The organism is Bradyrhizobium sp. U87765 SZCCT0048 (assembly GCF_018131225.1).
Taxonomy (GTDB): Bacteria; Pseudomonadota; Alphaproteobacteria; order Rhizobiales; family Xanthobacteraceae; genus Bradyrhizobium_A.
This window is the reverse complement of the sequence record NZ_JAFCMM010000001.1, coordinates 2,744,615-2,932,500: the sequence shown is the minus strand read 5'-3', so window position 1 is coordinate 2,932,500 and position 187,886 is coordinate 2,744,615. Positions and strand designations below refer to the sequence as shown.

Below are 187,886 nucleotides of genomic sequence, written 5' to 3'. Positions count from 1 at the left end.
CGATGTCACCGTGAAGGAGAGGGACGGTATGGTGCTCGCGCCGGGCATCGGTGACGATGCGCGGGGCCTTGCCGCGCTGCTGTCCCTGATCCGGGCGCTCGACGCCAACGGCATCACCACTGTCGGCGACATCCTGTTCGTCGCGACCGTCGGCGAGGAGGAGCTCGGCAATTTGCGTGGGGTCAAGGCGCTGTTCCGAGACCACAAGGATATCGATGGTTTCATCTCGATCGACGGTCTTGGTATCTCGCGGGTGGTCAATCAGGGCACCGGCAGCCACCGTTACGAGATGATCTTCAGCGGGCCCGGCGGCCATTCGTTCCAGGAGTTCGGCCTGCCGAGCGCGACCCATGCGCTCGGCCGGGCGGTCGCAAGGATTGCCGAGCTGCGGACGCCGGCGGATCCGAAGACCACCTTCACGGTCGGTACCGTCGCCGGCGGGACCTCGGTCAATGCCATCGCCGCGGAGGCGCGCATGACCGTGGACATGCGTTCGAACGCCACCGAGGAATTGCTCAAGCTGGAAGCGACGCTGCTTGGTCTCGTGAAGGAAGCCGTGGCGGAGGAGAACGCGCGCTGGAATTCGGACAAGCTGGTCGTCGAGATCAAGCTGATCGGCGATCGGCCCGCGGGCGCCGTGGCCGAGGATTCGCCGATCGTGCAGGCGAGCCAGCGTGCGGTGATGACGCTGACGCGCGCGCCGCGTGTCACCTTCGCCGGTTCGAGCACCGATTCCAATCTCGCCATGTCACTGGGGATTCCCGCCGTCACCATCGGAGGCGGCGGCGAGGGCGGCAACTGGCATTCGCGCAATGAATGGTACAGGCCGGTGGATGCCTGGCTCGGTCCGCAACATGCGCTGCTGACCGCGCTGGTGCTGACGGGACTCGATGGCGTGACGCAGCCACTGCTACGGACGCGGCCGTGAGGCGTCTGGCCGCAAGCGCTCCGCGCCGCACGATGGCGCAGAGCAGACAGCCGCGGCAACTCAGGCGTCGAACATCACGATGCTGCGCAGCGTCTTGCCGGCCTTGAGATTGGCGAAGCCCTCGTTGATGTCCGCAAGGCGGATCCTCGCCGAGATCCAGTCATCGAGATGCAGCTTGCCGCGCAGGTAGAAATCAATAAGGCGGGGCATGTCGACACGGAAATGGTTCGATCCCATCGACGAGCCCTGGATGCGGCGCTCGCGCAGGAAATCGAAGCCATGCAGCTCGACCTTCTGGCCGAATGGCACCATCCCGACGATGGTCGCCGTGCCGCCGGGCGCCAGCATGGCGAAGGACTGCTCGACGGTTTCCTTCAGGCCCAGCACCTCGAAGGCGTGCTGTACGCCGCCGCGAGTCAGCTCCCTGACCTGCGCGACGGGATCGCCGTCCCGGGGATTGACGAGGTCGGTGGCGCCGAGCTTCGTCGCGAGCTGCAGCTTGGCGGGATTGGTGTCGATGGCGATGATCCGCCCGGCGCCGGCGATGGCGGCGCCGTTGACGGCGGCGATGCCGACGCCGCCGCAGCCGATGATCGCCACGGTCTCGCCGGCGGTGACCTTCGCGGTGTTGACCACCGCGCCGTAACCGGTGATCACGCCGCAGCCGATCAGGGCGGCGAGCTCGAGCGGCATGTCCTTGCGAATCCTGACGATTGCGTTTTCGTGCACCAGCATCTGCTCGGCGAACGATGATAGGTTCAGGAACTGGTGCATGGGCTCGCCGCCCTTCCAGCTCAGCCGCTTCGACTGGCCGGGCGCCATCTTCACGTCGGTGTTGGTGCACAGCACGGTGCGGCCGGTCGTGCAGTTGTCGCACGTGCCGCAGAACACCGACAGGCAGGTCACCACATGGTCGCCGGGCGCCACATAGGTGACATCTGCTCCGACCTGCTCGACGATGCCGGCCGACTCGTGGCCCAGCACCGCCGGCAGTGGATGCGGATACAGCCCCTCCATGAAATGCAGATCGGAGTGACACAGCCCGGCCACGCGCGTGCGGATCAGCACCTCGCGCGGGCCCGGCTTTTGCAGGTCGACGTTCTCGATGGTGAGCGGGGTGTTGGGCGCATGCAGAACGGCAGCCTTCATGACGGCGTTTCCCTTGGCGGTTGTTGTTGCCGGCCGGTTGCCCGCTGCAAGCGGGCCGCCCGAGCTTGGCGGCCCACAGGCCGGCGACGCTTGCGTCGAGTGGCTGCCGGTCGTCCCGGCCGGCCTCAGCTCTTGCCCAGCTCGGTCAGCAGGCGGGTCATCAGGTAGAGCCGCGGCACGATCGAGTCGGTGACGATGAATTCGTCCCGGGCATGGTAGCCGAAGCCTGCGAGGCCAAGGCTTTCCAGGACCGCAGCCTTGCCGCCGCGGCTGGCGAAGCCGGCATCGGTGCCGCCGCCGGTCATGGGCACGACGGTGAGCGGCCGGTCGAGCTCGGCGTAGATGTCCTGGGCGCGCTTGGCCAGCGCATGGCTGGCGTCGCCGCCGACGAATGGCGGCCGGCCCTTGGCGATGCGGATGGTGGTCTCCGTATCCGGAACCAGCTGGCCGGACTTGATCTTGTCCTCCAGTGCGGCGCGCAGCCTGGCCGCGCCGTCCTCGACCGTCAGGCGCACGTCGCCGCTTGCGGTCGCCTTGTCCGGGATCTGGTTGCGCACGGTACCCGCCTGGGCCACCGTCCAGTTCAGCTGCACTCCGGGAATCGCCTTGGCCACATCCCGGGTCTGCAGCAGTTGATAGGACAATTCGATGAGGGCGTTGCGGCCGAGGTCCGGCGCGACGCCGGCATGCGACGCGCGTCCCTTGACCTCCATGGTCACCGTGGTGGTGCCGCTGGCGCCGAGCAGCACGGAATCCGGACTGTCGGCGCGCCCGGCCAGGGTCGGTTCGCATGACAGCACGACGTCGTGCTGGTCGGCGGTCTCGGCGATGATGTCGCCGGATCCGATCGAGCCGACCTCCTCGTCCGGATTGAACATCACCGTGAGCCGGGCGTAGTCGCGCCAGCCGCTGTCCTTGAGGATCTTGAGCGCGTGCAGCACCACGGCAAGGCCGCCCTTGTCGTCGGCGATGCCGGGACCGTAGATCCGGTTACCGTCGATCCGATAGGGCTGGGTCGAGAGGATGCCGCTCTGGTAGACCGTATCCATATGGCCGATGAGCATCAGCTTGCGCGTGCCGGTGCCATCGAGCGTACCGACCACGATATCGGCGCCCGCGCCGGCGACGGTCTTGCGCCGTTCGGTGCGGAAGCCGAGCGCCTTCAGGCGGCTTTCCGTCAGGTCGGCCATCCGGGCGAGCCCCGCGACATCGCCACTGCCGGATTCGATCATCACCATGTCGTGGAGTGTCTCGATCAGCGGCTGCTGTTCCTGCTCAGCCGCGGCCTTCAGCCTGGCATCCGGGGCGGCAAGAGCGGGCGCCGCGCACATCAGGCCGAGTGCGAGGGTCGATACAACGCGCGGAAGGATTTGAAGAAAATTTGCCATGGCAACATTCCGGTCTGCTTGCGGGCGAACAGGCTAGCAGGCATGTGGCGTTTTGCCAGCGACGCGGCGACCGCTTTCCGGGGGGGCGGAGGCGGCGCAGTCCGGTGATGATCGCAAGATTCTCCAAGTGCGTTGCGCCGCACCGTGATAGGTTGAGCCGACATGCCCCAGGGTTTCACCATGTTCGATACGGCCATCGGCCGATGCGGCATCGCATGGGGCGAACATGGCGTGACCGGCGTGCAATTGCCGCTGCCGACCGAACGCCAGACGCGCGCGCGCCTGCGCCTGCGCTATGGCGATCTGCCCGAAGGCAACGCGCCGTCGACCGTGCGCGACGCGATCATCGGCATGGTGGCGCTGATGAACGGTGAGGCCAGGGATCTGTCGTATGTCGTTCTCGACAGCGCTGGCGTGCCGGACTTCAACCGCAAGGTCTATGACATCGCCCGCGGCATTCCGACGGGCAAGACGTTGACCTATGGCGACATCGCCAAGCGGCTCGGTGGCGTCGAGCTGTCGCGCGAGGTCGGCCAGGCGCTCGGCCAGAATCCGTATCCGATCATCGTTCCCTGTCATCGCGTGCTCGCGGCCGGCGGCAAGCCGGGAGGCTTCTCCGCCAATGGCGGCGTGGTGACCAAGCTGAAGATGCTGGAGATCGAGGGCGCATATGTGAACCATACGCCGTCGCTGTTCGATTTCGATCCGGGCGAGCCGCGCGGACCGCGAACAGGACGCCCGTCATGACCGCAACAACGCTGCGGCAGGGGCCGGTGACGGTCAACGATTATCGCTGCAGCCTCGGTCCGGATGACCTGCCGTTCACCGAGGTGCATGATGGCTTTTCCATCGCCTATGTCCGCAAGGGCAGCTTTGCCTGCGAGGCGCTGGGACATTCCTACGATCTTGTTGCGGGCGCACTGCTGATCGGCCGCCCCGGCGACGAATACGTCTGCAGCCATGAGCACCATGCCTGCGGCGACGAGTGCCTGCATTTCCGTTTCGCGCCGGATCTCGCTGATACGCTGGCGTCCGATCGCGAGGTGTGGCGCGCAGGCGCCATGCCGCCGCTGCCGGAACTGATGGTGGCGGGCGAGCTGGCGCAGGCCGCTGCGGATGGCCGCAGCGATCTCGGGCTCGACGAGGCAGGGCTGCTGCTGGCGTCGCGATTCGCCGAGGCGGTGACCGGTACGAAGCGGACGCGTGGCCGGATCCGCACAGCCGATCGCCGCCGCGTGGTGGAAACCGCGCTGTGGATCGATGCCTATTCTCACCGCGCCATCGACCTCGACAGCGCCGCCGCAAAGGCGGAGCTCACCGCCTTTCATTTCCTGCGTCTGTTCTCCCGGGTGCTCGGGGTCAGCCCGCATCAATACCTGGTGCGGTCGCGGCTGCGCCGCGCCGCGCGGCTGCTTGCCGAGGAGGAGCGCGCGATCACCGACGTGGCGTTCGATGTCGGCTTCGGCGATCTCTCGAACTTCGTGCGCACCTTCCATCGCGCCGCCGGCGTCTCGCCGCGCGGCTTCCGCCGCATGGCCAAGGGCGATCGCCAACTGGTGCAGGCACGGTTGATCTAAATTCGTCCGCGCCCCAGGATCACGTGAGTGTTTCTGGCGGGGAACGTGCAGGCTTCGCTGTGATCAGAGCGCGTTCAGTCTGAGAGATCCCAGTCACTAAAGACCGCTCTTGGCACAGAACCTGATAGGTCAAATACCATTTGACCTTTTATTCCATTGTTGCATCCATTTGCGGATACATGAACTTGCAGGCGACCTGAAATCGTAAAGGCCGACACCAGTTTGTCGCATATAGAATACTCGCGTCGGAAAGGCCTGGTGAGTTCGGTGACGTTCCTGCCGACGATGAACAACATCGGTTCGGCTGAACCCTGGGGGGCCTTTTCATAGTGGTCGCCGCTATAGACCATGCGGTCATAGAGGATGTCGGCCTGAACAGCGACATAGTTCGATGACAGGGCCAATACCTTGGCGTCCGCTATCCGATAGTTCTTGGCATACGAGCCGGGGTGCAACCTGGCTTCTGGTGAGGGCAACTCATCCTGCTCGCGAACTACGAGGTGTTCGGAGACGCGGTTAATTGCTGATGGGCTCGTGGTTTCTTTGACCTGGATAGGATCGACATTCTGTGGTGCAGCGAGCACCGCAATGCTTTCCTTCGAGCATGATATCCCCGAAGGCAGTTCTAGCCGCGTGCCGTCGAAAATACCTGCGCTGAAAGCTTCTTTGGGCAAAAGCTCTTTAACCGACGCCTCGCTTTTGCCGCCGGCCCAGACGATCGTTATGCTCTTTACCCCCGTAATCGTGCCAAGCGCGCTCGCCAACGCTGGGGAGACGTTGTCACAATTGTAGATCTGGCGAAACTGCGAGGGCGGCTTTGAACTCGGGATGTTGCTTGGCCATTGCGGATTCGAGATTTCTTCCGGCGAGTGCGCTGGTTGTGCGTAGGCGAACGAAAACGTCGAAACCAGACAGGCCGCAACCAGGGAAGGAGAAAATCTCATGACGTTCTGAGACTCCAGAGGTTCAATTCGGTGACGATAACCTTGTAGTTCGTTCGTTTCGAGCAGGATTGGAAGCCTGTGACAGAAAATTCTTGTGAAGCCGCGATCAATGAAAAAGTTTGCAGTCCTGTTTGCAGGGCGCTGCGGCTACGGGACGGTTCACGAGGCAAGAATGTCCAAGTATGCCGTGCGGCCTTTACCCTATCGTGACGCTCTCTCGACAACAGGATATCGTCATGTACGACCATATTGGACTACGGGTGAAGGACCTCGACGCCAGTGAGCGCTTCTATGAAGCAGCGCTCGCGGGTCTCGGCCATGTGCTGTGCTCGCGCGATACGAGCGGTGCCGGCCTCGGGCCAAAGGATGCACCGGCGCTGTGGCTGCATGTTGCCAAGGCATCGCCGGCCGCTGGCGCCCACGTAGCCTTCCAGGCGCCGAACCGCAGGGCCGTCGATCAGTTCCATGCGGAGGGGCTCAAGGCCGGCGGCAAGGACAATGGCGCGCCGGGGCTGCGTGCCGACTACAGCCCGACCTACTACGCCGCGTTCTTGATCGATCCCGATGGCAACAACGTCGAAGCGGTGTGCCTGAAGTAGGAGGCTGCGATGGGATCGGTTCACAAGGAATTCAGCGTCGCCGCGCCGGCCGATCGGGTGTGGGCGGCGCTTGCCGATTTCGGTGCGCTGGCGACGCGCCTGGTGCCGGGCTTCGTCACCGCCTGCCGCCTCGAGGATGAACACACGCGCATCGTGACCTTCAGCAACGGTACGGAAGCGCGCGAGATCCTGGTCGACTGTGACGCCGCGCGGCGGCGGCTGGTCTATGTCGTGGTCGGCGGCCAGTTGACGCAGCACAGCGCGTCCGCCCAGGTGCTTGCCGAGGGCGATGGCGCCTGCCGTTTCGTGTGGGTCGCGGATTTCCTGCCGAACGCGCTCGCGGACTATGTCGCGGCGCAGATGGAGCTTGGTGCCATGGCGATGAAGGCGGCGCTGGAGAAGGAGGCGGCTGCGGTAATGTGATCAGCAGTGCCGTGGCCAGGAGCGTCGAGATTTCCCCTCATGGTGAGGAGCGCGGCAACGCCGCGCGTCTCGAACCACGAGGCCCGGCGGCTGTGGCCTCATCCTTCGAGACGCCCGCTGGCGCGGGCTCCTCAGGATGAGGGGGGAGGCCTTGCCGCAGTCATAGAGAGCTCAAGTCTCTGCAGTCCGGGCCACCTTCTGCGTCATCACCGGGCCGGCGCCAACGGGTCCTCGCAAAGCGCGGCCCGATGACGGGCTCCGCGCCGAGACCCGGTGATCCAGCTTAACGACTTCGCGTCGTGTGGTGAGGAAGCTGGATTGCCGGATCAAGTGTTCAGTCCGGGGACATCACCGACGGGTGTTCGGGGACATAGCCGACACATCACAATGCATGGACAGGCTGTCAGGGAGGCGGTCCATGCCATGGCTCGAGGTGTCGGTGATGGAGCAACGACGGGAGTTTGTCCGGCTGGCGATGCAGGAAGGGGCGAACCGGCGAGAGCTATGCCGCCGGTTCGGGATCCACCCGGATACCGGTTACAAATGGCTGCGTCGCTGGCAGGCCAATCAGGAGCTTGCGGACTTTTCGCGCCGCCCGCATGCGAGCCCGCACAGGATGGATCAGGAGGTCGAGGAGCGGGTTCTTGCGATCCGTGATGCGCATCCGGCCTGGGGTGCTCGCAAGATCGCCCGCCGTCTGGCGTGGGCAGGCAGCAAAGTTCCGGCGTTCTCGACAGTGCACCAGATCCTGCATCGGCATGGGCGCGTCCAGCCGCCTGCAGGCGGTCCTGCGGCCAGCCAACGGTTCGAGAAGCCCGCGCCCAACCTGCTGTGGCAAATGGACTTCAAGGGCTGGGTGCGGCTCGGCAACAATGCGCTTTGTCATCCGCTTACAGTGGTCGACGACCACTCACGCTATGATCTGTGCCTGCAGGCATGCGCCGACCAACGCGGCGAGACGGTGCGAGACCGGCTGGAGCTGATCTTTCGCACATATGGCCTGCCGGACGCCTTCTTCGTCGACAATGGCACGCCCTGGGGCGATCCGTCCGGGGAGCGTTGGACGCGGTTTGCAGTCTGGCTGCTCAAGCTCGGCATCAACGTCATTCACAGCCGCCCGTACCATCCGCAAAGCCGCGGCAAGAACGAGCGCTTCCACCGCACCCTCAAAGCCGAAGTATTTGCGCTGCGCCGCTTCCACGATCTCGCCGAGACCCAGCGCGCCTTCGATGCCTGGCGCGAGATCTACAATTTCGAGCGACCGCACGAGGCCCTCGGGCAGCAGGTGCCGGCCAGCCGCTATCGGCCAAGCCAGCGCCGGATGCCCGAGCGCCTCCCCACGCCGGAGTACAGCAGTGACGAGATCGTGCGGAGCGTGTCCTCCACGAAGGCCTATGTCAGCTTCAAGGGCCGCCTCTGGAAGGTGCCGCAAGCCTTCCGGGGCGAACGCCTCGCCATCAGGCCTATCGCTGCTGACGGACAATACGGCGTGTTCTTCGCTGCCCATCAGGTCGCCACTATCGACTTGACGGGCTCAAAAAGTGTCGGTGATGTCTCCGAACGGGTGTCGGCCATGTCCCCGGACTGAACATCAAGTCCGGCAATGACGCTGAGAGTGTGAGACGCTCCCAGAATCACTCGGACGTCGCAAAACAATCTCTACAATGCGCATTCACTTGAACCACTTGTCGTAGGTCGCCTGGTAGCTGCCGTTCTCGCGGATGATGTGCAGCCACTGGTCGACGAAGGCCTTGAGCGCCACATCGCGCTGCAGCCAGTAGGCTTTCTCGGCGAAGTCGAACGGTTTGTCCGGATGCACCGCGCACAGCACGCCGGGGTGCAGCTTCTGCTGATAGCGCGTCTCCGAGGCATCCGTCATCATCAGGTCGGCATGGCCGCTGGCGATCTGATCGAAAATGGTGACGTTGTCGGGATAGACCTCGATCTGCGCCGCCTTGATGTGGGCGCGCGCAAAGCGTTCGTTGGTGCCGCCGGGATTGACGATGACCTTGGTACCGGGCTTGTCGATGTCGGCGAGGCTGTCGAACCTGGCCGCATCGGCGCAACGGGCGATCGGCGTCTTGCCTTCGCGCATGAGGGCGGTGGAGAACAGCCCCTTTTTCTGGCGGTCGAGGGTAATGGAGACGCCGCCGGCGGCCATGTCGAAGGCGCCGGCCTCGAAATCTCGGGTCATGGTCGGCCAGCTCGTCGGCACGAACTCGACCTTGACGCCGAGCGCCTGTCCCAGCGCCTGCGCCATGTCGACGTCGAAGCCCTCGAAGCTCGACGTGGTCTTGTTGAGGGAGGTGAAGGGCCGGTAGTCGCCGGTCATGCCGACGCGCAGCGTGCCGCGGCTGATAATGTCGTCGAGGCGTGACGGGGAGGGAGACTGGGCCAGCGCGCCGCTGGCAAGCATGGCGAGCGCGGTTGCCGCCGCTGGGATCGTCCACCGCATCGCGTGTTCTCCCGGTCATCGTGAGAGACCGCCGGCGATCGCAGCAAGGTGCGCCGCCGGCGGTGAGCAGGATCAGGCCGCGATGATCTCCTGGCGCTGTGCGCCGAGACCATCGATGCCGAGGGTGACGATGTCGCCAATATTGAGGAACTTGGGCGGCTTCATGCCGCCGCCGACGCCCGGCGGTGTGCCGGTGGTGACGATGTCACCGGGCAGCAGGGTCATGAACTGCGAGACGTAGGCGATGCACTTGGCGACCGTGAAGATCATGGTCGAGGTGTTGCCGGTCTGGCGGCGCTCGCCGTTGACGTCGAGCCACATGCCGAGCTTCTGCGGGTCGGCGATTTCATCCTTGGTCACGAGCCACGGGCCGACCGGGCCGAAGGTGTCGTGCGACTTGCCCTTGGTCCAGGTGCCGCCGCGCTCGAGCTGGAAGTTGCGCTCGGAGACGTCGTTGCACACCGCATAGCCTGCGACGTGATTGAGGGCGTCGGCTTCGCTGACATAACGGGCGCGGGTGCCGATCACGGCGGCGAGCTCGACTTCCCAGTCGAGCTTGGTGGAACCGCGCGGCTTCTCGGTTGCGTCGTTCGGGCCGCACAGGCTGGTGTTGGCCTTGAGGAAGAAGATCGGCTCCGGCGGGATCGGCATGCCGGATTCGGCGGCGTGGTCGGCATAGTTCAGGCCGATGGCGACGAACTTGGAGATGGCGGTGACAGGCGCACCGAACCGCGGGTTGCCGTCCACCAGCGGCAGCGATGCCGGATCGATCTTGGCGAGCTTGGCAAGGCCTTCCGGCGATACGGTCTCTCCGGTGATGTCCTTGATGTGTGCCGACAGATCGCGGATACGGCCGGCGCTGTCGAGCAGGCCGGGCTTTTCCTGGCCGGCGGCGCCATAGCGTACGAGTTTCATGGTGGTTCTCCCGTTGGGCGTGTGCTGGCCGTTTTTTGAAGCAGTCAGCGTCAAAATTCAACCGCGCTCCGGCATGGTGGCTGCGCCCCATCATATGGGACGAAGGTGCGTGCCCTCAGGCAATCAGGCGGAACGCGTCGCCGTCGCGCACGAGATGGCCGATGTCGAAATGGCCGCCGATCACCCGCGTCGGCGTGTCGGCGAAGCGCGCGAACAACGCGTGTCGGGTGCGGATCGCCTGCGCCGGATCGTGATCGACGGTGGACGACCAGTCGAGATGCGCCATCTGCACCGGATGGTGTGCCGCGTCGCCCATCAGCAGCAGACTTTCACCTTCGGATTCGATCAGCACGCTGAGATGGCCGGGGCTGTGGCCGGGTGTCGGCAGCAGCGTCAGCTCCTCGCACACCCTGGTCTCAGGGCCGATCAGCTCGGCCCGTCCAGCATCGACGATCGGCTGCACGGAATCGAGGAACGACACCGATGGATGCGCTGCGTCGTCCTGATGCGCGGCCCAGTGTTCGTACTCGGTCTTCCCGAACAGGTAGCGCGCGTTGACAAAGGTCGGCACCCAGCGGTCGCCCTCGATGCGTGTGTTCCAGCCGACATGGTCGACATGGAGATGGGTGCAGAGCACGAGATCGATGCTCTCCGGCGGGTAGCCCGCGCTGGTGAGCTGTTGCAGGAACGGCGTGTTCAGCCCGTTCCACACCGGCACATGGCGGCCCTGCTTGTCGTTGCCGAGACCGGTGTCGACGATGATGCGCCGTGTCGGCGTCTCGACGATCAGCGAATGGATCGTCATCCGCAGGCGCCCCTGGTCGTTGGCGAAGCGCGGCACCAGCCAGGGCAGCTTGCGCGCTTCCTCGGTGGACGCCTGGGGCAGGATGAATCGGGTGCCGCCGGTGGTGTCGATCTCGATGATTTTGGTGACCTTGACCTTGCCGACGGTCCACTGCATCCGGCGCCTCTCCTTGTGGTCCCGCAGATCGCTGCCGCGACGATTGGCGCGCGGACCTGTGATCCGCGCGCGATGATGCTGTGACTACAGTGTGCCGGGAAATGCGCCGCCGTCGAGCAGGATGTTCTGCCCGGTGATGTAGCCGGACTTGGCGCCGCACAGGAAGGCGCAGGCGAGGCCGAACTCCTCGGGATCGCCGAAGCGGCCTGCCGGGTTCTCGCTGGCGCGCTGGCGCATGATCTCGTCGGGCGTGACGCCCGCGACCTTGGCCTGGTTGGTGCTCACCGTGCGCAGGCGATCGGTGTCGAACGGTCCCGGCAGCAGCGCATTGATGGTGACGTTGTGTCTCACGGTCTTGCGCGACAGGCCGGCGACGAAGCCGGTGAGGCCGGTGCGCGCGCCGTTGGAGAGGCCGAGGACGTCGATCGGCGCCTTCACCGCCGCCGAGGTGATGTTGACGATGCGCCCGAACTTCCGCGCGATCATGTGGTCGACCGTCGCCTTGATCAGCTCGATCGGGGTCAGCATGTTGGCGTCGAGCGCCTTGATCCAGTCGTCGCGGGTCCAGTTGCGGAAGTCGCCCGGCGGCGGCCCGCCGGCGTTGTTGACGAGGATGTCCGGCTGCGGACAGGCGGCGAGCGCCGCCGCGCGGCCCTCCGGCGTGGTGATGTCGGCGGCCACCGTCTTGACCTCGAGGCCGGCATGGGCCCGGCGGATCTCGTCCGCGGTCTTCTCCAGTGCTTCGGCGCCGCGCGCCACCAGCGTCACGTGGACGCCTTCGTCGGCCAGCGCGATCGCGCAGGCGCGTCCGAGACCCTTGCTCGCGGCGCAGACAAGCGCTCGCCGTCCTGAAATACCCAGATCCACTGTCGTGCTCCCGTTTCTTGTTCCCTGGCGCCAGGCTTTCCGCGCCCTGCCGGCGCGGCGCGGGCCGCCTCAGTCATGCTTCATGTTTTCACTGCGGCTGCAAGGCGGACATAACGCGAACGATATCAAGGCTTTGCGAGAGGCAGGGGAAACGTCACAAATTCATGAAAAAGATCGCTCCGGCCCCTTTCCAAATCCCGGTTCGATTGGTACATACCCCTCGCAACCGCGGGCCATGCCCCGGACGCCTTCTCTGGACCCTCCGGACAAGTGAATCGGCGCCTTGGTCACAAGGTCGCTGCCTTCGCTCTTCTTCGGAAACGGCCCGTAGCGAGAGGCACGCACGGTTTAACGCGGGGTGGAGCAGCCCGGTAGCTCGTCAGGCTCATAACCTGAAGGTCATAGGTTCAAATCCTATCCCCGCAACCAAATTCGGATTTTACCGGATCCGATACGAAAATGGCCCGCTTCATGCGGGCCATTTTTGTTTTGGGAGCCATCGCGTGTTTGGGCCTTCCACGGGGCTGCTGTTGCGCCCGGCCAGATCAGGCGACGAACCGCGCGATCAAGAGCGGTTGGAGTCTGGGGCGCTGACAAACGGCGGTTAGTGGCAGCGGCGCCGCGTCGTCCTCTTGATCGAGACGCGCGCCGCATTTTGCTGATCGCACTCTTCGGACCTGCTGTGCGCTTCCGTTTCGCTTCCGCAGAAAGTCCCTTCTCCCGTCGTCGGCGTAACGGATCTCGAATCGGCGATCACTGGCGGCCCGCCGAACGGCTCCGGATCCGTTGCGGAGACTTCGCGGATGACCGGGGTGGCCGGAAAATTCCGGGCGCTATCGTGAGTTGGGACACATCGGCCGGCGCTCACCGTTGTCGGGCTCGCTGCACACGCGGCCGTCGGGCAGGTCAATCGAATACTATTTTAGGTTTGAAATAGCTCTCTTGCTGTCCCCGGTCCGAGCGGCGTCTCCGATCGGATTGGCCTTGGAAGCGGGCGCACAAAATCGAAGGAAGAGCGGCTTGTCGCCGGGGGCCGATCTGCCGTAAATTTGACCAGGCGCAAGTCCGCGAGGTCGAAAGCCGAAACAGGGAAGAGCTGTTGGGCACACAGAACCAGGAAGCGTGTCATACCACAGCCATTGCAGAGGATCTCCGTGAGGATGTCTTTGCAAGGCAGCGGGAGCTTCGCACCCGGCTTCTTGATCGTACCGCGATCCGCCACGCCCATGCGCGTGATCTGGCCGCCCACATGCTTCTTCGTCTCGATGACCTGCCGGGGTGCTGGTCGATTGCGACCAACTGGCTGCGGGCCGAACTTCGATGCCAGCGCGTCGATACCGGTTTCGGGATGCGCGAGGCAAGGGACTATTTCCCGGGTTTCGCGGAAGCGAAAGACGCCGACTACGATGTCCCCTCGTTCGGCGGCAAAGCTGTCGACAACCGGGATGTCGCGATGCAGGCGATGTGGCTGGATCCTCGCCCGGTGATCTTTGCCGATATCAAGCAGGACAGCCGCATCACGATGCGCCTGCGGCAAAGGCTGGCGGGGGCACGGACGAAGTCGAAGTTCGCCTGGGCGCTTCGGACCGGACGCGGCACCTACGGCCTGATCTGCGCCGACTGGACCGAGCATTTCGCCCCCTGGGAATCCGGCCTGTACGATTGTTTCGAACAGACGGTGGTCGATGTCCTCAACCCGATCGTTGCCGCTGCCAAAGAGATAGCCGATCGCGACGCGACGGTTCGGACTGGAGAGGCGCAGGATAGCTATCCATTGACCTTGTCCACGGGCCTTTCAGCGAACACGGGCCTTTCAGCGAACGCTTGGCTGGCAAACCTCACGGCTTCGGAAATCGAGGTCGCCAGGCTGGTTGCGAAGGGGATGAGCTACAAGGACATAGCCAGAGTTCGTCGCAGGTCCTTTTCCACGATCGATCATCAGCTCAGAAGCATCCGGCAGAAGACCGGCGTTTCAAGCACCTCCGCTCTGGTCAGCCTGCTGGCGCGGACTGACTTGTCGATGGTCTGAGGATCCGCGAGAGCCGGGCCGACGAAGGTCGACTTCGCAATGTCGGGAGTGAAGGTCTGCTTCTGACGAAAATCAGCCGCCTCTCCAAAATAGCCTGATGAAACCGTGCATCACCGAAGCTGATCGGCATCGCGAACCTTCGCGATAGATGGCGCCGCACGTCCCTTGGTAGATTCCCCCTCGCACGGAGATCATCGTGCCGCGCTGAACCAGCTTTGAGCGGTTTGCGAAGGAAAGGGAGAGGAGACGAGATGACGCAATTTGCGGCAACGGCGATGGCGTCGGCGAGATTGGCATCAGCAGCGGCAGCGGGCATCGGGACAGAAGGTGCGCGCAGGCGCGCCCCGGTTCAGTTTCAGGCAGCCTGAGCTGAGCGTCGCCATGATCGAGAACCCGTTTTACGGTCGCGAAACGCAGGGCGAGTTCAGGCTCTACGAACTCGGCAATCTCGTCCTGGAAAGCGGTGAAACGCTGCGGGGTGCAAAGCTCGCGTATCGCACTTTCGGCAAGCTGAACGCGGAAAAGTCCAACGCCATTCTGGTGACGACCTGGTTCTCGGGAACCGGCAAGGTGATGGAAGATGTCTACGTCGGCCAGAGCCACGCGCTTGATCCGGACCGGCATTTCATCGTCATCGTCGATCAGCTTGGCGGCGGCGTGTCGTCGTCGCCGCAGAACACGCCCGCGCCACAGGCGATGGCGAAATTTCCGAAGCTTACAATCGGCGACGATGTCCGCGCTCAGCGCCGGATGTTGAAAGACCTGTTCGGCATCGAACGGCTGGCGCTTGTGGTCGGTGGGTCGATGGGCGGGCAGCAGGTTTATGAATGGATCGTCGCTTATCCAGCGATGGTCGAGCGGGCGGCGCCGATTGCCGCGACAGCCCGCATTTCGCTGCACCAGCAGATCTTTGTCGAAACCCTGAAGGAGGCGATCACGTCCGACCCCTGCTGGAACGGCGGTTGGTACGCCTCGGGCGCTGCTGTGCGCCAGGGCATGGACCGGATGGCGCGGATCGTGGCGACACTCGGCTGGTCGACGCAGTTCTACCAGGAGGAGCGCTGGCGCAGCATCATTGGCATGTCGTCGCTCGACGACTTCATCAACGGTGTGATGAAGGCCTATTTCGAGCCGATGGATCCCAATGTCCTGCTGTGCGAGATGCACAAGTGGCAACGGGCTGACGTATCGCGACACGCCGCAGGCGACCTCGCCCGGGCGCTGGCGCGGGTGAAGGCAAGGACCATGGTCATGCCCATCAGCCACGACAGCTTCTTCCCCCCGGGGGAATGCGAGGCCGATTATCGACTTCTTCCTGAGGCCGAGTTTCGCGTCATCGAATCGCCTGAAGGCCACATGGGCCTGAACGGGTTCGAGCCGGGATATATGGAGCAGGTCGATCGTCATCTGAACGAATTGCTGGCGACCTGACGATTTCCAAACTCAGTTTTGAACCGCCCCGGGCGCCGCCGCTTCGGGGAACGACGGGGCATGCCCCGATGACCGCGCCTGAGGACGCTTGAAAGATGCAACAGAGCAGAAGCAAGGCGCTCAATGTGCGAGGCGCCACCAAAACCTACAGGACGCAGTCGGGCGAAGTTCATGCCCTGAAGGACGTCGATCTGACCGTTCGGCAGGGCGAGTTCATTGCGGTGGTCGGACCTTCGGGGTGCGGCAAGACCACGCTGCTGTGGTCGATCGCGGGATTGCACAGGCTGACCTCGGGCGCCATCGCCCTGGGCGAGGAGTGGATTACGCGTCCGCATCCCAGTATCGGCATGATGTTTCAGGAAGCGAATCTGCTGCCCTGGCGGACGATCCGCAAGAACATCGAGCTTCCGTTCGAAATTCGGGGAATGCGCCCGGACGCCGCGCGGGTCGACACGTTCCTGGAACGGGTCGGGCTGGGTGGTTTTGGCGACAGGATGCCTCGCGAACTCTCGGGCGGGATGCAGCAGCGTGCGTCCATCGTGCGCGCGTTGGCCAGTGATCCCGCGGTCCTGCTGATGGACGAACCCTTCGGAGCGCTCGACGCCTTCACCCGCGACGAGATGAACAAGCTGGTCGAGGAGATCTGGCTGGAATCCCGCAAGACGGTGGTGCTGATCACGCACTCCATCGCGGAGGCGGTGTTTCTGGCCGACAAGGTCTACATCATGAGCGCGCGGCCAGGTCAGATTGCGCGAATGGTGGACATTCCGTTTCCGCGGCCCCGGTCTCTGGACCTGATGGAGACGCGTGAGTTCTTCGACCTCGTCAACATGATCAAGCACGACATACAGCACCAGCGGCCGGCGATGCCAGCTGCCGTCATGGCAAGATAGGGGGGCGCCACCATGAGCCAGACAACGCAGACCGGAGGCATCGCGGGCGCAACGGGAATTGCCAGTGGGCCCGGCGAGCAGGGAGGCAAGGAAGTCGCGGGGATCATCGCGGTGGCGCTGCTGGTCATCGGCGGAGGAGAACTGCTTCTGCGGCTCTTCGAAGTGCCACGATACATCCTGCCGACCCCATCGGCCATTGCCGGCGTGTTCTTCTCGCAGGAGATCGCGACCATCTGCGAGCACTATTCCTACACGCTGGTCGAGCTTTTTGCGGGCTACGCCATCGGAGCGTCGATCGGGTTGCTCCTCGCCGCAGTCATCACGCAATTTCCGTTCGTGGAAAAGGTGATCACGCCCTACATCCTGCTGCTGGTGACCACGCCGATGCTCGCACTCGTGCCGCTTCTGATCCTGAACTTCGGTTTCGGATTCACGCCGCGGATCATCGCCGTTGCTCTCGCGTCCGGTCCAATGGTGATGATTAACGCAGCCACCGGATTTCGGCGGGTCGACGCGATGAAGATTGCACTGGCGCGATCCTGCGGAGCGTCTGCCCTGCAGATCTTCACCAAGATCCGCATTCCGATGGCCATGCCGATGGTGATCGTGGGCCTGATGATCGGTGCGATCTTCGGCATGATCACCGCGGTTGGTGCCGAGATGTCCGGCGGCGGGTTCGGGCTTGGCAGCCGCCTGACGACCTATTCCTCAACGCTGCGGATGCCGGAGTTCTTTGCCTGCATCGTGGTCCTCGCCGTTACCGGCATCACGATCTACGCCTTCTTTTTCTGGCTCGGAAAGCGACTGGCCGGCTGGGAGAGCTGACAAGACACGGGCGGAGGCGCCGCGCTCGACCCGGGAAATACGAACACCGCGGCCCAACCAACGAGGGAGAAGACCCATGGCTCACCACATGATGACACGTCGGCGGCTGCTGCAGGTCGGCGCCAGCGGCCTTGTGACCACTACCGTTCTCGGCGGCGGGCTGCTGACGCCGGGCACGGCTGAGGCCAGACCTTACAAATCTCCCTTCACCTGGATTTCGCCGCGCGGCACGATCGAGGTGATGGACGACTACCCCTACTGGGTGGCGAGGAAGATGGGCTACTTCGGCGACCTCGGGGTCGACACCAATATGGAGCCGGGGCCCTCGGACGGGACCGCGGTCGTGAAATTCCTGGCAGTGCAGCAGGCCGATATCGGTTTTCCCTCGCCAGGCGTCCTGTCGTTCGCTGTCAATGCGGGGATGGATCTCGTCTCGGTCTTCGGCAGCGGCTGTCTCGATCTCTTCAATGTCGCCTTCCGCAAGGGCGAGGGCGTCAAGGATCTGAAGCAGCTCGAAGGCAAGACCGTGCTTCTCGGATCGGCCGCCTGGCAGTCGATCTGCGACCCGATGTTTGCCGCCGTCGGCGTCAATCCCGGGAAGATCACCTATGTCGAGGCCGGTTGGCCGACATGGACCACTGCGCTTGCCAGCGGACAGGGGCATGCCTGTCTCGCCTGGGAGGGCCTGAGGGCTGATCTCGGTGCAAAGGGCCTCAAATTCGACTCCTGGCTGGGTATGCGCGGTTCACCGCTGCCGTCGAATTCGCTGGTCGTACGGAGGTCGGACCTGGGGGATTCCGACCGGCTGGTCTTGCTGAAGAAGTACCTGAAGGGATGGGCCATGGGCAGCGAATTCGCCGACCGCAATCCGCGCGCCGCGGCAGACGTCGTCTTCAACGCGTTGCCGACGACCAGGGCGAACTACGGTCCGCGCGCAGGCACGGAAAGCCTCATGCAGATTCACCGCACGTTCAAGGGCAATATGGCGGCGCGCGCAGGGTGGGGCGAGCACAACATCCCGGCCTGGGACAGCTTCTTCAAGACGCTCAAGGCCATCGGCCAGTCGCGTATCGATATCGAGACCACCCGCTATGTCACCAACGAATTCATCGCTGGCGCGAACGACTTCGACAAGGCGAAGGTTCATGCCGACGCCGATGCGTATCCTTTGCCGAAGGATCTCGCGGCGATCGACATGGCTGATGTCGAAGCGAATTTCTACAACAACGTGATCAACTAACGAAACCAGCGGTACTGGCGGCGTGTGGACTGGAGCATGGCACGCTCCCGGTCACATGAGGGGCCAGACACAGTATCGGCCGCGCAGGCCTCGCCGGGCACTGATCTCTACCGCCTGGCGAGGGCTCGCATTCGGCCTGATGCCCCAAGCAGAGAGGCAATCAGACATGGCGCAGTTCATCAACGCCAGGGAAGACATCGTCCAGGAGGCCCTTGACGGCCTGGTTGCCGCTTCTGGTGGCCAGCTTGTCCGGCTGGACGGCTATCCATTCATACGCGTGATCGCCCGGTCGGACTGGAATCACTCCCGCGTCGCCGTGATCTCCGGCGGCGGATCGGGGCATGAACCGGCACATGCCGGCTTCGTCGGCCCGGGCATGCTGACGGCGGCTGTCTGTGGCGATGTTTTCGCGTCTCCGTCCGTCGATGCGGTGTTGTCGGGAATCCTGGCCGTGACGGGGGCCGCTGGCTGTGTCCTGATTGTCAAGAACTACACCGGCGATCGCCTGAACTTCGGCCTCGCCGCCGAACGGGCCCGCGCGCTGGGCAGGAAAGTGACAATGGTGATTGTCCAGGATGATATTGCCATCCCGGATATCGGCCGTCCTCGCGGCATCGCCGGAACGCTCTTCGTGCACAAGCTGGCGGGAGCGGTGTCCGAGAGTGGAGGTGACCTGGATGCGGTGACCGCAGCGGCGCGTCGCGCGGCCTCCCGTGTCATGAGCATCGGGATGTCACTGGACACCTGCACGGTGCCCGGTTCGCCCAGGGAAGATCGAATCCAGTCGGGAGAGATCGAGCTGGGGCTTGGTATTCACGGGGAAGCTGGCGCCGCGAAATTTCCCTATCTTGGTGCGCGTCAGGCCATGGCTGATGCCGTTGCAAGATTTCTCCCGAGAATGAGCGGCAACAGCTATGCGGCGCTTCTGAACAATCTCGGCTCCACAACCGCTCTCGAAATGTCGATCCTGGCCGAAGAATTGCGACGGTCCGCCGTCGGCCCCGCGGTGTCCCATATCGTTGGTCCTGCCGCGATGATGACGGCCCTCGATATGCACGGCTTTTCGCTGACGCTCTATTCGCTGAACACCGAGGACGAAAAGCTGCTGACCGCGGAAACGCCACTGCGGACCTGGCCGGGGCTCAGGACCTTCGTGGCGCCTCGCATCGTACCGCTGCCCGATGGCCTGGCTCGTCTGCGGCCAACGCCTTCCGCTGAGCCGGCCACCGAGGAATTTCTCATCCGCTGCTGCAAGGCGCTGATCGCCGCCGAGGCCGATCTCAACGCGCTCGATGCCAGAGCAGGCGATGGCGATACCGGCACAACTCTTGCCGGCGCAGCGAGCGCCCTGATCCAGAATATCGGCCAGCTTCCCCTGTCGGATCACACACAGCTCTATCGTGCGCTGGGGCAGGAACTCAGTCAGACCATGGGAGGTTCTTCGGGGGTCCTGCTCGCGATCTTCTTTGCTGCTGCGGGGGATGCGGTGTCAAACGGTCACAGCCTGATGAGCGCACTCAAGGTTGGACTCGCGAGAATGCAGGAGGTGGGGGGCGCGCAACCCGGCGACAGAACCATGATCGATGCGCTGCTGCCCGCCCTTGATGCGTTGCCGCAGGGGGCGACTTACGCAGCCCGTGCGGCAAGAAAGGGGGCGAACCTGACGGCCACCATGTCCAGGGCGGGTGCTGGACGGTCAGCCTATATCGGCGCCGAACAGCTGCAGGGGCACGCGGACCCCGGGGCAGAAGCCGTTGCAAGATTGTTCGAGAGCTTGTGTTGAGGCGGCGCTGAACAAATTGCTGTTCGTATCGGCGGCAAGACTTCCTTCGACCTGAATTGTTGTACGTCGGCCGTCGAGAAACTCGTCGGAAGTTCAGAGGACAGTCCGCGGTTGACCTTGTGATCCACGACGGCGCTCCGAAAGGGGCGCCGTTTGTCATTGCAGCAGTGTGGTTGCGATCGCGTGCTGCGCACGCGGGATCCCACGGCGAGATGTGATCATCAGTCGCGCTGGCGGCGCTACGCTACCAACTCGGTGGGAGCCCGATCTCTCTGGTTCCATTTTGCGGTTCCTTAATATTCTGTGACTGGAACACGCGCGCTGTTAACTGCTCGTTAACCGACATTGCTCAATTTCGGTTAACCAATGACAAACTTTTCGAAGCAGAGAGCGCTCACTCATGGATTCCAAGGTGCAGCCGCAACGTCAGGTCATGCGCCTCCGTGGCCGGTCCTACGTCGCGTTCGTATTCTCGCCGTTCATGCCGATCATGGACTGGCTCGAGGAAATCGATGCAACGCTGGCGCACTCACCCGGCTTTTTCGCAGGTCGCCCGATCGTGCTCGATCTCTCCGGCGTCGAACTGAGCTCGCATGGCATCGCGCATCTTGTCTCAAGTCTCGAGAACCGGGGTGTGCGCGTCCTTGGTCTCGAAGGTATTGATTCGAACGGGCTGGCGCCTGGCTTGCCGCCGGTGCTGAGCGGCGGGCGCGGTTGCGTGGTCGAACAGGCGCAGCCGAAGCAGGCCGAGGTCCAACCGCCACCGCCGGCCCCGTCGCTTCTGCTTCAGAATCCGGTCCGTTCGGGGCAGCGGATCGTCTTCACCGAAGGCGATGTCACGGTGCTCGGTTCGGTTGGCTCGGGCGCGGAGATCGTCGCGGGGGGCTCCATCCACGTCTACGGGACGCTGAGAGGCCGGGCGATGGCCGGCATCAACGGCAACTCGGCTGCGCGAATCTATTGCCAGAAGATCGAGGCCGAACTTTTGGCCATCGACGGCTACTACCAGACCGCAGAAGAAATCGGTGAAACGCTGCGCCGGCAGCCCGCGCAGGCGTGGCTCGACGGCGAGGTCATGCGGATCACGCCGCTCAACTAACAGATACAGGAGACTAGAGATGGCCAAAGTCTTGGTCGTGACATCGGGCAAGGGCGGCGTCGGCAAGACCACGTCCACAGCGGCGCTGGGCGCGGCGCTCGCCCAGCGGGGTGAGAAAGTCGTTGTGGTCGATTTCGACGTCGGCTTGCGCAATCTCGACCTGATCATGGGAGCGGAACGGCGCGTCGTCTTCGATCTCATCAATGTCGCGCAGGGCGTGGCGAAACTCTCGCAGGCCCTCATCCGGGACAAACGGCTCGAAAGCCTCTGGCTGCTTCCGGCGTCACAGACGCGGGACAAGGATGCGCTGACGGACGAAGGTGTTCGCGACATCATCGCGGACCTGCGCACCAAGTTCGACTGGGTGATCTGCGACAGCCCGGCCGGTATCGAGCGTGGTGCGACGCTGGCCATGCGCTACGCGGATGAAGCCGTCATCGTCACCAACCCTGAAGTCTCGTCCGTTCGCGATGCCGATCGCATTATCGGAATGCTGGATTCCAAGACGGTGAAGGCTGAAAAGGGCGAGCAACTCAAGAAGCACGTGCTGATCACCCGCTACGACACCGCCCGTGCGGCCCGCGGTGAAATGCTCAACATCGACGACATTCTCGAAATTCTCGCGACGCCGCTGCTCGGGATCATTCCCGAGAGCCAGGACGTTCTGAAGGCCTCCAATGTCGGCTCTCCGGTGACATTGAACAACGCGGCGAGCGCGCCCGCCAAGGCCTATATCGACGCGGCGCGGCGCCTTGGCGGCGAGACGGTTTCCATGGTGGTGCCGTCCGAACAGCGCAAGGGACTCATGGAGCGTCTGCTTGGACGGAGAGCGGCATGAGCATGAACCTTCTGAACCTGCTGCGCCGCCGCACCGGTTCGGCGCCAGTGGCGCGGGAAAGGTTGCAAATTCTCCTGGCGCACGAGCGGGGTCTGCGCAACCAGCCCGACCTGCTCGATGTTCTGCGCGCGGAGATTCTCGCCGTGGTCTCACGACATGTCGTACTGGATCCGGAGAAGGTGATCGTCCGGATGGACAGGGGCGAGGTCGTCTCGACCCTTGAAGTGGATATTGAAGTCCCGAACGGCTTTGACAAGCGGATGGCGGTTGCCAGCTGACTGGGCCATCCAACGCTCCGCGCTTGCCACGGCGCGTGACTGACATGGCATCAAGGTCATCCTGGCGGCTGGCTGTTGCTCGCCGCCATTTGTAGTTCGCCCGCCAGATCGGACGCCTACGGCGTCGTCCGGCGATACCTTTGGTATCCTCATGTGTGGAGATCAAAACATGGAACTTCTGATTCCGCCCCGCCACAAGGGCCTGTTCCCATCGCTCAGAGACCAGCTCAGGAGTGAGCACACCAAATGCGGACCGGTCACCTGGCATGGCTATCTTCGCGTCGTCACCGACGACCAGGATGTCATCGATCAGCTCAAGCAGAAGCTCGACGCCCAGCCGGTCTAGCGTCCTGCCTCCCCGCAGGGGCACAACCAAGTTCGGATTTTAGCGGATCCGATGTGAAAATGGCCCGCTTGATGCGGGCCATTTTGTTTTGGAAGCCATGGTGTGTTTTTGGCCGTCTGCAGGGGCGGCGGTATTCGGCCCCTGACAATCCGGCCGGTCTCTGTATGCCCGAAGCCCCGCGCAATGGCGCCATTCGGTCATCCGGTGTCGTGAACGCGGAGCCCGGCTGGCCGGGCTCCGGTCGTGGTTTGCGCGGAGCTACTGCTTCTTCCGCGTCGCATCGACATTGAGGCCGAGCAGCTTCCAGGCGTGGTTGTTCTGGACGAAGCGCAGGCGGTACTTCACCTCCATGTCGTCGGTCTTGAACACACCGGCGAGGACGAGCGCTCCCTCGTTGTCGAATACGGCCTTTTCGGAAGACGCGTACTCGGCCGTGACCACGTCCTCGAAGAACAGTTCGTTCTTGCGGAACGGCTCGAACGCCGCCTGCAACTTATCGGCACTGAGCTGCGACTGGAATTCCTTCGACGCCTTGCCGAACAGGACGGAATAGTTGTTGGTCATGTTGGCGTCGTTGAAGGTCATCAGGGCGGTGCGAATGAGGACGTCCTGTTCGTCGTCCCCGGGAATCTCGGTCGCGGCGTGCAGCGGCGCAACGGAGATCAATGTCCAGGCGAGCAATGCGATGACGGCCGCCAGTCCGCGGCCCGAGCGCCATAGCTTTGTGAGGTAGTTCGAAGTCGGTGTCATGGAAGCCCCTGTCGATGAAAGTCTGTCGTCCTCAGCCGTGCCATTCCTGTGGTTCGATATTGCCGGAGCGAGCGAAATGACGAACCCACGTCCGGCTCGATCAGATCTGCGCAGCGGTTGCCTCGCGCAGGCGGAGATATGGCCTGTCGTCATGCGATGCTTTGCAGTGATCGAATATGGTTTCGGCGCCGCCGCGGCCATGCACAGTCATGACCGGCGCACATGTTCGCGTCAGTACATGCGTGGAAAGGCTCGTAGCTTCGGCAACAAATGGAAATAAACCGATCGTGTCGAAAAACTGGCTCATCCCCAATCCCAAAAGTCCCTCCGAAACAGTCAGGTCCTCACCTAGCATCAATCGGTGCGTTGCGACATAGCGCCGCGGCCCTTGCCGGGATTGTCGGCCGGAAAATTTTGGAATGACCGCCTGCCGCCAGCGCCAGGGACGGGCTGTCGTCGGTCGCTGACACGGGCCCTGGTGTCTGCCGCAGGCTGGGGTCGTGCTGGAAAATTCGCCTTCGAAGGTCGTAGCTGCGATGAGCCGTTTTGCCATCTCAGCTCTGGCGGTCCCGCTGCTGCCGCCGGGCGCATTCGGGTTGCCACTGCCGCCGCTGTTGCCATTGCCGATGCCGCTCCCTGCGCCGCCCGTGCCGGCGGTCGTGCCGTTACCGGTTGGCGCCCTTGCCTGTCATGCGAGGTCTATCTTGCGAGGCGTCGCTTCAGGATGGGGATGCGGGTAAAGCCGGAAGTCTGCTGCCGCGTGATCGTCCGGGGGGCTGGCCATGTCGCCATGCGGGAATGCCCCGGCTTGCTGGCCAGGAAGCGAGTTTCTAAGCTCTGCGCCGACGCATTCAATTTCAACTGGAGCGGCCATGGATCGCATCGACGCGATGAAAGTCTTCGTGTCCGCCGTCGATGAGGGCAGCCTTGCCGGCGCGGGACGGCGGCTGCGTCGGTCGCCGGCGGCGGTCAGCCGGGCGATTGCATTCCTGGAGGCGCATGTCGGCTCGGAGCTGCTGCATCGCACGACACGGTCGCTGAAGCTCAGCGAGGCGGGCGAACGCTATGCCGCGGCCTGCCGCCGTGTCCTGACCGAGCTCGAGGAGGCGGACCTGCTCGCCGGCGGTGAGAAGGCCGCGCCGCGCGGCACGCTGACGCTGACGGCGCCGGTGATCACCGGCGAGGATGTGTTGCGGCCGGTGCTCGACGCCTTCATGGACGAATACCCGACGGTGTCCGTCCGCCTGCTGCTGCTCGACCGGCCGGTGAACCTGATCGACGAGGGCATCGACGTCGCCCTGCGCATCGCCCACCTGCCAGATTCCAGCTTTGTCGCCACGAAGCTCGGGGAGGTTCGCCGCGTCGTCGCTGCGGCGCCAGGCTATCTCGCGCAGCACCCCGTGATCGGCGAGCCGGCCGACCTTGCCAAGCAGCGCATCATCGCCATGACCCATTTCGGCATCGATTCCTGGAGTTTTCCGCCGCGCAAGGGCTCGTCGGTCCCGCGCACGGTGCAGTTCGCGCCGCGGCTCGTCGTCAACACGGTGCGGGCGGCGGTGGCGTCCGCAGCGGAGGGCCATGGTGTCACGCGGCTGTTCTCCTATCATATCGCCGAGGAGATCCGGGACGGGCGGCTGCAGATCCTGCTCGCCGCCGACGAGCACCCGCCGCTGCCCGTCCATCTGCTGGCGCCGCAGGGGCGCTTCGGGGTGCCCAAAGTGCGGGCTTTCGTCGATTTCGCCGTGCCGCGCCTGAAACGCTATTTTGAGCGGCTGTCGCGCGAGGCCAGCCACAACGCCGGCGCCATGCGTGCGCGGCGTACACGTCGCAGCGCCCGATAGGGGGCGATCGCCGTCACGCTCTGGCTTCCGGCCATCGGATCGACCGATCGCACCATCGGTTTTGTCCGTTTCCGAATGTCGCGCAAGTCTGGGAAACCTGCCCGCAGCGTTGGACATCAAGGAAAGATGGTGGATATGACGGTCGCAGATGCCAGAGTTCTCATCGCGGGTGGCAGTTCGGGTATGGGGCTTGCCCTGGCGCAGCGCTGTCTCGCCGATGGCGCGCATGTCTTCATCGTCGGGCGAAATCAGGAGAGGCTGAACCGCGCCGGCAAGCACCTCGGCGGTGGCTCTCGTCTGGAAGCCATCGTAGCGGACGTTACCCGCGAGAGTGACGTCGCTGGCCTGTTCGCGCGGGTCGGGGAGCTCGATCACATCGTGTGCACTGCCGCCGATATCCGCGGTGCCTACGAACTGCTGCCCGCGCTGGATCTCGACGCTGCGCGGCGAGCCGTGGAAAGCAAGGTCTTCGGTCCGCTGCTGCTCGCCAAACATGGGGCAGGGCGGCTCGCGCCGTCCGGCTCGATCACGCTGACGTCCGGCATTGCCGCCTATCGCCCCCTGCCGCGCGGAACGGTCGTCGCGGCCGTCAATGCCGCCCTCGAGGGGCTCGTTCGAGCTCTTGCGGTCGAGTTGGCGCCGCAGCGGGTCAACGCGGTGTCGCCGGGATGGGTCGACACGCCGATCTGGGCCTTCGTGGCGGGTGACAGGAAGGACGAGATGCTCGACACCATGGCGAGGCGCCTGCCGGTCGGCCGGGTCGGGCGTGCCGCCGATATCGCCGAGGCCATCACCTTTCTCATGAACAGCACGTTCACGACGGGGACGGTGCTGCATGTCGAGGGTGGTCACCGTCTGATCTGACGATCGTCACCCATTGGTCCGCAGCCGCCAGAAACAGCTTCAACGCAGGCGGTTGAACACGGCGGCGGCGCCAGATCAGGATGAGCTGCGCCGCAGTCGCGATGCTCGGCCAAGCGCGTTCGACCACCTCGCCGCGATCGAGCAGGCCGCTGACGGCGAGGCGGGGGACAAGCGCACTGCCGGCGCCGGCAGCGACGAGCCGGCCGATCGCGGCGATGCTGCCGACCTCAGAGGCAATGACCGGCGCAACGCCGGCCTCGGACAATGCCTTGTCGAACAGGTGGCGGTAGACGCATCCACGTTCCGTGGCAATGAAACGAGATGGTGCACTTGCGGCGATGTCCGCCGCAGCCGCCTTTTCAGTCCCGTTGGCAGGTCCGATCAGAACGAGCGGTTCGGAAGAGATGACGCGCTTGGCCAGCCGTTCGTCGATCGGGCCCTTGTCGAAGCAGAACGCGGCATCGATGGCGCCGTCAGCAACGCCTTGTTGCAGCTCGCCACTCCCCGCGATTTTCAGGTGTACGGCGATCTCCGGCTGTTGCTGCTGGAAGGAGCTGAGCCATTGCGGCAGCCTCGTGGCGCCAATCGTTTCCAGCGCACCGAGCGTCAGGGTCCCGCCGTCCAGGGCCGATGCGGAGGCTACCGCAGCCCGGGCCTCGTCTGCGAGAGCGAGGATGTCTTCGGCATAGACCTTGAGCGCGTCGCCCGCTGGCGTGAGGTCGAGGCCTTGCCGAGTCCGCACGAAAAGCTGCGCGCCGAGGTCTGCCTCCAGGGCCTGGATCTGGTCGCTGACGCTGGACTGGGCGAGGTGAATCTCGTCAGCGGCTCGCGTGACATTGCGGGTGCGGACCACGGCGAGGAAAGTCTTGAGAAATCTGGGGTGCATCGATGTCTTTGTGAGTGGCGGTTGCCGCATGTTACTTCGGTGCGGGCCACCTGGGTATGACTGATCGCCCGCCGGCCTCCTTCTATTCCGACGTGGGCGCGCGGTCGCCGTTCGCGCGAGGCCAGCGGCAATGCCGGCGCCATTCGTTCGCCGCGCGGAAGAGTGACTGCCGCATGACGGGCATTCGCGCGCCCCGCGGAAGACCCTAGCCTCTCTTCATCGTCAACGCGAGGCGGCAAGGCCGCTTCGGCAACCGATGGAGAGCTATCATGGGTGCAGAGCAGAAGGTCGTCGTCATCACCGGCGCATCGCAGGGCATCGGCGCGGGGCTGGTCGAGGGCTTCCGTAACCGCAACTACCGCGTCGTCGCCAACTCCCGCGCGATCAAGCCGTCGTCGGACGCGGGCGTGCTGGCCGTCGCTGGCGACGCCGGCGATCCGGCCACCGCCGAACGCATCGTGTCGCAGGCGCTGGATCGGTTCGGCCGCATCGATACGCTCATCAACAACGCCGGCGTCTTCATCGCCAAGCCGTTCACTGACTACACGGACGAGGACTATGGGGCGGTTCTCGCGGTCAATCTCAACGGCTTCTTCCATCTCACCCAGCGCGTGGTCCGGGAGATGGTGAAGCAGGGCTCCGGCCATATCGTGCAGATCACCACGAGCCTCGTCGATCACGCCAGCAGCAGCGTTCCGTCGGTGCTGGCCTCGCTGACCAAGGGCGGGCTGAACGCGGCGACGAAGTCGCTGGCGATCGAGTATGCGGGCAAGGGCATCCGAGTGAACGCGGTGGCGCCGGGCGTGATCAAGACGCCGATGCACGCGCCGGCAACGCACGATTTCCTGGCCAAGCTGCACCCGGTCGGTCGCATGGGCGATATCAAGGACATCGTCGACGCCGTGCTGTTCCTGGAGAGCTCGGGCTTCGTCACCGGCGAGATCCTGCATGTCGACGGCGGCCAGAGCGCCGGCCACTGATCCGCACAGCTTGCACAGGAGATCATCACCATGCCGATCGTCACCATTCAGGTCACGCGCGAGGGCACTGCCCCGGGGACGACATCCGTGACCGCGGCCGAAAAGGCAGCACTCATCAAGGGCACGAGCGAACTGCTGCGCGACGTGCTCGGCAAGCCGCTCGAAGCGACCTTCGTCGTCATCGAGGAGGTCGATGTCGAGAACTGGGGTTGGGGCGGATTGCCCGTCCTCGATTATCGCAAGGCGCGCTCGTCCTGAGCGAGGTGACGGATGGCGGCGCATCTCCGCCGCCATCCGTCATCGCTGGCAGCGATGGCTGCTATCGCAACTCTTCGTTTTTCAGCCCGTCATCTCAGGCTTAAGGCTATGTCCATGTCGCGCACCAATGCCGGTCATCATCACAACGCCATGGCGGCTCGCCAGCACGATGCTGGTGGTCCGGTCTGGCTGTCCGCCACCGCGGGCCTGTGCGCCTCGCTGGTCGGCCTCGGTCTGGCGCGCTTCGCCTACACGCCGCTGATTCCGGCGCTGATTGCAGCGAAGTGGTTCACGCCGTCGCAGGCGGTGTATCTCGGCGCGGTCAATCTCGCCGGCTATCTCGCCGGGGCGCTGGTCGCGCGCAGCCTTGGCCGGCGGCTGGGGGCGGTGGGCACCCTGCGCGGGGTCATGGTTCTGGCATCGCTCTGCTGCTTCGCCTGCACCGTGCCGTTGTCATTCCTGTGGTTCTTTGCCTTCCGCTTCCTGGCCGGCCTGACCGGGGGTGTGATCATGGTGCTCGCCGCCTCGACGATCCTGCCGCACACCGCGGCGAACAAGCGTGGTCTCGTCGGCGGCGTGATCTTCGCCGGCGTCGGCCTCGGCGTCGCCGCATCCGGCACGCTCGTGCCGCTGCTGCTCCAGCAGGGACTGATGCAGGCCTGGATCGGCCTCGGTGCGTTGTCGGCGATGTTGACGCTGGCGAGCTGGAAGGCATGGCCGAGCGATGTGGCGGTGAAGGCCGAGGCGCCGGCCGCGCGCACCGCGCGCTCGCCCCTCGTCGTGCTGTTGTGCGCGCAATACGGCCTCAACGCGCTCGCGCTGGTGCCGCATATGGTGTTTCTCGTCGATTTCGTGGCGCGTGGACTGGGGCAGGGCATTGCGGCCGGCGCGCGCTACTGGGTGCTCTATGGTCTCGGCGCCGTCATCGGGCCGCTCCTCGCCGGGCATCTCGCCGACCGTTCGGGCTTCGCACCGGCGTTGCGCGTGGCGCTGCTGATGCAGGCGATCGCGGTTGTGCTCCCCGTGATCAGCACGGCACCAGCGGCGATGATCGTATCGAGCCTCATCGTCGGCGGCTTCACGCCGGGCATCGTGCCCCTGGTGATCGGGCGCATTCACGAACTCGTGCCGCACAGCGTGGCCGTCCAGCGTGCGGCATGGGCCCAGGCGACCACGACCTTCGCGGTGTTTCAGGCCGCAGGCGCCTATGGTCTGTCGTTCGTCTTCGAGCGCACCGGCGGCGACTATGCGCTGCTGTTCATGATCGGCGCAGCAGCGGTCGCCATCGCACTGGTCATCGATCTGCTCGGCGCGGTGGTTGTTGGGCGGAACTGAGCGAGGCGCCCCTTGCGTTCGATCGGAGCACTCGCCTGTCGCGAGTCCCGGCGCCGGCTCAGCGGGTGACGAACGTCCACAGTCTATCGCGAATCGCATTGGCGTCGATCAGCCGGGCCGCCGCATCGTCGCGTCCTTCGATCCAGCTGAAACTGGCGCGGGGGCGGTAAACCAGCTCGACGATCTCGCCGCGGTGATTGTACAGCTCGATGAAGCCATCCTGGACGCCGGCGAGGTTCGCGATCTCGCGCAGCGCCTGGTCGAACGTGGCGAAGACGGTGCGCTCGCCGGTGCCGCCGCCGGTTCTCGGGTTGTCGAAGCGCAGCGATATTCTCGGGCAAGGTGGCCGGTTCCAGCGCGAGGTCGGCACCAGCCGTCCGCGCAAGGCGTGAAAGTCTTCAGGCGTTTCGTCGCCGGAAAATTCACAGCCAAAGATCGGGATGCAGAGCGTTGTCCGCATCCGCTCGGCGTCGAGCCGCCCTTTGAGCTCCGCATGATAGTGCGGCGGGACTTCGAGCAGATGGGTGAAGCCGTAGTGGTTCGGCTGCAGGTCGCGCTTGCTCGGGCGCACGACGCCTGTACATCCCGCCTGATGCAGCACCTGTGCGGCAAAGGCGTCGTCGACCAGATCCTCCGAGACGAGCAGCGGGGTGCAGCCATCCGCGCCGCACAGTCTGACATAGGTGTGGATCGTGCGCCCCGGCAGCTCGTCGCCGCAGCGAACGAGATCCGTGCCGATCGTTTCGACGGGGTAGAACTGGTTCCGCAGTTTTTCGAGCGTGAGCATGATCCGTCCCAGCGTTGCGATCAGGCCGTACGGTGACGATGGGCGGAAAGCACGGCGCCGTCACCCGTCGTCAGTCGCGTGACGGCGAGGCCGGCAGCGTCGCGATCAGCTTGCCCAGCAGGTTGGCCAGCGTTTCCTGTTCCTTGCGCGACAGCCCGGCGAGCAGGCGGCGCTCGTTCTCGACATGGCGGGTGATGATGTCGTCGATCAGCGTGAAGCCTTTCCTGGTCAGAGCGACGATCGTCCCGCGCCGGTCGGCGGGGTCGTCCTTGCGCTGCACCAGCCCGGCCTTTTCCAGGCGGTCGATCCGTCCGGTCATGGCGCCGGACGTCACCATCGTCGCATCGTAGAGCGCGGTCGGAGTCAGCGCGTGGGGCGGTTCGGCACGGCGCAGCGTGGCCAGCACGTCGAATTCGCCGGCTGGCAGGCCGCTCGCTTGCAGGAATGGACGCAGATGGTCATGGGCCACGGCGTGAGCGGCCTCGGCGAGCCTGCCGAAGACCATCATCGGCAGGCCATCGAGGTCGGGACGTTGCGTCTTCCACTCATCGATCGCGCGGGCGGCTCGGTCCATCGGAATCTCACATTCGGTTGATCGTGGTATCTGTCTCATTGAAAAGAATCTTAGATATAAGATATGTCGCCGACATGAGCGGAGCGGATGAGCGCTCCCGCCCACATTCGGAGAAACCATGATGTTGTCCAGCCTTCGTCGGCGGGCTCGCGCAGCCGTGTTCGGATTTGCGCTGATCTGCGGCCTTGCCGGCGCCGCCCAGGCGCAGTCGGTCAAGCCCGTCTACGACCAGCTCACCCCCGACAACAGCGTCCTGCTGCTCGTCGATTTTCAACCGCAGTACGTCTTCTCCACCCGTTCCCAGCCCATCGACGCCATAGTGAACAATGCGCAGGCGCTTGCAAAGGCGGCGCGTGTCTTCAAGGTCCCGACGATCCTCAGCACCATCGTCGCCAAGGGCTTCGCCGGACCGCTGCTTGCCGATCTTCAGGCGGTCAATCCCGACCAGCAGCCGATCGACCGCACGGTCATCAACGCGTGGGCGGATGCGCGGGTGCGCGACGCGGTGCGCGCGACCGGGCGCAAGAAGCTGATTATCGCGGGGCTGTGGACCGACAACTGCGTCATGCTGCCGGCGCTTGCCGCCCTCAAGGACGGCTATGACGTCTATGTGGTCGCTGATGCCAGCGGCGACTATGACGAACTGTCGCATCAGCAGGCCATGGCTCGTCTCGTCCAGGCTGGGGCCGTGCCCATAACCTGGCTGCCAGTCATGCTGGAATGGCAGGCCGACTGGGCGAACAGCGCGACCGCCGGCCCGGTCAACCAGATCATGCGTGAGCATGCCAAGGCGATTGCGGCAGGATCCCAGTATCTGCGAGCGATGAAATAGACGGGGCGTGGCAAGATCGAACATGCGCGGTATGCCGGCGTGTTCGATCCCGCGATCACCGCGGCGCCGGCGTGCGGCCGAACTACCGCCGCACGGTCAGGCCGAGGCCCGCCAGCAGATGGCTCGAGTGGCTGTTGAGGCCGGCGCCGGCGCGCGCGTCGAGTGCGATGTCGCGCGTGACAAAGTAGACCACGCCCCCGACCGCGTAGTGCTGGGGGCTGGTGGACGCGAGGCCGCCGCGCGGATAGTAGGCGTCCCACTCCGCGAACACTTCCAGCGATTTCGACAGCTGGAAGACGCCGGTCAGGCCTGTCGCGATCAGATGCTGGTAGCCGCCGAGCTCGTCACGCACCTGGTTGTTGGCGACCAGCAGCTCGATGCCGAACCTGTCCTTGAGCACTTCCCAGCCGAAGTCGGCATTGAGGCCGGGGAGCACACGCCCGGCGGTGGTGGTGCTGGCGCCGGTCGGGACCGTCATCTGCGGAATCAGCGCGGTCGCGGGCAACAGGCCGTCCTGGGCGGTCAGGGCGACCTTGGCGCCGAGGTAAAGGTCCTGCGCGCCGATCGCGGTGCGCGTTACGCCGTTGACCGTCCGTCGCTCGCTCAGCACATTTTGTCCGACACGCATCTCGAACCAGTCGGCGAACATGCCGACGCGCAGCAGGGACTCAGGCATGGAGTGCGACTGGAGCTGGCTGCCGTTCCGCGTGAAGGTGTAGCCGCCCTCCAGCACCGCGCGGCCCAGGCCGGCGGTTGTGCTGGCCTCAGGGAAATGCGGCCGGTCCGGATCGACATGATCGTTCCTGGAGTCGTCCACGGCCGATGCGTCGGCAGGGAAAGGGCCCAGCGGTGTCTTGCGCGCCTCAGGACTTTGCGGTGCCTGCATCGGCTGCTGCGCTCGGGCGCCGCCCGGCACGACAAGCGTCAGAACGCAGACGAGCGCAACGATCCCTTGCACGATTGTTCCCCCGGGTGCCCAAGGTCGGCTATCGGGACCAGCGCGTCAAGCGCGAGCGTCGGTCAATAGACGCTCGCGCCGTCGAATTTGGCCTTATACGCGATCGGGCACAGTACCTTGAACGTGCTGATCATCTCCGGTGTCCTGCACGCGGAGCAGTTGCCGGCGAGCTTTTCATCGCGGTGGTTCTTCCAGTCGGTTTGAATCAGGGGTGGACCATCCTTCTGCTCTATCGCATGGGTCGCCACCAGCGTGTAGTTGCCGAACTCGGTATAGATGGTGTTGATGCCGCAGCGTGCCCTTCGTCTGGTCAGTTGCTCGGTGTTGTTTTGCAGCTTTTGACGAACACACGTCACGACCTCCCGGGCGTCGGCGAGGTCGTTATCGCGCGGGGTCGCATTGCGGTTGCAGTCCTCGACGAGATCGGCGAGCTCGCGACGGAACATGACAGTGGCGTTCTCGGTGTTGGTATGCTCCAGCGTGACCACCGTGGCATCGCCGATGTGTGCGCCAAGCAGGATCTTGAAGGTGGGATCGACGAGCGGGGCATCGAGCTCGAGCATGCGCTTGAGATAGAGAATCTCCATGCACTGCGTGTCGCTGCCGCAGCTTTCGCGGTCCTTCAGCCATGCGGTCTGATCGGTCGTCAGCTTGGTCTTGTCCGCCGGCGCGGCCTTGCGCGCCTTCGCCTTGAAGGCCGATGCGGCAACCACGTCGAGATTGGCGAGGCCCGCGTTTTGGCAGATGGTCTTTTCATCGACCTTGTTCGCAGCGTCACAGGCGAAACTCTGGGCATGACCATCGGTCCCCTGCGCCATGCTCAGCCACAGCGTTGCGGCGATCAGCAGGCTCCAGCGGCGGAGCGACGGCCGGCCGCCTTGTCGAATTGAAGCGTTCATTCCCTGCCGATCTCCTTTTTCCAGCCTCGCGGCGGATGCCACCCTAAGGCGAAGATGAGGGAACTCAATCCTTCCCGTTGAGGGCCGGCAAGACGGCAGCGTGGACAAGGCCAGCAGGCCAAGCGGTCGACGGAAGTCAAAATCCACCCTTGTCATTTATCAAAATACATTATATTTAATCGTATAATGAAATTCCAGACGGAGACCAGGTTCATGCGGACGGTGCGCATCACGGAGAAGCTTTCGGTCGCGGCCCAGCCGCCATTGACCACGTTCGCGGCGTTCCCGCAGGCCGGATTTGCGGCCGTCATCAACAACCGTCCCGACGGCGAGGACGCCGAGCAGCCGGGAACAGCGGCGGAAGCGGCAGCTGCGCAGGCTGCGGGTCTTGGCTACACGCACATTCCCGTCGCCGGCCCGACGATCACCGAGGCCGATGTGCGCCGCTTCCAGGAGACGGTTGCCGCCTGTAACGGCGCCGTGCTGGCGCACTGCAAGGGCGGCACGCGCGCCCTGACGCTGCATGTGATCGGCGAGGTGCTGGACGGCCGCATGGCGATCGACGAGGTGCGCGGTTTCGGCGAAGCACATGGGTTCGATCTGGCCGGCGCGGAAGCGTGGCTGCGCCGCCGGCAACAATCGGGGGCGTCATCATGACCATGACCGCATCCACGGCCCGGCCCGTCACGACCGCGCAACGCCCCGACGTGCAGGGCTTCTTCGACCCGCGCACCTGGAGCATCCAGTATGTGGTGTCGGATCCGGCGACGGGCGCCTGCGCCATCATCGATCCGGTGCTCGACTTCGACGAGAAGTCCGGCGCTGTTGCGACCACCAGTGCGGACGCGCTGCTGGCTCATGTCGCCGCGCGCGGCCTGAAGGTCGAGTGGATTCTCGACACCCATCCGCATGCCGACCACTTTTCCGCCGCTCAGTACCTGAAGGGCAAGACCGGCGCGCCGACGGCGATCGGCGAACATGTGATCGCGGTGCAGAAGCTGTGGAAGGACATCTACAACCTGCCGCAGCTCGCGACCGACGGCTCGCAGTGGGACCGGCTGTTCGCCCATGGCGACCGCTTCACGGTGGGGACCATCGACGGCCGGGTGCTGTTCTCGCCCGGACATACGCTCGCCTCGATCTCCTATCTGATCGGGGATGCGGTGTTCGTGCACGACACGCTGTTCATGCCCGACAGCGGCACCGCCCGCGCCGATTTCCCCGGCGGCAGCGCGGAGGCGTTGTGGGCCTCGATCCAGGACATTCTGGCGTTGCCGGATGCGACGCGCGTGTTCACCGGGCACGACTACCAGCCCGGCGGCCGGCCGCCGCGCTGGGAAAGCACGGTCGGCGAGCAGAAGCGCGCGAATCCGCATGTCGTGGGCCAGGACGCGGCGAGCTTTGTGGCGTTGCGCCGTCTGCGCGACGCCACGCTGCCGATGCCAAAGCTCATTCTGCACGCCCTGCAGGTCAATATCCGTGGCGGCCGCCTGCCCGAGCCGGAAGGCAATGGCCGCCGCTACCTCAAGTTTCCGCTGGACGCGCTTGCGGGCGCGGCATGGGGATGAGCATGACGATAATGGACAAGATCGACAGAGCCGGCGCCGGAATGACGGCTGCCGGCGCGGAGATGGCAAGCCGTGCGGACGAGGTCGCCGATCTCCTGCGCACGCTCGCCAACCGCAACCGCCTGATGATCGTGTGCACGCTGGTCGGTGGGGAATATGCGGTGGGCCAGCTCGAGGACGAACTCGACATCCATCAGCCGACGCTGTCGCAGCAGCTCACCGTGCTGCGCGCCGCCGGCATCGTCGAGACGCGTCGCGAGGCGAAGCAGATCTTTTATCGGCTCACCGACGAGAAGGCCGCGCGGCTGATCGAGGCGCTGCATGACATCTTCTGCGCCGATGCCGGGCAGCCGGCGAAACGGTCGCGCTCCACGGGGGTGAAATCATGACGGCCTATGGCGCTTCGCTCGCCGGCGGGCTGCTGATCGGCCTGTCCGCCGCGCTGCTGCTGGTGCTCAACGGCCGTGTCGCGGGGATCAGCGGCATCGTCGGCCGCCTCGCGCAGGGCATCCAGCTTCCTGTCAATCTCGCTTTCGTGCTCGGCCTGATCTGCGGGCCCCTGATCTATCGCGCGGCCTTCGGCCATTGGCCGGAGGCGACGATCACGTCCTCGCCGGCGCTCCTGATGGCGGGCGGATTGCTCGTGGGCTTCGGCTCCCGCATGGGCTCGGGCTGCACCAGCGGCCATGGCGTGGTTGGTCTCGCGCGGCTGTCACCCCGCTCGATGGTCGCGGTGGCGACGTTCCTTGGCGCCGCCATCGTCATCGTCGGCATCATGAGGGCGATCGGATCATGACACGTTATCTCTCGCAGACAGTGGCCGCGCTGGCGTCGGGCGTGGTGTTCGGCTTCGGCCTGGCGTTGTCCGGCATGCTGGATCCCGCGCGCGTGCGCGGCTTTCTCGACATCGCGGGCGCATGGAATCCGGCGCTCGCCTTCGTGCTCGGCGGCGCCGTGATCATCGCGATGCTCGGCGTGGCGCTGGCGCGGCGGATGCGCCGGCCGCTGCTCGATACCGCCTTTCATCTCCCGCCGACAACGGCGAAGCCCGACCGCAAACTCGTCGTCGGCTCGGCGCTGTTCGGGGTCGGCTGGGGGCTCGTCGGACTTTGCCCCGGACCCGCGGTCGCCTCCCTCGTGACCGGCCGCACCTCCGTGCTGATCTTCGTCGCGGCGATGCTCGCCGGCATGGTGCTGCACGACCGCCTGACGGCCGCCATCGAAACGGCCTCGCTGGCCCGGGAGGATGCATGATTGCCCAAGCCATGACGGCCGTCGGCTCCGGCGGCCTGGTCGGCTTCACGCTCGGCCTGATCGGCGGCGGAGGTTCGATCCTGGCGACGCCGCTGCTGCTCTATGCGGTGGGCGTCGCGCAGCCGCACATCGCGATTGGCACCGGGGCCCTCGCGGTGTCGGTCAATGCCTATGCAGGGCTCGTCGGCCATGCCCGCAAGGGCCATGTATGGTGGCGCTGTGCGCTCGTGTTCGCGATGATCGGCGCACTCGGGGCGCTCGCGGGTGCGGCGCTCGGCAAGGCGATGGACGGCCAGCGCCTGTTGTTTCTGTTCGGGCTCGTGATGCTCGCCGTCGGCGGGGTGATGCTGCGGCCGCGCGCCGTCGCGGGGGCCGCGCCGGCACAGGCCGATCGCCGGATGTGCCTGCTGACCGCGCTGATCGCGGCGGGCGCCGGCGCAGCATCCGGCTTTTTCGGCATTGGCGGCGGCTTCCTGATCGTGCCCGGCCTCATCCTCGCCACCGGCATGCCCACCATCAACGCGGTGGGATCATCGCTGTTGGCGGTCGGCACGTTCGGACTGGCGACCAGCCTCAGCTATGCCTCGTCGGGGCTGATCGATTGGCCGGTCGCAGCCGAGTTCATCGGCGGCGGCATCGGAGGCGGTGTCCTCGGCACGGTCATGGCGTCCCGCCTGGCGGCGCACCACGGCGGTCTCAACCGCCTTTTCGCGGCGCTGATCTTCGTGGTGGCGGCATTCATCCTGATACGCAGCGGCCTTGCGATCGCACATGAGGGATGAGCGGTCGGGGCCGTGGCGGGTCTACAGCAGCAACAGGCCGCGCCTGATGCCGATGGCCACCGCGTCGGTGCGGTTGCGCGCGCCGAGCTTGGCGAGCAGAGCCCCGACATGGAATTTGGTGGTGGCGAGCGAGATCTCGAGATCGCGCGCGATCATCTTGTTGGATGCACCGGCGGCGAGGCGCTCCAGCACCTGCCGCTCCCGGGCCGTCAGCGGCTCGCCGGCGGTCGCATCCGCATCATGGTGGTCCGTGGCGGCTGTGCGCCCAGCGACGGGGCTGGTGATCCGGTAGCCACGGGCCGCAAGGCCGATCGCCGCCTGCAGCGTGGTCGCATCGGCATCACGCGAAAGATGACTGGCCGTCACCGCGGTCGCCGCGTCGTCACCCAGCACAATGACGGAGCCGGGCTGCTCCTCGAACATATCGGTCAGCACGACGTCGGCGTCGTCGGGATCGCTGATCTCGATCTCGGGCAGGTGCCGCAACTGCGATCGCACCCGGCGCTCCAGCAGGCGATCGACAAAGGTGAGGCCGACCAGCACCACGGTGTCCTCCGCTGCCGATGCCGCTGCCGATGCCATGCCGCCGGGATCGCCTGCGCTTCGCATGCGGCCTATTTAAGCGGCCGCTCAGCGATCACAATGTCCACGGTGGCGGACTGCTGGGCCCGCAGCAAGCCGAGTTTGACGGTCGTGCCGACGCTGTCCGGCCCAAGCCGTTGGAAAATGTCCCGCACCCCCCTGATCGCCTCGCCGTTCCAGCTGACGATGCTGTCGCCGACGAGGAGCCCGGCCGCGGCTGCGGGGCCGCCGTCGTCGAGCCGGACGACGATTGCGCCGACGCCGCGATGGCCGTCGCTCAAGGGATGCAGTTGAACGCCGATGTAGCCTCGCGCGATGGAGCCTGCGGAGGCGAGCCGGTCGACGATCCGGCTGATCGTCTCGGCGGGAATGACGATCGCGGTGCGCCGTGGTCCGAAGGCTGCAAGGCCGATCAGGTGCCCGGCCGCATCCACGATCGCGCCGCCGTGCGCGCGCTGCGGAAGCCGCAGATCGAGGCGGATCCTGCGGTCGATCGTTCCGCCAAGTGTGCTGCGCCAGGCTCCGCCTGTTTCCGCGACGATGCCCGCCGCGACGCATTCGGAAGTCGCGCTGCGCCCGATCGCCAGGGCGAAATCCCCGGGGAGGACCTCAGCCGCCGGCGCCAGGAGCGGGGGATCAATATCGGCTTTGTACAACGCGAGGTCGGTGGAGGGATCGCGACCGACCAACTCGGCGTCGATCTGTCGACCGTCCCTGGCGTGGAGCTTGATCTGATCGCCGGCCGCCTCGTCGGCGCTGACCACGAGGCCCTTGCGCCAGGCGATGGCGCTGGCGCAGGAGCCGTCCTCGTTCTGGAGGGCAAGCACGCGGTCTGCCCATGATATCACCAGGTGCCGGACGCTGCCCGGTCCGTCGCTTGCCATCGCCATCTCCCATCGTCGTTCGATGGCAGATGGTGCGCCTTGCGCGGACGCCGCGCCACTGGTCCGATGGCCAGGTGAACGGCCGATGATCCGGTGATGGCGGTGCTATGCACCGCCGATCAGGATGCCGACGGCAAGGACGATGGCGCCGCCGAGCACGATCTGGAACACAGCCCGCAGGAACGGTGTGTCCATATAGCGGGCGCGGATATAGGCGATCACCCACAACTCGACGAAGACAACAAGGCCGGCGATGGCGGTGGCGATCCAGAACGCGTTCGGCCAGCTGTCGGGCACGAGGTAGGGCACGGTATGGCCGAGGCCGCCTAGCGTCGTCATCAGGCCGCAGATGCCGCCGCGCAGCCACGGCGAGCCGCGGCCGGTCATCGAGCCGTCGTCGGACAGCGCTTCCGCAAAGCCCATGCTGATGCCGGCGCCGATCGATGCGGCGAGGCCGACCAGGAATGTCTGCCAGTTGTGGTGGGTGGCGAAGGCCGCAGCGAACAGCGGCGCCAGCGTCGAGACCGAGCCGTCCATCAGGCCGGCGAGGCCCGGCTGGACATACTGCAGCACGAACATGCGATGGCTGGTGCGATCCTCCTCGGCCCGCACATCGGGACTGAGGATGGTGTCGGTGAGCTTGATCGCGCGGGTCTCGTGGCCACGCTCCATTTCGGCGAGGTCGCCGAGCAGCTTGCGTACGTGCACGTCCTTGGCCTGCGCGGCCGCCTTGTCATAGAAGCGCGCGGCCTCGAACTCCATCGTCTCGGCTTCCTTGCGGACGGTGTCGAGCGGCAGGTTCTTGGTCAACCAGATCGGACGGCGACGCAGGAAGCCCCTGACGTCCTCGCGCCGGATCGGCGGCAGGTTGGTGCCGAAGCGCTGTTCGTACATTTCCAGCAGCATGTGCCGGTGGCCCTTCTCCTCGTCCGCCATCTCCTCGAAGATCTTGGCGGACTCCGGATAGCGCCCCGCGAGGTCCTCGGCGAAGGCCATGTAGATGCGGCTATCCTCCTCCTCGGAGGCGATGGCCACGGCGAGGATCTCACGCTCGGTCAAATCGGCGAAATTCTTCATGGGATTGAACTTTTGATCACTTTAGAATTATTCTAAATAGATATCGGAGAAGGGCGGCGGGGTCAACCGGGCGGCGGTGCAATTGGCGCTTTGCGGAGCCTGATCTTCGTAATATGGCTGGGGTCACATCCATATCGCTGGAATATGTCGGTGGAGCTTCGCCATCTTCGCTATTTCGTCGCCGTCGCCGAGGAGGGGCACATCACCCGCGCGGCCGAACGGCTTGGCATGCAGCAGCCGCCGCTCAGCCAGCAGATTCGCGCGCTGGAACGCGAACTCGACGTGCAACTGCTCCGCCGCAAGCCGCGCGGTGTCGAGCTGACCGATGCGGGCCGGGCGCTGCTCGCGGATGCCCAGGCGATCCTCGCCCATGTCGATCACGCTTTCGCGACCACACGGCGCACTGCGCGCGGCGAGGAAGGGCGAATTTCGGTGGGGTTCACCAGTTCGGCCCCGTTCCATCCGTTCGTGCCGCGGGTCATCCGCGCATTCCGCGAAAGCTATCCGCTGGTGGCGCTGACGCTGGAAGAGAGCGGCACCAACGAGCTGATCGACAATCTGCGCAACGAGCGCGTCGATGCCGTGTTCATCCGCACGCCGGTGTCGGATCCGCAGGGCCTCGTCATCACGGCCCTGCTCGAGGAAGCGATGCTGGTGGCGCTCCCGGATGGCCATCGGCTTGCGCAAAAGCATGATGCGCTCGCGCTGAGCGCACTGGCCAGCGAGACCTTCGTGGTGTATCGCCGGCCCAACGGCGCCGGTTTTTACGACGCGATCATGGCGGCGTGTCTCGCCGCCGGATTCAGCCCGCTCGTCGGCCAGGAAGCTCCCCGTATCGTGGCGACGCTGAACCTCGTGGCCGCCGGTCTCGGCATTTCGGTGGTGCCGGCGTCGCTGCAGCGCATGCACCTCGATGGCGTGGTGTATCGTCGTCTGGAGGGGCCGTCGCAACCGACCGCACCGCTGCGTCTCGCCACGCGCCGCGGCGACACCTCCGCCGCCGTGCGCCGTTTCGTGGAGCTGGTGGGCCGGACGGCGACAAGTTTCGATGCCGGCCATGATGAGGCCGGTTCCTGATGCGGCTGCGGCGTGTGATGCCGGCAACGCATTGCCGCCTGCAACAAGCGAGAGTGCCGCATGGATCGCAATGCCCGGACCGAGATCATGAACTGGCTGACGACGGCCGGGCTGACCGGTCTTGCCGAAATCGAGCTGCTGCGCGGCTTCTGCGAGCGCTGCCGCACAGCTGGTTTCGAACTGTCGCGCGGCCTCGTCTTCATCGACACCCTGCATCCGATTTTCGAAGGGCGCGGCTTCCGCTGGACCGACGAGGAAGTCAGCGAGAGCGACATGTTCGAGTATGGCTCCTCCAGTTCCGGCGAAGGTGCGGCGAACTGGCAGCGCTCCCCGTTCTACGCCATGCTGGAGCAGGGCCATGCGGAGATGCGGGTCGATCTCGAGCGTTCGCACGCCTATGATTTTTCGATGGTCGGGGACCTCGCCGCGAAAGGCCACAAGGACTGTGTGCTCTTCATCCACCGGTTCGGCGAGACCGAGATCATCGGCGAGATGGACTGCGTCTATTCCTACTGGTTGATGCGTGATGCCTGCGGTTTCGATGCGGTCGAACGCCTGGAGGCGTTGCGCGAGCTCGTGCCGCTGCTCGGACTTGCCGTGAAGGCCTGTGCCCTGACGCGCGTCGCCCGCACCCTCGGCCATGTCTATCTCGGTCGCGACGCCGCCGAGCGCGTGCTGCATGGCCGTATCTCCCGCGGCGTTGCCGACAGGATCAACGCCGTGCTGTGGTATTCCGACCTGCGCGGTTTCACCGCCATCAGCGAGGCGATGCCGCCGGCCGAACTCATTCCATTCCTCAACGACTATGCCGACGCGGCGATCGGCGCGATCCACGATGCCGGCGGCGATGTGCTCAAGCTGATCGGCGACGGCGTGCTGGCGATCTTCAATCCCGACGACATGGTGCTGGCGCGCCAGGAAGCGCTGCGTGCGGAGAACCAGCTGCGCAAGGCGATCCGCGACATCAACCAGCGCCGCTCCGGCGAGAACAAGCTGATCACCACGGCCTATGTCAGCCTGCATGTCGGCGAGGTGTTCTACGGCAACATCGGCAGCGACGAGCGGCTGGACTTCACGGTCGTGGGGCCCGCGGTCAACGAGGTCAGCCGGATCGGCGCGATGTGCAATTCCGTCGACCGCGAACTCCTGGTGTCGTCGACGTTCCTTGCCGGCCTCGATCCGGCGGGACGCGACCAGTTCGTCTCGACCGGGCGTTTCGCGCTGCGCGGCATCGGTCGCGCTCAGGAATTGTTCACGCTCGATCCTGAGATCAGGACGCTGGCGCCACGCGCCGACCGCTACGAGCGCTACCTCGGCGGTGCTTTCGACGGCGACACCGGCGTCTAGCGCGCGCCATCATTCGACGGTCACCGATATTGCATTGCCGCAGGAAGCTGCGGCGGCGCATCATATTTTAAGCTGCGACGAACGAGCGAGGGCAAATCAAAGAAATTTGGCTTTCCTCGTCCGCCGAGATCATATTGAATAGCTCTAATTATCCGACTGGATAACAAAGAAGAGCGCCGCATGAGCGTTCGCAGGAAACGGTAAAGGCCGCGTGGTCTTTCACCCGCGCGGACGGGGAAGAATGAAAGCAACCGATATTGCCGCGCCCGACTACTTTCACAAAGTGGTCGATTGCCAATGGGCTTGTCCCGCTCACACGCCAGTTCCCGAATACATCCGGTTGATCGCGGCAGGCCGCTATAGCGATGCCTACATGATCAATTGGCGATCCAACGTGTTCCCGGGCATTCTCGGGCGCACCTGCGATCGTCCTTGCGAGCCTGCCTGCCGCCGCGGCCGCGTCGAGGATGAGCCGGTCGCGATCTGCCGTCTGAAGCGCGTGGCCGCCGATTTCAAGGACGATATCACGGCGCGCCTGCCCAAGCCGGCCGCGACAGGCAACGGCAAGCGCATCGCGCTTGTCGGCGCGGGGCCGGCGTCGCTGGCCGCGGCACGCGATCTCGCGCCGCTCGGCTATGATTGCACGGTGTTCGATGGCGATCCGCGTGCCGGTGGCATGATGCGGTCGCAGATTCCGAAATTCCGCCTTCCTGACAGCGTGATCGATGAGGAAACCGGCTTCGTGCTTGGCCTCGGCGTCACGTTCAGGGGAGGCACGCGGGTCGATAGTCTCGCGGGGCTGCTGGCCGAGGGCTATGATGCGGTGGTCGTCGGCTCCGGCGCACCGCGCGGGCGAGACCTCGACATTCCCGGCCGCAAGGAGGCTGCGGCGAATATCCATATCGGCATCGACTGGCTATCCAGCGTGTCGTTCGATCACATTCATTCCATCGGCAGGCGCGTCGTCGTGCTGGGCGGCGGCAATACCGCGATGGACTGCTGCCGCTCCGCACGACGCCTCGGCGGCGAGGACGTCAAGGTCGTGGTGCGTTCGGGCTTCGACGAGATGAAGGCCTCGCCCTGGGAGAAGGAGGATGCGGCGCGGGAGGGAATTCCGATCCATAACTTCCTCGTGCCCAAGGAATTCCGGCACGATGGCGGCCGACTGACCGGCGTGGTGTTCGAGAAGGTCGAGGCGGAATACGACCCCAGGGGACGGCGCAAGCTGGTGCCGGCCGGCGAGCCGGATGTCCTGTTCGAATGCGACGACGTGCTTGTCGCGGTCGGGCAGGAGAACGCGTTCCCGTGGATCGAGCGCGACGTCGGCATCGCGTTCGATGATCACGGCATGCCAGTCGTTGATCCCGTCACCTTCCGCTCCACCCATCCGAAGGTGTTCTTCGCCGGCGACGCCGCGTTCGGTCCCAAGAACATCATCTGGGCGGTCGCCCACGGCCATGAAGTCGCGGTGTCGATCGACAAGATGCTGCACGGCGAGGACCCGGCGCATCGTCCGGCGCCCGCGGTCACCGTGATCAACCAGAAGATGGGCATCCACGAGTGGAGCTACAAGAACGAGATCATGCCGGACGAGCGCTATGCGGTGCCGCATCGCGATAACGCCAGCGCGCTCGCCAACATCAAGGTCGAGGTCGAGCTCGGCTATGACGTCAAGCTGGCACTGTCGGAAGCGGGGCGCTGCCTCAACTGCGATGTCCAGACCGTGTTCAGCGCGCCGCTGTGCATCGAGTGCGATGCCTGCGTCGATGTCTGTCCGATGGACTGCATCACCTTCACCGAGGATGGCGAAGAGAGCGAGCTGCGACATCGCCTGCGGGCGCCCGCGCTCAACCAGACGCAGGACATCTATCTCGCCGACGGGCTGAAGACCGGCCGCATCATGGCGAAGGACGAAGACGTCTGCCTGCATTGCGGGCTGTGCGCCGAGCGCTGTCCCACGGGCGCGTGGGACATGAACAAGTATCTCATTGACGTCACTCACGCAGGTCCAGCATGCCGTTAACTGCCGTCAACGATTTCGTCATCCGTTTCGCCAACGTCAACGGCTCCGGATCGGCCAGCGCCAACGAGATGTTCGCCCGCGCCATCATGCGCATGGGCATTCCGATCTCGCCGCGCAACGTGTTTCCGTCCAACATCCAGGGCTTGCCGACCTGGTTCGAAATCCGCGTTACCGAGGCCGGGCATCTCGGCGCCCGTGGCGGCACCGACGTCATGGTCGCGATGAATCCGCAGACCTTCAACGCGGATGTCATCTCGATCGAGCCCGACGGCTATCTCGTCTACGATTCGACGCGGCCGTTGCCGCCGGGCCAGCTGCGCTCCGACATCACGGTGATCGGATTGCCGCTGACGCAGATCTGCAATGCTGAGTACAGCGATCCGCGGCAGCGCCAGCTGTTCAAGAACATCATCTGCATTGGTGCGCTGTCGGCGCTGTTCGACATGGATTTCTCCGAGCTGGAGAAGCTTGTCGGCGAACAGTACAAGGGCAAGGACAAGCTGATCGCGCCCAACATCCATGCCCTGCATCTCGGTCGCACCTATGCCAAGGCGCATTTCAACTGCCCTCTCGGGCTGCGGCTGAAGCGCACCGACAGGGTCGGCAACCGCATCCTGATCGAGGGCAACACCGCGGCCGCTCTCGGTGCGGTCTATGGCGGCGCAACGGTGTGCGCGTGGTACCCGATCACACCGTCATCGTCCCTTGCGGAGGGCTTCAGCCACTACTGCTCCAGATTCCGGCGCGATCCCGAAACCGGTCAGGCACGCTATGCCATCGTGCAGGCGGAAGACGAGATCGCCTCGATCGGCATGGTGATCGGTGCGGCCTGGAACGGCGCACGTTCATTCACCGCGACCTCGGGACCCGGCATTTCGCTGATGCAGGAGTTTCTCGGCATGGCGTACTTCGCCGAGATTCCGGTGGTGGTGTTCGACGTCCAGCGCGCCGGTCCGTCGACCGGCATGCCGACACGCACCCAGCAGTGCGACCTGATCAACTGCGCCTATGCTTCTCACGGCGACACCAAGCATGTGCTGCTGCTGCCGGAGGATGCCACCGAAGCGTTCGAGTTCGGCGCCAGTGCCTTCGACTTCGCCGACCGGCTGCAGACGCCGGTGTTCGTCATGCTCGATCTCGACATCGGCATGAACCATCGGCTGTGCCGGCCGCTGGCCTGGGACGACAGCCGCAAGTACGACCGCGGCAAGGTGCTGTCGGCGGAGGAACTCGACAGGGCGAAGGATTTCGGCCGCTACATGGACGTCGATGGCGACGGCATCGGCTATCGCACCTATCCCGGCACCCATCCGACCAAGGGTACTTTCTTCACCCGCGGCACGTCCCACGACGCCCGCGCGCGCTATTCCGAGAACGGGGCGACCTATGTCGAGGGCATGCAGCGTCTGCTGCGCAAGCTCGAGACCGCCAAGAGCATCCTGCCGCGACCGCTGCGCATCAATGCCGAGAAGGGTACGCGCTTCGGCGTGATCTATTACGGCTCGACGGCACCGGCGATGAGCGAGGCCGCCGAGATCCTCGCCCGCCGTGGCCATACGCTCGACCTGATGCGCGTGCGTGCCTTTCCGTTCCACCAGGATGTCGCGAGCTTCATCGCTGATCATGATTTCGTGTTCGTGGTCGAGCAGAACCGCGATGCGCAGCTGCGCTCGCTGATCGTCAACGAGTTCGGCATCGATCCGGTGCGCCTCGTGCCGATCCTGCACTATGACGGCACCTCGATCACCGCCCGCTTCATCGCCGGCGCCATCGGCGACCGGCTCGATACCCTGAACGTCACGCCGCTGCGAAAGGCGCTGTCATGACCTATCTGGCGAAGCCCAAGTTCCATCACCCGTCGCTGCCGAGGAATGACATCGGCTTCACCCGGCGCGACTATGAGGCCTCGACCTCGACGCTATGCGCCGGCTGCGGCCACGATTCGATTTCGGCGGCGATCATCGAGGCCTGCTTCGAGCTGTCGATCGAGCCGCATCGCGTGGCCAAGATCTCCGGCATCGGCTGCTCGTCCAAGACGCCGGATTATTTCCTTGGCGCTTCGCACGGCTTCAACTCCGCGCACGGTCGCATGCCGTCGGTGCTGACCGGCGCCAATCTCGCCAACCGCGACCTGATCTATCTCGGCGTGTCCGGCGACGGCGATTCCGCGTCGATCGGTTTCGGCCAGTTTGCCCACGCCATGCGCCGTGGGGTGAACATGGTCTATATTGTCGAGAACAACGGCGTGTACGGCCTGACCAAGGGGCAGTTCTCGGCGACTGCCGACCGCGGCTCGAAATCCAAGAAGGGGGCGGTCAACAGCGACAGCTCGATCGATCTCGCCGCGATGGCGCTGCAGCTCGGCGCGACGTTCGTGGCTCGCAGCTTCTCCGGCGACAAGAGCCAGCTGGTGCCGCTGATCAAGGCGGCGATCCGGCACAAGGGCGCGGCGTTCATCGACGTCATCTCGCCGTGTATCGCCTTCAACAACCATCCGGGCTCAACCAAGAGCCTCGACTACGTTCGCGAGCACAACGAGGCGGTCAATGCGCTCGACATCATGATCGGGCGCGATCCGATCACCGTGGACTATGCGCCTGGCCGTGTCGCGGTGGTGACCCAGCATGACGGCACGGTGCTGTCGCTGCGCAAGCTGAACGACGACTACGATCCGCATGATCGGCTGGCGGCGATGAATTTCCTGCAGCGCCATGCGGCAGACGGGATGATCGTCACGGGGCTGTTGTACTCCGATGCGGATGCCGACGACCTGCACGCCAACCTCGACACGGTGGCGACCCCGCTGAATCAGCTCGACGAGCAGGCGTTGTGTCCAGGCTCCGTCGCGCTGGAGCAGATCAACGCAAGCATGCGTTGAGTCATGAAAAAGGCCGGCGTGGGCGCCGGCCTTTGTAACCATGAGGTTGCATGACAACGTGATGAACGGCGACGCGTCGAGCGGCGCCGTTCCGCACGACCGCTCAGCGGCCGCTGGTGCGAGTCCACATTTCGGTGCCGCAGAGCGCGCCCACGCAGCCACGGACCTCGAGGCGACCCGCGTCGACCTGGGTCACGGTGCTGGCATAGCTCTGGCCGTCATCTGCGTTGTAGATTCGGCCGCTCCAGCTGTTGGGCCCGGACTGCTGCATGTCGAGAAACAGCTGAACGCCGATGATCGGCCGATTGCGCAGCGAGGGATCGGGATTCTTGTTGTCCGCCTGCGGCTTGCCGGTGGTATTGTCGATCGGGTCGCGCAGCCACACCACCTTGCCGCAGATGCCGCCGCCGCAGCGGCTCACCTGCACCTTGGCGTCGCCAGCCTGGGTCAGCCAGAAACCGTTCGGACCGCTGTCGGGCGCGGCATGAGCCGGGGCAAACGCTGCGAACAGCAGCGTGACGAGAGCAAGCAGGGAAAGTGCGGGGCGGAGGGCGAGGCGGACGTCGATTCTCATCAGGGGAGCCGTTCGATGGGGGTAAGGGGCCGACAGGGGCACGTGGTTCGCTCAGGGGCCGGGGCGGGGTCCTGGACTAACTCCAGATTTCAGGGCGGAGACATAAGGACGAGGACCAGACGATCGGGCCGCGACCGAACCTCGATCAAATAGCTTGCGGGAGCATGACGTGGAAGGCCCTGGTGGGGACAATTGAGGTCGTGACAATGCAAAGTTGTGCCCGGCTTCATGGGGCATGACGGCAATCCCGAGGATCAGGCTGCAGACACCCCAAGAAACATATCGCGCGTGGTCTTTTCAAGGCGATAAAACCGGCATGAGACGCGCCGTTAATCGATTGCAGCGTTGTGGCCACAGTGGCTTTTGCCGGCGACATATTCGAAAATCGTGATTGCGAACAACGGGTTTTGAGGAGACAGGCGCATGGAGGAAATGGCCTTCTATCAGCAGGTGCCGGTCTTCCACCATTTTCGCAGTCTCATGGATCCCGCGCTGTATGTCGCGCTGCCCGATGACTGGGTCATCGGTTCGGCCGATATCGTCGATTCGACCAGGGCGATCGCTGCCGCGCGCTACAAGGCGGTCAACATGGCGGGGGCCGCTGTCATTGCCGCGGTGACCAACGCCTTGCCGGACCTCGAATTTCCGTTCGTGTTCGGCGGCGATGGCGCCTGCTTTGCGGTCGCGCCGGAGCACGCCGGGCGGGCTGGCGCAGCGCTGGCCGCGACCGCCTCCTGGGTCAAGGCCGACCTCGATCTCGTCATGCGGACGGCGATGGTGCCGGTCAGCGAAATCCGGGCGAACGGCCGGGACGTGCGGGTGGCGCGCTACGCAGCCTCGCCGGATGTGTCCTATGCGATGTTTTCCGGTGGCGGGCTCGGCTGGGTCGATACGGCGATGAAGCGCGGCGAGTACGCTTTGCCGCCCGCGTCGGCAGGCGTCCTGCCGGATCTGACCGGCCTGTCGTGCCGATTCGCCGAGATTCCGGCGGCGCGCGGCCTGATTCTCTCGGTACTGGTGGTGCCGGGGCGGGAGGCCGAGCCAGCGGCCTTCCGCAGAGTCATCGAGGATGTTGTCGCATTGGTCGATGGCAGTCCCGATGCCGGCCGTCCGGTGCCTCCCGGAGGGCCGCCGCTGAACTGGCCGCCCGAAGGCCTCGACTACGAAGCCCGTGCGGCGCACGGCGGGCCGCTGGCGCTGCGGCGATTGTCGCTGTTGGGCTATACGTTGTTCGCCTTTCTGATCCTGCGCTTCGGCATCAAGGTCGGCGGCTTTGCGCCCAAGACCTATGTCGAGCAGGTGGTCGCCAATTCGGACTTTCGCAAATACGACGATGCGCTGCGCATGGTCCTGGACTGCACGCCGGAGCTCGAACAGGAGTTGGCGCGCCGTCTGGCAGCTGCCGCGGCCACAGGCGTCATTCGCTATGGATTGCATCGCCAGGATGCCGCGATGATGACCTGCTTTACGCAATCGCCGACCCGCGGCAACCACGTGCATTTCATCGACGGTGCGCGCGGCGGCTATGCATCCGCGGCGAGCGCGCTGAAGGCGGCGGGCTAGGCTCGCATATCTTCGAGCGAAGTGGGCACCGGCTCGCGTGCAAAAAAAAAGCGCGTTAAGGCAAAATCCGGAGCCTGTTCGCGCTTCCATCAAGAGCGAGTGCTCTCCGCATCGGCAGGCGGCTCGTTGCCCCAGGAGGTCAATTTGACCGAGGCGGCGCAGGACAGGCCGAGCAGGGCCATCGAGCAGGCCGCGAGAACGAAGAAGGCCGTCACCGTTGCATCGGTCGATACGAGCCACAGGCTTCCGGCCGTGATGAACGCAAGACGGGCCGTCTGCGCCAGCACCGGGCCGAGAATGCGCGCGGCGCCCTGGGACGAGAAATACAGCGAGATGTTGAGGCCGATGAAGGCATAGAGCGGCGCGGCGATCTCCAGATAGTGATAGCTCGCTGCCCGCACGCCAGGGTCCTCGGTGAACAGGCTCACCCACAGCCACGGAAACGCGGCAATGGTCATGCCAGCGACGGCCACGGCGATGAACGAGATCGTTCCGCCTGTCCAGGCCACCCGTCGCGCCCGCGCGATCCGCCCGGCGCCGATTGCCATGCCGACCATCGGCACCGAAGCGACGCCGACCGCGAATGCGATCGAGGTCAGCATGAATTCCAGCCGCGCTCCGATGCCATAGCCGGCCAGCACCTCGGTGCCGAAGCGGGCCAGCATGTGCGTGAAGATGGTGATCGCAAGCACCGATTGCAGCGGCGAGAAGCATGCGACCGCGCCGACCTTCAGGATGTCGAAGAACATTTCGGCGCGAAATCGCAGTGGCGCGCTGCGCAGGTCGAGCCTGCCGCGGCCGCTCAGGAGATACCAGAAGCTGATCGAGAGGCCGGTGGCGAAGGCGATGAGCGTGCCGCAGGCGACCCCGCGCATACCGAGCTGCGGAATCGGTCCGTATCCAAGGCCCAGCGCACCGCCCAGCGTGATCTGGATCGTGGCCGACAGCAGGATCAGCGCCGACGGCAGGCGCATGTTACCCGTGCCGCGAAGGATCGACGTCAGGGTGTTCATCAGCCAGGGAATGACAGCGCCGCCGAAAAAGATTTCGATGTAGCCGACGGCCTCGGTCAACACGCGCCCGTGGCCGCCAAGCAACTGGAGCAGGTATGGCCCGAATGCCAGCATCCCTGCGGTGAAGATCAGCCCAAGGCACACCCCGATCAGGATGGCGTGGAGCGCGAGCAGCGTCGCGCGTTCCGTGTCGCCGGCGCCGAGCGCGCGCGCGATTGCCGAGGCGACGCCGCCGCCCATCGCGCCGCCCGACATGGTCATGGTCAGGATGACGAAGGGAAACACCAGCGCCATCGCGGCAAGCGGTTCGATGCCGAGACGGCCGACATAGGACGTCTCGGCAATGGCGACGCAGACGCCGACGGTGAGTGCGACGACATTCGGCGCGGCCAGCCGCAGCAACGTCGGCAGGATCGGGCCGTCGAGCAGCGGATCGGATATGCGGTGTGCCGCGAGCACAGGCGTCTCGATCGCCTGGAGCTCGGCGACTCCCAGATCCGTCATGGCGTTTCCCCGAAGCGTCGCTCGTATTCCGCTTCGCGGACGTCGCGCGCTCCGGCCGAACGCGTGACGGGAAGGGCTCGAGCAGAGCCGTTGATTTCCCTGCATTTGAACAGGTTGGCGGCCGCGTGTGCAAGGCATGCAGCACTGCCCTTCGCGTCCACGGGCATGCGGCAGAAGATATGAGCTATGCGATGATACGCGTGGCCATGCGTGTCGCGCGCGCCATGCGGATCACCACGGCAGACCGCGGAGATCGATCACGCCCTTGCGCGGCTTCTGCACGAGATCGAACACCATCGGCACCAGCACATCGAAGCGGCCATGGCCGGCCGGCTGCTCGGCGAGGATCTCACCTTCGAAGAGGTGCCAGCCGCGCGCCTGATAGAAGGGGACTGTCGCGGCTTCGCAAAACAGCAGGGCAAAGCCCAATGATCCTTCGTGTCTGAATGTCTGGATCGCCGCATTGAGCGCGATGGTCGCAAGGCCCCGACGGCGGTGATCGGCACGGGTGGCGACGCCGCCAATGCCGCCGACATGGGCCGCGCGTCCGTTGAACGTAGCATGACGCCGGTAGAGACCGACGTGGCAGACCAATCCGGCGTCGTCCGCCTCCACCAGCACGCGAAAATCAGCGTGTGCGAACGTGACCTCTCCCCAGGGACGTGTTGCCTTGATCTCGGACGGCCAGACTGCGTTCAGGAGTGGTTCGGCCGCCGGCCACGCGGCGTTGCCGTTCAAAATCTCGATGTCGATGCTCATGGAGCCACTCTTGCGCAGACCGCAGCTTTTCGCTGCGAATGGTGTGGAGATTCCCGACGACAATGAACCTCTGGTGCGCAAAGGTCGAGAGGCGATCGTGCGCGGTGTTGTTGCAGGCGTGTTGTCGAAGGGCAGCCCGATCACCATGCGAGACGAGGCGGTTTCACCAATCGCCGCCGGACATGGCGGCGGCTTCGATATGACGCCAGAGTGCCTCGGCAACCGGCCCGTGGGGGCGGTCGCGCCGGCGCACCGCAGCTGCGGTCTCCTCCCGGCCAGGCAGATGGGGGTTGATGATCGAGATCAGCCGTCCGTCCCGGAGTTCATCCCTGATGAGCCAGGCCGGCAGATGGCCCCAGGCCAGTCCGTGCGAAATCAGTTCTTTCTTCATCTGATGGTCCGGCGCCGAACACAGATGCGCACCGTCGACGAGGAAATAGCCCTCTGACGACGGGCGCCGCGCGGTGTCGCGGATCACGGCCTGGGTAAAGGGACGCATCTCTTCCGGCGTGATGTCAGGCCCATGCTCGAACGTCAGAAATCCGGGAGCCACCACCGGCACAAAGGCCACCTGGCAAAGATCGATTCGCTCGAGGCGAGGATTGGATGGATCTGCGTGGTGGAAGATGATGTCCGCTTCGCTTTCCATCAACCGCTCGAGCGGACCACCAACCGCTTCGTACTCCAGGTGCAGCCGTGTCCGGCGCTGTTCGGCAAAGAAGCGGCTGAGGAGGCCGAGGAGACGCGGGCGCGGGCACAGATCGCCGATGACGACGCGCAGCACCGTCTCCTCGCCGCTGGCCAACTGGTCCGCATAGGTCCGCAGATGGTCGAACTCCCGCAGCGCCAGTTGTGCACGGGTGAGGAACATGCGGCCTGCGTCCGTCAGACTGACACGATAGGCGCTGCGGTCGAGCAGGGTCAGGTCCAGGAGTTGTTCGAGGCGTGCGACCGCAGCGAAGACGGAAGGGTGCGATCGGTTCAGGGCCGCGGCTGCCGCCTGGAAGCTGCCCTGGGTCGCCACGGCGGCGAAGCACCGGAGATCGTGCAGTTTGAGGCTCTGCATTGTCGAAAAATCCTACAAAGATATCTCGAACATAGTAATTTTATTCGACCGTGACGAGGTCTAGTTGTGCTGCCCATGCGGCACGGAGGACGGGCTTCTGCTGCGCGGCTGCAACAGCCTCAACTCCCTCCCCGCAAGAGATCCTCATGGCCCATTTCGTGTCGCGTCGCGATGCGCTGACGCTCGGCGCAGCCGCCTTGGTTCTGGTGCCTGGGGCCGCAGCCCGGGCCGATAGTCGGCCATCGGCCGCAACCGCGCCGCCGAGGCGTGCAACTTCCACCCCCATCAAAAGTGAGAATCTGATGACCGATCTGAGCCATTTCACGACCGGCGATGGTTGCCGGATCGCCTACAGGCTGGACGGCGCGGAGGGCCGGCCCGTTCTGGCGCTGGCGAACTCCATCGCCACGTCGCTGCACATGTGGGACGGGCAGGTTGCGCGGCTGTCGGAGACGTTCCGCGTGCTGCGCTATGACTATCGCGGTCATGGTGGATCGGCCGTTCCGGTGGGGGCCTATTCGGTCGACCGATTGGGGCGCGACGTCGTCGAACTGCTCGATTATCTTCAGATCGCGCGTGTCCATTTCTGCGGCCTGTCACTGGGGGGCTGGGTCGGGCAATGGCTGGGAATCCATGCGCCAGATCGGATCGAGCGCCTCGTCCTCTCCAATACGGCGTCTCATCTTGGACCCGCGTCGTATTTCGACGAGCAGATTCGCACGGTTCTCGCGGCCACCGACATGTCGGACGCTGCTGACATGTTCATGCGCAACTGGTTTCCAGCCGCGATGCTGGCCGGACCGAACGAGATCGTCGACAGGTTTCGCGCCATGGTCCTGGCCACTTCACCACATGGCCTTGCGGGGTGCTATGCGGCCGTGCGCGACAGCGATCTGCGCCGCACCATTGCGCTCATTTCGGCGCCGACGCTGGTGATCGGCGGGAAAGACGACAAGGTGACCCTGGCAAGCCACAGTGAAGCGATCGCCGCCACCATCCCCGGCGCCACGCTGACGCTGCTTCCTGGCGTGCACATGCTGAATGTCGAACGGCCGGCAGAATTCATGAACGCGGTGACGCGGTTTCTCGGTGTGGCCTGAGGTCGGGCACAAGGGGCGAGGGAGGCGACCAAGGCGACATCCGACGGTTCGCCTTCGGAGGTGTGATATCGTGCGGCTGCGAGGGGCGTAAATTCTCCAATCCGGCGTCGAGAGAGGATGGGCCGCGGGCATGGGCCGTCCTGCCAGCACTAATCCCGTCGATTTGCCGCGCCGGGGGCTGAGCTAGGCGGGGCCGGTGGCGACCCGTCGTCGCGCCCCATATTCACTTTCGGCGGAAACTTCTATATCGGTTCCGTGTTGAAAGACTGTCTCCCCTGATCAGCGGACATTCCCATGACCTTCAAACTCCCCGAACTGCCTTACGCTTACGATGCGCTCCAGCCCTATATGTCCAAGGAAACGCTGGAATATCATCACGACAAGCATCACCAGGCCTACGTTACCAACGGCAACAACCTGCTGAAGGGCACCGAATTCGAGAACAAGTCGCTCGAAGAGATCGTGAAGGGATCGTTCGGCAAGAACGCGCCGCTCTTCAACAACGCCGGCCAGCACTACAACCACCTGCACTTCTGGCATTGGCTGAAGCCGAATGGCGGCGGCGATAAGCTGCCGGGCAAGCTGCAGAAGCAGATCGATTCCGATCTCGGCGGCTATGCCAAGTTCAAGGACGACTTCATTGCGGCGGGCGTCGGTCAGTTCGGCTCCGGCTGGGCCTGGCTCTCGGTCAAGAACGGCAAGCTCGAGATCTCCAAGACCGCCAACGGCGAGAGCCCGCTGGTGCACGGTGCGACCCCGATCCTGGGCGTCGACGTGTGGGAGCACTCCTACTACATCGACTATCGCAACCGTCGTCCGGACTATCTGAAGGCGTTCGTCGAAAACCTCATCAACTGGGAATACGTCGAGGAGCAGTTCAGCAAGGCGAGCTGAACCTCCTGGATGCTTCAGACGCGAAAGGCGGCCCGGTGGGCCGCCTTTTTGCTTGAGCGCGGCTCGTCTTGCCGGCGAGACTGCGACGGGGCGCGCCGGCGATCCCCGCGCAACGGGCGGAGAGATCATGAGTTATCTTCTGGTGTTCGTCGGCGGCGGGCTCGGCGCCACGCTGCGCCATGCGATCAACATGCTCTGCGCGCGCTGGTTCGGCACCGGCTTCCCCTACGGCACCTTCCTCATCAACATCTCCGGCTCGATCGTCATGGGTCTGATCGCCGGCTACCTCGCGTTTCGCGGTCAGGCCGCGCAGCCCTGGCGCCTGTTCCTGATGACGGGCGTCCTCGGCGGCTACACCACCTTTTCCGCGTTCTCGCTTGACAGCATGCTGCTCTACGAGCGGGGTGAGATCGGCCTTGCCGCGTTCTATGTAGCCGGATCGGTGGTGCTCGCCATCGCCGGTCTGGTGGCCGGTATGGCGCTGGTGCGCCACCTCGGCTGAACGCGGCTGGAGGGCGCTCGCTCCGACGTGCGGGCTCGCGTCAGCCCGGGACTCAGGCGGTGGCTTGGGACGGTGGCGCTTGGGCGGTGGCGGGCGGTGGATTGGGTGGCGGGGCAGCCCTGCGCCGCATGGGGTTGCCCGCACCGTGAATGTTATAATATAACATTTATAGTTCCGTTCGTTTACCTTCGAGTTGCCCGTGGCTTTGTCTCAGACGCAGCTTCATTCCCATGACCATGGTCGCCCCCCGGGGGCGGGGCACGATCATGCCCATCACCACGCCGAGCACGCCCATCCGCCCCAGGAGGCGCCCTGGTCGCTGTTGCGGATCGGGGTGCTGGTGCGGCTCGGCATCGCCGTCATCGCCAGCGCGGTGCTATGGACGGCCGTATGGCTGGCAATGAGATGACCATGGCGCCCCAGCTCGAATTCCGCGATCTCACCCTCGGCTATGATCGCCATCCCGCCGTCCATCACCTCAGCGGGGCCGTGGCGCCGGGCGCCCTGGTCGCGGTGGTCGGTCCCAATGGCGCCGGCAAGTCGACGCTGTTCCGCGGCATCGTCGGGCTGCTGAAGCCGCTGTCTGGCACGATCGCCCGCGGCGGGCTGCGGCCGCGCGAGATCGCCTATCTGCCCCAGATCGCGGAAATCGACCGCAGCTTTCCGATTTCGGTGTTCGACCTCGTCGGCATGGGCCTGTGGCGGGCCCGCGGGCCGTTCGGCGGCTTCGGCCGGAGCGATCGCGCCCGCATCGGTGCCGCCATCACCGCGGTCGGGCTCAACGGTTTCGAAAGCCGCCCCATCGGCACGCTGTCCGGTGGGCAGACCCAGCGCATGCTGTTCGCCCGCGTGCTGCTTCAGGACGCGCGCCTGATCGTGCTCGACGAGCCATTCAACGCGGTCGATGCGCGCACCGCCATCGACCTGCTCGAACTGGTGCGGCAATGGCACCGCGAACAGCGCACGGTGCTCGCGGCGCTGCACGACCTCGATCTGGTGAAGGCCAGCTTCCCCGAGACGCTGCTGCTGGCGCGCTCCGGCGTCGCCTGGGGGCCGACCGAGCAGGTGCTCACCGACGAGAACATGCGCCAGGCGCGGCGGATGTGCGAGGCGTTCGACGAGCGCGCCGGCGCCTGCATGGAGACGCCGCCGCGGGCGGCTTGATGTCGATGATTGATCTGTTGATCGCCCCGTTCACGGAATTCGAATTCATGCGCCGTGCCCTCGCCGGCGTCGTCGCACTGTCGCTCGGCGGCGCGCCGATCGGCGTGTTCCTGATGCTACGGCGGATGAGCCTCGTCGGTGACGCCATGGCGCATGCCATTCTGCCGGGCGCCGCCGTCGGTTTCCTGCTGTCGGGCCTCAACCTGTTCGCCATGACCTTCGGCGGCCTGATCGCGGGCTTCACCGTCGCCATCCTTGCCGGCGTGGTGGCGCGTGTCACGGAGTTGAAGGAAGATGCCTCGCTCGCCGCGTTCTACCTCGTGTCGCTCGCGCTCGGCGTCACCATCGTCTCGATCCGCGGCACCAATATCGATCTGCTGCACGTGCTGTTCGGCAACGTGCTGGCGATGGACGACCAGACGCTGATGGTGATCGCGTTCAACGCCACGCTGACGCTGCTGGTGCTGGCGGTGATCTGGCGGCCGCTGGTGATCGAGTGTGTCGATCCGTTGTTCCTGCGCACCGTCAGCCGCGCCGGCGCACCGGCGCATCTCGCCTTCATGGCGCTTGTCGTCGTCAATCTCGTCAACGGCTTCCAGGCGCTCGGGACGCTGCTCGCGGTCGGCCTGATGGTGCTGCCGGCGGGCATCGCGCGGTTCTGGTCGCGCGACATCACCGCAATGATGGCGATCGCGGTCGGGGCTGCGATGCTGTCGGGGTATGCCGGCCTCGTGCTCTCGTTCCACAGCAAGGTGCCGTCCGGCCCCGCCATCATCCTGGTCGCCGCCGTGCTCTATCTGGTGTCGCTGCTGCTTGGCCGCGCCGGCGGCGTGGTGCGGCAGCTGTTCCCCGCTCCCCATCTTGAGGCCTGATCATGCGCCGCCGCTCCGTTATTTTCGCTCTCGCGTTCGCCGCGCTTGCCGTGACGCACGCCGATGCGGAGGAGGCACCGCGCCTCAATGTCGTCGCGACTTTCTCGATTCTGGCGGACTTCGCCCGCAACGTCGGTGGCGATCGCGTCAATGTCACCGCACTGGTCGGTCCCGACAGCGATACCCACGTCTATACGCCGACGCCCGAGGACGCCAAGCGCGTCTCCGAGGCCAAGCTCGTCATCGTCAATGGCCTCGGCCTCGAGGGCTGGCTGCCGCGGCTGGTGAAATCATCGGGCGACCGCGCCATCATCGTCACCGCCACCAAGGGCATCGTCACGCGCAAGCCGCCGGCCGGAGACGACCATGGCCACGCCTTCGATCCCCATGCCTGGCAATCGGTGTCGAATGCGAAGATCTACGTCGCCAATATCCGCGATGCCCTGATCGCGGCCGATCCGCCATCGGCGGAGATCTATCGCGGCAATGCGCAGGCCTATCTCGCCGAACTCGACAAGCTCGACCGCGACGTACGCGCCGCAGTGGACAGCATTCCGGCTGATCGCCGCCGGGTGATTTCGACCCATGATGCCTTCGGCTATTTCGCTGCGGCCTACGGCATCACCTTCATCGCGCCGCAAGGCGTCTCGACCGAATCCGAAGTCAGCGCCCGCGACCTCGCGGCCATTGTCCGGCAGATCAAGGCCGACGCCATTCCCGCCGTCTTCCTGGAGAACATCACCGATCCGCGGCTGATGCGCCAGATCGCCACCGAGACCGGGGCGCGGATCGGCGGCACGCTGTACTCGGATTCCCTGACCGGTGAAAAGGGCGAAGCCCCCACTTACATTGCCATGGTCAGGCACAATATAAAGGCCCTGACCAGCGCGCTGTCGGGCCAGGGGTCGCCCCGCAATCGGTGAAGAAATTCTTTTCCGAACAATGAGATAGCGGTCGCGGGTTGGGGCGGCCCCGGGCCTGTCCCGCAGCACCATTCCATCCGGAGTCCGCATGTCCACCGCCTCGCCTTCCGCTTCCGACAAAATCCCCGTCACGGTGCTCACCGGCTACCTCGGCGCCGGCAAGACCACGTTGCTCAATCGCATCCTGTCGGAGAACCATGGCAAGAAGTACGCCGTGATCGTCAACGAGTTCGGCGAGATCGGCATCGACAACGACCTCGTCATCGGCGCCGACGAGGAAGTGTTCGAGATGAACAACGGGTGCGTCTGCTGCACCGTGCGCGGCGACCTCGTGCGCATCCTGGAAGGCCTGATGAGGCGCAAGGGCAAGTTCGACGCCATCATCCTGGAGACGACCGGGCTCGCCGACCCTGCGCCGGTGGCTCAGACCTTCTTCGTCGACGAGGACGTGCAGACCAAGGCGCGGCTCGACGCGGTGGTCACCGTCGCCGATGCCAGGTGGCTGAGCGACCGTCTCAAGGACGCGCCGGAAGCCAAGAACCAGATCGCCTTCGCCGACGTCATCGTGCTCAACAAGACCGACCTCGTGTCGAAGCCCGAGCTTGCCGAGGTCGAGGCGCGCATCCGCGGCATCAACCCCTACGCCAAGCTGCATCGCACCGAGCGCTGCCAGGTGCCGCTCGCCGCGGTGCTGGAGCGCAACGCGTTCGACCTGGATCGCATCCTCGAAATCGAACCGGATTTCCTCGAGGCTGACGACGGCCACGATCATCATCACCATGATCACGACCACGACCATGGTCACGATCACCATCACGACCATGGCCATCATCACGGCCATGGCCTGAAGCACTATCACGACGAGGACATGCAGTCGCTGTCGCTGCGCTCCGCCCGGCCTCTCGATGCCAACAAGTTCATGCCCTGGCTGCAGGGCCTCGTCGCTCGCGACGGCGCCCGCATCCTGCGCTCCAAGGGTATCCTCGCGTTCAAGGACGACGACGACCGTTACGTCTTCCAGGGCGTGCACATGATGCTGGAAGGCGATCACCAGCGCGCCTGGAAGGACGGCGAGCCGCGCGAGAGCCGCGTCGTGTTCATTGGCCGCGACCTACCGGAGCAGGAGATCCGCGACGGCTTCGAGAAGTGCATCGCAGCGTGATGACCGGTCTCAATCCTCCGGAGACGCAGGAGTCCATCGTCTCCATCACCGATCGCGTGCGCAAGGTCACGCTGGCCCAGCCGGCGACCTCCGTGCATTTCCTCGGCGACACCGCGGTGTTCGTCGGCGCCGAAGAGACGGTGTCGCTGGTCGATGCGGCCGGTGAGGCGGCGGCGGTCGGCCTTCATGGCGGCGGCATTCTGTGCGCGGTCTCTGACGGCAAGCGGCTGGTCACTGGTGGCGACGACGGCAAGGTCATGGCGGTTGACAAGGCCGGCGCGACCGAGTTGATCGCGACAGAGGCGAAGCGCCGCTGGATCGACAATGTCGCGCTGCATCCGGAAGGCGCGGTGGCCTGGTCGGCCGGCAAGACCGCGTTTGTCCGTGCCCCACGACAGGACGACAAGTTGTTCGATGTTCCGACGACGGTCGGGGGCCTCGCCTTCGCGCCAAAGGGGCTGCGTCTCGCCATCGCCCACTACAATGGCGTGACGCTGTGGTTTCCCAATATGACGGCCAAGCCGGACGTCCTGGAGTGGAAGGGCTCGCATCTCGGCGTCACCTTCAGCGCCGACAACCGTTTCCTGGTCACGACGATGCACGAGCCGGCGCTGCACGGCTGGCGGCTCGCCGACAACAAGCATATGCGCATGACCGGCTATCCCAGTCGGGTGCGTTCGATGGCCTGGACTACGGGCGGCAAATTTCTTGCCACCTCCGGCGCCGACACCGTGATCCTGTGGCCGTTCGCCAGCAAGGACGGACCGATGGGCAAGGAGCCGGCGATGCTCGCACCGCTCAAGTCCAAGGTCGCCGTCGTCGCCTGCCATCCCCGCCAGGACGTGCTCGCGGCCGGCTATGGCGATGGCACCATCCTGATGGTGCGTCTCGCCGACGGCGCCGAAATCCTGATCCGCCGTAACGATGGTGCCGCGGTGTCGGCCCTGGCCTGGGACGGCAAGGGTGGCCGCCTTGCCTTCGCCACCGAGAACGGCGACGCCGGATTGCTCGATCTCTGAGCCGGAGGCCTGCCGGGCCGACATAAGCCTGTATTGGTCCCGGTAGTCATGTCGCATGGAACCGCTATAACGTGAGCCCATGCGATTCCTGGCGACCTTCCAGACCGGTGATTTTCTCGACACCCTCGTCAGCCTGACGGTGGCGTTCGTGCTCGGCACCCTGATCGGCGCCGAGCGCCAGTACCGTCTGCGCACCGCGGGGCTACGCACCAATGTGCTGGTCGCGGTCGCCGCCGCCGCTTTCGTCGACCTGGCGATGCAGCTCGACGGCGCCGAAGGCGCGGTGCGCGTGATCGCGTATGTGGTGTCCGGCATCGGTTTTCTCGGTGCCGGTGTGATCATGAAGGAAGGTACCAACGTTCGGGGCCTCAACACGGCGGCGACACTGTGGAGCTGTGCCGCGGTCGGCAGCTGCGCCGGTGCTGATCTTGCGGCCCAGGCCGTGGCGCTGACGGCCTTCGTGCTCGCCGGTAACACCTTGCTGCGGCCGCTGGTCAACTTCATCAACCGCATCCCGCTCGACGAGCGATCGTCCGAAGTCGATTATGACTTCAAGGTGACGGTCGATACCCCGGCGCTGGGCGATCTGCGCGATGTCGTGGTCGAGAAGCTCGAAGTGGCAAATTATCCCGTCGGGGATGTCGTTGTGCTGGATCGCTCCAGCGGTGCGTCGGAGATCGTCGCGCGGCTGATCGGGACCACGGTGGATCCGAAGGAACTCGACGCCGTCGCCGATGCACTGGAGCGCCAGGCGGGTGTGCGCCACGCCACCTGGGAAGCCAGCACCCGCGACTGAACGGAACCATCCCGCAATCACGGGGTTGTCGCCGGGGTAAAGTCCCGGAGACGGCGATGAACGTGCGCGGCCTGCATCAACACGAACCTCAGGAATTGCGGTTGCAGATGGCGCTGGCCGTCATGCTGTTCGTCGCAGGGGCGGCCATGTCCGGTGCTGCGCTGTTCAGGATCGCCGCGGACAATCAGCACCTGGCGCAGGCGTCGGCGCCCCAGACTTCGCCAGCAGGCGTATCCGCCGATGGCCAGATGCCCCGCTCGGCTGTTCCCGCCGAACGCAGCCCCGAGACGCGGCCGACGACGCCCGCGCCGGAACCGGCGCGTCCTGATGGTGGCGCGCAGAGAAGCGGAGCGCCCGCCGCGCTGCTGCCGGCGCCCGCAGAAAAGACCGCGCCGCCGATCCCCGCGAAATAACCTCCCACGGGTGCGGCACCCCCCCCCGGCATGCCATGCATGGCCCTCACATGTGCCCCGCATGGTGACCAACTTTTGACGATCGCTGCCGGCTTTCGCGGCTCGCGAAGCCCGCTGCCCTGCGTCATAGTCCGTGGTGCTCGCGTGATCGCCGCGAGGCAGCCAACGGAGTGGCCATGAAGATCGAGGACGTGAGGCGAACTGCCTATTCGATGCCGCTGACCAACCCCTCCTTTCCCCCGGGACCGTATCGTTTCTTCAATCGCGAGTATTTCATCATCACCTACCGCACCGATCCGGAGGCGCTCGCGGCGGTGGTGCCGGAGCCGCTGGAGGTGACCGATCCGGTGGTGAAGTACGAGTTCATCCGCATGCCGGATTCCACCGGCTTCGGCGACTATACCGAGACCGGCCAGGCCATTCCGGTCCGTTTCGAAGGCCAGGAAGGCGTTTACATCCATTCGATGTATCTCGACGACGACGCACCGATCGCCGGCGGGCGGGAGTTGTGGGGCTTTCCGAAGAAGCTCGCGGCGCCCAAGATCGTGACCGAGAGCGATGTGCTGGTCGGCACGCTGCACTATGGCTCGGTGCTCTGTGCCAGCGGCACCATGGGCTACAAGCATCGACCGGCGGATCCCGCCGCGGTGATGCACGCGCTGCAGGTACCGAATTTCATCCTCAAGATCATCCCGCATGTCGATGGCTCGCCGCGCATCTGCGAGCTCGTGCGCTATCACCTGCAGGATATCGTGCTGAAGGAGGCCTGGACCGGGCCGGCGGCGCTCGGGCTGTTTCCGCACGCGCTTGCCGACGTGGCGCGGCTGCCGGTGCGCGAGGTGGTGTCCGCGCTGCACTTCAAGGTCGACCTGACGCTCGGCCTCGGTGACGTCGCGTTCGACTATCTCGCAAAGCGCTGACCTCTCCGGCGCGGTCCGTCCCTCAAAGGAAACGGGCCTCGCAGATCGGGGCGGCGGCATTGCTGCCGGTCCCGGACCGCGAGGCCCGCGTCATCGCGATGGACGGTGCGCGCTCAGCGCACCAGGATATTACGGAACTGCCAGGGATCGCTGGTGTCGATGTCTTCGGCGAACAGGCCGGGACGATCGTTGAGCGGCGTCCAGTCGGTGTAGTAGCCCTTCACCGGGCCGAGGTACGGCGTCTGGATCTCGAGGCAGCGGTGGAAATCCATCTCGTCGGCCTCGACGATGCCGGCTTCCGGATTCTCCAGGGCCCACACCATGCCGGCGAGAACGGCCGACGACACCTGCATGCCGGTGGCGTTCTGGTAGGGCGCGATCTTGCGGGTCTCTTCGATCGAGAGCTGCGAGCCGTACCAGTAGGCATTCTTGCCATGGCCATACAGCAGCACGCCGAGCTCGTCGATGCCATCCTCGATCTCGTTTTCGTCGAGGATGTGCCACGACGGCTGCATCTTGCCGGCAGCGCCGAACATCTCGTGTAGCGACAGCACGGCATCGTTCGCCGGATGATAGGCGTAGTGGCAGGTCGGCCGGTACACCACCTTGTCGCCGTCGCGCACGGTGTAATAGTCCGAGATCGAGATCGCCTCGTTGTGGGTGACGAGGAAGCCGTATTGCGCTCCCGGCGTCGGGCACCAACTGCGCACGCGCGTGTTGGCGCCCGGCTGCAGCAGATAGATCGCCGCCTGGCAGCCGAAATCGTGGGTGCGGCCGTTGTCGGGCATCCACTTCTCATGGGTGCCCCAGCCGAGCTCCGCAGGCTGCAGGCCCTCGGAAACGAAGCCCTCGACCGACCAGGTGTTGACGAACACGTTGCGCGGTTTCGGCTTCTTCGAACGCTGGGTGTCGCGCTCGGCGATGTGGATGCCCTTGACGCCGAGCTTCTGGGCGAGCTCCGCCCAGCCCTCGCGGCTCTTCGGTTCGTTGAACGACTGGCCGGTGTCCTTGGCGAGGTTGAGCAGCGCCTGCTTGACGAACCACGACACCATGCCGGGGTTGGCGCCGCAGGTCGAAACCGCGGTCGTGCCACCCGGATTCTTGCGCTTGGCGGCGAGCAGCGTCTCGCGCAGCGCGTAGTTCGAACGCGCGGCGGGTCCGGCGCTCTTGTCGAAGTAGAAGCCGAGCCACGGCTCGACCACGGTGTCGATGTACAGCGCGCCGATCTCGCGGCACATGGTCATGATATCAACCGAGCCGGTGTCGACCGAGAGGTTGACGCAGAAGCCCTGGCCGCCGCCGGCGGTGAGCAGCGGGATCAGCAGTTCGCGATAGTTGTCCTTGGTGACTGCGGCTTCGATGAAGCGTACGCCGTGCTCGTCGGCGATGTGATGATCGGTGTGCGGGTCGATGATGACGAAGCGCGACTTGTCATAGTCGAAATGCTTCTCGATCAGCGGCAGGGTGCCCTTGCCGATCGAGCCGAAGCCGATCATGACGATGGGGCCCGTGATACGCGCGTGCACGGATGAGGTCGACATCCAAAATCTCCAGCTGGCAGCAGTGATGGCTTGAAACGCGGGTCGCCGTGGCGGCGGATTCAAAGGCGTTCAAACGCAAATGACGGATGAAATCAAGGCTTCTGAGAGCCTGAAAGCCGAATCCGGCTGTTGCCGCGCCCGGGGACGCGGCCGTTTCAGCGGCTGTCACGCCGCCGTCACACCACGTGGTCCGGCTCGAGCGCGCAGCGGGTGGTGGTCGCCAGCTCGATCTGCAGCGTGGCATGGCCGATACCGAACCGCTCGTTGAGCTGGCCGCAGGCCTCGATCAGGAAGGCGTCGCCGGGGTGGCCGGCGGGCGTCACGAGATGTGCCGTGAGCGCTGTTTCGGTCGTGCTCATCGGCCAGATGTGCAGGTCGTGGAGCGAGGTTACGCCCGGCAGACCGGCGAGATAGTCGCGCACTGCTGCTGGATCGATACGCGCGGGAACCGCGGCGAGCGACATGGCCGTGCTCTCCCGGAGCAGGCCCCAGGTTCCCCACACGATCACGACCACGATCGCGAGGCTGGTCAGAGGATCGATCCACAGCCAGCCGGTGCCCATGATGATGAAGCCGGCGATCACCACGCCGGCCGACACCGCTGCATCCGCCGCCATGTGCAGGTAGGCCCCGCGAATGTTGAGGTCGCCCTTGCGGCCGGACGCGAACAGCAGCGCGGTGCCGCCGTTGATGGCGATACCGATCGCCGCGACGATAATCACGGTCATGCTCGCCACGGGTTCCGGATTCAGCAGGCGCTGCACGGCTTCCAGGATGATGGCACCGCACGCGATCAGCAGCAGCACGGCGTTGGTCAGCGCGGCGAGGATCGAGGAGTTGCGCAGGCCGTAGGTCATGCGCGGCGTTGGCGGCCGCTTCGACAGCACCGCGGCGATCCACGCGACGATCAGGCCGAGCACGTCCGAGAGGTTGTGCCCGGCGTCCGCCAGCAGCGCGGTCGAGTTCGCGAGGTAGCCATAGCCAGCTTCCACCACGATGAAGATCGTGTTGAGCGCGATGCCGATCGCGAAGGCGCGGCCGAAATCGGCAGGCGCATGCGAGTGACCATGCCCGTGATCGTGACCCGAATGGTCGTGACTTCCGTGGCTGTGTCCCGCGTGATCGTGTTCGGCGTGGCTGTGGCTCATGATGCGACCGTAGCACCGATCGCAGGAGCGAGCGACAGCGTAAGTTGCATCGAATAGTATTCGCTACTTTATAACGTAGCGCGCGCCGACGCCGGCCGCCTGCATGCAGCCGGCTGCGTGGCGATCGTGCGATCGCGCGCAGCATGCGTTCGGCGAATGTCACGTGCATCATGACGGTGGCGCGACGCTGATCACCGTCAGCGAGCGCCAGCCGCCGGTCGGCGTCTGGAAAGCGATCGTCTGTCCCGGCGACAGGCCGATCAATGCGGCGCCGATCGGTGTCAGGATTGAGATGCGTCCTGCATCCACGTCGGCCTCGTCCGGATAAACCAGCGTCACGCTGCGCGTCTGCGCGGTGACGTCGTCGCGGAACGTGACGCCCGACTGCATCGTCACGACATCGCTGGCCGGATGATCGGGCGGAAGCACTGCGGCGCGGTCGATCTCGCGTGCCAGGAACTCGGCGGTCGCCGGATAGGTCCCGGCTGCCGCGTCGGCGAGCTGGCGCAGCCGATCGAGATCGCGGGCGTGAATGGAAATGGCGGGCAGTCGGGTCTGCGATTGTTCGATCATGGTTGTCACCGTCAGGCGGCAGGCGCGCCCGCGTTTGCTTCGGATTGAAATGAAGGAGGAGCGACGCGCTGTGAGCTGCACAGCCGGATCGCTGCGATCCGGGTGGCGGGCATGGCGAAAGCCATGCCGGCGGGCTCACGACTGGAAAAGGCGTCTGAACATCATGTCCCGGGACGGCGCGCGAACGCGTCCGCCCGGGTCATCTTCCTGCGATGAGATGACCGGCGCGAAGCATCAGGCGATGGATGCGCGTCTGCAACATGATGCGTCCAAGTTAGGAGCAGAGGGGGGAATGTCAACGCACAGGCCGCCGCCCGGGCGGCCTGTGCGTCGCTCGGCCGCAGCGATCAGGCGGCGCGCCGGGACTTTGGCATCGTGCTGCTGCGGGCGCGGCCGGCGCTCGCGCCGCACGCGACGATCAGCCCGGCCGCGCCGTCGAGCGCGCCAGGGCAGAGTTCCCGGGCGAGCAGGCGGTCGCGCTCGAACGGGCCCGGCAGCGACAGCGCCGCGGTCTTGTCCGGCGAGAAGCCGAAGCGGGCATAGTACGGCGCGTCGCCGAGCAGGATCACCGCGCCATGGCCACGGACGGTGGCGGCGAGCAGCGCGTGGCGCATCAGCGCGGCGCCGAGGCCGAGATCGCGGCAGGACGGATCGACCGCCAGCGGCCCGAGCATCAGCGCCGGGCAGCCCCCGGCACTGACGTGCCACAACCGCACGGTGCCGACGAGTTGACCACCGCGCACCGCCGAGAAGGCGAGACCTTCCGCGGGCAGGCGTCCGTCGCGAAGGCGCTGGCAGGTGCGCGCGGACCGACCAGGGCCGAAGCACGCATCCAGCAACGCCTCGCGCGCAGCGACGTCGGAGGTCCGTTCCGCACGGATCGCGAACGGAGCGGCCTCGGAAATCGGGGCAGGGCTGGTCAGGGCAGTCGTTTTCAGAGCGGTCATGGCACGTCAGTCCCCACGCACCCGCGCGATGGCGGCCGCGTGTTGTCATCCAGACGGAAGGTGACGGGAGGAGGCCGGCCAGCCGGCCTCCGCGGTTTCGGAGCTTTTGAAAAGCTCAGATGTGGTAGGTCCGCAGCGGCGGAATGCCGTTGAAGGCCACCGACGAGTAGGTCGAGGTGTACGCCCCGGTGCCTTCGATCAGCAGCTTGTCGCCGATCTCGAGCGTGACCGGCAGCGGATACGGCTGCTTCTCGTAGAGCACGTCGGCGGAGTCGCACGTCGGGCCCGCGAGCACGCACGGTGTCATGTCCGCCCCGTCGTGCGGGGTACGGATGGCGTAGCGGATCGACTCGTCCATTGTCTCGGCGAGACCGCCGAACTTGCCGATGTCGAGGTAGACCCAGCGAACCTCGTCCTCGTCGCTCTTCTTCGAGATCAGCACCACCTCGGTCTCGATGATGCCGGCGTTGCCGACCATGCCGCGGCCCGGCTCGATGATCGTTTCCGGGATCTGGTTGCCGAAGTGCTTGCGCAGCGCCCGGAAGATCGAGCGGCCGTACTGCAGCACGGGCGGCACGTCCTTGAGGTACTTGGTCGGGAAACCGCCGCCCATGTTGACCATGGTCAGGGTGATGCCGCGCTCGGCGCAGTCACGGAACACGGTCGAGGCCATCGCCAGGGCCCGGTCCCACGCCTTCACCTTGCGCTGCTGCGAGCCGACATGGAACGAGATGCCGCACGGCTCGAGGCCGAGCCGCTTGGCGAGGTCGAGCACCTCGACCGCCATCTCGGGATCGCAGCCGAACTTGCGCGACAGCGGCCACTCGGCGCCGGCGCAATCATAGAGGATGCGGCAGAACACCCGCGCGCCCGGGGCGGCGCGAGCGACCTTCTCGACCTCGGCGGAGCAGTCGACCGCGAACAGGCGGATGCCGAGCGCGTAGGCGCGCGCGATGTCGCGCTCCTTCTTGATGGTGTTGCCGAACGAGATGCGGTCCGCGGTCGCGCCGGCGGCCAGCGCCATTTCGATCTCCGCGACGGTCGCGGTGTCGAAGCACGAGCCGAGCGAGGCCAGCAGGGAGAGCACTTCCGGCGCAGGATTGGCCTTCACCGCGTAGAACACGCGGCTGTCCGGCAGCGCCTTGGCAAAGGTCTGATAGTTGTCGCGCACGACCTCGAGGTCGACGACGAGGCAAGGCTCGATGTCGAGACCGTCACGACGGCGGTTGCGCAGGAATTCCTGAATGCGCTCGGTCATAGCACCCTCCAAACGGCCCAACGCGGACCGTCCAAACGTGAATTCCGGCTGCGAGCTTTGGGCCCAGTCACGCGATGGAGGCGCGACAAAGCCTGACACTCGAACCGAATTGTGCTGCCGTGGATTGGAGGGGAAATCCCATCCGCACACCTGGCAATGAAGGACAAGCCTCTTCGGTATTCGCGCCAGCTGGTGGAAAGCTGGCAGAGACCAAAAAAGCCCGCTCCGTCGTTGCTTTAAGTCGCGTCCCCCGTTGAGCGCGGGGTGCGCCGGTTCGCCTCCGGCTGCCGATCACGGTTGCAAGAAAGGAGGACCCTTGAGTGTCGCGCCTCTGGAGAGAGGTGCTGGGCTTGCTCGCTTCCTTGGCGGCTGTCCGGCCTCTTGTCCGGATACCTACCGACCGACACACGACCACAGGCACGTGCGAAATTGGGCAAAACGGGAAATAGGTCTTTTGACTCAGCTCCGCAACATTTTTTTCAGCAGCGCAGAGATTTTCTGCACAGCGCGCGAGCGTGTGTTGCCGGGAGGGCGCGTTTGTTGTGTCAGCGGTGCGCGCGAGATGAACAGCCGTTCAAGGTCTTTAACGAAAGATGAGTGCGGCGGTATCGCTGTCGTGGCGCGCCGTGCGCGCAAGGTGTGACGCGAGGTCGCGGCGTCTCAGCCGCGCCGCGTGAACGGCTCGATGCGCTGAGCGTTGCGGACGAACGACGCCATGATGGCGACGCCGAGCAGAAACAGCACCGCCTGCAGGATGTGGGCGCCGACATCTTCGAGGCCGAACAGCAGCGACAGAGCCCAGCCGCCGGCGAACGCCGCGCCGAACACCTCGGCGCCGATCAGGATGGCGGCCGAGATCACGGTGATGACGCTGGGCCAGGCGATCTGGCGGGGCGCGGAAGCGGTGGTCGGCGAGCTCATGTGGCAAAGGTCCTGTTGGCGGGGCGCAATGTCCTCGAAAACGTCCTCCCGATCAAGCGCGGAGGGCCCAAAAAAGCCGCCACGGTGCTATTATCTGCCCGATCGAATTTGGCCGTAAGCAGGTTTTTTCATGTCCGATTCCCCCGATTCCGCCGTCAATCCGCTGCTGCAGGCTTGGCGGACCCCGCTCGAGACGCCGCCATTCGCCGCCATCCGGCCCGAGCATTTCATGCCGGCCTTCGAGCAGGCCTTCGCTGACCACGCCATGGAGGTGGCGGCGATCGTCAACGATCCGACTGACCCGGACTTCGACAACACGGTGACGGCCTGGGAGCGCTCCGGGCGTTTGCTCAACCGCATTTCTGCGGTGTTCTACGACCTGGTCTCGGCAAACTCCAACCCGGAGTTGCTGGCGATCGAGAGCGAGGTGGCGCTGCGCATGGCACGGCACTGGAATCCGATCATGATGAACGCGGTGCTGTTCGGCCGCGTCGCCAGGCTTCACCACGATCGTCACTCCATGGGGCTCACCGAAGAGCAGCAGCGGCTGCTGGAGCGGCTCTACACCCGGATGCACCGGGCCGGCGCCGGTCTCGATGAGGCGGCCAAGGCGCGGATGAGCGAGATCAACGAGCGCCTGGCGGCGCTGAGCACGACCTTCAGCCACCACCTGCTCGGCGACGAGCAGGACTGGACGCTGGAGCTCGGCGCCGATGATCTCGGCGGTCTTAGCCCGGCCTTCGTGGCGGCGGCGCGGGCGTCGGCGGCCGAGCGCGGTCTCGACGGCAAGGCGGTGGTGACGCTGTCGCGGTCCTCGGTCGAGCCGTTCCTGCAGAGTTCGACCCGCCGCGATCTCCGTGAGAAGGTCTACAAGGCCTTCACCGCGCGCGGCGACAATGGCAACGCCAACGACAACAGCGCGACCATCCGCGAAATCCTGGCGCTGCGCGAGGAGACCGCGCGGATCCTCGGCTATGCCAACTTTGCGGCCTACCGCCTCGAGGACTCCATGGCCAAGACCCCTGAGGCCGTCCGCAGCCTGCTCGAGCGGGTGTGGGAGCCGGCGAGGGCCAAGGCGCTCGCCGACCGCGACGCCCTGCAGGAGTTGATCCGCGAGGATGGCGGCAACTTCGCGCTCGCGCCGTGGGACTGGCGGTTCTACGCCGAGAAGCTGCGCCAGCGCCGCGCCAATTTCGACGACGCGGCGATCAAGCCCTACCTCGTGCTCGACCACATGATCGAGGCGGCCTTCGACGTCGCCCACCGGCTGTTCGGGCTGTCCTTCAGTGAGCGCCACGACATTCCGGTCTGGCACCCCGATGTGCGGGTGTGGGAGGTGACCGACGCCGCCGGCGCCCACAAGGCGCTGTTTTACGGCGATTACTTCGCCCGCGCCTCCAAGCGCTCCGGCGCCTGGATGACCTCGCTGCGCGACCAGCAGAAGCTCGACGGCGGGGTGTCGCCGCTGATCATCAACGTCATGAACTTCGCCAAGGGAGCGGACGGTCACCCGGCGCTGCTGTCGCCGGACGACGCGCGGACGCTGTTCCACGAGTTCGGCCATGGCCTGCACGGCATGCTGTCCGATGTCGTCTATCCCTCGCTGTCGGGCACCAGCGTGTTCACCGATTTCGTCGAACTGCCGTCCCAGCTCTACGAGCACTGGCAGCAGCAGCCGGCGGTGCTGCGCCGGTTCGCCCGGCACTATCAGACCGGCGAGCCGCTGCCCGACGACCTGCTGCAGCGCTTCCTGGCCGCCCGCAAGTTCAACCAGGGCTTCGCGACCGTCGAATTCCTGGCGTCGGCGCTGATGGACATGGAATTCCATTCCCATCCGGTGAGCGAAATCGCCGACGTCCGGGCGTTCGAGCGCCAGGAGCTCGACAAGATCGGCATGCCCTCGGAAATCGCCATGCGCCACCGGCCGCAGCAGTTCGGCCATATCTTCTCGGGCGACCATTATGCGGCGGGCTATTACAGCTACATGTGGTCCGAGGTGATGGACGCCGATGCCTTCGGCGCCTTCGAGGAAGCCGGCGACATCTTCGATCCGGCGGTCGCGAAACGCCTGCACGACAATATCTATTCCTCGGGCGGCTCGCGCGATCCGGAGGAGGCCTATGTTGCCTTCCGGGGCCGGGAGCCGGAGGTTGACGCGCTGCTGCGCGGGCGGGGGTTGCTGGATGCGCCCGAGCCGGCCTAATGAGAGATAGCATCAGACATTCCCCGGGACCGGAGTGTCTGTCGCGCACGACTCATCTGATGGACAGGTCATGACACGACATTCTTCCGGTCACCGCCGCGGCGTCGTCGCGGCGCCTCATTCCGCAACCGTCGAGGCGGGCCGCCACGTGCTCGCCGAGGGCGGCAACGCCCTCGAGGCCATGGTCGCCATGGCCGCCTCGATCGCGGCGGTCTACCCCCACATGAACCACATCGGCGGCGATGGCTTCTGGCTGGTGCGCGAGCCGTCGGGGCGCGTTCGCGCGCTGATGGGCGCGGGCGCGGCCGGCAGCGGGGCGACGCCGGCCTTCTACCGCGAGCACGGCCACGACATGATCCCGCCGCGCGGGCCGCTGGCGGCCCTGACAGTGCCGGCGGCGGTCGGTGGCTGGCAGCTGGCGCTGGAGGCGGCGAAAGCCCTTGGCGGCCGGCTGCCGCTCGATGTTCTGCTTGCACCGGCGATTCGCAGCGCCAAGGACGGCTATGTGGCGACCCGCAGCCAGGTCGAACTGACGCGCGGCAAGCTTGAAGAGCTCAAGGATGTGCCCGGCTTCGCCCAGACCTTCCTGGTCGACGGCAAGGTGCCCGAGCTCGGCGCAACCTTGAAGCAAACGGCGATGGCCGCGACGCTGGAGCATCTCGTCCAGGCCGGCCTCGATGACTTCTACCGCGGCGACGTCGGGCGCGAGATCGGAGCCGACCTCGCGCGTATCGGCAGCCCGGTGACCCGCGCCGACCTCGCGGCGGCGAAGCCCTGGGTAGCCGAGGCGCTGTCCACGGTGATCGGAGCCGGTACGCTGTACAACGCGCCGCCACCGACCCAGGGGCTCGCGTCGCTGATCATTCTCGGACTGTTCGATCGCCTGCGCATCCAGGAGGCCGAGGGCTTCGACTATATCCACGGTCTCGTCGAGGCGACCAAGCGCGCGTTCCGCGTGCGCGACCGCTTCGTCACCGATCCGCGCCAGCTCACCGCCGAGCTCGACCGTTTCCTGGCGCCGGCGTTTCTCGACGCCGAGGTCGCCCGCATTGACCGCCAGAAGGCGGCGCCGTGGCCATCGACCTGGAGCGAGGGCGACACCATCTGGATGGGCGCCGCCGACGCCTCGGGCCTTGTCGTGTCCTACATCCAGTCGATCTTCTGGGAGTTCGGCTCGGGCTGCGTGCTGCCGGCGACCGGCGTGCTGATGCAGAACCGCGGCGCGAGCTTCTCGCTCGACCCCAAGGCGGCCAATCCGCTGAGCCCGGGCCGGCTGCCGTTCCACACGCTGAACCCGGCCCTCGCCGTCCTCAAGGACGGCCGGATCATGGCCTACGGCACCATGGGCGGCGACGGCCAGCCCCAGACCCAGGCGATGATATTCTCCCGCCACATCCTCTACCGCCAGCCGCTGGAGCTGGCGCTCGACCAGCCGCGCTGGCTCTTGGGGCGCACCTGGGGTTCGAGCCACACCAATTTGCGGCTGGAAGCGCGCTTCGACGGCAACTTGATCGATCGCCTGCTGTCGGCGCGCCACGACGTCGACGTGCTGCCGGACGCCTATTCCGACACCATGGGCCATGCCGGCGCGGTGGTGTTGCACCCCGGTGGCCTCCTCGAGGGCGGCCACGATCCGCGCGCGGACGGCGGCGCGGCCGGGGTGTAGTGGAGCCGGTTTGTCCATCGTCTCGTTTCAGCCTCACTTCCCGGTAGCATGGCGTGCTGCCGGGCATCGCCGCGAAGGTTTCATGACGCGCCGTTCTCTCACGGTTTTTCTTGCTGCGGTTTTCGCACTCTGTCTGACGGTCCCCTCCGCCTGGGCGCATCCCCATGTCTGGGTCACCGCGACGAGCGAACTGGTCTATGCGCCCGATGGCTCGCTCACCGGCGTGCGCCATGCATGGACCTTCGACGACATGTTCTCGACCTATGCCCTGCAGGGCATCGAGACCAGGACCAAGGGGGTCTACACCCGCGAGGAACTCGCGCCGCTGGCGCAGACCAATGTGGAGTCGCTGAGAGAATTCGGCTTCTTCACGTTCGCGCGCGCCGGCGAGCCGGGCTCGCGCAACCGCAAGCAGAAGTTCGAGGATCCGGTCGATTACTATCTCGACTACAAGGACGGCGCGCTGACGCTGCACTTCACCTTGCCGCTGAAGACGCCGGTGAAGAGCCCCCAGCTCGTGGTCGATATCTATGATCCGACCTATTTCGTCGACTTCTCGCTGGCAAAGACTGATCCGATCAAGCTGGTCGGCGCGCCGGCGAACTGCAAGATGACCATCGAGCGGCCGAACGATGGATCGGCGCAGGCTCAGGCGCAATCGATCGGGGAGCAGAATTTCCTCGACGGCAGCAACGCCAATTTCGGCGCGATGTTCGCCAACAAGATCACGGTGGACTGTCCGTGATCGCGGCGGGGCGACGCGGGCCGCTCACCGAAACCCGTCTCGCTGTGGTGTTGCTGGCGGTCGCGGCCGCGGCGCTGTGGGGCGATGGGCTGCTGCATGCCGCGTTGGCGCAGTCGCCGTTCGGCGTCGGCCGGCCCGGCAGTTCGGATCCGCAGGTCGGCGGCGTGATCGGCTGGCTGCTCGATCAGCAGTCGAAGTTCTACCGCGAGATGTCGAAAACCATCCGCGCGGCGAAGATTGATGGCAGCGCGGTCTGGACGCTGCTCGGCATCTCCTTCGCCTATGGCGTGTTCCATGCCGCCGGTCCCGGCCATGGCAAGGCGGTGATTTCATCCTATCTCGTGGCCAACGAGGAGACCGCGCGGCGCGGCATCGTGCTGGCGTTCGCCTCGGCGCTGCTGCAGGCGCTGGTCGCCATCATCGTGGTCGGGATCTGCGCCTGGCTGCTCAACGCCACCGCCCGGACCATGTGCGGCGCCGAGCGTGCTATCGAGATCGCGAGCTATGCCCTGATCGCTGTGTTCGGAGCGCGCCTGGCGTGGACCAAGGGCGGGAGCTTCCTGCGCGCCTTGCGTGGTGCTCAATTACCGCTCCGCGCAGGCCCCGCGCCGCTGGTGCCGGCGCTCGCCGGAGCGTCCGATACGGCGACAGCGTCTTCGCCGGCCCATGGCCATGCCCGCGTGCTGGACGGCGGCCCCGGCCATGATCACGACCACCACGGTCATGCTCATGCCCATGCCGCTCCCGCGCATGGCGAGCCCGGCCATGTCCACGACGAGCACTGCGGCCATCACCACGGGCCGACGCCCGACCAGTTGGCCGGCCCCGGCGGTTGGCGGCGTGGCCTCAGTGCGATCTTCGCCGTCGGCCTGCGGCCTTGTTCCGGCGCGATCCTGGTGCTGGTGTTCGCGCTCGCGCAGGGGATGATGTGGGCCGGGATTGCCGCGACACTGCTGATGGGGCTGGGCACCGCGATCACGGTGGCCGCCATAGCCATCCTGGCGGTCTCCGCCAAGGGACTGGCGCGGCGCCTCAGCGCCGGTCGCGACGGCGGTGGCGCGCTGATCCTGCGCGGCGTGGAATTCGGCGCGGCGGCGCTGGTGCTGCTGCTCGGTGTCGGCCTGCTGCTGGGCTATGTCGCGGCCGAGCGGGTGACATGCTTCTGACGCAGCCACAGCGCGACGATCGGCCGCCTGGACGCGGGACCCCGTTGACAATGCCGGGCCTCCGGGCGAAGCCAACGGCGCCATGACGACGCCCATATCTCCGCCATCGCTCTCCCCCTCTGCCGCGACGCGCGAGCGCGTCGGCGTGCTGCTGATCAACCTCGGCACGCCGGACACCGCGGACGCGGCCGGCGTCCGCGTCTATCTCAAGGAATTCCTGTCCGATCCACGGGTGATCGAGGATCAGGGGCTGCTGTGGAAGCTGATCCTGAACGGCATCATCCTGCGGGTGCGGCCGGGCCGGAAGGCCCGCGACTACCAGAAGATCTGGAACACGGCGCGGAACGAGTCCCCGCTCAAGACCATCACGCGGTCGCAGTCGGACAAGCTCGCGGCGGCGATCGCCGATCATGATCATGTCGTGGTCGACTGGGCGATGCGCTACGGCAATCCCTCGATCCGCGCGCGCATCGAGGCGCTGCTGGCGCAGGGCTGCGACCGGCTGCTGGTGGTGCCGCTGTATCCGCAGTATTCCGCGGCGACCACGGCGACGGTCTGCGACGAGGTGTTCAGGGTGCTCGCGGACCTGCGGGCGCAGCCGACGCTGCGGGTGACGCCGCCCTATTTTGTCGACAGCGACTACATCGAGGCGCTCGGCGTCTCGATCGAACGTCATCTCGCGGCGCTGCCGTTCGTGCCGGAGGTGATTGTCGCTTCCTTTCATGGCATGCCGAAGGAATATGTCGACAAGGGCGACCCCTACCAGGCGCAATGCGTCGCCACCACGGACGCGCTGCGCAAGCGGCTGGGGCTCGACGCCAGCAGGCTGCTGCTGACTTTCCAGTCCCGCTTCGGCAATGCCGAGTGGCTGCAACCCTACACCGACAAGACCATGGAGCGTCTCGCCGGTGAGGGTGTGCGGCGCATCGCGGTGGTGACGCCCGGTTTCTCCGCTGATTGTCTGGAGACGCTGGAGGAGATCGCCCAGGAGAACGCCGAAATCTTCCAGCACGCTGGCGGCGAGCAGTTCACCGCCATCCCCTGCCTCAACGACAGTGACGAGGGCATGGACGTCATCCGCCAGCTCGTCCTGCGCGAGCTGCAAGGCTGGATCTGACAGCCAAAGAGCGCACCTGAGCGCCGGAAGCCGAACCGCCGGCGCGCAGTGCGGCCGGCGCGTTCGGCCGCCCGCGCGCTTTTACCCCCTCGACGGACGGCGTCGAACCATCCATTCTTGCTTCGCGACCAAGTCTTCTCTGGCGACCGGTCTTCCTTCGCGACCAAGTCGTCACAGTTTTCGCGTAAGGACGCGACCATTGATCTGGCGCCCGTCACCCGCCGCATGGCGCGGGCCGCACGTGAGCGCCTCAGGAGTTGTTCATGTCGGGATTTGATATTTTCGCCATCGTTGTCGCTCTGCTCGTGATCGTGACGCTTTTTGCCGGCGTCAAGACGGTGCCGCAGGGCTACGACTGGACCATCGAGCGATTTGGCAAGTACACGCGGACGCTGCGGCCGGGCCTCAACCTGATCATTCCGTATTTCGATCGTGTCGGCCGCAAGATCAACATGATGGAGCAGGTGATCGACATTCCCGAGCAGGAGGTCATCACCAAGGACAACGCCACGGTCACAGTGGACGGCGTCGCCTTCTTCCAGGTGTTCGACGCCGCCAAGGCAAGCTACGAGGTCGCCAATCTCACCCAGGCGATCGTCACCCTGACCATGACCAACATCCGCTCGGTGATGGGGTCGATGGACCTCGATCAGGTGCTGTCGCATCGCGACGAGATCAACGAGCGGCTGCTGCGCGTGGTCGATGCCGCGGTGTCGCCATGGGGCCTCAAGGTCAACCGCATCGAGATCAAGGACATCGTGCCGCCGGCCGACCTTGTCGAGGCGATGGGCCGGCAGATGAAGGCCGAGCGCGTCAAGCGCGCCGACATCCTTCAGGCCGAGGGCCAGAGGCAGTCGGAAATCCTGCGGGCCGAGGGCGCCAAGCAGGCGCAGATCCTCCAGGCGGAAGGTCGTCGCGAGGCCGCGTTCCGTGATGCCGAGGCGCGCGAGCGTTCGGCGGAAGCCGAAGCCAAGGCGACGCAGATGGTGTCGCAGGCGATCGCCAGCGGCGACGTCGCTTCGCTGAACTACTTCATCGCCGACAAGTACATCAAGGCGTTCGGCGAGATCGCACAGTCGCCGAACCAGAAGATCGTGATGCTGCCGATCGAGGCTACGGGCATTCTCGCGTCGCTCGGCGGCATCGGCGAAATCGCCAAGGCGGCATTCGGCGAGAGCGCCGCGTCAGCGACGTCCGCCGCGCGCCGGCCGACGGTGCCCAACACCGGTTCGGGCGGCGGGCAGGGTTGAGCCGCGGAGGGCCGCCATGGTCGAGACCTTGAATGCGCTGGGCACCTGGAACTGGCTGATCGTCGGCCTTGTCCTGGTCGGCCTCGAACTGCTCGCGCCCGGAGTCTTCATGCTGTGGCTCGGGCTCGCCGCGCTGCTGGTCGGTTTGCTGTCATTCGTCGTGCCGTGGTCGTGGCAGGCGCAACTGATCGCGTTCTCGATCTTTGCGATCGCCGCCGTGCCGCTGTGGCGGCGCGTCGGCAATGCCCGTGGCGGCGCAACGGACCAGCCGTTTCTCAACCGCCGGGCGGACGCACTGGTCGGGCGCGTGTTCACGCTGGAGCGGCCGATCGTCGACGGCAGCGGCACGGTGCGGATCGACGATACTGTGTGGCGGGTGGCCGGGCGTGACGCGCCCGCCGGCAGTCAGGTTCGCGTCGTCGCGGCCGACGGCGCCAGCCTGCGCGTCGAGCCGGCCTGAGCCGACAGGGCCGCCGGCGGTTATTTCCGGCGGCTCCAGCGCTCCGCAAAATCGTTCAGAGGCATAAACGTCGTGATCAGCTCGCGACCGCGCGCGGTCAGGCGATAGCCTTCGCTCGGCACGTTCTCGACCAGACCGGCATCCTTGAGATCCTTCAGCCGCGCCTGCAGCACCGTCGGCGAGGCGTCGTCGCAGGCCTGGCGCAGCGCGCGCGAGGTCAACGCGCGATCGCGCAGTTCCCAGGCGATCCGCAGCGTCCAGCGCCGCCCGAGCAGGTCGAGCAGCGCCATGATCGGGCGTCCGGAGCGTGATCCGCGCACGGCAGTCGTCGTCGTCTTGCGGGCCGCCTTCATCGTCGTCCTTCTTGCGTATCGCTACGGAAAGTGTAGCGTTGCTACAGTTTCAATAGCAGAGGAGTGCCGGCATGTCGCGAATCGTCCCGCTGGAGCCGCCTTACACGCCGGAGTTGCAGGCTCATTTCGATCGCATCATGCCGCCAGGCATGCCGCCGCTGGTGCTCTTCCGCACGCTGGCCACCAGCGACCGCGCCTGGGCCAGGTTCAGGGCAGGCAGCCTGCTCGACCGCGGGCCGTTGCCGCTGCGCGCGCGGGAAATCGTCATCGACCGCACCTGTGCGCTGACAGGATGCGAGTACGAGTGGGGCGTGCATGTGGCGAATTTCGCCGGACGGGCGGAATTGACGTCGGAGCAGGTGCGGGCGACCGTGCTGGAGCCGCCGACCGCGGCCTGCTGGCCCGAGCCCGAACAGGTCCTGATCGCAGCCGTTGATGCGCTGCATCATCGTGCGACCTGGGATGACGTGGAATTCGCCGCCCTGAAACGGCATTACGACGAGCCGCAGATTCTGGAGATCATCCTGCTCTGCGGCTTCTATCGAACGGTGTCGTATCTTGCGAACGGTCTCGCCCTGCCGCTGGAAGCGGGCGCGGCCCGCTTTCCCGATGCGGCGTGAGGATTGCTGACCGTCAGTTGCGCGCGATGATTTCGCGTTCATCGCGGTGAACGAGCATGTCCGCCAGATGATTGCTGCAGCGTCGCCGCAGTACCATCTTCGAGCGGCGGGTCTTGATGACATTGTGCCGGCGACGCCTTGCCGCCGGCGGGCGCGCCAGCCGTGCATCCTCGTCGATCAGCGGCAGCGCAAAAATTTCGCTCCACAGCGTCGCGGTTTGCGCAATCTCCGGTTCGTCCACGGACTGCAGCAGCGGAATAGACAGCGATGGATCGCGGTGAGCGAGCACGACCATCTGGCCGTCGTCGGTCACGCGGGTTGCGATGCCGAGAAATTCCTGAACGTCGACATTGATCGCCATTCGCATGCCGCGAACGGCACGCCGCAATGTCACGCGATCGCGGTTGATCTCGACCTGCCGGACGCCGCCGTCGGCGCGTGCATCACGCGCGTCGAACCGCACGGGCAGGGAAAGAGGGTCGAGCCGCAGCACGCGGCTCGACCCGGCGGATGGTCCGCCAGCTCCGAATTGACGCCTCACGACTTTGATCTCCCCGCCGGGATTATTCTCCCGGTCGATGGGGCCACTGTGCCACGCGCTTTTCCGAAAGCACTTAAGAAGGCTGGTTAATCGATCCTGACCCCGCGACATGCTTGACGAGACCTTGCCGAGGGGCGGAAATTTGTTGGTTTTCCAACCGGCGATGTGCTTGAAATCGGGCTGGAATCGGCACATTTGAGACGTGCACGCGCCCCTTCCGGGGGCCCGGTTTTCTGTCTTTTCACCTCGGATCTGGGATTGGCCCGTGACCTCTTCAGCAAGCGCATCATCGTCGTCTGCCGCGACCCGGGCTGGATCTGATCTGCTCGATCAATCGGCTCTCAGTGCCCTCGCCGAGCGCCTCGTCGAGGCGGCAAAGCGTGCTGGCGCTGATGCGGCCGATGCCGTTGCCGTGCGTGGCATGTCGCAAGGCGTCGAGGTGCGCGATGGCCGTGTTGAGGAGTCCGAGCGTTCCGAAGGCGACGACGTCGGGCTGCGGGTGATCGTCGGCAAGCGGCAGGCGGTGGTGTCGACCAACGACGTCACGGGCGATGCCGTCGCCAAGCTGGCGGAACGCGCCGTGGCGATGGCGCGTGTCGCGCCTGACGATGCCTATGTCGGTCTCGCCGATCCGGCGCTGCTCGCCCGCAGCTTTCCAGATCTCGATCTGCTCGATCCGGATATGCCGACGACAGTCGAACTCGAGCGCCGCGCGCTGGCGGCGGAGGAGGCCGGGCGGGCGGTCGCCGGCGTCACCAAGTCCGGCGGTGCATCGGCGTCGTGCGGCATCGGCGGCATGGTGCTTGTCACCAGCACGGGCTTTCACGGCGCTTATCTCCGCTCCAGCCAGGGGATCTCCATGACCGCGATCGCCGGCGAGGGTACCGGCATGGAGCGCGATTACGATTACTCCTCCGCGATCCATGGCGCGGATCTGTCGGCACCCGCCGCGATCGGCGCCAGTGCCGGCGCGCGCGCGGTGGCGCGCGTCAATCCGCGCAAGGTCGCAACCTGCAAGGCGCCGGTGGTGTTCGATCCGCGGGTATCGAATTCTCTGGTCGGCCATGTCGTCGGCGCCGCCAACGGCGCGTCGATCGCGCGCAAGACCAGCTTTCTCAAGGACAGCCTCGGCAAACAGCTGTTCGATGAGAACATCCGCATCGTCGACGATCCGTTGCGGGTGCGGGGCCTGCGCTCGCAGACATTCGATGCCGAAGGCGTCGCCGTGAAGCGGCTGGCGATCATCGATGGCGGTGTGCTGACGTCGTGGCTGCTGGATTCCGCGACCGCGCGTGAACTCGGTCTCGTCACCACCGGCCATGCGCATCGCGGCGTGTCGTCGTCGCCGTCGCCCGGCGCCTACAACCTGCATATGGAGCCGGGACGGCTGACACCCAGGGAACTGATGGCGGACATCAAGCAGGGCTTCTACGTCACCGATCTGATCGGCTCGGGCGTCAACGGCGTGACCGGCGACTACAGCCGCGGCGCGGCCGGCTTCTGGATTGAGAACGGCGAGCCGACCTATGCGGTCAGCGAGGTCACCATCGCCGGCCATCTGCTCGAGATGTTCAAATCACTGACACCTGCCAACGATCTCGCGTTCCGCTACGGCGTCAACGCGCCGACCATCCGCATCGAGGGGCTGACGATTGCGGGACGTTGACGCGGTGCAGGGCGAGGTTCTGGCGCGCGACACCGCGCTGCTGACCGAGAGTGTACGCGAGGCCGGTGCGCTGGCGCTCAGCCTGTTCCGCACCGACCTGCGCAACTGGATCAAAGGCAAGTCCTCGCCCGTCACCGAGGCGGATATCGCCGCCAACGACCTGCTGGAGCGGCGGCTGCGGGCTGCCACCCCGGACTATGGCTGGCTGTCGGAGGAGAGCGCCGACGATCCTGCGCGCCTCGGCCGGCGCCTGGTGTGGATCGTGGATCCGATCGACGGCACGCGGTCCTATCTCGCTGGCCAGGACGACTGGTGTGTCAGCGTGGCACTGGTGGCCGATGGCGAGCCGCTGCTGGGGGCGGTGTTCGTTCCGGTGGCCGATGAAATGTTCATTGCCGTGCGTGGCCATGGCGCGACCATGAATGGCCGGCCGATACGGGTCAGCCCTGGCGATCGACTCGATCCGGCCCGAATTGTCGGTCCGCGGCCGCTGGTCGAGCGGCTGGGCGATGCCCTGGAACCAGGCAACATTCATCCCCGGATTGGCTCTCTGGCGCTCAAGATCTGCCGCGCGGCCGAGGGGCGGCTGGATGCCGCGTTCGCGGGTGGGCAAAGCCGGGACTGGGACCTTGCGGCGGCCGACTTAATCGTGCACGAAGCGGCCGGGACGATGACCACGTTGACGGGCGAAGCCATCCGCTATAACCGCCCGGAAGTGAGGCACGACACCCTGGTGGCGGCGGGTCCGGCCCGTCACGCCCGCATCGTTGAGCACTTCAGACACCATCCGCTGTTCTAGAATTGTTCCCGTCGACATCCGCCTGGCCGGAAGCTTTGTGTTTCAGGAAAAAGATCCATGTCCGATACGCCGCAGCAGTTGCTTCATCTCGTCATCGGAGGCGAGCTGGTCGACCTTGAGCATGTGACGTTCAAGGATCTCGACAAGGTCGAGGTGGTCGGCCTGTACCCGAACTACGCCTCGGCCTACACCGCCTGGAAGGCGAAGGCGCAGCAGACCGTCGACAACGCCCACATGCGTTACTTCATCGTGCACCTGCACAGGCTGCTCGATCCCGCGACCGACAAGACGCACTGAGCCGGCGCGCCGCTTCACTTGATGTCTTTTCGCACACTATTTCGGTCTCGCTGGTTTCAGCAGGTGGCGGGATTCCTCGCCGCTGAATTCCTGCGTTTCGTCTGGCTGACAAACCGCTTCAGCTATGATCCGCCCGACCTGCATGAACAGATCAGGTCGCGGCTGCCGGTCATCGGGGTGTTCTGGCACGGCCAGCATTTCATGATGCCGTTCGTTGTGCGCAAGCGGTATCGCTTCAAGGTCCTGATTTCGCGCCATCGTGATGGCGAAATCAACGCGATCGCGTGCCAGCGGCTCGGCATCGGCGTGTTGCGTGGCTCTGGCGACCATGGATCGTCGTTTCATCGCAAAGGGGGGGTTGCAGCGTTCAAGAATATGCTGCGCACCCTGCAGGACGGCTGCAATATTGCTGTGACGGCTGACGTTCCCAAAGTCTCCCGGGTGGCTGGTCTTGGCGTGATTATGCTTGCACGGGACTCCGGGCGGCCCATTATACCGACCGCGATCGCGACCAGCCGGTTCAAGCGGCTGAACAACTGGGATCGTTCGGTGGTTCACCTGCCGTTCGGCCGTGGCGTGATCGCGATCGGCGAGGCCCTGTCGGTCCCTGCCGATGCCGACGCCGACACCATGGAGGCGCTTCGCGTGCAGCTCGAGGCCAACCTGAACGAGGTCAACCGCCGGGCCTATGCGATCGTCGGTCGTCCCGATGGGGCGCTGCATGGCGCATGACGTGCCATTGACGCTGCGGACCTATCGCCGGCTGTCGTCGATGGCGGTGCCGGTCTCCGGCCTGCTGCTTGGCCATCGCCTGCGTCAGGGCAAGGAGGAGGCGGCGCGGGTCGGCGAGCGGCGCGGCTTTGCCAGCATTGCACGGCCGGACGGGCCGCTGATCTGGATTCATGGTGCGAGCGTCGGCGAGGTGCTGGCGGCGGCCGAATTGATCGAGCGGCTGCGCGCGCTCAACATCCGCATCCTGCTGACGTCGGGAACCGTGACATCGGCGTCGATCGTGGCGAAGCGTTTTCCGGCCGAGGTCATCCATCAGTACATTCCGCTCGATACGCCGCGCTATGTGGCGCGCTTCATCGAGCACTGGCAGCCGTCCCTGGCACTGTTCGTCGAATCCGACCTGTGGCCGAACCTGATCCTCGCCAACGCGGCGCGCCGGGTACCGATGGTGCTGATCAATGGCCGCATGTCCCACCGCTCGTTCCCGCGCTGGCGGCGTGCCCATGCCACGATTTCCGCGCTGCTCGGCCGCTTTGACCTGTGCCTCGCACAGTCACAGACCGATGCCGAGCGTTTCGCAGCGCTGGGCGCGCGCGACGTCATTGCCACCGGCAATCTCAAGCTCGACGTCCAGGCGCCGCCGGCCGACGCCGGCAAGCTCGACCGTCTTGCCGAGGCCGTCCGCGGTCGCCCGGTGATCGTCGCGGCCTCGACCCACGCGGGCGAGGAAGAGATGGTCACCGAGGTGCACAAGCGCCTTTCGCGCGATTTCCCGACATTGCTGACCGTGATCGTGCCGCGCCATCCGGCGCGTGGCGAGGCGATCGCGCGCATGGCGTCGGCCGCTGGGCGGCAGGTCGCGTTGCGGTCGCAGGAAGACCTGCCGCAAGCGCAGACCGAAATCTATGTCGCCGATACGCTCGGCGAACTCGGCCTGTTCTACCGGCTGTCGCCGATCGTATTCATGGGCGGCTCGCTGGTCGAGCATGGCGGGCAGAACCCGATCGAGGCGATCAAGCTCGGCGCTGCCGTGCTGCACGGGCCGCACGTCTTCAACTTCACCGATGTTTACGGGGCGCTCGATGGCGCGCGCGGCGCGCGGCAGGTCGACACGGTCGAAACGCTCGCGGCCCAGGTCGCGACCTGGCTCGCCGACGAATTGACGCGCCAGCGCGTCATCGATGCGGGGCGCCAGGTGGTCGATCAGCTCGGCGGTGCGCTGGACCGTACGCTGGCCGCGCTCGAACCGTATCTGATGCAACTGCGCATCGAGCGCGGAGCCCAGCGTGCGTGAGCCGGCCTTCTGGCACCGCGGCTCGTCCTGGCAATCTCTCCTGCTGTCGCCGCTCGGCGCCGTCTACGGCTCACTGACAGCGCGACGCATGGCGCGTCCCGGCGCGCGCGCAGGCATCCCCGTCGTCTGTGTCGGCAATTATCATCTCGGCGGCGCCGGCAAGACGCCGACGGTGCTGATGCTTGCAGGACTGCTGCGGGCGATGGGGGCGAAGCCCTGGGTGGTCAGTCGCGGCTATGGCGGGCGGCTCACCGGCCCTGTTGTGGTCGATCCGCGTGTGCATGGCGCGGCCGATGTCGGCGATGAACCATTGATGATGGCGGATCGTCTGCCGGTCGTCGTCGCCCGTCGCCGCGACGACGGCGCAGCGCTCGCGCGTGCGCAGGGCGCGAACGTGATTTTACTCGACGACGGTTTTCAGAACCCGGCGTTGATCAAGGATGTCGCGCTGATCGTGATCGACAGCCACCGCGGGCTCGGCAATGGCTGCGTCTTCCCGGCGGGGCCGTTGCGCGCGCCGCTGCCGCCGCAACTCGCGCGCACCGATGCACTGGTCGTCGTCGGCGACGGCACGGCGGCGCAAGCAGTCGAGGACCTCGTGGCTGCGCGGGGTAAGCCGGTATTGCGGGCGCGCCTCGTTCCCAATGCCTCGTCCCTGGCGGAGATCGCCGGCCGGCGCGTGCTCGCCTTCGCCGGCATTGGTGATCCCGGGCGCTTCTTCAGCACGCTGCGTGGCAGCGGCGTCGACGTCGCGGCAACGCAGGCGTTTGCCGACCATCACCCGTTCACGGTCGCCGAAATCGATGCGCTGGTGGCGCGGGCCGCGGGCGAGAACCTCGTGCTGGTGACGACGGAGAAGGACCTCGCGCGCATCCGAAGCGATGCCCGCCTTGCCGTCCAGGCGCCGGCGATGGTGCCGTTCGGGGTGTCGCTGAGCATCGCCGAACGCGCGCCGCTCGACGCGCTGCTGACCGGGCTCGTCGCCGGAGGGTAGGCCCTTCTCAGCCCGACTTGTGCGCGGCCGGGTAGTGGCGGCTCAGTACCGCATCGGGCGTCGCATAGGCTTCCTGGCGGTCGACGCTCCAGTACTTCAGCTCTTCGAGCGGGATCTGCACGCTGCTGACGGCGCAGACCACATAGCTTCCCGGCGCAATGACGCGAAAATCGCCGTCGAGATACTGCACCTTGGCTTCGCCATGGCCGGAAGAACTGAACTTGTTGAGCACGCCGGGTTCCCTTAGCTGGTCGTGAATGATGGACAGCCACTGTAGCACAGATGGGCCGGAGCGAGCCCCTTTTCCAGGGCGTTGCGCGGGCCCGGCTGCGCCGCCGCGCCCGATTGGGGCAGAATCAGAACAGGTCGCCCTGGGTGTCCGCCTTCGCCGGTCGCCGCGGCGCCGCGGCCTTTGCGGTGGGGCGGCCTGCCGGAAGCGCTGAAGGCGCATGAGGCGCGTCCTGCGGTGCTGTGCCGTCGGCGGTGACGGCCACGCGACCATCGATAAACTCGAGCGTGAGGCGAGCGCCTGCTGCGACGCCGCTGGCCGCGTGCAACGGTGCGCCGCCGTCGTCGCGAACCAGCGCGAAACCGCGGGCGAGCACGCTGCGGTAGGACAGGGCGGTGAGCAACTGTCCGGCGTAGGCGACCTGGGCGCGATGGCGCTGGATCAGCGTGGCCAGCGCCCGCTGCGCCCGCTCGGCGAGCCGCACGCTGCGCTCGCGGTCGCGGGCGATGGCGCTGCGCAACGCCTGCGCGTTGGCGAGGCGCGAGGTCTTGAGGCGGATCTCGAGGCCGGCGAAGCGTTCGCGCCGTCCTCGCACCAGCGTGCGTGCGCTGTGGGACAGGCGGTCGCCGGTCACGGTCAGCCGTTGCGTCGCATGGTCGACCTGGGTGCGCAGAACGCGCAGTGTCAGGCGTGCGCTCGCCTGTGCGAAACGCCGGAAGTGTGCGTGGGTGTTGCCCTTGAGCGCGCGCGGCAGCGCGGCGCCCGCACCGTCGAGGCGCTGGCGTGGAATGGCCAGCAGTTCGCCCGCGGCCGGCAGCGCCCGTGCGGCGCTGCGCAGTTCGCTGCGGCGATGCTCCTGGGCGCGCTGCCAGCTGGCGAAGCTGCGGCGCGCCAGCGTGGCGACCTCGACGGCGAGTTCGGCCCGCACCGGTACGGCCATCTCGGCCGCAGCTGTCGGTGTGGGGGCACGGCGATCGGCGGCGAAATCGATCAGCGTAACGTCGGTCTCGTGGCCGACGGCCGAGATCAGCGGAATGAGGCTGTCGGCGGCGGCCCGCACGACGATCTCCTCGTTGAACGACCACAGGTCCTCCAGCGAGCCGCCGCCGCGCGCAACGATCAGCAGGTCGGGACGCGGGATGCGGCCGTGCTCGGGCAGAGCGTTGAAACCGCGAATGGCGGAGGCGATCTGTTCGGCTGAGCCTTCGCCCTGCACGCGCACCGGCCAGACCAGGACGCGGCGTGGGAAACGATCCTCGAGGCGGTGCAGGATGTCGCGGATCACCGCGCCGGTCGGTGAGGTGACGACGCCGATCACCTCCGGCAGCCATGGCAGCAGCTGCTTGCGGGCCTCGTCGAACAGGCCTTCGGCGGCGAGCTTGCGCTTGCGTTCTTCCATCAGCGCCATCAGGGCGCCGACGCCGGCCGGCTCCAGTGCCTCGATGACGATCTGGTACTTCGACGAGCCGGGATAGGTGGTCAGCTTGCCGGTGGCGATGACCTCGAGGCCCTCCTGGGGCTTGAACCGCATCCGGCCGTGGACGCCCTTCCAGATCACGGCCTCGATCTTCGAGCTGGCGTCCTTGAGCGCGAAATAGCAGTGGCCCGACGAATGCGGGCCGCGAAAGCCGGAAATCTCGCCGCGGACCCGGACATGGCTGTAGGCGTCCTCCACCGTCCGCTTCAGCGCAGACGATAGCTCGGAAACAGTGAATTCCGGGGCGTTCAGCAATGGCGCATGGGACGCGTCAGACATTCGAATCGGGCCTTCCAGCAGTTGGGCCGGAAGGTAAGCCCTCCGCAGGGGTCAGCCAATGCGACATTGAAAAATAGAGAACTCTGTAGTATAGAGTTATCTGTTGAGCGCGATGTGCGTTCTCGATCGGTCGAGGTCTCCCATGTCCATCTCGTTGATCTTCAGGGTGTTTGTTGGTGCTCTGGCGCTGTTCGGTCTGTCGGCCGGGGTGATCGTCCTGATGCTGGCGAGCCCGCTGCGGCGCCCGCCCGAGCTGGCGTCGATCTCCGAGGCACGCAAGACGCTCGATCTCAGCCAGTTACCGCCGCTCGACCGCATCCAGGCCCGTGACGGCACCGAGCTCGCCTACCGCCATTACGCGGCCATCGGGCCGGCTGCGGCGAGCGTGGCGGTGGTCGTGCATGGCTCATCGGGATCGAGCCGCGGCGCGGTCCACGTGCTGTCGCAGGCGCTGGCGGCGCGCGGCGTCGAGAGCTATGCGCTGGACATCCGTGGCCATGGCGCCTCGGGTACGCGCGGCGACATCGGCCATGCCGGGCAGTTGCAGGACGATCTCGCGGATGTGGTCGCCGAAATCCGCAAGGCTCATCCGGACGCGCCGCTGACCTTGATCGGCCACTCCTCGGGCGGCGGCTTCGCGCTGCGCATGGCCGGCTCGCCCATCCAGGGTGCCTTCGCCCGCACGGTCCTGCTGGCGCCCTATCTCGGCTACGACGCGCCGACCAGCCGGCCGAACGCGGGCGGCTGGGCGCAGGCCGACATTCCGCGGGTGATCGCCGCTCTGCTGCTGAACAGGCTCGGCGTCACCTGGGCGGACGCGCTGCCGGTGCTCGCCTTCGCGGTGCCGCCCAATGCTGAGCGGCGGCTGACGACCGTGTATTCGTTTCGCCTGATGCGCGACTTCGCCGCCTCCAGCGATTTCCGCCGCGATGTGGCGGCGGCGCGAGGGCCGCTCACGCTATTCGCGGGCGTCGCCGACGAACTGATGCTGGCCGATAAATACCAGGAGGCGCTCGGCGCGCGCATCAAGGTTCACCTCGTCGATGGCATCGATCACATGGGCATCGTCGGCCATCCCGCGGCGGCGGCCATGATCGCCGACGATGTTGCGCGGTCGGATCTGCGGTCGTGAGGCCGGCGATGCGTGGCCGCGCCGATTCTCTCCCCGTTGAGGAACGGCAGGGGTTGCGCCACAACAGCGATCATCAGGATTTCGAGGCCAGCGAGTCGTGACGAATATCGATCGAAAACAGGCGGCGGAAGCGCTGAGCGACATCGAGGCGATCGCGCATCGTGTACGCCAGTCGCAGTTCTACCGGACCTCCAGCCTGCTGCTGGTGATGTGGGGCGTGCTGGTCGCCATCGGCTATGTCGTGGCCTACGTCCGGCCGCACGGCGCCGGATATGGCTGGCTGGCGGTCTATGTCCTGGGCATCGCCGGCAGCTTCGTTGTCAGCGCGTTCGAGTACACGCGCTCGCGCGTGCGGGCATTCGACGGCCGGATGTTCGCGGCTTTCCTGCTGTTCGTCGGCTTCGGCCTGCTGTGGACGCTCGGTCTTGCGCATTTCACGCCGCGGCAACTCAGCGCGTTCTGGCCGACCTACTTCATGCTGGCCTACGGCATCGCAGGCTTGTGGATCGGACCGGCCTTCGTCGGCATCGCGCTGTCGATCATCTCGCTGACCCTCGTCGGCTACGTCTGGAGCGGCCCGTGGTTCGACCTGTGGATGGCGTTCGTCAACGGCGGCGGACTGATCCTCGGTGGCCTGTGGATGCGGCGGGACTGACGCCATGGCGGAACTCGACGACATCATCCACCAGCCGCTGCGGCTGCGCATCATGGCAGCGCTGAACGCCCTGCCGGTGGGCGAGGGGCTGGAATTCGTGCGGCTGAAAAAGCTGACCGGGGCGACCGACGGCAATCTCGGCGCCCATATCGAGACCCTGGCGAAGGCCGCCTATGTCGATGTCGACAAGTCGTTCGTCGGCAAGAAACCCCAGACCCGGGTGTCCGCCACGGCGGCCGGCCGGGGCGCCTTCGCCCGCCATGTCGCCCTGCTGCGGCAGATCATCGACGGCGGCGAGAGCTGAAACCGCCTCTTGTGTCGCCCGTCCCGACCCGCTAACCGGGCGTGGCAGGAGATCGCCATGAATATTCTTCTTCTCGGGTCGGGCGGGCGCGAACACGCGCTGGCCTGGAAAATCGCCGGCTCGCCGCTGGTCAGCAAGCTGTGGTGCGCGCCGGGCAACGCCGGCATCGCGCGCGAGGCCGAATGCGTCGCCCTCGATGTCGCCGACCATGCCGCGGTGATCGCCTTCTGCAAGGCCAACAAGGTCGACCTGGTGGTCGTGGGGCCCGAGGCGCCGCTCGCCGCAGGAATCGCCGACGATCTCGCTGCAGCCGGCATCAAGGCGTTCGGTCCGAGCAAGGCCGCCTCGCAGCTCGAGAGCTCGAAGGGCTTCACCAAGGATCTGTGCAAGGCCAACAACATCCCGACCGCGGCCTATGAGCGCTTCCGCGACGTCGATGCCGCCAAGGCCTATATCCGTGCCAAGGGCGCGCCGATCGTGATCAAGGCCGATGGCCTCGCTGCAGGCAAGGGCGTCGTCGTCGCCATGACCCTCGCCGAGGCGGAAGCGGCGATCGACATGATGCTCGGTGGCGGCTTCGGCGCCGCCGGTGCGGAGGCGGTGGTCGAGGAGTTCATGACCGGCGAGGAAGCCTCGTTCTTCGTGCTGTGCGACGGCGACAATGCGCTGGCGCTCGCCACCGCGCAGGACCACAAGCGCGTCTTCGATGGCGACAAGGGACCGAACACCGGCGGCATGGGCGCCTATTCGCCGGCGCCGGTGATGACCGACGCGATGTGCCAGCGCACCATGGACGAGATCATCCTGCCGACGTTGCGGGCGATGAAGGCCAGGGGCATGCCGTACAAGGGCGTGCTGTTCGCCGGCCTGATGATCACGGCGGATGGCCCCAGGCTGATCGAATACAATGTCCGCTTCGGCGATCCGGAATGCCAGGTGCTGATGCTGCGGATGATGTCGGATCTCGTGCCGGCGCTGCTCGCGGCCTGCGATGGCCAGCTCAAGCATTTCGACCTGCGCTGGTATCCCGACGCGGCGCTGACCGTGGTGATGGCCGCGAAGGGCTATCCCGGCGATTACGCCAAGGGCACCGTGATCGAGGGCCTCGACGCTGCGGCCGCGGTCGACGGTGTCGAGATCTTCCATGCCGGCACCAGGGCTGACGGCGACCGCATCCTCGCCAATGGCGGACGCGTGCTCAATGTCACCGCGCGCGGCGCGAGCGTGCGCGCGGCGCAGGCGAGCGCCTACCAGGCGGTCGATCGTATCCGCTGGCCCGACGGCTTCTGCCGCCGCGACATCGGCTGGCAGGCGGTGGCGCGGGAGTCCTGAGCCCGGCGGCGGCGCGGGAACAGCTCCGCGCCGCGGAGCGTTGCCAGCTGGCCGCGGGGATGGCACTCATGCCGTCCCGTTCGTGTGCCGTGAGGTGCCGTCATGTCCGATCTCGCCGACCTGTTTCCGGGATTTGCATCCGAGTGGATCGCGACCAGCCGCGGTCGCATCTTCGCGCGCATCGGCGGCAACGGGCCGCCGTTGATGCTGCTGCACGGGTATCCGCAGACCCACGTGATGTGGCACAAGGTGGCGCCGCAGCTCGCCGGCCGCTTCACGCTCGTCATTCCCGATCTGCCCGGTTACGGCTGGTCGGATGTGCCGAAGACCGACGCCGACCACACGCCATTCACCAAACGCGCGATGGCGCAGGCGATGATCGAGGTGATGGACAAGTTCGGCCATGCGCAGTTCATGCTCGCCGGCCATGATCGCGGCGGCCGGGTGACCTATCGCCTCGCGCTCGATCATCCCGGCCGGCTGTCACGGCTCGCCACGCTCGATATCCTGCCGACCTATGATTACTGGGCGAAGATGGACCGCGCGTTCGGTCTGCGCGCCTATCACTGGCTGTTCCTGGCGCAGCCGTCGCCGCTGCCGGAAAAGCTGATCCAGTCCGATCCGGATGGCTATTTCGGGCCCATCTTCCAGGGCTGGGCGAAGAAGGACGTGCCGAACCCGTTCGATCCGCGGGCGGTGGCGCACTATCTCACGGCGCTGCGCGATCCCCTGCGCATCCATGCCGCGTGCGAGGATTATCGCGCCGGCGCTTACGCCGATCTCGAGCACGACACGGCGGACCGCAACGCCGGCAAGACGATCACCGCACCGCTCCTCGCGCTGTGGGGCGCGGCGGGCTTTGCCAGCGTCGCCGACGCGCCGCTCGATGCCTGGCGGGCGTGGGCCACCAACGTGTCCGGCGCTGCGGTCGACGCCGGGCATTTCCTGTGCGAGGAGAACCCCGATGCCACTGCATCGGCGTTGCTGAATTTCTTTTCGGAGTGAGTGATGGCGCTGCGCCCGGCGACGCGAGATGACATTCCCCGTATCATGCAGTTGCTGGCCGAGGACCAGATCAGCGAGCAGCGGGATGACCCGAACGGCGATATGACGCCGTATCTCGCGGCGTTCGACGCCATCGCGGCGGATCCGAACAACGGGCTTTACGCGTGGGAGGAAGACGGCGAGATCGTCGGCTGCTTCCAGCTCACCTTCCTGCCGGGTCTGCTGCTCAAGGGAGGATGGCACGCGCAGATCGAGGGCGTGCGGGTCGACGGCCGCTTCCGCGGCCGCAAGATCGGCGAGCAGATGCTGAGTGAAGCGGTGCGAATGTCGCAAGCGCGGCCCGACTGCCGCGTGCTGCAGCTCACCACCAACAAGGATCGCCGCGACGCTCAGCGCTTCTACCGCCGGCTTGGCTTCGTCGCCTCGCACGAGGGCATGAAGCTCAAGCTGTGATCGCGCCTGCCCAGCCCGCTAGCGGCGGGCCTTGAAGAAGTCGCGCAGCAGCGCGGCGGCCTCGGTCTCGCCGACCGCGGAATAGACCTCCGGCGCATGGTGGCAGGTCGGCGAGGCGAAGAAGCGCACCCCGGATTCCACCGCGCCGCCCTTGGGATCGGCCGCGCCGTAGTACAGGCGGCGGATTCGGGCAAAGGAGATGGCGCCGGCGCACATGGTGCAGGGTTCCAGCGTGACGTAGAGGTCGCAGTCGACCAGCCGCTCGCTACCCAGCGCGGCGGCCGCTTCACGGATCGCCAGGATTTCGGCGTGCGCCGAGGGATCGCGGTCAGTCAGGGTGCGGTTTCCGGCCCGGGCGATGACCTGACCGTCCCGGACAACGACGCAGCCGATCGGCACTTCGCCGCTGTTTCCGGCGATTTTGGCCTGATTCAGGGCCAAATCCATGAAAGATTGTGCGCTCATACCTCGTCTCGGGCCGATAACTCTGATAGAGCATGCCCGGACAGCGGTTGTCCGAACCGATCATGCTCAAAAAGCCAGTCGCCATGGTCTGGTCCGACAAGGTCGGATCGGGACTTGGCGGTCGTTACCATTTACCGTGAGAGACGTCATGCCCCGCGACCGGGATACCAGCAAACCAGCTCCGCGCGGCGCCCGCGCCCGCCCCGGCGGCAAGGGGCGCGACGGCGGCGAGCGGCCGGCCCGCAGCGGGGGCAAGGACTTCGGCGAGCGTAAATCCTTCGGCGAAAAGAAGCCGTATGGGGCCAAGAAGACGTTTGGCGATAAGAAGGCGTTCGGCGACAAGAAGCCCTATGGGGACAAGGCGTCGGGCGGCAAGCGGCCGTTCGCGGCCAAGGGGCCGCGCTCGCGCGACGACCGCGATCGTCCGCGTCCGCGCTTCGATCGCGACGACCGGCCCGATCATGGCTCGCGCAAGCCGTTCCGGCCGCGCGAGGAGCGGAGTGGCGACGACCGTCCACGTTTCAAGCCGCGTGAGGAACGGGGCGGAGAGGAACGTCCGCGTTTCCGGCGCGATGATCGTGGCGGTGAGGATCGTCCGCGTTTCAAGCCGCGCGAGGATCGTGGCGACCGCCCGTTCAAGCCGCGCGACCGCGACGATCGCGCACCGCGCGGCGAGGGGCGCCCGGCAGGACGGTTCTCCGAAGCCAAGTTCGGCGACAAGCGCCCGTTCAAGGGCAAGGGCGAGGGCTTCCGCAAGGACGGCGACCGTCCGCGCAGCGGCGGTTTCCGCCGCGACGACGGTGACAAGCCGTTCAGCCGTGGCCCGCGCAAGCCGCGCGAGGATTTCGCCGGGCCCGACCGCAGTGGCGAGAAGCCGTGGCAGCGGCGCGAGCGACCGCAGGGCGAGCGTCAAGAGGGGCCGCGTGATGATGTTCGTCGCCGTGACGGCGACGAGCGTCCGCGCTTTTCGCGCCCCCGCGACGATCGCGACGGTGGCGACCGCCCGAGGTTTGATCGGTCTGATCGTCCCAAGTTCGATCGTGCGCGTTCGGATCGTCCCCAGTCCGAGCGCTTCAAATCCGATCGCCCGCGCGGCGAGCGCCGCGACTGGCAGGAGCATCCCCGCAGCGAGGGCCGCGACGAGCGTCCGCGCGGCGAGGCGGACGAGTCCCGCATTTTCGTCAAGCGGCCGGCCTTCGGCGGACGCGGCGCCTATCGCGAGCGCAAGCCGGAGACTGATCGGCGCAGCAAGCGTCCGGCCGTCCCGGAGGCCAAGAAGTCCGGCGAGCGCATCGCCAAGCGGCTGGCGCGCGCCGGGCTGTGCTCGCGCCGCGACGCCGAGGAATGGATCACGCAGGGGCGCGTCACGGTCAACGGCCGCGTCCTGACCTCGCCGGCGCTCGACGTCACCGAACGCGACGTCATCCTGGTCGACGGCAAGCCGTTGCCGGAGCGCGAGCGCACGCGGCTGTTTCTGTACCACAAGCCGCGCGGCCTCATGACCACCCATGCCGATCCGGAAGGACGGCCGACGGTGTTCGACAATCTGCCGGAACATCTACCGCGCCTGATCAGCATCGGACGGCTCGATTTCAACACCGAAGGCCTGCTGCTGCTGACCAATGACGGCGGCCTCGCCCGTGCGCTCGAACTGCCGGAGACCGGGTGGCTGCGGCGCTATCGCGTCCGTGCGCACGGCACCGTGACCCAGGCCCAGCTCGACGAACTGCGCAACGGCGTCGAGGTCGATGGCGTCAAGTACGGTTCGATCGATGCCCAGCTCGAGCACGACCAGGGCGCCAACGTCTGGATCGTGTTCGCGATCCGCGAAGGCAAGAACCGCGAAGTGCGCAACGTTCTGGCGCATCTCGGCCTCGAGGTGAACCGCCTGATCCGTGTGTCCTACGGTCCGTTCCAGCTCGCCGAGCTTGGCGAGGGCGAGGTCGACGAGGTCAAGACCCGCGTGCTGCGCGAGCAGCTCGGCGACAAGGTCATCGAACTCGCCGGTGCCGAATTCAATGCATCGTCGCGTCCGAGCAAGATCAGCGAAGGTGCAGAGCGCGTGCACGAGGACACGCCGGTGAAACGCAAGCGCAGCGTGGTCGCCGACCGCAAGGGGCGTCGCGTGCTCGTCGAACGTTCGGGCGAACAGGATGAGGATGCCGAAGCGCGTCCCTATCGCCGCCCCAAGCGCACCTATCACGGCAAGCGCGAACTCGAGCCGAAGGACTGACCGGTGCGGGTTGTCGGCGGACGGCTGCGCGGCCGCACCATCGCGTCGCCCACTTCGCGTGACATCCGCCCGACGGCGGACCGGCTGCGCGAGTCGCTGTTCAATATCCTCGCCCACGCTTACGGCGATCCCGTCGAGGGCGCGCGCGTGCTCGACCTGTTTGCGGGCACCGGTGCGCTCGGCATCGAGGCGCTGTCGCGCGGCGCCGCGTTCGTGCTGTTCGTCGACAACGGCGCCGAGGCGCGCGCACTGCTGCGGCAGAACGTCGAGGCGCTCGGGCTTGGCGGTGTCTCCAAGGTCTATCGCCGGGATGCGACGGAGCCGGGGCCAGCGCATCCGATGGAGCCGTTCTCGCTCGCCTTTCTCGATCCGCCCTACGGCAAGGGGCTTGCCGACAAGGCTGTTGTGGCGCTGCGCGACGGTGGCTGGCTGGGGCCGGGCGCGCTCGTCGTCGTCGAAGAAGCGAAGGCTGCGGGGTTTGCCGCGCCCGAGGGGTTCGAAGAGCTCGAGCGCCGCGCCTACGACGACACCGAGTTCTTCATCATGCGGGCGCGGTCCGTATAAAGAAACTATTTTAGGCGCATCCACATACCGCGATGTGCGGTCTTGTCGAGCTTGCCATCTCTCACCAAACTATCGCCTGCCCACCGCATATCGTACTGCCAAGTATAGAAGAATTCGCCAGACCCTTTCAGTTGAGGCTCGTAATTCTCCCATATGTATCTTGCGATCTTCGGAATTGAGAGGCTATCGCCCGGCTTTCCAATCGCGTCGAGAATTATTGATTTAAGATCCTGGCGGTTCATTCGTGCTCCCCAAAGCTGCATTTTCTTTGCGAACGATAGCCGCGGTAAACGGCTGCAATTTTTCCGCCTGCTGGGCTCGTGGCGTCGTGTAAGACTAAAGCAGAATGTTGGATCAGGAACCGAAAAACTGGAAATCGGCTTTTGTGGAATGCGAGGTAAATCTTAGTGCTTCGTAGCGTTCGTCGGCGCATGGGCCCATAGTGTGGACGAAGTGCGGGCGTGAGCTGAGATCGATTGCCTGTGATGTGGGCTCTCTTTTGACGTTGCGTGGCTAGTTTTCAAGTAAGTTTTCTCTTCGTCCTGTTGGCTCGGCTGACTCCGGAGGAGATAGATGAAGGCAACCGTTTTTCGCCTCCCATGCCCTACGTGTGGAGAGCTATTTTCTCTTGCCGGTCGAGACATAAGGCGCAACTCAAATTTAGTGCTTACCTGCGAACGCTGCGGTCAAAAACACCTTGCGCTTAATGATATGCAGATGGCTGTCTACAGGAAGATGAAAGAGTTGGGTTATGAGGTGGGAGATCCCCCCACAACTGAGCCGCTTGAACCTATTCGAACGTTTCCGACTAATGATGGTCGTGAACTCGTACTTAGACGAAACAAAACGACTGGACCGACAATTTACTATAGGCGATTAAAGCGCCAAAAGCCTACGGGTAAGTAAGCTAGGGTGAGCTTCTCAAAATTGCAGATCTGTACAAGGCGATGTCGCGCTGCCGTTTAGCGCCGCCCGAACAGCCGCTCGATATCGCCGAGCTTGAGTTCGACGTAGGTCGGCCGGCCGTGATTGCACTGGCCGGAATTCGGCGTCACTTCCATCTCGCGCAGCAGCGCGTTCATTTCCTCGGGCTTGAGCACCCGCCCGGCGCGCACCGAGCCGTGGCAGGCCATGGTGGCGGCGACATGCATCAGTCGACGTTCCAGCGGCAGCGCCTCGTCCCACTCCGCCATGTGATCGGCGAGGTCACGCAACAGCGCACGGGCGTCGGTCTTGCCGAGCAGCGACGGCGTTTCGCGCACCGCGACGGCGCCCGGGCCGAAGGATTCGATGACCAGGCCGAACTGCTCGAGCTCGCTCGCGCGCCCGGCCAGCTTCTCGACCGTCGCCTCGTCGAGCTCGACGATCTCGGGGATCAGCAGGATCTGGCGCTGCACGCCATCGCGGGCCAGCGATGCCTTGAGCTTTTCGTAGACGATGCGCTCGTGGGCGGCGTGCTGGTCGATGACGACGAGGCCGTCGCGGGTCTGCGACACGATGTAGGTTTCGTGGATCTGGGTTCGCGCGGCGCCGAGCGGACGGTCGAGCAGGTCGGCGGGGGCTGGCGCGGCTGCAGCGCGAATGTCGGCGGACGGCGCGCCGACGTCGAACACCGGCTGGGGCGGCGCGGCGAAGCCGGCTTCCACGAAAGGCCGTTCGGCGGCGCCATCGTAGGCGGCGGCCGGCATCGGCGGCGCCGCCGGTGAGCGCTGCCAATCCCAGTTCATCGGCCGGCTGGCGCCGGGGCGGAACGCCATCACGGCCGCCTCGCCGCCATTGGCGGCGGTGCGGCGGCCTTCGCGCGCGAGGCCGTCCTTCAGCGCATGGACGATCAGCGCGCGCACGAGGCCGGCATTGCGGAAGCGCACTTCGGTCTTGGCCGGATGGACGTTGGCGTCGACTTCCTGCGGATCGAGAGTGACGAACAGCGCGACCACCGGGTGGCGGTCACGCGGCAGGTAGTCGGAATAGGCGGCGCGGACCGCGCCGAGGATCAGCTTGTCGCGCACCGGTCGGCCGTTGACGAACAGATATTGTCCCAGCGCATTGGCGCGAGTCAGCGCCGGGGCCGCGGCATAGCCTTCGACCAGCGTACCCTCGCGCTCGGCACGGACCTCGATGGCGCAGGCGCGGAAGTCGCTGCCCAGAATGTCGCCGAGGCGCGTCAGTCGTCCGGCGGCGCCGGGCAGCGCGGCGGCCCAGGTCACGGGCGCGCGCTCCTCGCCGGCCAGGCCGAAGGCGATGTCGGGCCGCGCCATGGCGAGCCGCCGCACGGTCTCGCGGATCGCTTCGGCCTCGGTGCGGTCGGTTTTGAGGAACTTCAGACGGGCGGGGGTGGCGAAGAACAGGTCGCTGACTTCGACGCGGGTCCCTTGAGCCAGGGCGGCCGGTGCGATCTCCGACTTGACCCCGCCTTCGACGCCGAGCGCCCAAGCGTGGGGCTCGCTGGCGTGCCGCGTGGTGATCGACAGCCGTGCCACGGCGCCGATCGAAGGCAGCGCCTCGCCGCGAAAGCCAAGGGTGCGGATGCGCAGCAGGTCTTCATCGTCGAGCTTGGAGGTGGCGTGGCGGTCGACGGCGAGGGCAAGGTCGGCGTGGGTCATGCCGTGCCCGTCGTCGGTGATCGCGATGCGGCGCCGCCCGCCGCCTTCGGTGAAGATGTCGACCCGGCTGGCGCCGGCATCGATGGCGTTCTCGACCAGTTCCTTGACCGCGCTCGCCGGCCGTTCGACCACCTCGCCGGCGGCGATGCGGTTGACGATGGCTTCAGGCAACTGACGGACAGGCATGGAAAACCCGGCGACTCGCAAGGAAACAGACCGCCTAATCTAGGGGCTTTGCCACGCTGGCGGGAGGCCGCCGCCGCGCTTATCCCGCGCGTCGAAGCGCCTCCGTGGCTTGCGGCAGGCGGGCCAGTTCCTGGTCGAGATCCTGCGCCAGCGCGGCCGAAATCGGGGTCAGTGGCAGGCGGCATTCCGGGGATGCGATCAGGCCCTGGCGCCACAGCGCATACTTGAGCGGAACCGGATTGGGTTCCCCGAACAGCTTGCCGACCAGCCGCGAAAGCGGCGTCCAGCGGGCCAGCGCGTCGTGCTGGTCGTTGGCGGCCATCCGCTCGGCGACCGCCACGAAGGCGTCGGTCGCCAGGTGACAGGACGCGAGGATGCCGCCGTCGGCGCCGTTGGCGAGCATGGTGAGGAACAGGGCGTCCTCGCCCGTCAGGACCGAGAAGCCCCATGGACGCAGCGCCAGCAGCTCCAGCGACTGGGTGAGGCTGCCCGAGCTGTCCTTGATGCCGACGATGTTGGGTTGCTCGGCGAGCCGCAGCACGGTGTCGTTGGCGAGGTTGATCGAGGTCCGGTAGGGGATGTTGTAGATCAGGATCTTGCGATCGGTCTCGCCGGCAATCGCCGTGAAGTGCGCGCGCAGGCCGTCCTGGGTCGGGCGGTTGTAGTACGGGCATACCGACAGGATGCCGTCGAACGGATGGGCGGACAGCCGCCGCACGGCCCGGATGACCTTGTGCGTGGCATTGCCGCCGATGCCGACGAACACCGGGACGCGGCCGGCGACGGCGGCGACGGTCTCGGCCACCATGGTCTCGATCTCGTCGTCGTCGAGGGTGGGCGATTCCCCGGTGGTGCCGAGCGGGATGAAGCCGGCGACGCCCTGTGCGAGCAGGTGCTCGATCAGCCGCCGCGTGCTGGCGATGTCCAGCCGGCCGTCCCGGAAGGGCGTCACCAGCGGCGCCCAAACCCCTGACAATGTGGTCATGGTCGTGATCCCGTGTTGAGAGGCGCGGACCCTAGGCCGGGTTTTGGAATTATGATATCTAATGTATTTAATCGTTATATTTAGGATTCGTAATAGAATGGCCCGTGACATCGACGTCACCATCGTCCGTGCGTTCCTCGCGGTGGTCGATACTGGCAGCGTCACCCGCGCGGCCGAGCTGCTCAACCTGTCGCAGGGGGCGATCAGCCAGCAGATCAGGCGGCTCGAGGAGATCGCGGGCCATCCGCTGTTCGTGCGCGCCGGGCGTCGCCTCGTGCCGGCACCCGAGGGGCGCAGCCTCGTCGCTCCGGCGACCCAGATGATCACCGCCAACGACAACCTCTGGGGGGCGCTGCGCGAGCCGCCGTTCGAGGGCGAGGTGCGCTTCGGCGCGCCCTACGACATCATCGGCAGTTACACGCCGCCGATCCTCCGCCGCTTCAGCAAGGCGTTCCCGTCGATCCGGGTGACGCTGGTCTGCCAGGACACCGTCGAACTGATGTCGGAGTTGCGCGACGGCAATCTCGACCTCGCGCTGACGACCGAACCCGGCTGCGGCAAGGGCGGCGAGACGCTGCGGATGGACCGTCTGGTGTGGGTCGGTGCGCGCGGTGGCGAGGCGCACCGCCGCGTGCCGCTGCCGGTGTCGTTCGGGGCCGAGGCCTGCATCTTCCGGCCGATCGCGATCGCGGCGCTGCGCAAGGTGCGGCGCGAATGGGTGGCGGTGTGCGAGGTCAGCAACATGGAGCCGGTGCGGGCGACGCTCGAGGCCGATCTCGCGGTGGCGCCGCTGCTCAGCCATTCGTTGCCCGACAGTCTCGAGATCCTCACCGACCGGCAATTGCCGAAGCTGCCGGAATTCAGGATCAATCTCTATCAGGCCGCCAACGCCAAGCCGGCGGTGAAGGCGTTCGCCGATCACGCGCGGCGCAGCATCTCCGCCAGCCTGTCAGGATAACGCGTCTTCGAGCGAAGCAGGCCCCGGGGGTTGACCCGGTGCGGGCAGCGGCTTCCGTGAAGAATGCGCGTCACGGCCAAAAAGCCGGAGCCTCAGTCGTCGACGCGGCCGCGCATCGCCTTGATCGAGCCGCGATGCTTCTTGCCTTCCAGCCGCCGCTTCTTGGAGCCGAGCGTCGGCCGCGTGGCGCGGCGCGGCGTCGGCCGCACCGATGCTTCGCGGATCATGTCCACCAGACGTTCGATCGCGTCCTCGCGGTTGCGTTCCTGGGTACGGTAGCGCTGGGCGTGGATGACGATGACGCCGTCCTTGGTCATGCGCTGGCCGGCGATGCGCTGCAGCCGCGCATCGACGTCCGGCGCCAGCGTCGCGCGACGCGTGTCGTAACGCAGTTGCGCCGCGGTCGACAGCTTGTTGACGTTCTGACCGCCGGGCCCCGAGGCGCGGACGAAGCTGATCTCGATATCGTTCTCGTCGATCGCGATCGAATGGGTGATCCGCAGCATGGCACAACCGGTTGTCCTGCGATCCCCGCGCGGGAATCGCCGTCCGTCACCATAGCGTGTCAGGCTGGCTGCCGTGGGCTCAATTTTTGCCGGTCGGCACCGTACTGGACGGCTCGGGCTTCGCCGACGCCTCGCTGCTGCGTCCGGCGACCGCCATCAGCAGGCCGTGGCCCCACAGTCGCCTGGCGGCGCGGCGGGCGTCGTCGAGGGTCACCGCGTCGATCAGCGCGCCGCGGCGGTCGAGATAGTCGATGCCGAGGTTGTCGAGCTGGTACTGCACCATGACGCTGGCGATCTTCGCCGAGGTGTCGAGCGCCAGCATTTGCGAACCCTTGAGGTAGGATTTGGCCTCGTCGAGCTCCTGCTGGCTCGGACCTTCCTCCGCCATGCCGCGGATCTCGGCGTCGACGGTCGCCGCTGTCTCTGCGGCACGGTCAGCGCGGGTGGCGGTCGAGCCGACGAACACGCCGGACTGGTTCATCCACACCAGCGACTCGTAGACCGAATACACGAGGCCGCGCTTCTCGCGCACCTCCTTATAGAGTCGTGAGGACAGCGCGCCGCCGCCGAGGATGTGGTTGACCACGTAAGCCGGCATGAAATCGGGATCGCTCCGCAGCAAGCCCGGGCCGCCGAACACGATGACGGTCTGCGGCACGTCGAGCGGAACCTGCACGCGCTTGGGCGGCGTCGCGGCGGCGATCGTCGGCACCGCGGTCAGGTCGGCCTTTGCGGCCAGGCCGCCGAAGGTGCGATCGAGCAGCTTGCCGAGCGCTGCAGCGTCGATGTCGCCGACCACGGCGATCTTGAGCTTGTCGCGGGCGATCACCTTGCGCTGGTAGGTGCGGAGATCATCGACCTGGATGGTCGGCAGGCTCTCGAGCGTGCCGTTGCTCGGCCGGCCGTAGGGATGGTCGCCGTAGGCGAGTTGCCAGAACGCGTTGCCTGCCAGCGTCGTCGGGGTCGTGCTGTCGCGGCGCAACTCCGAGCCGATCTGGGAGCGGATGCGTTCCACCGGCTCGCTGTCGAAGCGCGGCGCGCCGAGCGCCAGCTGCAGCAGGTCGAAGGCTTGGTCGCGGTCTTCCCTCAGCATCCGCAGCGAGCCGCGCAGGTAGTCGCGCGACGTGCTGAAGGTCATCTGGATGGCGCGGCGTTCGAGGCGATCGTGGAAGGTGCTGCTGTCGAGATCGCCAGCACCTTCGTCGAGCAGGTTGGCCAACATGTTGCTGACGCCGGGCTTGGCGGCGGGATCCTGCGCTGCGCCACCGACGAAGGCATATTCCATCGACACCAGCGGCACGGTGGCATCCTGCACGAACCACGCCTCGATGCCGCCGGGCGACACCACGCGCTGGATACGGGTCGCCGCCTGTGCCGGCGTCAAGCCGAACGGCCGCAACGCGGCCACCGCGGCGCCGGCAAGCGTGCCGCGCAGGAACTGCTGGCGAGTGATGGTCACGAGCGCTTCTCCTCGCGCCGTGGCGCGGTGTCCTTGATCAGATAGCCGGTCACCGAACGCTTCCTGTCGAGCCAGGTACGGGCGGCGTCGCGCACCTGATCTGTGGTGACGGCGCGGATGCGCTGGGGCCAGTCGATGACCTGGTCGATGTTGAGGCCGACGGTCAGCGCCGCGCCATACCAGCGCGCGAGCGTGCTCTGGCTGTCCTGGGCGTAAACCGCTTCGGCGATGAGCTGGGTCTTGGCGCGCTCCAGCGTCTCGGCCGAGACGCCATTCTGCGCGACCTCGGCAAGGACGCCGTCGACGGTCTGCTCGATCTGCGGGAAGGTGATGCCGGGCTTGGGCGACACCGAGATGGCGAACTGCGTGGCGTCGACCGCCGTGCCCTGGTACCAGGCCGCCGCGGCGACCGCGAGCGGCTTGTCCACCACCAGCGCACGGTACAGCAGGGAATTGCTGCCGCTGCCGAGCACCTGCGCCAGCACGTCGAGAGCCGGGCTGTCGGAGCCGGCTGCGGTCGCTGACGGCACGAGATAGTAGCGGCGCACGCTGGTCTGCTCGACGCGTGGATCGGCGAGCGTGACGGTGCGCGGCCCTGCCGGGGTCGGCTCCTGCGGGCGGATGCGCTTCGGCGGGATCTCCGGCTGTGCCGCGATCGGGCCGAAGGTGCGCTCGACCAGCGGGCGGATTTCGTCGGCAGTGACATCGCCGGCGAGCACCAGCGTCGCGTTGTTGGGCGCGTAGAAGCGCTTGTAGAACGCGAGCGCGTCCTCGCGGTTGAGCTTCTCGATTTCCTGGTGCCAGCCGATTACCGGCCGCCCGTAGGGGTGGTTGAGATAGAGCGCCACCATGATCTGCTCGGTGAGCCGAGCGTCCGGGCTGTTGCCGACGCGCATGTTGTACTCTTCGAGCACGACGTCGCGTTCGGGCAGCACTTCCTCGTTCTTCAGCGTCAGGCCGGTCATGCGGTCGGCCTCGAAGCCCATCATGGTGGCGAGCTGGTCGCGCGGCACGCGCTGGAAGTAGCCGGTGTAGTCGGCGGCGGTGAAGGCGTTCTCGGTGCCGCCGACCCGGACCACGGTCTTGGAGAATTCGCCGGCGGGGTGATGCGCCGTGCCCTTGAACATCAGATGTTCGAGGAAGTGCGCCAGGCCCGACTTGCCTGGTGTCTCGTCGGCGGAGCCGACCTTGTACCAGATCATCTGGGTGACCACCGGCGTGCGGTGGTCCGGGATGACCACGACCTGCAGGCCGTTGGCGAGGGTGAAGCTCGCCGGCCGCTGCGCGGTTGCGCCGTCCTGCTGCACGGCTGTGGTGTCGGGGCGTGCCGGGACTTGAGCTCCTGCAGCAACGGGAAGAAGTGACAGGCCGGCGATGGCCAGCAGCATTGCGGGGCGGATCGAAGGGAGGAGGGTCATGCTCTCGTCAGCGGCTCGCTTTCGGGTGAAATCAAGAAAGCCCGATCCCGGCCGATCGGAGATCACGGTGTCGCGAACCAACGACGTTGTGATCGGGCAGCCGCGTTGCGGCAGCCCGATGCGCGTCTGGCTCAGTTGTTCTTCTTCACGCCGCTGTTCGGGTCGAACGGGTTGGCGGCCTGCTGGTCGATCGGCTTGCGCGGCGCGCCGGTGCCGTAGGCATAGTCCGGCGACGGCGTCTGATAGCCGACCGGCGGCTGGGTCAGGTTGTCGCGGGTCGGTTCGCCCTTGAACTGGCCGATCTCGGTCGAGTTGCCCTTGAACACGCTCGAGAACATGCTGTTGCTGAAGCCGAGCTGGCCGGGGCTCAGCATCGGTCCGGTGCCGGTGCCGCCATAGGCGTCCGGCGTGCTGCCCGGCTGCTGGACGGTCGCGGTCGAGCGCGCGCCCTTGGCGCGCTTCGGCGCAAGTTCAGCCGGCGTCAGGGTCCGGCTCATTTCGAACATGTCCGGCTTGGACCGCTTGGAGGCTTCGGCAGAAGCCTTCTCGGCGGCGATCGTTGGATCCTTCGGCCAGTTCGGCGGATTGACTTCGGCCTTGGTGTCCGCGGGCGGCGGCAGGTCGGTGGTTCGCGGCACCACCAGCGGTGACCGCTCGCGGTAGTTGATGCCGCGGTTGTCCATATTGGTGCCGCCGAGGCCGGTGACAATGTTCTTGATGATGCGGTCCTCGATCGGGCCGCTGTCTTCCTCGTCGTCGTCGCCGGCACGGGCGGCGTTCGCAGCGACGCAGAGGCCGATGCCGAGCACGCACGCCGCGATGCGAAGGCCGCGTCCCCAGGACGCGGGCGACGTGGCGTCAGGCGACAAGGGCGAGAGCCGAACGGCTTCGGTTTTGCGCATCGTGCTGTATCCCGATCAAGAACTGTATGCCGCGGCCGCAGAAATAACGCTCTGCTTCAGTCGGTTAGCAGGCTTTCCGGACGACCGCCCCTGACAGGCCGTATCGGCCGGGATCAGGGCGCTTTTACGGCGGGTTTTCCGAAGAAGGAGTCATACAGGAGCCCCACCACACCGGCAACAATAGCCGCGTCGGCAAGGTTAAACACATACCAGTTGTAGGTTTTTCCGGTGATTTCGATGTGAAACAGGGCGAAATCGACCACCGCGCCGTAGGCGAAGCGGTCGATGGCGTTGCCGATGGCGCCGCCGATGATCAGCCCCAGGCCGATTGTCGCAATCAGGGTGTGGGCCCGTGTCATCCACACCGCCATCACCACGACGGCGACGGCCTTGACCAGCAGCAGCACGATCTGGCCGACGGTGCCCTGGTTCTGGAACATGCCGTAGCTGATGCCCGTGTTCCAGGCCAGCACGAGGTCGAAGAACGGCGTCACGGCAACGATGCCGCGGTGCGCGAGATCGTAGCCGAACAGCAGCCACAGCTTGACCGCCTGGTCGACCGCGAGCGTCACCACGGCGGCGGCGATGCCGGCCCGGAGGGGCGCGGCAGCGGTCGTCGGCGTGGTGCGGGCCTCGGTCATGACGGCGCGCTAGACCGCATGCCCCAGCGCCTTCAGCTCACGCAACGCCTTGGCGTCGCGCGGAGAGACGTCGGGATAGTCCGGATCGCTGCCGACCGTCGGCAGGATCTTCCAGGAGCGGGCGCACTTGGTGCCGACCGCGCGCTCGATCACCACTGCGACGCCGGGGACGTCGGCCAGGCGGAACGCGTCGGCCGGGGCGTCCGCGTCGGTCAGCATCGCGTTCGATGTGATGCTGATTTCCGCGAGGTCGACGCCGGCGAGGATCGCGAACACCGCCTTGTCGGCGACATAGACCAGTGGCGAGGCCTCCAGTGACGCGCCGATCCGCTTGTCCCTGCGTTCAATCTCCAGCGCGCCGGTGATGACGCGGCGCACCGCGCGGATGGTGTCCCACTTCTGGGCCAGAGCGTCGTCGCGGAAGCGCGCGAGATCATCCGGGAACGTGGTGAGATGCACCGACGCTTCGCCATTCGGCCGATACATCAGCCACGCTTCGTCGCAGGTGAACGACAGGATCGGTGCGAGCCATTTGAGGATCGCGTCGCACAGCCTGTCGATCGTGGTGAGGGCGGCCTTGCGCGCCACCGACGACGGCGGGTCGCAGTACAGCGTGTCCTTGCGGATATCGAAATAGAACGCCGACAGCTCGGTGTTCATGAACGCCGCGAGGCTGGCGATCACGGTCTTGTAGTCGAAGTCGGCATAGGCCTGACGGATCACGCCATCGAGCTCGGCGAGGCGATGCAGCATCAGTCGCTCGAGTTCGGGCATGGCGTCGGGCGAGACGGTCTCTTCGGCCTTGAAATGACGCAGCGTGCCGAGCATCCAGCGGATCGAGTTGCGCAGCTTGCGATAGGTCTCGATGGTGTTCTTGAGGATCTCCGGGCCGATGCGCTGGTCGTCGGCGGTGTCGGAGCTCGCCACCCACAGCCGCAGGATGTCGGCGCCGGACTGTTCCATCACCTGCTGCGGCTCCACCGTGTTGCCGACCGACTTCGACATCTTGCGGCCCTGCTCGTCGAGCGTGAAGCCGTGGGTCAGCACGACGTCATAGGGCGCGCGGCCGCGCGTGCCGCTGCTTTCCAGCAGCGACGAGTGGAACCAGCCGCGGTGCTGGTCCGAGCCCTCGAGATACATCACGGTGTCCGTGCCGCCATCGATCTTGCGATGGATGCCGGCGAGGCTCGGGAAGTTCTGGGCGTCCTCCAGCACGAAGGCGTGGGTCGAGCCGGAATCGAACCAGACGTCGAGGATGTCGTCGACCTTCTGCCACGGCTCGGCGGCGAGCGCTCCGAGGAAACGTTCGCGTGCGCCCTCGGCGTACCAGGCGTCGGCGCCTTCCTGCATGAAGGCCTCGGCGATGCGCAGGTTGACTGCCTCGTCCTGCAGGATGTCGACGGAGCCGTCCCCCTTGTCGCGGATGAATACCGCGATCGGCACGCCCCAGGCGCGCTGGCGCGACACCACCCAGTCCGGGCGGCCGGAGATCATGCCGTTGATGCGGTTCTGGCCCTGTTGCGGCACCCAGCGGGTTACCGAGATCGCGTGCAGCGCGCGGGCGCGCAAGGTGTCGCCGGGCTTCGCCGTGCCGTTGTCGACAATCGGCTTGTCCATGGCGATGAACCACTGTGGCGTGTTGCGGAAGATCACCGGCTTCTTCGAGCGCCACGAATGCGGGTACTGGTGCTTCAGCCGCGACCGCGCCAGCAGCAGGCCGCGCTCGCTCAGCGCCTTGATCACGGCCTCGTTGGCGTCGCCCTTCTCGCCCTCGTCGGTGATGACGCGGCAGCCGGTGAAGCCCGGCGCCTGGGTGGTGAGGGCGCCGTTTTCGTCGACGGTATAGGGGATGGCCGAGCTGATGCCGCGCGCCTCGAGCGCGCGGGCGTTGGACATCCAGATCTCGAAGTCCTCGCGGCCGTGGCCGGGAGCGGTATGCACGAAGCCGGTGCCGGTGTCGTCGGAGACATGGTCGCCATCGAGCAGCGGCACGCGGAACTTGTAGCCGTCTTCGAGGCCGGCGAACGGATGGGTGCACTCCATGTGTGCCAGCACTGGTGCCGGGACGTCGCCGACCTTTTCATAGGCCGTGACGCGGGCCTGCTTGAACACCGCTTCCGCAAGGGCGTCGGCAAGGATCAGAAGATCGCCGGTCCTCGTCCAGTTGTCGGCCGGCGCGTCGGTAACACGGTAGAGACCATAGGCGATCTTCGAGGAGAAGCTGATGGCGCGGTTGCCGGGCAGCGTCCACGGCGTGGTGGTCCAGATCACCACCGACGCGTCGGCCACCGCCTGCACGATCGCCGCAGATGCATCCTTGCCCGATGCGAGCTCGACCTGAGCGACCGGGAATTTCACCCACACCGCGTCGGAAGTGTAGTCCTCGTACTCGACCTCGGCTTCGGCGAGCGCGGTCTTCTCCACCACCGACCACATCACGGGCTTGGAGCCGCGATACAGCGTGCCGTTGGCGGCGAATTTCATGATCTCGCGCGCGATCTGGGCTTCCGCCGGATAGCTCATGGTGGTGTAGGGATGATCCCAGTCACCGACGACGCCGAGCCGCTTGAACTCCTCGCGCTGCACGCCGAGCCAGTGCGAGGCGTAGGCGCGGCATTCGCGCCGGAACGCGATCATCGCGGCGGGATCCTTGAGGTCGGGCTTGCTCTTGCCCTGGGAGCGGTAGTTCTCTTCTTCGATCTTCCATTCGATCGGCAGGCCGTGGCAGTCCCAGCCCGGGACGTAGTTGGAATCGAAGCCGAGCATCTGCTGGCTGCGCGTCACCAGGTCCTTCAGGATCTTGTTGAGCGCATGGCCGATGTGGATGTGGCCGTTGGCATAGGGCGGGCCGTCGTGGAGCACGAATTTGGGCCGCCCGCGCGCGGTATCGCGCAGCTTGCGGTAGAGCTCGATCTCATTCCAGCGGGCAAGGATCTCCGGCTCGCGCTGCGGCAGGCCCGCGCGCATCGGAAACTCGGTCTCCGGCAGGTAGAGCGTCTTGGCGTAGTCGTGGCCCTCGGAGGCGGGGGCGGCGGCTTTGGTCGGCTTGTCGGTCATGGGATGGGGCTCGGCGGTACGGCGCGCGAAAAGTCATTCAGCGCAAGGTTTTAGGGCCAAGGTTCAAGGCAATGGCAGGCAGATCCCGGTCTTGCACCGAGCGGAACGCTCAAGCGGAAGCCGGGCCGCTAATGAGGCTGATGGTGCGCCGCGCGGTCATGGCTGCTCATTAGCAAAGAGCGGCGGTATCGGAAAGGCCCGAACCGGCCTCAACCGATGACATTTCCGAGGCTTGGGAACGCGCCGGGGGCGGCCGCCAGGGCGACGCGGGCCCGGCGGCTGTCCTCGTCCATCTGGCGGACCAGCGGTTCGATCCCGTCGAATTTCAGCTCGTCGCGCAGATGGGCGATAAAGGCGATATCGAGCCGCTGGCCATAGAGGTCACCCTTGAAATCGAACAGGAAGATCTCGAGCAGCGGAGCGCCGTTGTCGAAGGTCGGCCGGCGGCCGAAGCTCGCGACGCCGTCGAAGCGCTCGGCGCCGCGTCCGACCCGTACCGCATAGATGCCGTGCTTCAGCCCGCAGGCCGGGTCGAGGCGGATATTGGCGGTGGGATAGCCGAGGTCGCGGCCGCGCTTCTCGCCATGGATCACCTCGCCGGAGATAAACCAGGGATAGCCCAGCAGCGCGCTGGCCTCGTCGATCTGGCCCTGTCCCAGCGCATTGCGGATCGCGGTGGAGGAGACCGCGCGGCCTTCGACGTCGATGTGCGACTGGATGTGCACCTCGATGCCGAGCTTGGGTGCCTCGGCGGCGAGCAGCGCCGGCGAGCCGGAGCGGCCCTTGCCGAAATGAAAATCGAAGCCCACCGAGATGCCGCTGACGCCGAGGCGGCCGATCAGATCATGGTTAATGAAATCCATCGCCGGGGTGCGGGCGCGGGCGGCGTCGAAGGTCATCACCACGGCGCCGGCAAGGCCGGTCGTCGCCAGCAGCCGCAGCTTGTCGTTGAGCTCGGTGAGTTTGAACTGTGGCGTGTTCGGGCTGAAGAAGCTGCGCGGATGCGGTTCGAAAGTCACCGCCAGCGCCGGGTGGCCGTGCGCGCGCGCCATGTCGAGCGCCGCCGAGATCACGGCGCGATGGCCGAGATGCACCCCGTCGAAATTGCCCAGGGCCACCACTGCGCCGCGCGGGATGTCGGCGGACGGGGTGGTATCGCGGATAACGGTAAAGCCGGACGTCATGGCACCTTGCGACAGATCGTTGACGGATGTTGAGGGGACGGTGATGCCTCCGCGTTCCGGAAGTCAAGCGGGCCGTTCGCAACAGCCCGCCACCGCCGATTAACGTGCTGTTTAAGGGCTGGTGTTAGTTCTTGAGGCGCGACTGCGGCGGTCACGATCAGGGACTGTTTCGTCGCGGTGCCATGCCGGCGGGGCCATCTCGCCACGGCATCAAGGGGGATGCGCCGGAGGGCGCAAGGGAGCACAGTGCGATGGCGATGGATTTGTCGATGCCGGTCCTGGTGGTGGACGACTACAGCACCATGATCCGCATCATTCGCAATTTGTTGAAGCAGCTCGGCTTCGAGAATATCGACGATGCCAGCGATGGCTCGGCGGCGCTCGATAAGATGCGCGGCAAGAAGTATGGCCTCGTGATCTCTGACTGGAACATGGAACCGATGACCGGTTACGACCTGCTGAAGGAGGTCCGCGCCGATCCGAACCTCGCCATGACGCCGTTCATCATGATCACGGCGGAATCCAAGACCGAGAACGTGATCGCTGCCAAGAAGGCGGGCGTCAACAACTACATCGTGAAGCCGTTCAACGCCGCAACTCTCAAGACCAAGATCGAGGCGGTGTTCCCGGATCACGCAGCCTGATTGCTGACGTCGGATATCTCACGACCTGGATTGATCCTGCAATGGCCGGGCCTCGCCCCGGCCATTTGCTTTTCGGCGCGGTGTTACCAGCGCAATTCGTGCATCAGCGCCACCGGCGGGCTCGTCTCGCCAAAAAACGCGCGCACGGCGCTGTCGTCCATCCGGTCCATGCCCTTGAAGGCGTCGGCGTGGATGCCGCGTGTCAGGAACACGCAGTCGAGACCCATGGCGTTGGCGCCGGTCAGGTCGGTGCGCACGGAATCGCCGATCGCCAGCACGCGACCCTCGGTCGTCCCCCGCACGGTGTGGGCGATGCCGAGGGCGCGGTCGTAGATCGGGCGATGCGGCTTGCCGTAGAAGATCACTTCGCCGCCGAGCGAGCGGTACAACTCCGCGATTGCGCCGGCGCAGTAGATCAGCCGGTCGCCGCGCTCCACCACGATGTCGGGGTTGGCGCAGATCAGCGTCTGCCGTCGCGCCAGCGCCTGCTGCAGCAGCGGCAGATAGTCTTCGGGCGTCTCGGTCTCGTCGTCGAACGGGCCGGTGCAGACGATGTAGTCGGCCTCGTTGAGCGGTGCGAAGCGCACGTCGAGGTCGCGGAAGACGGAGTTGTCGCGTTCAGGGCCGATCTTGTGCACGGCCTGGCCGGGATGGTCGGTGATGAACTGGCGCGTCAGATCGCCTGACGAGACGATGGCGTCATAGGTGGTGTCGGCGACCCCGAGCTTGCGGAGCTGTCGCTGCACCGAGTCCGCCGGTCGCGGCGCATTGGTGATCATCACCACCGTGCCGCCGCCGGCGCGAAAGGTCTGCAGCGCCTGGCAGGCGTCGGGAAATGCGACCAAGCCGTCGTGGATCACGCCCCAGATGTCGCTGAGGATGATATCCACGCCGTGGGCGAGGTCGCTCAGGTGATCTGCAAATCGGATCGATGTCATGGGACGTGGCGCTCGGTTCCAGCCGGCGTACGGCAGGCTTCAGGGGGAGGAGGGCCCCTCTGTCGTCCATCAAGCGGGCTTGTTCAAGGATTTTCTGGCGCTTGCACATCCGCACGGGCTCAGCGCATGCGCGAACGGCTCACCAGTGCGGCGTTGCCGGTGATGCGGGCAGGCTCGCTCCGTGCAGCCTCCGGCCGGATGTCGGCGCTGGCCGCCCGGGCCGGCTGCGGCGCGGTCTCGCCGGCGCCGTTTGCCTGTGCGCCCTCCGGGCGCAGTGGCCGCGGCGGGGCGAACAGGTAGCCCTGGCCGAAGCGGATGTCGTAGTCGAGCAGGTCGACCACGGCGCGCTCGCCCTCGATGCGTTCGGCTACGAGTTCGATCCCGAAACGTCCCAGCAGATCGGACAGGTCAGCCGGATGAATGTCGGATGCGGACATCTGCTTCTGGTCGAGCAGCAGGCTGGCCGGCACCTTGATGAAGCGCACGCCGCGGTCGGCGAGTTCGCGCGGTTCGATGCGCAGGTCGCTGACATGGTCGACCGAGAAACGGTAGCCGCGCTGCGCCAGCGCCGCGAGATTCTCGCCGTCCGCAGGGCTGAGGGCGCGCAGCGTCGCCTGCTTGAATTCAAGGACGAACGACGGCGCCAGCGCACGGTTGGCGTCCAGGAAATCGAGGCACTGGGCGAACGCCTCGGGATCGCCGAGTGTCGTGGCCGACATGTTGCAGAACACGCCGACATCCTTGTTGCGCACCATCAGACGGCGCAGCACCTGGACGCAGCGCAGCAGCACCATGCGGTCGATCTGGCCCATCAGGCCAGCGGATTCGGCCGCGGCGATGAAGTCGGTCGCGGGGATGAGCTGGTCGTTGTCGTCGCGGATGCGCGAGACCGCCTCGTAGAAGCGCACCTTGCGCTGCGGTAGCGTCACCAGCGGCTGCAGGTAGAGTTCGATCTGGTTGCTGTCGATCGCACGGCGCACCGCCGCCAGCACTTGCGGATGGGACGGCGCGACGGCGACTGGGCGCGGCGCGACGGCCGGGATGGGCGGAGGCCCAGCGGGCCGGGCAGGGGCGGCATCGACCCATTCGAGGTCGCCGGCCTGCCGCGCCGCCTGCAGGGCTTCGGGCCGCTGTGCGGGCCGCCCGCCGCCGGCGAGCTGCTCGTCATGGGCGGCGACCGAAACCGCGAGCTGCTTCATCAGCGCACCGAGCTCGTTGATCTCGTCCATCGCGGACTGCGCCCGCTCCTGCGCGGCGGTGTCGATCGCAGCGGCGCGCTGCTCGACGGCGGCGAGGCGGCGGCCGAATTCCACGACCTGGCGGGCAAGATCGGTGGTGCCGCGCGACAGATCGGCGACCTGGGTCGCCGCAGTGGCGCGGTCGCGCATGCGCATCGAAATGGCATTGTAGAGGATCAGGAAGGTCAGCGTCGCCAGCGCAATGATCGCCGATTCCGGCAGGCTGAAGCCGGCGAGCGCATACAGCACGAACCCGAGCGACGCCGCGATCAGCACCATGCAGATGGCGATGAAGATCGTCGAAATGCGGATCATGCCTGACCTGAAACCCCGTCGTCCGCCGCCTGCGAGCGCCCCCTGGCGGAAATATTCAGCGGTCACAATAGCATGATTGCTGATTCGAGGCCGGATCCGGGGCATGAAAAAGCGCCTCCCTCCGGGGTTGTCCCCGGGGGAGGCGCGTGATGCACGGAATTGTCGCAGCCGTTCAGGCGACGGCGCGGATCACCTTGCCGAGCTTGTCGACGATCTCGCCGATCTGGCTCTCGCTGATGATCAGCGGCGGGGTCAGCGCCAGGGTATCGCCGACCGCCCGCACCATCAGGTCGTGATCGTGGAACGAGCTGTTCAGCGCGTCGACGCCGCGCAGGCCCGGCGTGCCCTTCGGCGACAGGTCGATCGCGGCGGTGAGGCCGACGGTACGGATATCGACGACGTTCGGAGCGTCCTTCAGCGACATCACCGCGTCCGCCAGCACCGGCTCGAGCTTGCGGGCGCGCTCGAACAGGCCTTCCTCGCGGTAGATCTCGAGGGTGGCGAGGCCGGCGGCGCAGGCGAGCGGATGGGCGGAGTAGGTGTAGCCGTGGAACAGCTCGACCGCGTGGGCGGGGCCGGTCATGAAGGTGTCGTGCACGGCATTGCGCACCAGCACGCCGCCCATCGGCACCGCGCCATTGGTGACGCCCTTCGCGAAGGTAATCATGTCGGGGGTAACGCCGTAGCGTTCTGCGGCGAAGCTGAAGCCGAGACGGCCGAAGCCGGTGATGACCTCGTCGAAGATCAGCAGGATGCCGTGCGCGTCGCAGATCGCACGCAGCCGCTGGAGGTAGCCCTTGGGCGCCGGCAGCACGCCCGTCGAGCCGGCCATCGGTTCGACGATCACGGCTGCGATCGTGTTGGCGCCGTGCAGGCCGACCAGCTTCTCCAGTTCGTCGGCGAGATGCGCACCCCATTCCGGCTCGCCGCGGCTGAACGCCTGCTGCTCGCGGTTGTAAGTCGCGGGCAGGTGATCGACGCCGGTCAGCAGGTTGCCGAACATCTTGCGGTTGTTGACGATGCCGCCGACGGCGGTGCCACCGAAGCCGACGCCATGATAGCCGCGCTCGCGGCCGATCAGGCGGCTGCGCGCACCCTCGCCGCGGATGTTGTGGTAGGCGAGCGCGATCTTCAGCGCGGTGTCGGCGGCTTCCGAGCCGGAGTTGCAGAAGAACACATGGTCGAGGTCCTTGGGCGCCAGCGCCGCGATGCGGCTCGCAAGCTCGAAGGCCTGCGGATGGCCGAACTGGAACGGCGGCGCATAGTCCAGCGTCTGTGCCTGCTTGGTGATCGCCGCGGTGATCGCGTCACGGTTGTGGCCGGCGTTGCTGCACCACATGCCGGCGGCGCCATCGAGCAGCTTGCGGCCATCGGACGTGAAGTAGTGCATGTCCTTGGCGCCGACGACCATGCGCGGCGCCCGCTTGAAGGCGCGGTTGGCCGTGAACGGCATCCAGAAGGCGGCGAGGTCGTTCGGCGCGGTGGCGGGCGCGAGGGTGGCACTGCTATTCGAGGACATGGTGACCTGCTGATTTCTCTGCGGATTTCGTTGAGTTTTCTTCGAGGTGCGTTGGCTGCTTGCGCGGCGCGTTCGCCCTGGCGCGCTCACCCTAGCAGGTTGCCGGCAGCGCGGAAGGGTTGGCGGAGCAGCCCCTGGCGTACGTGAATCGCCTGATACCGGCGGCAGCAAAATACTACCTAAGATTTAGTTGATCATTCATTCGCACTTAAAGGTTGTGTGGTGTCATCAGCGATGATGACAGGGAGAGCCACCATGCATCGGTTTCGACGGTTTCGGGCCTGCACGCAGGGCGTCTCGGCCGTCGAGTTCGCCCTGATTGCGCCGATCTTCCTGATGCTGGTGTTCGGCATCATCACCTATGGCGGCTATCTCGCCGTCATGTATGGCGTCCAGCAACTGACTGCGGCTGCGGCGCGCTCGTCGATCGCCGGACTCAGCGATACCGAGCGCAGCAATCTCGCGACGACCTACGTCAACTCGAACGTCAACTCCTATCCGCTGCTCGCGGCGAGCAACGTCACCGTGAACGCCGCGGCATCACCCTCCAACGCCAACGTGTTCGTGGTGACCGTCAATTACAACGCGTCGGGTCTCTTCATTTATTCGCTGCCCAAATTCGTGCCGACACCGCCGACGACCGTCGTCAGCTCGGCGGCGATTCCGCGCGGCGGGTTCTGAGGAGGACGTCATGCGGCAGATCATCGGACGGTTCCGGCGCGATCGTCGCGGCAACATCGCGATCAGCGGTGCGGTGATGATGCTGGCGATGTGCGGGTTCGCTGCGTTCGGCGTCGACGTCGGCTCGATCTTCCTCGACCAGCGCCGCACCCAGAGTGCGGCCGATCTGGCCGCGATCGTCGCGGCCGCCAACCTCAGCAATGCAGTCAATGCCGCTACGGCGGCGGTGGTGGACAACAACTATCCTGCCAACTCTCTCGTGGCTGTGGAGTATGGTACGTATGTTGCAGACTCGACGCTGTCGCCGCAGCAGCGCTTCACCACCGCCGCCGGGCCCGGCCCCGGCATCAATGCCGTCCGGGTCACTCTTCAAACCCAGACACCGCTCTATTTCGGCAAGATGCTCGTCGGCAGCAACAGCATTAATGTCCGCGCCCAGGCGACGGCCGCCACCAGCGCGATGGCGTCGTTCGCGATCGGCACGCAGTTGCTGTCGTTGAATGCGGGTTTGCTGAACCAGTTGCTGGGCAGTCTGCTCGGCACGACGTTGTCGTTATCGCTGATGGATTATCAGGCGCTGCTCGCCGCGCAGGTGGACGCCTTCCAGTTCATGTCGGCGCTGGCGACCCAGGTCAATGTCACCGGCGTCACCTACAACCAGTTGCTCGCCGGGCAGGTCAAGCTTCCCGATCTCGTCTCGGCGCTGTTGACGGCGCAGCGCAACGCCAACGGCAACAACTCGGCGACGATCGCGCTGTCGAACATCAGCCAGGCGCTGACGGGGATCACCAGCAAATTCACCGCGCAGGCCCTGCTGAATCCGGGCCCCTACGGCAGCATGGTGACGGGCTCGACACCCCAGGTCGCCGTGCCGGTCTCGCTGCTCGACATGCTGACGGCGATGGCGGTGATCGCCAACGGCACCAACCAGATCGCGACCGGGCTCAACCTCAGCCTGCCGGGCATCGCCAGCGTGCAGTTGCTCGCGACGGTCGGCGAGCAGCCGGTTGGCTCGAGCTGGTTTACCGTCGGCTCCGTCGGCGCCAGCGTTCACACCGCCCAGACCCGGGTGTTCCTGCAGATCCAGCTGCTTGGCAGCGGCAGCGTTTCGGCGGTCAACCTGCCGATCTATGTCGAGGTGGCGCCGGGCACCGCGACGCTCAATGCCCTGCAGTGCGGCTATCCCGATATCAGCACCTCGACGGTGACGCTCGGCGTGTCGCCCGGCATTATCGATGCGTGGATCGGCGGCGTGACGCCTGCCGACATGAGCAATTTCACCACCAAGCCCAATCCGCCGCCGGCGACCCTGGTCAACCTCGGTCTCATCCAGGTCTCGGGCCTCGCGCACGCCACCATGTCCAACAGTTCGCCGACCAGCGTGAACTTCAGTTATTCCGATATCCAGGCGATGACCCGCAAGACGGTGAACACCACGTCGTTCCTGTCGTCGCTGACGTCCAGCCTGCTCGGCAACCTGAACCTCAACGTGCAGATCCTCGGCCTCGGCCTGCCAATCCCGGGCCTTACGTCGCTGGTCGCGGGCATCATCGGCGCAGTGACCGCGCCGGTCGACCAGTTGCTTGCCTCCGTGCTGCAGACCCTCGGGGTCAGCCTTGGGCAAGCATCGGTCTGGGTCACGGGCATCCGTTGCGATGGCGCTGTTCTGGTGAACTGAGGCCCTGGCTTCCCGGCAGCGATCTCGCCCGTAGGCTCGGCCGCGGCAATCGCGCATCCATCACGCTGTCCGGCATTCGTCTTTCCACACTCCTCCCGCACGTCCTGCACGGCTTCCGCAGCCGACATGTCGGCGCGCGAGGTCGTGTCCGCGTCATTTTGACATACGGAAACAAACAGAAATGGGGAGGCATTTTCTTGCTACCCTAAGTATATAATCGAGTTATTTATCGCTTAAAGGTTGTGTGATGTGGTCAGCCTCGGCGCACACGCCGGGTGAGACAGATTGCCCTTTCGGATCCTCTTCCGTCCGTGCCGCCCAAGACGATCGCCCGGTCGCGATCGGCAAAAAAGAGGAGGCTGAGATGCGGCGATTGATCCGGCGATTCCTGCACGACCAGCGCGGCAACATCGCGATGATGGGCGTGGCCAGCATGCTGGTGGTGTGCGGGTTCACCGCCTTCGGTGTCGACATCGGTTTGATCTTCCTCGACCAGCGCCGAACCCAGAGCACTGCCGATCTGGCGGCGATCGTCGCGGCGAGCAATCTCGGCAATGCAACGAACGCCGCAACAGCGACGGTGGTGAAGAACAACTACCCTGCCGACTCTCTCGTGGCTGTGGAGTACGGCACCTACGTTGCGGATGCGACGCTGCCGCCGCAACGCAGGTTCACCGCCGTCGCCGGACCCGGACCGACGACCAACGCGGTCCGGGTCACCCTCCAGACCAGGACGCCGCTGTACTTCGGCAAGCTGCTGATCGGCAGCGACAGCTTCAACGTGCGCGCCTCCGCGGTCGCGGCCACGACGACGATGGCCTCCTTCGCCATCGGCTCGCGGCTCGCGGCGCTGAACGACGGCGTGCTCAACCAGTTGCTCGGCGGCTTGCTCGGCACCAAGCTGTCACTGTCGCTGATGGACTATCAGTCGCTGCTCAGCGCCAAGGTCGATGCCTTCAGCTTCCTGTCGGCGCTGGCGACCCAGGTCAACCTGACCGCCGGCACCTACGACCAGCTGTTGCAGGGGCAGGTCAAGCTGCCCGACCTCGTCGCCGCGCTGCTCGCCGCGCAGCGTGAGACCAATGGCAACAACGCCGCGACCATCGCGCTCGCCAACGTCAGCCAGGCGCTGACGGGCCTGCTCACCACGGTCGTGCCGCAGACCCTGATCGATCCCGGGCCGTATGCGGTGCTGCAGGCAGGACAGAAGCCGCTGTTCGGCCTGCCGGTCTCGGTGCTCGACCTGCTCTCGGCGATTGCCGTGCTCGGCAACGGCAAGCATCAGATCGCCGCCGGACTCAACCTGAACCTGCCGGGCATCGCCAGCATCTCGCTGCAGGCCGCGGTTGGCGAGCGGCCGGTCGGCACCAGCTGGATCACGGTGGGCACGAAGGGCGCGAGCGTCCACACCGCGCAGACGCGGGTGCTGCTGCAGGTGCAGTTGCTCGGCAGCGGCGCGGCCTCCCTCGTCAACCTTCCGCTTTATGTGGAGGTGGCGCCGGGTACGGCGACGCTCGATGCCATGCAGTGCGGCTCTCCCGACATCAACACCTCGACGGTCACGCTCGGCGTCAAGCCCGGCGTGGTCGATGCCTGGATCGGCAGCGTCTCCACCGCCGACCTCACCAACTTCACCACCCAGCCCAATCCGCCGCCGGCAACGCTCGTCAACGCGCTCGGCCTCGTGACGGTGACTGGCCTTGCCCATGCGTCGATCGGCAACACCCGCCCGACCAGTGTCGATTTCAGCTATGCCGACATCCAGGCGCAGACCCGCAAGACCGTGAACAGCACCTCGTTCGTCTCCTCGCTGCTCGGCAGCCTGCTCGGCCAGATCAACCTCAACGTGTCGCTGCTCGGGCTCAACCTGCAACTCGGTCCGCTGCTGCAGCTGGTTGGCGGCATTCTCGCCGCGGCCACCACGCCGCTCGACCAGGTGCTGTCTTCGGTGCTGCAGACGCTCGGCGTCAGCCTCGGGCAGGCCGACGTCTGGGTGACGGGTATCCGCTGCGACGGCGCCGTGCTGGTCAACTGACGGCGGCCTGCCAGCCGTCCTGCTTGCCCCCCCGGGCATCGGCTGCTAACCCGTGGCCAATGGTAAGTCATTTCTGACTTACGCCCGTGGCGACGAGCGACATGTCCGAGAAAGCCAAAAAGCCCCAGAAACTCAAGGCCCGCCTGCCGCGCGGGCTGGCCGACCGCGGTCCCGTGGAGATCGCGGCGACGCGGCGCATGATCGCCACCATTCAGCGCGTCTATGAACTCTACGGCTTCGAGCCGGTGGAGACGCCGGCGATGGAATACACCGATGCGCTCGGCAAGTTCCTGCCGGATCAGGATCGTCCCAACGAGGGCGTGTTCTCGTTCCAGGACGACGACGAGCAGTGGATCAGCCTGCGCTATGATCTCACCGCGCCGCTGGCGCGTTACGTCGCCGAGAATTTCGACGCGCTGCCCAAACCCTACCGCAGCTACCGCGCCGGCTATGTCTATCGCAACGAGAAGCCGGGCCCTGGCCGCTTCCGCCAGTTCATGCAGTTCGACGCCGACACCGTCGGCAGCGGCTCGCCGGCGGCGGACGCCGAGATCTGCATGATGGCGGCGGACACCATGGAGGCGCTCGGCATTCCCCGCGGCGCCTATGTGGTCAAGGTCAACAACCGCAAGGTGCTCGACGGCGTGCTCGAGGCGATCGGCCTTGGCGGCGACGCCAACGCCGGCCGCCGCCTCACCGTGCTGCGCGCGATCGACAAGCTCGACAAGTTCGGGCCCGATGGCGTTCGGCTGCTGCTCGGCGAGGGTCGCAAGGACGAGAGTGGCGATTTCACCAAGGGCGCGCAATTGTCTGTCGACGCCATCGAGAAGGTGATCGCCTTCACCGAGGGCAAGCCGGCCGGGGACTCGCCGCTCGCGGCAGAGGGCCAGGCCGAGCTCGACCAGATCCGCCAGCTCGTCAATGCCGGCGGTTATGGCGAGGACCGCATTCGCATCGATCCGTCGGTGGTGCGCGGCCTCGAGTATTACACGGGTCCTGTCTACGAGGTCGAACTGCTGCTCGACACCAAGGACGAGAAGGGCCGTCCGGTGCGCTTCGGCTCGGTCGGCGGCGGTGGCCGCTATGACGGACTGGTGTCGCGCTTCCGCGGCGAGCCGGTGCCGGCGACGGGCTTCTCGATCGGCGTGTCGCGCCTGCAGGCGGCGCTGTCGCTGATCGGCAAGCTCGACAGCGCCCCCGAGTTCGGCCCCGTGGTGGTCACGGTGTTCGATCGCGATCGCGTCGCCGACTACCAGGCGATGGTGACGACGCTGCGCAGGGCGGGCATCCGCGCCGAGCTCTATCTCGGCAATCCCAAGAACATGGGCAACCAGCTCAGATACGCCGACCGCCGCAACGCGCCCTGCGTCATCATCCAGGGCTCGGACGAGAAGGCGCGCGGCGAGGTGCAGATCAAGGACCTGATCGAAGGCGCCAAGGCGGCTGCCGCCATCGCCTCCAACCAGGAATGGCGGGAGAGCCGCCCGGCCCAGTTCGCGGCACGCGAGGACGGGCTCGTCGAGGCTGTCCGCGACGTGCTGGCCCGCCACGACGTGGTGTGGTCGAGCTGATCATGGGCACGGCCGGCGCAGCCATGCGCCGGCGGCGGAGAGCGGTTGAGCAATTGACCGGTGAAGGATCGCGCGAGACCTGACACATTTGCGGCTCGCGCAGCAGCAGGAGCAGAATGATGCCCGAAGTTCACGTCTTCATGGCCGAAGGCCGCACCGACGAGCAGAAGAAGGGCATGATGCTCGACATCACCCAGGCGCTGGTGAAGAATCTCGGCGTGACCTCGGACCTCGTCACAGTGCAGATTGTCGAGGCGAAGCTCGCCGACAAGATGAAGGGCGGCGAGACCTTCGTCGAGCGCACGGCCCGGCTGGCGAAGAAATAGCGGCCGCTCTCCGGCACGGGAGGCGGAAATGGGCATGACCGAAATGCGGGCGGTCGCCATCGGCATGAACGCGGAGCGCAGCGTGACGGTGACCGATGACCTGACGGTCGCGCACTTCGCGGCGCACATGCCGCGGGTCTATGCCACGCCGATGATGATCCTGCTGATGGAGATGGCGTCCACGGTCGCCATCGCGCCGCATCTGCCTGATGGTTTCGTCAGCGTCGGCACGGAGGTCAATGTTCGGCATCTCGCGGCGACGCCGGTCGGGCGTGTGGTGCGGGCGACGGCGCGGGTGATTGCAGTGGACGGGCGCAGCGTGCTGTTCGAGGTTGCCGCCTTTGACGGCGACCGCAGGATCGGCGATGGGACGCACCGGCGCGGCGTCATCAATGTCGCAAAGTTCGAGAAGCGGTTCGCTGTGACCTGATTGCCATCAGTTCTTCTTCATCATCATGCCCTTCATGGCCTGAAGGTCCCTGATGTTCACCTTCATGCCGCCGGGCATGATCATGTCGCCGGGTTTCTGGTCGCCGGTGCAGGCGCCGACCCATTTGGCCTGTAGCGTCATGTTGTTATCGCGTGGCGCGGCGGCCGGTCCGCCGGTGTGGTGCGACGTCACCTTCACGGTATAGGCGGAATTGAAGTCGCCGGAGATCTCGGCGTGAGAGGACAGCGCGATGCCGCCGACCGCGCACTCCGAATCCACAGTGTAGCCGTTTGCCGTCTTCTGAATGTCGTTGCGCGTGCAGCTGTCCTTCTGCATCGGGCCGAACGACGTCGTCATGGCCTTGTCGGTGGTTTCGTCTGTGCACTGCTGCATGGTCATGGCTGGCAGCGTCGCGCCGGCCATTTCCATTTTCAGCTCCCACAAGCCCGCCTTGCGGGTCGGCAGCTCCTCGCTGCGGGCGAGGGTCGGCAGCGCAACGACGGCTATCGCGAAGCCCAGAGCGCGTTTCGACAGGACGATGCGCATCCGATCAGGCTCCATCCGGCGCGGGAAAGGCCGGCGGCGCGGCATGCGCCGCCGCGAGGCTCTCAGTAGCGGACGCGCAGCGGTCGTCCGGCGTGACCCGGCGGCACCCAGACGCAGGCGAACGAGAGATAGCCGCCATACGTCGGCTGTACGCCGGTCAGCTTCACCACCTTGCCGTACTGCGCGCAGTGATCGACCGCGAGCGCACGGACGTCGCTCTGGCCGACCAGGGCGTACGAAATGATGCCGCCGGTATCATTGCCCCTGAACGGCGGTACATAGTCGGCCTTCGCAGTGTCGGCCATCACGCCGCCAGCCAGCAAAGCCGCGACGGCGAGCGCGCTGGTCATCATCCTACGCATGTCGATCTCCTTCGATTCCGGTCCCTAACTTACCGGCGGTGCGGACTGCTGAGAAGCTGCCATGCGCCGGTGCCACGGGAGTAGTTGGCCGGTGTTGCCGCGGTGCACTTGACCTCATGGCGGCTTCGCGGCACCGTCCGCCGCAATCAACTTCGGCAGGCGGCCATGCGCAAGCTCTTTCGGACTTCAAGCACATCCTCTCTCGGCGCAGCCTTCGGACTGCTTGCCGGTCTCCTGGCGTTCCAGCCGGCGGCCCAGGCGGCCAATCCCCTCGAGATGAATTTCTGGCTGTCGGGCCCGCGCTATGACGGCGACGTGCCGGCCTGCGAATGGGCGCTCGACACCATCTCGTCGCGCTTCTCGTCGAAGGAAAGCAAGTTCTGGAACTCCGGCCTGCAGATCACCGGGTTCTCCGACGTGCGCGAAATCGCGTTTCGTCCGAGGCCGTCGGACGTGATCCCGCGGCGCTTCTGCACCGCCCATGCGATGCTGAGCGATGGCCATGCCCGTCAGGTGCACTATTCCATCATCGAGGATGGCGGTCTGGCGGCCTATGGTCCGGATGTGGAGTGGTGCGTGACCGGCCTCGACCGCAACTGGGCCTATAATCCGGCCTGCAAGGCCGCGCGACCTTAAGCTGCCGTTTCACGAGCGTCGCTCGTTCAGAACCCCGCGAATCGATTCGCGGGGTTCTTGCTTTTTGTTCTTGAAATGTTCTTTTGCGGTGACTAGGCTCGCCGCATTGTGATGTTGTGTAGAGGGGTGGCCATGTTCGATCCGTCGGCTCTGCGATTCTCGACCCGGTGCGCTGCGAAGCTCCTCTTTTTTCCCCTCCTGATCAGTCTGCTGGCCGTGGTGCTGCCGTCCGGGCAGGCCTCGGCGCAGGACCGGCGCCAGAATGCGCCCGGTGAATTCGATTTCTATGTGCTGTCGCTGTCGTGGTCGCCGTCGTTCTGCGAAGCCGCCACCGAGCGCGGCAATACCGGGCGCAACCAGCAGATCCAGTGCGGTGGACGGCCCTATTCGTTCGTCGTGCATGGCCTCTGGCCGCAGTACGACCGCGGCTTTCCCAACTATTGCCAGCGCCCCTCTCCGCGGCTGGACCGCAACATCGTATCCTCGATGCTGGACCTGATGCCTGCGCCGGGACTGATCTTCAACGAATGGGACAAGCACGGCACCTGCTCGGGCATGCAGGCGCGTGCCTATTTCGAAACCGTGCGCAAGGCGCGTGCAGCGGTCAAGATTCCGGCGGAATATCTCGAGCTGTCGGAAACGAAGATGGTCGCGCCCGCCGAGGTCGAGGACGCCTTCGTGAAGGCCAATCCGGGCCTGAGCAATGCGGCGATCGCCGTCACCTGTGACAGCCGCCGTCTCAGCGAGGTGAGGATCTGCCTCAGCAAGGATCTTCAGTTCCGCGCCTGTGAGGAGATCGATCGCCGCGCCTGCCGGCGCGACAAGGTCGAGATGCCGCCGATGCGCGGCGGTCCCAGCGGCTGAGCGGGCGTCGCCGGTTGCCTGTCCGCGGCAGCGGGCGGGCCGGTGCGATCGCCGAGCGCGTTGGCCTTTGCCGGAAAATGCTCTACCCATGCCGGCATGAACTACCGCCACGCCTTTCACGCCGGCAATTTTGCCGATGTCGTCAAACATATCGTGCTGGTGCGGGTCCTGCTGTACCTGCAGGACAAGCCGGCCGCCTTTCGTGTCATCGACACCCACGCCGGTGCTGGTCTGTATGATCTGACCGGGGCCGAGGCCGCGCGCGGGGGCGAATGGCTGACTGGCATCGCGCGCGTGATGCAGGCGCGGTTTTCGGATGCGGCGCAGGCGCTGATCGCTCCCTATCTCGATATCATCCGCGCTTTCAATCCGCCGGGGCAGCTTACGACCTATCCGGGCTCGCCGCTCATTGCCCGCGCGCTGCTGCGGCCGCAGGATCGTCTGGTGGCCTGTGAGCTCGAGCCCGTTGCGCGCAAGCGTCTGATCGATGCACTGCGACGCGACGAGCAGGGACGGGTGGTCGAGCTCGACGGCTGGACGGCGCTGCCGGCGTTCGTGCCGCCGAACGAGCGGCGCGGCGTCGTTCTGGTCGATCCGCCGTTCGAGGCCGCCGATGAATTCACCCGGCTCGCCGACGGGTTCGCAGCGGCTTTCGCAAAATGGCCGACCGGCAGCTACATGCTCTGGTACCCGGCCAAGCAGCGTCGGGCGACGGACACCCTGGCGGCCTCCGTGGCGCAAACGGCGGCTGCCCGGCTGACGCCTGACAAGGTGCTGCGAATCGAATTCAGCGTGGCGCCTCAGGAGCCGCAGGGACCTCTGGTATCCGCTGGATTGCTGGTGGTGAATCCGCCATGGACGCTGGCGAACGACCTGCGCACGCTCCTTTCCGAGCTGGAAAAGCCGCTTGGGATCGGTGGCGCGGCGCGCTTTCGGGTTGAATTTGCCAAGACCTGACAACCTTTTGGCGGTTAGATCCAACTAAACGATCTGAAATTGCAACTGAGCCATAGTCAATTTGCATAGAAGCGTATTATGCTCGTCATGTGAGGGCGGGCTTTACGTTCCGCTTCCGCGAATGGAGGCGACGGAGTGACGAGGCCTCTGGGGGTTCAGGGCTGGGTCGGTCAGAACAGATCGGCTCCGCCTGCCGGGATGAAGCCCCAGCGCGCCGATGCTTTCCGGAAGTGAATGTCCGGTCGCGCTGCTGCGTCGAACACGCAGCGGTGAAGCATTGCGGGGAGAGGAGTTTTCCCGATGGCTATGACGGGTACCGTCAAGTTCTTCAATGGTGAGCGTGGTTACGGCTTCATCAAGCCGGACGATGGTGGTCGCGATGTGTTCGTCCACATTACGGCCGTCGAACGGGCCGGGCTGAAGGACCTGAAGGAAGGACAGCGCATTACGTTCGAAGTTGAGCCGGACAAGAAGGGCAAGGGTCCGAAGGCGGTGGACCTGGTCGTTTCATCCTGAGCCGCAGGCTCGGGCGGACTTGAACTGAACGCGTCGAACGAAGTTCTGCGTGCGTGGCGACGGCCCGGTGTCTCGCGTGCAGACGGTCGGCTGTTTTTAAAAAAGGGCTGTAATAAATAGAAAAAAATCCCGGCTCGCGCCGGGATTTTTTCGTCCTGGGCCTCGCTGGCCCGGCGCTTAGAAATGATAGTTTACGCCGAGGCGGATTGTGCTGAAGGAGTAGGCGTTGTTCGTGCCGGTCAGCACGAAGTTGTGGTTCGACAGATCGACATAGAGATATTCGACCTTGGCCGACCAGTTCGGCGCGAAGCTCATTTCAGCGCCGCCGCCCAGCGTCCAGCCGGCGGTGGCGTAGGATTCGCTGGCACCGAATGCTTCGGCCTTCACCTCGCCGAAGGCGAGACCGCCGGTGCCGTAGATCAGGATGTTGTTCATGGCGTAGCCGAAGCGGCCGCGCAGAGTGCCGAACCACGGGTTGGAGAATTTCCATGCCGCGAAGCGGTCGTCGGCGCCGCTCACCTGGATGTCGCCTTCGAGGCCGAACACGAACTGACCGGACTGCCAATTGTAGCCGGCCTGCGCGCCGCCCATGAAACCGGACGGCCGCGCCAGGCTGTTGTCGATGGAGCCCCAGCTGTAACCGAGGTTGGCGCCGAGATAAGGGCCGGCCCAGCTGAACGCATTGAGCGGCTGGTTGACCGTGTAGGGGCGATAAGACATGTCGGCCGCCTGAGCCGACATGGCCGTCAAGCAGATGGCCGCGCCGATGGCGGCTCCGAGGGGTGCCTTGGTCATCTCGATACTCCGAACGCGACTGCTGACTTTCCGTCGTCCTGCGCGATGTCCCGATGGAACCGTAGGGTTACGGAAGTCCAAACCTGATACGCAGGATTTATCGAGATCTTTAAGTTAAACGGGGGTTAAACCCGGCCCGCGGCGCCATATCGTTGTTAAAAGAGTCTTACTTGTGGTCGGCCGGCGGGAACCGATCTGATAGGGGGCCGGTATCGGGCATCGCCCCGCGCAACGGGGGCTTGCGCACAGGATCGGGGCGCCAGGCGCTGGTCCCGCGGGTTCCGGACGATTACGTAGAGACCATGGACAGCGACCCGATCAATCCGACCAAGCCCGATGCGCAGCGGCGTCCCCCGGCGGCCGCGACCAGTGACCTGCCGTTGCAGGACGTCGATCTGGCCGATGCGGTTGTCGACGAGGACGACGACGAGCGGTTGCCGGATATCATCGACGAATCCGGCGACGTCGCCGCCGAGGGGCCGCTGGCGATCGGGCGTGCGGCGATCGCCCAGGCGGTGCGCGTTGCCCCGACGCTGCCGGGGGTCTACCGGATGCTGAACGCCGCGCACGACGTTCTCTACGTCGGCAAGGCCAAGAACGTCCGCAAGCGGCTGTCGTCCTATGTGCGGCCGACCGGCCATCCGCTGCGCATCGCGCGGATGATCGCGGCGACCGTCAGCGTCGAGATCGTATCGACGGCGACGGAAACCGAGGCGCTGCTGCTGGAGGCCAATCTCATCAAGCAGCTGCGGCCGCGCTTCAACGTGCTGTTGCGTGACGACAAGTCGTTTCCGTATATCCTGATCACCGGCGATCACTGGGCGCCACAGATCCTCAAGCACCGCGGCGCGCAGACACGGCCCGGACGCTATTTCGGTCCGTTCGCGTCGGTCGGGGCGGTCAACCGCACCATCACCGCGCTGCAGCGCGCCTTCCTGGTGCGCTCCTGTACCGACTCGTTCTTCGAAAGCCGCAGCCGGCCGTGTCTGCTCTATCAGATCAAGCGCTGTGCCGGGCCCTGCACCCGTGAGGTCGATTTCTCCGGCTACACCGAGCTGGTGCGCGAGGCGACCGACTTTCTGTCCGGCCGCAGCCGCGCGGTGAAGGAGCAATTGGCCGCGGAGATGGAGAAGGCGTCCGCCGACCTCGCGTTCGAGACGGCGGCGATCTACCGCGACCGTCTGGCCGCACTGTCGGCGATCCAGTCGCAGCAGGGCATCAACCCGCGCACGGTCGACGAGGCCGATGTGTTCGCCATCCATCAGGAAGGCGGCTACTCCTGCGTGGAGGTGTTCTTCTTCCGCACCGGCCAGAACTGGGGCAACCGCGCCTACTTCCCGCGCGCCGACAAGTCGTTCGCCTCGGGCGAGGTGCTCGGCGCGTTTCTTGCCCAGTTCTATGACGACAAGCCGCCGCCGAAGCTGATCCTGCTGTCCCACGACATCGAAGAGCGCGGTCTGCTGGCGGAAGCGCTGACCGCCAAAGCCGGCGTCAAGATCGAGGTCAACGTGCCGCAGCGCGGCGAGAAGAAGGATCTCGTCGTCCATGCGCTGAACAACGCGCGTGAGGCACTCGGCCGCAAGCTCGCCGACACCGCGACCCAGGCGCGCCTGCTGGATGCCATGGCGACCACGCTTGGCTTGCCCAGGGCGCCGCGCCGGATCGAGGTCTACGACAACAGCCACATCCAGGGCACCAACGCCGTCGGCGCCATGATCGTGGCGGGCCCGGACGGCTTCATCAAGAACCAGTACCGCAAGTTCAACATTCGCTCCGAGGCGCTGACCCCCGGTGACGACTACGGTATGATGCGCGAGGTGCTGGAGCGGCGGTTCAAGCGCCTGATGGCGCAGGCGGGGGAGGCGGCTCCCGCGGACGGCGCCGAGGCCGCGCCTGACGAAGCGGCGGTCGCCGATGACGCGGTGCCGCAGTGGCCGGACCTTGTCATCATCGACGGCGGCCTCGGTCAGCTCAATGCGGTGCGGGAGATCTTCGCCTCGCTGGGGGTCACCAATGTGGCGCTGATGTCGGTGGCCAAGGGGCCGGACCGTGACGCCGGCCGCGAAACGCTGTTCCTGCCGGATCGGCCATCCATCAAGCTCGAGCCGCGCGATCCGGTGCTGTACTTCATCCAGCGGCTGCGCGACGAGGCCCACCGCTTCGTCATCGGCTCACATCGCAAGCTGCGAAAAAAGGACATCCGCGAAGCCGGACTGCAGGAAATCCCGGGAATCGGGCCGTCACGCAAACGTGCGCTGCTGCACCATTTCGGCACGTTGAAGGAGATCGAGCGGGCGTCCGTGGCCGATCTGCGCAAGGTTCCGGGCATCAGCGACGAAGGCGCCCGCAAGATCTTCGACTTCTTCCATGCCCAGTCGAAGTAAGGGCCTGCAAACATAGAGCTCTTTATACCGGGACAAAATTCGCTCCGCCACCGCCGCTGCGGCTTTGCGGACGGCCGGAATGACGCTATCTGTCCTTGCGCCCACGAGGGCGATTTGGTTTGCAGGGGTGGGGGCGCAAGGGATGCGCTCCCGGCGGTTGACGCCGATACGTGGGCGGTATTGGTAATGCAGATGGACACCGTGACGGCCAGAGGATCGGCGAGACACTCGTTCTCACTCCCGAACGTGCTCACCTATTCGCGGATCGCCGCGGTGCCGGTCGTGGTCGGTTGCATCTATGCCCAATCGATCATGGACGGCCCGCTGTGGCTGCGCTGGGTTGCGCTGGCCTTCTTCATCGCCGCGGCTGTGACCGATTTCCTCGACGGCTACTATGCCCGTATCTGGGACCAGCAGTCAGCGTTCGGCCGCATGCTCGATCCCATCGCCGACAAGCTGCTCGTCGCCTCGTGCCTGCTGATGCTGGCCGCCGACGGCATCATCCATGGCTGGACGTTGTGGGCGGCGATCGTCATCCTGTGCCGCGAGATCCTGGTGTCGGGGCTGCGCGAGTATCTCGCTGGCCTGCGGGTCAGCGTCCCGGTGACGCGCCTCGCCAAATGGAAGACCACGGTCCAGCTGATCGCCATCGGCTTTCTGCTGGCCGGCGATGCCGGCGACCAGGTCATTCCGGTGGTGACGCCGGTCGGTCTGGCGCTGCTATGGATCTCGGCGATCTTCACGCTCTATACCGGTTGGGATTATTTCCGCGCCGGTATCCGTCATCTGATCGCGGAGGAGTCATGAAGGTTCGTTATTTCGCCTGGGTGCGCGAGCGCGTCGGCAAGGCGGAAGAGACCATCGACCCGCCGGCGTCGGTCCGCACGGTCGCCGACCTGATGCAGTGGCTTGCCGGCCAGGGCGAGCGCTATGCCCACGCGTTCGAGCAGCCGGTCGTCCGCGCTGCCCTCGACCATACCCACGTCAAGCCCGAGGCGGCGATCGCCGGGGCGCGCGAGGTCGCCTTCTTTCCGCCGATGACCGGCGGCTAGACCGGGCATGTCTGTTCCCGTCACCATCCGTCTGCAGCCGGACGATTTCGACATCTCCAGCGAGATCGCGGCGCTGACGCAAGGGCGCACCGACATTGGCGCTGTCGTCAGCTTCAGCGGCATCTGCCGCGGCGGCGAAGGCGCAGATGCGATTGCTGCGCTGACGCTCGAGCACTATCCCGGCATGGCCGAGGAGGAAATCCGCCGCCATGTCGACGAGGCGCTGGCGCGCTGGCCGCTGACCGCGGTCACGGTGATCCACCGCTATGGCCGCGTCGTGCCCGGAGACAACATCGTGCTGGTGCTGACGGCTTCCGCGCACCGCGAGGCGGCGTTTCAGGGCGCCGAATTCCTGATGGACTATCTGAAGACCAACGCACCGTTCTGGAAATTCGAGGAGCGGGCCGAGGGCGCCTCCACCTGGGTCGAAGCGCATGCGCGCGACGATGCGGCGGCCGCCCGCTGGGGCAAATCCTGATGGCAAGAACCACAAAGACGTCCAGCCGCCCCAGCGCCCCCAAGCGCGCCGTGGCCAAGCCTGCCACATCGCGGCCGGCCAGGGTCGGCCCGGCCGAACTCATGACGCTGCTCGACTATGTCCGCTTCGCCGTCAGCCGCTTCAACGCCGCCGGGCTGGTGTTCGCCCATGGCACGACCGATCCGGTCGCGGAGGCGATCTTCCTGGTCGGCGAGGCGCTGGCGCTGCATCCCGAGCAGTTCGAGACTTTCGCCATGGCGCGGGTGACGCGGGCCGAGGGGCAGAAGCTGCTGGCGCTGATCGACGCGCGCGTCCGTACCCGCAAGCCGTCGGCTTATCTGCTCAACAAGATCTACATGCGCGGCCTGCCGTTCTACGTCGACGAACGCGTCATCGTGCCGCGTTCGTTCATCGGTGAGCTGCTGGAGTCCCACTTCGGCGGCGACGACGGCTCGCTCATCGAGGATCCGGCCGCCGTCGGGCGGGTGCTCGATCTCTGCACCGGCTCGGGCTGCCTTGCGATCCTCGCGGCACGGCATTTTCCCAACGCCGAGGTCGATGCGGTCGACCTGTCGAAAGACGCGCTCGCGGTCGCGGCCCGCAATGTTGCGGACCATGGTCTCGATGGCACGGTGACACTGTACCGTGGAGATCTTTTCGCGGCGCTGCCGAAGGATGCGCGCTACGACCTGATCATCACCAATCCACCCTATGTCGATGCCGAGGGCATGGCAGGCCTGCCCCGCGAGTGCCGGCATGAACCGAAGATGGCGTTCGATGGGGGGCCGGACGGGCTCGATATCGTGCGCCGCATCATCGCCGATGCGCCGCGCTACCTCAGCGAGGATGGCGGGCTGCTGTGCGAGGTCGGCCGCTGTCGCCCGGCGATGGAGGAGGCCTTCCCGCAACTGCCGCTGTTGTGGCTGGATACGGAAGAATCCGAAGGCGAAGTGTTCTGGCTGCCGGCGTCGGCCCTCTGAGCCGGCGCGGCGTCTGGTCGCAGAGGTATCCTGTCATGACTGTTCTGCGGCGCTCGCGCGGCTGAAGTCATCTTGCTGCCGCGATGCTGCTGTCATTCGGCGGCGCCGGGACTTGCCTTCATCCCCCATCTCGCCGTTCATGCGCGCCGACATCCCTGCGATGACGGCGCTGCATGTTGTTTGAAATGACATTGCCGATCGATCACCATGCTGCAGGTCCCTCATCAAAGCGCGTTCTCGCGTGACGCCTGGCTCCGGGAGCTGCGGGCGACGTTGACGCTCGGCTGGCCGCTGGTGCTCACCAATCTCGCCCAGATCGCGCTGACCACCACCGACGTGATCGTGCTCGGCCGTCTCGGCGCGGCCCAGCTCGCGGCCGCAACGCTCGGGGTCAATCTCTATTTCGGCCTGCTGATCTTCGCGATCGGTGTCGTCACCGCGACGTCGCCGATGATGGCGAGCGCGATCGGGCGCGGCCGGCATGTCGTCCGCGACGTGCGCCGCACCTTCCGTCAGGGGCTGTGGACAGCCGCGATCCTCGCGCTGCCGAGCTGGCTCGTGCTGTGGCACACCGAGCCGATCCTGTTGCTGTTCGGCCAGGAGCCGCAACTCGCGGCCGACGCGCAGTCGTTCGTGCGCATGCTGCAGTGGGGTTTTCTGCCGGCGCTCGGCTATATCGCGCTACGTTCCTTCGTTGCCGCGCTCGCGCGTCCGACATGGGCGCTGGTCGTGACCGGCACCGCGATCCTGTTCAACATCGCGGCGAACTGGGTGCTGGTGTTCGGCCATCTCGGCATGCCGGCGCTCGGCCTGCGTGGGTCAGGCCTGGCGACGTCGCTGTCCAACCTGTTCGTGTTCGGCAGCCTCGCCTGCGTGGTGGCGTTCAGCCACAGGTTTCGCCGCTACCGCCTGTTCGGCAACTGGTGGCGGCCGGACTTGCCGCGTCTCGGCGCGCTGTGGCGGCTCGGCGTGCCGATCGGCGCGACGCTGGCGTTCGAGGTCACGGTCTTCAACGCCGCAGTCTTCCTGATGGGCCAGTTCGGCACGGTGGCGATCGCAGCGCATTCCATCGCCATCCAGATCGCCTCGGCCTCGTTCATGGTGCCGATGGGCCTCGGCCAGGCCGCCACCGTGCGTGTCGGTCTGGCCCGCGGCGCCGGCGACCGCGATGGCATCGCCCGCGCGGGCTGGACCGCATTCGTGCTCGCCGTCGCATTCATGAGCTGCATGAGCCTGGTGATGCTGGCCATGCCGTATGTGCTGATCGGCGCGTTCGTCGATATCCACGATCCGGCCAATGCCGCTGTCGTGGCGACCGCGGTGTCGTTCCTGCTGTGGGCGGCGATCTTCCAGGTCGTCGACGGAGCCCAGTCGGTCGGCGCAGGCATGCTGCGAGGCCTGCAGGACACCCGTGTCCCGATGCTTTACGCGGGCACCGGCTACTGGGGCGTCGGCCTGTCGCTCAGTGCGATCCTGGCCTTCCACACCCATCTCGGCGCCGTCGGCATCTGGGTCGGGCTTGCCGCGGGCCTTGCGGTGGTTGCCTGCGTGATGATCCGGCGCTGGAGCCGTCGCGAGCGTCTCGGCCTGCTGCCGTCGCTCTGAGGCAGCCGCCTCAGGGTCCCCGAGCGGACGACCCCGGGCTCGCGCCCGGCGTCATCGTCTTGTCGGATCGCACGAACGGCTCAGGCAGCGGCCTTCTTCGGCTGCACTTCGGCGCTGTAGTCGTCCATCAGTTGCCTGGTGATGGCGCCGGGGGTGAACCTCCAGTCGGCGATCTCCGCCACCGGCGTCACCTCGGCAGCCGTGCCGGTGACGAAGCACTCGGTGAAGCCGTCGAGCTCCTCCGGCATGATGCGGCGCTCGGCCACCTCGATGCCACGCCGCTTCGCGAGATCGATCACGGTGAGGCGGGTGATGCCATCGAGGAAGCAGTCGGCGATCGGGGTGTGGATCTTGCCGTCCTTGACGAAGAAGATGTTGGCGCCGGTGCAATCGGCGACACGGCCCTCCCAGTCCAGCATCATGGCGTCGGCATAGCCGGCGCGTTCCGCCCTGTGCTTGGCAATGGTGCAGATGGTGTAGAGGCCCGCGGCCTTGGCCAGCGCAGGAATGGTCCGTGGATCCGGCCGGCGGTAGTCGGCCAGCGCCATGCGAATGCCCTTGAGCCGCTCCGCCGGGTTGAAGTAGCTCGGCCAGTTCCAGCAGGCGATCGCCAGATGGATGGTGTTGTTCTCAGCTGACACGCCCATCGTCTCCGAGCCGCGCCAGGCGATCGGGCGGACATAGGCGTCGGGCAGGCCGTTCTTGTCTACCACGAGCTGCTTGGCGGCCTCGATCTCGGCCACCGAGTAGGGGATCTCGAAATCGAGGATGTTGGCGGAGCGCTTGAGGCGCTCGGCGTGCGCGCGACTTCTGAAAATCTGTCCGCCATAGGCCCGCTCGCCCTCGAACACCGCGCTGGCGTAATGCAGGCCATGGGTCAGGACATGGACGTTGGCGTCGGCCCACGGCACCAGCTTACCATCGTACCAGATGACACCATCGATTTTGTCGAACGACACACCCATTGCTCTCTCCCGGTGTAGTGCGGTCTTGCGTGATTGGCGCATGGCCGTCGGCTGATTGGGGACCCGGGGACCGGCTTTTGCGGGAACACCCGAAGTCCAGTATGTTTCGCCAGGTCCTTTGCGCTGGACTGGCCGACAATCGGGCCCTCGAAAAATCAGGGATTTTCCGGCGACCGGCTGTCTGTCATCCCGCCCGTGAGGCTGTGAAATATTCTAATATTTCGTGGCGATGGGTGTTTTTGTAACAATGAACCCAAAATATGTCAACATGCCTGACGTAAATTTCACGCCTGACATGCCCCAGCCGCGTGGCGGACCCGGGGATGGGCACCCCACCACCGCGGGGCTGGACCCGCGCTGGGACATCATCGAGCTGTTGTTCTTTGCCTACCGGGATTTCGTCGGCGACGCCGACGACGTGCTGCGTGCGTTCGGTTTTGGGCGGGCGCACCACCGTGTCGTGCATTTCGTGACGCGCTATCCCGGGCTGAAAGTCGCCGATCTGCTCGACGTGCTGCGCATCACCAAGCAGTCGCTCGGGCGGGTGCTGAAGCAACTGTTGGACGAGGACTATATCGTGCAGAAATCGGGCGACAGCGATCGTCGCCAGCGGCTGCTCTATGCCACCGCCAAGGGCGAAGCGCTGGTCGCCAAGCTCGCGGGCCTGCAGACCGACCGCATCAATCGCGCGCTGCAGGGGCTGGGGACCGCCGAAGCCGAGACCATTCGCCATTTCCTGCGCGCCATGATCGATCGTCATGATCCGGACAAGGTGCTCGAAATCATTCTGGGCGCCGGGCCGACCGCGTCGGGAGCAGGGAGCGCCGCCAGGGCGCCGCTGAAGCCCGGGCCGAAGTGAGAACAAGCATGACCACACCGACCGCGGCCCTGTCCCGCGCAAGACCCCAGCCGACCGACGATGCTCCGCATATCCTGCTGGTGGACGACGATCGCCGCATTCGTGACCTGCTGTCGCGGTTTCTCGCCAATGAAGGCTATCGCGTCACCACCGCGATGAGCGCCGCCGACGCGCGCTCCAAGCTGGTCGGCCTGCATTTCGATCTGCTGATCCTCGATGTCATGATGCCCGGCGAAAATGGCTTCGATCTCGCACGCTCGCTGCGTGCGGCGTCGCCGGTGCCGATCATCATGTTGACCGCGCGGCATGAGCCCGAGGCGCGCATCGAGGGGCTGCAGATCGGCGCGGACGACTATGTCGCCAAGCCGTTCGAGCCGCGCGAGCTGGTGCTGCGTATCGCCAACATCCTCAAGCGCTCGATGCCGGCGCCGGCGCCGGCGATCGAAGAGGTGGCATTCGGGCCTTATGTCTATCACCTCGAGCGCGGCGAGCTGCGCCAGGGCGATGAGATCCTCAAGCTGACCGATCGCGAGCGCGAGATGCTGCGCATCCTCGCGGCGCAGCCCGGCGAGACCGTGCCGCGCGGCGCGCTCACGGGGGGCGGCTCGGTCAACGAGCGCGCGGTCGACGTGCAGATCAACCGCCTTCGCCGCAAGATCGAGCGCGATCCCGCGAACCCGCTGTTTCTGCAGGCGGTGCGTGGCATCGGCTACCGCCTCGTCGCCTCGCCGTAACGCAGGCTGGCGACAGCCCAACCTGACAAGATCGACGCGATGAGCACCCTCGATACTGGCCTCACCCTGATCCGCACCGCCTCGCAGCGGGTGTCCGATGCCAGCGGCTGGATGGGCACGACTTTTAAGAACTGGATGCCGAAGGGCCTCTACGCCCGCGCGCTGCTGATCATCATCGTGCCGATGGTGATCCTGCAGTCGGTGGTCGCCTTCGTGTTCATGGAGCGCCACTGGAACACGGTGACGCGCCATCTGTCTGCTGCCGTGGTCCAGGACATCGCCGCGCTGATCGACGTCTACAAGGCCTATCCCCAGGACAAGGATCGCACCCAGCTGCGCCGTATCGCCCAGGAGCGCCTCGGCCTGGTGGTCGACTTCCTCCCCGTCGGCGACATGCCGCCGCCCGGGCCGAAGCCGTTCTTCTCGCTGCTCGACCAGACGCTGTCGGTGCAGCTCAGCCAGCAGATCGGAAAGCCGTTCTGGATCGACACCGTCGGAAAATCATCGCTGGTCGAAATCCGTATCCGGCTCGACGACACCATCATGCGGGTGTTCGCGCGGCGCAGCGCCGCCTACGCCTCGAACTCCGAGATCTTCATTTTCTGGATGCTCGGAACCTCGTCGATCCTGCTGATCGTGGCGGTGCTTTTCCTGCGCAACCAGATCAAGCCGATCCTGCGGCTGGCAGATGCCGCGGAGAGCTTCGGCAAGGGGCGCGAGCAGCCGGATTTCCGCCCGCGCGGCGCCCGCGAGGTGCGTCGTGCCGCCCAGGCGTTCTTCGAGATGAAGGCACGCATCGAGCGCAGCCTCGAACAGCGTACCGCCATGCTCGCCGGTGTCTCCCACGACCTGCGCACCATCCTGACCCGCTTCAAGCTCGAGCTGGCGCTGATCGGAGACAGCCCCGAGGTCGAGGCGATGCGCAAGGATGTCGACGAGATGAACGGCATGCTCGAGGCGTATCTGGCGTTCGCTCGCGGCGACAGCGGCGAGCAGGCGCAGCCGACCGACATGGAGGCCGCGCTCGAGGAATTGCGCAGCGATGCCGAGCGTCATGGCCATGCCGCCACGGTGGTATTCCATGGCGATCCGATGGTGACGGTGAAGCCTGCCGCGTTCAAGCGCTGCCTCGCCAATCTGGTGTCGAACGCGGCACGCTACGCCGACACCATCTCGATCACCGGCCACCGCGATCACCGCTATCTCAGCGTCACCGTGGACGATGACGGCCCCGGCATTCCGCCGACCAAGCGCGAGGAGGTGTTCAAGCCGTTCCTGCGGCTCGACGACGCGCGCAACCAGGACGAGGGCGGCACGGGCCTTGGCCTCGCCATCGCCCGCGATATCGCCCGCTCCCATGGCGGAGACATCATGCTCGGCGACAGCCCGCTCGGCGGCCTGCGCGCGACGGTGCGAATTCCGGTGTAGTTTCCCGGCCCGTCATCGAGAGCGCATGACGACGGTCCGCATCACATTCCCCGTCGATCCGGCAGAGACGCCCGAGCGTTACCGGCTGATTCATATCATCCGGAACTTCGGTGAGGAGCTGTCGCTCACCCTGTCCAGAAACGACCTCGCCGAGCTTTCGATGAACGACGTTGATGTCGCAATCGATCGTCTCGTTGTCCGCATCAAGGCCAAGCGCAAGGTGAAGCGTGTGCTGAAGAGGATTGGCGAGATGCTGGAGAAACACCTGCTGCAGAACAGCGCCACCGTGATTCTGGTCTCCGATCCGGCGTGAAGACTAGGTCTTGTCGCCTTCGAGGCGCGAGTTCCAGCTCTCGACGGTACGCGATTTGACGCGGCGCCCTGCGAGGTTGCGCCAGCTTTCCGCCAGCTCCGGCAGCTCGGCCAGCGCCGCAAGTTCGTCGAACGCTGTGGTGCGGTGGTACAGCAGCGCGCAGATCCGCGACAGCGACCATTCGGGTTGCGGCCGTTCCACCAGCGTCATCGCGTCGCCCGGCATGATGCGGCCGCCTTCGAGCACGCGGTAGTACCAGCCGGTGCGTCCGGTCATCTGGACGCGATAGGCCATGTCGTCGGCGGCGAAGCGCGCGTTGAGCTTCCAGCATGGCTGGCGGCCCTGGCTGACCTGCACCAGCACGGCGCCAACGCGGTAGATGTCGCCGACGCACACCGTGGCTTCGGTCATGCCGAAGGTCGAGATGTTCTCGCCGAATGCGGGAGTGGTCGCCAGCGTCGGCGCGAGGGCTGGGGTCTCGTCCAGCCAGGTGGCGTAATGTTCGCGCGCGTAGTGATGCAGTGCCTTCTCTGGGCCGCCGTGATGGCGCATGTCGGCCTGGGTATCGCCGACGAGGCCGACCAGGGTGATGTCCCAGGGGCCGGGCACGGCGGACTTGACGATCGCACTCGTGATCCTGCGCGGGCCGAGCGGGCTCGGCGTGCCGGCATACATCGTCTCGATCGGGATGGGGCCAGTCATCGCACCCGGCTACCCTGCCAGCTCTTTCGATCGCTGGGTCGCGGCGGCGACAGCCCGGGTGAGCAGGGGCTGCAGGCCATCCGTCGCCATCAGTACGCCGAGCGCGGCGGCGGTGGTGCCGCCGGGAGAGGTGACATTCTGGCGCAGCACCGCGGCGTCGAGATCCGAGCGATGCAGCAGTTCGCCTGACCCCGACACGGTCTCGCGGGCGAGCTTGGCCGCGAGCGCCGGCGACAGGCCGGCGGCGACGCCGGCGCGGGCGAGCTCTTCAGCGAGCAGGAACACATAGGCCGGGCCCGAGCCGGACACGGCGGTCACGGCGTCCATCAGCGCTTCGTCCGCGACCCATTCGACGGCGCCGGTGGCGCGCAGCAGCGTGTCGGTCAGGGTGCGCTGCTCGGCCGTCACCTTCGCGGCCGGCACGGCCACGGTCATGCCGCGACCGATCGCCGCCGGCGTGTTGGGCATGGCGCGGACGACCGCGCCACCGCAGATGTCGGTAATTGCGGCGATGGTAGCGCCGGCCATGATCGAGACCACCAGTGTGGTGTCGCCGACGAGCTGGCGCAACGTCGGGCCGGCGTCGCGGAACATCTGTGGCTTCACCGCAAGCACCAGCGTGGTGACCTCGCCGACATCGGCTGGAGCGGGATTGAGGCGCACGCCGTGCGCGGCCTGGGCACGGATCTCGTCCGACGGATGAGGATCGATAACGACGACGCGCCGGGCATCGAGACCCTGCGCGAGCCAGCCGGTCAGCATGGCGCCGCCCATCTTGCCCGCGCCCGCAAGCGCGAGGGTGCCGTTGAAGGTTGCGAGTGCGCCGGAAGCGGAAGTCATCGTCGGTGTCCTGGTCCCTTGATCAGGGCGCCATATCACCGGAACGGGTCCGCGATGTCCATGGCAAATGGCGCGGGGCCCGGCTGCACTGCCAACGCAGTGTCGTCGCCAGCTAGAAGCGCTTCTGGAAGAAGTGGCGCTGTTGTCCGCGTGGATGATCGTCGATCGTACCGAAGGCGGTGTAGCCCTGCTTGCGGTAGAAATCCGGCGCCTGGAAGGCGTAGGTATCGAGCCAGGCGCCGATGCAGCCGCGGTCGCGCGCAATCGCTTCCGCCTGTGCGAGAATGCGTGAGCCGAGGTCGCTGCGGCGGTGTTGCTCGGGAACCACCAGCAGTTCGACGAACAGCCAGTCATAGATGGTGCGGCCCCACAGGCCGCCGATCGTCGCACCGGTGGTGGGATCCTTGATGAGAATGGCGAGTGGCTGAAAGCGGGCCGGGCCGCCGGCCTTCTCGTTGAAGGCCATCAGAACATCGACGATGGCCTTGCGGTCGGCTTCGGCGGGGGTGGCCGTCACGACGATGGTCGGCTCGCTCATCGTCGTGGTCTCTCGTGCGTGATCAGGCCTCGCCGACGGTATCGAACATCGCGGCGCTCATCGCGTCGCTTGCCGTCTTGCCGGCCCACACGACAAACTGGAAGGCCGGGAAATAACGCTCACAGGCCTGCAGCGCGCCGACGAACATGGTTTCGCACTGCGCTTCGGAGGCGATGATGCCGTTCGGCAGCACCAGGGCCTGTCGGTACATGATCAGCCCCGACGACGTCCACAGATCGAAGTGACCGACCCAGAGCTGCTCGTTGATCGCCGCGATCAGCCGCTGCGTTTCGGGGCGGCGCGCTTCGGGAATTTTCATGTCGAAGGCGCATGCGAGATGCAGCGCCTCGATCTCGCTCATCCACGTGAACGACAGTTCGTAGTCGGTCCACGTGCCCTTGGTGAGGATCGTCACCTCGTCGATGCCGGAGCGTTCGAATGTCCAGTCGTGAAATGATGCGATCTCCTCCACCACGCGGATGGGGTTGTTCGCTGAATCGAAATGGATGTCCAAATGGGACATGCTGCTTGCGCCCTGCCTTGTGCCGATGATGCGCACGCCGAATACAAGACGCCGGATATCGCGCGATGTGCCGCAGTCGCGGTGCCCTTGCCCATCGCCCGATTCCAAACTGAATCAGGATGTTGCCCGGCGAGACCGACTGCGTTGATGGATTGATCAGTGATTTGCGGCAGGCGTGCAACGGGCCCCGAATCCCGTCCACAGGCAAAGGCCCTGTCGTCCACAACCGATCATGTCAATAATGAGAACAAAACGGAATCGGAGCGTGGTTCGGTCGCGGGCCGTGCCGACCGCGGTTGGGGTGCGGCGCGGCAGCCGCATGCCGGGCATGCCGCCGGACGCCCCGCGGGCGCTTGCGCCGCCGCCACCGCTTCTGCATAGTTCGGTCAAGCCGCCCAGCCGGGCGGTGATGTTCTCAGGGCGGGGTGAAAGTCCCCACCGGCGGTAAAGGCGAAAGCCCAAGCCCGCGAGCGCCTACCGAAGGTTTTCGAACCGACGATGGGGTCAGCAGATTCGGTGCGATTCCGAAGCCGACGGTTAAAGTCCGGATGAAAGAGAACGGGAAGTGGCAGCCGCTCGCCTTTTGGCGCGCGGCTGAAGGCCCGTGTGCCCTGATTCTGGTCCTAACAAGGAAGAGCCATGAATCAGATCCTGAACGACATTCCATCTCAAAGCGTTCCAACTCAAGGCGTCGCGTCCCATCAGGCCGTGCCCCCGACGGAGCCGCTGCGCTTCGCAAGGCCGCACCGTGTCGCCTTCATCCAGTCGTCCTGGCATCGCGAGATCGTCGAGTGCAGCCGCCTCGCGTTCCTGAAGGAGGCCGCTGCGCTCGGCATTCCCGAAACCCAGGTCGGCCTGTTCGAGGTGCCCGGAGCGTATGAGATCCCGCTGCACGCCCAGTTGCTGGCCAAGACCGGGCGCTACACCGCGATCGTCGCGGCGGCGCTGGTGGTCGATGGCGGCATCTACCGGCACGAATTCGTCGCCAGCACGGTGATCAATGCGCTCATGCAGGTCCAGCTGCAGACCGAGGTTCCGATTTTCTCGGCCGTGCTGACGCCGCAGCAATTCCACGAGCATGCGACGCACGTCGATTTCTTCCGCCAGCATTTCGCCATCAAGGGGCAGGAGGTCGCGCAGGCCTGCGCGCGGACGCTTTCCAGCCTCGACCATCTCGGCAGCCAGGTCGCCGCCAGCATCGATTGATGAGCGTGGGCGCGCGGCTTTGCCGCGCGTACCCTTCGCTGCGCGGGCAGTGCGCCAGTACGCCCGTGACCTGCGAATAGCGAACGACGTGTCAATGCCGGCGCAGCGCGCCGGCGTTGATCAATCGAAATCGTGATCGGCTGAAGCCGCGATTAGTCGAACAGGCTGGAAACCGATTCTTCGGCGGCGGTGCGGCCGATGGCCTCGCCGATCAGGCTGGCGATCGACATCACGCGGATGTTGTGCGCGACACGCACCGCTTCCGTCGGCTGAATCGAGTCGGTGATCACCAGCTCCTTGAGCTTGGACGAGGCGATGCGGGCGGTAGCGCCGCCCGACAGCACGCCATGGGTGATGTAGGCGTAGACTTCCTTGGCGCCGTTGGCGAGCAGCGCGTCGGCGGCGTTCACCAGGGTGCCGCCGGAGTCGACGATGTCGTCGATCAGGATACAGGTGTAGCCCTCGACGTCGCCGATGACGTTCATCACCTCGGATTCGCCGGCGCGTTCGCGGCGCTTGTCGATGATGGCGAGCGGCGCGTTGATGCGCTTGGCGAGGCCGCGGGCGCGCACCACGCCGCCGACGTCAGGCGACACCACCATCAGGTTGGTCAGGTCGAACCGGTCCTTGATGTCCCGCACCATCACGGGAGATGCATAAAGGTTGTCGGTCGGAATATCGAAGAAGCCCTGGATCTGGCCGGCATGCAGGTCGAGCGTCATGACGCGGTCGACGCCGGCATGGGTGATCAGGTTGGAGACGAGCTTGGCCGAAATCGGGGTGCGGCCGCCGGCTTTGCGGTCCTGGCGGGCGTAGCCGAAATACGGGATCACCGCGGTGATGCGGCGCGCGGAGGCGCGGCGCAGGGCATCGGTGATGATCAGGAGCTCCATCAGGTGGTCGTTGGCCGGATACGACGTCGACTGGATGATGAAGACATCCGAGCCGCGCACGTTTTCCTGAATCTCGACGAACACTTCCATGTCGGCGAAGCGCCGGACGATGGCCTTGGTCAGCGGCTGGCCGAGGAAGGCCGCGATCGCTTCCGCCAGGGCGGGGTTGGAGTTTCCGGCGACGAGTTTGATGGCCCCGTTCTTCGCCGACATCGACGCTTCTCCCCGTGTCATTGTGGCGATGGTGTTCAACATACGCAGCCGTATCCGAAGTGGCTCAAACCGCGCCGGGCTACCGCCGGGGCGAGCGAGGGCATAGCAAGGAGCATGCCGGACTGGCAATACGTCGCAGGGCGTTTTCCGGCGCAAAATCAGGTGGCCGCAATGCCCGCGGTTAATGGGCGCTGAAGCTGAGGGCCAGGCCACCACCAGCGGTGGTAGCGCCATCGTTTATCCCCTCGGCGGATGCGATGGCCGGGCCGGCTTGGGCGGGCAGGGCGGGCTCGGGCACCTCGGTCGGCGCGGTTCCATTGACGAAGCCCGACAGGCTGATCAGCCCGGTCTGGGCGATCCGGCGCAGCAGCGCCTCGTCGGCCACGGCCCAGGCATCCTGGCCGGCTTTGCCGCCGGCTTCCTCGCCGGTCAGGCGCAGCGCGCGGTTCTGGTTGCGGTCGTAGACGTCCCAGACCCACGCGATCGTGGTGCGGCCGCCGCGCACCTGGGCGGCCAGATAGCTGCGCACGCGGTAGCCTGCGGCGCCATCGCGGGAAACGACGGTCACGCCGCGGGACTGGGCCTCGCTGTCGAGCACCCGCACGAAGCGATCGAACACCTGGGGCGGCGGACCATCGATGGAATCGAAGCTGACGGTGTTGGCGCCACCGGTTGAAACCGGCATTGCGGCCATCGCCGCCATCGGGCCCTGGGCGTTACCGGCGGGGCCACCGGCGCAACCGGCCACCATGCCGGCGACAAGGAGCAACAGCGCCAGCCGAATCCAGTTGCGGATCCCGCACATGGCTGCCAGCCGCCCTGATTCGCCTTGCCCTGTCATGCCGCGATGTCCCGACCGTCCACCGGACCGGCGGGACACCCCCTTGGGCATCGTCACCGGTATGCCCGAGCGATATCGTTAAAATCCATTAACGTCTAGGGCAGGCGGCGGACAAGGTTACCGGGGCAACCAGATCAAAGCTCGAACAAGTCTCGAACACGGCTCGAATTTGATCCGGATTCGAACGGCTGTTGTGGATGAGGTTCGCGCTGGCGGCGTCAGGCAAGGTCCGCGTCGGCGACCAGGCGGGCTCCTGCGGCGGCGAGGCCCCGCAGCCCCCCGATCGCGGCCGGAAAGTCCCGCCCGCCGATGGCGCGCCAGACGGCGTCGACCGTGTCCTGCAGGCCGGCGATGGTCGCGGGGAAGGTCGCGGCCTCGGCGAGCGCGCCCTTCTCGTTGATGAGGTAGCGGCCGTTCAGCGCGAACAGCACCTGGGCAAGACAGCTCAGCGCGCGATAGGCGCAGCCCGCGATGTGGGTCTGGTCGCCGCGGGCGAGGGCCGTGGCGGCGTTGTCGATGCTGAACGCCACTTCCCAGGCGAACCGCCGGAGCATGGCGGCGCGCAGCGTGTCGGGATAGGGCAGGACTTCCGCCTTGAGTGCGCCGATGACGTGCGCCGGGTCGTGCAACGGACGACACAGCGCGACCTCGCCGATCCAGATCGCCGAGCAGAAGCCGTGCGGATGTCCGGGCTGATAATCCATCGACACGGTGCCGGCGTTGCCGTCGGCGATGATCGCGCGGACCCGGGCAAGGTCGCGGTAGAGCAGGTCGATCTTGTGGCCGTCGATCGACAGCCAGGCGCCGCCATTGATCCAGGGGCCCCACGCACCGGGCGGTGTGATGGTGGGCGCGGCATTGTGGTCGATCAGCGGTGCGAGCGCGGCGCCGAGCTGGTCGGTCGCGAGCGGTTCCGCGGCGTCGTAGTACAGCGCGAGATCGTAGTCGGACGCGGCAGTCGCCGTGCCGCGTGCGCGCGAGCCGCCGAGCGCCAGTCCGACCAGCCCCGCGACGGGACGGAGCGCATCGGTCAGTCGGGTGAGGATGGGATCGGTCACGGCGGTGGTCATGTGTCGCAGGGCGGGTGGTTAGGGCGGCAGGTCGAAGCCGAGGGCGGCTTCCGTCTCCAGCGTCTGCTTCACCGCGGGGCGCGCGAGCATGCGTTCGAGATGGGCATCGAGGTGCGGGAAGGTGCCCGGCGCCGGTTTGAGCGAATTGAACAGTCGCCAGTACAGGCGGAAGAGATGGATGTCGACGATCGAGTAACGGCCGAGTACCCAGTCGCGGTTGCCGAGGCGCTGGTCGGCGATGCCATAGACTTGCGTCGCGTAGTCGAGGCCGAGCTTGCGCGCCGGATGCAGCGTGGCCGCGATGAACGACATCCACGAGACTGCGCGCGCTTCCGTCTCGATGTCGTCGGCTGGCAGCAGGGCCGCTTCGGGAAAACGCTTGGCGAGATAGAACAGGATGCCGGCGACCTCGGTCAGCGGCCGGCCATCGACCACCACTGTCGGGACCTTGCCTTCGGGATTGATGGCGAGAAACGCCGGCGCGCGCTGCTCCTGCCGTGCGAACGCCAGCGGCCGTGCCTCGAACGGCACGCCGATTTCATGCAGGGCAATGTGCACCGCCATCGAGCTCGATCCCGGCGACAAGTACAGCGTCAGCATGGGATGGCCTTTCGTCTGGCCTTCGGTTGTAGGATGGTACGGGCGGTCAGTCTTCCAGCACAATGCCGTGGATGTGGCGTCCGTAGTCGGGTTCGGACTGGTGCACCGAGCGCCGATAGCTGAAGAAGCGCTCGTCCTCGTAGGTGCAGATATCGGGATCGTCGATCAGCAGTACGCCGGCGCGCTCGAGCCGCAGGCGGATATAGCCGGCGAGGTCGAACATGGCGTGGCCGGTGCGTTCCGCGGGCGCGAAGAATGCGGCGTTGGCGGGGTCGGCGCGGCCAAAGCGGCCGACGAACTCCTCACCGACCTCGTAGCTTCGCTGGCGGATCAGCGGGCCGATCGCCGCGACCACGCGGCCGCGGTCGGCGCCGAGCTTGTCCATTTCCGCAAGCGTCGCTTCCAGCACGCCGGTGAACGCACCGCGCCAGCCGGCATGTGCAGCGCCGATGATCCGGGCCTGCGGGTCGGCGAACAGGATCGGGCCGCAGTCGGCGGAGCTGACGCCGATCGCGATACCCGCCGTCGCGGTCACGATCGCATCGACCTTCGGCCGCGCCTCAAGCGTCCACGGCTCGGTCACGACGGCGACGTCCGGTGAATGCACCTGATGTGCCGTGAGAAAATGCGATGGCGCGACGCCCAGCGCCTCGGCCATGCGTCGGCGATTTTCGGTCACGCGGGCGGGGTCATCGTTAGAGCCGAGGCCGCCGTTGAGGCTGGCGTAGATACCTTCGGAAACGCCGCCTTCACGGGTGAAGAAAGCGTGGCGGACGCCCGGGGCGGCGGACAGCAGCGGGGAGGTCAGGATCATTCCGGCTCTTCTCTTCTGACGGCGTCGGTCGGATATCGCGTGCGCTATGACAGGCAATTCCGCGGCAAATGAGGCGTTCAGTCCGCGTCGGACGCGGAGCCTTGCGCCGGCGGAGCCGACGCGGCAGGCGCCGGTGGCGCGGGATGATCGCTGAGGCCGGCGATTTCGGTCAGTGCAGGATGTGAAATGCCGATCGCCTTGAACAGCGATCCCATGCCGCCATGGCCGGCGTCGGTCAGGCGTTGCAGGCCGTTGGCGATATCCTCGGACACCTGAGGCGAGGCCTTGGCCATCAATGTCAGCGCGCGCGTCTCGATGCCGAGCCGGCGCAGGAACGTGCCTTGCTCGACCGGACCGTGCACCCGTGCGCCGAGATCCTCGGCGGCGTGGGCAAGAGCCTGGAAGTCGACATGGGCGGTGACATCGACCTGGCCGGCATTCTTCAGCGGATCGGCGAAGCTGTGGCGGGCGATGGCCTGGAATGTATCGCCGGCGTCACTGCGCAGGTGACCGTAATCGATGATCAGTGCGGCGCCCCCCGAGGTCTTCACACGGTTCGCGAGCTTCATGGCTTCGGTCGGCGGGCGCCATTCGAACACCGCGCCGACCGGGGCGGCACGCACCAGCGGCGGCAGCAGCACCTCGAATTGCGGCGTCGGTTCCGCCGCCGTGCCGAAAGCGAGGCGGTCGGTGCGGTCGATCTCGACCACGCGCTCGTACCAGCCGGTCTCCTTGCGCACCATCTGATGCACAGGCAGCACGTCGAAATACTCGTTGGCGAAAATGATCGATGGGCCTTCCGGCACCTCGTCGATGCTGTTGTGCCAGTGCAGGTTCTTCACGCCCTCGAGGGCGCTGCCCTGGCGCTCGCGCAGCGCGGCGTTGATCTCGACGAGATGGACGTGACAGGCCGCGTAGAACGGCGGCACGATGCGGATGGCGCGCAGCGCGTCCATCATCAGGGTGCCGCGGCCGGGCCCCAGCTCGATCAGGCGTACCGTGCCCGGTGCGCCCATGGCTTTCCAGACCGAGGCGGCCCACAGCCCCAGCAGTTCGCCGAACATCTGGCTGACTTCCGGCGCGGTGATGAAGTCACCTTCGCGGCCGAGGGGATCGCGGGCGATGTAATAGCCGTATTCCCGGTGGCTGAGGCACAGCTCCATATAGCGCCACACCGGCATCGGGCCGGTGGACTTGATCAGTCTGCGGATCTCGGCCTCGAGGGGCGAGCTGGGGAGCACGGGGGATCCTTGAATATTAAGCCTGCGGAGCGGTCGTCGGCTTGCGGCGCCATGCCACCACAAGGAAGGCGATCCCTGCAAGAATCATCGGCACCGACAGCAGCATACCCATGGTCAGGCCGCCCCACAAAAAGCCGAGCTGGGGATCGGGCTCGCGGAAGAATTCGCCGGTAATGCGGAAGATACCGTACAGCGTCGCGAAGGCGCCGATGATCGTGCCCGGGCGCTTCAGCGCCCCGCCGCGCACCAGCAGCGCCAGTACCGCGAACAGGACGATGCCCTCGAGCGAGGCCTCATAGAGCTGGCTGGGGTGCCGCGGGCTCGGGCCGCCGGTCGGGAAAATCATCGCCCAGGGCACGTCGGCCGGGCGGCCCCACAGTTCGCCGTTGATGAAGTTGGCGATACGGCCGAGGAACAGGCCGATCGGTCCGACGGCGCAGGTGATGTCACCGAGCGACAGCACCGAAACGCCCCTGCGGTAGCCGAACAGCAGCACCGCGACGACGCAGCCGAGGAAGCCGCCGTGGAACGACATGCCGCCCTTCCACAGCTCGATGATCTCGGCCGGGTGCTGCGCGAAGTAGTCGAGGTTGTAGAACAGCACGTAACCGGTGCGGCCGCCGAGAATGATGCCGAACGTCACCCAGAGGATGAAGTCGTCCATGTCCAGCAGGGTGATCGGCGAGGTGCCGCCCCACAGCCGGCCGTTGCGGATGATGGCGCGGGCATAGACCCAGCCGAGCACGATGCCGCCGATATAGGCGAGCGCGTACCAGCGGACGGCGAACGGTCCGAAACTGACCGCGATCGGATCGAAGACCGGAAAGGCAATGGCAAACATCGGTATCGGTTTATGGCGTCAGACGGCGGCGGTAAAGCGCGAACAGCCGCTCCCAATGCCGTTCCGCCGCTTCCTTGTTGAAAGCCGCCCGTTGCGGGAAGGCGAAGCCGTGCTCGACGGCGGGATAGAGTTCGACCTCGGCGGCGACGCCGGCCTCCTGCAGGGAGGCGCGCAGCGGTGCCACGGTCTCCAGCGGGACGTAATGATCGATCTCCGCACAGGCGATATAGAATTCGGCCCGGGCTCGCCGCGCAGCGAGGTGCGGGCTATCAGGCTGGTCGGTCATCAACTGGGTGCCGTAGATCGACGCCGCCGCCGCGACCCGGTCCGGGTAGCGAGCCGCCGCGCTGATGGCGTAGCGGCCGCTCATGCAGTAGCCGACCGTCCCGAGCGGGCCCTTCGACGCGGCCGGATCCGCATCGACGAACGCCAGCAGGGCGTCGGTGTCGGCCATCACCTTGGCAATGTCGATGGAGGCCATCAGGGCGAAGACCCGCTCGAACAGCTGCTTGCGCTCGTCCGAGGCGGGATCCTGCGGGATCGGGCCGAGCTCCAGCACGTTCGAGCGGTGGTACAGGTTCGGCAGCACCACATAATAGCCGACGGCGGCGAGCCGCCGCGCCATGTCGCGCAGCTCTTCGCGGATGCCCGGCGCATCCATGTAGAACAGCAGTACCGGATGGGGGCCGCCACGTTCGGGATGGGTGATGAAGGTGGTGATCCGGCCGTCCTGCGACGGAATTTCGATCTGGCGCTCGATCATGATGGGAACGTTTCGGCTGAATAATCACATCGGGATTCGCAGGATAGCAGAGATGGCGATGCGAAAGTGTGACCGGGGCGGTCACACGACGCCGGGAGGGCGCCGTTCCGGAAAATCCGACTTGAAGTGAGCGGCCTTCATCGCCATTTTGCCGCCTGGATGCGGCGGCTTGCTGTGTCGGACGCCAGCATGAGGAGACTTCGCGATGACCCAGACCTCCAACCGGTTCTTTGACGAAATGGCCCGGCTGATGAACGACGCCGCCGGCGCCGCGCAGGGCGTCAAGCGCGAGGTCGAGGGTGCCTTCCGGCATCAGGCAGAGCGCATCCTGCGTGATCTCGATCTCGTCAAGCGCGAGGAATTCGAGGCGGTCAAGGAGATGGCGCGGCTCGCCCGTGAGGAGAACGAGGCCCTCAAGGCCCGTCTCGACAAGCTTGAAAAGAAGGCCGGCCCGCTGGCCGAAACCTGATCGCGCTATGCCCCGGCCGGATGTGCCGCGGGGCCGTGGTTCCGTCGCCAAGGCGTCGGCCAGCAAGACATCCGCCAGCAGGATCGCCGCCGGCAAGAGAGGGCCGTGATCGGGGGCCAAAGCCGCCGCGAAGGGCGCGCCGCTGAAGGCGGCTGGGGCGGAGATCATCGCGGTCTTTCCGTGCTGTCCTTCGTCGATCTTCGGGCTTGGGAGGCGTGGCTGAAAGCGCAGCCTGCTGCGGCACCTGCCGTCTGGCTGAAACTGGCGAAAAAATCGGGCGGAGGTCCCAGCGTGAACCGCCAGGAAGCGATCGACCGGCGCTGTGCCATGGCTGGATCGATGGCCAGCTCGGCGCCTATGATGCCGACTGGTGGCTCGTTCGCTTTACCCCGCGCAAGCCCGGCAGCAAGTGGTCGCAGAAGAACCGTGACCGGGCACTCGCGCTGATCGCCGGGAAGCGCATGGCGCCAGCAGGCTTACGGGAGATCGCACAGGCGAAGGCGGATGGTCGCTGGGAGAGCGCCTACGTGCCGCAGAGCACCGCAGCCGTTCCCGACGATCTCGCCGCGGCGCTGGCGCGGAACAGCAAGGCCAGCTCGCTGTTCGACGCGCTCGACAGCGCAAACCGCTACAGCGTGCTCTATCGCGTGCAGACAGCGAAGAAGCCGGAGCTTCGTGTACAGCGGATCGCCACCTTCGTCGCCATGCTCGCCCGCGGCGAAACCATCCATCTGCGCAAGGCGCGGAAGACCTGAGCGGTCTCCCGGCACAGCCGCGTTTGCCGATCAATCCATGCGGATGCCGGCGGTCCTGATGACCTTCTCCCATTTTGCCGTTTCCTCGGCGATGTACTGCGCCATCTCCTGCGGCGTGCTCTGCAGCGGATCGATGCCGGCGGCAATGATCTTCTGACGGTTGTCCGGATCGTTGACCGCCTTGAGATAGGCCTCGCGGAATTTGGCGATGATGTCCGGGGCGGTCTTCACCGGCGCGGAAAAGCCCTGCCAGGCCCAGGCTTCGTAACCGGGGATATCGGCGGCGACCGGCGGCACGCCGGGCAGGCCGTAGAATTCCTTCGGCGAGCACACCGCGATCGCTTTCAGCCCCTTGAGATTGAGCTGCCCGCGGGCGGTAGCGAAGTCGACGAACATCATGCCGATCTGGCCGCTGGCGAGATCCTGCAGCGCGGGGCCGGCGCCCTTGTAGGGCACATGGTTGATCTTGAGGCCGGCGTCTTGCGCGAACAGCTCGGCGGCGAGGTGGAACGGCGAGCCGACGCCGGCGCTGGCATAGTCGATGGCACCCGGGGTCTTCCGGGCGGTCTCGATGAGCTCCTTGACCGAGCCGACATTGAGCTTGTCGGTGTTGACCATCAGCACCAGCGCGAAGCGCCCGGTCAGCGTCACCGGCGCGAGGTCCTTGTGCGCGTCGTAGGCGAGCTTCTGGTACAGCGCGCGGTTGGAGGCGTAGGTCGAGGTGTCGCCGAGCAGGAAGGTGTAGCCGTCGGCCTCCGCCTTGGCGGCCGCCTCGGCGCCGATGTTGGTGCCGGCGCCGGGCCGGTTCTCGACCACGATCTGCTGGCCGAGCGTGGCACTCATGGCGGTGCCGGCAAGACGCGCGAAGAAGTCGGTGCCGCCGCCGGCGGCATAGGGCACGATCAGCCGCACGGGCCGTGTCGGCCAGGCGGTATCGGCATGTCCGTGTCCTGGGAAGGTGGCGGCAAGACCCGCCGTGGCGGCGGTGGTCAGGAAGTGGCGTCGGCTGAACATCTTGAAGTCCTCCCGGGGTGGTTTATGCGGGTGGCTGGTTGCGTGGTGAGCCACCTTCTTGGAATAGTTGCACATGCATCTAATAACCTCCCTCACCGGATGGCAATGGGGCGCACGGGCGGCGGAGAAAATCCCCGTCATTCCTTGTGTTTTTGGACCTTTGCGGCTATGACGGCCGCGGTCTGCCACCCCCGCACCCCTGGAGGCTTGTGGCAGACGTTTCACGGGGCCGCGGTGCGGCCTTTAACTTTATGAAAATGAACGTGTTTTTGGCGTTGCGGGCCGCTTCCGCGCGTCCGGGGCATGTTCGCAACAAGGACTGACAACAATGGCGACCGTCAAGGAATTGAAGGCGACCGCGCGTCCGAAGGCCGGCAAGGGGGCCGCCCGCGCAGAACGCCGTGCTGGCCGTGTGCCGGCAGTGATCTATGGTGACAACCAGGCCCCGCTGACCATCTCGCTCGACGACAAGGCGCTGCGTCAGAACATCTTCGCCGGCCACTTCCTCACCACGATTTTCAACATCGATCTCGATGGCAAGAAGCACCGTGTGATTCCGCGCGACTACGCGCTCGATCCGGTGAAGGACTTCCCGATCCATGTCGACTTCCTGCGCCTCGGCGAAGGCGCGACCATTCGCGTCAGCGTTCCGCTGCACGTGGTGGGCGCGGAAGGCTCGCCCGGCGTCAAGCGCGGCGGTACCGTCAACATCGTCAACCACACGGTCGAGCTGGAAGCGGAAGTCGATCACATTCCGCAGTTCATCGAGGTCGACGTCAGCAAGCTCGAAATCAACAACTCGGTGCACCTCAGCGAAGTCGCGCTGCCGAAGGGCGTGAAGGTGGTGTCGCGCGATGACCAGACCCTGGTCACCGTCGTGCCGCCGTCGGGCTACAACGAGGAGAGCAAGCCGGCCGGTGACGCGGCTGCGCCTGCTGCCGGTGCTGCGGCGCCTGCGGCTGCTGCCGCTGCCAAGGCTCCTGCTGCCAAGGCTCCCGCCGCCGCCAAGGCCCCGGCGGCCGGCGGCGACAAGAAGAAGTAACCAGCAACCCGCGCCATGCGCCTGTTCGTCGGACTGGGCAACCCCGGCTCGAAGTACGAGCGCAACCGGCACAATATCGGGTTCATGGCTGTCGATGCGATTGCGCGGCGTCACGGTTTCTCACCGTGGCGCCGCCGCTTTCAGGGGGAGACCTCGGAGGGCACGCTCGACGGAGAGCGCGTCGTGCTGCTGAAGCCGACGACGTATATGAACGAATCCGGCCGCGCCGTCGGCGAGGCCGCGCATTTCTTCAAGATCGGCCTCGGCGACATCTCCGTCTTTCACGACGAACTCGAGCTGCCGCCGGGTAAGGTCCGCCTCAAGGTCGGGGGCGGGATCGCCGGCCACAACGGGCTGCGCTCGATCTCGGCCCATGTCGGCAACGACTACCGCCGCATTCGCCTTGGCATCGGTCATCCCGGCGTGAAGGAACGGGTGCATGGTCATGTGCTCGGCGATTTCGCCAAGTCGGACCAGCCGTGGGTCGAGGCGCTGTGCGAGGCGGTCGCGGATCATGCGGGGCTGATCGCCGGAGGGCGCGACTCCTCGTTCCAGAACAAGGTGCATCTGGCGATGGAAGCGAAGGGCTTCGGCGCCAACGGTGACAACGGCAACGGCGGCGCCACGCCGTAACAGCATTCAGGACACGCTATGGGATTCAAATGCGGAATCGTCGGTCTGCCCAACGTCGGCAAGTCGACGCTGTTCAACGCGCTGACCGAGACGGCGTCGGCGCAGGCCGCCAACTATCCGTTCTGCACCATCGAGCCCAATGTCGGCGCCGTGGCTGTGCCGGATCAGCGGCTCGACAAGCTGTCGGTGATCGCCAAGTCTGCCCAGATCATTCCGACCCAGCTGACCTTCGTCGATATCGCCGGCCTCGTGCGTGGTGCCTCGAAGGGTGAGGGCCTCGGCAACCAGTTCCTCGCCAACATCCGTGAAGTCGACGCCGTGGCGCATGTGGTGCGCTGCTTCGAGGACGACGACATCACCCACGTCGAGGGCAAGATCGCGCCGCTCGCCGACATCGAGACCATCGAGACCGAGCTGATGCTCGCCGATCTCGACAGCCTCGAGAAGCGCGTCGACAACCTCAGCAAGAAGGCCAAGGGTGGCGACAAGGACTCCAAGGAGATGCTGGATCTCGTGCAGCGGGCGCTCGTCCTGCTGCGCGACGGCAAGCCGGCGCGTCTCCTGGAGCGCAAACCCGAAGAAGAGCGCGTGTTCCGCATGCTCGGCCTGCTGTCGTCCAAGCCCGTGCTCTATGTCTGCAATGTCGAGGAGAGCTCGGCCCACAGCGGCAATTCGTTCTCGGCGGCCGTCGCCGAGTTCGCGAAGAAGGAAGGCGCGGTCGCTGTGGTGATCTCGGCCAAGATTGAATCCGAGATCGCGACGCTGTCGCGCGAGGAGCGCGAGGAGTTTCTCGCCACGCTGGAGCTGGAGGAGCCGGGCCTCGACCGCCTGATCCGCGCCGGCTACCAGCTGCTCGATCTCATCACCTACTTCACGGTTGGCCCGAAGGAAGCACGCGCCTGGACGATCACGCGTGGCACCAAGGCGCCGGCCGCAGCGGGCGTGATCCATACCGATTTCGAAAAGGGTTTCATCCGCGCCGAGACCATCGCCTATGACGACTACATCGCGTTCAGCGGTGAGGCCGGTGCGCGCGATGCCGGCAAGCTGCGGCTGGAAGGCAAGGAATACGTCGTCGCCGACGGCGACGTCATGCACTTCCGCTTCAACACCTGATCCGACTGGTCCGGCGACCGCCCGGCGTCGTGCCGGGCCAATCGTCCGGGAGGAGCCCGGTCAGCGGGCTCAGTGGTGCTGGCCCTGGTCGCGGATCGCGCCCAGGTGCTCGTTGATGCGGAAGACGATCAGGATGAACTCGGCGCCGACGCGCGCCGAGATGAGGCCGACCACGATCCCGACCAGGCTGACAAGGATCGCCATGAGCCCGCCGAACGGGCTGACCGCCATGTAGGCGAGACCGGAGAGAATACCCGACAGGCCGCTCAGTCCGATCAGGATGATGACAAGCCAGTAGAACAGCTTGATGATCGTCGGCGTGATGAACCGGTCCCACTGGAACAAGTCGCGAAATTCGAACATCGGCATTCTCCCCAAAATCACGCCACGAACCGGCACCGACGCGCGAAACGCCGGCCCCCGACATGACAATGCACCATGTTCCGACCCGCTGCGGCAGGCTCGCGCCGGCGGCGTGGTCGGTCGTCTGAAGCTGCGGCGCAACGGCGCACGGCTTAGCCTCCGCGCGCCTGCGCGGCAAGATCGCAACCCGGCCGTGCGGATCGGACGGCTTGAGATTGCCGCCAATAACGGCCACAATCAGGCTGTGCAAGATGCCATCCCCATCCATGATGCTGTCATTTGAAGATTTCCAGCCCGGGCATTTCGGGACGTTCGGCCCGCGTCATGTGACGCGGGAAGAGATCATTGCGTTCGCGGCGGAGTTCGACCCCCAGCCGATGCACCTCGACGAGGAGGCGGCGAAGCATTCGATGCTCCGCGGCTTGTCAGGCTCGGGCTGGCATTTGTGCTCGCTGATGATGCGGATGATCTGCGACGGCTTTCTGTTGCGCTCGACCTCGCTTGGCGGTCCGGGCATAGACGAGCTGAAGTGGCTCTCGCCGCTGCGTCCAGGCGACGATCTCACGCTCGATGTGCACGTTCTGGAAACGCGGGTGTCGCGCAACCGCCCCGAGCTCGGTATCGTGACGCTCAAGGTCGACATCCACAACGCTTCCGGACAAAAGCTTCTGGAAGCGCGCTGGCCGGCGATGTTCCGGCGGCGCGATGCCGCGCCGGCGGCGTGAGGAACGGCCATGCCTTATCTTGATGATCTGCAGGTCGGTGCGCGCAGCGAGCTGGGCTCCTTCACGTTCACTGCCGAGCTGATCAAGGCGTTCGCAAGTCAGTTCGATCCGCAGCCCTTCCATCTCGATGAAGAAGCAGGGCGGCAGTCGCTGTTCGGAGGCCTCGCGGCTTCCGGCTGGCATGTGGCGTCGGTCGGCATGAAGCTGCTGGTGACCAAGCGCCGCCGGGAAATGGAAGAAGCCACCGCGCGCGGCGTGGTCGAGCCGCCCGCGGGGCCGTCACCCGGTTTCCGTGATCTCAAGTGGCACAAGCCGGTGCTCGCCGGCGATACGCTGACCTACAGTTCGGAAATCACCTCGCTGCGCGGCTCGGCCTCGAAGCCCGAGTGGGGGATCCTGGAGGCCCGTAACAGCGCCATTAACCAGCGCGGCGAACTGGCGTTTTCGTTCACGGCCATCGGGTTTCTGCCACGCCGGACCGGCTGAGCACGTGCTTGTGGAAAAGCTCTTGAACAAGCACGGCATTTTTTGCCTATCTGCCGCCGGGTAAACGCCTCATTAAGACTTTCGTCAGAATGTGGCCGCAACTTTTTGAACGTATCGCGGTTATTTCGCGACACACCAGCACTGACTTCAATGGGGACTGCCATGGCCGACCGGGCCGGACTTAAGATCGTTGGCTTCATTTTCGCGACGGTAACGCTGGCGGTCATGTTCACCACTGTGCAGGTGGTCAAGGGCCAGGCCGACGGTCACTATCAGCTCGAGGATGACGCAGCGTCACACTAAGCTCACGCTTCGCTGCTATCGTCTCGCTCTCCGGATATTCCCGGCGTTCGTGTTGCCTTGGTGCCGGAAGGCGACGCCGGCGGGTCCTTGGCTTGTTTCGCCGGTTTCGGCAGCGGGTCGAGGTCTGATGATGAGCGGGATGCCGATCCGGCCTGAGCGGCCCCGCCTTGGCCTCGTTCTGGCGGGCCTCTGCCTGTTGCTGATGATGCCAGCCGCCATGGCCTGCGACGTACCGCCGCCCATCGCTGTGATCGACGTCCCCGGCTTCTACGACGACCCGGCTGGATATGGCCGGGCGATCGCGCCGCTTCATGCATTCATCGCACGGGTGAACAAGGCGTCCGACGCGGGCGATGTGTCGTGCGTGTCGGATCTGCTGGGCCAATGGGCAAGGGCCGATGCGCTGATGGCGCCGATCGGCGGCTATCAGGGCTATTTCGAGCGATCCTGGGCAGGAACGGACTTTGCTCTGGTCTTGCTGCGTATCCTCCGATCCGGGCGGCCGATGCCTGCCGCGATGCCGGCGATCACGCCATGGCTGGTGCGGATCGCAGCCGCGACCCGCGACGCCGATGCCATCAACCACCTGCACAACAACCTCGTCTATTGGGCAGGCCTCAACCTTGCGTCCATCGGCACGCTGGCGGGGCGACCCGATCTGGTGGATGCGGGCATCGCACGTGCGCGCGAGGGCATTCGCGACATCCAGCCCGACGGCACGCTGGTCCGCGAGCTGAAACGAGGCGAGCGCGCGCTGCACTACCACAACTTCTCGCTGATGCCGCTGGTGTTCACCGCGGAACTGGCGCGTCCTCGCGGCGTCGATCTCTATGCCGAGAATGACGGCGCACTGCGGCGGCTCGCCGATCTCGTCATCCGCGCGGTGATCGACGAAAGCAGTTTCTCCGCCTATCTGCCAACCCCGCAAAGGCTGTTTCCCTGGACCTTCACCAGCGATCTCGCCTGGCTGGAGCCCTACAGTCTCCACGTCCATGATCCGCGGCTGCCTGCGCTGATGGCGTCGCGGCGACCGTTCGTCAATCTGCGGCTCGGCGGGAATGTGACGGCCGCCTGGACGCAGCCCGCGGGGGCGGCTGCCTCGGTGCGGCGCTAGCGACTCCAGGCCAGCGCCAGAACCACAACCGCCACCGCGAGCAGCGCCACGAAGCGCAGGATGATGCTGCCCATGCGGTGCCGCGAAGCTGGAACGGGAATCGGGTCTGAATTGTTGGGACGAATGATTTTCACGTAAGAAGCCCCCGCGCTTCCGGATGCGCGGCCGCTCCGGTCGATGGCCGGGAGCGTGCGGCTTGCGGACGACAGCCTGTGCATCGGTAAAATCCGCCATGGAACCTGTGGCAATGGCGGTTGGTCGCGAGCTCTCCGGCGAAGGTTCAAGCCGGCGTCCGGGTTGCTGAGAAAGTGCTGCAGATGGGCAACACTGGCGTCTCCCTCCGGAGAGACGCTGGAGACGGAAACCGCCGCACTTCCGGTCAAGGAAGGCGGCGGATCCGGAATCGTGGCCTCGCGGAGAGGCCCGGCAGATTACAGCTGGCGGACATTTTCCGCCGCGCGCTTCCACTGCGCGACGTTGTCCGCGATCATGCGTGTCGACTTCATCGCCGCCTGGCTGAGCTGGGCGTAGCCGGCGATCTCCCGCTGCACGCGCTGACCTTCGTTGTGCAGCAGGTCACGCAGCGCCTCGAGCTCGGTGATCAGGTTTTCGATCTCGCTCAGCGACGTTCCGGCGACGCGCTGGATCAGCGAGTTGACGCTACTGACGGTGGCTTCGGCGGAGGCGTCCAGAGGGGGAACGTCGCCGGCGGCGCCAGCGGCAGGACGGCGCAGGTAGGCGATGTCGTTGCGTACGAAGTCCCGGATTCCGGCCTCGACTTCCGTTACGGCCGCCAGGTTGGCGTCGTCCTCGGGAGTCTCGGGCTTCTCTGGTCGAATGGCATTCATCGGCTTTTCCTTGTTTCGCGTTGAGCGAGCGCGGACTGTCCCCCGCACGACGAAATTGACCTTGCCATGTGTCCAGCCGATTTTGACCATAGCGCGGCCAATCTGCGGCGTGTCCCCGGCAATCCTTCGGTATCAATCCGTTAGGGTTGTAGCAGCGGGATTATTACCAGTTGCTTTTGAAGCCGGCCGTCAGGCTTTTATTCAGGCTACCGGTCGCGGTTTCGCTGACCTGGCCCGACAGGCTGACCCCGCCGAACAGCTTTTGCTCGGCGCCCACCCGCCCGAGCCACTTGTCATCGTTGGCCGAGTAGGACTGGCCGGCAATGAAGCTGGTGCCGGTATCGGCGATGTTGAGTTTGGCGGCGTGATCGACCTCGTAGTTGCGTGCCGCACGGCGCGCCGCGGGCGTGATCGACTGTTCGATGACGTGATAGCCGCCTTCCAGGGTTAGCGAGTAGGCGTTGCCATCGAGCGGCAGCGACTTGCTGATCGACGTCCCCAGCCGGCTGGTGTCCTGCGCCGGATCGAGCCGGGCCTCGATCGCGGTCTTGTCCCATACCGGTCCGAGGCCGGGCGCGGTCATCGACGCCCAGGCGGTGCCGGACGATTGCGACAGCCGCGCGTCGGTAGAGAGCTTTTCCGGGAGCGGAGCAAGCGTGTAAGGCCCGCTGGCGACATTCATGTCGGCGCCGACCCTGGTATCCCAGAACGGCGTCACGGCCTGCTTCACCGTCAGCGAGGAAAAACCTTCCGGCGTGTTGTTGCGCGACCACGCCGAGGGAGCGGCGTCGATGTTGCGGATGTTGCCCCGCGATGCCGATCGGCGTCCTGCATCGGACAGCGGCGGTTGGCCGGAGTTCAGCGCGCTCCAGTCGACGCTGGCGGAGTCGGGAAGTGCGGTGGCTTCGATGTCCGCCGACGCGCTGGCACCGTCAGGCCTTGCGGCGGGGGTATCGGAGGCTGCCGGAGCAGTCTTCTCGATAAAGGCCCAGGGATTCTCGGCAGCGGGTGCCGATCCGGCCATCGCCAGCACGCCGACGGCGAGCGAGGCAAGCTGCCACCCGATACGGGCCGGGTGATGGCTGGAAGGAAAATGTGTCACGGGCATCGAACGTCATTCACCACGGGTGCACGCGACATCCCCGATGACCGGACGAAATTCCGATCGACGGAGGGAATGGTCAGCAGCAGTGCCCCTCACCACACGTATCTTGTTTCAACGGTCTGTGGTGCAATTGTGGCGTGTCCTTGCGGACGGCTTCATGACAGCGGGACAACGATCCACGGCTGATCACAAGACGGCGACGCAGTCCCGCGATCGATGATTCGCTGTCGGTCAGACGGCGCGGGCGGCCTTCGGCGTGAAGGCGACTTCGACCAGCGTGCCGGCCTGCGGCGTCGCCTTGATATGGAATTGGCCCTGGTTGGCTTCGACCAGCGCCTTGGTCAGCGACAGGTTGATGCCGATATTGTCCTGCGCGACCTGTTCGGCGGCGGCCCGCGACGGTTCGGTCGTCGCCTCGCCGTCGCCATGCGCGAAGCCGCGGCCGCTGTCGCGAATGCGCAGCACCACGTCGCCGAGATCGGTGAGGGCGGTCGAAACGATGATCTGGCCGCCCGCGCGCGCGACATGGATCGAGTTGCCGACGAGATTCAGCACGATCTGGCGCAGCGCACCGGCGTCCGCGGTGACCGGCGGCAGTGCATGGGCAAGCGAGGTGCGGATGATGATGCGTTCGCGATTGGCTTGCGGCTGCATGATCGTGACGCACTTCTCGACCAGGTCGTTGAGGTCATGCCGGGCGAAGGTCAGGTCGAGCTTGCCGGTCTCGGCGCGCGACAGGTCGAGCATGTCGGTGATGATGGCGAGCACCCGTTCGCCGGCGGCGCGGATGTCCTTGAGGTAGGCCGCATAGCGCTCGTTGCCGAGTGCGCCGAAGCGCTCTTCGATCATGACGTCGGCAAAGCCGATGACGGCATTCAGCGGCGTGCGTACCTCGTGGCTGATGCGCGCGAGGATGTCGGCGCGGGCATGCGCGGCGCGATCGGGCTGCTGGGGCGCATCGGCCGCCTTTGGGGCTTCGGGCACAACAGCCTCACGGCGCCCGATCGCGAACAGCCGCTCGCCATTCGCCGTGCTGCGGCCGAGCGTCAACCGCAACGGCACGATCTCGCCGCTGCGCGTGCGGCCGCGGGCGGACGCGCTGATCTGGCCGGTCGTGCCGCGGGCGGTGTCGATGGCTTTGCGGACGAGGTCGCGATCATCGGGCGCGAACAGATCGGTGAGATGGCAGCGAACGATATCGCGATCGCCATAGCCGAACATCACTTCGGCGCCGCGGTTGCAGGTGACGACGTTGCCATCCTGGTCGAAGATCAGGATGCCGTCGTCGGTGGCGTCGAGAATGGTGCCGAGCTCCGCTTCGAGCGATGTCGCGGGCGTGGGATCGACCTGCGCTGCAGGCGCGACCGGTGGCGCGAGCGGCTGCGGGGCCGGCGGCATTGCGGCCGCAGTGAAGATCAGCGCATGGGCGTCGTCGCCGTTCCAGGTGATGGGATGCAGCCGCGCTTCGGCCGGCAGCTCGTTGCATCCGGTCGCAGCGATCGTCACTGGGGCGCCCTGTTCAGGTGAACTGACGCCATCGCCGGCACCTGGCTCGACATGCAGGGCGTCGAGGCCGCCGGCGCCCATCAGGGCCGGCAAGTCGGCGTAGCCGACGCGGGCGAGAAACGCCTTGTTGGCATAGAGCGGACGGTTGTGACGGTAGATCAGGACGCCGACCGGCATGAGATCGTACAGCAGCGTGTCGCGCCGGGCCTCGCCGTGCGGCAACCCGGAAGCATGGGCCTCGGCGGTTGCCGGGCCCGGTTCGTCCGGCACAGATGACAGTTCGTCGGGGGCGATCGAAGGCGCTTCGTGGGCGTCGTCGCGGGCATCGAGATCGCGCCGCTCGCTTTCGAGCCGTGCGGCGAGTTGTCGTGCCAGCTCGTTGAAAGCATTGTTTTCCACGGGCGTCAGCGTCGGCGTCTTCAGGTCGGTGGCGGGCCGGAAGGGCACGACGTTCGGGGGAGTATCCACGGGCTTGTTCGCTTCCGTTGAGGGCACCGGCGAGCCGGCGTCGTGAGGCGGGGGAGGTGTGTCACCGCTGGGCATGTGCGTGTCCACGGGTTGAGGCGCTTCGCCGGCTGATGGCGCCTGCGGCGGCGCGTGCAGCGGTTGTGCCGGCAACAGGGTGTCCTGGCGGCGCAGCTCCGCGAGCCGCGCGAGCGCGTCGAGGTCGCGGCAGACGCCAAAGCCGCGATAGCCCTCAAACTGACGATTGCGGTCGAAGACCGGCAGGCCCGAGAGTTCGACCGGCAGCGGGGTGCCGCCGCCGTCGGCGGGCCAGGCGACCACGATCCCGCTCCAGGTGTCGTGGGTGGCGATCGCGGCCGCGACACGGCCATAGGGATCGAGGTGGAATGTCTCGGCAATTTCGGACCATGGGCGGCCGAATGCGGTGGCGGTGCGCGGGCCGATCAGGCGTGAGAATTCGTCCGAAGCGAGGGCGAAGCGGTTCTCCGCATCCATCTGCCACATGAAGCGCAGCGGATGCCGGCGTGGAACGAGCGGCGGCTCGGGAGGTAGTGGTTCGTACGACGGCTGGATGGCTGGCGGCGGCGTCGACGACAGCTCGGGCGCCGAGGACTCTGGCAGGGGTGCGATAATGGCAGGAGGCGGCGGCGATTGTTCGTTGTGTGCGACTGCATCCGAATCGGGGGGCGACGGCTCTGTGAACCGCGGCGCTTCTGGCGGCAATGGATGCTGCGCCTCTTCGACGGCGCCCCGCACTGCTTTAGAAGACGCGGTGTCCGCAGGCTCCGGTGTTGGCACCACGTTCGTCGCGGCCGCAGAGCTATGGTCGGGCTCCGGGCCGATGTCGGTGAGCGGCGCCTGATGTAAGGCCGAACTGTCGCAGGCTGGCAACGCGGCAGCGGCGTCGGCCGCGGGCGCAATGGGGGCAGGCGACGCAGCCAGCGGTGTCGGAAGAGATTCGAGCGGGCGGATGATCGAGGCGGGGGCGGGGGCAGTCGTCGGCTCCGCAACGGTGTGGCCGGCTGTCGGTTCGTCGGCGGGCGGGGCGCTCGCTGCCGCGGCGGCCGGAGGCGGGGCCACTGGCATCGGTTCGGCCGCCCTCTCCTGCGTCTGGAATGGGGGCTCCGCTTGTTCCGTCGCGCCTTCTGCAGGCTCAGCTTCCGGTTCGGTGTTCTCGGCGGGCAGAGGCGCAATGATGGCAATCAGCGCAAGCTCGCTGGCAAGGCCGACGCGATCCAGGGTCACGTGCCCGAGGCTGGTTTCGGCCGTGGCGTGGCCGCCGCGCAGGGCATCCTGTCCAGCCTGGTCGAGGCCCAGTGGCGCGAGGCCGGCGGCCGCCAGCGGAGCCGACGACAGCAGCGCCATTGCCGCCGCATTGGCTGCTGTCGGCAGCCCCGTGGGCGTGAAGGCGATGGCGGCGGCGTCGAAGTCGTCGACGAGGTGCTGCAGGCGGAGTTCGAAAGGCTGCGTTTTGCCGACGGCCTCCAGCGCGACCACCAGCACCCCGATGCCGCCGCCGGTAAACACCAGCCGCGTGCAGGCGCAGGTGAGGAGCTGTCCCAGCGACATCCCGAAGCCGCGCAGGCGCTCGAGGCGAGGCGCGCCGCTCAGCGAGAGGCGCCCGGCCAGGCGGGCGATCTGGCGACGATGCTGGTCGGCCGGCCCGAATGTGCGGTTGGCGAGCGCGGAGCTGTTGTCAGCGCCAAAAATGGCCGCGCCGGCCGGATTGGCCCACAGAATGCGCGTGCCGTCGTTTGCCCAGAGCCAGGCCGGCCGGCCGCTCGTCGCGTGAACCGCAAGATGCGGATCGCGGATGCCGCGGACCTGAAATTCGGCTTCATTGATCGGCATGATCGATCGAATGGTCTCCGGTGGCTCCCCTCGCCCCGCACGCCGGCCACGGACGCGGTGGCCGCAGGGTAAACAGTCTTAATAAAACCTTTACTAAAGCCCCGCCGCCCCCGGGTCCATGTCGGGGCTCCCTGCCTATACCGGCAAACCTCAGATATCCTTAATTCTTATGGGCCGGCGGACCCGCGGGACGGGTTTTGCGTTGGGATTTGCGAACGGTTGCAAAAGCTGGTCGAGCCGTCACGATGGAGCCGCGGAGGCGCGGTTCTCGGGCCGCCGGCCGCAAGACAAGATGAGCGCCGGGATCGGCGACAAGCAGGGAGGCAGGCGATGGAGCAGAACAAGTTTGAGGTCCCCAAGGAGCTGCGGGCCATGGCGGAGGCCAGTTTCGATCAGGCGCGCAAGGCTTTCGAGAGCTTCCTCAATTCGGCGCAGCAGGCTGCGACCTCGCTCGAGGGCCGCAACGAGGCCGTGCGGGCCGGGGCGAAGGACGTCAGCGTCAAGGCGATCACATTCGCCGAAAAGAACATCGCCGCGTCGCTCGACTATGCCGAGCATCTGCTGCGGGCCAAGGACATCACCGAGGTGATGAAGCTGCATAGCGACTACGTCCAGGCCCAGATGCGCACGCTGGCCGAGCAGGCCAGCGAGATCGGTCAGGCGGTGACCAGAGCCGCGCTGGACGTGGCGAAGCCGAAATAGTCGGGCGGGTCCGCTGGCGGGATTCGGCGCCGGTTTATGTTGCAATGCACAATCTCTTGCTGTAATTCGAAAGGATTGCAGGCCGGCGACGGCCTGCAATCGATCCTTGCGGATGGCCTGCGGCCTCTGGCCGGGTTCCGCGTTTCCCAAAACCCGCCGAAGGACCGCCGCCATGGCTCATGATTCCGATCCCTTCTCGTTTTCTCCGGCCGCCCTCGGCGATTTCCCGGAAAATATGCGCGCATTTGCTGAAAAGGGCTTTGCCCAGGCCCGCGACGGCTATCAGAAGTTCAAGGAAGCCGCCGAGGCAAACAACGGCGCCATCGAGGCTGCCTATCAGTCGGCGACACGCGGCGCGAGCGACTATGCGACCAAGCTGCTGGAGATCGCCCGCACCAACACCGACGAGGCCTTCGGCTTTGCCCAGGCGCTCCTCGGTTCCAGGTCGGTGACCGATGCGTTCGAGCTGATGAACAGCCACGCCCGCAAGCAGTTCGAACTGCTGACCACCCAGTCGAAGGATCTTGTCGAACTCGGCCAGAAGGTCGCGACCGACACGGTCGAGCCGATCAAGTCCAGCGCCGCCAAGGCGTTCAAGACCGGCCTGTAACACCGCTCCGGATCCCGAGCCGGCCCCTTCGGCGCGTCCGGGCGGCTCAAAGCCGCAAGAACGTTGTCCAAACCGGTCCGATGGCCTTGCCAAAGGGCCGCGATGCTCATAGTTTCCGGCGCGTTCGCGGGCCGTCGTCCGGGTCCCCAGCTGGACCTGACTGAACGCCCGCCATCAAGAATGCAGTTGTAGCTCAGTTGGTTAGAGCGCCTGTCTGTGGAACAGGAGGTCGGTGGTTCGAGCCCACCCAACTGTACCATCACATTCAAAGTCTGAGGCCTCCGGCCGGCCGGTTTCCCAGACCGGTGACGAACCGGGCTAGACCCGGGCCGACGATCCATGATCCCAGAACAATGCCGTTCCAGTGCCCACAGGGGCGCCTTCCATTGTCCCCGCGAGGGAACGACCGCACAGGCCGCGGGGTCGCCCGCGGACAGGGTCCCGTCAGGGAGCCAGGGCGGGCTTCGGATGGGAGGGTGGTCTCGCCTGACAGGTCCTCTGCCGGAATCGGCAGGGGAGCCGTCGACCACAACATGGGTTTGGTGCGGCCGGTGATGGATGGTGACACGCCCGCGTTCGATGCCATCGGCGAACAGCGGCGCACGCACCGCTTCAAGCCAATCGGCGCTTTGCGTCATTATGCGGCTGGCGAGAGCGTAGGCTGTCCATCTTGCTCTTGGATATCCTGCACGGGCTCAACGCGCTTCGCAAACGCCGGTGCCAACTCGCTGCAAACCCCTGGTCATGATGTCATGCGACATGGCCCGGCACGATTGGAAGGCACGACGTCATGATCGCTGAGAAGAAGTTCATTGCTGCTGCATTGGCGATCGCGCTTTGCATGCCTTCGGTGTCTTTTGCAGACAGCAGAAATGGCGAACGGATTTTTGTCAGCCGTTGCGCCATGTGCCACGGAAATGACGTCAAGGGCACCGGGCCGCTGGCTGATAAAAGCAATCCGCCGACACCCAATCTCACCACGCCCGCCTTCAAGAAGCGCCTGCTTGACTATCCTGGCGTCATTGTCTCTTCCGTGATCCTCCGTCCAAACGGCGATCTCATTCCTGCGACCTTGCGCGCGAACGGCGTGAAACTGCCGCCGTTCACATGGACGGTGAAGGACTTTCGCGATCTGAACGAATATCTGACCGACAAGATCGCGAGGACCAACTGATCACGGCCGCGCGCAATTCCGGATGACGCATTGCTGATGGCGCGGCATCGAAATGGCTTGGCAACGGTTGTTGCGAGGCCTGTCGCGAAAGCCTTCGACAATGAGCTCGTCCAGGTACAGTGCGCGTTTTCAAGTGCTCGGCTGTCGATCGTTCGGTCGGTCCGCGTCGCTTTCACCTTGCGCCTCCCGCTCGGGACGCCGCTTGTGCCGGGGTCTGCATTTCGGGCGCTCAGGCGTGTTCACAGGCGGTGGTGCGCGACACCGTGCAACCAACACATGAGGATTTTCAAGGGCTTCGTACCTGGCGACAAGGCCTGGAAACGCAATCCGCGGTCTCTGCCGCAGGACGCCGGTGGTTCGGGCCCGCGCAATCGTAACCGATGGCATTGTCCATCCTGTCGCCCATCACCGGGTTGACTGACCCCTCCGCGGCACTGTCTGCTGGTGGCTCGAGGGGGGCTTGCCGCCGTGCCGGTTTGTGGCGTGGGAACCTGCATGTCTTCGCCATCTCTCCGCGGTGCGGCCGCGCAGCCGTCAGGCTGTTCGGCCAGCGTTGAGCGGACTGGCGTGCGTGCATGGCGGCTCCACGGGGAGGGGGAACGTCATGAGCGAGCTCTGGTACTACGTCAATCTCAAGGGCGAGACCGCGGGTCCCGTCGACTTCGGCGGCCTTGTCGATGCGCTCCGAACTAACGGCACGGGCCTCAACACGCTGGTCTGGATCGACGGCATGGCCGGCTGGACCAAGGCCGCCGAGACGCCGACGATTGTCGAGCGGCTGCGGCTGCGCCGTTCGGCGGCCCAGCTGCCGCGCGGGGCGCAGGTGGTAGCCGCCGCGCGCCTTGATCCGTCGCAGGCGGAGGCGGCGTCGGATCTCGTGCCGAAGACCCACCCATGGCGCCGCTTCTTTGCCAGATCGCTCGATGGATCGTTTGCGTTCCTTCCGTTCGCCATTGTCGCCATCATCGCCGTGGCTGCGGGCTCGGTCGTCTTTCCGGTCCTCTCGCCGCTGGTGCTGGCCCTCCTGCCTTTCCCGCTGCTGCTGGTGATCGTCGTCTTCTTCCTGCTGATCGAGGCGTTCTGCATCAGCCGTTTCGGTACGACGCCGGGAAAGGCGCTGTACGGCATCTCGCTGAGAACCGCAGAGGGCCGACGGCTGCCGTTCAGGCTCGCCTTCTGGCGGGCATTTGCCGTCCTGGTCAGAGGACAGGGACTGTGGATTCCGTTCGTCAATCTGGTCACGATCGTCGTTGCCTATGTCACGCTGAAGCGCGACGGCCAGACCACCTGGGATCGCGACGGAGAGATCGTTGTCCGTCATCGCCCGTTCAGCGTGCTGCGGATCGTCCTGCTGATCGTCATCTGGTTCGGGATCATCGGTGGCGGCACCGTTTCCCGGATCATCGCGTCGTGACGCTTGCGACCTTTGCGCGTGCGGCGACAAAAGAGCTGCGGGAACGCGGCCGTCGGGATAGACTTTGCGCGCCGTCATCGACGCGCTCGTCGCGTCTTCGAATGAGGATCGTCATGAAAAGATCAGCGTTCGCCATGCTTGCCGTCGCGGTGCTGCCGTTTGCTGCGGCCGCTGCGGATCCCGCCGACGCGGTGAAGGTGATCAAGCAGGTCTGGCGCAAGGGGGGACACACCAATGTCGGCATCGCCGACATCACCCTCGGCAACGACAATCCGTTCGCGGTCAAGGACATCAAGATCCGCTGCGTGTTCACGACGCGCAGCACCGGCAAGGTCACCGAGATCCAGCAGACCATCGCCGGTCCGATCAAGCCGAACTCGGAGCAGACCTTCAAGAAGGTCAGCTTCGGCTTCGTCGACACGCAGGCTGCCGACGGTGCCTGTGAGGTACGGGGCGCGACCCAGATCTGATGACCGTGCCAGTCGCGGCTGCGGCGCTCCGTCGCGGCCAGCAGGCGCATGCTGCGAACATCGCGGCACCGGATGCATGCTCATGTCGGCTTCTCGTTCCGTGCATCTGCAGTCGGATCCGACCCGCTGACTGCTGCGACCGCGGCGTGAAATCACCACGCACCGGAGTCTGCGCCGTGTGTACGCATTGTTACGGGTGTTCTCGGGGCGAAAGCTTTGCGCCGCGCCACGCAAGCTTCGCTGTTGCATCGCAATCGGACAACACGCTGAGCTGAATCAACTTTTTGCCACAATCCAGTTGCGCCGCATGATGTGACTCAAAAGCCGATGCCCGATGCAAATCGGCGAACGCAAGACTTGCTATCGGAGTTTCTGCTTTAACGAATCAAAATTTTGATTCATTTTTCGGCCCTGGGGTCAATCTGGAGGCCAAGCTATGAACGTCATTGTTTTTGCTTCGCGTAAGGGAGGCTCTGGCAAGAGTACTCTCGCCGCACACCTCGCGGCCCATGTGCACAAGACATCCAAGCCCTGCCTGTTGATCGATGCGGACCCGCAGGGGTCTCTCAGCCTGTGGCAGAAGCTGCGCGGCACCAACGAGCCGCCGATCCGCACCGCCTCGCGCTCGGTCAGCGAGCTCGTTGCCGCCGCAAAGCGCAACGGTTTCGAGTGGGTGTTCATCGATACGCCGCCGAACACCTCTGCGGTCGTCGAGGATGCCATCAGCTGTGCGACGATGGTCGTGATCCCGGCGCGTCCGGGCGTCTTCGATATCGATGCCGTACAGGAAACGATTTCCACCTGCCGTTCGGCACGCAAGCCCTACGCCGTCGTCATCAACGGCGCGCCAGCGATGCGCAACGATCAGGAAAGTCCGATTGTCACGCTCGCACGCGAAGCACTCGCCAAGTTCAGGGCGCCAGTGTGGAGCGGGCAAGTGACCAACCGTGCCGATCTGCTGTTGGCGCTGGCCCATGGCGAGGGGGCACGCGAGTACAATGCGGAAGGCCGCGCGGCGACCGAGATCAGCCGGCTGTGGTCCGCGATCGAGCGTTCTGTGAAGGCGATCCGCGGCATGGCTTCGAGCGCCGGCGCGATGCACAAGCAGGCGGCCTGACTTCTCCAACCGACAATTCGCCAGATAAAACGCGCGGGTCTCGCGCGTTTTTCGTTTGGGCGATCGCGATGGTCAGGCCACGCGCGCCGTTGCGGTCACCGGCGGCGTGTCGATGGCAGCGGGCTCATCGTGGGTGAGGTTGCGGAAGACGTCGATCGCCGATGGCTTGCCGACCAGATAGCCCTGCACCTCGTCGCAGTGTTCGCTGCGCAGGAACGACAGTTCGTCGCTGGTCTCGACGCCTTCGGCGAGCACCGGCAGCCCGAGGCCACGGCCGAGACCGAGCACCGCACGAACGATGGTCGCGGCCTGCTCATTGGCGTTGACCGACGTGATGAACGATCGATCGATCTTGATCTTGTCGAACGGGAACGCGCGAAGGTTGGACAGCGACGAGTAGCCGGTGCCGAAGTCGTCCATCGCGATGCGGATGCCGAATGCCTTGATCTGCCGCAGCGTGGTCAGCGCGCGGTTGAGGTCGCGCACGAGCGCCGTCTCGGTGATCTCGATTTCGAGCCGCCCCGGCGACAACCCGGTTTCCAGCAGCGTCTGGTGTACGATCTGCGCGAAGTTGGCGCTGTGGATCTGCACGGCCGAGACGTTGATGGCGATGGTCAGGGGGCGCGACCATGATGCTGCCTCGCGGCAGGCCTCGCGCAGCACCCAGTTGCCGATCTCGATGATCGAGCCGGTCTCCTCGGCGATCGGAATAAAGGTCGCTGGCGACACCAGGCCGCGCTGCGGATGATGCCAGCGCAGCAGAGCCTCGAAGCCGGTGACTTCGTGATTCTGGATATCCTGCTGCGGCTGGTAGACGAGACGCAGTTCGCCGCGCGCGGTGGCGTGGCGCAGGTCGTGCTCGAGTTCGCGGCGGTCGCGCACCTCGACGCCCATCTTCGCCTCGAAGAAGCGGAAGGTCGAGCGCCCCTCGGTCTTGGCGCGATAGAGCGCGGTGTCGGCGTGGGTAAGCAGACCCTCGCGGTCGCGCGCGTCATCAGGGAACAGCGCAATGCCGATGCTGCAGAGGATGCCCTCGGGGTCGGAATCGCCGATTTCCTGGCGCAGCGCATCGAGCACGTCCTCGGCGAGCCGGCCGGCCGTCGTCGGCCCCGCCAGCTCGGGGACCAGGATGGCGAACTCGTCGCCGCCGAGGCGCGCCATCATCTGGCGTTCGCCGAGTAGCGTGGTCACACGCTCGGCGACCGTCTGCAGCACCTTGTCGCCGGCGGCGTGGCCGAACAGGTCGTTGATCTCCTTGAAGCGGTCGAGATCGAGGCAGAGGACTGCAAGCCGTTCGCCCCGCGCCAGTGCAAGCGTAATTTCCTGATCGAGCCGCGCATTGAAGTGGCTGCGGTTGGGCAGCGAGGTCAGCGCGTCGTGATGGGCGAGATAGCGGATGTGGCGTTCGGCTTCCTTGCGGGCCCGCAGATCGCGCACCGCGATCACGTGATGCGGCCGGCCACCGTAATTCATCGGCCGCAGGATCACTTCCACCGGCAGCACCGCGCCGTTGCGATGATGCAGCTCGGTCTCGATCGGCTGATCGGAGGATGACAGCAGGCGGGCCTGCAACTGGACGTCGGGGAAGCAGGTGGAGAGGCTGTTGTGGGCGAGGTCGTCGAGGTTGTAGCCGCTCAGTCGCGCGAAGCTGTTGTTGACCGTGACGATGGCGTTTTCACTGATCAGCACGAGGCCCTCGACCGCCGCGTTGGCGAGGCTCTGCATGCGGTCCGATTCCAGTTCCGAGCGGCGGCGATCGTGGATGTCGAGCGCGACGCCGGCCAACGCCAGCAGGATGATGCTGAAGCTTGCGATGGCGACACCGGCGGCCAGCCATCCGGTCGGGATCGTCAGTTCGGAAATCGGAATGGTCGGGTCGGGAATGATCGATACTGCGCCCATCGCGGTGAAGTGATGGCTGACGATGGCGAGCGTCAGCAGCAGCGCGCCGGCGGCTTTCCACGTCTGCGATCTGGCGCTCAGGGCGACCGGCAGTGCCACGGCGCCGAGCACGGCGCCGAGTGCGATCGACACGGGGACAAGCACATGATCCCAGAACACGATTCCCTGGATCTCGAATGCAGCCATGCCGGTGTAGTGCATGGCTGCGATACCGCCTCCGACGATGGCGCCGCCGAGCCAGGGACCGGGGCGCCAGTTCGGCAGCAGCGATACCGCAAGGCCGGCGCCGGTCATCAGCATCGCCAGGATCAGCGACGCCAGCGTGAGAATGATGTTGTAGCGGTTTGGAATGCCCGGGCTGAAGGCCAGCATCGCGATGAAATGGGTCGCCCAGATGCCGGATCCGGTCGAGATCGCGGCAATCATCAGCCAGACGTCGCGCATCCGTCCCCGCGACCCGCGCGCATGGCGGAGCAGGTTCACGGCCGCGAATGATGCGAGCGCGCAGATGACGGCTGCGAGCGCCACGAGGCTGAGGTCATGAGCCGTAACGATGCAGTTGTAGACCTTGAACATGGATAGCCGTGCCCGGTTGTCTCTCCTTTCGGGGCATACGGGGATACGGCGTAATGCAAGGTAAATGCATAGGGCCGCGGGCGGTATGATTGTGCAACAAGGTAAATGGTTTGAACGATCCGCGGCGAAATGTGTGTGACAATCGCGATGATCGAGCGAGCGTCTCGCGCTGGACACGCCGACGTAGCAGGACGGGAACCGGAACCGCCGTTTCAGCGCTCGGCGCGGCTGATCACGTCCATCAGCTCGCTGATCTTGCGACGCTGCTCGGCCTTGTCGCCGGAACTGATGGCGTGTTCGACGCAGTGGGCGACGTGGTCACGCAGCACCTCTTCCTCAACCCGGCGCAGCGCCGCTCGGGCTGCCGCGATCTGGGTCACGATGTCGATGCAATAGCGATCTTCCTCGACCATCCCGGCGAGACCGCGAATCTGCCCCTCGATACGTTTGAGGCGTTTCAGACAGGATGACTTGATCTCGGTGCGCATGGGTTCTATATACCCCCATGGGGTATGTATTGCAAGGCCCCTGATGCAGGCAGCGCGCGGCGCCGGAGGAGTGCAAGATGTCGACAGCGGGGAAGAACGACGGGTCCTGTTGCGCCCATGAGGGGCCTGCCGGCGCGGCCGCGCCGCCGCCGTCGCATTCCTGCTGTCAACATGACCATGCCGATCATCACGGCGTCCATGGCCACCATCACCATCATCACGACGCAGCCGCGGCGCTTGCGATCGATCCGGTCTGTGGCATGAGCGTCGATCCGGCGACGGCCAGGCACCGCTTCACGCACGATGGCCAAGAATATCTGTTCTGCTCGGCCGGCTGCCGCACCAAGTTCGAGGCCGATCCGCAGACCTATCTGTCACGCACGCCGCCGGCGCCGAAGCTGAAGCGACCATCGTCGCAGCCCGTCGCCGCCGATGCGATCTACACCTGCCCGATGCATCCGGAGGTGCGCCAGGTCGGTCCCGGTTCGTGCCCGATCTGCGGCATGGCGCTCGAGCCGGAGATGGTGACGCTGGACGACAAGCCGGATCCAGAGCTCGTGGACATGACCCGCCGATTCTGGATCGCGCTGGTGCTGACGATCCCGGTTGCGGTCATCGACATGGCGGCTCACCTTGCCGGGGTGTCGATTATCGCCGCGCCCTATGCCAACTGGGTGCTGCTCGCGCTGGCGACGCCGGTGGTTGCCTGGGCGGGCGCTCCGTTCTTCGTGCGCGGCTATCGTTCGCTGCAGACCGGCCATCTCAACATGTTCACGCTGATCGCCATGGGCACCGGCGTGGCGTGGCTCTATAGCGTGGTCGCAACCTTTGCGCCGCAGGTGTTTCCGGATGCGTTCCGCGACCATCACGGCGCAGTGGCGGTGTATTTCGAGGCGGCGGCGGTGATCACCGTGCTGGTGCTGCTCGGGCAACTGCTGGAGCTGCGCGCGCGTGAACGCACGTCGGGGGCGATCAAGGCGCTGCTTGGTCTCGCGCCGAAGATGGCGCGGCGGATCGGTGCCGGCGGCGACGAGGACGTGCAGTTGGAAGACGTGGTCGCCGGCGACCTGCTGCGGGTCCGCCCCGGCGAGACCATTCCGGTCGATGGCGTCATCGTCGAGGGCCGCTCCAGCATCGATGAATCGATGGTGACCGGCGAGGCGATGCCGGTGGGCAAGGGCGAGGGCGCCGCGGTGATCGGCGGCACGCTCAACCAGAGCGGCGGTCTCGTGATGAAGGCCGAAAAGGTCGGCCGCGACACCATGCTGGCACGCATCGTCGACATGGTGGCGCGGGCGCAGCGTTCGCGCGCGCCGATCCAGCGGCTCGCCGACCGCGTCGCCGGCTGGTTCGTGCCGGCGGTCATCGCCGTGGCCGTGCTGGCCTTCGCGGCCTGGGCGATGTTCGGACCGGAGCCGCGGCTGTCGTTCGGCCTCGTGGCCGCGGTCACCGTGCTGATCATCGCCTGTCCGTGTGCGCTCGGGCTGGCGACGCCAATGTCGATCATGGTTGGTGTCGGCCGCGGCGCGCGAGCAGGTATCCTGATCCGCGATGCAGACGCGCTCGAGCGCATGGAGGCGGTGAACACCCTGGTGATCGACAAGACCGGCACACTGACCGAAGGCAAGCCGAAGGTGGTCGCCGTGGTCGCTGCCGGCGATGTCGCAGAGCCGGAACTGCTGCGGCTCGCGGCCAGCGTCGAGCGCGCCAGCGAGCATCCGCTCGGCCATGCCATCCTCGCGGAAGCAAAGGCGCGGGGGCTGACTCTGGCGGATGTCGCGGACTTTCAGTCACCGGTCGGCAAGGGCGCGTCTGGCCTTGTCGACGGACGAGGGGTCTTGCTCGGCAATGCGATGCTGATGGCCGAAAACGGCGTCGACGTGGCCGCGCTCGAAGTGCAGGCCGAGCAGCGGCGCGTGGATGGCGCCACGGTGATCCATGTCGCTGTCGACGGGAAGGCTGCCGGCGTGATCGCGATCGCCGATCCCGTCAAGGCTGGTGCGCGGGCCGCGCTCGATGCGCTGCGCAAGGAAGGCTTGCGGATCATCATGCTGACGGGTGACCACGAAGCGACGGCAAGAGCCGTCGCGCGCAGCCTCGGCATCGACGAGATCGAGGCTGGCGTGCTGCCCGAGCGCAAGGGCGCGGTGGTGGAGCGGTTGAAGGCGGAGGGACGGCGCGTCGCGATGGCTGGCGATGGCATCAACGACGCGCCGGCGCTGGCCAGTGCCGATGTCGGTATTGCGATGGGGGGCGGCACCGACGTCGCCATCGAGAGCGCGGGCATCACACTGCTTCGCGGCGATCTCAATGGCCTCGTGCAGGCACGGGCACTGTCGCAGGCGACCATGCGCAACATCCGGCAGAACCTCGCGTTTGCGTTTGTCTACAATGCTGCAGGGGTGCCCATCGCCGCCGGCGTGCTCTACCCGGTGTTCGGCCTTTTGCTGTCACCGATGGTCGGGGCCGCGGCGATGGCACTGTCGTCGTTCAGTGTGATCGCTAATGCGTTGCGGCTGGCGCGGCTGCGTCTGTAGCTGCGCTTCCTGCGCCATGCGTGTTCCCATCACGCATGGCAACAAAACGACATTGGACGTGAACGCCGGCCATCGCGTCGGCGTTCAGTTGTTCGCAAAAGCGAAGAGCGCAGGAAGCGAGCGGCGCAAAAAGAAAAAGCCGGACTCTTGCGAGCCCGGCTGGTCAGTTATGGCCATGAGAGGCCGACACAATCACCTTCCAAGAGGGATAGCTGAAGCCCCGCGGTCACTGGAGGAGGGGGACGATGCGCAACCGCAAGCGTTCAGTGGGTTCATTTGATTCCTGTTCGCGTCATGCGGCAACAGCCCACTCCGCATGTCAGTCATGCGGAGTTGGCGGGAGCAATCACAGGATCATGATGGCCAGCGCTGCGCCTTGCTCACCACGAAGTCGCGGAAAACCTGCACGCGGGCAACGGTTTTCAGCTCTTCCGGATAGACGAAGTAGGTGTCGAGCTGGATCGAGTCGGCTTCGCCGAACAGCTGCACGAGGCGGCTGTTCTCGTCGACGAGGTAGTCGGGCAGTGCAGCGATGCCGAGGCCCTGCTGGCAACCGCGCAGCAGGCCGAGGATGTTGTTGACCTTGAAGTACGGCTCGCGCGGACCCGAACCGTTGCGGCCTGCCTCGATCAGCCAGGCGCGGTTCTGCAGGTGGGACGGAACCTGCGAGTCGCTGAGGATGATGATGCGGTGGCTGTCCAGATCGTCGAGCGTGCGCGGTGTGCCGAAGCGCTTGATGTATTCCGGCGAGCAGTAGGCGTGAAAGCCGATCGAGAACAGCTTGCGCTGAATGAGGTCGGGCTGGGTCGGCTTGCGGGTGCGGATCGCGACATCGGCCTCGCGCATCGACAGGTCGAGTTCCTCGTCCGTGACCATCAGCTGCACGCGGATCTCTGGATACAGCGAGGTGAATTCGCCGAGACGCGGAATAAGCCAGTTGATGCCGACGCCGGGGGTGGTGGTGACCTTGAGCTCGCCGCTCGGACGCTCGCGGCTGTCGGTCAGCTTGGCGCGTGCCGCCTGCAACTGCATGAAGACGTCGTGGGCGGTGCGAAACAGCAGGTCGCCCTGTTCGGTCAGGATGAGGCCGCGGGCATGGCGATGAAACAGCGAGACCGACAGCTCCTGCTCCAGCGCGCTGACCTGGCGGGACACAGCGGACTGGGACAACCCCAATTGCTCTCCCGCGTGGGTAAAGCTGCCGGCTTCCGCTGCAGCATGAAAGACCTTTAGCTTGTCCCAATCCATCGATATCGATCCGTGACGATTCTGAGGCATCAAACTTGTCCGTCCATTCGCTCTACTCGGCGGCCGCGCGCTCGCTGGCGGCGGCATGGATGAAGCGCTCTGCTTCCAGAGCGGCCATGCAACCGAGCCCGGCGGCGGTCACTGCCTGCCGATAGGTCTCGTCCGCGACGTCGCCGGCGGCGAAGACGCCCGGCACGGAGGTCGCGGTCGAATGCGGGGCGATCTCGACATAGCCCGACGGTTTGAGTTTGAGCTGGCCGGCGACCAGATCGGTCGCAGGCGCATGTCCGATGGCGACGAAGACGCCGTCTGCCGGCAGGTCGTTGACCGCGCCGGTCTTCAGGTTCTTCAGGCGGATATGGGTGACCTTCGACGGGTTCTGGGCGCCGCGGATCTCCTCGACCGCGGTGTCCCAGATCACCTTGATCTTGGGATGCTTGAACAGGCGGTCCTGCAGGATGCGCTCGGCCCGCAGCGAGTCGCGGCGATGCACCAGCGTGACCTGGGAGGCGAAGTTGGTGAGGAACAGCGCTTCCTCGACGGCGGTGTTGCCGCCGCCGACCACGAACACTTCCTTGTTGCGGTAGAAGAAGCCGTCGCAGGTGGCGCAGGCCGAGACTCCGAAGCCCTTGAAGGTTTCTTCCGACGGCAAGCCGAGCCAGCGCGCCTGCGCGCCGGTCGCCAGGATCACGGTCTCGGCGATGTAGACGTCGCCGGAGTCGCAGGTGATGCGGAACGGACGGCGCCCGAGCTCGAGCTTGTTGACGTGGTCGGTGACGATCCGCGTGCCGACATGGGTGGCCTGCTTCTCCATCTGCTCCATCAGCCAGGGACCCTGGATGACGTCGGCGAAGCCCGGGTAGTTCTCCACATCGGTGGTGATCGTGAGCTGGCCGCCGGGCTGGATGCCCTGGATCAGGATGGGCTCGAGCATCGCCCGGGCCGCATAGATCGCGGCGGTATAACCAGCCGGCCCGGATCCGATGATCACCACCTTGGCGTGGATTGGCTGGGAAGCGGCGGAGGTGGTGGCGGGCGTGTTGGCAGAAGACATGGATCCATCCTCGCTCCCCCGACGTCATGGTCGCGAGGAGGCCGAAACTGCTCAGAAAGGTGGCTGCAGTGCATCAAAAACAGCAAAATTCATCTTAGGTTATCTGGGCAGCCATGCAAGTTATGCAACCCATATTCACCGATTTTCTGGCGTCGGTGTCACTTGCGTGCCATCACCGCTGGCTCCGTATTTTCAAAGCAATAAAATTTCGCAAAACCGAGGGCGCTGCGGTATGAAAGACCGACAGCCACCGTCGGCTGTCGTGCCAATTGAGGAAGCCTGCGTCCGTGTCCAAGGGTCTCGACGAGATCGATCTGAAAATTCTTCATGAAATTCAGGCTGATGGCCGAATTACCAATGTCGAGCTCGCCAAGCGGGTCGGCATTTCGCCGCCGCCCTGCCTGCGCCGCGTGAAGGCGCTGGAGGATGCTGGCTACATCCAGGGATACCGTGGCCTGCTCGATCCCTATCGGCTCGGCTTCGATGTCACCGTGTTCGCGTCAGTCCATCTCTCCAGCCAGGCCGATGCGGACCTGCGCGCGTTCGAGCAGTTCGTGCGGGGCGAGCCACTGGTACGCGAATGCTGGATGCTGTCGGGCGAGGTCGACTTCATCCTGAAGTGCGTGGCGCCCGACATGGCGACCTTTCAGCATTTCGTCTCGCATCTCACGGCCGCGCCGCATGTGCGCAATGTCAGGACATCGCTGGTGCTGCACAACTCCAAGAACGAGGCGGCCGTGCCGCTGGAGATGAAGCTGCATCCGGCGACGGCACGACGCGCCACCACCGCCTGAAACGACAACCGCGCCGTGGACGGAGTCCACGGCGCGGCGTTTGTCGATGTACCGGCCTGCGCCGAAGCGCGTCTGCGGTCTATTTCTTGCGGATGATCGCGTCGAGGCTGAGCGGTCCGCCGCCGGCAGCGGCGAGATACAGGCAGGTGAAGCAGAACAGGATCGCCGCGGTGCCGCCATTGATCAGCGGCAGGAAAACCGGTTCGCCGCTCTTGAACATGTGGCCGAGGAAATAGGCGAACGCCATCTCGCCGGCGAGAATGAAGGCCACGGGTCGCGTGAACAGACCGACCAGCAGCAGCGCGCCGAGCACGAGTTCGAGCAGGCCGGCCACCGTGATCAGCGGCGGGATGTTGGCGAAGTAGGGCAGCACCGGAAACTTGAAGATCTTGGCGACGCCGTACTGAAACAGCAGCAACCCGGTGACGAAACGCAGCAAGCTGAGAAGGCGCGGGCGCCAGGCGTCCGCGACGTTGTCCAAAGCCATTCTGATCCCCCAGTGTTTGGCCGTAGTGGAATGTGATGTGTGCAGCCCCGCCGTGCCCGTTGTCGGGCTGCAGCGAAGCTCATGATTTATCCCATGCGCGGACAGGGCGGTGCAATACGACCGGCGTCAAAAGGGGCTCCGGAAAGCCGCCTGATCACGAAGAGTTATGTGAGCGTGGGATGCGAGCCATGAAAAAGCCGCAGCCCAAGGGGCTGCGGCTTGATCGATCGGAGCACGAAGGTGCAGTTTCCTGCGGGTTACCGCCACTCGACGTTGGCGATCTCATAGGCCTTGGCCCCGCCGGGCGCCATCACCTCAACAGACGATCCCTTGGTCTTGCCGATCAGTGCGCGCCCGAGCGGCGAGGTGATCGAGATGCGCCCCTTCTTGGCGTCCGCTTCCGGCTCGCCGACGATCTGCCACACCGCCTTCTTCTCGGTGTCTTCGTCGATCAGCGTCACGGTCGCGCCGAACTTGATGGTGTCGCCGGACAGCTTGCTCACATCGATGACGTCGGCGCGCGCGAGCTTGTCCTCGAGCTCTGCGATGCGGCCTTCGTTATGCGACTGCGCTTCCTTGGCGGCATGGTATTCCGCGTTTTCCGACAGGTCGCCATGGGAGCGCGCTTCGGCGATCGCCTCGATGATGCGCGGGCGCTCAACCTGCTGACGCTGCCTCAGTTCTTCCTCCAGGGCAGTGTGTCCAGCCTGGGTCATCGGAACTTTATCAACCATTCGTCGTCGTCCTCGGTTTTCGCGCCCGGCGCCGATCGGACGTCCGAAACGCGAAACATCATGTTTTGCTCTGCTCCGAAACAGGAGCGAGCGCCGAAAGGGAACACAGTCTCGATCTACTGGTTCCAGCGAGATCACGGCTTGGCCGCAGATCGCGCGGGCCGGATCAACTCCGCATCGAACCGCTTGCCCGGTCGCATGCTGCGACGGATCGCAGTCATTGCAGCTGGCTGAACGGTCCGTCGTCCGCGTCCTGGCCGGCCTGCGCGAGGCCGGTGGGCGGACGCTAGAGGTCGGAAGAGTAGCTCTGCAGCGTGCGGACCTCGAGATCTCCGCCGAGATAGGCGCGGATTCCCTGCGCGGCCGCCACGGCCCCGGAAAGAGTGGTGTAGTACGGTACTTTATGCAAGAGGGCAGCTCGCCTCAGGGAGCGGCTGTCGGCCAGGGCCTGTGGTCCCTCGGTGGTATTGAAAACGAGCTGGACGTCGCCATTGGTGATGGCGTCGACGATGTGCGGTCGTCCTTCCAGCACCTTGTTGACCTTCTCGGCCGGCACGCCGTTGTCCACGAGGAAGCGCTGGGTGCCCGACGTCGCCAGGACGCGGAAGCCGAGGCCCGCCAGCAGGCGGACTGCATCGAGAATGCGCGTCTTGTCATCCTCGCGTACCGACACGAACACGGTGCCGGAGCGCGGCACACGCGTGCCGCCGCCGAGCTGGCTCTTGGCGAACGCGACCGCGAACGAGCGATCGAGGCCCATCACCTCGCCGGTCGAGCGCATCTCCGGGCCGAGCACGGTGTCGACGCCGGGGAAGCGGGCGAACGGGAACACGGACTCCTTGACGCCGACATGGTTGAGCTTCGCCGGCTTGAGCTTGAAGTCGGCGAGCTTCTCGCCGGCCATCAGGCGCGAGGCGATCTTGGCCACCGGCATGCCGACGACCTTGGCGACGAACGGCACCGTGCGCGATGCCCGCGGATTGACCTCGAGTACGTAGATCTCTCCGTCCTTGATGGCGTACTGCACGTTCATCAGGCCGATGACATCGAGGCCGAGCGCGAGCGCGCGGGTCTGGCGTTCGAGCTCGGCGATGGTCGCCGGGTCGAGCGAGTGCGGCGGCAGCGCGCAGGCGCTGTCGCCGGAATGAATGCCGGCTTCCTCGATATGCTCCATGATGCCGGCGACGAAGGTGTCCTTGCCGTCGCACAGGCAATCGACGTCGACCTCGATGGCGTCCGACAGATAGCGGTCGAACAGCAGCGGGTTCTTGCCGAGCACGGTGTTGATCTGCCCGGTCTTGTCGTTGGGGTAGCGCGCCTTGACGTCCGCGGGCACGAGCTCGGGCAGCGTATCGAGCAGGTAGTCGCCGAGCTGGCCTTCCTCGCGGATGATCTGCATCGCGCGGCCGCCGAGCACGTAGGACGGGCGCACCACCAGCGGGAAGCCAAGATCGCTGGCCACCAGGCGTGCCTGTTCGACCGAATAGGCGATGCCGTTCTTGGGCTGCTTGAGATGGAGCTTGTCGAGAACGCGCTTGAAGCGGTCGCGGTCCTCGGCGAGGTCGATGGCGTCGGGCGAGGTGCCGAGGATCGGCACCCGGGCTTCCTCGAGCGCGCGCGCAAGCTTGAGCGGCGTCTGGCCGCCGAACTGCACGATGACGCCATGGAGCGTGCCGTTGGAGCGCTCGGTGTCGATGATCTCGAGCACGTCCTCGGCCGTGAGCGGCTCGAAGTACAGCCTGTCGGCGGTGTCGTAGTCGGTCGACACCGTCTCCGGGTTGCAGTTGATCATGATGGTCTCGTAGCCGGCGTCATGCAGCGCGAAGCAGGCATGGCAGCAGCAATAGTCGAACTCGATGCCCTGACCGATGCGGTTCGGGCCGCCGCCGAGGATGACGACCTTTTTGGCGTCGGAGGGCGCGCTTTCGTCGGCGACCTGGCCCGCGAACGGCGCTTCGTAGGTCGAGTACATGTAGGCGGTGGGCGAGGCGAATTCGGCGGCGCAGGTGTCGATGCGCTTGAATACCGGACGCACGCCGAGGGTGCGGCGCAGCGACTTGACCTCGGCCTCGGTCTTGCCCGCGAGCACGGCGAGGCGCGAGTCCGAGAAGCCCATCGCCTTCAGCGAGCGCATCGCGAACGCGTTGCCGGGCAGGCCGTGGGCGCGCACCTTGGCCTCCGTGTCGACGATGCCGCGGATGGCATCGAGGAACCAGGGATCGATCTTGCAGGACGCGAAGATCTCGTCGTTCGACCAGCCCAGCCGCATCGCCTGCGCGACCTGCAGCAGGCGGTTCGGCGTCGGGGTGCCGAGCGCGGCGCGGATGGCGTTCTTGTCATCCCCCTTTCCGAGGCCGTCGATGTCGATCTCGTCGAGGCCGGTGAGGCCGGTCTCGAGGCCGCGCAGCGCCTTCTGCAGGCTTTCCTGGAAGGTGCGGCCGATCGCCATCACCTCGCCGACCGACTTCATCGAGGTCGTCAGGGTGTGGGAGGCGCCGGGGAATTTCTCGAACGCGAAGCGCGGAATCTTGGTGACGACATAGTCGATGGTCGGCTCGAACGACGCCGGCGTCGCGCCGCCGGTGATGTCGTTGGCGATCTCGTCGAGGGTGTAGCCGACGGCGAGCTTGGCGGCGACCTTGGCGATCGGGAAGCCGGTTGCCTTCGACGCCAGCGCCGAGGAGCGCGACACGCGCGGATTCATCTCGATGACCACCAGGCGGCCGTCGGCCGGGTTGACGCCGAACTGCACGTTCGAGCCGCCGGTCTCGACGCCGATCTCGCGCAGCACCGCCAGCGAGGCGTCGCGCATGATCTGGTATTCCTTGTCGGTGAGCGTCAGCGCCGGCGCCACCGTGATGGAGTCGCCGGTATGAACGCCCATCGGATCGAGGTTCTCGATCGAGCAGACGATGATGCAGTTGTCCTTCTTGTCGCGGACGACCTCCATCTCATACTCTTTCCAGCCGAGCACGGACTCTTCGATCAGCACTTCACTGGTCGGCGAGGCGTCGATGCCGCGCTCGACGATCTCGATAAACTCGGCCTTGGTGTAGGCGATGCCGCCGCCGGTGCCGCCCATGGTGAAGGACGGGCGGATGATCGCAGGCAGGCCGATGTACTCGAGCGCGCGCAGCGCGTCGGGCAGCGTCTTGGTCTGGGTCGAGCGTGGCGTTTCCAGACCGATCTTGGTCATCGCCTCACGGAAGCGGCCACGATCCTCGGCCTTGTCGATGGCGTCGGCGGTGGCGCCGATCATCTCGACATCGAACTTGTCCAGCGTGCCCTGCTTGCGCAGCGACAGCGCGCAGTTGAGGGCGGTCTGGCCGCCCATGGTGGGCAGCAGCGCGAAACAACCGGGAACGACGTTGCGTTCCTTCTCGATGATCCTGGCGACGATCTCCGGCGTGATCGGCTCGATGTAGGTGGCGTCCGCCAGCTCCGGATCGGTCATGATCGTCGCCGGGTTGGAATTCACCAGGACGATACGATAGCCCTCTTCCTTCAGCGTCTTGACCGCCTGGGTTCCCGAATAGTCGAACTCGCAGGCCTGGCCGATCACAATGGGACCGGCGCCGATGATCAGGATCGTGGAAATGTCTGTTCGTTTGGGCATCGCGTCTCACACCAGCATGGTTCGGAACTGCGGGGCACTTCCGAAAAATCATGCTTTGACAATAGGATAAAGCGCAACCTGGCACGCTTCACGCGGGCAGAAACCGGGCACAAAAAAAGGGCGCGCTTCTCGCGCGTCCTTTGGCAGGCGCCAAGACAGTGCCTCGCGCGGGGGTGTCTTTAGACCAGATTCCGGAGGTGGGGAAGGGGATTAAAGTCCCCATCAACCGGGGATTTGCTGTCCGAGCGGCTGGCGGAACCGGTCGAAGGCCACCAGCAAGGCCAGGCCGGCGGCGGCAAGGGCGCCTCCGGCCCAGCCGAGGTCCTGCACCGACAGGGCCGAGACGACGAGGCCCCCGTTCAGGCTGCCCAGTGCGAAGCCGAGATACATTGCCGAGGCATTGAGCGACAGCGCGATCATCGGCGCCGTGGGGACGAGCGCCACGAGCCTCGCTGACTGCGGCGGATGGAAGGCCCAGCCTGAGATGCCCCAGGGCAGCATCACCACCAGCAGCGCGATCCAGGCGGTGGCCGCGGGCCAGGCATGCAGGATGACCGAGACCAGCGTCAGCGCGGTCATCACGCCGGCGAGGGCGGCCACGCTGGTGCAGGATGCCCCGATCCGGTCGACCAGCACCCCGCCCAGCACGTTGCCGACGGCAGCGGCCGAGCCGAACAGGAACAGGGCGAGGCTGATCCCGGCGGTGTCGAGGCCGACCGCGCCGAGCACGAGCGCCAGATAGGGAAAAACGGTGAAGCCGGCCATGCCCCACAGCACCGTGATCAGCAGGGCGCGCAGCACGGACGGCTGCCGCGCCACCGCAAGGCGCTGGGACAGCGTGGCGGAGACCCGCGGCAGCCCGCGCGGCAGGCCCCACAGCAATCCGGCGAGGGCCAGGAGGCCGAGGGCCGCGACCAGCACGAACATCATCCGCCAGCTGGTGGCATGGCCGATCAGCGTGCCAAGTGGCACGCCGAGCGCGGTGGCGACGGTCAGTCCGGAGCTGACGATGGCGATGGCGCGGCCGCGCCGATGCTCTGGCGCGATGGCCACGGCGACTGCGTTGGCGGCCGGCATGCACAGCGCCGCCGACAGCGCCATCACGATGCGTGCCGCCATCAGCAGGCCATAGCCGCCGGCGCAGGCCGCAAGCAGGTTGCCGAGAATGAAGCCGCCGAGCGCGACCCCGAGCACGGCCTTGCGGTCGACATTGTTAAACAGCGTGGCGAGCACTGGAGAGCCGATCGCGTAGCTTAAGGCAAACGCCGTGACCAGTTGGCCGGCGGCTGCGACCGACACGCCGAGGTCGGCAGACATTACCGGCAGCAGTCCGGTGATCATGAAGCTCTCGGTCCCGATCGCGAAGGCGGCCAAGGCCAGCCAGAACAGGCGCGCCATCCTGTGCTCCCAAGTTCAAAATCTATTGAACAATGGAATGCCAGTGGTTTAATGTCAATTGGTTCAATCGATATTGAACATTGAGAAGAGGCTAGCTGGCGGCTATGGTCGTCCCATGAAGATTCTGGCCCACCCCACCCGCGAGCAGCTGGAGCTGCCAACCGTGCTCGATTGTCTTGGCGATCCGACGCGCCTGGCGATCGTTCACGGACTGGCGCAGCACGAGCGGGACGGCTCCGAACTGCGGTGCGGCGACTTCAGCGGGGTCGGAGCGAAGTCGAACCTCGCCTACCATTTCGGCCGGCTGCGCGAGGCGGGCGTGATCCGTGTTCGTCTCGAAGGCACGGCGCGCTACATGAGTCTGCGGCGCGAGGATCTCGAGGCACGTTTTCCTGGAGTGCTGGATGCCGTTCTCGCGGCGGCGATGCGTGACGTCGAGCGTCTCGCGCTCGCGGACTGCAGCTTCGAAGCGCCGCTCGGATCGCAAGCGACGCGCGGCTGAGAGAGCAGCGCGCCTTTGCGCGTCCGGATATGATCGCGTGGCAGGGAATTGTGAGGAAGAGGAGGGTGGAGGCCCGGCCTGGCAAAACCAGGATATGAGGTCTTGCACGACCCCCGCGTCAACGCTTCCGCCACCGGGCCACCCGCAGCCTACTGCCGCCGGCCTCGTGCTGTCATGCGGGAACTGGATGCAGCGTAAACATTCGGTAGCGTGCGCTGCGGCTGATGCATGATCAGAAGGCGTGGCGGGCGACGAAGGTCATGCGCGACGGATTATGTCCGACATTCGCGTGAGCGCGCGATGCCGAGAATCCTGCCGCGGCGAGCTTCGCGAGCATGTCCTGTTCGGAATAGCGCTGCAGCCCGACCTGGGTCCGCAATTGCCAGTAGTCCGAGAGGTAGGTTCGCATCAGCCCGATCAGCGCGTCGCGCAGGAAGCCGTGGGAATAGGCCATTCGCAGCAGCGCCATCACGTCGGTCGTCGCCCCCACTTCAGGGCGCAGGATGTCGCCGAGCACGAAGCGTCCACTGGGCTTGAGCAGGCGACGCACGATCGCGAACGTGCTGTCGAGCTCTGCGGGCGTCATGTACTGCGCCACCGAGATCATCACCACGAGGTCGATCGAATGGTCGTCGAGATGGCGCAGTTCCTCGAGGGAGCGCACCTTGACGTTGAGGTTGCGTGCGAACCGCGCGATCAGCCGGCCGCGCACGCCGGGGGCGGGTTCGGCGAGGATCAGGCGGCTGCAGCGTTCCGCCACCCGCGCTGCGGATGTCGCCTCGCCGCAGGAATAGTCGAGTACGACGGCGTCGGGTGAGGAGATGTAGCCGATGATGTCGTCGGCGATGATGCTGAAGTGCAGGTCGCGATGCAGCTTGCTGACATAGATGGTGTGTGTGGAGTCGTAGTAGTCGATCCAGTCATCCATGCTCTCGCTCCGGCACCGCGCTGTCCGGCGAGGCGCTGACGAGCGGCCGACGGAACCCTCTGACTTTGATCAATTTGTTCATTCCGGACGTCCGGGGCCGGACACCCGCGCTTGCGCGGGCCCCGGCCGGGAACCCGACGCGCCGGTCGTGCGTTAGCTGGTCCCGCGCAACGTGTCCACTTACCAACGCCTGAACATTTTCAGCCTTAAGGAACTCCTAACAGGAAGGTCTGTCGTGAGCAAAACCGCCAAAAAGGTTGCCCCCGAGCTCGATACCCCCACGGATCTCTCTGCCGAAGCGGTCGAGAAGATCTCCGCGGCTCTCAATCCGCTGGTGGCGGATTGCTTCGCGCTCTACATCAAGACCAAGAATTTCCACTGGCATGTCAGTGGCCGCCATTTCCGCGACTATCATCTGCTGCTCGACGAGCAGGCGGATGCGATCTTTGCGGCCATCGACGAACTCGCCGAACGAGTGCGCAAGATCGGTGGCACGACGTTGCGTTCGGTCGGCCACCTCGCGCGCCTGACCCACGTCGCGGACAATGACGAGGCCTATGTGCCGCCGCGCGAAATGCTGCGCGAACTGATGAACGACAACAAGGCCTTTACCACCAACCTGCGTAAGGCGCACGAGGTTGCCGACAAGTACGACGACTCGGCCACCACCAGCATCATCGAGAACTTCATCGACGCCACCGAGCGGCGCACCTGGTTTCTGTTCGAGGCCAGCCGTCAGGAGGGCGACAACGCAGCCTGAGGCGCTGGTTCGGCGCCTGTTCCGAAAACGAAAAACGCCCGCGGCTTGCGGGCGTTTTTTGCTGGCGCTCGCCGGAATAATGGCGCTCAGGCGCCCTTGCGTTTGCGCATCAGGTCAGTGAAGCGGCGGAACAGGTAGTGCGAGTCGCGCGGGCCCGGAGAGGCTTCCGGGTGATACTGCACCGAGAACACCGGCTTGTCCTTGAGGGCGATGCCGCAGTTGCTGTCGTCGAACAGCGAGACGTGGGTCTGTTCGACATTGCCGGGCAGCGTCGTCTTGTCGACCGCAAAGCCGTGGTTCATCGAGGTGATCTCGACCTTGCCCGTGGTCAGGTCCTTGACCGGATGGTTGGCGCCGTGATGCCCCTGATGCATCTTCATGGTCTTGCCGCCGACGGCGAGGCCGAGCATCTGGTGGCCGAGACAGATGCCGAAGGTCGGCAGCCCCGAATCGATCACCTTGCGGATCACCGGCACGGCATATTCGCCGGTCGCGGCCGGATCGCCGGGGCCGTTCGACAGGAACACGCCATCCGGCTTCATGCCGAGGATGTCCTCGGCTGACGTGGTCGCCGGCACCACGGTGACCTTGCAGCCTTCGCCCGCGAGCAGCCGCAGGATGTTGCGCTTGATGCCATAGTCGATCGCGACGACGTTGAATTCCGGAGCATTCTGGCGGCCGTAACCTTCGTTCCACTGCCAGGGTGTCTCGTCCCAGACGAAACGCTGGCCGCTGGTCACCATCGGCACGAGGTCCATGCCGACGAGGCCGGGCCATTCGCGCGCTTCTTCCTTCAGGGCCCGAAGGTCGAACTTGCCGTCCGGCGCATGAGCGATCACCGCGTTGGGCATGCCCTTGGTGCGGATCAGCGCGGTCAGCGCGCGGGTGTCGATGCCGGCGAGGCCGATGATGCCGCGGGCCTTGAGCCACTGGTCGAGGTGCTTGGCGTTGCGGTAGTTCGAGGGATCGGTGATCGAGGCGCGCAGGATGACGCCGCGGGCGCCTGGCGTTGCCGCCATGTTCAGCGCCTCGATGTCTTCCTCGTTGGTGCCGACATTGCCGATGTGCGGAAATGTGAAGGTAATGATTTGCCCGGCATAGGACGGGTCGGTGAGGATCTCCTCATACCCGGTCATGGCGGTGTTGAAGCAGACTTCGCCGACGGCAGAGCCCTCGGCGCCAAGACCAAAGCCCTCCAGCACCGTGCCATCGGCGAGCACGAGGAGCGCGGTCGGTTTGTGATCCGGCCAGGCGGCAGCGTTTTCAGATTGGGTCATGAGCGCATCCCATAGCCCGAGAGGTGCGCCGCGTCAAAGCCTCCGAGCCGGGATTCACATCCAAAACGGTCATTTTACCCGCCGTTTTCTCTGGTTTGACAGGCGGGTAGGCCCCATTAAGCTATGGTTCCGCGGCCGGCCGTCAAAACCTCGAGACCAAGAAGAGCCGCGCAGGGAGTGACACACAACCATGGATCGGCTGCATTCGGGCGGAACAATGGGGGGACTCATCGTTTCCGCGATCACCCGCTACGGCGATCGTCCGGCCATCGCTGACGCCGCCACGCGCTGGAGCTACCGTGAACTTGGCGAGGCCGTCGGCCGTTTCATCACGGTCTATCGCGCCATGGGCCTCGGCAAGGGCAGCGCGGTGTCGGTGCTGGCCAGCAACCGGGTCGAGAGCTGGGCCGCGATCTGCGCGGCGATGGTCATGGGCGCGCGCTACACCTCGCTGCACCCGATGGCGGCGGAAGACGACCAGGCCTTCATCGTCGACGATGCCGAGATCGACCTGCTGATCGTGGAGGCCGCCAAGTTCGGTGAGCGCGGCCGGGCGATTCAGCAGCGCGCGCCGCGGCTGAAGCATTTGGCGTCGTTCGGCGCGATGGACGGCGTGCGTGATATCCTGGCCGATGTTGCGACCGCCGCGCCCGCGCCACTGGTGGATGCCGGCGACAGCGAGGCCATCGCCTTCCTTGCCTATACCGGCGGCACGACCGGACGCTCCAAGGGCGTGATGTTACCCCATCGTTCGCTGGTGGCGATGACGCTGACGCTGTTCGCAGACTGGGACTGGCCGCACGACATCCGCTTCCTCGCGGCGACCCCCATCAGCCATGCCGCCGGCGTGACGCTGTTTCCGGTGATGCTGCGCGGCGGCTATTCGCGCCTGGTGCAGGGGTTCGAGCCGGAAGTCTATGCCCGCGTCGTGCAGGACGAGCGGATCACCGCGACCTTCCTGGTGCCGACGCTGATCTATGCCCTGATCGACAACACCGAGCTGCGCCGGCGTTTCGACTTCTCGTCGCTGGACATGATCGTTTATGGCGCGGCGCCGATGTCGCCGGACCGTCTGCGTGAGGGCATGGCGATCTTCGGGCCGGTGTTCGTGCAACTGTACGGCCAGACCGAGGCGCCCCAGGTCATCACCACGCTGCGCAAGATCGATCACGATCTCGCCCATCCACGCCGGCTCGGCTCCTGCGGCCGCGCCAACCCGATGCTCGACGTCAAGCTGTTCGATGCCGAGATGAACGAGGTCGCGGTCGGAGAGCCCGGCGAGATCTGCGTGCGCGGTTCGCTGGTGATGGACGGCTACTGGAAGCGTGCCGATGCGACGGAAGAAACGCTGCGCGGCGGCTGGCTGCATACCGGCGATGTCGCTGTCATGGACGAGGATGGCTACTACTACATCGTCGACCGCACCAAGGACATGATCATCTCGGGCGGGTTCAACATCTATCCGCGCGAGGTCGAGGATGCGCTGATGTCCCACCCGGCCGTGGCGTCCGCGGCGGTGATCGGCATCCCCGACGACAAGTGGGGCGAGGCGGTGAAGGGCTTCGTGGTGCCCAAGCCCGGCTGCACTGTCGATGTCGCCGAGCTGCAAGCCCATGTGAAGGACAAGCGCGGTGCGCCATGGTCGCCCAAAACCATCGACGTCGTCGAAAGCGTGCCGGTGACCGGGCTTGGCAAGATCGACCGCAAGGCGCTGCGCGCGCCGTACTGGCAAGGCCGCACGCGCGGCGTCGCCTAGGCTTCGACCGACAACGGAGGCCGCCATGACCGGGACCGATCGTCTGCCGCTCGTGCTGGTGCCGGGCCTCGCTTCGTCGGCTCGCATCTACAGCGCGATCATCCCGGCGTTGTGGCGTGCGGGCCCCGTCATGGTCGCCAACCATGCGCGGGACGACAGCCTTGCGGCGATTGCCGCGCGGGTGTTGAGCGAGGCGCCCGAGCGCTTCGCGCTCGCCGGGCATTCGATGGGCGGCTATATCGCTTTCGAGATTCTGAGGCAGGCGCCGCAGCGTGTCGCGAAACTGGCGCTCCTCAACAGCTCGGCGCGCCCCGACACGCCGGCGGCGACGGAGCGGCGGCGGCAACAGATGCAGATGGCCCGCGATGGCCGCTTGCACGAGGTGCTCGACATGATCTTTCCAACGTTCGTGCATCCGGCGCGGGTCACCGAAGCGGCGCTGCACCGTCTCGTGCATGACATGGGCGACGATGTCGGCGTCGCCGGCTTCGTCAATAACCAGACGGCGATCATTGCGCGGCCGGATTCCCGGCCGGGGCTCGCGTCTATCCGCTGCCCGACACTGGTGGTGGGGGCAGAGCAGGATGCGCTGTTGCCGAAGGAACTGTCCGCCGAGATTGCCGCGGGGATTGCCGGATCCCGCCTCGTGCTGGTTCCGGACTGTGGCCATCTGTCCCAGGCCGAGCGTCCGGACGCCGTCGCTGACGCGCTTCTCGTATGGCTCGGAGCCTCGCACGGCCAGTAACCATCCGGCCATGCAATGTTTTGAATTTTTATAGAATTGGACGATTTCCGGCTCGACCGGCTTGCCCTGCGCCAGACACAATCCTACACGAAGTTACGAAAAGTTTAGTCCCCGGGGCGCATTTCCGTGACAGCAGACGTGGAGACCTCGCCGGTCCTGCCGACCGCGCAGACGCGCTCGCGCGTGGCCTGGCGCCGGCCTTTCGAGGCCTGGCTCGACGGCATCGAAGCCGGCTGGGCCATTCCCCTGCTGCTTGTCATGTTCGTGGCGGTCTGGATGGCGTTCCTGGCGCTCGCCTACGCCAACGCCGACCTGCATCCCGACGTTCTTGAGGCATGGTCGGTTGGCCGCACCTTCGCTTGGGGCAATGCCAAGCATCCGCCATTGATGGGATGGATCGCGTTTCTCTGGACGCGGATCTTCCCGCTGGCCGATTGGTCGTTCCACCTGCTGGCCATGGTCAATGCGGCCCTGGCGCTGTGGGCGGTCGACCTGACGACGCGGCGCTTCGTCCGCGGTGACAAGCGCGTCATCGTTCTGCTGCTGCTGATGCTGGTGCCTGCCTATCAATTCCATGCGCAGCGCTTCAACGCCAACAGCGTGCTGCTGGTGTTGTGGCCATTGGCAACCTACTGCTTCCTGCGCTCGTTCGAAAGTCGCAGCGCGCTCTGGGCGGTGGCGGCAGGGCTGTGCGCGGCGCTGGCTATGCTCGGCAAGTACTATTCGGTGGTGCTGATCGGCGGTTTCGTGATCGCCGCCGTGCTGCACCCCCAGCGCCGGGCTTATTTCACGTCCGCCGCGCCATGGCTCTCGACACTGGCCGGCCTGCTGGCGCTGGCGCCGCATCTGTATTGGCTGGCGGAGAGCAATTTCGCGCCGCTGACCTACGCTCAGAACGGTCA

187 protein-coding genes, 2 tRNA genes, 2 pseudogenes and 1 riboswitch (2 of these 192 running past the window's edge) are annotated in these 187,886 nt (G+C 65.9%); of the genes and pseudogenes, 115 read left to right on the top strand and 76 right to left on the bottom strand.

Going from position 1 to position 187,886, the window contains the following annotated elements:
- Window positions 1-928, top strand: partial view of a M20/M25/M40 family metallo-hydrolase gene (locus tag JQ639_RS13040; protein WP_211966496.1) — the 3' portion only. Its footprint begins 404 nt before the window's first position; only the last 928 of its 1,332 coding nucleotides appear in the window; its start codon lies off the left edge, out of view; the stop codon is at window positions 926-928.
- Between the two features lie 60 nt (window positions 929-988).
- Here JQ639_RS13040 and JQ639_RS13035 read toward each other — a convergent pair whose 3' ends face one another.
- Together JQ639_RS13035 and JQ639_RS13030 are read right to left on the bottom strand one after the other, a co-directional pair.
- Window positions 989-2,077: a Zn-dependent alcohol dehydrogenase gene (locus JQ639_RS13035; RefSeq protein WP_211966495.1), complete on the bottom strand. Its 1,089-nt coding sequence runs from the start codon at window positions 2,075-2,077 to the stop codon at window positions 989-991.
- Window positions 2,078-2,202: 125 nt separating this feature from the next.
- Window positions 2,203-3,465, bottom strand: a complete 1,263-nt coding sequence (locus JQ639_RS13030; RefSeq protein WP_211966494.1) for a M20/M25/M40 family metallo-hydrolase — start codon at window positions 3,463-3,465, stop codon at window positions 2,203-2,205.
- A 162-nt stretch (window positions 3,466-3,627) separates the two neighbouring features.
- Here JQ639_RS13030 and JQ639_RS13025 point away from each other — a divergent pair, with 162 nt between their 5' ends.
- Complete coding sequence (locus JQ639_RS13025; protein WP_211966493.1) at window positions 3,628-4,212, top strand: methylated-DNA--[protein]-cysteine S-methyltransferase; 585 nt, start codon at window positions 3,628-3,630, stop codon at window positions 4,210-4,212.
- A complete protein-coding gene (locus tag JQ639_RS13020) occupies window positions 4,209-5,042 on the top strand; it encodes a helix-turn-helix domain-containing protein (RefSeq protein WP_211966492.1) in 834 nt (277 codons plus the stop codon). Before JQ639_RS13025 ends, JQ639_RS13020 begins: the two co-directional genes overlap by 4 nt.
- A gap of 74 nt (window positions 5,043-5,116) precedes the next feature.
- Here the strand turns inward: JQ639_RS13020 and JQ639_RS13015 are convergent, their stop codons facing one another.
- Complete coding sequence (locus tag JQ639_RS13015; RefSeq protein WP_211966491.1) at window positions 5,117-5,986, bottom strand: hypothetical protein; 870 nt, start codon at window positions 5,984-5,986, stop codon at window positions 5,117-5,119.
- Between the two features lie 236 nt (window positions 5,987-6,222).
- On the opposite strand from JQ639_RS13015, the gene JQ639_RS13010 reads away from it, so the two are divergent.
- The 3 genes from JQ639_RS13010 (at window position 6,223) to JQ639_RS13000 (ending at window position 8,596) form a co-directional block, all read left to right on the top strand.
- Window positions 6,223-6,585, top strand: a complete 363-nt coding sequence (locus tag JQ639_RS13010; protein WP_211966490.1) for a VOC family protein — start codon at window positions 6,223-6,225, stop codon at window positions 6,583-6,585.
- Window positions 6,586-6,594: 9 nt separating this feature from the next.
- Window positions 6,595-7,008 (top strand): SRPBCC family protein, encoded by a 414-nt coding sequence (locus JQ639_RS13005; RefSeq protein ID WP_211966489.1) that lies wholly within the window; start codon window positions 6,595-6,597, stop codon window positions 7,006-7,008.
- Window positions 7,009-7,426: 418 nt separating this feature from the next.
- Window positions 7,427-8,596, top strand: a complete 1,170-nt coding sequence (locus JQ639_RS13000) for an IS481 family transposase (protein ID WP_211966488.1) — start codon at window positions 7,427-7,429, stop codon at window positions 8,594-8,596.
- Window positions 8,597-8,680: 84 nt separating this feature from the next.
- On the opposite strand, the gene JQ639_RS12995 is transcribed toward JQ639_RS13000, so the two are convergent.
- From JQ639_RS12995 to JQ639_RS12980, 4 genes are all read right to left on the bottom strand, one after another.
- A complete protein-coding gene (locus JQ639_RS12995; RefSeq protein WP_211966487.1) occupies window positions 8,681-9,463 on the bottom strand; it encodes a transporter substrate-binding domain-containing protein in 783 nt (260 codons plus the stop codon).
- Window positions 9,464-9,535: 72 nt separating this feature from the next.
- Window positions 9,536-10,378, bottom strand: coding sequence for a fumarylacetoacetate hydrolase family protein (locus JQ639_RS12990; RefSeq protein WP_211966486.1), 843 nt, complete (start codon window positions 10,376-10,378; stop codon window positions 9,536-9,538).
- A gap of 115 nt (window positions 10,379-10,493) precedes the next feature.
- On the bottom strand, window positions 10,494-11,339 hold the full coding sequence (locus JQ639_RS12985) for an MBL fold metallo-hydrolase (RefSeq protein ID WP_211966485.1): 846 nt from the start codon (window positions 11,337-11,339) through the stop codon (window positions 10,494-10,496).
- 84 nt (window positions 11,340-11,423) lie between these two features.
- Window positions 11,424-12,206 carry an SDR family oxidoreductase gene (locus JQ639_RS12980; RefSeq protein ID WP_211966484.1) on the bottom strand — a complete coding sequence of 261 codons (783 nt, stop codon included), beginning with the start codon at window positions 12,204-12,206 and terminating at the stop codon, window positions 11,424-11,426.
- Between the two features lie 352 nt (window positions 12,207-12,558).
- On the opposite strand from JQ639_RS12980, the gene JQ639_RS12975 reads away from it, so the two are divergent.
- The 11 genes from JQ639_RS12975 (at window position 12,559) to JQ639_RS12925 (ending at window position 22,968) form a co-directional block, all read left to right on the top strand.
- Window positions 12,559-12,635 (top strand) — tRNA-Met (locus JQ639_RS12975).
- 670 nt (window positions 12,636-13,305) lie between these two features.
- Window positions 13,306-14,235, top strand: coding sequence for a response regulator transcription factor (locus JQ639_RS12970; RefSeq protein WP_211966483.1), 930 nt, complete (start codon window positions 13,306-13,308; stop codon window positions 14,233-14,235).
- Between the two features lie 381 nt (window positions 14,236-14,616).
- The gene (locus tag JQ639_RS12965) at window positions 14,617-15,666 is read left to right on the top strand and encodes an alpha/beta fold hydrolase (RefSeq protein ID WP_211966482.1); all 1,050 of its coding nucleotides are present in this window, start codon (window positions 14,617-14,619) and stop codon (window positions 15,664-15,666) included.
- 95 nt (window positions 15,667-15,761) lie between these two features.
- Window positions 15,762-16,559, top strand: a complete 798-nt coding sequence (locus tag JQ639_RS12960) for an ABC transporter ATP-binding protein (protein ID WP_211966481.1) — start codon at window positions 15,762-15,764, stop codon at window positions 16,557-16,559.
- Between the two features lie 111 nt (window positions 16,560-16,670).
- Window positions 16,671-17,384, top strand: a complete 714-nt coding sequence (locus JQ639_RS12955; RefSeq protein ID WP_349644763.1) for an ABC transporter permease — start codon at window positions 16,671-16,673, stop codon at window positions 17,382-17,384.
- 76 nt (window positions 17,385-17,460) lie between these two features.
- Window positions 17,461-18,624, top strand: coding sequence for an ABC transporter substrate-binding protein (locus JQ639_RS12950; RefSeq protein ID WP_211966479.1), 1,164 nt, complete (start codon window positions 17,461-17,463; stop codon window positions 18,622-18,624).
- Window positions 18,625-18,790: 166 nt separating this feature from the next.
- Window positions 18,791-20,407: a dihydroxyacetone kinase subunit DhaK gene (locus JQ639_RS12945; protein ID WP_211966478.1), complete on the top strand. Its 1,617-nt coding sequence runs from the start codon at window positions 18,791-18,793 to the stop codon at window positions 20,405-20,407.
- A gap of 400 nt (window positions 20,408-20,807) precedes the next feature.
- Window positions 20,808-21,506, top strand: coding sequence for a septum site-determining protein MinC (gene minC, locus JQ639_RS12940; RefSeq protein ID WP_211966477.1), 699 nt, complete (start codon window positions 20,808-20,810; stop codon window positions 21,504-21,506).
- Between the two features lie 19 nt (window positions 21,507-21,525).
- Window positions 21,526-22,344 carry a septum site-determining protein MinD gene (gene minD / locus JQ639_RS12935; RefSeq protein ID WP_211966611.1) on the top strand — a complete coding sequence of 273 codons (819 nt, stop codon included), beginning with the start codon at window positions 21,526-21,528 and terminating at the stop codon, window positions 22,342-22,344.
- A complete protein-coding gene (minE, locus tag JQ639_RS12930) occupies window positions 22,341-22,622 on the top strand; it encodes a cell division topological specificity factor MinE (protein ID WP_211966476.1) in 282 nt (93 codons plus the stop codon). The genes minD and minE overlap by 4 nt, the downstream gene beginning before the upstream one ends.
- Window positions 22,623-22,791: 169 nt before the next feature.
- Window positions 22,792-22,968 (top strand): hypothetical protein, encoded by a 177-nt coding sequence (locus JQ639_RS12925; RefSeq protein WP_211966475.1) that lies wholly within the window; start codon window positions 22,792-22,794, stop codon window positions 22,966-22,968.
- A 258-nt stretch (window positions 22,969-23,226) separates the two neighbouring features.
- Here JQ639_RS12925 and JQ639_RS12920 read toward each other — a convergent pair whose 3' ends face one another.
- Both JQ639_RS12920 and JQ639_RS12915 read right to left on the bottom strand, forming a co-directional pair.
- Window positions 23,227-23,718: a hypothetical protein gene (locus JQ639_RS12920; protein ID WP_211966474.1), complete on the bottom strand. Its 492-nt coding sequence runs from the start codon at window positions 23,716-23,718 to the stop codon at window positions 23,227-23,229.
- A 100-nt stretch (window positions 23,719-23,818) separates the two neighbouring features.
- On the bottom strand, window positions 23,819-24,025 hold the full coding sequence (locus JQ639_RS12915) for a hypothetical protein (RefSeq protein ID WP_211966473.1): 207 nt from the start codon (window positions 24,023-24,025) through the stop codon (window positions 23,819-23,821).
- A gap of 565 nt (window positions 24,026-24,590) precedes the next feature.
- On the opposite strand from JQ639_RS12915, the gene JQ639_RS12910 reads away from it, so the two are divergent.
- Complete coding sequence (locus tag JQ639_RS12910) at window positions 24,591-25,559, top strand: LysR family transcriptional regulator (protein ID WP_211966472.1); 969 nt, start codon at window positions 24,591-24,593, stop codon at window positions 25,557-25,559.
- 135 nt (window positions 25,560-25,694) lie between these two features.
- A complete protein-coding gene (locus JQ639_RS12905) occupies window positions 25,695-26,423 on the top strand; it encodes an SDR family oxidoreductase (protein ID WP_371745072.1) in 729 nt (242 codons plus the stop codon).
- Here JQ639_RS12905 and JQ639_RS12900 read toward each other — a convergent pair.
- Entirely contained in the window at window positions 26,374-27,309 is a 936-nt protein-coding gene (locus JQ639_RS12900; protein WP_211966471.1) for a LysR family transcriptional regulator, read from the bottom strand. The two genes, JQ639_RS12905 and JQ639_RS12900, sit on opposite strands and share 50 nt — an antisense overlap.
- A gap of 269 nt (window positions 27,310-27,578) precedes the next feature.
- Between JQ639_RS12900 and JQ639_RS12895 the strand changes: the two genes are divergently transcribed.
- The 3 genes from JQ639_RS12895 (at window position 27,579) to JQ639_RS12885 (ending at window position 29,882) form a co-directional block, all read left to right on the top strand.
- Window positions 27,579-28,289: an SDR family NAD(P)-dependent oxidoreductase gene (locus tag JQ639_RS12895; protein WP_211966470.1), complete on the top strand. Its 711-nt coding sequence runs from the start codon at window positions 27,579-27,581 to the stop codon at window positions 28,287-28,289.
- A gap of 30 nt (window positions 28,290-28,319) precedes the next feature.
- Window positions 28,320-28,547, top strand: coding sequence for a tautomerase family protein (locus JQ639_RS12890; protein WP_211966469.1), 228 nt, complete (start codon window positions 28,320-28,322; stop codon window positions 28,545-28,547).
- A gap of 114 nt (window positions 28,548-28,661) precedes the next feature.
- The gene (locus JQ639_RS12885; protein ID WP_211966468.1) at window positions 28,662-29,882 is read left to right on the top strand and encodes a YbfB/YjiJ family MFS transporter; all 1,221 of its coding nucleotides are present in this window, start codon (window positions 28,662-28,664) and stop codon (window positions 29,880-29,882) included.
- Between the two features lie 58 nt (window positions 29,883-29,940).
- On the opposite strand, the gene JQ639_RS12880 is transcribed toward JQ639_RS12885, so the two are convergent.
- Both JQ639_RS12880 and JQ639_RS12875 read right to left on the bottom strand, forming a co-directional pair.
- Window positions 29,941-30,669: a hypothetical protein gene (locus JQ639_RS12880; RefSeq protein WP_211966467.1), complete on the bottom strand. Its 729-nt coding sequence runs from the start codon at window positions 30,667-30,669 to the stop codon at window positions 29,941-29,943.
- Between the two features lie 70 nt (window positions 30,670-30,739).
- Entirely contained in the window at window positions 30,740-31,243 is a 504-nt protein-coding gene (locus tag JQ639_RS12875; RefSeq protein WP_211966466.1) for a MarR family winged helix-turn-helix transcriptional regulator, read from the bottom strand.
- A 121-nt stretch (window positions 31,244-31,364) separates the two neighbouring features.
- Here JQ639_RS12875 and JQ639_RS12870 point away from each other — a divergent pair, with 121 nt between their 5' ends.
- Window positions 31,365-32,075 carry a hydrolase gene (locus JQ639_RS12870; RefSeq protein WP_211966465.1) on the top strand — a complete coding sequence of 237 codons (711 nt, stop codon included), beginning with the start codon at window positions 31,365-31,367 and terminating at the stop codon, window positions 32,073-32,075.
- Between the two features lie 82 nt (window positions 32,076-32,157).
- Here JQ639_RS12870 and JQ639_RS12865 read toward each other — a convergent pair whose 3' ends face one another.
- Together JQ639_RS12865 and JQ639_RS12860 are read right to left on the bottom strand one after the other, a co-directional pair.
- Window positions 32,158-32,892 carry a transporter gene (locus JQ639_RS12865; RefSeq protein ID WP_211966464.1) on the bottom strand — a complete coding sequence of 245 codons (735 nt, stop codon included), beginning with the start codon at window positions 32,890-32,892 and terminating at the stop codon, window positions 32,158-32,160.
- Between the two features lie 203 nt (window positions 32,893-33,095).
- Window positions 33,096-34,079 carry a lysozyme inhibitor LprI family protein gene (locus JQ639_RS12860; RefSeq protein WP_211966463.1) on the bottom strand — a complete coding sequence of 328 codons (984 nt, stop codon included), beginning with the start codon at window positions 34,077-34,079 and terminating at the stop codon, window positions 33,096-33,098.
- A gap of 66 nt (window positions 34,080-34,145) precedes the next feature.
- Here JQ639_RS12860 and blh point away from each other — a divergent pair.
- The 5 genes and pseudogenes from blh (at window position 34,146) to JQ639_RS12835 (ending at window position 37,536) form a co-directional block, all read left to right on the top strand.
- A pseudogene (gene blh / locus JQ639_RS12855) lies at window positions 34,146-35,500 on the top strand (bifunctional sulfur transferase/dioxygenase Blh).
- Between the two features lie 11 nt (window positions 35,501-35,511).
- A complete protein-coding gene (gene bigR, locus JQ639_RS12850) occupies window positions 35,512-35,889 on the top strand; it encodes a sulfite-sensing transcriptional repressor BigR (protein WP_249123069.1) in 378 nt (125 codons plus the stop codon).
- Entirely contained in the window at window positions 35,886-36,296 is a 411-nt protein-coding gene (locus JQ639_RS12845) for a YeeE/YedE family protein (protein ID WP_211966461.1), read from the top strand. Before bigR ends, JQ639_RS12845 begins: the two co-directional genes overlap by 4 nt.
- Window positions 36,293-36,754, top strand: coding sequence for a YeeE/YedE family protein (locus JQ639_RS12840; RefSeq protein WP_211966460.1), 462 nt, complete (start codon window positions 36,293-36,295; stop codon window positions 36,752-36,754). The genes JQ639_RS12845 and JQ639_RS12840 overlap by 4 nt, the downstream gene beginning before the upstream one ends.
- A complete protein-coding gene (locus tag JQ639_RS12835; RefSeq protein WP_211966459.1) occupies window positions 36,751-37,536 on the top strand; it encodes a sulfite exporter TauE/SafE family protein in 786 nt (261 codons plus the stop codon). The genes JQ639_RS12840 and JQ639_RS12835 overlap by 4 nt, the downstream gene beginning before the upstream one ends.
- A 21-nt stretch (window positions 37,537-37,557) precedes the next feature.
- Here the strand turns inward: JQ639_RS12835 and JQ639_RS12830 are convergent, their stop codons facing one another.
- From JQ639_RS12830 to mbfA, 3 genes are all read right to left on the bottom strand, one after another.
- Window positions 37,558-38,145 (bottom strand): response regulator transcription factor, encoded by a 588-nt coding sequence (locus tag JQ639_RS12830; RefSeq protein WP_249123068.1) that lies wholly within the window; start codon window positions 38,143-38,145, stop codon window positions 37,558-37,560.
- Between the two features lie 5 nt (window positions 38,146-38,150).
- Complete coding sequence (locus JQ639_RS12825; RefSeq protein WP_211966458.1) at window positions 38,151-39,002, bottom strand: S1C family serine protease; 852 nt, start codon at window positions 39,000-39,002, stop codon at window positions 38,151-38,153.
- Between the two features lie 105 nt (window positions 39,003-39,107).
- The gene (gene mbfA, locus JQ639_RS12820) at window positions 39,108-40,079 is read right to left on the bottom strand and encodes an iron exporter MbfA (protein ID WP_211966457.1); all 972 of its coding nucleotides are present in this window, start codon (window positions 40,077-40,079) and stop codon (window positions 39,108-39,110) included.
- Between the two features lie 144 nt (window positions 40,080-40,223).
- Here mbfA and JQ639_RS12815 point away from each other — a divergent pair, with 144 nt between their 5' ends.
- The 5 genes from JQ639_RS12815 (at window position 40,224) to JQ639_RS12795 (ending at window position 47,404) form a co-directional block, all read left to right on the top strand.
- On the top strand, window positions 40,224-41,156 hold the full coding sequence (locus tag JQ639_RS12815) for a LysR family transcriptional regulator (RefSeq protein WP_502748157.1): 933 nt from the start codon (window positions 40,224-40,226) through the stop codon (window positions 41,154-41,156).
- A 60-nt stretch (window positions 41,157-41,216) separates the two neighbouring features.
- On the top strand, window positions 41,217-42,503 hold the full coding sequence (locus tag JQ639_RS12810) for an adenylate/guanylate cyclase domain-containing protein (RefSeq protein WP_211966455.1): 1,287 nt from the start codon (window positions 41,217-41,219) through the stop codon (window positions 42,501-42,503).
- A 241-nt stretch (window positions 42,504-42,744) separates the two neighbouring features.
- Complete coding sequence (locus JQ639_RS12805) at window positions 42,745-44,526, top strand: FAD-dependent oxidoreductase (protein ID WP_211966454.1); 1,782 nt, start codon at window positions 42,745-42,747, stop codon at window positions 44,524-44,526.
- Window positions 44,517-46,352, top strand: a complete 1,836-nt coding sequence (locus tag JQ639_RS12800) for a 2-oxoacid:acceptor oxidoreductase subunit alpha (RefSeq protein WP_211966453.1) — start codon at window positions 44,517-44,519, stop codon at window positions 46,350-46,352. Before JQ639_RS12805 ends, JQ639_RS12800 begins: the two co-directional genes overlap by 10 nt.
- Window positions 46,349-47,404 (top strand): 2-oxoacid:ferredoxin oxidoreductase subunit beta, encoded by a 1,056-nt coding sequence (locus JQ639_RS12795; protein ID WP_211966452.1) that lies wholly within the window; start codon window positions 46,349-46,351, stop codon window positions 47,402-47,404. The genes JQ639_RS12800 and JQ639_RS12795 overlap by 4 nt, the downstream gene beginning before the upstream one ends.
- Before the next feature lie 103 nt (window positions 47,405-47,507).
- Here the strand turns inward: JQ639_RS12795 and JQ639_RS12790 are convergent, their stop codons facing one another.
- The gene (locus tag JQ639_RS12790) at window positions 47,508-47,978 is read right to left on the bottom strand and encodes a DUF2147 domain-containing protein (RefSeq protein ID WP_211966451.1); all 471 of its coding nucleotides are present in this window, start codon (window positions 47,976-47,978) and stop codon (window positions 47,508-47,510) included.
- A gap of 423 nt (window positions 47,979-48,401) precedes the next feature.
- On the opposite strand from JQ639_RS12790, the gene JQ639_RS12785 reads away from it, so the two are divergent.
- Entirely contained in the window at window positions 48,402-49,541 is a 1,140-nt protein-coding gene (locus JQ639_RS12785) for a DUF3095 domain-containing protein (protein WP_211966450.1), read from the top strand.
- A gap of 89 nt (window positions 49,542-49,630) precedes the next feature.
- On the opposite strand, the gene JQ639_RS12780 is transcribed toward JQ639_RS12785, so the two are convergent.
- From JQ639_RS12780 to JQ639_RS12770, 3 genes are all read right to left on the bottom strand, one after another.
- Complete coding sequence (locus tag JQ639_RS12780) at window positions 49,631-51,058, bottom strand: MATE family efflux transporter (RefSeq protein WP_211966449.1); 1,428 nt, start codon at window positions 51,056-51,058, stop codon at window positions 49,631-49,633.
- A gap of 231 nt (window positions 51,059-51,289) precedes the next feature.
- On the bottom strand, window positions 51,290-51,817 hold the full coding sequence (locus JQ639_RS12775) for a GNAT family N-acetyltransferase (RefSeq protein ID WP_211966448.1): 528 nt from the start codon (window positions 51,815-51,817) through the stop codon (window positions 51,290-51,292).
- A gap of 163 nt (window positions 51,818-51,980) precedes the next feature.
- On the bottom strand, window positions 51,981-52,883 hold the full coding sequence (locus JQ639_RS12770) for a LysR family transcriptional regulator (RefSeq protein WP_211966447.1): 903 nt from the start codon (window positions 52,881-52,883) through the stop codon (window positions 51,981-51,983).
- A 302-nt stretch (window positions 52,884-53,185) separates the two neighbouring features.
- Here JQ639_RS12770 and JQ639_RS12765 point away from each other — a divergent pair, with 302 nt between their 5' ends.
- The 12 genes from JQ639_RS12765 (at window position 53,186) to JQ639_RS12710 (ending at window position 62,648) form a co-directional block, all read left to right on the top strand.
- Window positions 53,186-53,983, top strand: coding sequence for an alpha/beta fold hydrolase (locus JQ639_RS12765; RefSeq protein WP_211966446.1), 798 nt, complete (start codon window positions 53,186-53,188; stop codon window positions 53,981-53,983).
- A gap of 294 nt (window positions 53,984-54,277) precedes the next feature.
- Entirely contained in the window at window positions 54,278-54,877 is a 600-nt protein-coding gene (locus tag JQ639_RS12760) for a superoxide dismutase (RefSeq protein ID WP_211966445.1), read from the top strand.
- Between the two features lie 127 nt (window positions 54,878-55,004).
- Window positions 55,005-55,379, top strand: coding sequence for a fluoride efflux transporter CrcB (crcB, locus tag JQ639_RS12755; protein ID WP_211966444.1), 375 nt, complete (start codon window positions 55,005-55,007; stop codon window positions 55,377-55,379).
- 199 nt (window positions 55,380-55,578) lie between these two features.
- Window positions 55,579-55,788, top strand: a complete 210-nt coding sequence (locus JQ639_RS12750) for a hypothetical protein (protein ID WP_349644764.1) — start codon at window positions 55,579-55,581, stop codon at window positions 55,786-55,788.
- A 2-nt stretch (window positions 55,789-55,790) separates the two neighbouring features.
- Window positions 55,791-56,543, top strand: coding sequence for a zinc ABC transporter ATP-binding protein AztA (aztA, locus tag JQ639_RS12745; RefSeq protein WP_211966607.1), 753 nt, complete (start codon window positions 55,791-55,793; stop codon window positions 56,541-56,543).
- 5 nt (window positions 56,544-56,548) lie between these two features.
- Window positions 56,549-57,415 (top strand): metal ABC transporter permease, encoded by an 867-nt coding sequence (locus JQ639_RS12740; protein WP_371745071.1) that lies wholly within the window; start codon window positions 56,549-56,551, stop codon window positions 57,413-57,415.
- 2 nt (window positions 57,416-57,417) lie between these two features.
- Window positions 57,418-58,338, top strand: coding sequence for a metal ABC transporter substrate-binding protein (locus JQ639_RS12735; protein WP_211966442.1), 921 nt, complete (start codon window positions 57,418-57,420; stop codon window positions 58,336-58,338).
- 88 nt (window positions 58,339-58,426) lie between these two features.
- Window positions 58,427-59,500 (top strand): CobW family GTP-binding protein, encoded by a 1,074-nt coding sequence (locus JQ639_RS12730; protein WP_211966441.1) that lies wholly within the window; start codon window positions 58,427-58,429, stop codon window positions 59,498-59,500.
- Entirely contained in the window at window positions 59,500-60,519 is a 1,020-nt protein-coding gene (locus tag JQ639_RS12725) for a WD40 repeat domain-containing protein (RefSeq protein ID WP_211966440.1), read from the top strand. The genes JQ639_RS12730 and JQ639_RS12725 overlap by 1 nt, the downstream gene beginning before the upstream one ends.
- A gap of 79 nt (window positions 60,520-60,598) precedes the next feature.
- Complete coding sequence (locus JQ639_RS12720) at window positions 60,599-61,315, top strand: MgtC/SapB family protein (protein WP_211966439.1); 717 nt, start codon at window positions 60,599-60,601, stop codon at window positions 61,313-61,315.
- Between the two features lie 56 nt (window positions 61,316-61,371).
- Window positions 61,372-61,728, top strand: coding sequence for a hypothetical protein (locus JQ639_RS12715; protein ID WP_249123067.1), 357 nt, complete (start codon window positions 61,372-61,374; stop codon window positions 61,726-61,728).
- A 176-nt stretch (window positions 61,729-61,904) separates the two neighbouring features.
- Window positions 61,905-62,648, top strand: coding sequence for an acetoacetate decarboxylase (locus JQ639_RS12710; RefSeq protein ID WP_211966438.1), 744 nt, complete (start codon window positions 61,905-61,907; stop codon window positions 62,646-62,648).
- Between the two features lie 113 nt (window positions 62,649-62,761).
- Here JQ639_RS12710 and JQ639_RS12705 read toward each other — a convergent pair whose 3' ends face one another.
- The 6 genes from JQ639_RS12705 to JQ639_RS12680 form a co-directional block, all read right to left on the bottom strand.
- A complete protein-coding gene (locus JQ639_RS12705; protein ID WP_211966437.1) occupies window positions 62,762-64,189 on the bottom strand; it encodes a homospermidine synthase in 1,428 nt (475 codons plus the stop codon).
- A gap of 176 nt (window positions 64,190-64,365) precedes the next feature.
- The gene (locus JQ639_RS12700; protein ID WP_211966436.1) at window positions 64,366-65,337 is read right to left on the bottom strand and encodes a cation diffusion facilitator family transporter; all 972 of its coding nucleotides are present in this window, start codon (window positions 65,335-65,337) and stop codon (window positions 64,366-64,368) included.
- 168 nt (window positions 65,338-65,505) lie between these two features.
- Window positions 65,506-65,910: a nucleoside diphosphate kinase regulator gene (rnk, locus tag JQ639_RS12695; RefSeq protein WP_211966435.1), complete on the bottom strand. Its 405-nt coding sequence runs from the start codon at window positions 65,908-65,910 to the stop codon at window positions 65,506-65,508.
- A 347-nt stretch (window positions 65,911-66,257) separates the two neighbouring features.
- Window positions 66,258-66,857 (bottom strand): GNAT family N-acetyltransferase, encoded by a 600-nt coding sequence (locus tag JQ639_RS12690; RefSeq protein WP_211966434.1) that lies wholly within the window; start codon window positions 66,855-66,857, stop codon window positions 66,258-66,260.
- Between the two features lie 115 nt (window positions 66,858-66,972).
- On the bottom strand, window positions 66,973-68,115 hold the full coding sequence (locus tag JQ639_RS12685) for a type III PLP-dependent enzyme (protein ID WP_211966433.1): 1,143 nt from the start codon (window positions 68,113-68,115) through the stop codon (window positions 66,973-66,975).
- A gap of 660 nt (window positions 68,116-68,775) precedes the next feature.
- A complete protein-coding gene (locus JQ639_RS12680) occupies window positions 68,776-69,036 on the bottom strand; it encodes a hypothetical protein (protein WP_211966432.1) in 261 nt (86 codons plus the stop codon).
- 130 nt (window positions 69,037-69,166) lie between these two features.
- Here JQ639_RS12680 and JQ639_RS12675 point away from each other — a divergent pair, with 130 nt between their 5' ends.
- From JQ639_RS12675 to JQ639_RS12645, 7 genes are all read left to right on the top strand, one after another.
- The gene (locus tag JQ639_RS12675) at window positions 69,167-71,239 is read left to right on the top strand and encodes a M3 family metallopeptidase (protein WP_211966431.1); all 2,073 of its coding nucleotides are present in this window, start codon (window positions 69,167-69,169) and stop codon (window positions 71,237-71,239) included.
- A 70-nt stretch (window positions 71,240-71,309) separates the two neighbouring features.
- The gene (locus JQ639_RS12670; RefSeq protein ID WP_211966430.1) at window positions 71,310-72,905 is read left to right on the top strand and encodes a gamma-glutamyltransferase family protein; all 1,596 of its coding nucleotides are present in this window, start codon (window positions 71,310-71,312) and stop codon (window positions 72,903-72,905) included.
- Window positions 72,906-72,987: 82 nt separating this feature from the next.
- A complete protein-coding gene (locus tag JQ639_RS12665; RefSeq protein ID WP_211966429.1) occupies window positions 72,988-73,650 on the top strand; it encodes a DUF1007 family protein in 663 nt (220 codons plus the stop codon).
- Window positions 73,650-74,816, top strand: a complete 1,167-nt coding sequence (locus tag JQ639_RS12660) for a nickel/cobalt transporter (protein WP_211966605.1) — start codon at window positions 73,650-73,652, stop codon at window positions 74,814-74,816. Before JQ639_RS12665 ends, JQ639_RS12660 begins: the two co-directional genes overlap by 1 nt.
- Before the next feature lie 82 nt (window positions 74,817-74,898).
- Window positions 74,899-75,933 (top strand): ferrochelatase, encoded by a 1,035-nt coding sequence (hemH, locus tag JQ639_RS12655; protein ID WP_211966428.1) that lies wholly within the window; start codon window positions 74,899-74,901, stop codon window positions 75,931-75,933.
- A 263-nt stretch (window positions 75,934-76,196) separates the two neighbouring features.
- On the top strand, window positions 76,197-77,183 hold the full coding sequence (locus tag JQ639_RS12650) for an SPFH domain-containing protein (RefSeq protein ID WP_211966427.1): 987 nt from the start codon (window positions 76,197-76,199) through the stop codon (window positions 77,181-77,183).
- Between the two features lie 16 nt (window positions 77,184-77,199).
- Window positions 77,200-77,643, top strand: a complete 444-nt coding sequence (locus JQ639_RS12645) for an NfeD family protein (RefSeq protein ID WP_211966426.1) — start codon at window positions 77,200-77,202, stop codon at window positions 77,641-77,643.
- A 20-nt stretch (window positions 77,644-77,663) separates the two neighbouring features.
- On the opposite strand, the gene JQ639_RS12640 is transcribed toward JQ639_RS12645, so the two are convergent.
- Window positions 77,664-77,996 carry a winged helix-turn-helix transcriptional regulator gene (locus tag JQ639_RS12640; protein ID WP_211966425.1) on the bottom strand — a complete coding sequence of 111 codons (333 nt, stop codon included), beginning with the start codon at window positions 77,994-77,996 and terminating at the stop codon, window positions 77,664-77,666.
- A gap of 71 nt (window positions 77,997-78,067) precedes the next feature.
- On the opposite strand from JQ639_RS12640, the gene JQ639_RS12635 reads away from it, so the two are divergent.
- Window positions 78,068-78,616 (top strand): carboxymuconolactone decarboxylase family protein, encoded by a 549-nt coding sequence (locus JQ639_RS12635; protein WP_211966424.1) that lies wholly within the window; start codon window positions 78,068-78,070, stop codon window positions 78,614-78,616.
- Window positions 78,617-78,629: 13 nt separating this feature from the next.
- Here the strand turns inward: JQ639_RS12635 and JQ639_RS12630 are convergent, their stop codons facing one another.
- Window positions 78,630-79,157, bottom strand: coding sequence for a DUF6101 family protein (locus JQ639_RS12630; RefSeq protein WP_211966604.1), 528 nt, complete (start codon window positions 79,155-79,157; stop codon window positions 78,630-78,632).
- Window positions 79,158-79,422: 265 nt separating this feature from the next.
- Between JQ639_RS12630 and JQ639_RS12625 the strand changes: the two genes are divergently transcribed.
- The 6 genes from JQ639_RS12625 to lpxK are packed head-to-tail and all read left to right on the top strand — an operon-like array spanning window position 79,423 to window position 84,939.
- Window positions 79,423-80,823 (top strand): TldD/PmbA family protein, encoded by a 1,401-nt coding sequence (locus tag JQ639_RS12625; protein WP_211966423.1) that lies wholly within the window; start codon window positions 79,423-79,425, stop codon window positions 80,821-80,823.
- Window positions 80,810-81,622 carry a 3'(2'),5'-bisphosphate nucleotidase CysQ gene (locus JQ639_RS12620; RefSeq protein ID WP_211966422.1) on the top strand — a complete coding sequence of 271 codons (813 nt, stop codon included), beginning with the start codon at window positions 80,810-80,812 and terminating at the stop codon, window positions 81,620-81,622. Before JQ639_RS12625 ends, JQ639_RS12620 begins: the two co-directional genes overlap by 14 nt.
- A 57-nt stretch (window positions 81,623-81,679) precedes the next feature.
- Window positions 81,680-81,919 carry a DUF4170 domain-containing protein gene (locus JQ639_RS12615; protein WP_211966421.1) on the top strand — a complete coding sequence of 80 codons (240 nt, stop codon included), beginning with the start codon at window positions 81,680-81,682 and terminating at the stop codon, window positions 81,917-81,919.
- A 21-nt stretch (window positions 81,920-81,940) separates the two neighbouring features.
- Window positions 81,941-82,651 (top strand): lysophospholipid acyltransferase family protein, encoded by a 711-nt coding sequence (locus tag JQ639_RS12610; protein WP_211966420.1) that lies wholly within the window; start codon window positions 81,941-81,943, stop codon window positions 82,649-82,651.
- Complete coding sequence (locus JQ639_RS12605; RefSeq protein WP_371745060.1) at window positions 82,608-83,945, top strand: 3-deoxy-D-manno-octulosonic acid transferase; 1,338 nt, start codon at window positions 82,608-82,610, stop codon at window positions 83,943-83,945. The genes JQ639_RS12610 and JQ639_RS12605 overlap by 44 nt, the downstream gene beginning before the upstream one ends.
- The gene (lpxK, locus tag JQ639_RS12600) at window positions 83,938-84,939 is read left to right on the top strand and encodes a tetraacyldisaccharide 4'-kinase (RefSeq protein WP_211966418.1); all 1,002 of its coding nucleotides are present in this window, start codon (window positions 83,938-83,940) and stop codon (window positions 84,937-84,939) included. Before JQ639_RS12605 ends, lpxK begins: the two co-directional genes overlap by 8 nt.
- Window positions 84,940-84,946: 7 nt before the next feature.
- Here lpxK and JQ639_RS12595 read toward each other — a convergent pair whose 3' ends face one another.
- Complete coding sequence (locus tag JQ639_RS12595) at window positions 84,947-85,171, bottom strand: DUF2093 domain-containing protein (RefSeq protein ID WP_211966417.1); 225 nt, start codon at window positions 85,169-85,171, stop codon at window positions 84,947-84,949.
- A gap of 124 nt (window positions 85,172-85,295) precedes the next feature.
- Window positions 85,296-86,924, bottom strand: coding sequence for an exodeoxyribonuclease VII large subunit (gene xseA / locus JQ639_RS12590; protein WP_211966416.1), 1,629 nt, complete (start codon window positions 86,922-86,924; stop codon window positions 85,296-85,298).
- 142 nt (window positions 86,925-87,066) lie between these two features.
- Here xseA and JQ639_RS12585 point away from each other — a divergent pair, with 142 nt between their 5' ends.
- From JQ639_RS12585 to JQ639_RS12560, 6 genes are all read left to right on the top strand, one after another.
- Window positions 87,067-88,056: an alpha/beta hydrolase gene (locus tag JQ639_RS12585; RefSeq protein WP_211966415.1), complete on the top strand. Its 990-nt coding sequence runs from the start codon at window positions 87,067-87,069 to the stop codon at window positions 88,054-88,056.
- A 97-nt stretch (window positions 88,057-88,153) separates the two neighbouring features.
- Window positions 88,154-88,711, top strand: coding sequence for a hypothetical protein (locus JQ639_RS12580; protein ID WP_211966414.1), 558 nt, complete (start codon window positions 88,154-88,156; stop codon window positions 88,709-88,711).
- 4 nt (window positions 88,712-88,715) lie between these two features.
- Window positions 88,716-89,015 carry a winged helix-turn-helix domain-containing protein gene (locus JQ639_RS12575; RefSeq protein WP_211966413.1) on the top strand — a complete coding sequence of 100 codons (300 nt, stop codon included), beginning with the start codon at window positions 88,716-88,718 and terminating at the stop codon, window positions 89,013-89,015.
- A gap of 57 nt (window positions 89,016-89,072) precedes the next feature.
- Window positions 89,073-90,347, top strand: a complete 1,275-nt coding sequence (gene purD, locus JQ639_RS12570) for a phosphoribosylamine--glycine ligase (RefSeq protein WP_211966412.1) — start codon at window positions 89,073-89,075, stop codon at window positions 90,345-90,347.
- A gap of 102 nt (window positions 90,348-90,449) precedes the next feature.
- Window positions 90,450-91,352, top strand: coding sequence for an alpha/beta fold hydrolase (locus JQ639_RS12565; RefSeq protein WP_211966411.1), 903 nt, complete (start codon window positions 90,450-90,452; stop codon window positions 91,350-91,352).
- A gap of 3 nt (window positions 91,353-91,355) precedes the next feature.
- Window positions 91,356-91,805, top strand: a complete 450-nt coding sequence (locus JQ639_RS12560; RefSeq protein WP_211966410.1) for a GNAT family N-acetyltransferase — start codon at window positions 91,356-91,358, stop codon at window positions 91,803-91,805.
- Between the two features lie 18 nt (window positions 91,806-91,823).
- Here JQ639_RS12560 and JQ639_RS12555 read toward each other — a convergent pair whose 3' ends face one another.
- The gene (locus JQ639_RS12555) at window positions 91,824-92,270 is read right to left on the bottom strand and encodes a nucleoside deaminase (RefSeq protein ID WP_211966409.1); all 447 of its coding nucleotides are present in this window, start codon (window positions 92,268-92,270) and stop codon (window positions 91,824-91,826) included.
- 148 nt (window positions 92,271-92,418) lie between these two features.
- Between JQ639_RS12555 and JQ639_RS12550 the strand changes: the two genes are divergently transcribed.
- On the top strand, window positions 92,419-94,503 hold the full coding sequence (locus JQ639_RS12550; protein WP_211966408.1) for a pseudouridine synthase: 2,085 nt from the start codon (window positions 92,419-92,421) through the stop codon (window positions 94,501-94,503).
- A 3-nt stretch (window positions 94,504-94,506) separates the two neighbouring features.
- Window positions 94,507-95,067 (top strand): 16S rRNA (guanine(966)-N(2))-methyltransferase RsmD, encoded by a 561-nt coding sequence (gene rsmD / locus JQ639_RS12545; protein WP_211966407.1) that lies wholly within the window; start codon window positions 94,507-94,509, stop codon window positions 95,065-95,067.
- Between the two features lie 962 nt (window positions 95,068-96,029).
- Here rsmD and mutL read toward each other — a convergent pair.
- Both mutL and dapA read right to left on the bottom strand, forming a co-directional pair.
- On the bottom strand, window positions 96,030-97,856 hold the full coding sequence (mutL, locus tag JQ639_RS12540; protein ID WP_211966405.1) for a DNA mismatch repair endonuclease MutL: 1,827 nt from the start codon (window positions 97,854-97,856) through the stop codon (window positions 96,030-96,032).
- A gap of 79 nt (window positions 97,857-97,935) precedes the next feature.
- The gene (gene dapA / locus JQ639_RS12535; RefSeq protein ID WP_211966404.1) at window positions 97,936-98,841 is read right to left on the bottom strand and encodes a 4-hydroxy-tetrahydrodipicolinate synthase; all 906 of its coding nucleotides are present in this window, start codon (window positions 98,839-98,841) and stop codon (window positions 97,936-97,938) included.
- Window positions 98,842-98,938: 97 nt separating this feature from the next.
- On the opposite strand from dapA, the gene JQ639_RS12530 reads away from it, so the two are divergent.
- The gene (locus JQ639_RS12530) at window positions 98,939-99,799 is read left to right on the top strand and encodes a LysR family transcriptional regulator (protein ID WP_211966403.1); all 861 of its coding nucleotides are present in this window, start codon (window positions 98,939-98,941) and stop codon (window positions 99,797-99,799) included.
- 92 nt (window positions 99,800-99,891) lie between these two features.
- Here the strand turns inward: JQ639_RS12530 and arfB are convergent, their stop codons facing one another.
- From arfB to JQ639_RS12495, 7 genes are all read right to left on the bottom strand, one after another.
- Window positions 99,892-100,305 (bottom strand): alternative ribosome rescue aminoacyl-tRNA hydrolase ArfB, encoded by a 414-nt coding sequence (gene arfB, locus JQ639_RS12525; protein ID WP_211966402.1) that lies wholly within the window; start codon window positions 100,303-100,305, stop codon window positions 99,892-99,894.
- A 79-nt stretch (window positions 100,306-100,384) separates the two neighbouring features.
- A complete protein-coding gene (locus tag JQ639_RS12520; protein ID WP_371745070.1) occupies window positions 100,385-101,758 on the bottom strand; it encodes a M16 family metallopeptidase in 1,374 nt (457 codons plus the stop codon).
- A 2-nt stretch (window positions 101,759-101,760) separates the two neighbouring features.
- Window positions 101,761-103,182 (bottom strand): M16 family metallopeptidase, encoded by a 1,422-nt coding sequence (locus JQ639_RS12515; RefSeq protein ID WP_249123066.1) that lies wholly within the window; start codon window positions 103,180-103,182, stop codon window positions 101,761-101,763.
- A gap of 131 nt (window positions 103,183-103,313) precedes the next feature.
- Window positions 103,314-104,084, bottom strand: coding sequence for a hypothetical protein (locus JQ639_RS12510; RefSeq protein WP_249123065.1), 771 nt, complete (start codon window positions 104,082-104,084; stop codon window positions 103,314-103,316).
- Between the two features lie 113 nt (window positions 104,085-104,197).
- Window positions 104,198-104,725, bottom strand: a complete 528-nt coding sequence (gene lspA, locus JQ639_RS12505) for a signal peptidase II (protein ID WP_211966401.1) — start codon at window positions 104,723-104,725, stop codon at window positions 104,198-104,200.
- 9 nt (window positions 104,726-104,734) lie between these two features.
- Window positions 104,735-107,782, bottom strand: a complete 3,048-nt coding sequence (ileS, locus tag JQ639_RS12500; protein WP_211966400.1) for an isoleucine--tRNA ligase — start codon at window positions 107,780-107,782, stop codon at window positions 104,735-104,737.
- 209 nt (window positions 107,783-107,991) lie between these two features.
- Window positions 107,992-108,966: a bifunctional riboflavin kinase/FAD synthetase gene (locus JQ639_RS12495; RefSeq protein ID WP_211966399.1), complete on the bottom strand. Its 975-nt coding sequence runs from the start codon at window positions 108,964-108,966 to the stop codon at window positions 107,992-107,994.
- Between the two features lie 251 nt (window positions 108,967-109,217).
- Here JQ639_RS12495 and JQ639_RS12490 point away from each other — a divergent pair, with 251 nt between their 5' ends.
- Window positions 109,218-109,610, top strand: coding sequence for a response regulator (locus JQ639_RS12490; protein ID WP_211966398.1), 393 nt, complete (start codon window positions 109,218-109,220; stop codon window positions 109,608-109,610).
- Window positions 109,611-109,693: 83 nt separating this feature from the next.
- Here JQ639_RS12490 and JQ639_RS12485 read toward each other — a convergent pair whose 3' ends face one another.
- From JQ639_RS12485 to aptA, 3 genes are all read right to left on the bottom strand, one after another.
- A complete protein-coding gene (locus JQ639_RS12485) occupies window positions 109,694-110,548 on the bottom strand; it encodes a TIGR01459 family HAD-type hydrolase (protein ID WP_211966397.1) in 855 nt (284 codons plus the stop codon).
- 119 nt (window positions 110,549-110,667) lie between these two features.
- Window positions 110,668-112,101, bottom strand: a complete 1,434-nt coding sequence (locus JQ639_RS12480; RefSeq protein ID WP_211966396.1) for an EAL domain-containing protein — start codon at window positions 112,099-112,101, stop codon at window positions 110,668-110,670.
- A gap of 172 nt (window positions 112,102-112,273) precedes the next feature.
- Window positions 112,274-113,620, bottom strand: coding sequence for an omega-aminotransferase AptA (gene aptA, locus JQ639_RS12475; RefSeq protein WP_211966395.1), 1,347 nt, complete (start codon window positions 113,618-113,620; stop codon window positions 112,274-112,276).
- Between the two features lie 255 nt (window positions 113,621-113,875).
- Here aptA and JQ639_RS12470 point away from each other — a divergent pair, with 255 nt between their 5' ends.
- The 6 genes from JQ639_RS12470 (at window position 113,876) to JQ639_RS12445 (ending at window position 120,341) form a co-directional block, all read left to right on the top strand.
- Window positions 113,876-114,301 carry a TadE/TadG family type IV pilus assembly protein gene (locus tag JQ639_RS12470; protein ID WP_249123064.1) on the top strand — a complete coding sequence of 142 codons (426 nt, stop codon included), beginning with the start codon at window positions 113,876-113,878 and terminating at the stop codon, window positions 114,299-114,301.
- A 10-nt stretch (window positions 114,302-114,311) separates the two neighbouring features.
- On the top strand, window positions 114,312-115,979 hold the full coding sequence (locus tag JQ639_RS12465; protein WP_211966393.1) for a pilus assembly protein TadG-related protein: 1,668 nt from the start codon (window positions 114,312-114,314) through the stop codon (window positions 115,977-115,979).
- A 364-nt stretch (window positions 115,980-116,343) separates the two neighbouring features.
- Entirely contained in the window at window positions 116,344-118,014 is a 1,671-nt protein-coding gene (locus tag JQ639_RS12460; RefSeq protein ID WP_211966392.1) for a pilus assembly protein TadG-related protein, read from the top strand.
- Window positions 118,015-118,115: 101 nt separating this feature from the next.
- On the top strand, window positions 118,116-119,585 hold the full coding sequence (gene hisS / locus JQ639_RS12455; protein ID WP_211966391.1) for a histidine--tRNA ligase: 1,470 nt from the start codon (window positions 118,116-118,118) through the stop codon (window positions 119,583-119,585).
- 116 nt (window positions 119,586-119,701) lie between these two features.
- A complete protein-coding gene (locus tag JQ639_RS12450; RefSeq protein ID WP_256442991.1) occupies window positions 119,702-119,911 on the top strand; it encodes a tautomerase family protein in 210 nt (69 codons plus the stop codon).
- A gap of 34 nt (window positions 119,912-119,945) precedes the next feature.
- Window positions 119,946-120,341 (top strand): thioesterase family protein, encoded by a 396-nt coding sequence (locus JQ639_RS12445; RefSeq protein ID WP_211966600.1) that lies wholly within the window; start codon window positions 119,946-119,948, stop codon window positions 120,339-120,341.
- 6 nt (window positions 120,342-120,347) lie between these two features.
- Here JQ639_RS12445 and JQ639_RS12440 read toward each other — a convergent pair whose 3' ends face one another.
- A complete protein-coding gene (locus JQ639_RS12440) occupies window positions 120,348-120,887 on the bottom strand; it encodes a DUF3617 domain-containing protein (protein WP_211966389.1) in 540 nt (179 codons plus the stop codon).
- Window positions 120,888-120,949: 62 nt separating this feature from the next.
- A complete protein-coding gene (locus JQ639_RS12435; protein WP_211966388.1) occupies window positions 120,950-121,249 on the bottom strand; it encodes a hypothetical protein in 300 nt (99 codons plus the stop codon).
- A gap of 165 nt (window positions 121,250-121,414) precedes the next feature.
- Here JQ639_RS12435 and JQ639_RS12430 point away from each other — a divergent pair, with 165 nt between their 5' ends.
- From JQ639_RS12430 to JQ639_RS12415, 4 genes are all read left to right on the top strand, one after another.
- The gene (locus JQ639_RS12430; protein WP_211966387.1) at window positions 121,415-121,885 is read left to right on the top strand and encodes a hypothetical protein; all 471 of its coding nucleotides are present in this window, start codon (window positions 121,415-121,417) and stop codon (window positions 121,883-121,885) included.
- 132 nt (window positions 121,886-122,017) lie between these two features.
- Window positions 122,018-122,749 (top strand): ribonuclease T2 family protein, encoded by a 732-nt coding sequence (locus JQ639_RS12425; protein ID WP_211966386.1) that lies wholly within the window; start codon window positions 122,018-122,020, stop codon window positions 122,747-122,749.
- Between the two features lie 96 nt (window positions 122,750-122,845).
- Window positions 122,846-123,706 (top strand): 23S rRNA (adenine(2030)-N(6))-methyltransferase RlmJ, encoded by an 861-nt coding sequence (locus tag JQ639_RS12420; RefSeq protein WP_211966599.1) that lies wholly within the window; start codon window positions 122,846-122,848, stop codon window positions 123,704-123,706.
- Window positions 123,707-124,006: 300 nt separating this feature from the next.
- Complete coding sequence (locus JQ639_RS12415) at window positions 124,007-124,222, top strand: cold-shock protein (RefSeq protein WP_211966385.1); 216 nt, start codon at window positions 124,007-124,009, stop codon at window positions 124,220-124,222.
- A 177-nt stretch (window positions 124,223-124,399) separates the two neighbouring features.
- Here JQ639_RS12415 and JQ639_RS12410 read toward each other — a convergent pair whose 3' ends face one another.
- Entirely contained in the window at window positions 124,400-125,017 is a 618-nt protein-coding gene (locus JQ639_RS12410; RefSeq protein WP_211966384.1) for an outer membrane protein, read from the bottom strand.
- A 302-nt stretch (window positions 125,018-125,319) separates the two neighbouring features.
- Here JQ639_RS12410 and uvrC point away from each other — a divergent pair, with 302 nt between their 5' ends.
- The 6 genes from uvrC to JQ639_RS12380 all read left to right on the top strand — a co-directional run bounded on the left by uvrC (window position 125,320) and on the right by JQ639_RS12380 (window position 131,516).
- Window positions 125,320-127,401 carry an excinuclease ABC subunit UvrC gene (gene uvrC / locus JQ639_RS12405; protein WP_211966383.1) on the top strand — a complete coding sequence of 694 codons (2,082 nt, stop codon included), beginning with the start codon at window positions 125,320-125,322 and terminating at the stop codon, window positions 127,399-127,401.
- Between the two features lie 192 nt (window positions 127,402-127,593).
- Window positions 127,594-128,208 carry a CDP-diacylglycerol--glycerol-3-phosphate 3-phosphatidyltransferase gene (gene pgsA / locus JQ639_RS12400; protein ID WP_211966382.1) on the top strand — a complete coding sequence of 205 codons (615 nt, stop codon included), beginning with the start codon at window positions 127,594-127,596 and terminating at the stop codon, window positions 128,206-128,208.
- A complete protein-coding gene (gene moaD / locus JQ639_RS12395; protein WP_211966381.1) occupies window positions 128,205-128,453 on the top strand; it encodes a molybdopterin converting factor subunit 1 in 249 nt (82 codons plus the stop codon). Before pgsA ends, moaD begins: the two co-directional genes overlap by 4 nt.
- Window positions 128,454-128,460: 7 nt before the next feature.
- Window positions 128,461-128,931 carry a molybdenum cofactor biosynthesis protein MoaE gene (locus tag JQ639_RS12390; RefSeq protein ID WP_211966380.1) on the top strand — a complete coding sequence of 157 codons (471 nt, stop codon included), beginning with the start codon at window positions 128,461-128,463 and terminating at the stop codon, window positions 128,929-128,931.
- Entirely contained in the window at window positions 128,931-129,911 is a 981-nt protein-coding gene (prmB, locus tag JQ639_RS12385) for a 50S ribosomal protein L3 N(5)-glutamine methyltransferase (protein WP_211966379.1), read from the top strand. Before JQ639_RS12390 ends, prmB begins: the two co-directional genes overlap by 1 nt.
- A 207-nt stretch (window positions 129,912-130,118) precedes the next feature.
- The gene (locus JQ639_RS12380; RefSeq protein ID WP_211966378.1) at window positions 130,119-131,516 is read left to right on the top strand and encodes an MATE family efflux transporter; all 1,398 of its coding nucleotides are present in this window, start codon (window positions 130,119-130,121) and stop codon (window positions 131,514-131,516) included.
- A gap of 80 nt (window positions 131,517-131,596) precedes the next feature.
- Here the strand turns inward: JQ639_RS12380 and JQ639_RS12375 are convergent, their stop codons facing one another.
- Window positions 131,597-132,481, bottom strand: a complete 885-nt coding sequence (locus JQ639_RS12375) for a branched-chain amino acid aminotransferase (RefSeq protein WP_211966377.1) — start codon at window positions 132,479-132,481, stop codon at window positions 131,597-131,599.
- 268 nt (window positions 132,482-132,749) lie between these two features.
- Here JQ639_RS12375 and JQ639_RS12370 point away from each other — a divergent pair, with 268 nt between their 5' ends.
- From JQ639_RS12370 to JQ639_RS12355, 4 genes are read left to right on the top strand one after another with little or no spacing between them, the layout of a single operon-like run.
- The gene (locus JQ639_RS12370) at window positions 132,750-133,340 is read left to right on the top strand and encodes a MarR family winged helix-turn-helix transcriptional regulator (RefSeq protein ID WP_211966376.1); all 591 of its coding nucleotides are present in this window, start codon (window positions 132,750-132,752) and stop codon (window positions 133,338-133,340) included.
- Window positions 133,341-133,348: 8 nt separating this feature from the next.
- A complete protein-coding gene (locus JQ639_RS12365) occupies window positions 133,349-134,074 on the top strand; it encodes a response regulator (RefSeq protein ID WP_211966375.1) in 726 nt (241 codons plus the stop codon).
- 39 nt (window positions 134,075-134,113) lie between these two features.
- Window positions 134,114-135,502 (top strand): ATP-binding protein, encoded by a 1,389-nt coding sequence (locus JQ639_RS12360; RefSeq protein ID WP_211966374.1) that lies wholly within the window; start codon window positions 134,114-134,116, stop codon window positions 135,500-135,502.
- Window positions 135,503-135,527: 25 nt separating this feature from the next.
- On the top strand, window positions 135,528-135,815 hold the full coding sequence (locus tag JQ639_RS12355; RefSeq protein WP_211966373.1) for a hypothetical protein: 288 nt from the start codon (window positions 135,528-135,530) through the stop codon (window positions 135,813-135,815).
- 3 nt (window positions 135,816-135,818) lie between these two features.
- Here JQ639_RS12355 and JQ639_RS12350 read toward each other — a convergent pair whose 3' ends face one another.
- The 4 genes from JQ639_RS12350 to JQ639_RS12335 form a co-directional block, all read right to left on the bottom strand.
- Entirely contained in the window at window positions 135,819-136,517 is a 699-nt protein-coding gene (locus JQ639_RS12350; RefSeq protein ID WP_211966372.1) for an MOSC domain-containing protein, read from the bottom strand.
- Between the two features lie 9 nt (window positions 136,518-136,526).
- Complete coding sequence (proC, locus tag JQ639_RS12345) at window positions 136,527-137,357, bottom strand: pyrroline-5-carboxylate reductase (protein WP_211966371.1); 831 nt, start codon at window positions 137,355-137,357, stop codon at window positions 136,527-136,529.
- 112 nt (window positions 137,358-137,469) lie between these two features.
- On the bottom strand, window positions 137,470-137,895 hold the full coding sequence (locus JQ639_RS12340; protein ID WP_211966370.1) for a GNAT family N-acetyltransferase: 426 nt from the start codon (window positions 137,893-137,895) through the stop codon (window positions 137,470-137,472).
- A gap of 22 nt (window positions 137,896-137,917) precedes the next feature.
- Entirely contained in the window at window positions 137,918-138,418 is a 501-nt protein-coding gene (locus JQ639_RS12335) for a type III secretion system chaperone family protein (RefSeq protein ID WP_211966598.1), read from the bottom strand.
- A 407-nt stretch (window positions 138,419-138,825) separates the two neighbouring features.
- Window positions 138,826-138,982: riboswitch (FMN riboswitch) on the top strand.
- A gap of 75 nt (window positions 138,983-139,057) precedes the next feature.
- On the opposite strand from JQ639_RS12335, the gene JQ639_RS12330 reads away from it, so the two are divergent.
- Window positions 139,058-139,624, top strand: coding sequence for a 6,7-dimethyl-8-ribityllumazine synthase (locus tag JQ639_RS12330; protein WP_211966369.1), 567 nt, complete (start codon window positions 139,058-139,060; stop codon window positions 139,622-139,624).
- 152 nt (window positions 139,625-139,776) lie between these two features.
- On the opposite strand, the gene JQ639_RS12325 is transcribed toward JQ639_RS12330, so the two are convergent.
- From JQ639_RS12325 to JQ639_RS12290, 8 genes are all read right to left on the bottom strand, one after another.
- Window positions 139,777-140,730, bottom strand: coding sequence for a ribose-phosphate pyrophosphokinase (locus JQ639_RS12325; protein WP_211966368.1), 954 nt, complete (start codon window positions 140,728-140,730; stop codon window positions 139,777-139,779).
- Window positions 140,731-140,911: 181 nt separating this feature from the next.
- The gene (locus JQ639_RS12320) at window positions 140,912-141,571 is read right to left on the bottom strand and encodes a hypothetical protein (RefSeq protein ID WP_249123063.1); all 660 of its coding nucleotides are present in this window, start codon (window positions 141,569-141,571) and stop codon (window positions 140,912-140,914) included.
- 218 nt (window positions 141,572-141,789) lie between these two features.
- Window positions 141,790-142,629, bottom strand: a complete 840-nt coding sequence (locus JQ639_RS12315) for a nucleotidyltransferase domain-containing protein (RefSeq protein ID WP_349644765.1) — start codon at window positions 142,627-142,629, stop codon at window positions 141,790-141,792.
- A 30-nt stretch (window positions 142,630-142,659) separates the two neighbouring features.
- On the bottom strand, window positions 142,660-143,241 hold the full coding sequence (locus JQ639_RS12310) for a glutathione S-transferase family protein (RefSeq protein ID WP_211966366.1): 582 nt from the start codon (window positions 143,239-143,241) through the stop codon (window positions 142,660-142,662).
- Between the two features lie 46 nt (window positions 143,242-143,287).
- The gene (pgeF, locus tag JQ639_RS12305) at window positions 143,288-144,055 is read right to left on the bottom strand and encodes a peptidoglycan editing factor PgeF (RefSeq protein ID WP_211966365.1); all 768 of its coding nucleotides are present in this window, start codon (window positions 144,053-144,055) and stop codon (window positions 143,288-143,290) included.
- Between the two features lie 77 nt (window positions 144,056-144,132).
- Window positions 144,133-145,236, bottom strand: coding sequence for a class I SAM-dependent methyltransferase (locus JQ639_RS12300; protein ID WP_211966596.1), 1,104 nt, complete (start codon window positions 145,234-145,236; stop codon window positions 144,133-144,135).
- A gap of 76 nt (window positions 145,237-145,312) precedes the next feature.
- On the bottom strand, window positions 145,313-146,143 hold the full coding sequence (gene lgt, locus JQ639_RS12295; RefSeq protein ID WP_211966595.1) for a prolipoprotein diacylglyceryl transferase: 831 nt from the start codon (window positions 146,141-146,143) through the stop codon (window positions 145,313-145,315).
- A 4-nt stretch (window positions 146,144-146,147) separates the two neighbouring features.
- Window positions 146,148-146,900: a dienelactone hydrolase family protein gene (locus tag JQ639_RS12290; protein ID WP_211966364.1), complete on the bottom strand. Its 753-nt coding sequence runs from the start codon at window positions 146,898-146,900 to the stop codon at window positions 146,148-146,150.
- 205 nt (window positions 146,901-147,105) lie between these two features.
- Here JQ639_RS12290 and JQ639_RS12285 point away from each other — a divergent pair, with 205 nt between their 5' ends.
- The 3 genes and pseudogenes from JQ639_RS12285 (at window position 147,106) to JQ639_RS35815 (ending at window position 148,124) form a co-directional block, all read left to right on the top strand.
- Window positions 147,106-147,369 carry an accessory factor UbiK family protein gene (locus JQ639_RS12285; protein WP_211966363.1) on the top strand — a complete coding sequence of 88 codons (264 nt, stop codon included), beginning with the start codon at window positions 147,106-147,108 and terminating at the stop codon, window positions 147,367-147,369.
- A 105-nt stretch (window positions 147,370-147,474) separates the two neighbouring features.
- Window positions 147,475-147,791: pseudogene (locus JQ639_RS35820) on the top strand (YdeI/OmpD-associated family protein); the annotation flags it as partial.
- Window positions 147,792-147,830: 39 nt separating this feature from the next.
- Window positions 147,831-148,124 carry a YdeI/OmpD-associated family protein gene (locus tag JQ639_RS35815; RefSeq protein WP_249123150.1) on the top strand — a complete coding sequence of 98 codons (294 nt, stop codon included), beginning with the start codon at window positions 147,831-147,833 and terminating at the stop codon, window positions 148,122-148,124.
- Window positions 148,125-148,154: 30 nt separating this feature from the next.
- Here the strand turns inward: JQ639_RS35815 and JQ639_RS12275 are convergent, their stop codons facing one another.
- Complete coding sequence (locus tag JQ639_RS12275; protein WP_211966362.1) at window positions 148,155-149,138, bottom strand: Bug family tripartite tricarboxylate transporter substrate binding protein; 984 nt, start codon at window positions 149,136-149,138, stop codon at window positions 148,155-148,157.
- A gap of 328 nt (window positions 149,139-149,466) precedes the next feature.
- On the opposite strand from JQ639_RS12275, the gene JQ639_RS12270 reads away from it, so the two are divergent.
- Genes JQ639_RS12270 through ychF form a run of 3 tightly spaced genes read left to right on the top strand, consistent with a single transcriptional unit; the run spans window position 149,467 to window position 151,929 of the window.
- Window positions 149,467-150,180 (top strand): 50S ribosomal protein L25/general stress protein Ctc, encoded by a 714-nt coding sequence (locus JQ639_RS12270; RefSeq protein WP_211966361.1) that lies wholly within the window; start codon window positions 149,467-149,469, stop codon window positions 150,178-150,180.
- A gap of 15 nt (window positions 150,181-150,195) precedes the next feature.
- Complete coding sequence (gene pth / locus JQ639_RS12265) at window positions 150,196-150,813, top strand: aminoacyl-tRNA hydrolase (protein ID WP_211966360.1); 618 nt, start codon at window positions 150,196-150,198, stop codon at window positions 150,811-150,813.
- Window positions 150,814-150,831: 18 nt separating this feature from the next.
- Window positions 150,832-151,929 carry a redox-regulated ATPase YchF gene (gene ychF, locus JQ639_RS12260; protein WP_211966359.1) on the top strand — a complete coding sequence of 366 codons (1,098 nt, stop codon included), beginning with the start codon at window positions 150,832-150,834 and terminating at the stop codon, window positions 151,927-151,929.
- Between the two features lie 69 nt (window positions 151,930-151,998).
- On the opposite strand, the gene JQ639_RS12255 is transcribed toward ychF, so the two are convergent.
- Window positions 151,999-152,292, bottom strand: coding sequence for a DUF4282 domain-containing protein (locus JQ639_RS12255; RefSeq protein WP_211966358.1), 294 nt, complete (start codon window positions 152,290-152,292; stop codon window positions 151,999-152,001).
- Window positions 152,293-152,558: 266 nt separating this feature from the next.
- Here JQ639_RS12255 and JQ639_RS12250 point away from each other — a divergent pair, with 266 nt between their 5' ends.
- The 4 genes from JQ639_RS12250 to JQ639_RS12235 all read left to right on the top strand — a co-directional run bounded on the left by JQ639_RS12250 (window position 152,559) and on the right by JQ639_RS12235 (window position 154,920).
- Complete coding sequence (locus JQ639_RS12250; RefSeq protein WP_211966357.1) at window positions 152,559-153,017, top strand: MaoC family dehydratase; 459 nt, start codon at window positions 152,559-152,561, stop codon at window positions 153,015-153,017.
- A 9-nt stretch (window positions 153,018-153,026) separates the two neighbouring features.
- On the top strand, window positions 153,027-153,503 hold the full coding sequence (locus tag JQ639_RS12245; RefSeq protein ID WP_211966356.1) for a MaoC family dehydratase: 477 nt from the start codon (window positions 153,027-153,029) through the stop codon (window positions 153,501-153,503).
- 162 nt (window positions 153,504-153,665) lie between these two features.
- Entirely contained in the window at window positions 153,666-153,806 is a 141-nt protein-coding gene (locus JQ639_RS12240) for a hypothetical protein (RefSeq protein WP_211966355.1), read from the top strand.
- Window positions 153,807-153,945: 139 nt separating this feature from the next.
- The gene (locus tag JQ639_RS12235; protein ID WP_211966354.1) at window positions 153,946-154,920 is read left to right on the top strand and encodes an alginate lyase family protein; all 975 of its coding nucleotides are present in this window, start codon (window positions 153,946-153,948) and stop codon (window positions 154,918-154,920) included.
- Here the strand turns inward: JQ639_RS12235 and JQ639_RS12230 are convergent.
- From JQ639_RS12230 to JQ639_RS12215, 4 genes are all read right to left on the bottom strand, one after another.
- A complete protein-coding gene (locus JQ639_RS12230) occupies window positions 154,917-155,138 on the bottom strand; it encodes a hypothetical protein (protein WP_211966612.1) in 222 nt (73 codons plus the stop codon). The genes JQ639_RS12235 and JQ639_RS12230 overlap by 4 nt on opposite strands.
- A 213-nt stretch (window positions 155,139-155,351) precedes the next feature.
- A complete protein-coding gene (locus tag JQ639_RS12225; protein ID WP_211966594.1) occupies window positions 155,352-155,768 on the bottom strand; it encodes a hypothetical protein in 417 nt (138 codons plus the stop codon).
- 163 nt (window positions 155,769-155,931) lie between these two features.
- Complete coding sequence (locus JQ639_RS12220) at window positions 155,932-156,876, bottom strand: hypothetical protein (protein ID WP_211966353.1); 945 nt, start codon at window positions 156,874-156,876, stop codon at window positions 155,932-155,934.
- Window positions 156,877-157,104: 228 nt separating this feature from the next.
- Window positions 157,105-160,695 (bottom strand): PAS domain-containing protein, encoded by a 3,591-nt coding sequence (locus tag JQ639_RS12215; RefSeq protein WP_249123061.1) that lies wholly within the window; start codon window positions 160,693-160,695, stop codon window positions 157,105-157,107.
- Between the two features lie 330 nt (window positions 160,696-161,025).
- On the opposite strand from JQ639_RS12215, the gene JQ639_RS12210 reads away from it, so the two are divergent.
- The 7 genes from JQ639_RS12210 to JQ639_RS12180 all read left to right on the top strand — a co-directional run bounded on the left by JQ639_RS12210 (window position 161,026) and on the right by JQ639_RS12180 (window position 166,182).
- Complete coding sequence (locus tag JQ639_RS12210) at window positions 161,026-161,397, top strand: phasin family protein (RefSeq protein WP_211966352.1); 372 nt, start codon at window positions 161,026-161,028, stop codon at window positions 161,395-161,397.
- Between the two features lie 172 nt (window positions 161,398-161,569).
- Complete coding sequence (locus JQ639_RS12205) at window positions 161,570-162,007, top strand: phasin (protein WP_211966351.1); 438 nt, start codon at window positions 161,570-161,572, stop codon at window positions 162,005-162,007.
- A gap of 182 nt (window positions 162,008-162,189) precedes the next feature.
- Window positions 162,190-162,266 (top strand) — tRNA-His (locus JQ639_RS12200).
- 531 nt (window positions 162,267-162,797) lie between these two features.
- Window positions 162,798-163,181 carry a c-type cytochrome gene (locus JQ639_RS12195; RefSeq protein WP_211966350.1) on the top strand — a complete coding sequence of 128 codons (384 nt, stop codon included), beginning with the start codon at window positions 162,798-162,800 and terminating at the stop codon, window positions 163,179-163,181.
- Between the two features lie 604 nt (window positions 163,182-163,785).
- Window positions 163,786-164,595, top strand: a complete 810-nt coding sequence (locus JQ639_RS12190) for an RDD family protein (protein ID WP_211966349.1) — start codon at window positions 163,786-163,788, stop codon at window positions 164,593-164,595.
- A 113-nt stretch (window positions 164,596-164,708) separates the two neighbouring features.
- A complete protein-coding gene (locus JQ639_RS12185; RefSeq protein ID WP_211966348.1) occupies window positions 164,709-165,065 on the top strand; it encodes a hypothetical protein in 357 nt (118 codons plus the stop codon).
- A gap of 436 nt (window positions 165,066-165,501) precedes the next feature.
- A complete protein-coding gene (locus tag JQ639_RS12180) occupies window positions 165,502-166,182 on the top strand; it encodes an AAA family ATPase (RefSeq protein WP_211966347.1) in 681 nt (226 codons plus the stop codon).
- Window positions 166,183-166,254: 72 nt separating this feature from the next.
- Here the strand turns inward: JQ639_RS12180 and JQ639_RS12175 are convergent, their stop codons facing one another.
- Window positions 166,255-168,660: a bifunctional diguanylate cyclase/phosphodiesterase gene (locus JQ639_RS12175; RefSeq protein WP_211966346.1), complete on the bottom strand. Its 2,406-nt coding sequence runs from the start codon at window positions 168,658-168,660 to the stop codon at window positions 166,255-166,257.
- Window positions 168,661-168,872: 212 nt separating this feature from the next.
- On the bottom strand, window positions 168,873-169,148 hold the full coding sequence (locus JQ639_RS12170; protein WP_211966345.1) for a metal-sensitive transcriptional regulator: 276 nt from the start codon (window positions 169,146-169,148) through the stop codon (window positions 168,873-168,875).
- Between the two features lie 77 nt (window positions 169,149-169,225).
- On the opposite strand from JQ639_RS12170, the gene JQ639_RS12165 reads away from it, so the two are divergent.
- Window positions 169,226-171,685 carry a heavy metal translocating P-type ATPase gene (locus JQ639_RS12165; protein ID WP_211966344.1) on the top strand — a complete coding sequence of 820 codons (2,460 nt, stop codon included), beginning with the start codon at window positions 169,226-169,228 and terminating at the stop codon, window positions 171,683-171,685.
- Window positions 171,686-172,039: 354 nt separating this feature from the next.
- Here JQ639_RS12165 and JQ639_RS12160 read toward each other — a convergent pair whose 3' ends face one another.
- Together JQ639_RS12160 and trxB are read right to left on the bottom strand one after the other, a co-directional pair.
- Window positions 172,040-172,933, bottom strand: a complete 894-nt coding sequence (locus tag JQ639_RS12160; RefSeq protein WP_211966343.1) for a LysR family transcriptional regulator — start codon at window positions 172,931-172,933, stop codon at window positions 172,040-172,042.
- 52 nt (window positions 172,934-172,985) lie between these two features.
- Window positions 172,986-173,987, bottom strand: coding sequence for a thioredoxin-disulfide reductase (trxB, locus tag JQ639_RS12155; RefSeq protein ID WP_211966342.1), 1,002 nt, complete (start codon window positions 173,985-173,987; stop codon window positions 172,986-172,988).
- A 287-nt stretch (window positions 173,988-174,274) separates the two neighbouring features.
- Between trxB and JQ639_RS12150 the strand changes: the two genes are divergently transcribed.
- Window positions 174,275-174,781, top strand: a complete 507-nt coding sequence (locus tag JQ639_RS12150) for an Lrp/AsnC family transcriptional regulator (protein ID WP_211966341.1) — start codon at window positions 174,275-174,277, stop codon at window positions 174,779-174,781.
- A gap of 79 nt (window positions 174,782-174,860) precedes the next feature.
- Here JQ639_RS12150 and JQ639_RS12145 read toward each other — a convergent pair whose 3' ends face one another.
- From JQ639_RS12145 to JQ639_RS12130, 4 genes are all read right to left on the bottom strand, one after another.
- Complete coding sequence (locus JQ639_RS12145) at window positions 174,861-175,268, bottom strand: DoxX family protein (protein WP_211966340.1); 408 nt, start codon at window positions 175,266-175,268, stop codon at window positions 174,861-174,863.
- 257 nt (window positions 175,269-175,525) lie between these two features.
- Window positions 175,526-176,002 (bottom strand): transcription elongation factor GreA, encoded by a 477-nt coding sequence (greA, locus tag JQ639_RS12140; protein ID WP_211966339.1) that lies wholly within the window; start codon window positions 176,000-176,002, stop codon window positions 175,526-175,528.
- A gap of 286 nt (window positions 176,003-176,288) precedes the next feature.
- Window positions 176,289-179,618, bottom strand: a complete 3,330-nt coding sequence (carB, locus tag JQ639_RS12135) for a carbamoyl-phosphate synthase large subunit (RefSeq protein WP_211966338.1) — start codon at window positions 179,616-179,618, stop codon at window positions 176,289-176,291.
- Between the two features lie 222 nt (window positions 179,619-179,840).
- Window positions 179,841-181,016 (bottom strand): MFS transporter, encoded by a 1,176-nt coding sequence (locus JQ639_RS12130; RefSeq protein WP_211966337.1) that lies wholly within the window; start codon window positions 181,014-181,016, stop codon window positions 179,841-179,843.
- A 115-nt stretch (window positions 181,017-181,131) separates the two neighbouring features.
- Here JQ639_RS12130 and JQ639_RS12125 point away from each other — a divergent pair, with 115 nt between their 5' ends.
- Complete coding sequence (locus tag JQ639_RS12125; protein ID WP_211966336.1) at window positions 181,132-181,518, top strand: ArsR/SmtB family transcription factor; 387 nt, start codon at window positions 181,132-181,134, stop codon at window positions 181,516-181,518.
- A gap of 232 nt (window positions 181,519-181,750) precedes the next feature.
- Here the strand turns inward: JQ639_RS12125 and JQ639_RS12120 are convergent, their stop codons facing one another.
- Window positions 181,751-182,446: a class I SAM-dependent methyltransferase gene (locus JQ639_RS12120; protein WP_211966335.1), complete on the bottom strand. Its 696-nt coding sequence runs from the start codon at window positions 182,444-182,446 to the stop codon at window positions 181,751-181,753.
- Window positions 182,447-182,681: 235 nt separating this feature from the next.
- Between JQ639_RS12120 and JQ639_RS12115 the strand changes: the two genes are divergently transcribed.
- Entirely contained in the window at window positions 182,682-183,206 is a 525-nt protein-coding gene (locus tag JQ639_RS12115) for a Dps family protein (RefSeq protein WP_211966334.1), read from the top strand.
- A gap of 86 nt (window positions 183,207-183,292) precedes the next feature.
- Here JQ639_RS12115 and carA read toward each other — a convergent pair whose 3' ends face one another.
- Window positions 183,293-184,483: a glutamine-hydrolyzing carbamoyl-phosphate synthase small subunit gene (carA, locus tag JQ639_RS12110; protein WP_211966333.1), complete on the bottom strand. Its 1,191-nt coding sequence runs from the start codon at window positions 184,481-184,483 to the stop codon at window positions 183,293-183,295.
- A 190-nt stretch (window positions 184,484-184,673) separates the two neighbouring features.
- On the opposite strand from carA, the gene JQ639_RS12105 reads away from it, so the two are divergent.
- From JQ639_RS12105 to JQ639_RS12095, 3 genes are all read left to right on the top strand, one after another.
- A complete protein-coding gene (locus tag JQ639_RS12105) occupies window positions 184,674-186,239 on the top strand; it encodes an AMP-binding protein (protein ID WP_211966332.1) in 1,566 nt (521 codons plus the stop codon).
- Window positions 186,240-186,264: 25 nt separating this feature from the next.
- Window positions 186,265-186,984: an alpha/beta fold hydrolase gene (locus JQ639_RS12100; RefSeq protein ID WP_211966331.1), complete on the top strand. Its 720-nt coding sequence runs from the start codon at window positions 186,265-186,267 to the stop codon at window positions 186,982-186,984.
- Between the two features lie 126 nt (window positions 186,985-187,110).
- Window positions 187,111-187,886, top strand: the 5' portion of a protein-coding gene (locus JQ639_RS12095; protein WP_349644767.1) for a glycosyltransferase family 39 protein. The gene runs 868 nt beyond the window's last position; the window shows 776 of its 1,644 coding nt (coding positions 1-776); the start codon lies at window positions 187,111-187,113; the stop codon falls past the right edge of the window.

Coding starts and splice junctions, on each gene's coding strand:
- JQ639_RS12840 (WP_211966460.1), top strand. CDS start 36,293: ATGACACGTTATCTCTCGCAGACAGTGGCCGCGCTGGCGTCGGGCGTG.
- minC (WP_211966477.1), top strand. CDS start 20,808: ATGGATTCCAAGGTGCAGCCGCAACGTCAGGTCATGCGCCTCCGTGGC.
- JQ639_RS12800 (WP_211966453.1), top strand. CDS start 44,517: ATGCCGTTAACTGCCGTCAACGATTTCGTCATCCGTTTCGCCAACGTC.
- proC (WP_211966371.1), bottom strand. CDS start 137,357: ATGACTTCCGCTTCCGGCGCACTCGCAACCTTCAACGGCACCCTCGCG.
- pgsA (WP_211966382.1), top strand. CDS start 127,594: ATGGACACCGTGACGGCCAGAGGATCGGCGAGACACTCGTTCTCACTC.
- JQ639_RS12410 (WP_211966384.1), bottom strand. CDS start 125,017: ATGACCAAGGCACCCCTCGGAGCCGCCATCGGCGCGGCCATCTGCTTG.
- JQ639_RS12705 (WP_211966437.1), bottom strand. CDS start 64,189: ATGTCGACCTCATCCGTGCACGCGCGTATCACGGGCCCCATCGTCATG.
- JQ639_RS12555 (WP_211966409.1), bottom strand. CDS start 92,270: ATGAGCGCACAATCTTTCATGGATTTGGCCCTGAATCAGGCCAAAATC.
- JQ639_RS12675 (WP_211966431.1), top strand. CDS start 69,167: ATGTCCGATTCCCCCGATTCCGCCGTCAATCCGCTGCTGCAGGCTTGG.
- purD (WP_211966412.1), top strand. CDS start 89,073: ATGAATATTCTTCTTCTCGGGTCGGGCGGGCGCGAACACGCGCTGGCC.
- JQ639_RS12915 (WP_211966473.1), bottom strand. CDS start 24,025: ATGAGCCAGTTTTTCGACACGATCGGTTTATTTCCATTTGTTGCCGAA.
- JQ639_RS12255 (WP_211966358.1), bottom strand. CDS start 152,292: ATGTTCGAATTTCGCGACTTGTTCCAGTGGGACCGGTTCATCACGCCG.
- JQ639_RS12350 (WP_211966372.1), bottom strand. CDS start 136,517: ATGACTGGCCCCATCCCGATCGAGACGATGTATGCCGGCACGCCGAGC.
- JQ639_RS12635 (WP_211966424.1), top strand. CDS start 78,068: ATGTCGCGAATCGTCCCGCTGGAGCCGCCTTACACGCCGGAGTTGCAG.
- JQ639_RS12390 (WP_211966380.1), top strand. CDS start 128,461: ATGTCTGTTCCCGTCACCATCCGTCTGCAGCCGGACGATTTCGACATC.
- JQ639_RS12715 (WP_249123067.1), top strand. CDS start 61,372: ATGAACGTGCGCGGCCTGCATCAACACGAACCTCAGGAATTGCGGTTG.
- JQ639_RS12530 (WP_211966403.1), top strand. CDS start 98,939: ATGGCCCGTGACATCGACGTCACCATCGTCCGTGCGTTCCTCGCGGTG.
- JQ639_RS12880 (WP_211966467.1), bottom strand. CDS start 30,669: ATGCTCACGCTCGAAAAACTGCGGAACCAGTTCTACCCCGTCGAAACG.
- JQ639_RS13025 (WP_211966493.1), top strand. CDS start 3,628: ATGCCCCAGGGTTTCACCATGTTCGATACGGCCATCGGCCGATGCGGC.
- JQ639_RS12990 (WP_211966486.1), bottom strand. CDS start 10,378: ATGAAACTCGTACGCTATGGCGCCGCCGGCCAGGAAAAGCCCGGCCTG.
- JQ639_RS12495 (WP_211966399.1), bottom strand. CDS start 108,966: ATGACGTCCGGCTTTACCGTTATCCGCGATACCACCCCGTCCGCCGAC.
- JQ639_RS12725 (WP_211966440.1), top strand. CDS start 59,500: ATGACCGGTCTCAATCCTCCGGAGACGCAGGAGTCCATCGTCTCCATC.
- JQ639_RS12945 (WP_211966478.1), top strand. CDS start 18,791: ATGGCGCAGTTCATCAACGCCAGGGAAGACATCGTCCAGGAGGCCCTT.
- moaD (WP_211966381.1), top strand. CDS start 128,205: ATGAAGGTTCGTTATTTCGCCTGGGTGCGCGAGCGCGTCGGCAAGGCG.
- JQ639_RS12830 (WP_249123068.1), bottom strand. CDS start 38,145: ATGCGAAGCGCAGGCGATCCCGGCGGCATGGCATCGGCAGCGGCATCG.
- JQ639_RS12690 (WP_211966434.1), bottom strand. CDS start 66,857: ATGACCGCTCTGAAAACGACTGCCCTGACCAGCCCTGCCCCGATTTCC.
- JQ639_RS12435 (WP_211966388.1), bottom strand. CDS start 121,249: ATGCGTAGGATGATGACCAGCGCGCTCGCCGTCGCGGCTTTGCTGGCT.
- JQ639_RS12270 (WP_211966361.1), top strand. CDS start 149,467: ATGGCGACCGTCAAGGAATTGAAGGCGACCGCGCGTCCGAAGGCCGGC.
- JQ639_RS12810 (WP_211966455.1), top strand. CDS start 41,217: ATGGATCGCAATGCCCGGACCGAGATCATGAACTGGCTGACGACGGCC.
- aztA (WP_211966607.1), top strand. CDS start 55,791: ATGGCGCCCCAGCTCGAATTCCGCGATCTCACCCTCGGCTATGATCGC.
- JQ639_RS12735 (WP_211966442.1), top strand. CDS start 57,418: ATGCGCCGCCGCTCCGTTATTTTCGCTCTCGCGTTCGCCGCGCTTGCC.
- pgeF (WP_211966365.1), bottom strand. CDS start 144,055: ATGATCCTGACCTCCCCGCTGCTGTCCGCCGCCCCGGGCGTCCGCCAC.
- JQ639_RS12730 (WP_211966441.1), top strand. CDS start 58,427: ATGTCCACCGCCTCGCCTTCCGCTTCCGACAAAATCCCCGTCACGGTG.
- pth (WP_211966360.1), top strand. CDS start 150,196: ATGCGCCTGTTCGTCGGACTGGGCAACCCCGGCTCGAAGTACGAGCGC.
- JQ639_RS12130 (WP_211966337.1), bottom strand. CDS start 181,016: ATGGCGCGCCTGTTCTGGCTGGCCTTGGCCGCCTTCGCGATCGGGACC.
- JQ639_RS12900 (WP_211966471.1), bottom strand. CDS start 27,309: ATGCACCCCAGATTTCTCAAGACTTTCCTCGCCGTGGTCCGCACCCGC.
- lspA (WP_211966401.1), bottom strand. CDS start 104,725: ATGACCGAGGCCCGCACCACGCCGACGACCGCTGCCGCGCCCCTCCGG.
- JQ639_RS12700 (WP_211966436.1), bottom strand. CDS start 65,337: ATGAGCCACAGCCACGCCGAACACGATCACGCGGGACACAGCCACGGA.
- JQ639_RS12985 (WP_211966485.1), bottom strand. CDS start 11,339: ATGCAGTGGACCGTCGGCAAGGTCAAGGTCACCAAAATCATCGAGATC.
- JQ639_RS12470 (WP_249123064.1), top strand. CDS start 113,876: ATGCATCGGTTTCGACGGTTTCGGGCCTGCACGCAGGGCGTCTCGGCC.
- mbfA (WP_211966457.1), bottom strand. CDS start 40,079: ATGAAGAATTTCGCCGATTTGACCGAGCGTGAGATCCTCGCCGTGGCC.
- carA (WP_211966333.1), bottom strand. CDS start 184,483: ATGACCCAATCTGAAAACGCTGCCGCCTGGCCGGATCACAAACCGACC.
- JQ639_RS12285 (WP_211966363.1), top strand. CDS start 147,106: ATGACCCAGACCTCCAACCGGTTCTTTGACGAAATGGCCCGGCTGATG.
- JQ639_RS12515 (WP_249123066.1), bottom strand. CDS start 103,182: ATGACCCTCCTCCCTTCGATCCGCCCCGCAATGCTGCTGGCCATCGCC.
- JQ639_RS12355 (WP_211966373.1), top strand. CDS start 135,528: ATGACGACGGTCCGCATCACATTCCCCGTCGATCCGGCAGAGACGCCC.
- arfB (WP_211966402.1), bottom strand. CDS start 100,305: ATGCTGCGGATCACCCATTCGATCGCGATCGACGAGAACGATATCGAG.
- JQ639_RS12895 (WP_211966470.1), top strand. CDS start 27,579: ATGGGTGCAGAGCAGAAGGTCGTCGTCATCACCGGCGCATCGCAGGGC.
- JQ639_RS12445 (WP_211966600.1), top strand. CDS start 119,946: ATGACCGAAATGCGGGCGGTCGCCATCGGCATGAACGCGGAGCGCAGC.
- mutL (WP_211966405.1), bottom strand. CDS start 97,856: ATGCCTGTCCGTCAGTTGCCTGAAGCCATCGTCAACCGCATCGCCGCC.
- JQ639_RS12120 (WP_211966335.1), bottom strand. CDS start 182,446: ATGGATGACTGGATCGACTACTACGACTCCACACACACCATCTATGTC.
- JQ639_RS12310 (WP_211966366.1), bottom strand. CDS start 143,241: ATGCTGACGCTGTACTTGTCGCCGGGATCGAGCTCGATGGCGGTGCAC.
- JQ639_RS12250 (WP_211966357.1), top strand. CDS start 152,559: ATGATGCTGTCATTTGAAGATTTCCAGCCCGGGCATTTCGGGACGTTC.
- JQ639_RS12230 (WP_211966612.1), bottom strand. CDS start 155,138: ATGCACAGGCTGTCGTCCGCAAGCCGCACGCTCCCGGCCATCGACCGG.
- JQ639_RS12180 (WP_211966347.1), top strand. CDS start 165,502: ATGAACGTCATTGTTTTTGCTTCGCGTAAGGGAGGCTCTGGCAAGAGT.
- JQ639_RS12275 (WP_211966362.1), bottom strand. CDS start 149,138: ATGTTCAGCCGACGCCACTTCCTGACCACCGCCGCCACGGCGGGTCTT.
- minE (WP_211966476.1), top strand. CDS start 22,341: ATGAGCATGAACCTTCTGAACCTGCTGCGCCGCCGCACCGGTTCGGCG.
- rnk (WP_211966435.1), bottom strand. CDS start 65,910: ATGATCGAACAATCGCAGACCCGACTGCCCGCCATTTCCATTCACGCC.
- JQ639_RS12440 (WP_211966389.1), bottom strand. CDS start 120,887: ATGCGCATCGTCCTGTCGAAACGCGCTCTGGGCTTCGCGATAGCCGTC.
- JQ639_RS12805 (WP_211966454.1), top strand. CDS start 42,745: ATGAAAGCAACCGATATTGCCGCGCCCGACTACTTTCACAAAGTGGTC.
- minD (WP_211966611.1), top strand. CDS start 21,526: ATGGCCAAAGTCTTGGTCGTGACATCGGGCAAGGGCGGCGTCGGCAAG.
- JQ639_RS35815 (WP_249123150.1), top strand. CDS start 147,831: ATGGCGCCAGCAGGCTTACGGGAGATCGCACAGGCGAAGGCGGATGGT.
- JQ639_RS12785 (WP_211966450.1), top strand. CDS start 48,402: ATGGAGGAAATGGCCTTCTATCAGCAGGTGCCGGTCTTCCACCATTTT.
- JQ639_RS12720 (WP_211966439.1), top strand. CDS start 60,599: ATGCGATTCCTGGCGACCTTCCAGACCGGTGATTTTCTCGACACCCTC.
- JQ639_RS12460 (WP_211966392.1), top strand. CDS start 116,344: ATGCGGCGATTGATCCGGCGATTCCTGCACGACCAGCGCGGCAACATC.
- JQ639_RS12175 (WP_211966346.1), bottom strand. CDS start 168,660: ATGTTCAAGGTCTACAACTGCATCGTTACGGCTCATGACCTCAGCCTC.
- JQ639_RS12335 (WP_211966598.1), bottom strand. CDS start 138,418: ATGTCCCATTTGGACATCCATTTCGATTCAGCGAACAACCCCATCCGC.
- JQ639_RS12575 (WP_211966413.1), top strand. CDS start 88,716: ATGGCGGAACTCGACGACATCATCCACCAGCCGCTGCGGCTGCGCATC.
- carB (WP_211966338.1), bottom strand. CDS start 179,618: ATGCCCAAACGAACAGACATTTCCACGATCCTGATCATCGGCGCCGGT.
- JQ639_RS13000 (WP_211966488.1), top strand. CDS start 7,427: ATGCCATGGCTCGAGGTGTCGGTGATGGAGCAACGACGGGAGTTTGTC.
- JQ639_RS12845 (WP_211966461.1), top strand. CDS start 35,886: ATGACGGCCTATGGCGCTTCGCTCGCCGGCGGGCTGCTGATCGGCCTG.
- JQ639_RS12185 (WP_211966348.1), top strand. CDS start 164,709: ATGAAAAGATCAGCGTTCGCCATGCTTGCCGTCGCGGTGCTGCCGTTT.
- JQ639_RS12650 (WP_211966427.1), top strand. CDS start 76,197: ATGTCGGGATTTGATATTTTCGCCATCGTTGTCGCTCTGCTCGTGATC.
- JQ639_RS12300 (WP_211966596.1), bottom strand. CDS start 145,236: ATGCCGGTGTGGCGCTATATGGAGCTGTGCCTCAGCCACCGGGAATAC.
- JQ639_RS12220 (WP_211966353.1), bottom strand. CDS start 156,876: ATGCCCGTGACACATTTTCCTTCCAGCCATCACCCGGCCCGTATCGGG.
- JQ639_RS13020 (WP_211966492.1), top strand. CDS start 4,209: ATGACCGCAACAACGCTGCGGCAGGGGCCGGTGACGGTCAACGATTAT.
- JQ639_RS12795 (WP_211966452.1), top strand. CDS start 46,349: ATGACCTATCTGGCGAAGCCCAAGTTCCATCACCCGTCGCTGCCGAGG.
- JQ639_RS12765 (WP_211966446.1), top strand. CDS start 53,186: ATGACCGATCTGAGCCATTTCACGACCGGCGATGGTTGCCGGATCGCC.
- JQ639_RS12910 (WP_211966472.1), top strand. CDS start 24,591: ATGGATCGCATCGACGCGATGAAAGTCTTCGTGTCCGCCGTCGATGAG.
- JQ639_RS12450 (WP_256442991.1), top strand. CDS start 119,702: ATGATGCCCGAAGTTCACGTCTTCATGGCCGAAGGCCGCACCGACGAG.
- aptA (WP_211966395.1), bottom strand. CDS start 113,620: ATGTCCTCGAATAGCAGTGCCACCCTCGCGCCCGCCACCGCGCCGAAC.
- JQ639_RS12585 (WP_211966415.1), top strand. CDS start 87,067: ATGTCCATCTCGTTGATCTTCAGGGTGTTTGTTGGTGCTCTGGCGCTG.
- JQ639_RS12790 (WP_211966451.1), bottom strand. CDS start 47,978: ATGAGAATCGACGTCCGCCTCGCCCTCCGCCCCGCACTTTCCCTGCTT.
- ileS (WP_211966400.1), bottom strand. CDS start 107,782: ATGACCGACAAGCCGACCAAAGCCGCCGCCCCCGCCTCCGAGGGCCAC.
- JQ639_RS12480 (WP_211966396.1), bottom strand. CDS start 112,101: ATGATCCGCATTTCGACGATCTTCATCGCCATCTGCATGGTGCTGATC.
- JQ639_RS12370 (WP_211966376.1), top strand. CDS start 132,750: ATGCCTGACGTAAATTTCACGCCTGACATGCCCCAGCCGCGTGGCGGA.
- JQ639_RS12615 (WP_211966421.1), top strand. CDS start 81,680: ATGTCCGATACGCCGCAGCAGTTGCTTCATCTCGTCATCGGAGGCGAG.
- JQ639_RS12710 (WP_211966438.1), top strand. CDS start 61,905: ATGAAGATCGAGGACGTGAGGCGAACTGCCTATTCGATGCCGCTGACC.
- JQ639_RS12105 (WP_211966332.1), top strand. CDS start 184,674: ATGGATCGGCTGCATTCGGGCGGAACAATGGGGGGACTCATCGTTTCC.
- JQ639_RS12325 (WP_211966368.1), bottom strand. CDS start 140,730: ATGTCGGCGAAGAACGGGGCCATCAAACTCGTCGCCGGAAACTCCAAC.
- JQ639_RS13015 (WP_211966491.1), bottom strand. CDS start 5,986: ATGAGATTTTCTCCTTCCCTGGTTGCGGCCTGTCTGGTTTCGACGTTT.
- JQ639_RS12815 (WP_502748157.1), top strand. CDS start 40,224: ATGTCGGTGGAGCTTCGCCATCTTCGCTATTTCGTCGCCGTCGCCGAG.
- JQ639_RS12100 (WP_211966331.1), top strand. CDS start 186,265: ATGACCGGGACCGATCGTCTGCCGCTCGTGCTGGTGCCGGGCCTCGCT.
- JQ639_RS13030 (WP_211966494.1), bottom strand. CDS start 3,465: ATGGCAAATTTTCTTCAAATCCTTCCGCGCGTTGTATCGACCCTCGCA.
- JQ639_RS12430 (WP_211966387.1), top strand. CDS start 121,415: ATGCGCAAGCTCTTTCGGACTTCAAGCACATCCTCTCTCGGCGCAGCC.
- JQ639_RS12770 (WP_211966447.1), bottom strand. CDS start 52,883: ATGCAGAGCCTCAAACTGCACGATCTCCGGTGCTTCGCCGCCGTGGCG.
- JQ639_RS12775 (WP_211966448.1), bottom strand. CDS start 51,817: ATGAGCATCGACATCGAGATTTTGAACGGCAACGCCGCGTGGCCGGCG.
- dapA (WP_211966404.1), bottom strand. CDS start 98,841: ATGACCACATTGTCAGGGGTTTGGGCGCCGCTGGTGACGCCCTTCCGG.
- JQ639_RS12240 (WP_211966355.1), top strand. CDS start 153,666: ATGGCCGACCGGGCCGGACTTAAGATCGTTGGCTTCATTTTCGCGACG.
- JQ639_RS12875 (WP_211966466.1), bottom strand. CDS start 31,243: ATGGACCGAGCCGCCCGCGCGATCGATGAGTGGAAGACGCAACGTCCC.
- JQ639_RS12420 (WP_211966599.1), top strand. CDS start 122,846: ATGAACTACCGCCACGCCTTTCACGCCGGCAATTTTGCCGATGTCGTC.
- JQ639_RS12680 (WP_211966432.1), bottom strand. CDS start 69,036: ATGAGCTCGCCGACCACCGCTTCCGCGCCCCGCCAGATCGCCTGGCCC.
- JQ639_RS12780 (WP_211966449.1), bottom strand. CDS start 51,058: ATGACGGATCTGGGAGTCGCCGAGCTCCAGGCGATCGAGACGCCTGTG.
- uvrC (WP_211966383.1), top strand. CDS start 125,320: ATGGACAGCGACCCGATCAATCCGACCAAGCCCGATGCGCAGCGGCGT.
- xseA (WP_211966416.1), bottom strand. CDS start 86,924: ATGTCTGACGCGTCCCATGCGCCATTGCTGAACGCCCCGGAATTCACT.
- JQ639_RS12905 (WP_371745072.1), top strand. CDS start 25,695: ATGACGGTCGCAGATGCCAGAGTTCTCATCGCGGGTGGCAGTTCGGGT.
- prmB (WP_211966379.1), top strand. CDS start 128,931: ATGGCAAGAACCACAAAGACGTCCAGCCGCCCCAGCGCCCCCAAGCGC.
- JQ639_RS12485 (WP_211966397.1), bottom strand. CDS start 110,548: ATGACATCGATCCGATTTGCAGATCACCTGAGCGACCTCGCCCACGGC.
- hemH (WP_211966428.1), top strand. CDS start 74,899: ATGACGACGCCCATATCTCCGCCATCGCTCTCCCCCTCTGCCGCGACG.
- JQ639_RS12920 (WP_211966474.1), bottom strand. CDS start 23,718: ATGACACCGACTTCGAACTACCTCACAAAGCTATGGCGCTCGGGCCGC.
- JQ639_RS12190 (WP_211966349.1), top strand. CDS start 163,786: ATGAGCGAGCTCTGGTACTACGTCAATCTCAAGGGCGAGACCGCGGGT.
- crcB (WP_211966444.1), top strand. CDS start 55,005: ATGAGTTATCTTCTGGTGTTCGTCGGCGGCGGGCTCGGCGCCACGCTG.
- JQ639_RS12165 (WP_211966344.1), top strand. CDS start 169,226: ATGTCGACAGCGGGGAAGAACGACGGGTCCTGTTGCGCCCATGAGGGG.
- JQ639_RS12960 (WP_211966481.1), top strand. CDS start 15,762: ATGCAACAGAGCAGAAGCAAGGCGCTCAATGTGCGAGGCGCCACCAAA.
- JQ639_RS12245 (WP_211966356.1), top strand. CDS start 153,027: ATGCCTTATCTTGATGATCTGCAGGTCGGTGCGCGCAGCGAGCTGGGC.
- JQ639_RS12330 (WP_211966369.1), top strand. CDS start 139,058: ATGAATCAGATCCTGAACGACATTCCATCTCAAAGCGTTCCAACTCAA.
- JQ639_RS12565 (WP_211966411.1), top strand. CDS start 90,450: ATGTCCGATCTCGCCGACCTGTTTCCGGGATTTGCATCCGAGTGGATC.
- JQ639_RS12870 (WP_211966465.1), top strand. CDS start 31,365: ATGTTGTCCAGCCTTCGTCGGCGGGCTCGCGCAGCCGTGTTCGGATTT.
- JQ639_RS12605 (WP_371745060.1), top strand. CDS start 82,608: ATGCGATCGTCGGTCGTCCCGATGGGGCGCTGCATGGCGCATGACGTG.
- JQ639_RS12610 (WP_211966420.1), top strand. CDS start 81,941: ATGTCTTTTCGCACACTATTTCGGTCTCGCTGGTTTCAGCAGGTGGCG.
- JQ639_RS12995 (WP_211966487.1), bottom strand. CDS start 9,463: ATGCGGTGGACGATCCCAGCGGCGGCAACCGCGCTCGCCATGCTTGCC.
- trxB (WP_211966342.1), bottom strand. CDS start 173,987: ATGTCTTCTGCCAACACGCCCGCCACCACCTCCGCCGCTTCCCAGCCA.
- JQ639_RS12365 (WP_211966375.1), top strand. CDS start 133,349: ATGACCACACCGACCGCGGCCCTGTCCCGCGCAAGACCCCAGCCGACC.
- bigR (WP_249123069.1), top strand. CDS start 35,512: ATGGACAAGATCGACAGAGCCGGCGCCGGAATGACGGCTGCCGGCGCG.
- JQ639_RS12215 (WP_249123061.1), bottom strand. CDS start 160,695: ATGCCGATCAATGAAGCCGAATTTCAGGTCCGCGGCATCCGCGATCCG.
- JQ639_RS12360 (WP_211966374.1), top strand. CDS start 134,114: ATGAGCACCCTCGATACTGGCCTCACCCTGATCCGCACCGCCTCGCAG.
- JQ639_RS12550 (WP_211966408.1), top strand. CDS start 92,419: ATGCCCCGCGACCGGGATACCAGCAAACCAGCTCCGCGCGGCGCCCGC.
- hisS (WP_211966391.1), top strand. CDS start 118,116: ATGTCCGAGAAAGCCAAAAAGCCCCAGAAACTCAAGGCCCGCCTGCCG.
- JQ639_RS12490 (WP_211966398.1), top strand. CDS start 109,218: ATGGCGATGGATTTGTCGATGCCGGTCCTGGTGGTGGACGACTACAGC.
- JQ639_RS12670 (WP_211966430.1), top strand. CDS start 71,310: ATGACACGACATTCTTCCGGTCACCGCCGCGGCGTCGTCGCGGCGCCT.
- JQ639_RS12235 (WP_211966354.1), top strand. CDS start 153,946: ATGCCGATCCGGCCTGAGCGGCCCCGCCTTGGCCTCGTTCTGGCGGGC.
- JQ639_RS12210 (WP_211966352.1), top strand. CDS start 161,026: ATGGAGCAGAACAAGTTTGAGGTCCCCAAGGAGCTGCGGGCCATGGCG.
- JQ639_RS12125 (WP_211966336.1), top strand. CDS start 181,132: ATGAAGATTCTGGCCCACCCCACCCGCGAGCAGCTGGAGCTGCCAACC.
- JQ639_RS13010 (WP_211966490.1), top strand. CDS start 6,223: ATGTACGACCATATTGGACTACGGGTGAAGGACCTCGACGCCAGTGAG.
- JQ639_RS12320 (WP_249123063.1), bottom strand. CDS start 141,571: ATGACAGGGCAAGGCGAATCAGGGCGGCTGGCAGCCATGTGCGGGATC.
- JQ639_RS12375 (WP_211966377.1), bottom strand. CDS start 132,481: ATGGGTGTGTCGTTCGACAAAATCGATGGTGTCATCTGGTACGATGGT.
- JQ639_RS12685 (WP_211966433.1), bottom strand. CDS start 68,115: ATGACCGAGCGCATTCAGGAATTCCTGCGCAACCGCCGTCGTGACGGT.
- JQ639_RS12205 (WP_211966351.1), top strand. CDS start 161,570: ATGGCTCATGATTCCGATCCCTTCTCGTTTTCTCCGGCCGCCCTCGGC.
- JQ639_RS12195 (WP_211966350.1), top strand. CDS start 162,798: ATGATCGCTGAGAAGAAGTTCATTGCTGCTGCATTGGCGATCGCGCTT.
- JQ639_RS12890 (WP_211966469.1), top strand. CDS start 28,320: ATGCCGATCGTCACCATTCAGGTCACGCGCGAGGGCACTGCCCCGGGG.
- JQ639_RS12465 (WP_211966393.1), top strand. CDS start 114,312: ATGCGGCAGATCATCGGACGGTTCCGGCGCGATCGTCGCGGCAACATC.
- JQ639_RS12290 (WP_211966364.1), bottom strand. CDS start 146,900: ATGATCGAGCGCCAGATCGAAATTCCGTCGCAGGACGGCCGGATCACC.
- JQ639_RS12740 (WP_371745071.1), top strand. CDS start 56,549: ATGATTGATCTGTTGATCGCCCCGTTCACGGAATTCGAATTCATGCGC.
- JQ639_RS12425 (WP_211966386.1), top strand. CDS start 122,018: ATGTTCGATCCGTCGGCTCTGCGATTCTCGACCCGGTGCGCTGCGAAG.
- JQ639_RS12825 (WP_211966458.1), bottom strand. CDS start 39,002: ATGGCAAGCGACGGACCGGGCAGCGTCCGGCACCTGGTGATATCATGG.
- JQ639_RS12160 (WP_211966343.1), bottom strand. CDS start 172,933: ATGGATTGGGACAAGCTAAAGGTCTTTCATGCTGCAGCGGAAGCCGGC.
- JQ639_RS12340 (WP_211966370.1), bottom strand. CDS start 137,895: ATGAGCGAGCCGACCATCGTCGTGACGGCCACCCCCGCCGAAGCCGAC.
- JQ639_RS12640 (WP_211966425.1), bottom strand. CDS start 77,996: ATGAAGGCGGCCCGCAAGACGACGACGACTGCCGTGCGCGGATCACGC.
- JQ639_RS12835 (WP_211966459.1), top strand. CDS start 36,751: ATGATTGCCCAAGCCATGACGGCCGTCGGCTCCGGCGGCCTGGTCGGC.
- JQ639_RS12665 (WP_211966429.1), top strand. CDS start 72,988: ATGACGCGCCGTTCTCTCACGGTTTTTCTTGCTGCGGTTTTCGCACTC.
- ychF (WP_211966359.1), top strand. CDS start 150,832: ATGGGATTCAAATGCGGAATCGTCGGTCTGCCCAACGTCGGCAAGTCG.
- JQ639_RS13035 (WP_211966495.1), bottom strand. CDS start 2,077: ATGAAGGCTGCCGTTCTGCATGCGCCCAACACCCCGCTCACCATCGAG.
- JQ639_RS12965 (WP_211966482.1), top strand. CDS start 14,617: ATGATCGAGAACCCGTTTTACGGTCGCGAAACGCAGGGCGAGTTCAGG.
- JQ639_RS12415 (WP_211966385.1), top strand. CDS start 124,007: ATGGCTATGACGGGTACCGTCAAGTTCTTCAATGGTGAGCGTGGTTAC.
- JQ639_RS12925 (WP_211966475.1), top strand. CDS start 22,792: ATGGAACTTCTGATTCCGCCCCGCCACAAGGGCCTGTTCCCATCGCTC.
- JQ639_RS12225 (WP_211966594.1), bottom strand. CDS start 155,768: ATGAATGCCATTCGACCAGAGAAGCCCGAGACTCCCGAGGACGACGCC.
- JQ639_RS12510 (WP_249123065.1), bottom strand. CDS start 104,084: ATGCGCAAAACCGAAGCCGTTCGGCTCTCGCCCTTGTCGCCTGACGCC.
- greA (WP_211966339.1), bottom strand. CDS start 176,002: ATGGTTGATAAAGTTCCGATGACCCAGGCTGGACACACTGCCCTGGAG.
- JQ639_RS12760 (WP_211966445.1), top strand. CDS start 54,278: ATGACCTTCAAACTCCCCGAACTGCCTTACGCTTACGATGCGCTCCAG.
- JQ639_RS12560 (WP_211966410.1), top strand. CDS start 91,356: ATGGCGCTGCGCCCGGCGACGCGAGATGACATTCCCCGTATCATGCAG.
- JQ639_RS12380 (WP_211966378.1), top strand. CDS start 130,119: ATGCTGCAGGTCCCTCATCAAAGCGCGTTCTCGCGTGACGCCTGGCTC.
- JQ639_RS12170 (WP_211966345.1), bottom strand. CDS start 169,148: ATGCGCACCGAGATCAAGTCATCCTGTCTGAAACGCCTCAAACGTATC.
- JQ639_RS12145 (WP_211966340.1), bottom strand. CDS start 175,268: ATGGCTTTGGACAACGTCGCGGACGCCTGGCGCCCGCGCCTTCTCAGC.
- JQ639_RS12950 (WP_211966479.1), top strand. CDS start 17,461: ATGGCTCACCACATGATGACACGTCGGCGGCTGCTGCAGGTCGGCGCC.
- JQ639_RS13005 (WP_211966489.1), top strand. CDS start 6,595: ATGGGATCGGTTCACAAGGAATTCAGCGTCGCCGCGCCGGCCGATCGG.
- JQ639_RS12645 (WP_211966426.1), top strand. CDS start 77,200: ATGGTCGAGACCTTGAATGCGCTGGGCACCTGGAACTGGCTGATCGTC.
- JQ639_RS12885 (WP_211966468.1), top strand. CDS start 28,662: ATGTCGCGCACCAATGCCGGTCATCATCACAACGCCATGGCGGCTCGC.